Below are 201716 nucleotides of genomic sequence, written 5' to 3' on the forward strand. Positions count from 1 at the left end.
AGCGCGAGGCCCGTCGCAGCGAAAACAGCGGTGAGACGTGTCACAGGTATCTCCAGGGCAGCGAGGAGGGCGCGCAGCCTAGCAGCCCTCTGGAGAAGTCACCGTGTCACTGTTGGAACTCGCTGGCGCGAGACCCGTCGCCAAGCCCCATCAGGACTCACCCGACCTCCCAGAAATCCCGGAGGCAGACACGAGAGGGATTGAGGGTCGGAGTCGAAGGAGACACCCTCGATTTCAGCGGGGAGTGTCTTCCCTTGCGCCCGCCGGAAATGATGGAGTCCGCGCATGCTCGAAATCCTCGCCATCGTTGCGCTGTGCAAGAAACTCGCGGCCATCGCCAAGGAGAAGGGACGTTCCGCCGGCTGGGCGGCACTGGGTGCCCTCTTCTGGTTCATGGGTGAAGTCGTCGGCGAAATCATGGGCCTCGGGCTGGGCGGCTACCTCGTCGCCATCGCCTTCGCCTGCATCGGCGCCTTCGTCGCGCACACCATCGTCAAGGCGCTGCCGGAAGCGCCCGTCGCCGTCACCCCGAGCCTGTAGCCGGCTCGCTCAAGGCGCCGCGGATGCGTCCGCCGCGGCGCGCATGAAGACGACGACGCCCAGCACGATTCCGACCACCGAGAGCCCAATCGCAATCAGGTCCAGCTTCAGCCCGTGCCGGCCCCGCTTGTCGTTGACGGCCATCGACACGAGGTCGATGCCCGCCAGCAGAATGGCCACCAGCCCCAGCGGCGCGCACGCGAGGGAGATGAAGCTCAGGATTCCCGCGGAGACGGCCAGCCACGAGCCACCCAGGCCCCCCGTCCGGCGCGCGCAGTCCGGGCAGAACCGCTCGGTTCCCCGGACCACCGTGCATTCAGGACACGTGAAGGTGCCGCAGCGCTCGCATACGGCGTCCGCCACACGCTCCGGGTGACGAGGGCACTGGGCTTCGGGCGGGGAATCGGTCGACTCGGTCAACTCAAGCTCTCCGGTGCGGCACTGTTCGGACCATCGTAGCGCCATTGCCGTGCGACGGCCGAAGCTGACTGCTCGCACTCCAGGCCGCCTTCGCTGGGTGGGTCGCGCAGTTCCCACCCAGCGGGCCCGGAGGCGGTGTTAGAAGTGGCGCATGTCGACGCCCTTCCCCTCCGTCGCCTACCTCACCGACGTGGAGGGACTCTGGAAGAAGCTGACCAGCTTCTGTCAGGACAACCCGCTCGTGTCCCTGGAGGACGGGGACCGCCTGGTGGTGCGCCCGGGTGTGACGTTCGTCTTCGGCGGAGACGCCATCGACCGGGGCCCCGACGGACGCCGCGTGGTGCGCACGCTCCTGGAGGCCCGACGCCGGCAGCCGTCCCAGGTGGTGCTGCTCGCGGGCAACCGGGACATCAACAAGCTCCGGCTGGTGCGCGAGCTGCGCGGCCACCCGCTCGCACGGACGCCTCCGGAGATACAGAGCGCTCCCCGCCCCGTACTCCTCCGGTGGATTTTCGAGAACACCATGGGTGCGCGTGGCGCCTTCGAGTTCCGCAAGGCAGAGCTGGCCCGCTCCGGTGACACCATCACCGACGAGGACGTCGTCGACAGCTACCTCGAGGACCTCGGGCCCGGGGGCGCGCTGCGCGAGTACCTCTCCGCCTGTCAGCTCACCCACCGCGTCGGCAAGACTCTCTTTCTCCACGGCGGGCTGCACGAGGACAGCCTCGGCATGGTGCCCTCCCGGGAGCGCGTGGACGGCGTGGACGCCTGGGGCGAGGCCCTCAACGTGTGGTACCGCGACCAGCTCGCGGCCTTCGCGGAGGAGCGCCTCGACGCGGACGGCAAACCCGCGTGGGAGCCCGTCATCGCCTATCAGGCCCCCACTCCGGGAAGGCGTCTCAACACCGCCAGCGTCGTGTACGGGCGCATGGCCAATGAGCTCAACCACCCCGGCCTGCCCTCCCCCGAGCTCATCGAGACGCTCACCCGCGCGGGCATCCACCGGCTCGTGGTGGGGCACACGCCCAGCGGCGACTGCCCCTCGCTGCTGCGCGACGACTCCTTCGAGCTCCTCCTCGCGGACAACTCCTATGGCCGGGTGGAGGGCGCCTCGCGCGTGCTCCTCGGCGACGACCGCGTCCTCGTGGAGGGCGACGTGAAGCTGGACGATGGACGGCTGGAGCGGCTCCGCTTCGAGCACGCGCTCGGTGACACCTCAAGCCCCATCGGCCGGCAGCTCCTCGACACCGGGCAGCTGGTGAAGGGACCGCTCCAGAGCGGAGAGTGGCTGCTGTTCCGCGCGCTCCCGGAGTTCCGCGTCGAGCAGCTCGCGGTGGACCCGAGCACCCTCGCGGGACGAGCCCTGGGCCCCGCGCGCGCCGCGCCCTGAGCGCCGGGGCCCGCCGTTCAGGCGCCAGGCCGCCCGTCAGATGGAGGTGCGAGCAGCGGACGCGCGGTGTTAGAGCCGTCCCGTCACGCATCACCTCGCCCGCTCCAGCATCAAAGCCCCATGCCCCAGTTCCACTCCCGTTTCGTCGAAGCCACCCCCGGGGACCCGCTCAGCGACCGCCGTCCGCGGCAGGTGCAGGGCGCGCTCTGGTCCCGGGTCTCGCCGACGCCCGTGTCCGCGCCCCGGATGATTGCCTGGTCGCCCGAGGTGGCACGGATGCTGGGGCTGGACGAGGCCACGCTCCAGTCCCCCGAGACGGCGAAGGTGCTGGCCGGCAACGCGCTCTGGCCGGGCATGGACCCGTACGCCGCCAACTACGGCGGGCATCAGTTCGGCCGCTGGGCCGGGCAGCTCGGGGACGGCCGCGCCATCGTCCTCGGCGAGCTGGTGACGCCGGACGGCACGCGTCAGGAATTGCAGCTCAAGGGCGCGGGCCCCACGCCCTACTCCCGCCGCGCCGATGGCCGCGCGGTGCTCCGCTCGTCCATCCGTGAGTTCCTCTGCAGCGAGGCGATGCACCACCTCGGCGTGCCCACCACGCGCGCGCTGTCGCTGGTGGCCACGGGTGACTCCGTCATCCGGGACATGTTCTACGACGGCAACCCCGAGGCCGAGCCCGGCGCCATCGTCTGCCGCGTCGCCCCCACCTTCCTGCGCTTCGGCAACTTCGAGCTGCCCACGAGCCGCGAGGACGCAGGGCTCTTGAAGCAGTTGGCGGACTACACGGTGACGCAGTTCTTCCCGGAGCTCGGCGCGCCGTCGAAGGAGACGTACGCGGCCTTCTACCGCGAAGTCTCGCGTCGTACGGCGAAGCTCATCGCGCACTGGCAGGCCGTCGGCTTCGTGCACGGCGTGATGAACACCGACAACATGTCCATCCTCGGGCTCACCATCGACTACGGCCCCTATGGCTGGGTGGACGACTTCAACCCCGGCTGGACGCCCAACACCACGGACGCGGAGCAGCGGCGCTACCGGTTCGGCAACCAGCCCGCCATCGGCCTGTGGAACGTGCAGCGGCTGGGCACCGCGCTGTTCCCTCTCTTCGAGGACAATGAATCCGTCGTCGAAGCGGGCCTGCTCGAATACCAGCGCGCCTTCGAGGCGGAGGCCGGCCAGCGCTTCGCGGCGAAGCTGGGGCTGTCCTCCCTGAAGGACGAGGCGGACGTCGAGCTCGTGAATCAGTGCTTCGCGTGGCTCGCGGCGGAGGAGACGGACATGACGCGTTTCTTCCGCGCCCTCTCCTCCGTGGTGACGATGCCGGCGGCGCCCACGGGCCTGCCCCCGGTGGTGCGCGAGACGTTCTACGGCGAGGTGCCCGAGGCGCACGTGGCGAAGGGCGTCGAGTGGCTCGCGGCCTGGTGGCATCGCACACGGCGCGAGGACGCGCCCCCGGCCGAGCTGGCGCGGCGCCTGGACGCGGTGAATCCGAAGTACGTCCTGCGCAACTGGCTCGCCCAGGAGGCCATCGACGCCGCGCACGCGGGGGACGACTCGAAGGTCCTCACGCTGCTCGACGTGATGCGGCGGCCCTTCGAGGACCAGCCCGGGCGCGAGCACTACGCGGAGAAGCGTCCGGACTGGGCGCGCTCGAAGCCGGGGTGCTCTGCACTCTCGTGCAGCTCGTAGCCGGCGTGTCATTCTCGCGGGAGCCCCATGTCCTCCCGCACATCCCCCCTCTCCATCCCCGAGCTCGTGCGCATCAAACCCGGCGCGCTGGACCGGCTCGGCGTCTACCTGGCCCGGGCCGGACACCGGCGCATCGCCCTGCTGGTGAGCGCCGGGATGCACGGCACGCTGGAGCAGCGCCTGCGCACGGGCCTCGAGCGGGAGGGCGTCACCGTCCTGCGCCGTGAAGAGGTGGACGAGGCGAGCTTCGAGCGGGCCACCGCGCTGTTCGCCGGCCTGCCCGGAGGCTGTCAGGCCCTGGTGGGCGTCGGCGGCGGTCGGGCCCTGGACGTCGCCCGGTACGTGGCCTTCCTCGCGGGCCTGCCGTACCTCGCGGTGCCGACGTCCCTGTCGAATGACGGCTTCTGCAGTCCCCGGTCGAGCCTCACGCAGGGCGGCCACCGCCGCTCGCTGCGCGCGGCGATGCCTTCCGGCGTCGTCGTGGACACGGAGGTCTGCCTCCAGGCGCCGGCCCCCTTGTGGTGGTCCGGCGTGGGCGACCTCGTCGCGAAGGTGACGGCCATCGCCGACTGGAAGCGCGCGTTCCATGCCCGGGGCACGCCCGTGAATGACTTCGCGGCCCTGCTCTCGGACGCCACCGTCTTCCAATTCATGGCGAGGCCCGTGAAGGACCTGGAGGGCGTCCGCCTCCTGGCCACGGCCCTCATGCTCAACGGAGTGGCCATGGAGGTGAGCGGCTCGTCACGTCCGGCGAGCGGCAGCGAGCACCTGCTGTCCCACGCGCTCGACACGGTGTCCGCGCGTCCCCGACTCCATGGGTTGCAGGTGGGCGTAGCGACCTATATCGTCAGCCGGCTGCAAGGCCAGGGGACGGAGCGGGTCGCCTCCGTCCTCGAGGCCACCGGATTCTGGCAAGGCATCCGCGCGGACCCCTTCTCCCGCCGGGAGTGGCTCGACGCGGTGCGCCTCGCTCCGTCGCTCAAAGAAGACTTCTATACCGTGCTCTCGTCACGGGATTGTGCCTCTCAGGTCGAGGAAATCCTGAAAAACGACACGACATTGGAAGGCTGCTTCGGGGTCTGAGCAGGGGGATGTAGGCAAACCTGTCCCAGGATTCTCAGGTGGCGGGGAAGACCCATTTACAGAAGCACCCCTGGGAGTCGAGCATTGGACAAAATGGATTCGCCCCGCTCGTTTCGCCAGCTCGCGCATCTCGGCGCGCTGGGCGCCGCGTTGTTCCTGGTGTTTGCCCATCCTTCCGTTGCCCAGGCCGCCGAGGCAGGCGCCCCCGTCCCCGTGCTCGAAGGGTGGCGCTACCGCTGGGGCGACTCGCCCATGGGTGCGGATGGCGTCCCCGTCTGGGCGAAGGACCCGGGCGCTCCGGAGGCCTGGCGCCCGACGCCGGCGCTGACAGATGTCCCGGGCCGTGGCGATCACACGTTCCTGTGGCTGCGCATCCCGGTGCCCGACGGCGGCTGGTCCGAGCCCGCGCTCTTCGTGGGCGAGATCTCCAGCGCCGTCGAGGCGTACGTGGACGGCCAGCGCATCTACACGAGCGGGAAGATGAGCCGCGCTGGCCGCGAGGTCTCGGAGAACCTCGCCTGGCACCTGATGCCGCTGCCGCGCTCGGCGCTCGGGAAGGAGCTGATGCTGCGCATCCAGTCCAGCGCGCCCAAAATCGGTGCGTCCCAGGACGCGAAGGTGGGCGCGCGCCATGAGCTGCTCGCCAACGTCACGCGCGAGGGCCAGGCGCCCTTCGTCATGGGCGTGCTCCTGCTCGCCGTGGCCGTCGGGGCGGGCGGGGCCTTCGCCGTGCACTGGCGGCGGCGGATGCTCGCGGGGCTGGCCGTCTTCTCCGCCAGCGGCGGCACGATCCTGCTGGCCTTGAGCGGCCTGCCCGCGGCGCTCTGGGCGATGCCCGTCGCCGCGACGCGGGGCATGCTCCTGGGCATCTTCCTGCTGGCGGCCGGCCTGATGGCCTTCGTCTCGGACGCGCTGCTCGAGAACCGGCTGCGGTGGTTCTTCAAGCTGTCGGTGGTCTTCTCCTTCGTCTCCGGCGCCTGCGCCTTCGCGGCCGTCATCGACCTGGGCCTCGGCCAGCGGGTGCTGGTGGCGTTCATGCCCGTCGCGCTGCTGATGCTGCTGGTGAGCTTCGGAGTCGCGGTGCGCGAGGCCTGGCGCGGCAACCCCGACGCCCGCCTCTTCGTCTCCGGGTTGTGCGTCCTCGTCGTGGCGCTCATCGTCACCGTGCTGCCCGTCCTTGGAGTGATGGAGAAGTCGCTCGGCAACGTGTCGCACTGGGGCTACCTGGCGCTGACGCTGTCGCTCATCGCGGTGGTGGCGCGCCGCTCCATGGAAGTGGTCCGCGCGCTGGAGACGCACACCCGTCAGCTCGAGGAGCGCCAGGCGGAGGTGCGGACACTGGCCGAGCGCATGGGCAGCGGCGCCGGCGAGCTCGCCACCGTGGTGCAGCAGCTGCGCTCGTCGAGCGACCAGCAGACCGAGGGCGTCAGCCGTCAGGCCGTCGCGCTCCAGGAGGCGGAGCAGACGGTGAAGGAGATCCGCCGCAGCTCGCAGATGACGGCGGAGAAGGCCGGTGCGCTGGCGGAGGCGTCCGAGAACGCCGAGCAGGTGGGCCGCGAGGGCATGGACGCCCTGGAGCGCACGCTGACGGACCTCGCGGCCATCCGCTCCGAGGTGTCCGAGATGGCGCGGCGCATCCTCGCGCTGGATGACCAGACGCGCGAGGTCTCCAGCATCGTGGAGTCGGTGAAGGACCTGGCGGACCAGTCCAACATGCTGGCCATCAACGCCGCCATCGAAGCGGCGCGCAGCGGCGAGAGCGGCAAGGGCTTCGGCGTGGTGGCGCGAGAGATGCGCGGCCTGGCGGACCAGTCCATCCGGGCCACGCACCGCATCCGCGAGGTGCTCGACGGCGTGAGCACCAGCATGCGCGAGGCCGCGCGGAACAGTGAAAAAGGCGACGAGCGCGTCCGTCAGAGCCTCGACGCCGTGCGCACCTCCAGCGCCCAGTTCCAACAGCTGGCCGTGCTCATCGCGGACACCAGCTCCAGCGTGCGGCAGATCTCCGCCGCCGTCAGTGCGCAGGACGCCGGCACGCACCAGATGGCCACGGCCATCCAGGAGCTGTCCGGACAGATGCAGCGCACGCTGAAGACGGTGCAGGAGACCCAGGAGGCCACCCGCTCCGTCCAGGGCCTGGCGGAGAGCATGTCGGGCATGGCGAAGCAGACGCTCCGGGCCGACGGGGCTCCCGCGCCGCAGCAGGCCCAGGCCCGCTGAGCCGGGTTCGAGGCGAAGCACCCGGCCACGCGGCCGGGTGCCCTCACGGGGCCGTCACCCGAGGGTGAAGGTCACCCGGATTCCTCCGAGCAGGTACTCCTCCCCGTCCGATACGAGTCGGCGGGTGATGCGGGTGTTGTCGAACCACGTGCCGTTCGACGACGTGAGGTCTTCGATGAAGAACTCCGCGCCCTCGCGAATCACCGCGGCGTGCTCGCGGGAGACGCGCGCTGACTTCACCACCAGGTCGCAGTGCGCCCCGCGGCCGATGATGAAGCGCTCGCGGGCGACCCGCACGGGCTCGCCCTCGTCGAGCCGGATGTGGAGGGGCACGCCTGACACCGACGGGACGATGATGGTGGTCTCCACGGGAGCGGGAGGCTTCGGCGTTGGAGCCGGCACTCCGCCTGCCGCGGCGGCCGCGCCCCCGACTGCACCCGGGCGAGCCTCGTCCTCCTCGTCGTCGGCCGCATCCTCGTCGTCGGCCGCATCCTCGTCGTCGGCCGCATCCTCGTCGTCGGCCGCATCCTCGTCGTCCGAAGACTCCTCGTCATCCAAGGCGTCTTCGTCGTCAGCGGCGGTGGCGTTGTCCGAGGTGTCTTCGTCGTCCGAAGACTCCTCGTCGTCCAAGGCGTCTTCGTCGTCCGAGTCGTCCGAAGAAGCATCATCGTCGTCGGAAGCCTCCTCGTCGTCCGAGTCTTCCGCCTCCGCGCGGAGGCGCTCGTCCACGGGCTCGACCAGGCGATCGACGTCCGCGAGGATGTCGCGCATACGCGCCACGACACCCTGACGGAGCGCCGCCACGTCCACCGCGGGTGCCTGAGCGGCAACCTCCTCATCTGTCGGCTCCGCTGCGTCCGGCTCCTCGCTCGCGTCCCCGCCCGCCGCCGCGAGCACCGTTGGCGGGCCCCCGGTGTCGGCATCCTCCGCGAGGTCACGGCGGGGCTCCGCCACGGCCACGCGCGGGCTCTCTTCGCGCGGCGTCTCGACCGGCTGTACAGCCGGCGCGGGCGCGGGCGCGGACGCAGCCGTGGCCCCCTCCAGGAGATTGACCTGCGTCGGCGTGATGAAGCCGAACTGGCGCGCCAGCGAGAAGATGGCCTGGTTGAGCAGGACATCGCGGTCCACGCCCATCTCGCGGCTCATCGTCTCCAGGGCGGTCCAGAGCGGCTCCGAAACTGCGACCGTGCGGGAAGTGCGGTTCATGGCTCAGCTCCCCCTCAGGTTGTCCTGCCAGGGCGACACGTTGGACGGGTTGATCAGCCAGAGGAACATCGCCTGCATGTCGGCGTACTGCTGCTCGGCGATGCCCACCAGGTTGGGGTGGAGCTCGTCGATGTCCACGCCCTCGAACTCGAACCCCGGCGAGTTCGACATCTTCGCCCCCCGCCCGCCCGTCACGCGGATGTCCCGGCTGCGCCACAGCCGCTGGCTGGACATGCCCGCGGCGTGACCGAACTCCGCGGGCGGAGCCACCGCCCTCGGCATGGCCACGCCTCGCTCGCCACATGCCCACATCAGCCACGTCAGCGCATTCCAGTCCGCCCGGGCCGCGCGGGCAAGGTCCGGCAGCCCCATCTCCGGGACGGGGAGCGTCTCGTCGATGGAGATGGTCTCCCCCTCCTCGTCGTCGAACTCGTCCACGACCAGCTCCAGCGGCCCGCCCGGGAGCAATGAGGACAGGTCCGGTGGAATCCACGGCAGGGATGCCCCGGGCTTGAAGCGCTTCAGCATCGCCGCGCGCACCAACTGCAACCGGGTGGCGTACTTCTGGACGATGCGATGGATGGCGGTCAGCTCCTGCCCGGGGCCCTCGGGGAGCCCGTCGTACGTCGAGTGGGGCTTCTCCTCCGCCGGCCAGAAGTCCAACCGGCGGTAGAGGCACCGCGCGTACGCCTCCAGGAACTTCGCCGTCTTCGGCTCCGTCGCCGCCAGGCTCTCGGCATCGCGCTTCGCGTGCTGGTCGAGCCCGAGGTTCAGCAGGACGAGTCCGCGGGTGAACAGGTACTCCGTACGCTCCGGATGCAGCAGCAGGGCCGCGTTGACGAAGTCGAGCGCCGCGCGGGGACGGTCGTTCTGGTCCAGCAGCACCGCGTACCCCCGCAGCAGCATGCCCGCATCGCCCCCGCGCACGAGCGTGTCGGCCATGGGCGCCCAGGAGTCCCCCGCCCCCTCCAGCGTCTGCCCCGCGACGGCCCGTGCGTTCTCCGGGATGCGCGGCAGCACCACCCGGGCCAGCAGCTCCGACAACGCCTCCGCCCGCTGCTCACACGCCGCCGCGCGCGCCACGGCCAGCACCGCTTCACGGTACTTCTTCGCCTCGGCGCACGTGGCGGCGTACTCCCGCCACGCGCTCGCCGTCCTGGGCAGGTTGGAGAAGACGGGCGAGGCCTTCAGCTCCTCCTCGCCCTGCGCCGCGCCCAGGTCTCGCGTCATCACCACCTTGCCGTCCGCGTCGAGCAGCGACCAGACGCCACGGGCCAGGTCGTCCTCGCACTCGCCCTCATCGAAGGCGACGCGCGGGTCCAGGTACTCGTCCTCGGAGCGCGAGTGGTAGCGGCCGGAGCGGCTGCCATGGACGTACTCGGCTTCCCACAGGAGCTCGCCCTTCGCCGTCCAGAACCGGCACAGCCCGTGGCGCTCCCTTTCCTCGTCCAGGTGGACGTGGGCCCACTGGCCCTCCTCCTCGCGGAACTCCGCCTCGGGAGGCACGGCCTTGGGGCGCTCGGGGTACGGCTCGCCGGTGGTGGGCACCACGCGGCGGCCCTGGCCGTCGAAGTGCTCGATGCCCACGACGCGCCCCTGGTCGTAGACCATGACCGTCTTGCGCACCTGCTCCGAGACGCCATTCTCGTGCATGCGCTCGGTGGTGAAGCCCTCGGTGGCGTACCAGGTGCGCGGCCCGTGCAGCGCCCCCTTCACGAACTGGCCTTCCTGGGACACGCCGCCGCTCTCATGGAAGCGCTTGAACGGGCCGTGCGGCTTGCCGTGTTCCATGAGGCATTCGTTGCAGAGCGTGCCGTCCGCGCGCCAGAACCGCCACGGGCCGTGCTTCTCGCCGTCCGCGTCGTGGCCGCCGTGGCCCCACTCCTGGTCGCCTTCGTCCCACCCGGCCTCGGCGGGGACGCCCGGCGGCGCGATGCCCTGCTCCGTCAGTCGCTTGTTCTCCTCCGCCTTCTTCACCTGCGCGGTGTCGAGCGCCTGCAGCGACTGCACCAGCGACGCCAGGCGCGCCCGGGGCAGCGCGCCGCTGGAGCGGTGCACGATGACGCCGTCCTTGAAGGCGATGAGGGTGGGAATCGACTGGACGTCGAAGCGGCCTCCGAGGTCCGGTTGCGCCTCGGTGTCCACCTTGCCGAAGACGACGTCCGGGTGGGTGGTCGCGACGGCTTCGTAGGTGGGGGCGAAGGCCTTGCAGGGTCCGCACCAGGCGGCCCAGAAGTCCACCAACACCAGGCCCGACTTGCTCGTGGTCTGCTGGAAGTTTTCTTCCGTCAGCTCAAGGGTGTGCTCGCTCAAGATGGCTCCTCTGACGTGGGAGCCGCTGCTTCTAGTGGAAGCCCTGGCGGCAGGCCAGACGCAACCACCACTGACCAGCCGGGCCCCCCACCTCGAAATCTCGAAGTGCGAGAGAGCGGCCCGGCGTCGACCCGCCGCTCACGCGACGATGCGCGCGAGGAACGGGGCCGTGCGGCTCACGGCGGACCGGGCGACCTCGGCGGGCGTGCCGGCGGCAACCACCTTGCCGCCCTCGTCGCCCGCGCCCGGGCCCATGTCGATGACCCAGTCGCTCTCCGCGATGACGCGCATGTCGTGCTCGACGAGGATGACGGTGTTGCCCGCCTCGACCAGGCCCTTCAGTTGCGTCATCAGCTTGTCCACGTCGGCGGGGTGCAGGCCCGTGGTGGGCTCGTCCAGGACGTAGAGCGTGTTGCCACGCTGCATCCGCTGCAACTCGGTGGCGAGCTTGATGCGCTGGGCCTCGCCACCGGACAGCTCGGTGGCGGGCTGGCCCAGGCGCAGGTAGCCCAGGCCCACCTCGCGCAGGACGCCCAGGGAGCGGAGCACCTGCGGCTCGTCGGCGAAGAACTCGTACGCCCCGTCGACCGTCATGCCCAGCACCTCGGCGATGTTCTTTCCGCGGTACTGAATCTCCAGCGTCTTCGCGTTGTAGCGGGCCCCGTGGCACGTGGGGCACGGCGCGTAGACGCTGGGGAGGAAGAGCAGCTCGACGCTCACGAAGCCCTCGCCCTCGCACGTCTCGCAGCGGCCCTTGGCGACGTTGAAGGAGAAGCGCCCCACGTCGTAGCGACGGGCCTTGGCGGCGGGCGTCGAGGCGAACAGCTTGCGGACGCTGTCGAACAGGCCCGTGTACGTCGCCAGGTTGGAGCGCGGCGTGCGGCCGATGGGCTTCTGGTCCACGCGCACCAGGCGCTTGATGCCCTCCATCCCCTCGGCAATCCGGCCGCCGGTGGTGAGCACCACGGTGCGCTCCAGCTCCTCGCCCTCCTCCTCGTCCAGCGGGGCTTCATGGCCGAGCTGCTCGGCGACCAGCTCCACCAGGACCTGGCTCACGAGGCTCGACTTGCCCGAGCCGGAGACACCCGTCACCGTGGTGAAGACCCCCAGCGGGAAGTCCACGTCGAGCGAGTGCAGGTTGTTGCGGGTGACGCCTTCGAGCCGGAGCCAGCCCCTGGCCGCGCGGGGCGCGTGGCGCAGGCGCAGGTCCGCGCCGAAGAGGTAGCGCCGCGTCTTGGATGCCTCCACGTGCTGGAGCCCTTCCAGCGGCCCGCTGTAGAGGATGCGTCCGCCCTTTTCGCCCGCCGCCGGGCCCACGTCGACAACCCAGTCGGCGTGCCGGATGACGTCCACCTCGTGCTCCACCACGAACAGCGAGTTGCCCGAGCCCTTGAGCTGGTCCAACGCCTTCAGCAGCGCCTCGGTGTCCGCCGGATGGAGGCCGGCGGAGGGCTCGTCGAGCACGTACACCACGCCGAACAGGTTGGAGCGCACCTGGGTGGCGAGCCGCAGCCGCTGCAATTCACCGGGCGAGAGTGTCGGCGTGCTCCGCTCCAGTGAGAGGTAGCCCAGGCCCAATTCGGTCAGGACGCTGATGCGCGCGAGCAGGTCCTTGGCGATGCGCGCGGCGACCAGCGCCTGCTCCGGATGCTCGCGCGCCAGCTTCGCCGCCCCCGGGCCCGTGCCGTCCGCGGCGGGGCGAAGGATTTCCGCCACGCGCTTCAATGGCAGTCGTGACAGCTCGCCGATGTCGAGCCCCGCGAAGGTGACGGACAGGGACTCGCGGCGCAGCCGCTTGCCCTGGCAGACGGAGCACTGCCCGCCCACCATGTACTGCGCCACGCGCTTCTTCATCAGCGCGCTCTGCGTGGTGGCGAAGGTCTGCAGCACGTACTTCCGGGCGCCGGTGAAGGTGCCCATGTAGCTGGGCGGCTCCTTACGCTTGAGGGCGCGGCGCGTCTCCGCCGGAGTGAAGCCCGCGTAGACGGGGACGGTCGGCTGCTCGTCCGTGAAGAGAATCCACTCCCGGTCCTTCTTCGGGAGGTCCTTCCAGGGCGTGTCCACGTCGTAGCCGAGCGTCACCAGGATGTCGCGCAGGTTCTGTCCGTGCCACGCGGGCGGCCACGCGGCGACGGCCCGCTCGCGGATGGTGAGCGAGTCGTCCGGCACCATGGACTTCTCGGTGACTTCGTACACGCGGCCCAGGCCGTGGCAGTGGGGGCAGGCGCCCGCAGGCGTGTTGGGAGAGAACGCATCCGAGTCGAGGTGCCGCTGGTGCGGCGGATACGTGCCCGCGCGCGAGTACAGCAGGCGCAGCGAGTTGGCGATGGTCGTCACACTGCCCACGGACGAGCGGGACGTGGGCGAGCCCCGGTGCTGCTGGAGGGCCACCGCCGGGGGCAGGCCGTCGATGGAGTCGACCTCGGGGACACCGGCCTGGTCGATGAGCCGTCTCGCGTAGGGCGCGACGGACTCGAAATAGCGCCGCTGCGCCTCCGCATAGAGCGTCCCGAAGGCCAGCGAGGACTTGCCCGAGCCGGAGACGCCCGTGAACACGACGAGCGCGTCCCGGGGAATCTCCACATCGATGTTCTTCAGGTTGTGCTCGCGCGCGCCACGGACGCGGACGTAGCCCGTTCGCGTGTGGCCGGACGGCTCGGAGGGGTGGAGGTCGCGAGGTTTGCGCATGCGCGGTCTGCTTGAGGGTGGGGTCGGCGGAGGCGAAGGAACAGGGGACGGCCGTGCGTCCGGCCAGCGAGCAGGCAGGCCCCGCCTCTGGTAGATGGGCGCGGCTGTTCCACTTCTGACCGGAGTTCCAAGATGACCAAGGTTTCCAGCCACGTGCTCGTGCTCGCCCTGATGCTCACCTCGACCAGCGCCCTCGCGGGGGAGCAGTGGGTGCAGGCGCGGGCCATCCTCAACTCGTGCGGCTACTTCAGTAATGCGCAGGTGGAGGTGACGCTCTCCTACCGCAACCAGGACCTGCCCTGGGGCACGTCCGTGTACCTCATCTACGGCTGGGGCGGCGGCACCACCACGACGTCGTTCGACTGGGCGCCGCAGCCGACGACCGTGCAGGCGCCCGCGACGGCGCCGTACCACTGGGGCACGAAGGTGACGTCCATCTTCCGGGCGCGGAGCTCGACGACGTACTCGAGCATCAACTACGTCTGGAAGGTCGTCCTCCCGGACGGCAGCGAGTTCTACGAGAAGGGCAACGGCTCCACGTATGGCTACTACGCCGCGGACTTCACGGCGGTGCCGGTGCCGTGCGTGAATGATGGGCAGTTCACCGGCACGCCGCAGCCGCTGGCCATCACCACCGTCGTGAAGAACTGACGGGCTTCCTCCCCCTTTCTCGGAGTGGCTGTTCCCGGCCGGCCTCATGGCGGATGCTGTGGGGCCGTGTCGGCTTTCCGGCCGTCGAAAAGGGGGGTTCCCATTTTCCGGCGGTCGGGCGGTCTTCTTCTCCGAAGGAGTGCACCGCCGTGAGTTCCCATGGATGACACGCAGCTGGGCCAGCTCTACGAGCGCTATGGCTTCCTCGTGCACCGGCGCTGCCTGCAGCTCGTCCGCCGGCCCGAGGACGCCGAGGACGCGCTGCAGGAGACCTTCCTCCGCGTGAAGCGCTATGGCCCCCCGCGCGAGGGCGAGGCCACGCTCGCCTGGCTCTACACGGTGGCGTCCCGCTGCTGCTTCGACCTGATGGAGAAGCGCGGCCGCGAGCCCGTGGCCGAGGAGTCACAACTCGCAGCCCTGGAGGAGCGCGGCGGCGGATCGGCGGAGGACGCGGACCGGCGCGCGCTGCTCGGCGCGGCGCTGCGCACGCTCGACGGCAAGACGCGCACCATCGGCGTGCTCCACTACCTGGACGGCTACACCCAGGAAGAGGTGGCCGCGCAGACGGGCTTCTCGCGGAAGACTGTCGGCAAGAAGCTCAAGACATTCGAGGACCGCATCCGCCAGCTCTTCGGTGGACGCGGCAACGAGGCCCCACGATGACCGCTCCCCTTCCCCCCTCCCCTCGCGGCCCCGAGTGTCCTCCCGCCGCCGTGCTCGAAGCGCTCTCGGCCGGCGAGCCCACGCCGGATGCGACGCGCGACCACGTGAAGTCCTGCGCCGCGTGTAGCGCGCAGCTCGACGCGCTCACTGGAGGACGGGAGGCGTTCCTCAAGGCCCGGCCGGCGGACCGCTTCCTGCGGCAGCTCGAGCGCCGCGAGGCCACGGCCGCCCGCGCGCCCGCTCCGTGGCGCCGCTTCCTGCCGGTGCTCGCCGCCGTGGTGCCCGCGCTCGTGCTGGTGCTCGTGCTCGGACCGAAGCTGATCGAGGACAACCCGGGCGTCACCTGGAAGGGCGAGGCCTTCCGGGTGGTGGCCGCACGCCCGGGCGCGGAGCCCACGCCGCTCGCCCCGGACAGCGTGGTGAAGGCCGGAGACCGGCTGCGCTTCGCCTACGAGTCGCCCGAGGCCGGACACCTGCTGGTGCTGGAGCTGGACGGCCGCGGCGGCGCGAGCGTCTTCCACCCGTTCAACGGCACGACGTCCGCGCCCCTCGCCGCCGTGCAGCGCGACTTCCTGCCCGGCAGCGTGGAGCTGGATGACGCGCCGGGGGCGGAGTGGCTCTTCGCCGTCTTCTCCCCTCGCCCGCTCCAGGCGACCCCGCTCCTCGCGCAGTTGCGTGAGCAGGCGGGCCGCGCGGAGCCCACCCTCACCTGCGACGGGTGCCGCGTGTCTTCGCTGCGCCTGCGCAAGACGCCCTGACCCATGCGGCTGCTGCTCCCGTTGTGGCTCGTGCTCCCGCGCACCGCCCTGGCTTCGGCCGGGGCGGTGCGCCCGCTCATAGCCCCGCGCCCGCGCAGGACTCGCGGCTCCATGCGGCTGTTGCCCCTGCTGTTGCTCGTGTTCCTGTGGCCGTCTCTCGCGCCCGCGGAGACAGTGCGCCTGCTCGTCTCCATCGGCGCGAACGTGGGCGACCCGGACGACGCCGTACTGCGCTTCGCGGATGACGATGCGGCGCGCGTGCGTCAGCTCTTCGTGGAGCTGGGCGGCGTTCGCGCGGACCGCGCCTCGGTGCTGGTGGACGCCCCGGCGCAGGACGTGCGCCAGAAGCTCGCGGAGGTCGCGGGCCGCGTCGCCGAGCTGCGCGGCGAGGGACATGACCCCGTGCTGGTGGTCTACGTCTCCTCGCACGCGAAGGCAGGGGTGCTGCACCTCGCCGGCACGCACCTGCCGCTCGCCGAGCTGCGCGACACCGCGCGCAAGGCCGGCGCGCGCCTCACCGTCGTGGTGGTGGATGCGTGCGAGAGCGGCACGCTGGCGCAGAAGAAGGGCGGCCGCGTGGCGCCCGCGTACGACGTCGCGCTGGAGAAGCTGCCGCTGCACGGTCAGGTGGTCATCTCGTCGAGCGGCCCGGCGGAGCTGAGCGAGGAGTGGGACTCATTGCAGGGCTCGCTCTTCACGCACCACCTGCTCACCGGCCTCCGCGGCGACGCGGATGCGGACTCGGATGGCAAGGTGTCCCTCTCCGAGGCGTATGCCTATTCCTACCGGCGCACCGTGGCGGGCGCGGCGGGCGCGGGGCAGCACCCCGCCTATGCGCTCGAATTGGCCGGCACGGGCGAGCTGGTGCTCACCGAGCCCGCGGGTGCGAGGAGCGCGCTCGTCTTCCCCGCCGCCGCGTCGGGGCGCTACGTGGTGTCCAGCCGTCCGCGCCCGGACGTCGTCGCCGAGGTGGAGAAGGAGCCCGGCCGGCCGCTGCGGCTCGCGGTGCCCCCGGGGCGCTACCTCGTGCGCAAGCGCGCGGGCGCGAGCACGGGCCTGCTGGAAGTGGAGCTGCCCTTCGGCGGCGAGCGCCAGGTGAACGAGTCCGCGCTGGAGTGGCGCCGCTACCAGGAGGTCGCCGTGAAGGGCGGCGCGCTGGAGCTGCGCAATGCGGCGGTGCTCGCGCTCGGACGCTGGGAAGGTGCACCCATTCCCGGCACGGGCTCGCGCGTGTCGGCCGCGCTGGGCTACCGGCACACGTGGGGCGCGTGGTGGGCGCTGGGCACGGTGTCGGGCACGCGCGCCACCTACCGGGGCGTGGGGCTCGGCATCACCGAGGGCTCACTGGGACTGGGCGCGTCCGCTGGCTACCGCTGGCTCGAATGGGCCCTGGTGCCCCACGTAGGCCTGTCCGTGGAGCTCATGGGGCTGCGGCAGTCCTTCCTCAGGGACAGGGAGGAGGACATCCAGGACACGATGGGGCTGCCCGGGCTGGAGCCTCGGAGTGCGCTGGGCGTCGCGGCCGGGCCGGTGGTGGGCGTGGAGGTGCCGCTGCCGGGGCCAGCCTTCGCGCTCGTCCAGGGACAGGTGCTGGTGCGCTACCTGCCGCCCGCGAGCGACGCGGTGGCTCCCTTGCGCCTCGTACCGCTCGCCAGCGCGGGCGCGGGCTTCCGCTTCTGAGAGGACACGCCGAGATGCGCCGACCGATGGGGCCACTCCTTCTCCTGCTCACGCTCGTCACCGCGTGTGGCCACCCCGTGGACACGACGTACGCGGGCGAGCCGCTCGTCACGCTGCGCGGTGAGGCGAGCCTCTCCGCCACCGACCGGCCCGATGGCCCGGTGCGCCTGACGCTCGCGTGGTACTCGGGCCTGGTGGATGACACCGCGGCGCTGCCGAGCGCGCCCGCGTCCATCCTCACCGAGGACATTGCCTTCCAGGCCACCTTCCCCGCGGACTTCGCGCTGCCCCTCACCCAGCCTCCACCGGAGGGCGCTCGTGTGGCGGTGGGAGGCCGCATCCACGGACGCGCCGCGACGGGCTTCCTGCTCGCGTACCGCGATGTGAATGACAACCACCGGCTCGACACGCTCCCGGCCAGCGGTGGCGGGCCCTCGCGGGACAGGGTGGTGGGCTCGTCATGGGGCGGGCTGGAGTCGTACGTGCTGCTGTACCTCGAAGAGGCCCAGGACGCGGACACCGGCCTGCGACGCGGCTTCAACCTCCTGCACCTCACCGTCAACGGCGGCAGCGTGGCACCGCTCGACACCACCATCCCGCTCGCGCTGAGCGCGGGCAGCGCGCAATTGGACCTGCTCGCGTGCGAGGTCGCCTGGGACAGCTCACCAGAGTCGGAGCCTCCGTGCGGCCTCTCCTTCGAGCCACCGCCTCCGCCTCCGGGAACGCTGCGGGTGGAGGGCGCGGTGTCACTCGCGGGCCGCGCGGTGACGGTGCGTCTCTCCGTGGTGAAGGACGAGGAATACCAGGGTGACGCCACCGTCACCCTGGCCGGGCGCCCGGTGCCCTTCGTGCTCGAGCGCTTCGCCTATTTCCTCGAAGAGGCGGACTCCACGCTGCTCACCGAGGGCGGCACCGTGGAGTTGGTGGTGCGCAGGGAGGACTCCGTCACCCGCCGCCTCCTCACCGTCCCCGACGGCTTCTCCATCACCTCGCCGGCCGTGGGTGCGCAGGTGAAGAGCGGCACGGAGCTCGACGTGGCCTGGACGAGAGCCCCCGGCGCGCTCGCCTACGCCGTGACGCTGGAGGCGCCGGAGGCAGAGGGTTCGCTGACCCGCTCCTACACGTCCGAGACACTCACGACCCTGCTGCCCGTCTCGTACGTGGGGGACGTCACCCTCCGCGTCGCCGCCGTGTCGCAAGCTCCGGACCGCGACCGGCTGGGGTGGATTGAAGTCGAGAACGTGCGCACGCGGCCACTCACCTTCGTGCCCTGAAGAAAAAAGCGGTTCCCAAAAATAATGGGCCGCCCGGTCTTCAAGACGTGAGCGCCTCGCAGCCGCGGGGCCTCTCTCTCTTGAACCGGAGTCCCGAATGTTCGCTGCACGCCGCGGTTTTCGCAGTCTCTCGCTCCTCGCCCTCTTCTCCCTCTCCGCCTGCGAGCCCACGCCGGCATCGCAGCCGCCTCCCACCGAGGAGCCGGCAGCGAAGCTCCAGGGCCAGCTCACGCTGGCGCCAGGCACCGAGCTGGACGGCCCTGTCCGCCTCGCGCTCGCGTGGTACCCCACCCTCCTGGCCGAGGACTCCGGCACGCTGACCCGGCCCGCCGGCATCGTCACCGAGGACCTCGCGTTCTCGGGCGGCTTCCCCGCCAGCTACACCTTCGACGTGAAGAGCGCACCGCCCACCGAGGCGCTGGTGCAGCTCGGCGACGGCATGAAGGGCAAGGGCGCGGTGGGCATCCTGCTCGCGTACAACGACGGCAACGGCAACGCCGCGCTGGATACCATCCCCGCGGACGGCACCCCGGTGGACCACGTGCTGGGGGCCTCGCTCGTGTGGACGCGGCCTCCCGCCTTCATGGTGGTCTACCTCGACTCCGCGCAGGCCCCCGCGACGGGACTGAAGCAGGGCTTCAACCTGGTGCGCATCAGCGACAACTTCACGTCCGACGTGGTGCCACTCACCACCCCCATCCCGCTGGCGCTGCACGACGACCCGCTGCTCGACGCGTTCGTCTGCGAGGCGGCGTGGGACGACACCGCGGAGCAGGCCCCGTGCGGACTGCCCGGCCAGGAGGAGCCCGTCGAGGACTGGCTCACCATCCGGGGCGATGCCGTCTTCACCGGCAACGCGGCGGATGTGTCCCTCGCGGTGCACAAGGGAGAGGTCGCCGTGGATGACGCGGAGGTCGTCGTGGGTGACCGGGTCGCCACGTACGACGCGCGGCGGGGCCGCTACACGCTGCACGTGGACGACGCCTCGGCGGTGGTCGAGAGCGGTCGCCTCGCGCTGGTGGCGCGCCGGGGTGACTCGGCGGCGGGACGGACGATGGTGGTGCCCTCGGACTTCCAGGTGACCTGGCCCACGACGCCCGCCAGCTACAGCCCCGGCGCCGAAGTGCAGGCGGCGTGGTCGAAGTCGAAGGGCGCCTCCGACTACTCGGTGCGGGTGGTCGGCGGGGACCAGGTGCTCGCGTCCGAGCTGACGCAGGCGCAGTCGCTGAAGGTCGCGACCGAGCCGTACGAGGGGGCCGCGGTGCTGCGCATCGAGGCCGTCAACGCGAGCGACGGGCTGGTGATGCGCCGGGTGCGCGAGGTGCCCATCGCCTTCACGCCGTGCGACACGGTGACGGACGGCAGCGGCCTGACGGCGGACGGCTACTTCCTGCGGTACGGCAGGGACTTCTCCGGCGAGGAGTCGAGCGAGGTGTTCGCCGACGTCAAGGATGACGGCGTGTCCGTGACGGACGCGAAGGTGATGCTCAGCGGGTGGAACGTGCCGTACGTGCGGGAGGTGGGCGGCTTCCACAACGGCTTCTTCACGCTGGGTGGCGGCACGGGGCTCGGTGACACGGTGGAGCTGCGGGTGATGCGCCAGGGCGAGGTGCTGTGCCGCACCCTCACGGTGCCGGGAGACTTCGACGTGGACCTGAAGGGCGCGCGGTCCCGTCCCTCGGGCTCGCCCCTGAGCATGAGCTGGACGAAGTCCGAGGGCGCCGTGCAGTACGAGGTGTGGCTCAGCAAGACGTTCAACGAGCCCATCTACTCGGCGAGCACCAACGAGCTCGAGTACACCTTCGAGCAGGTCGACTACGTCGGTGAGCTCAGCATCCGCTTCTCCGCCGTGGCGCACCCGGCGCACAACGACACCCTGGGCTGGATGGACGTCAAGCGTGCCCACCTGGGCGGGGCCAGCTTCACGGAGTGACGGCTCTCACCTGAAGTCGGAAACGCGGGTGGCGGGGCCTGGGATGGGGCCTCCGCCACCCGCGGCCATTTGTAGCGCCGGAAGTTACCTCATCAAAAGAGAACACGAGAGAACCCGGGCAGGAAACCCGGGGTTTTCTGACCCGCCGTCGTCCCTGGTAGCTTCGGCGGACGTGAGCGAGCCCCGGCACATCCCATTCGGCAAGTACGAGCTCCAGGAGCGCCTGGGGAGCGGCGGCATGGCCGTCGTGTACCGAGCCCTCTACACGGCGGCGCCCGGCGTCACGAAGCCCGTGGTCATCAAGCGCGTGCTGGGCACGTACGCGGAGGACCCGGCCTTCGTGCAGATGTTCCTCAACGAGGCTCGCATCTCCGTGGGGCTGAGCCACGGCAACATCGTGCAGGTGTTCGACTTCGGGAAGGTCGACGACGAGTACTTCCTGGCCATGGAGCTGGTGGACGGGCACACGCTGGGGCAGGTGCTGAAGGCGGCGAAGGCGAAGGGCCTGGCGTGCATCCCCGCGCCGCTGGCGGTGGGCATCGCCCTGGAGATGTGCCGGGGCCTGCACCACGCCCACACCCGCCTGGACGCGCGCGGCGAGCCGCTCGGCGTGGTGCACCGGGACCTCTCTCCGGACAACGTCCTCCTCAGCTACGAGGGCGAGGTGAAGCTCACCGACTTCGGCATCGCCAAGGCGCGGCTCAAGGGCAGGCCGGAGACGGAGGTGGGCATCGTCAAGGGCAAGTACCTCTACTTCTCGCCGGAGCAGGCGCGGGGCGAGGCATTGGACGCCCGCTCCGACGTGTACACGGTGGGCACCGTGCTCTACCAGATGCTCTGCGGCCAGCGCCCGGCGGATGGCAGCGAGTTCGAGGTGATGCGCAAGATCTCCGAGGGAGAGCTCACCCCCGCGCTGTCCCTCAACCCCACGCTGGACTCGGACCTGCAGGGCATCCTGCGGCTCGCGCTGGCCACCTCGCGCGAGAAGCGCTACCTGAGCGCGGAGGCCCTGCAGCAGTCCCTGTCCGACTGGATGGGGTTCCGCGCGCCGCGCTTCCCCGCGAATGCGCGCAAGCACTTCATGGGCTGGCTGTTCCAGGAGGAGCTCACCGCGCTGAAGCGCGCGCCGCAGCTTCCGGCGGACTTCCTGTCGCAGCTCCAGTCCTGGCGCGGCAGGAGCGCCGCGCCGCCCTCGCAAGACGGGGCCCCCCGGGCCATGACGCCCCTGAGCCCGCCCCGAGCGTCTCCGCTGGGCAGGCCCGCGCTCGCGGTGAACGGCGCCTCCGCGACCCAGGTTGCGAACGAGGCCGTGCGCGCGCCCGTGCCGCCCGCTTCAGCGAGCACTCCGGAGGCGCCGGGTACGGGGCCCACCCACGCGAACCTGCGCTCACGCTTCCGCGCGCACCTGCTGCGCCGCCCGGCCGTGGTGAAGGGGGTCCTGGGGGCGCTCGCCGTGGGCCTCGTGAGCCTGGTGGGAGCGACGGCGTTCCGGGGCGCGCGGGAACAGCGGCAGCCGGAGGCACCTCCGGTGACTGCGCCAGTTCCCCGCGCGCCGGAGCCCTCCACCGCGACGCCCGCCGACGCGCCCGAGCCCGCGCCTGGCGCCGCCACGCCCTCGACTCCCGAGGACGAGACGCGCCTCGCGCTGGAAAACGGGCTGTATTGGACCTCGCGCGCGGATGACAACCGGGCCCTGGGGTGGTTCCAGCAATGCCTGCGACTGGACACATCCCAGGCGCGGTGTCATCTCGAATTGGCACGCATCTACGCGCGCCGGGGCGCGATACGGGATGCGATGAAACACTTCACCTCACACCTCTCCCTGGAGTCCGAAGGACCCTCGGCGGAAGAGGCGCGCAGGTACTTGAAGCTGTACGCAGGCTCGGACCTTCCGTAAGGCCTTTCGGCCACATTGAATTCGCACTTTTGTCTGACGCGCTTCGTGTGGTGCAAGCCAAAGGGATTGCGCTACACAGACGGCATGCCCCCATCCATTTCGCGTGTCGTGACCGCAGTCGCGTGCTCCTTCTTCCTGTCCGTCGGCCTGACGGCCTGTGGTGATGACGAGGTCAGCTCCGACGAGCAGGCCCGTCGCGCCTACCTGGGCCTCGACGAGTCCGTGAGCAAGTCGCTGCAGCTCGGCTTCGCCGGCTTCAACGCCGCGTCCAGCGCGAACATCCCGCCCCAGTCGGCGGCCGGCGATGCGACCGGGACGCTGCTCATCACCGGGCAGGTGGACCAGGGCTCCTCGGCCAACAAGGGGATGCGGCTGCGCGTGGGAATGGTCAGCTACTCCGACGGGGAGATTGACGTGGGCGAGGACGAGGACCCGGTGAACCTCACCTACGCGTCGACCACCGACCAGACGGCCCAGCCGGAGCTGACCCTGCAGCTGCGCAACATCCCCAACGGCACCTTCACCGGGACGCTGGTGGGCACCTTCCAGATGGCCGGGGACCTGGAGGGCGACGTCACCCTGAACCTGAGCCTGGCCGGTGAAATCGAGGACGACGGCACCGGCAAGGTCCAGCGCAAGGCCGGCAGCACCACGGTGACGGGCACCGCCACGTCCGGTGACGGCACCTACAACGTCAACGTCACCCTGTAGTCGCCGCGCGACGCCTCACGGGTAGCGCGCGACGCCGGAGGGCTCGGGCTCCGGGAGCGGGATGAAGTCCGTCTCGCCGGGGACCGCGGCCATTCGGCCAGACTTCCAGTCCTCCTTCGCCTGCTCGATTCGCTCGCGAGAGCTGGAGACGAAGTTCCACCAGATGTGGCGCGGCCCATCCATGGGCTCGCCGCCGAAGAGCAGCACGCGGCCTCCCGCCTGCGCCGAGGCGGTAATCACCGCCTCCGCTCCGGGCCGGAAGATGAGCAGCTGCCCCGGCCCGTAGGTCTGCCCCTCGAGCTCGACCAGGCCTTCCGCCACGTACGCCGCGCGCTCCTCGTGGCTCGCACGGACCTGAAGCCGCGCGCCGGCCGCGAGCACCGCGTCCGCGTAGAACAGCTCCGACAGCGTGCTCACCGGCGAGCGGGCGCCATACAGGCCACCGGCAATCACCCGCACGCGCGCCCCGCCGTCCTCCATCACGGGTAGCGCCTCCGCGGGCGTATGGACGAAGGAGGGGCCGGTCTCCTCGTGCTGCTTCGGCGCGGCCACCCAGATTTGAATGCCGTAGAGCTTCCCGCCCGACGCGCGCAGCCCCGGGGGCGTGCGCTCGGAGTGGGTGATGCCGCGTCCGGCCACCATCCAGTTCACCGCGCCGGGCTGGATGGTCTGCACCGTCCCCAGGCTGTCCCGGTGGAGGACCTGGCCCTCGAAAAGGTACGTCACGGTGGCCAGGCCGATATGCGGGTGCGGCCGCACGTCCAGCCCGTGTCCGGAGCGGAACACCGCCGGCCCCATCTGGTCGAAGAAGATGAACGGGCCCACCATGCGGCGCCGCACCGAGGGCAGCGCCCGGCGCACCTCGAAGCCATCACCGAGGTCGCGCGTGCGCGGCATGATGATGGTCTCCAGCGCGGAGCCGGGCTCCGGATCGACAAAGGGCTCGTCGGGCATCTGCCAGGCCATGGCTCGCGTCTCCACGAAGGTCGGTGCGTCCGTGCCGGAGGGCACGCCGGGCCTGTTATCACCCGTTGCCCGCCTTCCTGCACGAGGAACGCTCACGGCACCTGCGCGGAAGTCCCATCCACGCCAGAGACGCTCTTCCACTCCGTCAAGTCGCGAACTTCCTTCGGGTCCGCCTTGAGGAGTCCGCCCCGGGCATAGCGGTTCCGGTCCATCCGCAGCCCGGGCCGGTGCTTGCCGAGCCTCACCAGGTTCCGTCCGCGGACGACATTCTCGCGAACCGTCACATTCTCGCTGGGCGCGTTGTTGGCCCCCAGGCCGACCATCAGCCCGTAGCCCTCCGTCTTGTCGATGCTGTTGCCCACCACCGCCACGTCCTTCGCGTTCTCCACCCGGATGCCGGTGCCGTCACCGCCACCCTGCTTCGAGATGTCGGTGATGTGATTGTCCTTCACCTCCACCGCGCTCGGACTCGGCTGGTTTCCATCCTTCACGCCGCCGACGGAGATGCCCCGCCCCGCGTCGGAGATGCGGTTGTCCTCCACGCGAACATTCTTCGCGGAGTAGTGGACCACCACCGCCTCGCCCGCGGAGGTGGGCGACTTCCGGAAGCCGTGCATGTCGTTGTCGCGAACGACCACGTTGCTGCACGTCTTGATGTCCACCGCGTTCTCGTCGTTCGAATAGAGCCGGTTCTTCTCGACGAGCAGCCCGCGGGCGGGCGTCTGTCCCGCCCGGTCCGGCTTGAGGCACTGCACCGAGTCACCCGAGTTGTCGTGGATGTCATTGTCGCGCACGGTGATGTCTCGCGATGTCGCCTGGACCACCACGCCGTGAGAGTCCCCCCGGGGCTTCTTCCGGAAGTCGTGGATGTTGTTGCCCTCGATGGTGACGCCGTGCGCCCCGCCGAACGTGGTGACGCCGCCTCCCAGGGTGCCGTCATGGACGTGCGAGCCGGCCAGCACGGAGCCCTCGGTGTTCCCCTCGAAGATGACGGCGAAGCGCGGCTGGCCCTTCACGTCGATGTCGAAGCCGTCGACAATCCAGTAGGGCTTGCGGACCTGCACGAGCGCCCCGCCCTTGCCCGGAAAGATTCGCGCGTGTCCCACGCCCTTCAAGGTGATGGGCGCGTCCTTGCGGCCCGCCTTCACGTCGCCGTCGATGACGACGTTCTCCGCGTAGACACCCGGGAGGACCTTGATGGCCTCACCGGGCCCCACCGCCTTCATGGCCCTGCGGATGGTGCGGAACGGCGCCGCCTTCGAGCCCGCTGCATTGTCCGAGCCCGAGGTGCTCACGTACCACTCGCGCGAGAAGTGCTCCGGACGTTGGGTGGGGCCTCGCGAGGGCATCCCCGAACCGCCCGTGCCCTGGCTCTCCGCCTCCGCGCCCTGTCCCGTCTCGGGGAGCGGGACGCCTGCTTCCTCCGCGGTCTTCTGCACCTGGCTGCAGGCCCCCAGCACCACGGTGAGGAGCCCCACCCCCATCCACATTGCTCGCTTCATCGTGCGTCCCTCCTGTCCGAGAGGAGGGAGTTCACCGCCGGCCCTTGTGAGCACAGGGCCAGGCGGGCGACATGCGCCCGCCTGCCCGGCTCCCTAAGCGGCTACGGCTTCGCGGCGATGGAGACCTTCACGCCCTCGCTCCACGTCTTGTGCTCGTCCGCGTAGTACAGGTACGCGCGGCTGGCCGGGCCCGTGTACGTGCCGGGCACCGCGGCCACCAGGGACAGCGGCACGTCGATGCGCTTGCGAGGCTCCATGCCGCGCCAGTACAGGACGACGTCGCGTCCGAGCACCTCGTACGCGTCCACCACCTGCCGCTTCACCAGCTCCTTGAGCTGGTCATGCCGCACCTCCAGCCCGCCCGGCACGCCGAAGATGGCCACCGCCGTGGGCAGCTTCTGGCCCGTCCGGTTGGCAATCACCACGCGCGCCTCGGTGGGCTCGCCCTCGGTGAGGTCCGTCTTCGCCATCACCACCTCCAGCGCCACCGGCGTCTCCTTCGAGCTGTCCGGCACCAGCGCGCTGTACGTGACTTCCACCGAGTACGGCAGCTCCGCGCCGCCCTCCATCCGCAGCTCCACACGGCGCTCGCCGGCGCCGAGCAGCGCGCTCACGTCGGGCAGCTTGAGCGCCTCCTGCGTGGAGCCGTCGAAGCGGACCGGCTCGCCCACCGGACGGCCCTCCACGTAGACGCGCACCAGGCCCGGGGTGAGCTTGGACGCGCGCGCCTTGTCGTAGGCGATGATGGCGCGCAGCGCGAGCACCGTGCTCTGCGTCGTCCCGTAGCGGCCACCGTCGCTGGACTCCGCGAGGAACTTCATCGCGCGCTCCACGTTCCCCACGTAGGAGGAGTCACGCATCCAGGCCAGCGCCGCCAGCGCGGTGGTCTCGATGTTCAGCGTCTCCCCCGAGCTGCCCACGATGGACTGCGTCGAGCCGCCCACCACGCCGTCCTTGCCCTGCAGGGACGAGAGCCGGCCCATCAGCGTCCGGGCCTCGGAGGTGTCACCGGCGAGCGCCATGGCGTTGGCCGCCAGCGCCACCACGTAGCTGTTGGTGCTCTTCGCCGCCGCGGCCTTCAGCGAGGCCACCTCCTTCGCCAGCTCCTTCGCCTGCGCGGCCGGCTTGCCCGCGCTCTCCAGCAGCGTCCAGAGGATGTACGCGTTCGACGTGTCCGGGTCCTCCACCCACACGTGCAGCGCGCGGCGCTTGCGGTTGAAGCCGCCCTGCCCGTCCCGCTGCTGGAGGAGCCACTCACGCGTGCGCTCCAGCATCGCCGTGTCCACCTCGCGCACCTGGAGCATGTCCGTGAAGTGCAGCAGGCCGAAGGCGGTCAGCGCCTCGTGGCCCGGGTTCTGCCCGAACCACTCGTAGCCCTTCTCGGACGTCTCGTAGCCCACCAGCCGCTGGTAGCCCCGCTCCAGCTTCTCGCGGGCGCTCGCCACCAGCTCCGGACTCACGCCGGTGTGCGTCTGGAAGTACTGCTGCGCCATCGTCATCGGGTACGTCGTGGAGCTGGTCTGCTCGAAGCAGCCGGAGGGCTCCTGGATGAGGCGGGCCAGCGACTCCGTCATGTTGGCCAGCGGGCCAGGGTAGATGGCGATGGACGTGCGCACGCTGCCGGGCACCACGCTCTCCGGGAGCACCACCCGGTGCGCCGCCGGGGCCTTCGGCGACACCAGCCCGCCGAAGGACACGCGGCCCGGGAAGCCCCGGGGCTTGATGGACAGCGTGCGGGTGACGATGTCCGTGTACTCACCGGCGCTCGCCGTGAGCTTCACGTCCACCGGCCGCGCCTCCTGGCCAATCTCCAGCGAGAAGAGCTGCCGGCCCCGCGCCTGCGAGACCAGGTCCAGGGTGCGGCCGCCGGTGACCTTCACGTCCCCCTTCAGCTCCACCTTCACCCCCGCCCCCGCCAGCTTCGCCTCCGTCCCGTTCACCAGGGCCACCGGCAGCCGCACCACGTCTCCCGACGTCACCTCGAGGGGCAGCTTGGGCTCCGCGTAGAACGGCTGCACCGACTCCAGCTCCGCCACCGCCGAGCCGAGCGCACCGTCACCGCCCACCGCTCCCGCGAAGGCCTTGAACGTCGTCACCGAGTCGCTCATCGCGAAGGACACCCGCGCCTCGCCGGTGCGGGCATCCGTGCGCACCCCGGCGTTCCAGTAGAGCGTCTCCGCGAAGTCCACCCGGTCGCCCCCCTTGCGGTTCGGCCGCGCCGTGTGCGCGAACTCGCGGAGGTAGACCAGCTGCCCCATGAGGGCCTGCCTCTCATCGGCGCTCAGGTCCCGCTTCGCGCGCCGGGCCACCTTCTCCATCGGCGCTTCCTCTTCCTTCGCCTGGAGCACGGGAGCCGGGCCGTCAGCGGGAGCCGGGGCAAAGGCCGCCGGAGCCCCGGGAGCCTGGGCCGGGGGCGGCACGGCAACGGCCTCGGCGACAGGCGCCATCGGCTGCACGGCACCGAGGGCCAGGCCGGCCCCCTCGTCGGCGACCTCCGCGTCCTCCACCATCTCCTCCCGCTCCATCTGGGGCATCATCGCCAGCCCGGCCGAGGGCTTCATGTCATCGAGTGCGGCCCCACGCCCACTGCCCTTGCGGGTGGAAGGCCTGGGCCTGCGGACGGGCTCCTGCGGCCAGCGCACCGCGAGCACGCGCATCGCCGCGTCACCGTGCCGGGCGAGGAAGCCCTTCGTGTCGGTCAGCGCGAAGCGCCGCCAGCCCTGCGTCCCCAGCAGCAGGTCCACCGCCAGCTTCGACTTCGGATTCTTCGCGTCGAGGTAGAGCTGCGCGTCGGCCAGCTCCCTCACCTCGGGCTCCAGCAGCACCATGACCGGCAGCTGCGGCGCCTGGTCTCGCTTCTCCTGGAGCTCCAGCACGGCGTCATCCGTGACGGTGAGCATCACCAGCGCGGAGACGGGCTTGCCGTCGCGCGTCGTGCGGGCCGTGAGCTGCACCGGGCCGCCGGGCACGTAGCGCTTGCGGTCCGCCTTCAGCTCGACGGTGACTTCCTTCTCAGGCTGGCGGAACACCAGGCGCTCCGCGAGCGGCCGCCCGTCGTGGTCCCACACCGTGGCGACGAGCACCCCGTCCGCCACGCCCGGGTCCAGCGTCACCGGCCCGCCCTGCTCGCCCTCGAGCACCGCCGAGGCGACGCGCACCTCGCGCTGGCTCAGCGTCACCGTCGCGCGGCCCACGCCGGACAGGCCCACCGAGAGCTGCACCAACTTCCCCGCGGGCACCACGTCCTCGCGCGTGCGGATGACGGCGCCCCTCGGCTTCACCTCCGGCAGCGGGAAGCTCTTCTTGATGCCCGACGGCGCGTCGATGCGCAGCGCGTACTTCACGCCGGCCTGCGGGGTCAGCTCGAAGCGGCCACGGCCCTCGTGCTCCGAGCGCACCCGGGCAACCACCTTGCCGGTGCCCACCTCCACCACGCGGCCCGACAGGTCCGCCGGCTTCTTCGCGGGCGTGCGCGCCTCGAAGTAGACGCGCGAGGTGAGGCCCGCCACCAGGTCGCCGCCCTCCGGGTACACCGTCAGGTCCAGCGTCTGGAGGAGGATGGGAATCGTCTTCGCCGCCGACTCCACCACGCCCCCGTCCTCGATGGTGAAGGCCAGCGTGCCCTCGCCGCGCTCCATCGCCGCCGGCAGCGGGAAGCGCACCGTGCAGCGCCCCTTCCCGTCCACCGTGCACGGCACCTGCGCCGTGGTGGCGCCGTCGACGAGCGCGGTGGCCGTCACCTTCGCGCCCTCGGGGATGCCACCCTCCGCGCGCTTCACGTCCAGCGTGGCGGTGACGGTGTCACCCGGCCCGTAGCCGTCGCGGAGGAACTCAATCTGCGACTTGAGCCGGGGGGCCCGGTAGGCGCGCACGTCGAACTTGCGCTCCGCGGGGGCCGCGCCCGTCCACGGGTAGGTGACGCGCAGGGTGTACTCGCCGCCGGCCTGCCCCGCGGGAATGGGCCACGCGTACCCCCAGACGGCGTCCGCCGTGGACACCGTACTGGTGGTGACGACGTCCCCCTTGGGCCCCCTCACCTCCAGCTGTGCCTGGAGCGAGCCCGCGTACGGCTTGCGGCTCAGGGCCTCCAGCACCAGGCCGCGTGCCAGGACCTGCTCTCCGGGACGGTAGAGCGGCTTGTCGGTGGTGACATGCGTCAGGTAGCGGTCCGCGCCACCGAGGGTCCGGGTGGTGGCCCGGGCCGCGAGGACGCGGGGCGACAGCAACGCGAGGAGGGCGGCAAAGCCCAGGGTCAGGAGCGCGCGCAGGGCACGCGGGACTTGGAGGGTCATGGGGTCACTCAACGGGCGAGCGTGCCATAAGTTCTGGGCTCCCTGCTGGGGCACCCGGGCGACCGGACGCGCCACGGCAGGCGGGCACCGGGGGTCACAAGCCACCACGCCGCCCTCTACCCAGGGGACCCCCCTGGAGGTGCGCCGTGCCGAACCCTCATTCCATCCTGAGCAACCCCAGCCTGCTTGCGCGTCACATCATCGAGTATGGAGCCCTGGAGGACGAACAGCCGCTGGAAGCCCTGGCCATTCCGCGAGACAGGGCCCCGCTGGAGAAGGTGAACCTGGGGCTGAGCTATCCCGAAGGGCTGGCGCCCACGCCCCAGCCCCTCCCACAGATTCCAGACCCCGGCGCGCCCCTGCCCGAGGCGGATTACCTGGTCGTCACCTGGACGGTGGCCGAAGTCGAGGCGCTGGCGGACACCCTCACCCCGGGGATGCGACGCGAGCGCTGGTACAACTACGACCGCGACTTCACGACGAAGTACCAGCCGAACATCCGCAAGGGCGCCCCGTCGCAGCGGGTGAAGCGCCTGGGGAGCTATTTCCTCACGCGCATCGGCGACAAGCGGGTGCTGTGCTTCAAGTCGGAGCTGCACCTCAACCAGGACGGCGTCCGCACCGGCCAGGGCACCGCCACGCTGCCGGTGAAGGACCTGTTCCACCAGCTCATCCGCGAGGTGAAGCCGCGCATGGTCATCACCGTGGGCACCGCGGGCGCGACGTTCGCGGACCACGAATTGGGAGACGTCATCATCACCCGCGCCGCGAAGTTCCGCCTGGCGATGGAGTTCAAGAACGAGTCCTTCAACGGGAAGACGTACCGCTGCGACTTCCCCATCCCCACCCGGCACTTCGAGGACGCGCACCGGCTGATGGCCCGCCACGCGGACCAGCTCCGCGAGCCTGACTTCGGGCCCCCCACGAAGCGCTACGCCTTCACCGGCCCCCTGCTGCCAGGCATCCGCAACACGCCCGACTTCAAGGTCGACGGGCGGGACATGCCCGCCTTCCACCCCATCCTCACCACCGACTTCTTCGAGTTCGGCACCTCGCGCAACGGACTGGAGGCCGCCGGCGCGGGCGTGGAGATGGGAGACGCGGTGCTGGGCCTGGTGGCCGAGGAGCTCGGAGACCAGGCGCCCCTGTGGCTCGTCATCCGCAACGCGTCCGATCCGCAGATCAACGGGGACCTGCCCGACACGCCGCGGGCGCTCAACATGCAGGCCCACTGGGCCGTCTGGTACTACGAGGCCTACGGCTACTGGACCAGCGTCAACAGCGCCCTCGCCACCTGGGCCGTCATCGCGGGCCACGGCAACGACGCGTAGGCGGGAGCCAGGTAGGACACGAGAGCCATTCGTTGGCCACAAGGCACGCGGGACGGGATGAAAATGCCCGTCCCGCTGTTCGCTCCCCCACTGCATGCGCCAGACCGTCTATATCCCCAGGTCTCGAAGGCTCCGGGGGTCCCTCCCCCGGGCCGGCGCTGTGGTCTCTCGTTCAGGAGCTTCACCTTGAAACATCCCCATCGACGTTTCCCGGGCGCGGCGCGCGGCGTTGTGGCCGTGTGCGCTTCCGCTCTGATGACCTCGTGCGCGTCCTCCGCTCCGGCGGAGAAGACGCCGCCGCCCTCCGCCCCGGCGGAGAGCCCCGCCCCCGCACAGGCCCCCGCGGCAGCCGCCCCCGCCGCGCCGAAGCCGATGTACGGCACCTTCGGCTACGACTTCGCCGGCATGGACAAGGCCGTCAAGCCCGGGGACAACTTCTACCGGTTCGCCAACGGCACCTGGCTGGACAAGACGGAGATTCCCGCCGACCGCTCCAGCTACGGCATGTTCACGCGGCTGGCGGAGCAGGCCGACCAGCGCACCCGCGAGCTGATTGAAGCGCAGGTCCAGGCCGCGGAGGGCAGCGAGGGCCGCAAGATCGGCGACGTCTTCGCCAGCTACCTCGACGAGGCCGGCATCGAGGCCAAGGGCACCGCCCCGCTGAAGCCCGAGCTGGACCGCATCGCGGCCATCTCCAACAAGAAGCAACTGTCCACCGAGCTGGGCCAGGGCCTGCGCGCCGACGTGGACCCGCTCAACACCGGCAACGTCTCCACGAGCCGCATCTTCGGCCTGTGGATTGCCGAGGACCTGAACGACCCGTCCCGCTACGCCCCGTACCTCCTCCAGGGCGGCCTGGGCCTGCCGGACCGCGACTACTACCTGGCCGACAACCCCCGCTTCAAGGAGGTGCGCCAGGCGTACCAGCAGCACATCGCCAACATGCTGAAGCTGGCGGGCCTGTCCGAGCCCGAGGCTCGCGCCGCCCGCGTCATGGACCTGGAGACGAAGATCGCCAAGGCCCACTGGGCTCAGGTCGACACGCGCGACATCAACAAGACGAACAACCCCTGGCCGCGTGAGCAGTTCGCGAAGAAGGCCCCGGGCTTCGACTGGAACGCGTTCTTCACCGCCGCCGGCCTCGCGCAGCAGCCGCAGGTCCTGGTGTGGCAGCCGACCGCGCTGGTGGGCATCTCCAAGCTCGTCGGCGGCGAGCCGCTCCAGGCCTGGAAGGACTACCTGGCCTTCCGCGCCGTCGCCCGCACCGCGGGCGTGCTGCCCAAGGCCTTCGTCGACGAGAGCTTCAACTTCAACGGCAAGACGCTGGCCGGCGCGAAGGAGCTGAGGGCCCGCTGGAAGCGCGCCATCGACTTCACCAACGGCACCATGGGCATGGCCGTGGGCAAGCTGTACGTGGAGAAGTACTTCCCGCCCGAGGTGAAGGCGGAGGCGGACACGATGGTCCGCAACATCGTCGCCGCCTTCGGCAAGCGCGTGGAAGCGCTGAGCTGGATGTCCCCCCAGACGAAGGCCCGTGCACAGGAGAAGGTCGGCACCCTCCAGACGAGCATCGGCAACCCGACGAAGTGGCGGGACTACTCGACGCTCCAGATTGCCCGTGACGACGCGTACGGCAACGCCGAGCGCGCGTCGCTCTTCGAGCTGAAGCGCAACCTGGCCAAGCTGGGCCAGCCGGTGGACCGCACCGAGTGGTTCATGGTGCCGCAGCTGGTGAACGCGCTGAACTCGCCGCAGCAGAACTCCATCATCTTCCCCGCCGCCATCCTCCAGCCGCCCTTCTTCGATGCGAACGCGGACCCGGCGGTGAACTACGGCGGCATCGGCGCCGTCATCGGCCACGAGATTTCCCACAGCTTCGACGACACCGGCGCGAAGTTCGACGCGCACGGCAAGCTGTCCAACTGGTGGACGAAGGAGGACGAGGCGCGCTTCCAGGCCGCCGGCAAGGCGCTCACCGAGCAGTACAACGCCTACCAGCCGCTGCCCGACCTGCACGTCAACGGCGACCTGACGCTCGGCGAGAACATCGCGGACGTGGCGGGCATGGCCGTGGCGTATGACGCCTACAAGCTGTCGCTCGGCGGCAAGCCGGCGCCGGTGATTGACGGCTTCACCGGCGACCAGCGCTTCTTCCTCGGCTTCGCCCAGGTGTGGCGCAACAAGTACCGCGAGCCGCTGCTGCGCCGCATCCTGCTGACGGACGGCCACTCGCCCGGCGAGTACCGCGCGTCCACGGTGCGCAACAACGACGCCTGGTACCAGGCCTTCGACGTCCAGCCCGGCCAGAAGCTGTTCCTCACGCCGGACCAGCGCGTCCGCATTTGGTAGCCCGCAGGTATTGAAAGACTCGCCCGGGGAAGGCGGGACGGTACCCCCGTCCCCCGCCCCGGGCGGTTCTGTTTTCAGCTGAACATTCCCGCCTACGCTCGGGGCGCGCAACCCGCGCTGCATCGTGCCTCCGTATCCCGGTTGGCACGACGTCCGACATCTCGAGCGAGGCACCATGAAGGTCCAAGGCACGGCCCTTTGCCGTGGCATTTCGACAGCAGTGCTCGCGGCGACGCTCCTCGTGAGCGCCACCGCTTCCGCCGCACACTTCACCCTCTTCGAGAGCGGCCAGGTCCGGCCCCTGGCACTCTCGCCCAACGGCAGGCTGCTCTTCGCCGCCAACACGCCGGACAACCGCCTGGAGATCTTCCAGGTGGAGACCAGCGGCCTCGTCCACCGCGGCTCGGTGCCCGTGGGCCTGGAGCCCGTCGCCGTCGCGGCGCGCACCAACGACGAGGTCTGGGTCGTCAACCACCTGTCCGACAGCGTCAGCGTCGTGCGAGTCGATGCGAGCGGGAGCAGCGGCACGGTGACGCGCACGCTGCTCGTGGGTGACGAGCCCCGCGACATCGTCTTCGCGGGCACGGGCCGCAAGCGCGCCTTCATCACCGCCGCGCACCGGGGACAGAACGCCCCGTTCGACCCGCAGCTCACCACGGAGGGCGTCGGCCGCACCGACGTCTGGGTGTTCGACTCGGACAACCTGGGCACGACGCTGGGCGGCAACCCGCTCACCATCATCCCCCTCTTCGGCGACACGCCCCGCGCGCTCGCGGTGACGCCGGACGGCGCGCGCGTCTACGCGGCGGTGTTCCACTCCGGCAACCGCACGGCGGTGGTGCACGAGAGCCTGGTGCCCAACGGCGGCGAGGCGGCGGGCGGCGTCCCCGGCCCCAACGTCAACTTCCAGGGCGTGCCGGCCCCGGAGACCTCCGTCATCGTCAAGTACAACGGCCAGGACTGGCTGGACGTGCTGGGCCGTCCGTGGACGCAGCAGATGCCCTTCTCGCTGCCGGACAAGGACGTGTTCGCCATCTCCGCCACCGCCAACCCGCCGGCGCAGGTGTCCGGCACCGCGGGCTTCTACACGGGTGTGGGCAGCATCCTGTTCAACATGGCCGTCAACCCCGTGAGTGGGAAGGTCTACGTCAGCAACACCGAGGCGCGGAATGACTTGCGCTTCGAGGGCCCCGGTACCTTCGCCGGTAGCACCCTGCGCGGGCACCTGCACGAGAGCCGCATCACCGTGCTGGGCACGGGCAGCGTCGCGCCCCGGCACCTCAACAAGCACATCAACTACGCCGTCTGCTGCGCGCCGGTGCCCAACGCGGAGAGCGAGAAGAGCCTCGCGCAGCCACTGGGGATGACGGTGACGTCCGACGGCGCCACGCTGTATGTCGCGGCCTTCGGTTCATCCAAGCTGGGCGTCTACTCCACCGCCGCGCTGGAGGCGGACACCTTCGTGCCGAGCACGGCCAACCAGATTCCGCTCACCGGCGGCGGCCCCACGGGCGTGGTGCTGGACGAGGCGCGCGGACGCCTCTACGTGCTGACGCGCTTCGACAACTCCATCTCCGTCGTGAACACCACCACGAAGCAGGAGGTGGCCCACCTGCCCATGTTCAACCCGGAGCCGGTGAGCATCGTGGAGGGGCGTCCGTTCCTCTACGACGCGCGCAACAGCTCCAGCCACGGCGACGCGTCCTGCGCGAGCTGCCACATCTTCGGTGACTTCGACAGCCTCACCTGGGACCTGGGCAACCCGGACGGCGCCGTGAAGGCGAACTACAACCCCGTGGTGCCGGTGCTGCCCGAGTTCGGCCCGGACGCCACCTTCGGACAGGACCCGTCCTTCCACCCGATGAAGGGCCCCCTGGCCACGCAGAGCCTGCGCGGCATGGCCAACCACGGCGCCATGCACTGGCGCGGTGACCGCACCGCCGGCGCCGAGGCCCCGAGCGTCCAGCCGAACAGCGGCGCCTTCGACGAGGCCGCGGCCTTCAAGCAGTTCAACCCGGCGTTCATGGACCTGCTCGGGCGCAGCTCGCAGCTTCCCGCGGAGGACATGCAGAAGTTCACGAACTTCATCCTCCAGGTGACGTACCCGCCCAACCCCATCCGCAACCTGGACAACTCGCTCACGCCGCAGCAGCAGGCGGGCCGCGACTTCTTCGTCGGCACCACCAGCTTCTTCCACGGCTCGTGCGAGTCCTGCCACCGGGTGGACGTGAATGCGAACCCGGGCGAGGGCCCCTTCAAGGGCTTCTTCGGCACGGACGGCAAGTCGTCCTTCGACGCGGAGCCGCTGTTCCCCAAGGTTCCGCACCTGCGGAACATGTACCAGAAGGTCGGCGCGTTCGGCGCCGGCTACCCCTTCGGCAACTCGCCCGCGGACTCGTTCCTGGGAGAGCAGGTGCGCGGCATCGGCTTCAACAGCGATGGCGCCATCCCCACGCTGTTCCACTTCAACAGCGGGTTCGACTTCCACCCCATCTTCAACGCCGTCGGCATCCCCGACACGCCGGCGGGCTTCGCGGCGAAGAAGAACATGGAGCAGTACATGTTCGCCTTCGAGAGCAACCTGGCGCCCATCGTCGGGCAGCAGGTGACGTTCACCGCGGGCAACCCGTCCGTGGCGGGGCCGCGCATCGACCTGCTGCGGCAGCGCGCCGACGCGGGCGAGTGCGACCTGGTGGCGAAGGGACGCGTCTCGGGCCACGACGTGGGCCTGCTGTACGTGGGCGGTGCGCAGTTCAAGGTGGACCGGGCGGCGGTGCCCCTGGTCTCCGACACGCTCCTGCGGCAGGGCATCGTCCAGGCCAACGGCGTGCTGACGTACACGTGCACGCCGCCGGGCTCGGGCCAGCGCATCGGCATCGACCGGGACCTGGATGGCGTGCTCGACGGCGACGAGTGACGGGGGCGCGGTGCTGAGCGCGCCCGACGCACGCTGAGGGAAGGAAAGGGACGGGAAGGCGGTATACGGTCCGCCTTCCCGTTCATCCGCTACCTCGGAGCCCGCACATGATTGCCCCCGGACCGACGCTCGAGACCGCCCGCCTCATCCTGCGCCCCACGGCGCTGGAGGACCTGGACGGCTTCGCGGCGATCATCGCGGACCCGGAGTCCGCGCGCTTCATCGGGGGCGTGCAGCCGAGGGCCATGGCGTGGCGGGCGATGAGCGCCATGGCGGGCTCGTGGGCGCTGCAGGGCTTTGGCATGTTCTCCGTGCTGGAGAAGTCCACGGGCCACTGGGTGGGACGCATCGGCCCGTGGAAGCCGGAGGGCTGGCCGGGCACCGAGGTGGGCTGGGGACTACTGCGCAGCGCCTGGGGCAAGGGCTACGCCATCGAGGCGGCGACGGCGTCCATCGACTGGGCCTTCGACACCCTCGGGTGGACGCAGGTCATCCACTGCATCGTGCCGGAGAACACCCCGTCCGCCGAGGTCGCCCGGAAGCTGGGCTCGAAGAAAATCGGGCCGGTGACGCTGCCGCCGCCGCATGACACCACGTTCATCGAGGCGTGGGGTCAGAGCCGCGAGGAGTGGCGGGCGCGGCGGAAGTAGGCGAATGGCGACTGCGCTTCAAACCCGGGGCAGACCGCAATCAGCCGGTCGATGGCTTGCCGGTATTGACCGCCAGTTGAGCGTCGAAGGCTCGCTTGTAGGCGGGCCGCGCTTCGCCGCGGGCGACATAAGCAGCCAGGTTTCTGTATTCGTCCAGAATGCCCGATGACCTCAACCTGAGCAGCACCGACACCATCATCAGGTCGCCCGCGCTGAACCCACCATCAAGCCAGTCGGCATCACCCAAGCGAACGGAAAGTGGGTTCAGCCTGCCGCGAACGCGCTCTTCCACCAGGGGAAGGCGCTCCGCATGCCAGGGCTTGTCGCGCTCGAACAGCTTCGCGTTTACAAACTCGAGGATGGGCGGTTCCACCGTGTTGAGCGCGGCAAACATCCAGGTGATCGCGCGCGCCCGGGCATTGGCATCGTCCGGCAGCAAGCCTGCATGTCGCTCAGCGATGTGAAACACGATCGACCCTGTCTCGAACAGCGCGAGATTGCCTTCTTCATAGGTCGGAATCTGACCGAAAGGATGAAGCGCCAGATGCGCGGGTTCCTTCATCGCACGAAAGGAAACAAGGCGAACCTGGTAGGGTTGGCCCACTTCCTCGAGCGCCCAGCGAACTCGCGTATCGCGCGCCAGTCCCTTGCCGCCATCGGGTGAGCGTTCAAAGGCGGTGATGGTGATGGTCATCGAGAGGCTCCTCGTCACCCACATTGCCACCTGGGTTCGACGGTTGGGGAGTCGGCCCTGGCGTCCCCGGCTCAGGGCGTGGTGCGGGCCGGCATCGGCAGGGGCCCCACGTCGGCGAACTGCTGCCGGGTGATGGCGGGCCCGAAGCTCGGGTAGCGGCACGGGCGGCCCACGTCGTCCTTCGACTCGTGGAGCTCCAGCTCCGGCACGTCCGGCAGGTAGCCGATGCGCAGCTTCACCGAGCGCAGCGTGGCCAGGTCCAGGGGGCGCGAGTCGCGGTACGGCAGGTCCTGCCGCGGCGGCAGCCGCACGCGAATCTCCCCTGTGAGCGACTCCCCCGGCGACAGCTTGCGCACGCAGGGCACCTCGGGCGCCTCCACCTCGATGTCGTCCGGCACGGGCAGCAGCGCCCGCGTCAGCACGAGCACCCCGTCCCGGGCCTCCACGTACGCGCGCTCGGGCTCCAGGTGGTGGTAGCCGGCGGCGCTGGTGCTGAAGAGCTGATCCACCACCCACACGGGGGCTTCCCCGTGAAGCGAGTAGCGCACCACCAGCGCGTCCTGCATGAGGGACAGCTCGGTGACACGCAGCATGCCGCTCGACTCCTGGACCGCCGCCATGGGCTTCTTCCCTTCCGCCTGCGCCGTGGCGGGCTGGCTCCGTGCGCAGCCCGCGAGCATGACCAGGATGCAGGGGAGGATACACGCCGCGACGCGTGCCGGATGTCTCAACTTGCCTCCTCGATGGAATGCACAGGGGACGGAGGATGCCAGCGCCGTCCGGCACCGGTCACGCCCTTCCATGGTTGAACCCAGGTGTCGGTGGCAGAGGCACGTGGCCACCACCGCCCTCCGAGAGGCCATGGTGGCGATGCCGCCACGCGACCGAAGGCGAACCGCGAGGCCTTCAGGACGCGGGCGATGCCAGTGCTCCGTCCCCTTCGGGCGGCGGGCTGGCGGAAGGAATGCTCCTTCCGCTGCCGCCGGCCGCCGGGGACCGCACCTTCACGTCATTCCGCGCAGGCTCCATCCGCGCCTGGAATCAGTACCGGGGCCGCGTGGGCAGGTTCAGCTCGTCGCGGTAGTCGTTCTCGTTGATGTGCCCGGGGTGCTGGTTCGGCGTGGTCGCGTTGGCGTCGCCGTCGTACGGCAGACCCACCGCCGCCAGCTCGCGGTTGTTCACCCCGCCCGTCTGGCCCGGGGCCAGCGTGCCAGTGGTGTAGTTGTAGGCGTGCACCATCTCGTGGAAGAGGCCGACGACGGGCGGGCGGTTCTGCCAGTCCTCACCGCCCAGCGAGATGCGCTCGGGGTAGTAGTTGATGACCGCGTCCGAGCCACTCCCCGGGGTGCCATCCGGCTTCAGCCAGGCGTTGGTGCCGTCCGTCGCGCCCGCGGTGTTGCCTGCGGCCGGATTCGTCTGGAGGCGGATGGTGGTGGTGTGGCCGCTGTTGTCGAGCGCCGTGAGCATCTCCCGGCCCTGCGGGGTGGAGCGCAGCGCGTCCAGGTCGGACTGCACGCGCGCCTGGAAGGCGGCATCGCCCTCGATGACGATGGAGCTACCGGGGACATTGCCGGCGGCGTTATTCGTGTTCAGGTCCACCGTCGTCACGGTGTCGCCCGCCCGCTGCGCGTTCGACCCGTACCGGACATCGTCCGTCTGGGTGAAGAGCGTGTCGCGGCCGGTGCCTCCGTTGACCCGGTCCTTGCCCTCGCCCGCGGCGACCACGTCGTCGCCAGCGCCGCCGTTCAGCCTGTCGTTGCCACGGCCGCCCATCACCTGGTCATTGCCGGTGCCGCCGCTGATGGTGTCATTGCCCTCGCCACCGTCGACGTAGTCGCGGTCCGCCCCGCCCGTAATCGTGTCGTTGCCGCCCAGGCCGTACACGACGTCGCGGCCCGCGCCACCCTGGATGCGGTCGTTGCCCGCCCCGCCCTGGATGTAGTCATCCCCGGCCCCGCCCACGAGGGTGTTCCGGCCAGCGCCGCCGATGAGCGTGTCGTTGCCGTCGCCGCCCTCGATGCGGAGGTTCGCCGTCACGTCGGCGTCCACCGCGATGCGGTCATTGCCATTGCCGCCGCGGATGACGACGTTCCGCGCCTGCTCCGCGGTCAGGTTGACGCTGGTGCCGTCGGAGGTGACGGTCAGCCCACCGTCACGACCGCGGGACACCGTGGCCTGCTTGCCACCATCCCCCAGGTCCACCACCGTCTGCCCGGCGCGGTTCGTGGTCACCTGCGGCCCGACGGGAGTCGGAGTCGGAGTCGGCGGCGCGGGACGGGCGCCGGTCAGGTCCAGCCGACCCGTGCGGGGCGACGTGCCCTCGAAGCTGTCGGTGGCGAGCCGGTTGCGAACCTGCTGGCCCACCGGGTCCTGCCTGGGGGCGACGGTCGCCGGCCTCGCGGTCTCGACACGCGGCTCGGCCCGGGGCTGGGTCCGCTGCGTCGAAGGAGCTCCACCACCACCGATGCGATTCGTGCTCATGGAATTCCTCTTGCGAAGGCCTGTTTCAAATTATCGGTGGATGTGGGTGGAAGTTGCGTCCCCCCGGAATTCCGCTAACGGCGCTTCTTCTTGCGGGCGGCCGCCTTCGCGGCGAGCTCGTCGTACAGCTTCTTGTCCTGCTCGAGCGTGGCCACCGCGGCCTTCGACAGGTACGTGACTTCCGTCGTCGCGTCGTGCTTCAGCTCCGTGGGCATCTTGAAGATGAAGTCCTGGCCCTTGCGGGTCACTTTCGCGGGCCCGTCCGGCGGGCTGCCCAGGCCGGTGAGCAGGACGAGCCCATCGTCGTGGCGGAAGGCCGCCCCGGACTGGAAGCGCGTCGCGGTCATGGTGTTGATGTCGATGGTGAGCGACTCGATGCCCAGGTCCTTGGGCGCCCCCTGCTTCGCGGCCCACTCCTGCCGCAGCTTGGGGAACTCCGTGCGGACCTGCGTCGAGTAGATGCCCACGACGCCATCCAGGCAGAGGAGCCGCCCGTCCCGGTGGGCCATCCCGCCCACGCTGACGAAGTTGGTGACGTAGGGGCACTTCTTCACGCCGAGGGCCGCGACGTCGACCTGCACGGGCTGGTCGAGGTTCAGCGCCCGGGAGGCCATCTCGTCCATGGCCATGTAGCCGTAGGGGTTGCACTCCTCCGTGTTGAGCCCGCGCAGCTCGGGGCCCTTCGCGGCGGCCTCGAGGTCCCTCTGCTCGTCGTGCTTCGATTCCTCCACGTAGAGGACCTTGTAGGGCGTCTTGTCGCCCTTGGGCTTCTTGAGCATGGCCCGCAGCCCGTTCATCTCCATGGAGCCTTCGGCGGGCACCTCCGTCGCCGCCTGGACGCGCTCGCGATCCCGGGCGTACAGGGTGCGGATGGCTTCGTCGCACCGCGTCTTGCCGATGATGAGGCCATCCACCGTCTGCTCGGAGGCGAGCGCGGGGCCGGCGAGGCCCACGAGCAGGATTGCGACACGGACGACCCGGGCACGGCGGTTCATGGCCAGTCTCCCCTCTCACCGCGACGGGCGCCCGTCACAGCTGGCTGGTGGCGAAGCAGGCGCATGCTAGCACCGGCCTCCGGGCCCCCTCTCCGGACAGGGCCGCCTGCCCGCCTCCTGGGGGCCCTGGCGCCCAAATCGTCAGGAAAGTCGGGAAGTTGAGAGACCGGCCGAGCGCGTGTTACGACCGCAACCGGCCAAGTCGCCCCTCCCCCGCACTGGCCATTCGGAGCCGGCTTCCATGAGTGAGCGCAACGACGTCCCGCGGCCCGCTGTCCCCGTGGCCTCTCCGCCCATGTCAGGAGCGTCCGCGAAGCCCGCGGCAACGGCCACCGAGACGCTCGCCCAGGCCGCCAGCCAGCTTCCCGCGCCGCCCAACACCAGCGCCGAGGACGAGGCCCGCGAGCGCATCGCCTCGCTGGAGCGCGAGGCGAAGGCCCTGAGCGCCACCGAGCCGCAGGCCGCCGCCCTCCTCTTCCACGAGGTGGGCCTGCTCTGGGAGGAGCCGCTGAAGAACCCGCGCAACGCCGCGGTGGCCTTCCAGAGCGCGTACAAGCTGGCGCCCCGGTACCTCGTCAACATCCGCGCCGCGCGCCGCCTCTTCGCGGACGTGGGCAACTGGCAGATGGTGCTGCAGCTGCTGGACGCCGAGCTGTCCGCCACCGAGGACGTGCGCCACCAGGCCGCGCTCCTCTTCGAGAAGGGCATCATCCTCCAGGAGCGCCTGTCTCGCGACGAGGAGTCCACCGCCTGTCTCAAGCTGTGCCTGGAGCGCCGGCCCACGGACGTGGTCGTCCTCACGCAGCTCGAGTCCGTCTACGCCGCGCGCAATGACTCGCACGCGCTGGTGGAGGTGTACCGGCTGCTGTCCGCCGCCGTGCAGCAGCCGTCGCTGCGCGCGCACTACCTCACCGCCGCGGGCCTGCTGATGGAGGAGCGGCTGAAGCAGCGAGACCCGGCCGCCGTCCTCTTCCGCCAGTCCTTCGCCCTGGACCGCACGGACTTGCAATTGCTGGCGGCGATGAAGCGGCTGTCCGAGCGCGAGGGCAAGACGGACGAGCTGCTCGAGGTGCTGGCCGCCGAGGCCGCCGCGCTGGGCCCGCAGGCCGCGCCCGCGTATCTGCAGATCGCCAAGGTGTGTGAGCGCGCGGACCGCAAGGGCGAGGCGCTGGCGGCGCTGCTGGACGCGCGCAGCGTGGCGCCCAACGAGCCGCTGGTGCTGAGCGAGCTGGCCGGCATCTACGAGACGCAGGGCCGCTACGAGGAACTGGCGGACGTGCTCCTGGCGCGCGTGGGCTCGCTCAACGACGAGAGCGAGCTGGTGGCCACCAACCTCCGGCTGGCCGCGCTCTACGAGGAGACGCTCAAGCGCGAGGCGGACGCGGCCGCGCGCTACCAGGCCATTGTCGCGCGCATCCCCGGCCACGCGGCGGCGCTCGCGGGCCTGGGCAAGCTGTACTACCGCATGCAGAACTGGGAGGGGCTGGTCTCCGTGTTCGACGCGGAGGTGGCCGCCGCCGAGGACGCGAAGCAGAAGGCCGCGCGCATGTACAAGGCGGCGGAGATTCTGGAGGAGCGGCTGGGCCGTCAGGAAGACGCCATCACCCGCTACAACACCTGCCTCCAGCTCCAGCCCGGCTACCTCCCCGCGCAGAAGGCCCTCACCCGCCTCTACGAGCGCCAGGGCCGCTTCGCGGAGCTGGTGGCCATGTACGAGCAGGACCTGCTCCAGACGTCGGACCGAGACCAGCTCATCACCACGCTGAACAAGATGGCGGTGGTGTACGAGGACCGGCTCGGAGACCTGGACCATGCCATCGAGTGCATGAAGCGCATCCTCGACCTGGCGTCGGACCACCTGCCCACCATCCGCAACCTGGCGCGGCTGTACGAGCGGGCCGCGCGCTTCCGCGAGCTGCTGGAGACGAATGACCTGGAGGCGTCGCTCGCCGGTGACACCAAGCAGGTGCTGTCGCTGCTGCACCGCAACGCCGAAATCCTCGACGAGCACCTGAAGGACCGCGCGGGCGCCATCTCCGCCTACGAGCGCGTGCTGGCGCTGTCGCCGTCGTACCTGCCCGCGCTCAAGGCGCTGGGCCGGCTGTACGCGCAGGACGGCCGCTGGGCGAAGCTCATCGACATGTACCGCGCGGAGTCGGAGGCCTCTCCGTCCACCGAGCAGGCCGCGGCGCTCATCTACAAGATTGGCGAGCTGTACGAGCAGAAGCTGCAGATGGAGAGCGAGGCCATCGCCTCGTTCAACGAAGCGCTGATGCTGGCGCCCAGCTACTTCCCCGCGCTGCGCGCGCTGGCCCGCATCTACCGCTCCGCCGGTGCGTGGGAGAACCTGGTCGAGGTGCTGCGCGCCGAGGCCGCCAACCGCACGGACCCGCTGGAGCGCGCCAACGCGCTCTACCAGGCGGCGACCATCTGGGAGGACCAGCTCCAGCGGCCGCAGCTCGCCATCGACACGTACCAGGAGGTGCTGCGCCTGACGCCGGGCCACGCCGCCACGCTGCGCGCGCTGGAGCGGCTGTACCTGGCGCAGGACAATGTGAAGGAGCTGGTGTCCATCCTGGACCGTGAGACGCAGGTGGGCGGCACGCCCACGGCCAAGGTGACCGCGTACCTGAAGCTGGCGCGGCTGTACCTGGACCGCTTCCAGGAGCCGTCACGCGCGTCCCAGTGCAGCGAGGCCGTGCTGGGGCTGGACCCCGGCAACCTCACCGCCCTCACGCTGCTGGAGCGCATCCGCGCCTCCGACCGCCCCCGCCGCGCCGAGCTGCGCCAGCGCATCGCCGAGCGCGTGAATGACCCGCGCCTGGCCACCGCGCTGCGCCTGTCCGCCGCGTTGGATCTGGACAAGACGCCCGCGGAGGGGACGCTGGAGGCCTACAAGCGCGCCTTCGAGGCGGACCCGGGCGACGCGCGGCTCGCCTTCGTGCTGGAGCGCGGGCTGCGCCAGGCGGGTGATGCCACCGGACTGGCCCGCCTCTACACCATGCGACTGGCGGCGGCGCAGGACGCCGACGAGGCACTGGAGATGCTGCTGCGCACCGCCGAGCTGGCGGATGGGCGCTTCAACGACGTGGAGCGCGCGGCGGCCCTCTACCGCCAGGCGCTGGAGCTGCAGCCGACGTGCCTCCCCGCGCTGCAAGGCGCGCGGCGCGTGGCGATCAAGCGCGGGGACTTCTCCGGGGCGCGGACCGCCCTGGAGGCCGAGGCCCGCGTGAGCCGGGATCCTCGCGGCGCCATCGACGCCCTCCTCGCCGCGGCGAGGCTGGCGGCGGGCAAGCTGGGTGACTCGGACGGGGCGACGGCGCTGTACCGGCAGGCGCTGGAGAAGGACCCGCTGCACCCGGCCGCGCAGGCGGGCCTGGAGGAGCTGCTCGCGCAGCGCGGCGGCTCGGCGGACCTGGCGGCGCTGCAGGAGCGGCGCGCCGAGGCGAAGCTGGCACTCAAGGACGGCGCGGCGGCGGCCACGGCCTTCGTCGGCGCGGCGCGGCTGTACCACACGGCCTTGAATGACCGGCCTCGCGCGCTGGCGCACCTGGAGAAGGCACTGGCCGCGCAGCCGGGCTTCCCCGAGGCGCTGGAGCTGCGCGGCGCGCTGCTGCTGGAGGCGCAGCAGTATCCCGAGGCCGCGGCCATGCTGAGCCAGCGCGTGCAGCAGGGCGGAGACCCGCGCGCGATGGCGCAGCTCCACCTGACGCTGGGCAACCTGTACGCGACGCACCTGAACGACCCGGGCCGCGCGGCGGCGCACCTGCAGACGGTGCTGGCCACCCTGCCCCGGAACCTGGAGGCGCTGGAGCAGCTGGCCGCGCTGCACGCACAGGGCCGCAACTGGGCGGGCGCGGTGGACTGCCTGCACAAGCTCTTGCAGCAGGAGCTGTCCGTGGACATGCGGGCGCGCTTCACGCTGGAGCTGGCGCGCACCTACGACGAGGGCCTGGGCGACGCGGCGGCGGCCACCCCGCTCTATCGCCGCGCGCTGGAGTTGACGCCGGGCAACCCGGCGCTGGTGGAGCGGCTGGTGGTGCTCTACGAGCGCGCGCGCAACCTGCCGGAGCTGGCGCAGATGCTGGAGGCGCAGGCCCAGGCGCAGATGGCGGTGGACCCGAAGCGCGCGGCGACGATGCGGATGCGGGTGGCGGACCTCTACTCTGGCCCGCTGTCCGAGCCGGCCCGCGCCACGGCGCTGTACCGCCAGGTGGTGGACTCGGACGGCACCAACCTGACGGCGCGCGCGGCGCTCGCGGAGCTGTACGCACGCGACACCACGTCCGTGCCCATGGCGATCGAGGAGCACCGGCAGATCCTCCGCCAGGACCCGACGCGGGTGGACAGCGTGCACGCGCTGTTCAAGCTGTGGGAGGGCATGAAGCAGCTCGACAAGGCGTTCTGCGCGGCGTCGGTGCTGCAGTTCATGCGCTCGACGAACGAGGTGGAGATGGCCTTCTACACGGAGGCCCGCACCCGGCTGGCGCAGGAGGTGCGCGAGCCGCTGGGCTCCACGGACGTGGACGCGGTGCTGATACACCCGGCGGCGCGCGGGCCCATGCTGGAGGTGCTGCGCGCGGTGGGAGACCAGCTGGAGAAGGTCTTCCCGCCGAGCTTCGACATCGTCGGCGTCAACCCCAAGGCGGACAAGCTGAAGTCGGACTCCGCGGTGTTCAAGGCCATGCGCACGGTGGCGCAGGTCTTCGGCGTGGAGGAGTTCGAGGCCTACCAGGCGCGGCGCGGGCTGACGGTGCTGGAGACGACCGAGCCGCTGTCGGTGTGCATCGGCCAGGACGTGGTGCGGCGCTTCAACGCGCGCGAGCAGAAGTTCCTGCTGGGGCGCGCGGCGCTGGGCCTGCTGAACAAGGCGGCGGTACTGGAGAAGCTGTCGCAGGGTGAAACGGCGGACCTCATCGGCAACTCCATCCGCATCCACTCGCCGCAGTTCACCTCGCTGGGCCGGCGCAACGAGGAGTCGGTGAAGCAGCTGCGCAAGGCGTACTCGCGCAAGGCGCTCAAGGCGCTGGAGATTCCGGCGAGCGCGGTGGGCGAGCTCCAGAAGGTGGACCTGCCGACGTGGCTGGACGCGCTGGACTACTCGGCGGACCGGGCGGGCCACCTCATCTGCGGCGACGTGTCCGTGGGCCTGAGCATGGTGCTGCGCGAGGACCCGAACTTCGCCGGCGCGCGCCTGGACAGCCCGGAGCCCGTGCTCCAGGCCATCCGCGAGGGCGAGCGGCTGCGCACCCTGCTGGCCTGGTCCTTCACCGATGACTTCTTCCGGCTGCGTCAGCGGCTGGGGCTGTCGCTGTAGCTACTCCCGCCGCAACACCGCGCCCTCGGGCAGGCCCTTGACGATGCGCTCCAACGCGTCGTCCACGGGGCCTCGCTCGAGGGACTCCACCGTCACCTTCACCCGGTAGTCCTTGCCCGGGTCGAACTCCGGATACGAGCCGATGGCCACGTGCGGCATGTCCAGCGCCACGCGATCCAACACGGCGGCAATCTCGCTCTCGCCCAGGCGCAGGTAGAGGCTGTTCAGCACCACCGGCGTCCCGCTCAGGCGCCCGAGCACCGTCTCCAGCTGCATCCGGAAGAGCTGCGGCACCCCGGGCAAGAGGTACACGTCCTCCACCGTCAGCACCGGGTACCAGGTGCCCGCCTGGGGTAGCAGCACGGCGCCCTCGGGGGCGTCCGCCAACCGCATGCCCTCGGGCGTCACGTGGCCGCCGGGCGCCCGGGCGGTGATGAGCGACACCATCTCCGGCAGCCGCACCACCGACTTGCCCATGGCCAGCGCCACCGCGCGCACCGTGACGTCGTCATGCGTGGGGCCGATGCCGCCGCTGGTGAAGACGTAGCGGGCCTTCTGCCGGGCCCGCGACACCGCGCTGACGATGGCGTCCACGTCGTCGAGGACGATTTCCACCGAGTGCAGCGGAATGCCCACCTCGCGCAGCCGCTTGATGAGGTGGGGCCCGTTCAGGTCCGTGACCTTCGCGGTCAGGACCTCGTTTCCGATGATGACCGCCGCTGCGCCGGTGCGCTCCATGCGAGGCCCGACTCTAGCCCGGCTCAGCGCTTCCGGCCGAGCAGCTTGCGAATCTCCTTCAGCGAGGCCTCCGTCACCGCCTCGATGCCCTGCTCGCCGTCGATGTGGACGATGCGCTCGCGCTTCTCGAGCAGCTTGATGGCCGCGACGTACTGCTTTGCAATCCGCCGCTGGGCCTCGTCCGCCTCGAACAGCTCCGGCGCTCCGCCCCGGGCCGCGCGACGGCGGGCCGCCACCTCGGGCTTCACGCCGACGAACAGCGTCAGGTCCGGAGACACCGCGCACGCATTCACCGCGTCCACCCACTCCATGGGCAGTGTCGCCCCCTGGTACGCGAGCGACGACAGCACGTAGCGGTCACACAGGACGACCTTGCCCTCGGCCAGCGCCGGCAGCACCCGCGCCGCGAGATGGTCCGTCCGGTCCGCCGCGAACAGCAGCGCCAGCGTCTCCGGCGACAGCGGCCCCGCCCCACCGGGCAGGCCCAGCCGCCCCGTGAGGGCCTGGCGAATCATCGTGCCCACGGGCCCGTCGGAGGGCTCGCGCGTGGTGAGCACCGCGTGCCCCTCCGCGCGCAGCACCGCCGCCAGCCGCTCCACCTGCGTGGTGGTGCCGGCGCCGTCGAGTCCCTCCAGGACGATGAACCGCCCCTTGCGGACGGCCTTGCGCGCGGCGCTCACCGGGGAAGCAGCGCCGCGGGGTCGTCCAGCCGCAGCTGGCGACGCAGCTCCATCATCGTCTCGTAGCCCTTCAGCTCCTCCACCAGGACCTTGTGGCCCGCGCGGTAGTGGCGGAAGGCGTACACCAGCAGCGCCAGCGTCAGCACCGTCGCGCCCCACGCCAGCAGCGGCGTGCGGAGGGAGTCGTAGAAGAGCTTGCCCGCCGCGCCGCCAATCAACAGGGCGGCGATGGTGGAGACGCCCGTATGGGCGAAGTGCGTCGTGCTCTGCCGGACGGACAGGCTCTCTTGGAGCTGGTCGAGCTGCGTCCTCAAATCCTGGGTATCGGCGCTCATCACGGAACCGCGGACCCTACCTCAGCTCGCCCCACCCGTCGAGTCGCCACCCCGGCCAGCAACCGACCGTCGGCCCTCCAACGGCCCCTCTGCCCCCCAGAGAGAGAGCCCTGCCCGGCTCATCCGCCCCATCACCGGAACGCACAGCGTCCAACAGGTTGCCTTGCGAGCCCGGAGCGTGCGCGCTACATGCGCCAGGGCATGCAGCCCTCCCGGCGGACCGACACCTCCATGAGTTCCGACACCCAGCTCTCCTCCATCGAGGACGCCATCCGCGACATCCGCGACGGCAAGTTCGTCATCGTCGCCGACGACGAGGACCGCGAGAACGAGGGTGACCTCATCATGGCGGCGGAGCGGGTGACGCCCGAGCACCTCGCCTTCATGGTCCGCCACACCAGCGGCATCGTCTGCCAGCCCATGCTCGCCGAGCGCCTGGACGCGCTCCGCCTGCCGCAGATGGTGGCGGACAACACCGAGTCCCACCGCACCGCCTTCACCGTCTCCGTGGACTTCCGGCACGGCACCACCACCGGCGTCTCGGCGGCGGACCGCGCGAAGACCATCCGCGCGCTGGTGGACCCGAACAGCAAGGCGGACGACTTCCTGCGCCCCGGCCACATCTTCCCGCTGCGCTACCGCGAGGGCGGCGTGCTGCGCCGCGCCGGCCACACCGAGGCCACGGTGGACCTGTCCCGCCTCGCCGGCCTGGAGGCTTCGGGCATCCTCTGCGAGCTGGTGAAGGACGACGGCACGATGATGCGGATGCCGGACCTGATGGCCTTCTCCCGCGAGCACAAGCTGGCGGTCATCACCATCGCCGACCTCATCGAGTACCGCCGCCGCAAGGACCGGCTGGTGCGCCGCGAGCCCGGCCAGCACACCGTCAACACCCGCTACGGTGAGTTCACCGCGCTCACGTACACGTGGCTGCCGGACGGCGCGAAGTCGCTGGTGCTCGTGAAGGGCGACCCGGCGGCCCGGCCCAGCACCCTGGTGCGGCTGCATGCCGCGTGCGCCATGGGAGACGTGTTCGGCTCCCCGTCCTGCAGCTGCAACGTGCTGCTGGACCAGGCGCTCGCGCGCATCTCCCGCGAGGGCAACGGTGTGCTCGTGTACCTGCCCGGCATGCACGGCGACGACTTCGGCATCCACCACAAGCGCAACACCGATGGCAGCAGCGGCCCGGCGCGCGGCCCGCAGGACTCGCGAGATCTGGGCATGGGCTGCCAGATCCTCAACGACCTGGGCGTGCGCTCGCTCCAGGTGATGACCAACACGGACATCACCTACCGCGGCCTCGCGGGCTTCGGCCTCACCATCGACAAGCGCGTGCCGCTGCTCGCGGACTGACGGGCATCGAGGGGCCGGCTCCGCGGAAGGAACGCTCCTTCCGCAGCTCCACGCCCCTGAATCAGCCCAGGTCGGCCAGTGCGCCGCGCACCGCGTCCAGGTTCGCGGGCAGCTCCACCGGAGGATTCGCGTAGCGGCTCGTCACGTCCGCGAGCGCGCTCCGGTGGTAGCCCACCTTGAAGTCCGCGAACTTCAACCCGTGCGCGGTGGCCACCACCGCCACGCGCGAGCCCCTGGCGATGACGCCCTGGGCCACCAGCTTCTCCACCGCCGCCAGCGCCACGCCCGTCTGCGGGCAGGTGAAGGTGCCCTCGCGGTCCGCACGCGCCGCGGCGTTGGACAGCTCGGACTCGGTGGCTTCCTCCACCACGCCGTCGAAGGCCTTGAGGATGCGCACCGCGCGCTTGAAGGACACCGGGTTGCCAATCTGGATGGCGGACGCCAGCGTCTTCTCCGCCTGCATCGGCACCAGCTCGCTGAAGCCGCCACGGAAGGAGCGCACCAGCGGATTCGCACGCTGCGCCTGCGCCACGGCGATGCGCGGCCGCCGGGTGATGAGCCCCAGCTCCAGCATCATCTCGAAGCCCTTGCCCAGCGCGCTGGCATTGCCCAGGTTGCCGCCGGGAATCACCACCCAGTCGGGCGGCTCCCAGCCCAGGTCCTGGCACAGCTCCACGGCGACCATCTTCTGGCCCTCGATGCGCAGCGAGTTCATCGAGTTCGCCAGGTACAGCCCCGTGTCCGCCGTCACCGCCTGCACCAGCTTCATGCAGCCGTCGAAGTCCGTGTCCAGCGACAGCACCCGCGCCCCATTGGCAATGGGCTGCACGAGCTGCGCGAGCGAGACCTTGTCGCGCGGCAGGAACACCACCGCGGGAATCCCGGCCGCCGCGCAGTAGGCGGACAGCGCCGCGGACGTGTCCCCCGTGGACGCGCACGCCACCGCACGCAACGGCACTCCCTTGGCGCGCATGTGCTTCACGGCGGACACGAGGACGGTCATCCCCCAGTCCTTGAAGCTCCCGGTTGGCGAGACGCCGCACTCCTTCAATTCCAGCGCCGCCAGCCCCAGCTCCGAGGCCATGCGCGGCAGCGGCTTGAGCGGCACGCGCCCCTCGCCCAGGGACACGATGTCCTCGTCGGGAAGCCCCGGAATGGCCCACTCGCGCTTGCCCCACACGCCCGACGCCTCCGGCAGCCGCGCGGAGCCGAAGCGCGACTCGAAGCGCCGCTTCCACATCACCCCGGGCACGGCGCGCAGGGCCGCCAGGTCGTGCGACACCTCCAGCAGGCCACCGCAGCGCGGGCACCGGTACACCACGTCCAGCAGCGAGGCGCGGAAGTCACAGCCCTCACTGCACGCGTACTCGGCCCGGAACTTCGGATCAGGGACGATCATGCTTCCACTCTAGATCGCGTCCCACACTCCGAGCAGATCTTCCCGTGACGCACCGGGGTGTGGCACGTCGAGCAGGCGGACCAGCCGTCCTCATCCACGCCCGAGCCCTTCGCGCCCGCCACGGCGGTGGCCGCCAGGCGCGCCCGGGGCAGCCGCATGCCGCAGTGGTCGCAGAGCAGGCCCTGCGCCTGCACGTTGCGGCAGTAGCGGCACACCACGGCGCCCGTGGGCGCGGCGGTGCGCACGCCGTCGTCCTCGGCGCGGCCGGTGTCCAGGTCCTCGATCGGCAACACCGGGACGGCGCCGGTGGCTCCCGCGCGCGTCAGCTCCAGGTCCGGCACCGACTGGGCCGGCAGGTCGGGGCCAGCCCTCAGGCGCGTCGCATCCAGCTCAGGCAGCACGGCGACTTCCACCGGTACACGGCCGCCCGTGTGCGGGGTCAGCTCCAGCTCCGCCAGGGGGGCCACGGGCGCCGCTTCGACAACGGGCGCCGGGAAGACCCGGCCACAGACGTCGCACTCGGTCCCCTCGGGTTGAACGTGGTCGCACACCGGACAGATGATCATGATGCGCGAACGTTAGCGGGCCGCCGCTCTCGGGAGCAACGCGACTTCCAGACGATGACGGGCGTGCAGGCAGGCAGGCGGCGGGTCCACCCCCACCCAAGCCGTATTCTCAAGCCCGGGGAAAGGCCTCCCCCGTCATGGGGACGAAGCGCACCGGGAGCAGCCGCTCGACGAGGGGAAGGTCGCCCTCGCGCCTGGCGCGCTGGATGCGCAGCAACTCCTGCGAGCCGCCCAGCGGACCCACGGGGATGACCATCCGCCCGCCGCGCTGGAGCTGCGCCACCAGGGGCGTGGGAACCTCGCTGGGCGCGGCGGCGGCGAGGATGGCGTCGAAGGGTGCCGCCTCGGGCCAGCCCAGTGAGCCGTCTCCCCGGCGGAAGTACACGTTCTCGAACCCCAGCCGCCGCAGCAGCCGCCGCGACGAGCGTGCGAGCTCCGGGACGATTTCCACCGTGTACACCTCGCGGCACAGCAGGGCGAGCACCGCCGTCTGGTAGCCGGAGCCGGTGCCAATCTCCAGCACGCGCTCATGCCCCTTGAGCTGGAGGGCCTCCGTCATCAGCGCCACGACGTAGGGCTGGCTGATGGTCTGCCCATAGCCGATGGGCAGCGGCGCATCCGCACCGGCCTCGGCACGCGCGTCTTCCGGAACGAAGTCGGCGCGCTCCAGCCGGGCAATCGCCTCCAGCACGCGCCGGTCTCGGATGCCCTGGTCCTTCAGGTACTCGGCCCGTGCCCAATCGCCCATGTCATGACGATAGTCACCAGAGGGCAGGCAGGCATGCCCCCACGCCCCCCGTGCGGCCCTCTACCCCACCCGCGCCAGCGCGAGGCGGCCTTCCCACCGCTCCTCGAGCGCCTTCACGAGACCCTGGTTCTCCCGGGCCTTCAGGTCCGGGTCCTTCTCCATGATGCGCCGGGCCTCGGCCTGGGCCATGGACAGCAGGTCGCCGTCCCTGGCCAGGTTGGCCACCGCCAGCTCGGGCAGGCCGCTCTGGCGCGTGCCCAGGAACTCGCCGGGCCCGCGAATCTCCAGGTCCTTCTCCGCGATGACGAAGCCGTCGCTGCTGCGCTCCATCACCCCGAGCCGCTCGGTGGATTCCCACGAGCGCGCGGCGCCGGCAATCAGGTAGCAGTAGCTCGCCGCCGCGCCACGGCCCACGCGCCCCCGGAGCTGGTGGAGCTGCGACAGGCCGAAACGCTCGGCGTGCTCCACCACCATCACCGACGCGTTGGGCACGTCCACGCCCACCTCCACCACGGTGGTGCAGACGAGGAGGTCCAGCTCCTTGCCGCGGAACGCCTCCATGACGGCGTCCTTCTCCTCGCCCTTCATCCGCCCGTGCAGCAGGCCGACCTTGGCCTGGGGGAACACCTGCGCCAGCTTCTCCACCCCCTGCGTGGCGTCCTCCAGGTCGAGCTTCTCCGACTCCTCCACCAGCGGATAGACGACGTAGGCCTGATGGCCCTTCGCCAGCTCCGAGGCCACCGCCTCATACACGCGGGTGCGCTGCTTCTCGTTGAAGACGCGGGTGCTGATGGGGGTGCGCCCCGGCGGGAGCTGGTCGATGACGGACAGGTCCAGGTCCCCGTACAGCGTCATGGCCAGCGTGCGCGGAATGGGCGTGGCCGTCATCACCAGCACGTCCGGCTTCGGGCCCTTGCTCATCAGCGTGTGGCGCTGGAGCACGCCGAAGCGGTGCTGCTCGTCGATGACCGCGAGCCCCAGCCGCTGGAAGGTGACGTCCTGCTGGATGAGCGCGTGCGTGCCCACCGCGAGGTGGATGTCCCCGCGCGCCACGGCGTCGCGCCGCTCGCGCTTGGACTTCGCAGTGCCCGCCGCGCTCAAGAGCCCCACCTTGTAGCCCAGCGGCTCCAGCACCTTGCGGAAGGTGCGCTCGTGCTGCTCGGCCAGGATTTCCGTGGGCGCCATGACGGCCACCTGGTAGCCGTCCTGCAGCGCGACCATGGCGGCAATCATCGCCACCGCCGTCTTGCCGCTGCCCACGTCGCCCTGCACCAGCCGGTTCATCGGCTCCGGGCGCGCCATGTCGCGGGCAAGCTCCTGCACCACCTTCGCCTGGGCGCCGGTGAGCTGGAACGGGAGCGCGGCGCGGGCCGTGTCCAGCCGCGTCGGAGACACGTCGAAGGAGATGCCCTCCTCCGCCTTGATGCCCTGCCGCTTGAGCGCCATGCCGAGCTGGAGGAAGAACAACTCGTCGAACGCGAGGCGCCGGTGCGCGTCACTCTGGTGCGTGTCGAGCGCCTCCAGGTCCGCGTCGCCGGGCGGGAAGTGGATGAAGCGCAGCGCGTCCGGCAGGCCCATCAGCTCCAGGCGGCTGCGCAGGTCCGCGGGCAGCGGGTCCTCCAGCGCCTGCGCGTACTTGTCCCCGACGCTGGCGGCCAGGTCCCGGAAGGAGCGCTGCTCGGCGCGCTCGAAGCCCGGGTAGATGGGGACGATGCGGTTGAAGTGGACGGAGGAGGACTCGATGTCCTCGGCGGGCTCGATTTCCGGGTGCGCCATCTCCCGGCCGCTCATGGTGGCGCGCACCTCGCCGGAGAGGACGATGCGCTTGCCCACCGTGAAGCGGCTCTTCAGCCACGGCCCCGCGTTGAAGTACGTGGCGGCGATGCTGCCCGAGGAGTCCCCCACGACGGCGCGGAACATGCGCTTGCCACCGCGGCCGGGCACGAAGTCCGCGAGCCTCACGACGCCCACGGTGACGCCGCGCTGGCCGGGCTCCAGCTCGGCGATGGTGCTCAGCTTCCTGCGGTCCTCGTAGCAGCGCGGCAGCAGGAAGAGGATGTCGCCCAGCCGGCGCAGGCCCTTCTTGTTGAGGGTCGACACCAGCCGCGGGCCCAGCCGCTTGTCCAACGTCTTCAGCGGCATGGACAACGGCCCCGTGCGAGGGGCGATGGACAGGAGCTTTGCCTCGGCGCGCGAGGCCTCGGCCGCCACGGCGCGCTTCTTCTTGCGCTCCACCTTCTCCTTGCGCGTCTTCGCGCCGGGCACGGCTTCCAGCCCCGTGTCGAGCGTGGCCTGACGTGGGGTCTTGCCGGTGGGAGCGGCAGCCGGGGCCGCGCTCCGGGCGGCGGGCAGGGCTGAGGGGCGTGCGCCCGGGACGGCCGGTGTGGCTCCAGCACGCGGGGCCGAGGAGGCCGGTGTGGCTCCGGCACGCGGTCCCGGGGCCAGCGCGTCCTTCGCTCGGGGAGGCGCGGCCACGGGCTCGACGGACTTCCACGGCGGGACATAGCCCGGAGGCGTTGCTCCGGCGGACCCGTCCTCCACCACCGGCAGGCCCTGGCGTGACGGCGCGCGCGTGCGGGGCTTCTCCACGGGAGCCAGCACACTCTCCCGCACGAGCGTCCGTGGAGCAGACACGGCTCCCTCCGGAGTCCGGGCCACCGCGCCCACGCCCTCCAGCTCCGCCGGAAGCTCCACACCGCTGAGCTTCAGTCCGGCCACCACGCGGCGCAGCGCGGCCTTGCGTCGCTCGGGCGCGGGGTCGTCCACGTAGGGCAGTGCCGCGCGCAGGTGGTCCAGGGCCTGGGCATCCACGCCGTTGGCCCCCGCGAGCGCGTGCTCGAGCACCGCACGCAGCCCCTTCACGGTGGCGAGCATCGCGAAGTCGCGCTGGCACGCATACCGGAGGGGACTGACGAGACTGGCGAGCGGATGGTTCACGCGCGGGTTCCGTCGCTCATCCTACGGAAGAGGACTGACGTCTCCCAGGAAACGAGACCGGGGGAGCGAGCCCGTGCCCGCTCCCCCGGCAGCTCCCCGAAGGGAAACGGAATCAGCTCTCGCCGGACGTCGCACCCTCGTCCGGGTCCTCGAAGCGCACCTTGGTGATCTCCAGCTCCTTCGTGCCGCCGGGGCTCTGCACCGTGGCGATGTCGCCCACCTTCTTGCCGATGAGCGCGCGCGCCACCGGCGAGGTGACGGCAATCCACCGCTTCTTCAGGTCGGCCTCCAGCTCGCCGACGAGCCGGTACGTCACCGGCTTCTCGGTCTCCGTGTCCAACAGGTCCACCGTCGCACCGAAGACGACCTTTTCACCGCCCAGCTTGCTCGTGTCGATGACTTCCGCTCGGGCAATCCAGTCGTTGAGGTCCAGGATGCGGCCCTCGATGTGCGACTGCTTCTCCTTGGCGGCGTGGTACTCGGCGTTCTCGCGCAGGTCCCCATGGGCACGGGCGACCTCGATCTCCCGCGAGATCTTCCCCCGCTCGACGGACTGGAGGTGCTTCAGCTCATCCTTCAGCTTGCGCAGTCCGGAGGGGGTCATCGGGATGTTGTCGCTCCCGCTGCTCATCGAAACGGCTCCTTCCACCACTCCCTGGTTCAATACACAGAGGGCCGGTGCTCCTTCCGGAGCCCGGCCCCCACGAAACGCCCAATGTAGGGAACCCCTCCCGGCCTGGTCAACGAAACCCTTTCAGGGAATCGCGCTGGTGCTGTCCGTACGACGGGCGACCCGGTAGTCTGCCCGCGTGCTGTCCGTCCAGGAACTGCGCGCGCTCGCCGCCGCGCTGACCACCCCCGCCTTCCAGCGTCAGCTCGGCCCCTTCGCGCTCATCCAGCGCCCGCCCTCCGACGCGTCCGCCGCCGTCCTCGCCCCCACCCGCATGGCCGCGCCCGAGGACATCCAGCAGGGAATGCTCGCCCTCCTGTTCGAATTCGAACACCTGCGCGTGGCCACGCTGCCGCCGCTGCAGTCCACGGACCGGCTGCGCATCGGCCGCCGCATGGACTGCGACCTCATCATCGACGACGCGTCCGTCTCCAAGATGCACGCGGAGCTGCGCTGGAACGAGGCCGAGCAGCGCTGCACGGTGCAGGACCTGGGCTCCACCAACGGCACCTTCCTCAACGCGCAGACGCTGGGAAAGCGCGAGGCGGTGCTGCGCGACGGGGACATCCTGAGCTTCGGCAACGTGCAGTTCTGGTACCTGCTGACGGGCACGCTGCACGAGCGGCTCCGCTCGGGCGACGCCACCGGGCTGGGCTCCCGCAGCGGGTGAGCCGCGAGGGGCGCGCGCATGGCGGGTGAGACGAACCTGGACGCGCTGCTGAGTCGCATGCGGCCGGTACTCAAGGACGGGGAGTATGTCTTCTGCACCCTGCCCCACCCGGCCACACCGGACCTGGGCACGCTGGCGCCGGTGGGGCTCTTCCACGAGGACGAGGGCCTGACGCTCATCCTCCGCCGCGAGCGCGCCGACGCGGCGGGCCTCACCTACGCGGGGACGTTCCGCCAGGTGACGCTGTCGGTGCACTCCAGCCTGGACGCGGTGGGCTTCATCGCCGCCGTCGCCACGCGCCTGGCCGCGCACGGCATCGGGGTGAACCCGGTGGCCGCGTACTACCACGACCACCTGTTCATCCCCTCCGCGCGGGCCACGGACGTCATGGCCCTGCTGGAGTCCTTCGCGCGATGAAGCGTCAGCGCTTGTGAAGAATCGCCGAGTCCCCCGTCAGCCACAGCTCCGAGGCGGAGGCCGCCCAGAGCCCGGAGTAGTCATGGCGGGTGCCGGTGCGCTCGGTCACCCACTTCGTGCCCTTCAGGCGCAGCAGCGTGCCCGCGTCTCCCGCCGCCCACACCTCGGTCGCGGAGGTGCCCCACACCGCCTCCAGGTTGGCGGTGGTGCCGGTGCACGCCGTGCTCCAGGCGGTGCCGTCGTAGTGCAGCAGCGTGCCTGCGTCTCCCGCCGCCCAGAGGTCCGCCGGCCCCGAGCCCCAGACACTCCGCAGGTTCTTGAGCGTGCCCGAGGACATCACACTCCACGCACTGCCATTCCACTGGAGGATGGTGCCCTCGGCCCCCACCGCCACCGCCAGTGACGCGCTGCCCGTCCAGACGTCATACAGCGGCTTCGTGTTGCCCGTGGGTACCAGCGTCCAGCCCGTGCCATCGCGGTGCAGCGCCTCGCCGTGCGCGCCCACCGCCCAGACGTCCGACGCGGAGGCGCCGTGAATCGCCGTCAGGTCCGTGTTGCTCTGCTGGTGCTCCTGGCTCCATGCCGTTCCACTCCAGCGGAGGATGTACCCGCTGTTGGTCACCACCCAGACGGCCGACGGCGACGCCGCGAAGACGCCCGTGTAGTCATTCGCGGCGCCCAGCCCGTCCTTGCTGGCGGGGGCCCAGGCACCGGCGCTCCACCGCAAGATCTGGCGCTCGCTGTCCACGGCCCACACGTCCTGCGGCCCGCTGCCATGCACATCCAGGACGCTGCCCAGGGTGATGGGGTTCTGCGCCGCCCAGGTGGTGCCCGTCCACCGCGCCATGCGATTGCCCGAGCCGAAGAGCCACACGTCGTCCGCGCCACTCCCGGCCATGAGGCCGCTGGTGCCGTTGCTCAGCTTCTCCCACGTCGCCGCGTTCCAGCGGTAGCGCGTCTCCCCCGTGACAAGCACCGTCGACGGCGCCGCGGCGAACACGTGGAAGAACTGGTCCGAGGTGCGCAGGCGCTCCTCCAGTCCAGCCATGGAGACGCGGTAGACGATGCCGTAGTCGTCGCAGAAGAGGCACGGGTCGTCGGACGTCACGGCCCACACGTCGCTCGGACCGGTGCCCGTCACCTCGTACAGCGGCAGGTCCGTGCCCGCGTCGACGACGGAGAACGCGGCGCCGTCATGGTGGCGCAGCGTGCCCTTCTGGCCCACCACCCAGAGGTCATTCGCACTGCTGCCCCAGATGCCATTGAGGTCCTGCGTCGTGCCCGCGCTCACGGTGTTGAAGCCGGAACCCTCGCCGTGCACCACGGTGCCGCTGGCTCCCACGGCCCAGACGTTGCCCGGCCCGGAGGCCCAGACGGAGGACAGGCTGCGCGTCGTGCCCGCGTCCACCGCCGTGAAGGCGCCGCCCGACGAGCGCATCACTGTGCCCTTCTCACCCACGGCCCATACCTCCGTGGCGGAGACCGCGTGGATGTCGTGCAGGTCCGCGGCCGTTCCACCCGGGACGCGCGTCCACCGCGTGCCATCCCAGTGCTGGATGTGTCCCAGCTCGCCCACGGCCCAGCCGTCATCCGGGGCACGGAAGTGCGCGCCGTTCAGCGTGTAGCCATGCGGCAGCGGGTACTCCCAGCACCAGCAGTCCGCGCTGCACAGGCGCCCTCCATTCGCCAGCGTACAGGCTCCGGACGGCGGGGGGTCGCCACACACTTCCGGGTCCGTGCACGCCGGGCACGTGACGCCGCCGTCCGACGAAGTGCCAGCATCCGCGGTCGTGCCCGCGTCGTCCGGAGAAGGCTCCTCCTCCTCGTCGGAGTCACAGCCCGCGAAGCCGAGGGCCGCCACGAGCAGGAACGCAAGGGGGAGCGCCAGCGCGCGGGCGGGCTCCGGTGCGCGGCGCGAAGCGGTGACCGCGGTTGGTGCGAGGTCGATTTCGCGGGACATGGCGTTCCTTGGCGACTGCGAGGGCAGACCCGTGGCGCAGGGCGCGCCGGGGCCCGGGTTCGGAGATGTATTGGAAGCAACGGTCCCCGCTGGATCCACGGGCCGCGACTTCCGCGTCCCATGCTCGCGGGCCGTGCTCCGGCAAGGCGTGTGCCGTGGTCAACACCTCGTCCCACGTCCAGCGTTGCGCTCGAAGCCGGCAGCACGTATCCGCCATCCGGAGAGCTGCTGCGCCCCCATCCCACCGCAGGCGACGATTGGCTCCGGTCGACTCCATGAGTGACACCCGTCAGTGATTCCCGCTTCAGCTTCCGCGCGCCGGTGGATGCGTCCCATGTCGTGGCCCGCGCAGGGCCTCAGCGTCGCGCTGCTGCTGTGTGGGTGCGTGGCGGTTTCTCGCGGCCTCGACGCGTTCAGCCATAGCGCGCCCTTCCCCATCTTCCTCGCGGGCATCCTCGCCGCGGCGTGGATTGGCGGGCGGTGGCTCGCGCTCTGCTTCACGGGGCTGTCGACCTTCATGCTCGGGCTCCTGTTCATCCGGCCGCACGGACAGCTCTTCGTCGCCGAGCCGGGCGAGGCGGTGCTGCTGGGCACGTTCAGCCTCGTGGGCGGGTTCATCAGCGTGGCCATCGGCTCGCTGCGCGAGGGCCGCGGTCGCGCGGAGCAGCTGCGGCAGCTGTCCGATGCGCTCGCGCGCGCGACCACCGCCATGGAGCTCGCCGCGGTCGCCCGTGAGCAGGCCCGGGTGCTGCTCGGGGCGCAGCGCTCCGAGCTCTGGGCGGTTCACGGTGAGCACGGCCCCGAGCGCGCGCGCCATGTCCCGGCCAGTCCCACCGAGCCGGCTCCCGAGGATACCCTCACCTCGCTGGCCCGGACCGCCCTCCGCGCGGGAGCGTCGGTGGAGCCCCGGCGCGCGGGCCCCGGCATGCCCTGGGAGGTCGCCCTGGTGCTGCGTGGGACGCTCCAGGTGCTGGGGGCGCTCGTGCTGCACCTGCCGGGTCGCTCACGTCCGAGCGCCCAGCAGCGACACCTCGCGCTGGCGCTGGGGGACGCGTGCGCCATCGCTCTCGAGCGGGCCCTGCTCCAGGAGCGGCTGCTGGGAGAGCGACAGTTGCTCAACGCGGTGCTCGCGCAGGCGCCGGTGGGCGTCATCGTGGCCGAGGCGCCCAGCAGCCGCATCCTCCTCTACAACGACGCCGCCGAGCGCATCCTCGGGCATCCCGCCATCCCCTCCTCGGACGTAGCAGACTACGCGTCCTATGGCGGCTACCACGCGGATGGCTCGCGCGTGGCCGCCGAGGAGTACCCCACCGCGCGCGCCCTCCTGCGGGGCGAGCACGTGCAGAACGAGCTGATGCGCTACCGGCGCGGCGACGGCCAGGAGACGCTGCTCGAGATCAGTGCCGTCCCGCTGCGCTCGCCGGAGGGAATCATCACCGCGGCCGTGTGCGTGTTCGCGGACGTGGCCGTGCGGCAGCGCGCCGAGCAGGCAGTGCGCGCCAGTGAGGAGCGCTACCGGCAGATGTTCGAGGCGGCGCCCCAGGTCATCTGGACCAACGCCCCGGACGGCAGCAACACCCAGTTCAACTCGCGCTGGTACGAGCTGACCGGGCAGACGCCCCAGGAGGCCGCGACCTATGGGTGGCTGAAGGCCATCCACCCGGAGGACCTGCCCCGGTTGCGAGCCCGGCGCGACGAGGGCATCCGCGAGGGCCTGGCCTACTCCGTCGAGTTCCGCGTCACGTCGGTGCGCGGCGGCTACCGGTGGCTGCTGGGCCGGGTCGTTCCGCTGCGCAGCGCGTCCGGGGTGATGGAGGGCTGGCTGGGCGCGGCCATCGACATCCATGAGCACAAGCGGGCGCAGGTCGTGCAGCAGTTCCTCGCGGAGGCGAGCGCGGTGCTGGCCCGTTCGCTCGATGAAAGGGAGACCCTGGAGCAGGCCACGCGGCTGCTGGTGCCCAGGCTGGCCGACTGGTGCGTGGTGGACCTCAACACGCCGGGCGGGCTGGAGCGCGTAGCGGTCTACCACCCGGACCCGGCGGTCACCGAGCACGTCGAGGCCATCCGACGCCACCGCCCCCGCGCGGGCTCCGCCAGTCCCGTGCTCGAGGTCTTCCGCACCGGCGAGGCGCGGCTCATCGAGCACTACCGGGACGAGGGCCAGGCGGCCATGGTGTCGTCCGCGGAGCACCTCGCCGCGTTGCGCGCGCTGGCTCCCCAGAGCCTCATGGTGGTGCCACTCGTGGCCCGCGAGCAGGTGCTCGGCACGCTCTCGCTCCTGGTCGGCGCGGGGCGCGACCCCTATACCCGGGAGGACCTGAGGCTGGCGCAGGACCTCGCCGGTCGCTGCGGGCTGGCGCTGGAGAACGCCCGGCTCCTCACCCGGCTGCAGCGCGCCCTGCGCACCCGGGACGACTTCCTGTCCTCGGTGGCCCACGACCTGCGCAATCCGCTGACGGTCATCAAGATGCGCGCGGCGCTGCTCGCCGCCGAGGTGACGAAGCGGAAGGAGCTCGTGCCCGAGCGCCTCACGTCCGCGACGACGCGCATCCTGACGGCCGCCGACGAGATGGGCTCGATGATCGAGAGCATCGTCGACCTGATGCGCGGCGAGACGGGCCAGCGTCCCCACCTGCGGCGCACCGAGGTGGACATGGCCGCGCTCGCGCGGGACGTCGTCGCGGACCAGCAGCAGGGCTCGCGGCGCCACGAGCTGCGGGTCCACACGCCCGAGGCCCCCGTCGTCGCGCCGGTGGACGCAGTGCGCGTGCGGCGCATCGTCCGCAACCTGCTGACCAACGCGGTGAAGTACAGCCCGGAGGGAAGCCCCATCGACGTGAGCGTCGCGCGCCGCGAGGTGGGCGGGGCCGAGTGGGCCCTCGTCGAGGTCCAGGACCGGGGGATGGGCATCCCCGCCAGAGACCTGCCCCACCTCTTCGAGCGCTTCTTCCGCGGGGAGAACGTCGTCGGGCGCATCCCGGGAACGGGGCTGGGGCTGTTCGGCTCGCGCGAGCTCGCGGAGCAACACGGCGGCCGCATCGAGGTGACGAGCGTGGAGGGCCAGGGCAGCACCTTCTCGCTCTGGCTGCCCCGGACACCGCCCGCTCCCGAGGGCGAGAGCTCCGGGAAGGAGCAGCCCCCATGAACCTTCCGAACGAAGCCGGCGAGCCCACGTGGGTGCTGGCCGTGGACCATGACCCCCGGGTGCTCGAGGCCATCCAGTTGGTGCTGGAGACGCTGGGCGGGCTGCGCGTGTTCCTGGCCGCGGACACGGCCTCGCTGTGGGAAGGCCTGTCGCGAGTCCGGCCCGCCGTCGTGGTGCTCGACCTGCGCCTGCCGGGCGTGGACGTGACGGACCAGGTCTCACGGCTGCGTGGGGCACAGGAGCCGCCCACGCCGCTGCTCATCATCTCGGCCGATGAGCGCGGAGCAGCCCGGGCGGCGGAGCTCGGCGCGTATGCCTTCCTCGCCAAGCCCTTCGGTCCGGAGGAGCTCCTCGCCCGCGTGAGGGAGGGGCTGGCCCTCGCTTCCCGACAGGGCGGCACGAGGCCGTAGCCGGCTCACGCTGGCATGTCTACAGTCGATGCCGGGCGCGGTGGCAGGGCCGGCGCCGCGTCCGGGTGCGAGGGGAACGAGGGCATGGCGGCCGAGGGTGACGAGCAGGAGCTGCGCGAGGCCATCCGCAGGCTGGAGTCCACCGTCGCCTCGCTGGAGGCACGCCTCACCCGCCTGGAGTCGTCTGGCGTCCGGGCCGAGGCGCCGCCCACCGTCGCGGCGGAGGTGCAGGGACCCGGCGCCGTCGCGCCCACGCCCGCGGCTGTGGAAAAGCGGGACCTGGAGGCGCACCTCGGCACCTATTGGCTGAGCCGGCTGGGCATCGTCGCGCTCATCATCGGAATCGCCTACCTCATCACCTACCGCTTCGGTGAGCTGGGGATGCTGGCCCGCGTGGTGGCCGGGTACGTGCTGAGCGTGGGCCTGGGCGCATTCGGCCTCTGGCTGGCGCGGCGGCATGAATTGTTCGGGCGCATCGTCTTCGGCGGCGGCCTGGCGCTGGCGTACTTCGTCACGTACGCGCTGCACTTCCTGCCCTCGGTGCGCGTCATCGAGAGCCAGGCGCTCGCGCTGGTGCTGCTCGCGCTGCTCGTCGTCGCCATCGTGGTCATCGCGCACCGGATGCAGTCGGAGACGGTGGCGGGCATCGCGCTCTTCCTCGGGCTGCACACGGGGATGCTCAGCGAAATCACCACCTTCACGCTGCTGTCCACCACGCTGCTCGCGTCCGGCGCCCTCTTCTTCCTCGTGCGCAACCGGTGGGTCGTGGTGCCGCTGTCCAGCCTGGTGGCGGTGTACTCGACGCACGTCGTCTGGGCGCTGCGCGATGACAGCGTGGCCCCGGGGGCGCCGGAGCGCGAGCGGCTGCTCTTGAGCCTGGGCTTCCTCCTCCTCTACTTCGTCCTCTTCTCCGTGGCGCTGCTGGCCCGCCCGCGCGAGCTGTCCCGGCGCGCGTGCCTCGCCTTCGCGCTGCTCAACTGGATGGGGCTGGCGCTGCTCGGCGGGTACGAGGTGGCGCGGTGGAGCGAGAGCCACCTGTTCACCTTCTTCGTGGTGCTGGCGCTCGCCGAGGCCGGCAGCGCCGCGGTGGCCCGCGCGAGGCAGGCGCCCGGCACCCTCTTCCACGCGTACCTCGCGCTCACCGCCATCACCTTCGCCCTGGCCATGCCCACCGAGTACCGGGACTCCACCCTGGTGGCCGCGTGGACGGTGACGGGCCTGGCCACGGGGCTCGCGGCGCGCGGCACGGACTCGCCGGTGCTGCGGTGGGTGGGCGTGCTCATCCTCTTCACCGCGCTGGGCACGTGCGAGGTGCTCACGCCCGGACGGACGCTGCTGCTCGCGTCCCTCTTCGTCGCCTTCGTCATCGTCGAGCGCGCCGGCTCCGCGCTCTGGCCCGGCCCTCCGCCTTCGGGTGCGCAGCGGGGCGACGCCCTCCTCCAGGCCGCGTGCGCGGCAGGCGCGGGGCTGGCCCTCCTCCGGCTCGTGGGAGGACTGATGCCCGAGGGGCTCGTCACGCTGGGCTGGGTGGTGGCCGCCTTCGGCCTCTTCGCCCTGGGCTTCGCCGTGCGCGAGCGCTGGTACCGGTGGGCGGCGCTGGCCCTCCTCGGACTCGCCCTGGTGCGCCTGCTGGTGGTGGACCTGGCCAACCTTCCCGCGGATCAGCGCGTGCTCACCTTCATCCTGCTGGGGGTGATGTTGCTCGTCATCTCCTACACGTACACGCGCCTGAGGGACCGCAAGGGCTGACGGCCGGGCGCCCGCCATTGGACGCACCGGGCACAGCGAACCCCACCCGCCCGGTCGGGCTCTTGACTCCCAACCCATGACACGGCATTTCGCCGGGGAAACCTTCATGGGCCAGGAGGCCGCCATGTCCACGCCAGTGCGCGAAGAGCGCGACTACTACGAGCGCATCTACACCGCCTCCGAGCAGGTGCCGCGCGGCCAGGTGGCCACGTACGGCGACATCGCCGCCATCGTGGGTGACGGCTGTGATGCCCGAATCGTGGGCCATGCGCTGGGTGCGCTCGGCGCCCGCTCGGCGACGGTGCCGTGGCAGCGCATCATCAACCGCACCGGTGGCATCAGCACGTCGGGCCACGGCCAGCGCGAGCTGTTGGTGGAGGAAGGCGTCGCGTTCGACGAGCGCGGCCACGTGCGCATGGACGCGCACCACTGGCCGGGCCCGAGCGAGGAGTGGGCCCGCGCCCACGGATTCCAGTCGCTGCCCAAGCGCCCGGGGAGCGCGCCGGACCCGCAGCTTCGTCTCTTCTGAAGGGCGGGCGCTCGCCTCCCCGCCTGCTTTGCACGGGGGAATAGAAGCGAGAGCATCCGAATCCGGCCACCGGGCCGGAATCCAACATGCCGCTCGCGTTCCTCCGCTGGGGTGTCCTCCTCCTCGTGTGCCTCGCCGCGTCGTCGTCGTTCGCCGGCCCCACCAAGGTCCGACGGACGAAGGCGAAGGGCTCGAAGCTCGTCCGCATCAAGGGCGGCGAGCTGCTCCACCATGCCGCCGCCGAGGCGTTCCTCCGCATGAGCACGGAGGCCCGCGTGGAGGGCGTGTCGCTGCGGGTCACCAGCGGCTACCGCTCACGCAGGGAGCAGCGCTGGCTGTACCTGCGCTACCGCAAGGGACTGGGCCCGAAGGCCGCGCGGCCCGGGCGCTCCAACCACCAGCGCGGGCTCGCGGTGGACCTCGTCGTGGGGGACGTCAGCTCGAACACGTACGACTGGCTCGCGTCCCATGCGTGCCGCTTCGGCTTCCGTCGCACGGTGCCGTCGGAGCCGTGGCACTGGGAGTTCCGCCCGCGCACCACCCTGGGCCCCGCCGAGGGGCAGGACTGTCTGGGCCGCGACGTGGGCCCCGAGCCCGCCCCGGAGCCCGTCGCCAAACAGGACGCGAGCTGAGCTACAGCCGCTCCAGCGTGACGTCCAGCACGCGCGCCTCGTAGCCGCAGTTGCAGCAGGCGCCCACCACCAGCACCTCCGGCACCGTCACCTCCACGGAAGCGGGCTGGTAGCCGGGGGCGCGGACCTCGAAGGCGTAGTCGCCCGGCGCGTAGACGTTCGTCGAGCACACCGTCCTGGTGCCATCCGCGCCGCAGCTCCCGTTGAGGCCGGACAGCACCGCGTCGGGCGCGGGATTGCCAGGCCCGCCGCTGACGCGCACGGTGATTGCGGGCGCGCAGGGGCCACAGACGACGCCCTCGCAGGAGCGCTCTTCGGGAGGTCCCTCGTCGCCATCCCCGAGCGTGCGTTCGAGGGTGTCACACCCGACCAGGGTGAGCGCGATGAGCAGCGGGAAGCCGAAGGTCCGGACCATGCCCTGGGTTGGAAGCAACTCACATACCGGGCACAGGGCGCGCTGAACCACGCGTAACTCCTGGCCCCGCCCTCCCGGGCCCCCCTCGGAAAAACGAGGCGCCAATGGTTTTCCAGCAGTCGACGTCGTGTCGGCCCTCCGGGGAGGACTCCCGGTCCGTGAAGCCGGGCCGGTATGCTCGCCGCGTGGCTCCTCCGGAAAAGCCCCAGGCGTTCGCCACCACGCGGTGGAGCCTCATCGCGGCCGCGGGCCAGAAGAACGCCCCGGATGCGCACGCGGCCCTGTCCACGCTGTGCGGGCTGTACTGGCACCCCTGCTATGCCTTCGTGCGGCGCCGGGGCTACGCGGCGGACCCGGCCTTCGACCTGACCCAGGGCTTCTTCCTTCGGCTGCTGGAGCGCAACGACCTGGCCACCGTGGACCGTGAGCGCGGGAGGTTCCGCTCGTGGCTCCTCGCCGCGCTGAAGCACCATCTGACGAATGACTGGCACCGCGAGCAGGCCCAGAAGCGCGGCGGCGGCGCCATCCACCATTCCATCGACGGCACCGAGGCGGAGAGCGAGTACGGCCGCTTCGAGCCCGCGGATGACCTGACGCCCGAGAAGCTCTTCGAGCGGCGCTGGGCGCTCGCCGTGCTCGAGCGGGTGCTGGACACGCTGCGCGGCGAGTACGTCCGGCTGGGCAAGGCGGACCTGTTCGAGCGGCTCCGAGGATGCCTCACCGGTGACGGAGCCGGGGCCCCGTACGCGGTGCTCGCCACGGAGCTCGGCATGTCCGAGGAGAACGTGAAGGTCACCGTCCACCGCCTCCGCCTCCGCTACCGCGCACTCCTCCAGGACGAGGTCGCCCGCACCGTGGAGCGCGAGGACGAGGTGGCCGACGAATTGCGCTACCTCCTCGCCGCCCTGGGGTGAAGCGAGCCCATGGCCGACACGGACACGCCCCGGGTCTCCACACCAGGCGCCACGTGCGCGGCCTGTGGCGCGCCGCTGTCAGCGGGAGTGCTGGGAGGCGCGTGTCCCCGATGCCTGCTGACGGGGGCGCTGGATGACGCCTCTGCGAACACGGTGCTGCCTCCCGTGGCCACGCGGCTCCCGGTGCGCTTCGGGGAGTACGAATTGCTGGAGCGCATTGCCCGGGGCGGCATGGGCGTCGTCTACAAGGCGCGCCACCTGCGGCTCCAGCGCGTGGTGGCCCTGAAGATGATTGCCGGCGGGGAGCTGGCCAGCGAGCTGGACGTGCACCGCTTCCACGCCGAGGCCGAGGCCGCCGCGCGGCTGGAGCACCCGAACATCGTCCCCATCCACGAGGTGGGCGAGCACGAGGGACACCACTTCTTCACCATGCGGCTGATGGAGGGCGGCAGCCTTGCCGACCACATGGCCCGGCTGCGGGGCGAGCCCCGGCGCGCAGCGGAGCTGATGGCGGCGGTGGCGCGCGCGGTCCACCATGGCCACCAGCGAGGCATCCTCCACCGCGACTTGAAGCCGCCCAACATCCTGCTCGACGCGGAAGGCCGGCCCCACGTGGGCGACTTCGGCGTGGCGCGGCACCTCGAGAAGGCCAGCCTCACCCAGACGGGTGCGGTGGTGGGCACGCCCGCGTACATGGCACCGGAGCAGGCCGAGGGACACGTGCACGGCCTCACCCTGGCCGCGGACGTCTATAGCCTCGGCGCCATCCTCTACGAGCTGATCTCTGGCCGGCCGCCCTTCGTCGGGGACACGGCGGCGCACGTCCTTCAGCAGGTCCGCGAGGCGGAAGCCCCTCCGCTGCACACGCTGGCGCCGGGCGTGGACAAGGACCTGGAGACGCTCTGCCACAAGTGCCTGGAGAAGCAGCCGGCGCGGCGCTACGTCAGCGCCGAGGCGCTGGCGGAAGACCTGGAGCGCTACGCGCGCGGAGAGCCCATCCTCGCGCGGCCCCTGGGCCGGGGGCAGCGTACGTGGCGCTGGTTCCTCCGGCACCCGCTGCTCGCGGGAGCGCTCTCGGTGGTGGCGTGGCTGCTCGTCACCACGGCGGCGGGCGCGCTGCACGTCGCGCACGGACAGCTCCAGGCCCGGCGCGAGGAGGTGCTCCAGGCCAACACCCATGCCGCGCTCACGGCGGCGGGGGCGGTGCTCTATCAACTGGACGCGTACCGCGAGGCCGTCGAGTGGGCGGCCCGCGACTCGGCGGTCATCGACGGCCTGCGCCGGAAGGACACCGAGGCGCTGCACCGCTACCTCCAGCAGATGGACGTCGACGCGACGCTGCAGCGCGGCCTGCGGCTGCGCGACGGAAGCTCGCCCTTCTCGGTGTGGCTGGTGCTGGACGGGGACGGCCTGGTGCGGGGCCGTTGGCCGCGCTCGGATGAGAATATCCTGGGGCAGAGCCACGCGTGGCGCGACTACTTCCAGGGCGCCGCGAGCACCGCGCGCAAGGGAGGCAGCGCCGCCTACGTGTCGCGGGGCTTCCAGTCCGTGGTGACGGGCAAACACCTGTTCGCCGTGTCCGCGCCCATCTACGACGCCGAGCACGCGTGGCTCGGCGTCGTCGTGGCGATGTCCACCACCGGCCCCACCCTGGGCCGGCTGCGGCTGGATGCGCCCGGTGAGCTGGGCCAGCGCGGGGTGCTGGTGGCGCCGGTGGATGCGCCGCGCGGCGGCAGCACCGCGTTCCAGCGCAGCGAGCTGATGGTGGTGGTCCACCAGGACCTCAGGCCCGGAGAGACGCGGGTGCTGGATGCCACGACGCGCGAGCGCGTGCGACAGGCGCTGGAGCGCGCGCCGCGTGCCGGCCCGGAGTCGCCGCAGTTCCCGCAGTGGGAGCAGGTGGTGAGGAGCGAGGCCCATGTCGACCCCGTCCGTCCGGACGAGGGGCCCTGGCTCGCGGCCTTCGCCCCGGTGGGCAGCACGGACTACGTGGCCATCGTCCAGACGCGCGACGCCGCCGTCTTCGCGCCCACGCGCATGCTGCTGGAGCAGCTCGTGTTGTGGAGTGGACTCCCGGCCCTGACGGGCGGGGCCCTGCTCGTCCTCTCCCTCTGGCTCGTCCTTCGCCGGGCACGACGCCGACACTGAGCCGTCACACCGATGTCACATGCCCCGGCGTAACCCGGGGCCCGCGTTCCTTCATGCAGGGGTGAAACCTCGCTGGAGGAGCCTGCAATGAACGTCCTGGACCTGTCGGGCCCCGAGTTCATGGGGCTGTACCTGAGCCTGCTGCTCGCGGCCTTCGTGGCCTCCGCCGCGCTGCGTTGGTGGTTGTGCCAGCCGGGGGGCGCGCCCCCGTTCCACACGATGCCCCCCTCGCCCTACGACGCGGCGCTGCTGCGCGGAGAGCGCGCCGTCATCGAAGCGGCCATCGCCTCCCTCTTCCACCATGGCTGCATCCGGCTGAAGGTCGACACCCTCGTCACGGCGGAGCAGGTGCCCCGCTCCGCACCGCGCATCGAGCGCGTCGTCCACGAGGCCGTGGCGGCGGGAAGGACACGGCCCGAGGAGCTGCTGGAAGAGGCCCGCTCCACCCTCGACTTCATGCGCGAGCAGCTGATTGCGAGGGGCTGGCTGGTGGACGAGACGTGGAGCTTCTTCGCGCGATGGGTGCCGAGGCTCCCCTGCTTCATCGTGCTGCTGATGGGACTCTCGAAGCTGCTGGTGGGCCTGGAGCGCGACCGCCCCGTGGGCTTCCTGGTGCTCGCCTCGCTCATCGCGGGGGTGATGATCTTCAAGGTGACCGGCCCGCCCTGGCGCAGCCGCAAGGGGAGCACCGTCCTCGGGTGGCTCCAGGAGCAACAGGCGCCACTCAAGCAGACGGCGCAGAGCGCAACCGGCGCCCCCACGCTGACCAGCAGGGATGCGGCGATGGCGGTGGCGCTCTACGGCCTCACGGCGCTGGGCACCACCGAGTTCGAGCTGATGCGCCTCCAGTGGATGGCGAGGGCGCCGGCATCCTCGTGGAGCTCCTCGCTCGACAGTTCCTCCGTTGGATGGAGCGACAACGACTCGAGTGATTCGAGCAGCAGCTGCGGCGGAGGTGGCTGTGGTGGCGGTGGCGGCTGTGGTGGTGGCTGCGGCGGGTGCAGCTGAGGGGGACTGACGATGCGGACACTCGGCGGCGTGGGCCTTGGCTGGAGGCGGGAGCTGGCGCTGTTCATCGACCGTGCTCCCGGGCTCGGCTTCGTGGAGGTGCTCGCGGAGCACCTTCCCTCCTCTGGCCGGCTGCCCGCCGCGCTGGAGATGCTGTGCGAGCGCGGCGTGCCGGTGGTGCTGCACGGCGTCTCGCTGGGCCTGGGCGGCGCGGCGCCACCGGGCGCGCGGAGCCTGGAGCGCCTGGCCCGGCTCGCCGAGCGGCTGGGCGCGGTGTGCGTGAGCGAGCACCTGGCCTTCGTGCGCGCGGGCGGCCTCGAGTCCGGGCACCTGCTGCCGGTGCCGCGCACGGAGGAGGCGCTGGAGGTGCTGGCGGAGAACGTGCGGATGGCCGAGGCGGCGCTGCCGGTGCCGCTCGCGCTGGAGAACGTGGCCTCCCTCTTCGAGTGGCCCGACGCGGCCTTCTCCGAGGCGGAGCTGCTGTCGGGCGTGCTGGCGCGAACGGGCGTGTCGCTGCTGCTGGACGTGGCCAACCTGCATGCCCAGGCGATGAACCACGGCACGGACGTGGCGGCCGTGCTGGCCGCGGTGCCCCGGGAGCGGCTGGCCTACGTCCACGTGGCGGGAGGTGTGCGGCGGGATGGGCTCTACCACGACACGCACGCGCACCCGCTGCCACGCGGGCCGCTGGAGCTGCTGGAGTCGCTCGTGGCGCGGCTGGGCCCCGTGCCGGTGATGCTGGAGCGCGATGACCGCTTCCCTCCGCCGGAGGAGCTGTCCTCGGAGCTGGACTCGCTCCGCACCGCGCTCACGCAAGGTGCAACCCGATGGCGGGAGGCAAGGACATGAGCGCGCGAGCACGGCTGGCCCGGGCCCAGGAGGAGCTGGTCCGAGCACTGGGCACGGGTGCGCCGGTGCCCCCGGGCTTCGATGCCGAGCGGGTGCGGGCCTCTGCGTTGGCGCTGCTGGACAAGCGGCGGCGGCTGGTGCAGCGCGCGTGGCCCGGTCTCGCCTCCGCTCTGAACACGGACTTCGCGCCGCGCTTCGAGGCGTGGGCCCGGGAGCATCCGATGTCGGTGGAGCCGAGCCCGCTGGCGGATGGCCGCCGCTTCGCGCGGGCGCTCGAAGCGGTGGGGTGTCTCCCCGCGTCACTCACCCCGCTGCTGCAGGACTTCGACGCCCGGTGGCGCCTCACGGGGGAGGGAGAGCTGGTGCCCCGCCGGGGGCTCGTGCTCTCCCTGGCGCGCGTGGGGGAGGCCCGGCGGTGGCGCCTGGTGTTGCGGCTCCCGGGTGGCCAGGGCTTCACCTGGTGGGTGTCCCGGGGCGGCGGCGACTCCCAAGGTACCGGCCATCGTGGGTAGGGGCATGCTTTCCGGCGTGCACCTCGACTAGCGTGTGGCCCCTTCTCTTCGGGTGAGGGGGGCTCATGCTCGTCGTGCCGTCCATCCTGGAAGCGGTCACCGTCCATGCCGAGGGCGCGCTGTGTACACGCGTGGCCACGGTGCAGGCCGAGGGTGGCCGACTTCCCACGCAGGTGCGCATCAATGGCCTGCCCTTGTCGCTTCGCTCCGGCTCGCTGCGCGCGTCCGTGTTGCAGGGCCCACCCGGGCTCGCCGTGCGCGACATCCGTCCCGCGTTCGACGTCCAGCTCCCCGCCGAGGTGGACGTCCCCGCCGAGCAGCGCGCACTGGAAGCCGCCCGCGCCCGGCACACCGAGGTGTCGGCGGCCCTGAGCGTCCTGCAGCGCGAGTTGCGTTCGGTGATGAAGCTCACGCCCACCTTCCCCTCCCGGAAGAAGGACGAGCTCCAGCCCCGTGACGCCCCGGTGTCCGCGCTGCTGTCGCTCGCGTCCCTGGTGGACTCGGAGCTGGCCACCCTCCTGGCGAAGAAGCTGGACCTGGAGCGCCAGCAGCGCGACGCCGACGCGGAGGTGACGCTGCGCAAGCAACGCCTCCAGGAAGCCTCCTCGACGGCGCGCGGCCAACGGGCCCGGGTGTACCGCGCCGCCATCCTCACCCTGGCCGGCCTTCCGGGCGTGGAGCATCCCGCGAAGCTCGCGCTCGAGTACGCGGTGCCGGGTGCGCGCTGGGTGCCCACCTACGATTTGCGCCTGCCGCGCACGCTGGAGGAGGGAACGCTGCGGATGCGCGCCTCCGTCCTCCAACGCACCGGAGAGGACTGGACGGGGGTGAAGCTGTCGGTCTCCACCGCGGACCTGGAGCGGCGCGCGGAGGTGCCGGAGCTGAAGGCGCTGCGCATCGGCCGGCGCCAGCCGCCGCCCGCGCGCTCCGGCTGGCGCGAGCCACCGCCCGGCCTGGACGAGCTGTTCGCCGGCTTCGACGCCACGCGCGTCCCCGCGAAGCCCGCGCCGCCGCCGCTGCCCAAGCCCCAGCTTCAGCCCCAGCACGTCCTCCTCGAGGAGCCCTCCGACGACGAGGACTTCGGCGCCCCGGAAATGGAGGAGATGTCGAAGGCGGAGCCCATGCCAGAGCGTCGGCGCTCCGTGTCCAAGGAAGACCACATGTCGACCACGGGCTCCTTCGCTGCCCCGCCTCCGGCCGCGGGACCTGCCGCGGCCATGCCGATGATGTCCCGTCCGGGCAGCGCGGCGCCGTCTCGCGCCATGGCCCCCAACAACAAGATGAAGAAGGGAGGGCGCGGGAGCGCTCCGCCCCCCATGGCGGAGGCCGCCGACGAGGAGTCCTCCATGGAGCCGCCGGCCGAGGGCTACCGCGACCTCCTTGGCGGGTCGGGCGGTGGCGGCGCCGCCGCGGAGGAGCGGCAGGCCTCGCGACTGGAGCCGTCGGACGCGCTGCTGGACTACGACCGGCTGGAGCTGGCGCCCGCGGAGGACTCCAGCGCGCGCGGCCGGCTGCGCCCGCGTCCCGCATACGTCACCCGCGAGCTGCTGGCGCTGGCGGCGGTGCACGTGCACATCGACATCACCACGCTGGTCGCAATGAGCGAGCAGGAGGTGTCCAACATCTGGCTGGCACCTCCGCCCGCGTGGTCCGTGCCGCCCCGGCAGTCCTCGCCACACTTCGACGCGCGCTTCGACATGGAGACGCGGGCGGACGTGCCGTCCGACGGGACATGGCACACGGTGCCGGTGCTGTCCGTCCCGGTGGGCCTGTCCGCCGAGTACGTCTGCGTGCCCTCGGTGGAGACGCGGGCCTTCCGCACGGTGCGCGTGGAGAACCGGACGCCCTACCCGCTGCTGGCCGGGCCGGTGGACGTCACGCTGGGCGACGAGTTCCTGATGACGTCCCCGCTGCCCACCATGGCCCCCGGCGCGACGCAGCGGCTGGGGCTGGGCGTGGAGGAGTCCATCAAGGTGGCGCGCAACACGCGCTTCGACGAGGCCACCGGCGGCATCTTCGGCGGAGCGACGATGCTCACGCACCACGTGTCGGTGGAGCTGGCCAACCGGCTGACCAACCGCGTCCTCGTGGAGGTGTGCGAGCGCGTGCCGGCCGTGCCCACGGGCTCGGAGAAGGACATCAAGGTGGAGGAGACGGAGGTGGCGCCGCTCTGGCAGAAGCGCACGCCGCTGCCCGGTGAGACGCAGGTGGAGGGCGAGCGCGCCTGGCGAGTGGTGCTCCAGCCGGGCGAGGCGCAGACGCTGAAGGCGACGTGGACCGTGAAAATCCCCGCGAGCAAGATGCTCGGCGGGGGGAATCGGAGGACATGATGGGCTCCCTTACCCTGCCCGTGGTCAAGGTCACCGTCCTCGAGGACCGCGCGCTCGTCGAGCGACGCGGCGAGGTGCCTCTCGTCGCGGGTGCCCAGCGCCTGGTCATCGAGGGACTGTCGCCGCTGGCGGTGGACCGCTCGCTCCAGGCGAAGGTGGCCGGCGGCACCGTGTCCCAGGCGCGCATCCGCCGCACCGTGAAGCCCTATCGTCCCGAAGCGCTGCGCGAGCACCGCACGGAGCTGGGCCGACGCGTGGCGGACTTGGAGCAGGAGTTGCGGCACGCGCAGGCGGAGGAGGAGCGGCGGCTCCACAAGCACAACCTGCTCCTGAGCGCGCACGAGGACGTGTATCGCGCCATCTCCGAGGACGCCGGCCGGGGGCAGGACCGCCCCGAGGTGTGGCGCCAGCAGCTCACCACCGTGCGCCAGGCGCTGGACGCGGCGGACGCGGCGCTGCGTGCGTCGAACCGCGATGTCGTCGAACGCCGAGAGCGGCTGGAGGAGGCGCGCACCGCGCTGGCGCGCACGGAAGGGCCGGAGTCGAAGCTGGACGTGCACGCCGAGCTGGAGGTGGGCCACCCCGCCGGTGGCTCCTCGGTGCTGTCGCTCACCTACCTGGTGCCCTGCGCGGCGTGGCGCCCGGCCTACCGCGCGACGTTGGAGCGCGGCGAGAAGGGCGAGGTGGTGACGCTCGAGTGCGAGGCCGTGGTGTGGCAGCGCACCGACGAGGAGTGGAAGGACGCGGAGCTGGCCTTCTCCACGGCGCGCCCCACGCTGGGCGCCTCGCCGCCGCGGCTGGTGGAGGACTGGCTGTGGCTGCGCGACAAGACGGAGCGCGAGAAGCAGGTGGTGGAGGTGGCCATGCGCGAGGAGGTCATCCAGACCACCGGCGAGGGCGGCGCGGCGAAGCGCGAGGAAGGCCTGCCCGGCATGGATGACGGTGGCGAGCCGCTGACGCTGGCGGCGCAGCACCGGGCCACCGTGCCGTCGGACGGAGAGCCGCACCGCGTGCCGCTGTTCCGCTTCACCGCGCCCGCGGCGTCCGAGTTCCTGGCCTGCCCGGAGCAGTCTCCGCTGGTGCACCGGGTGGCGCGCTTCGACAACACGGGCCCGTCGGTGCTGCTCGCCGGGCCAGTGGACCTGGTGCGCTCCAGCGGCTACGTGGGCCGCGCGCAGCTGCGCTTCACCGGACGAAGCGAGCGCGTGAAGCTGGGCTTCGGCAGCGAGGACTCGCTGCGCGTGGCGCGCAAGGTGGACGAGGAGGTGGAGACGAGCCGCCTCACCGGCCGCCGCGTGCGCACGCAGCGGGTGAAGCTGTACCTCTCCAACATGGGCGCCCGTCCGGAGTCCGTGGCCCTGGAGGAGCGCATGCCCGTCTCCGAGGTGGAGGCGGTGGAGGTGATGCTGCTCAAGGACACCACCCGGCCGGCCCCCACGCGCGTCAGCGAGGACGGCATCGTCCGTTTCGAGTTGGCGGCCCCTCCCCGCTCGCAGCAGGAGCTTTCGCTGGCGTACACCGTCACCAGCGCGTCGAAGGTGGCGGGGCTCTGATGGTTCCACCGCGCAACAGCTGTTTGGGTGGGGCCCTTCCACCGTGGTACGGGCCGTGACTATCCCCTCGGGAGGAGGAACCCCCATGAGAATCGCCCCCGCGCTGTGCTCCCTTGGACTGCTGGTGTCGCTTGGCGTGCCAGTGTCCGCCCTGGCGCAGGATGTGCCCCCGCCCCCCATGGAGGAGCCTCAGGGCCGGCCTCCGCAGCTCGCGGTGGAGGTGGGCGGCTCCTTCACGCGGATGGAGCACCCGTCCGCGCTCATCCCCAAGACGGCCGCGCTCACGAAGCCGCTGGACGCACGGCACAACGCGGTGCGGCTGTCGGGTGGGCTGCATTTCAACCTCGTCCGCGGCTCGAACCGGGATGACCTGTGGTGGATCAACGGCGTCGACTGGTACTTCGCCAACGACGTGCAGGTGCTCTCGTTCCGGCCAGGGCTGGAGAAGCGCTTCGCGCTGGCGAAGCGGCTGACGCTCGGCGTGGGCGCGTTCGGCGGCGCGGCCGAGGTGTCCCTGCCCACGGGGCTGATTCAGCAGAACCAGCCCGGTGACCCGACCACGGGCCCCACGCTGGGTGGCGCCTACTCCGAGAACCGCGACCGCAAGTGGGTCTTCGGCGCGGGCGGGATGGCGTCGATCCACTACTCCTTCGGACGCTGGGTCTACACGCGCGTCCAGGCGGGCTACACGCAGTACTTCAACAAGGCCGACGGCTTCGCGAGCTCCGCGACCGACACGTTCTCCGTCTCGCTCAGCGGGCCGTTCGCGGGCGCGCTGCTGGGCTTGAGCCTCTGACGGCCGCGCGCTCCGCTCACCCGGCGGAGCGCACCAGCTCTCGTACGCCCCGAGCGGCGAGTCCTGACGGCACGAGCCGGAAGAGGGAGTCGCGCAGGAAGCGGCCGGTGGGGCTCTCCATCTGTGCCAGCTGGCCGAGCCTCCAGGAGCGGAGCACGAGCTGGTTGGCACGCTCGCGGCGGCGCTGCTCGTAGGTGATGAGGGCGCGCGTCACGTCAGCGTCGGTGGACAAGCACTCCGAGAGGACCACGGCGTCCTCGATGGCCTGACACCCGCCCTGCCCCAGGTTGGGCGTCATGGGGTGCGCGGCGTCACCGAGCAACGTCACGCGGCCGTGGCTCCAGCGCTGCAGCGGTGGCCGGTCGTGGATGTCGGTGCGGACGATGGCGTCCTCCGGAGTCGCGGCCAGGAGTTCCGCGATGGGGGCGTGCCAGCCGCGGAAGACTTCCTGGAGCCGGGAGCGCGTCGTGCCGGGCGCGTCCTGGCCACCGGGCGGCGCGTTGAGCGTGGCGTACCAGTACACCTGCCCGAAGCCGATGGGGACGACACCGAAGCGCGCGCCACGGCCCCAGGTCTCCGAGACGTGGCCCGGGCGTGCACTGGGGACTTCTGGGGAGATGCCGCGCCAGCTCGTGTAACCGGAGTACCGCAGGGGCGCGTCGCCGAGCAGCCCGCTGCGCACGGCGGAGCGCAGGCCGTCCGCGCCCACCAGCACGTCACCCGCTACGGTGCTCCCGTCCGACAGCGTCACCGTCACCTGGTGGTCATCGGTCCGGAAGCCCGTCACCGCGAGCCCGAGCCGGACGTTCTCCGAGCCAGCATGCTCCAGGAGGACGCCCTGGAGCCGGGCGCGGTGGAGGCACGTCATGGGGACACCCAGTTCCTGCTGGAGGCGCTGGATGGGGAGCCGGGTGATGGTTGCTCCCGAGGGCCGGAGGATGGCGCTGGCCGTGGGACTGGCGCCGGCCGCGGCGACGGCGTCGGAAAGGCCGATGCGGCGCAGGGCCACGGCGGCGTTCATCTGGACGATGATGCCCGCACCCACCCAGCGCAGTGCGTCCGCGCGCTCGAAGACGGTGACGGTGTGGCCTGCGCGGCGGAGCGCGCACGCCAGGGTGAGTCCACCGATTCCGGCACCGGCGATGAGGACGTGTCTGGGAGTCTGAGTGGTCACCGGCCGTCGTTCTACACCGGACGTGACACCCGGTCGCCCTTCATGGCGCGCGCGCCGAGCCCTTCCTCAGCGCTGCACCACCGCCGTGTAGTTCCCGTACCGCGTCTGGATTTCCGACACGTACTTCACCGGCTCGGAGCCACGGCAGAAGCCGTGGCGCGCGCGCCGGTAGTACTTCGGCTTCTCCAGCATGAGCATGGCCTTCTCCACATTGCCGAACCAGCGGTTGGGGTCCAGGCCCTGCTCCTGCGCAATCCGGCGCGCGTCGAGCACGTGGCCGAGCCCCGCGTTGTACGAGGCGAGCGCGAAGCGCAGGCGCTGCTTGAAGGGAATCTCCGGCGCAATCCGGCCGATGAGCTGGTGCATGTACTTCACGCCCGCGTGGATGCCCTGGTCCGGGTCCTCCAGCTTGCGAAAACCCAGCTCCTTGCCCGTGGCGGGCATCACCTGGAACAACCCCTGCGCCCCCACCCAGCTGCGCGCCTTCGGGTCGAAGCGGCTCTCCTGGAACATCTGCGCCACCATCAGCCGCCAGTCCAGGCCGTAGCGCGCCGAGTACGACTGCACCAGCGGGTCGTACGGAGAGATGGCTCCCGTGGCCAGGGCCGTCTCCACCGTGGCCGGCGCTTCGTCGCGGTGCCCCTCGAAGTAGCGGCGGCGGGACACGTTGTAGTCGACGCCGCGGTAGGTCTTCTTCACGAAGCCGTCGAGGAACGCGCGCAGCTTCGGGTTCTCCTGCCGCACCGCGAAGGCGATGCCGTAGTGCCCGTCCTTCCCCGCCGGCTCACCCTGCCCCGGCACCGTGAGCGCCGCCTCCACGTCATCGCGGTACACGCGCTCGGCGGCGAGGATGTGGCTGTCCGTCACCGTGTACGGAATCTCCCCGCGCGCCACGCGGTCGATGAGCGTCTCCGTATCCATGTCCTCGGGCTCCTCGATGAGCGTGAAGCCATGCTGCGCCGCCAGCACGCTCATGGTGCCGAAGTGGCTGGACGACTTGCGCAGGTGGATGGCCTGGCCCTTCAGTGCATCGAGGGACTCAGGCTTCGCGGCCCCGGCGCGCTGCACGAGGACCTCGTCCACGTAGAGGTACGGCGTGCTGAAGGCCACCTGCTTCGCGCGCTCGGGCGTGGCGGTGAGCGCGGCGGCGATGACGTCGCCGCGTCCCTCCTTCAGCCACGTGATGAGCTGCTCGTACGTCGGCGGCACCACCACCTCCAGCCGTACCTTGAGCGCCTCCGCGGCGAGCTTCGCCATCTGGTAGTCGAAGCCGGCCTGCTCGCCCCGGTGGAGGAAGTACGTCACCGGGCTGTTGCGCGTGAGGACGCGGAGCACTCCACGCTTGCGGATGCCGTCCAGGTCCGCCGTGACGAGCCTGTCCCGGTGCTCGGTAAGCGCGCGCTCCACGAGGAAGGCGTCCAGCGCGGCGCGCAGCGCGGGGTTCTCCAGGCGCACGGCCCACGCGAGCTGGCGTCCTTCCGCGATGGGGAACAACCCCTCCACGTCCGGGTTGTATGTCTCCATCGCCGTGAGCAGGTGGCTGTCCACCACCGTCAGCGGCCGCTCGCCGCGAGACACCTGCCACGCGAGCTCCTCGGGGTCGAGCGTCTCCGGCACCGCCTCGATGACGAGCCCCGGCGCCTTCCCGTTCGCCAGTTCCTTCAGCGAGGCGGCGAAGGTGGAGCTGGCGCGCACGTGCACGGTGCGCCCGGCCAGTTCCTCTGGCTTGCGAGGCAGTCCCTTCTCACCGCGCTTGCCCACGACGACCTCACTCACCCGGGCCATGGGACGCGTGAAGGCGATGTCCTTCGCGCGCTCCGGCGTCACCGTGAGGTCGGCGGCGATGAGGTCTCCGCGCCCCTCGCGCAGCAGCGGGATGAGCTGGTCGAAGCTGTCGACGGCGAGGAACTCCACCGCCATGCCGTACTTCTCCGCGAAGCGCTCCAGCAGCGCCCGGTCCTGCTCACGGGGCATGCCCTCGCGCGGGAGCGAGTCCTCCTCGGTGCCATCCACGAGGACGCGCAGCGTGCCGCGCTTGCGCAGCGCCGCGAGGTCTCCGGTGAAGGGAGGCTCGGGCGGCGGCGCGGGCTCCTCGACCTGGGCCACTGCCGCGGGCACCTCGGCCCGAGCCAGCAGCGCTTCGGGGAACGGCGGGTCCTCCGGCTCCACGGCCGCGCTCGGCGTAGGCGGCGCGGGCGGCGGCTCCACGGGCTCCCGCTTGCACGCGGTGGCAGTCACGAGCAGCGCGGCGGCGAGCAGCCACCGCGAGGACGACAGGCTCCAGCAGGACGAAATGACCACGATGAACTCCCCCTCCTCATGGCCCGTGGACTGCCGCCCGGAGGCGGAAGGACGCACGGCCATCCTCGGCCCCACATCTAGCCGATTTCCCCCGCTGGAATCACTCTCACCGGGAGTACGGGAACGCGGGCCGGTGTACGGTGCCGCGACGAGGAGATGACGCATGAAGACCAAGGCCGCGCCACCGCTGGCCCTGCTCCAGGGGCGGAAGACACTGCCGCTCATCGAGGCCTACTTCGAGCTGAACCACCTGAAGCAGCTCTTCCGTCAGGGATGGCTGCGCGTCGGAATCCCGCCGGAGCGGTGCGAGAGCGTGGCGGAGCACTCGCTCTTCGTCGCGCTGCTGGGCCTGTTCGTCGCGGATGGCTTCTTCCCCGAGGCGGACGCGTCGAAGGTGGTCCGCATCGCGCTGCTGCACGACCTGGGCGAAGCGTACGCGGGAGACATCACCCCGCATGACGGCGTGGACAAGAAGGCCAAGCACGCACTGGAGCGGCGCGCCGTGGAGACCATCTTCGGCAAGCTGCCGCGCGCCGCGGAGTACCTGGCGCTGTGGGACGAGTACGAGCACGGCACCTCCTTCGAGGCGCGGCTGGTGCGTCAGCTGGACAGGCTGGAGATGGGCCTGCAGGCGTGCGTCTATGAGCACCAGGGCATGGGTGACCTCTCCCAGTTCTACGCCTCGGTGGAGAAGGCGCTGGAGGCCCCCGAGCTGCGCGCCGTGCTGGCGGAGCTGGAGGCTCTGCGGCCCGCGTGAGCCCTGCCCTGCCCCGCCTCATTCAAGGCGCGAGTGGGGCCGCAGAAAGGAACTCTCCACTCCGCGTCTATCTGGCGCCACCGCCTCGACTGCTGACGCCACCTCCGCCGTACCTGCCAAGGGGCGGCCAGGCACGGCGAGCCGGGAGCCCCACCGCAATCGCGCGCACTCCGGCAGGAGGCGCTCGAAAAAGAGTGGCTCGCTCCGAAGCGTCAGGAGGCCTGGTCGGCGCGTGCCCCTGAATCATGAGGACCGGCAGGAGGCGCTCGAAAAAGGAGCGGCTCGCTCCAAAACGTCAGCAGACCTCGTCGGCCTCGTGCCCCTGAATCGCGAGGACTCAGCGGACCGCACTCGCGAAGCGTGCGGAACGCGGAACGGTTCAGCCCCTGTGAGCGTGGCGAAGCGGGAGAAAGCAGGCCAGGCGTCGGCAGCCAGGGTCCCAGTCGAATCTGCGAAGCGGGAGAGGGAGGGCCCGGCCATGGGAGCCTACCTATCGGGAATGGCAGGCGCCCCAACCCGCCACGTCAGCCCCCTCCGGTAGAAGGGAATGGTGGAAGTAATATTCCTTCCACGGGACGGCCGCCCCGGAAGGGGGGCAGGAGGGGTCGGGGATGGGGTTCGCGGAGCATTACCTCGCGGGGATGATGCAGAGCTCGGCGGAGGTGCTGGGCCGGCATGGCTACGAGCACGTGAAGGCCGAGGACCTGGCCCGGTCCGTGGGGATGTCGGTGGGCAGCTTGTACCGGCGCTACGGCAGCAAGCAGCACTTCGCCCGGACGGTGAGGACCTTCCACGAGGACACCTTCTGCCGGGAGGTGGACTGGGCCTTCTTCTGCAAGCACGGAGCGGACGGCGTCACCTTCCGCGAGGCCTTCTTCACCTTCTGGGATGCGCTGACGAACTGGGCGCTGGGGCTGCCCGGCCCTTTCGCCTTCGCCTTCCTGCACCGGCACCCGGACGTCGAAGGGCAGCCGGCGCCCGGCAGTGCGGCGCGGGCGCTGGTGCGCGAGGTGCTCCTGAAGGGAGAGCAGGACGGGGCGCTGATGCCCGGCTGCGCCCGGGTGGGCGAGGCCCTGGTGTGGGGCACGCTGGCGGAGTGGGTGCGCGTGCTGACGGAGCGGAACGAAGAGGTCTACCGGAAGGACCTCCTCGCCTCGGCCGAGGCGCTCTGGCGCGCCCTGGCCAAATCGCAAGACTCCGGCGGCTCCCGCGGAAGCAGCACTCCTCCGGGGGCCGCTCCGCCAGAATCACCGATGAAGGAAGACGAATCCGACGCGCCACGGAATGGTGGCATCCCCCCTGGTGCCGAGCCGCAAGAGCAGCAGGTACCATTGGCCGATTCCAACGGCCATCGTGGGAGCGGTCCATCGCGTGGCGTCGCATGGCCGGAACCACGGACGTCGGCGGAGTGCACTGCCGTCTCCCTCGCGGGCCGCGCTCCTCTTCCTGGAGCACCCGGCCCGAACCCCCGGTGTCGCCAACGCGCGCGCCAACCCCGGCTTCGTGCCATGGGAAGGGCCAGCAACCGTCCTGCACGCCATTCGAGTCCACGGAGTCCCGAGCAAAGCGCTCAGCCTGGATGGAGCCTGGCGGACCGGGACGAATCCTTCCTTCGACCATGGCGGGGCCACGGCAGGCGCCTCGCCTGCGTGGGCGTGGACGGACGTGTGCCGTTTCTTTCCGCGCCCTGCATCAGCCGAACCAGCGGCCCGAGGGCGGCGCGAAGACGCGGACGCGCTCGTAGAGGGATGCGGGGAGGCGAGCACGGATGGTGGCCTGGACCTCCTCCGGGCTGTGGGCCTGGCTGAAGTGCATCAGCACCAGCGCCTCGTTGCGGAAGAGGTCGGCGCGGGCGGCGAGCTCGTCCAGGTGGAGGTGCCAGCGCTCCTGCGCGTCCTGCACGGTGTGTCGCGCGTCCACGAAGGTGCACTCGATGATGAGGACGCGTGAGTCGAGCACGGACGGCTCCGTCTCCAGCACCCGCGAGAGTGTGTCGGTGGCATAGGCCAGTTCGAGCCGGTCCACCTCGTCGAGGAGGTTCTCTCCCGCCTGCCTGCGTCGGGCGATCTCCTGCGGCGGGAGGCCGTGGAACTCGGGCCGCAGCTTGGAGATGCGCCGGAGGAACTGGTAGCCGAGCGATGGCACCGGGTGGTGCGTGCGGAAGGCGCGCACGTGCAGGCCATGCCCGAGCGCGTGGACGTCGCCTGGGCGCAGGGGGACGGTGTGCACCTCCATGGAGGTGTGGTGCAGGCGGGACAGCACCGCGAGGGCCTCCTGCACGGGCGCCTCGATTTCGGCGGGGAGGAAGACTTGCGGAGGCCCCTTGCCGATGAGCCGGCGGATGCCGAGCAGCGAGCCGAGGCCGCTGGCATGGTCCGGGTGGGCATGGCTGAGGAAGATGCGGTCCGTCCCGGCGAAGGAGCGGATGGGCACGCCCACGTCCAGCACCGAGTCCAACTCCGGCACCTGGAGAGAGGTGTACACGCCGCCGACGGAGATTCCGCGAACGGTATAGGGACCCGCCTGGACCTCGGTGAGCATCCGCCCGCTTATTGCGCGACGGGCTGGCAGCCGCAACCGCAGTCGTTGAAGAAGGGCTCCTGGCCGGCGTCACAGACGAAGCGGATGGCCGCGCACCGGTCCGGGTCCTTCGAGACGTAGCTCAGGTTGGGGTCGTTGAAGTCGCAGCCCTTCTTCTGCTGGGTGCCGCCGTCCTCGCCCTGCACGCTTTCATCGGGCGAGGCGGTACAGACGCCGGCACAGTCGGCGCCGCCGTTGTTCGGGTCGCAGTCGTCGTTGGGGTCGTCCACGCAGGAATATCCGTCGGGACACCCGATGCCGGCGAAGCCGCCACAGGCGGGGCGCGGGGGCGCGGCGGACTCGGGCTCCTGGGCGGAGGCGATGCCCACGGGCACGGCGAGGCAGGCGGCTGCCAGGATGGCGAGCTTCTTCGCGGCGAGGGTCATGCGTGGCTCCTTGGAGGTGGGTGCATCAAGCGAGGAATCAATCGCTGGCGCGCTCGTACTGCACGGGCCACTTCACCTCGGCCCGGAGCTTGCGGGCCGAGCGCAGGGGCCAGTACGGATCTCTGAGCAGTTCGCGCGCGAGGAGGACCAGGTCGGCCTGTCCGGTGCGCAGCACGTGCTCGGCCTGCATCGCGGAGCGGATCATGCCCACTGCACCGGTGGGGACTCCCGCCTCACGGCGGATGTGCTCGGCGAAGGGCGTCTGGTAGCCGGGGCCCGCGGGAATCTTCACGCCGGGGACGACACCTCCCGAGGAACAGTCGATGAGGTCCACACCGTCGAGCATGAGCAGCCGCGCGAGCGCGACGGAGTCCTCGAGGCTCCAGCCCTCTTCCACCCAGTCGGTGCAGGACAGGCGCACGATGACGGGAAGGTCGTCCGGCCACTTCTCGCGCACGGCCCGCACCACCTCGCGCGTGAGGCGGACCCGGTTCTCGAATGAGCCTCCGTAGTCGTCGGTGCGCTTGTTGGAGAGGGGCGAGTGGAACTCATGGAGCAGGTAGCCGTGGGCGGCGTGGACCTCGATGACACGGAAGCCGGCGGCGCGGGCGCGCACGGCGGCGTCGGCGAAGGAACGGATGACGCGAGCGATTCCCTTGGAGTCGAGGGCAATGGGCTCGGGGTAGTCGGGGCTGAAGCGTGAAGAGGTCGGGCCGACGGGGCGCCAGCCTCCGGACGCTGGTGGCACGGCGCCGTCTCCCTCCCACGGGCGCAGGGTGGAGCCCTTGCGCCCGGCGTGGGCGAGCTGGATGCCCGCCACGGCGCCGTGCAGCTCGATGAACCGGGTGATGCGGGCGAGCGGCTCGACGTGGGCATCCTTCCAGAGGCCCAGGTCCTGAGGGGAGATGCGGCCGATGTCCTCGACGGCGGTGGCCTCGGCGATGACGAGCGCCGCGCCGCCGACCGCCCGGCTGCCCAGATGGACGAAGTGCCAGTCGTTCGCGAAGCCGTCGTCGGCGGAGTACTGGCACATGGGCGAGACGACGATGCGGTTGCGGAGCTGGACGCCGCGCAGAGCCATGGGGCTGAAGAGGAGGCTGCTCATCTATCCTCCACGGGGCGTGGACATGGGAAGCGCACGTGCCGGTGGGATGCTCGCGATGGGTTCAGGTGATGCTCGTACCCTGCATGCTGCTCATCGCGGCGTGCGCGGGCACCCCGGACAGAGGGGCGGCTGGGAGGTACGGGTTCGATTCAGCGTCCGCGGGGTGCAGGCAGAACCCGGGGCTGTGTGCTCGCATGGCCGGCGAGGAAGCGGTGCTCCCCGGGGTGCTCACCTGTCTTCAGGTCGAGCCGAGCACCTGACCTTGGAAGAACCCGTGGTGCGCGTCGCGCGCGTAGCCGTCTTGAAGCACTTCGAAGGTCGCGCGCTCGGCCTCCAGCTCCTGGTCGCGCCAGCGCAAGACGCCATTCACCCGCAGGTAGCCCTCGCCCAGGACCTCGAGCGCACCATTCCCACCCAGCGTGAAGGGCGCGAAGCCGTACGAGAGCGACCAGACGTGGGTGGCATCGCGTGCAAGGCCATGCCTGGCGAGAACTTCGAACGTCTCCACATCGGCACCGTCGAGACGGTTCATGCCGCGGTAGACGGATTCGCCGTCGGTGGCGCACCCGCCGCCCAGCGTTCGGAATGCGGATGGAGCAACGTCGGCCAGCGCCTGGCCAGAATAGAAGACACGTTGCGCGTCGCGCGCGTACCCCTCTGAGAGCACCTCGAAGGTGCGAACATCGGCGTCTCGCAGCGGATGACTGCCGTAGTAGACGCGGTGCGCGTCCCGAGCAAAGCCATGGCCCAGGGGCTCGAAGCTGTGCGCGTCGGCCGCCAGCACATGACAGTCGCGGAAGCAAAGCACCTGGCTGCCATCGGTGCCGAAGTACGCGTCGAGCGCCCGGAGTCGGGCCGAAGAGAGCGCGTTCAAGCGCTGTCGTTGTTCGTCAGAGAAGTAGCGCTGAGGCTTCTGAAAGGAGGACGCGCCCAGGAAGAGCCGGAGACGGTCCCTGCCGTAGCCGCCATGCGGTTGCCCGATAGTGTGTGAGTAGCGATCGACGTAGTCACCCGGCAGGACTTCGAAGCTGGCGACGTCAACGTCTGTCATGAGCTGCCCCTGGCAGAACAGTCGGGTGCCATCGGTCGCGTACATGTCGCTCAAGACACGCACGTCAGCGCCGGACAGTCCCTCGAGCTCCAGGCTCCGCCAGAAGACTCGCCGCCCATCGGTGGCGTGAAAGCGGCCGATGACGCGAAAGCTCGCGGCGTCGGCGTCGGGCAGCACGCCACCGCAGGGTTCATACGACGGCATCTTGAGACTCTCGGTGGCCAGCACGTAGGAATATGCGCGTTTCCCATCACGGGCGAAGCCATGGCCGAGTGACTGAAATGACGCAGGGTCGGCGCCAGCGACGACCGAGCCGTGGAAGTACACCAGCACGTCGTTCGCGGCGTACCCATGTCCCAAGCAGCGCAAGGCCCCCAAGTCCTGCACTTCGACCCTGGCATACCCTCCCCCCACCAGTGCGAACGTCGACGGCATCACGCCGTGCAGTTCCTTGTGAAACCAGATGCGCTGGCCATCAGTGAATGCACCCTCACCGAGAGGTCTGAAGCGCGCGGTGTCCACCCCTGGCAGCGGAGCGCCGTTGAGAAACACGGTCTTCGCGTCGCGCGAGAATGCCGCGGAGAACGCCGTGAACGACGCGGGGTCGGCCCCCGGCAGCATTTCGTAACTCGACCAATCGGTGTGGTCGCTGAACTGCCGCTCCTCGCGATAGACGTGCGCGAGGTCCGCCAGGAAAGTCACGCCATCGTGGTGGGCGACGTGTCGAAACGAGGCCGCGTGGCCGTCGACGGTGGAGCCCTCGTGGAAGACCTGCTCGGCGTCCTTGGCGAAGTCGTGACCGAGGCTCTCCAGAGAGCTGGCATCGGCGCCTTCGACGGGCCGCGAGCAATAGAAGACGGTGTACCCGTCGTGGGCATAGCGCCCATCGAGGGCCACGAATTCTCCGACCCTTTCGGTTTCGATGGCGTTGGGCTCGCTCTGAATGAACCAGAACACCCGGTCCCGGTCGCGCGCGAAGTATGACGACAGGGCCCCGGTGGGGGGCGTGAGAACCTGGAACGTCGCGGCGTCGATGTCGTCGAGACGGGAGGCACCGGCGTAGAGATACGAGCCGTCGGTGACCAACCCCGGCGCGAGCAGACGGGCATGCTTGACGTCGAATCCCTCGACGCCCTCTCCCTCGAACAGCAGTTCGTCGCCGTTCACTGCGTAGTGTTCGTCGAGGACTCGAAATCGCGAGACCTGGGTGGAGATGACCTGGAGCCCAGGCCGAGACAGGTACACGAGGTCGCCATCGGTGGCGTAGGGACCGGCGAGCACGCGAAAGCGTTCCACGTTCGCGGGCTGCACCGGAAGTGGCTCGGTTCGCTGATAGACGCGCGCCGCATCGCGCGAGAGGCCAGCCGCCGGGTCGACGACGACGAAGGTCGGGGCATCGGCGCCGTCAATGCGGCTTTCGCCAAAGAACACACTGCGAGCATCTCGGCCGTAGGCAGCGCCGAAGGGCCTGTCGCTCCCAGCCAGGAAGACAAATGACGTGGCATCGGCATCGACGAGCGGGGCGGCCCGCAGATACACGTGCCTGCCGTCGCTGGAATAGGGGCCGCCAAGTGCCTTGAAGCTCGCGGCATCGGCCAGAATGGCGACGCCCCGGTAGAAGATGCGCGTGGTGGAATTCATGGTCGGTTGCGGCACCCCTGGCTCGTTCGATCGGCCGACGCTTCACGGGGCAACGCGGCCGGATGCCACGTACGCGGCGCACTTCAGACTCCCAGCCGAGCTGCGGATGGAGCGAGGCCTGAAGCCCTACCCCTTCCGCTCAGGCAACCCGAGCGCCGCGCGAAGCTCCGCGGTGCTGCGTCCCGCCTGATGGCGGCGGTGGTTGTCCGCCGTGGTGAAGCTCCGCGACTCCATCCGGTCGATGTAGAGCGTGCCATCCAGGTGATCCAGCTCGTGCTGGAGGATGCGCGCATACCAGCCCTTCGCGCTCACCGTCACCGGCTGGCCGTGCTCGTTCAGCGCCTCCACGCGCACGCCTCGCGCCCTCGCCACCAACGCCGCGAAGCCGCTCACGCTCAGGCAGCCTTCGTGGAACTCCGCGGGCGTCGGGTCCTCCACCACGAGCTTCGGGTTGATGAGCACGTGGAACGCCACCGGAGCCCGCTCGCGAGATGCCAGGTCCGCGGGGGACACGCCAGCTTGGTACTCCGCCCGGTCCTCCACCACCACCAGGCGCAGGCCCACACCCACCTGCGGCGCCGCGAGCCCCACGCCGGGCGCGTCCCGCATCGTGTCCCGCATCAGCCCGATGAGGCGCTGCACCTCGGGACTGGCAATCTCCTCTGGAGTCAAATCCCGCGCCTTCTGCCGCAGCACCGGCTCCCCTGCCTGGATGATCTTGAGCACCATGCGCCCACGCTACAGGGCCAACGGCCATGCCCGCTACGCTCCCGCGGCGCTCCGTCGCTCCACCCACGCCCGCGCCGGCGCGGTGTCCACTCCGAAGCGTTCCAGTCCCGGGAAGACCACGTCCTGCAAGGCCTTCACGAAGGTCTCCCGCTTGCGCGCATGCGGCAGCACCCCGTGCTTCAGCAACGCGAGGCTCTCCTCCTCCGGGCTCCCCGGTGCGAAGAGGCGCGGCGACGCAGTGCCCTCCAGCATCGCCGGCACATGGCCCGCCAGGAAGCCCACCGGCCCCCGCTCGTGCTCGTGTGACAGCCACGCCCAGCCCAGCCGGCTGTGCGCCACCTCGTCCCGGAGGATGTCGCGCAGCACCGCGCGCACCCGGGGCGGCCCGTCCGGAACCAGCAGCGTCGTCAGCACCGCCGTGCTCTCCGTCTCGGTGATGCAGCAGGCGGCGACCACCTCGTAGAGCACCTGCTCGCGCAGCGGCAGCGCGGGCGGCGCCACCTCCTCCACAGCCTGCGGAACGGGAGGCATCTCCGCCTGGCCGTACTCCCGCGCGAGCCGCTCACACATGCCCGCGTGGCGTCGCTCGTCCTCCGCCGCGCGACGGGCGAGCGAGACGAGCGGCTCGGGAGCACCGAGCCCCGCGAGCCGCTCCGCCAGCCGGGCGAAGCGCAGCTCCGCGTCCAGCTCCACCTGCCTGCGGAACGTCCACGCCTCCGCGACGAGCCGCCGCACCTGGTCCGGCAGCAGCTCCAGCTTCGTGTCGCTCACCTTCCGGAAGTCCATCGCGGCCCCGATTCATCCCGGGCGGGATTCGCCCATGCACGGTGAGAAGCTCCGGGCACGATACTCCAGATGTCATCGCCCCCGTTTCCCGCGGCCGTGATTCCCATCCGTCCCGGGTCGTAGGTCGCGAGGCGGAGGGCCCTCCCTCGCGAGGACGAGGTGCCCTCTCGGGCCTGCGGCCGAGGTCTTCTCTTCGCGTCGGTGGCACGCTCCGGCGCGTGGCGAAGCGTCCGACAATGCACGCACACCTCCTGGGGAAATGGCGGGGACTCCACGCAATGTCGCGGCGCATCAGCCGTAGCCTCCGTGGAAGACGCCCCACGGGTATGCTCGCGAGCAGCGCAGGGCCGGCGCGAAGCCCCACCGCAGCCGGGGCCGAGGCGATGCTCCAGGGAGCGTGGGAGTAGCAATGCGGCGCTTTCAACGCTTCGGGTGGGCCGCCCTCGTCTCACTCGCCATCCACCTGGCGCTCCTGGCCCTCCTCTGGAAGGTGGCGCCCCCGGCGGCTCCGGCCACACGTCCATCCCCCCAGCCCCCGCTCGTCGTGGAGATCGTCACCCGCCCGAAGGCCGCGCCGCCCGAGAAGCCCACGCCCTCACACGAAGAGCCGCTCGCGAAGCCACCGCCGCGACGTCGCGAGCCTCCTGCACCCAAGCCTCCGCCGCGAAGCGAACCGCTCCCCCGAGATGCGCCGCCGGTGGAGGCCGGTCAGGCCCCTTCCCCCTCCGAGTCTGACGACCCGACGGAGCCCCCACCCTCCACAGGTGAAGCATCGGGGCAACCACCGTCCGAGGCACCGACAGGCCCGGCACCCGAGCCCTCCGCCATCGCCGGGTCCACCGGAGCGCCGCCCGACGCACCGAGCCGCCCCCGCGCGGCGGACGGTTCCATGTATCCGTTGCCACCGTCGCTGATTCCCGGAGGCCCGCCCCTCGCGGGCCCGAAGCTCCAGAGCGGCCGCACGTTGCGCCCGGGAGACCCGAGCCTGGCCCCCGAGCTGCTCGCCGCCCAGGAGCGAGGCCGCGTCCACGGGCGCGTGAAGGGCTTCATCGAAGACGACCAGGCGGAGCTCCGCGTGGACAACGGGCTGATCGACTCGTACTTCAGCCGGCTTCGTGAATCGCTCGAGAAGTCGCTGGAGGACGCGCCCGTCTTCGACGGCACCAGCCTGCTGGAGCAGGCCACGACGTCATGGGCCCCCCAGGCCGGCAGGTTCGGCGCGACGGGAAATCCTGGCACGGGCCCGGCCCCCATGCCGCCCACTGTCGCCGAGCACCTCAAGGCCCTGCAGGAGCGCGGAGACGATTGGATGGAGTACCTGCGCGGGCGCGTCCAGGCCGGCGAGGAGATGCAGAAGCTCGCGGGCGGCGGGGGCAAGAAGCTCGTCGTCACCCTCGAATTGCACCAGGGACCCGACGGTTCGCTGCGCGACGCGAGGCTCGTGTCGACGAGCGGCAACCCGGGCTACGACGCCTATGTCCTCAACGGCGTGCCGCCTGCGCTGGTGAAGCTCGGGCCTCCGCCCGATGGCGCCCGGGGCGTGCGCCTGGACGGCATCCACACGCTCTGGTCCGTGGAGGGCCGGGTCGTCTACCTCCGCAAGCTCAAGGACCTCAAGACGCAGGACAGCCTCTACATGGCCGCGGCGCTCGCCGCCGGGCTGCTCGCCGGCCGCTTCGAGGAGACCACGGGAGAAATCGAGGTCATCGACTTCCGCAACCCGCGCTTCGTGTGCCAGGCCCGCCTGCTGCGCGTGTACTGACGCGCAGCCCCTGACACCGCCACGTGGTTGGTCCAGGGGCCAGGGCGGGGGTAGGCTCACGGCCCATGGCTCGTCGCAAGAAGGCCGAGGAGATGGCCGCTCGCGTCCGCAACCTGCTCGCGATGGACGCGGCCGGCGTCATGCGCCGGCTGGATGCGCGGCGTGACGAGATGTTCGCCCTCTTCTCGCGACTGCGCAGCCGCGAGCCGCTGCTGGGCACCATCGCCTCGCGCTACGCCAGCGGCGCCTTCGAGCACCTCATCCAGCTGCCTGAGCAGGAGCAGGCGGTGGTGGACCACTTCTACGAGCGCCTGGACGAGCTGCGCTGGTACTTCACGTACACCGAGGACATGCCCGGCACCGCGCAGCAGATCTTCACCAAGCTGCACAAGCGGCTGGAGGAGGCCTACCGGGTGCTGGTGGTGACGCTCGGGCCACCGGTGCCGCCGGACGGCTCCCGCGTCGTGGACGTGCAGGCAGTCCGTCACGAAGGCCCGTCCCCTTCCGCGGAGTCGGCGCTGGACCGGCCCGCGGCCACCGCGCGCAATCGCCGCGCTTGAGCGAATGCGCGCGGGTGCGCGGACCCGATAGGGAAAGGCAGTCATGGTGACGGTGGCAGGTTGGGTGCTTCTCACGCTGACGGCGGCCTCGCCGGCCCCGTCACACTCCACGCACGAAGCCGTGTGCGGGCTCATGTGGCTGCACGCGTCGGAGCGCGCATACTTCGCTGAGAAGGACCGCTACGGACTCCCCGCGCAGGTCGGCTTCCTCCCCTCCCCCTGTCATGACGGGACGCGCCCGCCCGTGTCGGAGCCCGCCTCCGTGGGGGGCTGCGGGTTCGTCTTCACGGTGCTGGAGGCGGGCCCGTCCCCGGACGTGTTGAAGGCCGAGGCGAGCGGCGTGGGGCCGGGCGTGGCAGGACTGCGCTACGGGGTGGACGCGAGCGGCACCATCACCCGCACGGGAACGGGGGCTCCCGTCCGGATGCCCGACTGCGACGCCTGGAGGAAGCAGGCCGACCCTCTCTGGCGCTACCACGACATCGTTACGGAGAAGGACTGCATGGACGGTCCCTATGCCGAGGGCCATCCCTGTATGACGGCGCTCCAGGAACTGGCGGCGCTGGCGAAGGCGGGCGTCGGCGTGGCACGAAAGGAGTACGCCGCCCACCCCACTGCGCGAGAGCTTGTGCCGCTGGAGCCGCCCTCTCCCGCCATGAACCTCTGCGGCCTGCTGGCCACGCGCGAGCTGCGCCTCGCCGCCGCGACGACGCTGGAGCGCCAGGGAGAGCTGGTGAACGCGGTGCTCGCTCCGCGGTGTCAAGCCGAGGGGCTGCGCGCGGCGCTGCCTCGGGTGTTCGCACGCTTCGATGCCGTGTGCCCGGGAGCGAACTGCCTGACGCTGCTGGCCCTGGCGAACAGCGCCGAGCTGCCCGGGCGCGACGCACTGTTCGCGGCCCACGCCCCCCTGGTGGCCAGGCTGCTCCGGGCGCAGGCTCCGGACGCACGGCGGCGGCTGCTCACCGAGGTCGTGGGCCTCTCGCCTCCGAGCGCAGGGGAGGTCAACGAGGCACTGCAGGGGCGCTGGCCGGGCCTGTCGCGCCTGGTGGACCTCCCGCGCTGGCCCGTGGTGCTCGCGCTGTTCGACGTGGCTCGCACGGAGCATCCGTCCCTGGCCGCGCCGCTGGACCTGCTCAACGAGGTGCAGGGCCAGGGCCCCGCGAGCCTCGGGGCCTTCCGCGCCTGGGCGGAGTCCGCACCGTGCGAGCAGCTCGCCGATGCCGACGCGCTCCAGCTCACGGGCGCGCGCCTGAGGGAAATCGCGCGCACCCACGAGAGATGCCAGGGCAGCACGGTGCTGGTGTTGCAGCGGCACACCGCCACCCTGCCACCTCACGAGCTGATGGAAGCCCTGGAGCCCCTGCCCGCGGAGAAGCTGCGCTGGATGATCAACGAGCTGGGGTTGGACGTGCCCTCGCGTGCCGAGGCGCTGGTGGACTGGGTCGTGGACCGCGAGCCGAAACTGCTCGAGGCCCTCAACATCAACGCGGCGGTCGTCCGGAGGCTGCTCGCACCGCGCAATGTGAGCCGCATGGGAGGCCGCGACGCGATGCTCGACTTCCTGCTCCGGGGAAATGGGACGCGGCACGGGACGATGGAGGAGGACGCCATTCCCGTGCTCATGAGCGAAGCGCTGCGCGGCCAGCCTCCCGTCGAGCGCGTGCGCCACGTGGCGTCACTGTTCCTCGGCCCCGACGAGAAGGCGCGGGTACTGGCGGGCGTGCTCCAGTCCCCGGATGCACGCGTGCGCGCCGCCGCCGCCGCCGGCATGGCCGAATGGGAGGACTCCACCGGCATCCCGGCCGACGCGGCACGGGCCTGCCTCGTGGAGGTCCGGCTCCAGCACCGCTGTATCGGCGCCGCCACGGAGCCGCTGGGTCCGCCGCCCTCCGGGACGCGGAAGCTCTCCCCCCTGGGCCGCCGGTTGCCGCGCCATCTCTCCCCCGTGCCTGCACTGGAGACCTGGTGCGAGCGCGTGGAAGCGGCGGAGCGCGAGTGCGGGAGCGTGTGCGGTGGGGCGATGCCGCAGGGAGCGAAGCTCGCGCGGCTCGAAGCCGCCGCGGGCGAAACGCTCTCCCCTCTCGCGGCCCTGCGCGCCTGTACGTACTTCGATCCCTGACGCCTGGGCCTCGTGAGACGGAGGCTCAGGCCGCGGTGGCCGAAGCGCTGTCGGGCGCGACGCCCTCTGCCTCGGCCTTGCGCGGCGAGAGGCGGCGCATGGAGCTCTTGCCGACGACGACGTCCACCATCTTCCGGGCGCGCGTCCAGACGCTCTCCTGGACGTAGGGCACGCCGTACTTCTCGCAGAGGGCGCGCACCTTCGGCTGCACCTCGCGGTACTTGAGCATGGGCAGGTCCGGCCAGATGTGGTGCTCGATTTGATAGTTGAGCCACAGGTGGGCGAAGTCGTTCAGGTCGCCGCCGGTCCGGTAGTTGGCGCTGCCAATCACCTGCTGCACGAAGCGCGCGCCGCGATTCTCCGGGGCCTCGTCGAAGCGGTACAGGTCCTCGCCGGTGTGGTTGGGCCCCACCACGAGGAACGTGTGCAGGCTGGTGAGCACGTCCGCCATCACCGAGTTGCACAGCGCGCTGAAGGCCGCCCACGGACCGATGATGAGGAACAAGGCGGGGAAGAGGACGAAGTTGATGGCGGCGTACGGCAGGTAGCAGTGGAGCACCAGCTCCTTCAGCTCCGCGCTCGTGAGCGAGCCGCCCTTGCGCCGGCCCTTGCGGCGCAGCGAGCTCAGCGTCTCGGGCGCGTAGTAGCTGGCGCGCCAGGTGAGCGCGAGCAGCGTGAGCTGGACGTAGCGGAACGCGAGCGGGCGGCTCGGGTTGCGCAGCGTGCCTTCCGCGTTGCGCTCCAGCAGGTCCGGGTCCGCGTCCTCACCGGTGTGCGAGTGGTGGAGGACGTTGTGCTCGAACTTCCAGGCCTCGGGCAGCATCCAGTCGAGCCAGTCGAGGAAGCGGCGCCCGCCCTTCGCGAAGCCCTTGCCGGTGCGCGACGCGGGCAAGCCCGGGACGCGGTCGTACCCGCGATGCCCCACGTGGTGCATCAGCAGCCACCGCGTGGAGCGGCCCAGGCTGAGCGCCACGGCGCTGAACGGGTTGGGGGCGAGCCAGCACGTCGCCACGCCGAGCAGCGTGGCCGCCCTGCCCCACCGCTCGATCTTCCGCAGGTGCGCCGCGTCCGCCTCGCCGAGCGACGCATCCACCTGCTCGCGAAGCGCCTTCAGCTCGCGGTGGAAGCCCTCCACATCCACGGAGGCCAGGTCGAAGTCGGGGGCGGTGCGGGACGAGCTCACTGACACTCCTCGGAGGGGCAAGGGGGCGCGAACGGTAACCTTCCACCGGGGAGCCCGGGAAGCGCCGCGTGCCGGACATAGCCGCCAGGGTACCAGGCGTCCAGCCACCCACCGTCGAAGGCGCTGGGTGGGCCTAGACCTGGATCTTCCTCCGGACGACCCAGACGTCCTCGACGTCGGAGCGCCCCGCGCGCCGGATACCCAGCAGGACGCGGCTGCCCTCGGGGCCGCGAATGGCCTGCACCGCCGAGGCGAAGTCCATCTCCACCACCTTCGTCCCGTCGATGCTCACGATGGAATCCCCGGGTTGCAGTCCCGCCTCGTGCGCGCCGCCGCCAGGGATGATCTGCCCCATCACCAGCGCGTCGTCGCGCGCGCCCAGCACCGCACCAATGCCCAACATCTCCGAGCGCTCGACTCCACCGTCGGCCACGGGGTTCAAATCGATGGGCGGCAGGGGCGGTGCGCCCGGCCCGACAGCCACCCGGTCCACGATGCGCGTGTCATGGCCTTGCGCGCTCACGGACAGGCTCAGCGTCCCCGGGGCCAGCCCGTCCAACGTGAAGCGGCCGGAGGTGTCGGTCATGGCGTCGAACACCGTGGACAGTGACGCGCCGTAGACGCCGCCCTCCACCTGCACGCGGGCTCCGGCGATGGGCCCGCCGCCTCCGCGCTTCACGACCTGCCCTTCCAGCCGGGCGCCGGGCTGCAGGGTGATGTCCACGGGGCCGACGTCCGCGGCATCCGGCGGCACCGTCACCGTGGGGGCGGCGGGGGCGAGCCCGTAGGAGCCAACCCGCAGGGTATAGGTGCCGGGAGCGAGCCCTTCCACGGCGAAGCGGCCCTCCGGGTCCACCACGGTGAGCGTCGAGCCGAACTCCCGCTCCAGGGGGCCGCGATGGAGCTGCAGCTCGAGCTGGAAGGAAGCGACGGGAGCGCCGCGCTCATCGCGCACGCGGCCGGTGAGGCGGGCGCCTCGGGTCAGGGTGAGCGTGAGGTCACGGCGGCCAGCCTCGACTTTCGGGACGGTCGCGCTCACGCGTCCGAGGACTTCGGCGAACACGTCGTAGCGGCCCGGAGGGAGCCGCTCCAGGAGGAAGCGCCCGTCCGCGTCCGACAGCGTCTCGGCCACGGGGGCGCTGCCATCTTCGGCGCCGGGCAGGCTCGTGCCGCGGGGTTTCGTGGCGCGGACACCGGCACCGGCGATGGCTGTGCCTGACTCATCCACGACTCGGCCCGCGAGCACTTCGCTGGCGGTCGAGGTCACCGCCTTGAGCCGAAGCACGGCGCGCCGGCCCGCGAGGCGCGAGCTCAGCTCAGCCCTCGCGGGAGCGTGGCCCGGGTGGCGGGCCTCGACCGTGGAGCCCTCGGGAGCCTGGAGGCGGATGTCGCCTTCTGCGCCGGTGGTGAACTCGTCGTTGGTGGGGAACAACACCGTCTCCCCGGAGCGACCGGTGAGGAGCCGCACCTGGGCGCCCGAGAGGGGCTTTCCGGTGGGGTCCTCGACTCGGACGGTCCAGGACTCCTCGGGGGTGAGGGCCAGCAGCAGACCCTCCACGCCGCTGCCGGGACGCGCCGTGAGGCGGACGGGGCTCTGCCCCCAGTCCGGGCCGAAGGGCAGGAAGCCGTCCGCGCGAATGCTGGCGAGCTGCCAGAGTCCCTCCTGGTCCGGCATGAAGCGGAAGGATCCCGCCTCATCCGTGCGGGTGCTCGCGGCGCCCGAGGGACCGGCGAAGGTCAGCTCGGCGCTCGGGACACCCTGACCGGTGGTGGCGGACACCACGCGACCGGAGAAGGCCCCGGGCGCATTGGCGGGAGCCTCCGTGCGCCGCGCCGAGGGCAGCCGGAGCAGCGGGGCCGGCGTCGGGGGAAGGACCTGGGCCTGCTGAGGCTCTTTCGGTGGCGTGCTGGAGGGCTCGGGGCGCGCGCGGGCTGGAGTGGCTCCGGGCGTCTCCGTCACCATGGCCGGAGGAGCTTCGGGCTTCCGAGCAGTGGCCCACCACAGGACTCCGCCCAGCAGGAGCAAGCCCAGCGCTATCCAGCCCCCATATCGGCGCTTCGTGTCAGCCATGGTGCCTCATCCTCCGCAGGAGAGACGGGGCACGCAACTGCTACTCATGAAGGGATGCAGCCGGCGAACTTCGGCCGTCGTGAAGCAGGCTCGAGCTCGGCGAGAAGGGAGCAACTCCACAGTCCTTCTCTGACGCCGCTCCCCGGAGGAGGCACACCCCTCCGGAGAGCCGCGAGCCCCTTAGAAGAACATCGGGGCCGAGACGACGTAGTGGCCGGACGACAGCTCGGCCACGGCAATCACGGCCTTGTTCGCGGTGGACGGCGTGTAGTCGAACGAACCACTGCACGAAGACATCGCGTTGCACTGCAGCGTCGCAATGGCGCCGTACCCGTCATCGTCGTGCAGGGTGATCCTGTTGATCTTCAGCGTGCCGGTGTCGTTGAAGTTCCTGGCGAACACCGTCAGCGTCCACGCATTGCGGTTGGGCAGGACGCTCCCCATCCACCAGCTCGAGTCGAACCCGGACGACTGCGTGGCCTGCAGCGCGACGTAGACGTTCTTGTCCTCGAGCCCCGGACCGTTCTGCACCGCGAAGGCCCGCTTCTGTGACAGCGCCTGCTTGAGGTGCGTGAAGTTGCGCCCCAGGGTCCACATGCCGGTCCGCGTCCCGGTCAGCGTGGAAGGACAGTTGTGCGCGGTGATGGTGCACGGCGACGTCGAGCAGTGGCAGTGCGCATCCGAGTTGGCCGCCGGAGCCACCCGCCACCCGTAGCGGACGTACTGGAGGTAGCGGTTGATCTTCGGCTGCCAGGAGTTCGCGTAGTAGGCCGTGTTCGTCCACTTCTCCAGGTTCCCACCGCTCAGCTCATAGGTGGCCATCCGGGCGACGGCGGTCGACGACACCGTCATGTCCACCAGCGGGTAGTCGATGCTGAAGGGGTGGTTGATCTGCCCGAGCCAGTCATTGGCCGTGTCATCCAGATAGTCGTAATACACCCGGTTGTTTGGCTTCGCATCACCCCACTTCCGGGTCACCCCGTTCGTCCAGCTGTACGTCTGCATGTTGATGCCGACGGCCGGGAACAGGACGTTGAAGTGCCCCATCGAGAAGTTGCCTGCATCCGTCGTCAGGTTGGTGAGGTCGATACCCGTGGTCGGCTCGGTGCTGGAATGACTGCCCGAGTTGCTGGCGCCGGAATCCCGGCTGTCGAAGCGCTGGTCCGCGTTGGTGGAGATGGGCCCTGCCTGCTCCACGCCGTCGACGAAGAACACCAGCCGCGCCGCATTGGCGGCTCCGCTGTCACGCGTGTAGAAGCCCAGCGCATCCGTGGTGACGGTGCCCACCGTGATGGCCAGCACCACGTTGCTCAGGGTGTCCGGCTCCGGCGAGCAGTCTCCGCTCATCTTCGTGTAGAGCGTGCCGTTGGTCAGCAGCAGCTCCGAGACGTCGATGTCGTACCAGGTGTCGATGGGAGCATTGCCGGGGAAGAGGTCCTTCTTCTCATCCCAGGACCGGCTCCAGCGGTCGTCCCAGGCCGGGGTGGCCATGTTGTACCAGGCCGGGCTCAGGGTATTGGCACCGGCGCAGCGAATCTGCCGGCGGACCTTGAATTGACCACTGGCCGAGGGGTTCTGGACCTTGATCCTCAGCTTGACCGCGGACCAGGTGCCCGCCGCCTTGCTGGAGATGTCGAACTTCATGTGGCTCTCAATCGCGCCATTGGCGGTGCCGTTCTCCATTCCCATCGTGGGAATGAAACGCTCCGTCACTCGCGTGGCATCGACGGACTCCTCCTGCCGGTCGAAGCCCGCCACGTTCTTCCAGCCATCGTTGTTGACGTGCTCGGACAGCGCCACGAAGTCCAGCTTCTCTGTGTTCTTGAGGTAGTTGAGCACGTTGGTGGTGTGGGTCCGCAGCTGCGTCCCATCCCAGCCATCTCCGCCATCGCCCAGGCCGTGGCGGTGCAGGTCACCCCAGACGGGCAGGTAGGCACCGCGGTTGGTGCCCGTGGCGCAGACGCCGCAGTCCGCGGTGCTGTTGGCGCAGTCCTCGCCCCGTCCGCAGATGCCGTCGGTCTTCACCGTCGGCAGCTGGTCGCTGATGAAGACCAGCATGGGCTTGAGGCTCGGGTCCTCCTTCGAGGCGAACGTGCCCGTACCGCCGGCCAGCAGCAGGTTGAGTGACAGGTCCTGCTTCGTCGTCGTCAGCGTGTCCGCCCAGGCGATGGCGTGGGTGACGGCCTGGGTGACATCCACTTCGACCCAGCGGCCGGCCACCGTGTTGGAGATGCTGGCGATGGCCGTGGCGTTCGGAGCCCCCGTGCCCGCGGGCTGGTTGTCCCAGGTCAACCCCGTCTCACTCCAGGTCCACTGCGTGCCCGAGAGGGGCGCGTAGACGAGCGCGCTCGTGCCGCTCACGGTGGTCGTCGGATACAGCCGCAGCATCACCCGGCCGCGCGGGCTGGCCACGTCGTTGGGGATGGAGGCGCCGTGCAGCTGGATGCCGCGCAGGTCATTGAGCAGGGGCCGGGAGATGGGCACTTGGAGATAGGCCCGCCGGGCCGGGGCCGTGGCCGCGAGCCCGAGCGTGGTGGCGGAGCCCGCGTTGGTGCTGGGGTTGGCCTCGTCCACGAGCGCATCGGCAGAAGGGACAGCGCCGAAGTAGTCGACGACCAGCCGGGGCTGGGTGCTCTCGCCCTGGAGGATGGTGGCGCTCGCCCGGTCCACCAGGCAGATGGCGTTGGTGTCGGTGCTCGCCACCGGCCGGATGATGAGCGTCTGCGTGGGCACCGCCGGATTGATGAGTGGCGTGACGTCGATGTCGAAATACGAGTTGTCGGCCGAACCGCCGGGTACCGTGACGAAGGCCGTCCCAGGCGTGGGCCGCGTGTTCCAGGTGACCGTCTCGTCCCAGGTCGTGTTGGTGCTGTTGTAGACGCGGAAGTTGTGCGGCGTGCCGCCGTCCGTCCCGAGGTAGAGCCGCAACGTCACCCGCGAGACGGGGGCCACCAGCCCGGTGGTGTTGAACTTGAAGACGACCCACTCATCCGTGCCGCCAGACTCGATCTGCGCGCACATCGGAGAGTAGGTGCCGTAGTTCGTCGTCGGCAGCCGCTCCTTGATGCGGGCGTCATGCGTGGCGACGAACTCCGTGGTCCTCGCATAGGTCAGGGGCTGCCGGGACGCTTCAAGGTCCTCGTCCGTCCCATCCACAGGGCCACAACCCAGCGCGAGACACCCCGCCAACCACCCCACGGTGGAGGCAGACCAAGAACTGCTTTTCATGTGAAACTCCCCTTTTCACTCATTATCGAAAAACGCGAATAACATGTTTCCTCTCCTTCACGTAAACAGGTATTTGTAGCGACGCATGCGCTCGCTCCTGGTGGTTGTCCTTCTGGCGCTCGTCGCGGCGCCGGCCTCCGGCCATCCGCTCGACATGTCGACGCTGACCGTTCAGGTCGAGCAGGACCGCGTCCTTCAGCTGCTGACGATTCGGAAGGACTCGGTCGAAGAGCTGCTCGGGCCGGACTGGCAACGCCTTCCTCCCGAGGAGCTGATGACGGCGGTCTTCGCGGCGACTCTCGGTGCCTCGGAGCTGTCAGCGGGAGGCGAGCCCTGTGAGCTGCTCCCCGTGGACCTCGAGCCGGGAGACGGCAACTTCCGCCTCTCCACGGCGGCAACCTGCCCCGCCGGGGGGCCGCTGAAGCAGCGCTTCGGCTACCTCCAGCGCGTCAAGGGCGAGGGCCAGAACCTCATCGTCGTCGCCGACATCGATGGAGAGCCAGGCCGTCAGGTCCTCGATGCCGCGCACCCCGACATCACCTTCGCGCGCAAGGGACAGGCGGAGGAGCACGGCCTGCTCGGCTTCATCCGGATGGGCGTCGAGCACATCTTCAAGGGCTACGACCACCTGGTCTTCCTGCTGGGCCTGCTCCTGGCGGGTGCCTCCCTGCGCAGGCTGCTGGTGGTGGTCACCTCCTTCACGGTGGCCCACTCCATCACCCTGGGCCTCGCCTCGCTGTCGGTGGTGTCGCTGCCGTCGCGGTGGGTGGAGAGCGCCATCGCGCTGTCCATCATCGTCGTGGCCGTGCTCAACCTGTTCGGCAAGAAGGGTGACAAGCGCTGGATGCTCGCCTTCGGCTTCGGGCTCATCCACGGCTTCGGCTTCGCCTCGGCCCTCGCCGAGCTCGAGCTGTCTCGCTCCGAGCTGACCGCGGCGCTGTTCGGGTTCAACGTGGGCGTCGAGCTGGGGCAGGCCGCGCTCGTCCTCGTCGCACTCCCCCTGCTCCTCCTGCTGCGCCGCAGCCGCTTCGCCCTCCGGGTGGAGCTGGTGCTTTCCGTTGCGTCCATCGGGGTCGCGCTCTATTGGCTCTGGCAGAGGGCCGTCCCTCCCTCCTTCTCCGGGGGTGCCTGACCCGGAGCCCTCACCGCTCCCCAGGAAACGACGACATGACAGGGCTGTTCACCCCCCTCGAGCTCCGGAAGAACGTCACCGCCCGCAACCGCATCTGGCTCGCGCCGCTGACGAACATGCAGAGCCACGCCGACGGCACGCTGTCCGACGACGAGCTGCACTTCCTCGCCAGCCGCGCCGACGGGGGCTTCGGCCTCATCGAGACCTGCGCCGCCCACGTCGCGCAGGACGGCAAGGCCTGGCCGGGTGAGCTGGGCGTCCACGATGACGCCATGCTGCCCGGCCTCACCCGGCTCGCCGCGCGCATGCACTCGGGCGGCGCGCTCGTCTCCGCCCAGCTCTTCCACGGCGGACTCCGCGCGGACCCCGCCGTCAGCGGCACCGAGAAGTGGAGCGCCAGCGCGCACACCGAGGACGGGGTTTCCTGCCGCGCCGGCACCGAGGCCGACATCCAGGGCGCCATCGACGCCTTCGGCCACGCGGCCCGCCGCTGCGCCACCGCGGGCTTCGACTCCGTCGAGCTCCACGGCGCCCACGGCTACCTGCTCTCCCAGTTCCTCAGCACCGTCTACAACCAGCGCGAGGACCGCTGGGGCGGCTCACTGGAGAACCGCTCGCGCCTCATCCGCGAAACCGTGCGCGCCGTCCGCCGCGCCGCGCCCTCCCTGGTCCTCGCCGTTCGCCTGTCCCCCGAGGACTTCGGCCAGGCGAAGGGGCTCGACCTGGACGAGACGCTCGACGTCGCCCGCATGCTCGCCGACGACGGCATGGAGGTCCTCCACCTGTCCCTCTGGCGCTCCGCCCTCAACACGAAGAAGCGCCCCGAGGCTCACGCCATCTCCCTCTTCCGCGCGGCCGTCCCCGCCCACGTCCGCATCGTCGTCGCCGGCGCCATCTGGACGCGCGAGGAGGCGGAAGCGCAGCTTGCCCTCGGCGCGGACGCCGTCGCCCTGGGCCGCTCCGCCATCGCCAACCACGACTGGCCCGAGCGCGTCCACCGCGGCGACGCACTCAACCGCGTGCCCATCGCTCCCGAGACGCTCCGGGGCGAGGGCCTCTCGGAAGGCTTCGTCCACTACCTGCGGCAGTGGAAGAACTTCGTCGCCGCCTGACGCCCCAAACGCATGCGGCCCCACTCCCAGGAGGAGCAGGGCCGCGCGCGTCACTTCACCGGGTGGCGCCGGCTACTACCGCTTCCCACCCTTGGCCGCGCCCGTCACCTTGCCGCCGGTGATGCCCAGGTACTCCTGGAGCGGTTTCACGGACAGGTCCGTGCGCTTGAGGGCCTCCAGCGCGCCCACCGCCATGCGCGCCGCCTGCACCGTCGTGTAGTACGGCACCGAGTGCATCAGCGCCTCGCGGCGGATGGAGAAGCTGTCGGAGATCTCCTGCTTGCCGAAGGTGGTGTTGATGACCAGCACGATCTCCCCGTCGACAATCTTGTCGACGATGTTCGGCCGGCCCTCCTTCACCTTCTGCACCACCTGCGCTTCGATGCCCTTCGTCGACAGGTACTTGCTCGTGCCGGCGGTGACGATGAGCGAGAAGCCCATGTTCCGCAGCCGCCGCGCCAGGTCCACCACCGCGGGCTTGTCGTCGTCCTTCACGGAGATGAACACCTTGCCGCTCTTCGGCAGGCGCACCCCGGCGGCGAGCTGGCTCTTGGCGAAGGCCGACGCGTAGTCGTCCGCCAGGCCCATCACCTCGCCCGTCGACTTCATCTCCGGCCCGAGGATGACGTCCACGCCCGCGAAGCGCGCGAAGGGGAACACGCTCTCCTTCACCGCCACGTGCTTGAACTCGGGCTCGTGCGTCGCGCCCAGCTCCTGCAGCGTCTTGCCCACCATGCACAGCGCGGCAATCTTCGCCATCGCCACGCCCGTGGCCTTGGAGATGAACGGCACCGTGCGGCTCGCGCGCGGATTCACTTCCAGGATGTAGATGGTCTTCCCCTGGATGGCGAACTGCACGTTCATCAGGCCCACCACGCCCAGCTCGCGCGCCAGGGCAATGGCCTGGTCCTTCATCCGCTCCACCAGGTCCGGCGACAGCGAGTGCGGAGGCAGCGTCGCCGCCGCGTCACCGGAGTGCACGCCGGCCTCCTGGATGTGCTCCAGCACGCCGCCAATCATCACCGCGCCGGTGCGGTCCGCCACCAGGTCAAGGTCCACCTCGATGGCGTCCTTCAGGAAGCGGTCGATGAGCACCGGGTGCTCGGGCGACGCGCTCACCGCCTCGCGCATGTACCGCTCCAGGCTGGACTGGTCGTAGACCGTCTCCATCGCCCGGCCGCCCAGCACATACGAGGGCCGCACCATCACCGGGTAGCCGATGCGCTCGGCGACCTTGAAGGCTTCGGCGTGGCTGCGCGCCACCCCGTTCTCCGGTTGCGTCAGGCCCAGCTTCTCGATGAGCTTCGAGAACCGCTCGCGGTCCTCCGCCCGGTCGATGGCGTCCGGCGGCGTGCCCAGGATTGGCAGGCCGGCCTTCTCCAGCGGCACCGACAGGCGCAGCGGCGTCTGGCCACCGAACTGCACGATGGCGCCCACCGGCTTCTCGCGCTGCGACACCTCGAGCACGTCCTCAATCGTCAGCGGCTCGAAGTAGAGGCGGTCGGACGTGTCGTAGTCCGTGGACACCGTCTCCGGGTTGCAGTTGACCATCACCGTCTCGTACCCGGCCTCGCGCAGCGCGAAGGCCGCGTGCACGCACGCGTAGTCGAACTCGATGCCCTGGCCGATGCGGATGGGGCCGCTGCCGAGGATGAGGACCTTCTGCCGGTCCGTCGGAGGCGCCTCGTCCTCCTCCTCGTAGGTGGAGTACAGGTAGGGCGTGTACGCCTCGAACTCGGCGGCGCAGGTGTCCACCCGCTTGAAGACGGGGCGGATGTTGCGCGAGTGCCGGTGCGCCCGCACCTCCTCCTCCGGGTAGCCGAGCAGCCGGCCCAGGTACTTGTCGGAGAAGCCGTGCGCCTTCGCCTGCCGCAGCACGTCGTCCGGGAGTTGGTCCAGCCGGCCGTACTCCTGGAGGGTCTGTCCCTCGCGCACCAGCATCTCGATGTAGCGCAGGAACCACGGGTCGATGTTGGAGAGCGCGTGCACCCCCTCCACCGTCATCCCCTCGCGGAACGCCTGCGCCACGAACCACGGGCGCTCCGGGCGCGGCACGCGCAGGGCCTCGCGCAGCACCTTCTCCCGCTCCTCCTTCTCCGAGGGCAGGTCCGGCGACTCCAGTCCCACGCGGCCCAGCTCCATGGAGCGCAGGGCCTTCATGTACGCCTCGGGGAAGGTGCGGCCGATGGCCATCACCTCGCCCACCGAGCGCATGCTCGTGGTCAGCGTGCGGTCCGCGTGCGGGAACTTCTCGAAGTTGAAGCGCGGGACTTTGACGACCACGTAGTCCAGCGTCGGCTCGAAGGAGGCCGGCGTGTCGCGGGTGATGTCGTTGCGCAATTCGTCCAGCGTGTAGCCCAGCGCCAGCTTCGCGGCGACCTTGGCGATGGGGTAGCCCGTCGCCTTCGACGCCAGCGCGCTGGAGCGCGACACGCGCGGGTTCATCTCGATGACGACCATGCGGCCGTCGTCCGGGTGGATGCCGAACTGGATGTTGGAGCCACCCGTGTCGACGCCAATCTCGCGGATGATGGCCAGCGACGCCTGCCGCATGCGCTGGTACTCGCGGTCCGTCAGCGTCTGCGCGGGTGCCACGGTGATGGAGTCACCGGTGTGCACGCCCATCGGGTCCAGGTTCTCGATGGAGCAGACGATGATGACGTTGTCCGCCGAGTCCCGGACCACCTCCAGCTCGTACTCCTTCCAGCCGAGCACGCTCTCCTCCACGAGAATGGTGGAGGTGGGGCTCGCCTTCAGGCCGGAGCGGCAGATGGCCTCGAACTCGTCGCGGTTGTAGGCGATGCCGCCGCCGGTGCCGCCGAGCGTGAAGGAGGGGCGGATGATGGAGGGGAAGCCAATTTCCTCCACCAGCGCCATGGCCTGGGCCAGCGTCGTCGCGTAGCCGCTCTTGGGCAGCGCGACGCCGATCTTCTGCATGGCCGCCTTGAAGAGCTGCCGGTCCTCGGCCTTGTTGATGGCCTCGAGCGAGGCACCAATCAGGCGCACGTTGTACTTCTCGAGGATGCCCTGCTCCGCCAGCGCCTTGGCCAGGTTGAGCGCCGTCTGGCCGCCCATCGTCGGCAGGAGCGAGTCCGGCCGTTCGGCGGCGAGGATGCGCTCCGCCGCGTCCACGGTGATGGGTTCGATGTACGTGCGGTGGGCGAACTCCGGGTCCGTCATCACCGTGGCGGGGTTGCTGTTGAGCAGCACCACCTCCACGCCTTCGTCCCGGAGCGCCTTGATGGCTTGTGTACCGGAGTAGTCGAACTCGACGGCCTGCCCGATGACAATCGGGCCCGAGCCAATCACCAGAACCTTGCGGATATCGGTACGTTTAGGCATCGGGCCGCCCCCATACCAACCTCCGCCGCGACATGCACGGACTGTATTCGCGGCTGTCCGCTCGCATGGACTCCGGACCCGTTCGGCGCCGTCTGCTACGCTCCGCCCCTTTCGGAGGCTCCATGCGCCGCTGGTCCCTGGCCCTGTTCTTCTCCTTCGCGTCCCCCGCCCTCGCCCAGGCTCCCGCCACTCCCACGCCCGCGCCCACGGAGCAGGCTCCCGCTCCCGCTCCCGCGCCGGCCGCGCCCACGCCCGCGGCACCGGCTCCCACGAAGCCGGCTCCCACGCCCATGCCGCAAGGCCCCTCGCTTGCCCTCCCGCCGGACCTGCCCAAGCGGCCCATGGACGAGACGCCCTTCCCCGAGCTGCCCCGCGAGGAGCGCATCCGCCGGGACATCCAGGAGGACTCCCGCTTTCTCTTCCAGAGCCTGATTACCGGTGACGTCCGGAGCGTGTCCAACGAGCTGTTCTATCCGTTCCAGCTTGAGGACAAGCGCTACGCCACGCCGGAGGAGCTGGTGATGGCGTGGGTGAAGCAGCTCCGGCTCAAGCGCACGGACCTCATCACGCTCTACGACATCGAGGTGCTGCCGCTCGCGGAGATGGAGAAGAAGTACGGCAAGGCCCCCGCGCGGCTGGCGTTGGACCTGCGCAACGAGAAGGACCTGTGGTTCGCGGTGGGCAACCTCTCCGGCCACCCCGCCGTCTTCATCTACCGTCCCTACCGCGACGAGTTCCGCGCCTTCGCGTACACGGACTAGCGCAGGGCCTTGACCAGTTCGCCCAGCCGCACCAGGCCCTTCTGCAGGACTTCGCGCGAGGTGGCGAAGCTCATGCGGATGTAGCCCTCGGCGCCGAACGGGTCTCCGGGCACGGCGGCGACGCGGAACTCGTCGAGCAGGATTTCCGACAGCTGCATGGAGCCCGTCACCGGCTTGCCCTTGAAGTCGCGGCCATACAGGCCACGCACGTCCGCGAACGCATAGAAGGCGCCCTCCGGCATGCGGCACTTGATGCCGTCCAGCGCGTTGAGGCCGCCGACGAACATGTCCCTGCGCACGCGGTACTCCGCGGCCATGGCGGCGACGGTGTCCGGCGGCCCGTTGAGCGCGGCGAGCGCCGCCTTCTGGCCGATGGACGAGGCGTTGGACGTGGACTGGTCCTGCACCAACTGCATGGCGGCCACCAGCGGCCGGGGCCCCGCCACGTAGCCCATGCGCCAGCCCGTCATCGCGTGGGACTTGCTGAGGGCGTTGGTGACCACCAGCCGGGGCACCAGGTCCGGCGCCACGTCGCTGATGCCCAGGCGCTCGTCGGTGTAGAGGAGCTTCTCGTAGATGTCGTCCGAGATGATGAAGCAGTCGTGGGGGCGCAACACGTCGGCGATGCCCTGCAGCGCGGCGCGCGAGTAGACGGCGCCGGTGGGGTTGCCGGGGCTGTTGATGATGACGGCGCGCGTGCGCGGGGTGAGCGCGCGGCGGATGGCGTCCGGGTCCGGCGCGAAGCCGTCCTCCTCGCGCGTGGGAACGATGACGGGGGTGGCGCCCGCCAGCCGCACCATGTCCGGGTAGCTCACCCAGTAGGGGGCGAAGATGATGACCTCGTCGCCCTCGTCCAGCGCCGCCTGGCAGAAGTTGTAGAGCGCCTGCTTGCCACCGGACGTCACCAGCACCTGCTCCGGCGTGTAGCGCAGCCCGTTGTCGCGCTCGAGCTTGCGGCAGATGGCCTCGCGCAGCTCGGGGATGCCGTTGGTGGCGGTGTACTTGGTGAAGCCCGCGCGGATGGCGTCCACCGCGGCCTGCTTCACGTAGTCGGGCGTGTCGAAGTCGGGCTCTCCCGCCGCCAGCACCACCACGTCCACCCCCTGGGCGGCGAGTGCCTTGGCGCGCGAGTTGAGAGCGAGCGTCGGGGACGGCTTGATGGCCTGGAGCCGGCGGGCGAGTTTCATGCCCTTCTGCGTAGCGCGGGAGCGCCCGGCCCCACAAGTGGAGAGACGGGCTACGTCTTGCCGGCGAACTTCTCCTTCAGCTTCTTGTTCACGTTGTCGGGGACGAGCCCCGTCACGTCGCCGCCGAAGGACGCCACCTCCCGGACGAGCTGCGAGGAGATGTAGAAGTAGTCCTCGCCCGTCATCATGAAGACGGTCTCGATGTCGGGTGCCAGCTTCCGGTTCATGTTGGCGAGCTGGAACTCGTATTCGAAGTCGGACACCGCCCGCAGGCCGCGGACAATGACGCCGGCGTTGCGCCGCCGCACGTAGTCCACCAGCAGCCCGTGGAAGGCGTCCACCTCCACGCGCGGGTCATTGCCGCACGCGTCCTGGATGAGCTGGCGGCGCTCGTCCTCGGTGAAGAGGGGCGTCTTCTTCGGGTTCACCGCGATGGCGACGATGAGCCGATCGAACATCTTCAGGCTGCGCTGGATGAGGCTCAGGTGCCCGTTGGTGAGCGGATCGAACGAACCAGGATAGATGGCGACCGGCATGCAACAGGGAGTCTCGGACGCCCCATCGGGCCGGTCAAGGAATGGTCAGGGGGCCCGGTAGAAGCTCACCAGGGTGTCCCCGAAGCGGCGCTGGTCTTCCCGGGTAAGCCCGCCATGGGCCTCCGGCGCGGCCTCCCGCTTGTCGTGCTCCACCACCACCATGCCGGAGGGCGCCAGCACCCCCGCCCCCACCACCCCGTCCAGCACCGTCTCCACCACCCGCGCCGCGTAGGGCGGGTCCGCGAAGATGAGCTCGAAGCGCTCTCCCCGCCGGCCCAGCGCCTCCAGCGCCCGGGACGCCGGCTGCGCGAGCAGCTCCACTTGGGAGGTGAAGCCCAGGTGGTCCGTGTTCTCGCGGCAGAGGGCCTGGGCCTCGCGGTCCTGGTCCACCAGCACCGCCCGCCCGGCGCCGCGCGACAGGGCCTCCAGCCCCAGCGCCCCGGTGCCGGCGTAGAGGTCCAGCACCGCCTGGCCGTCCAGGAACTGGCCCAGCATGTTGAAGATGGTTTCCCGGACGCGGTCCGCCGTGGGACGGATGTGCGTCGACGTTGGCTTGGGGCCGGTCAGCGCGCGGCCCTTCGCGGTCCCTGCCACGATTCGCATGGGGAAGGCTTCTACACCGGCCCGGGGCTAATCGCCCCGGTTCTGCGCCAGGAAGCGCATGGACGTCCCACCCGAGCGCGTGGCGCCCAGGGCGGAGAGCACCTCCGCCGCCTCCGCGAAGGACAGGGCCTCCAGCCTGTCCCGCGCGACTTGCGTCAACGGGGGCAGTTGCTCCTCCAGGACGCTGAGCAGCTCTCCCGGGGGCAGCCCGGCGGCCGCGGACTTCTCCTCCACGCTGGCCCGGGTCTCCGGAGGCCAGGCGCCCATGGCGAGCCGCTCGAAGGCGCCCACGCAGTCCACCTTGCGCACGCCGGCCGCGACATAGGTGGGCAGCGCGTGCGGGACACCGGCGACGACCTCCCCCACCGTCACCACCGCATCGTAGTCCGAGGCCAGGTCCACCAGCCGCCGCAGCAGCGCCACGTCCGGCTCGCTCTCACCCAGCGCGGCTTCCGTCACGCGGACGAAACGCACCGGCACCTTCCACTGCCGCAGTCCCTCCAGCAGCGTCCGGTACGCGTCCAGCGGGTCCGCGCCGGAGGAGGAGGCCGGGGCCGTCAGCTCCAGCGACAGCTCCCGCTCCGACACCGGGCCCGCCAGCACGTTCAGCGCCTCCACGGCCGCGTAGGAGTCCAGACGGGACAGGTCCAACGACACCAGCGTGAAGCCGGCGTCCACCACGCGGAACAGGCCCTCTTGCAGCGGCCCCAGCGCGTCCCCGTCCACCCGGGAGATGCGCACCGGGCCGGCCTGGAGGAACAGGGGCCGCGAGTGCTCGGCCTCCACGGCCGCCTCGTGCACGGCCGCGACGAAGCGCTCCGCCGCGCCCCGGTCCGCCAGCGGGTGCGGGCACGCCAGCCCCAGCACCGCGTCCTCCGCTCGCGCCGCGCGCAGCAGGCCCGGCAGCGCGCCCTTCGCCTGCACCGGCAGGCATGGCAGCGCCACCGGCGCGCGCTCCAGGGCGCGCAGCAGCTCACGCGGGTTCAGCAACGGAATGCGCGAGCCGGCGCCCACCCGGGCCACCGTGTTCCCCGGCCGCAACGACAGCACCTTGTCCAGCACGCTCATGGGCCGCGGAGGATTGTCCGCCTGTCCCACACGCGCAAGACGAACCGGCTGGGAGCGTCCGTTCCGCTACGGGCGCCTGCCCGCGAGGGTGGCCGCGGCCGGGGTCCCGGGCGACCGAGGGGGCTGTCGCCTCAGTGGACCTCGCCCATGTGGGCGTAGGTCTCGCTCTCGATCTGGATGGTGGTGTGGTCGATGCCGAAGCGGTCGTACAGGTCGTGCTTCACCGCCGAGAGAATCTCGTCGTTGTTGCAGACCATGGGGTCCTGCACCACGAGGTGCGCCGACAGCGCGTAGACGCCGCTGGAGATGGTCCACACGTGCAAGTCGTGCACGGCCGTCACGCCGTTCACCTTCAGCATCAGCTCCTTGATGTGGGCCATGTCCACGTGCGCGGGCACCGCTTCCATCAGCACGTCCACCGCGTCGCGCACCAGCCGCACCGCGCCCACCACGATGACCACGGAGATGACCACCGAGATGATGGGGTCCACCACGTACCAGCCGGTGAACCACATGATGCCCGCGCCGATGAGCACGCCCACCGACGACAGCGTGTCCCCCAGCACGTGGAGGAACGCGCCTCGCACGTTCATGGAGTGCGTGCGGTGCAGGAAGCCCAGCGCGCCCAGGTTCGCCAGCAGGCCCACCGTGGCCACCAGCGCCATGGGCTTCAGGTTCACCGCCGCCGGGGCGCTGAAGCGCTCGTACGCCTCCACCAGGATGAAGCCGGTAATGGCCAGCAGCATGACGCCGTTGAGCAGCGCGCTGAGGATCTCCATCCGGTAGTAGCCGTACGTCTTCTTCACGTCCGCCGGCTTGCCCGCGAACCAGAGGGCCACCAGGCTCAGACCCAGCGCGGACACGTCCGTCAGCATGTGGCCCGCGTCGGACATGAGGGCCAGCGAGTTCGTCAGCCAGCCTCCCACCGCCTCCGCCAGCGCGATGGTGGCCGTCAGAATCAGCGCGAAGAGGAGCCGGCTCCGGTCCTTCCGCCGCTCCTCAGCCAGGCTCCCCTTCCGGGGGCCGTGCCCATGACCGTGCCCATGCCCATGATGGTGGTGGTGCGAGTGGTCATGCCCTTCGCCGTGCTCATGCTCGTGGCCATGCCCGGATCCACCGCGCGTGTGAGTGGAAGTAGTCACGGGAGAGAGGGGTGCGGATAAAGCCCGTTCATGGGGTATGAGGGACGAGGATTCGAGTTCCGGCGACCCGGTGTCCCCAGCCCCGAGCGAGGGGGCGCACGGAGGTAGGGATGGACTTCGAGAAGCACCTGGGCCTGCACACCATCATCATGCTGAGAGATGTCATCCGCAAGTGGTGGCAGGTGGAGCTCTCGTGGGCGGACAGGCACGGCGTCGTGCATGACTGGCAGCGCGGCGAAATCGTCCCGCCGCCGAATGACTTCTGCCGCATGTCGCTTTCCTCCAAGGAGGGACTGCGGCGCTGCGGCCAGTCGGTGAAGGTACTGCACGAGAAGTTCAAGGCGGGGAGGAAGCTGCGCCGCGCGCTCTTTCATGACTGCCACCTCAACTTCACCATCGTCGGCGCCCCGCTCTACATCAACAACGAGTACGAAGGCTTCCTCTTCGTCGAAGGTTTCGCCCGCCAGCCCCTCACCGCGCGCGACGCGGAGGTGCTCAAGGCGAAGATGCTCCAGTTCGCCCCGCCCCACTCGGACCTGGACCGCGCCGAGGACCGCGTGCCGGTGCTGGACGGCTCCGAGCTGAGCAAGCTGTCCGACCTGCTCGAGTTCGCGGTGACGGAGATCGCCAACCACGAGGTGGAGCTGGCGCGCCGGGACGACCCGCTGCAGTCGCTCTCGTCCGACCAGAGCGACCGCTACCGCTTCGAGAAGATCATCGGGCGCTCCGGGCCGATGATGGAGGTGTTCCGGTTGATGGAGAAGGTGGCCAACTCCGACTCCACCGTCCTCATCAACGGCGAGTCCGGCACCGGCAAGGAGCTGGTGGCCCGCGCCATCCACCACAACGGCCCGCGCAAGGACATGCCCTTCGTGGTGCAGAACTGCTCCGCCTTCAACGACAACCTCCTGGAGAGCGCCCTCTTCGGCCACACGCGCGGCTCGTTCACCGGCGCGCTGCGGGACAAGAAGGGCCTGTTCGAGGTCGCCGACGGCGGCACCTTCTTCCTGGACGAGGTGGGCGACATGTCCCCCGCGCTCCAGGTCAAGCTGCTGCGCGTGCTGCAGGAGGGGACGTTCCTGCCCGTGGGCGGCACCCAGCTCAAGGAGGTCAACGTCCGCGTCATCGCCGCCACGCACAAGGACTTGAGCGAGCTGGTGAAGCGGAGCGAGTTCCGCGAGGACCTCTTCTACCGCATCAACGTCATCCGCCTGCAGCTGCCGCCCCTGCGCGAGCGCCGCGACGACATGCCCGTCCTCATCGACCACTTCCTGCGCAAGCACCACCGCGAGGGACAGCGCGCGCGCGGCCTGGCCGCGGAGGCGCTGGCCATCCTCGGGGCCTACTCGTGGCCGGGCAACATCCGCGAGCTGGAGAATGAAATCGAGCGACTGTTGGTACTGGGTGGCGACTTGGAGACCATCCCCGCCGAGCTCATCTCCAGCCGCATCCGCGACGCGGTGGTGCCCGGCGGAGGGCCGTTCATCCCCCCGCGCGCGCACGGCAAGCTGCACGAGGCGGTGGAGGCGCTGGAGCGGGAGATGATTCAGCAGGGCCTCTTGCGCACCCGCTACAACAAGAGCCGGCTGGCGCGCGAGTTGGGCATCAGCCGCTCCAACCTCATCCTCAAGATTGCGCGCTACGGCCTGGACAAGGGCCTGCCGGAGGACGAGGCCGAGGTGAACGAGGCATGAGTCCCGAGGCGCTCTACTTCCACCAGGACCGGCTGCGCGTGCCGGACGGCGCGGAGCTGTACTACCAGGCCACCGGTGACGGCCTGCCGGGCATGGTGCTGTGCGACGGCCTGGGCTGTGACGGCTTCGCCTGGAAGTACCTGTCCCCCTTCCTCGCGCGGCACCACCGCGTGCTGCGCTGGCACTACCGGGGCCATGGCCGCTCCGGAATCCCCGATGACCGCACGCGCATCGGCATGCTGTACACGTGCGATGACCTGCGGCGCGTCATGGACGCCGCGGGCCTGGAGCGGGCCGTCGTCTTCGGCCACTCCATGGGCGTCCAGGTGGCGCTGGAGTTCCACCGCCGCTACGCCAGCCGCGTGAGCGGGCTCGTCCTGGTGTGCGGCAGCTACGGCAACCCGCTGGACACCTTCCACGACTCCACCGTCCTCAAGCGCCTGTTCCCGGTCATCCAGCAGGTGGTGGAGCGCTACCCGCAGCAGTCCGCGCGCCTCATCCACGCCGCGCTCCGCACGGAGCTCACCGTGCAGCTCGCCATCAGCCTGGAGATGAACCGCGAGCGCATCGCCCGCAACGACCTGGCCCCCTACTTCGACCACCTGGCCCGGATGGACCCCGTCGTCTTCGTGCGCACGCTGGACTCGCTGTCCGAGCACAACGCGTGGGACCACCTGGCCCACGTGGACGTGCCCACGCTCGTCGTCGCCGGAGAGCGCGACCGATTCACCCCCGGGTGGATTTCCCGGAAGATGGCCGCCCAGATTCCGGGCGCGGAGCTGATGCTCATCCCCGAGGGCACCCACACCGCCCCACTGGAGGCACCCGGGCAGGTGGAGGTACGAGTGGAGCGCTTCCTCCGCGAGCGGCTGGGCGTGCGCACGTCCGCCAGCCCGCATCCCGCGCCTCTGGAGGCGCAGGCCCCGTCCCCAGCGCCCGGGCCGGCGGCGGTTCTCCCCTCTGGCTCCTGAGCTTCGTGACGGCCGGGTGACGGCCCCGGTGTGGGAGAAATGGCACGGTTCAGACGTTGAAGGTCGGGAGCGCGAAGCCCACGTTTCCAGGGGGCGGACACCGGCAGCCCGGCTGGTGGGCGTCCGCGCTCATTGCAGGAGACGCACTCGCGGCATATAAGCGCCCGCCTTCCGGGTTCCAGTGGGGTTCGGAAGCCCCGGGCGTTTCGGGCGTTCCCCCACCTTCATCACAGTTCGGTCCGTATGATTCCTCGCGAAAACATCCGTAACATCGCCATCGTCGCTCACGTTGACCATGGCAAGACCACGCTCGTCGATCACCTGCTGCGGCAGGCGGGCACCTTCCGTAGCAACGAGCACGTCGCCGAACGGGTGATGGACTCCAACGACCTCGAGCGCGAGAAGGGCATCACCATTCTCGCGAAGAACACAGCGGTCAGCTACAAGGGCATGCAGATCAACATCATCGACACCCCGGGTCACGCCGACTTCGGTGGTGAGGTGGAGCGAGGTCTGCGCCTCGTGGATGGCGTCGTCCTGCTGGTTGACGCCGCCGAAGGTCCCCTGCCCCAGACGCGCTTCGTGCTCACCAAGGCCCTGGCCATGGGCCTGAAGACCGTGCTCGTCATCAACAAGATCGACCGCCAGGACGCTCGCGCGCCCGAGGTGCTCGATCTTGTCTACTCGCTCTATATCGACCTGGGCGCGGACGATAAGCAGCTGGAGATGCCCGTCCTCTACACGGTGGCGCGTCAGGGCCAGGCCTCCACGCAGTTGGATGTGCCGGGCAAGACGCTGGAGCCGCTGTTCGACGCCATCATCCGCCACATCCCGCCTCCGCCCGCCTCGGAGGAGAAGACCCCGCAGCTGCTCGTGGCCAACCTGGACTACGACGACTATGTGGGCCGTCTCGCCGTGGGCCGCGTGCAGGCAGGCCGGCTGACCCCCAACATGCCCGTCTCAGTCGTGCGCGAGGGGGGCAAGGTCCAGCCTGGCAAGATCGTCAAGCTGTACGGCTTCTCCGGCCTCAAGCGCGTGGAGATCGCGGACGCGGGCCCGGGCGAAATCGTCTCCATCGCCGGCATCGAGGAAGTCTCCATCGGCGACACCATCGGTGACCCCGAGAAGCCGGTGGCCCTGCCCCGCATCACCGTGGACGAGCCCACGATGATGATGATCTTCAAGGTCAACGACGGGCCGCTCGCGGGCAAGGAGGGCAAGTTCGTCACCTCCCGCAACCTGCGTGAGCGCCTCTACCGCGAGTCCTACCGCAACGTGGCCGTCCGCGTGGAGGACACCGAGACGCCTGACGCGTTCCGCGTGGTGGGCCGTGGCGAGCTCGCCCTGGCCGTCATCATCGAGAACATGCGCCGCGAGGGCTACGAGCTGACGGCCTCCAACCCGGAGCCGATCACGAAGACCATCGACGGCGTCGTCCACGAGCCCATGGAGCTGCTCTTCTGCGACGTGCCAGAGGGCAGCGTGGGCGCGGTGACGGAGCGCCTGGGGCCCCGCAAGGGCCGCATGAAGGACATGGCGAGCCTGGGCTCGGGGCGCACCCGTCTCCAGTTCCGCATCCCCGCCCGTGGCCTCATCGGCTTCCGCTCGGAGTTCCTCACGATTACGCGCGGTGAGGGCATCATGAGCAGCCAGTTCGACGGGTACGAGCCGTGGTTCGGCTACATCCCGAAGCGTCAGAACGGCGCCATGGTCTCCGACCGCCTGGGCGACACCGTGCCCTACGCGCTGTTCAGCATCCAGGAGCGCGGGTACCTCTTCGTGGGCGCCGGCACCACCGTGTACGAGGGGATGATCATCGGCGAGCACGCCCACCCCTCGGAGCTGAACGTCAACTGCTGCCGCGAGAAGAAGCTCACCAACATCCGCGCCGCCGGCCGCGACGAGAACGTCATCCTCGTCCCGCCGCGCGAGATGGGGCTGGAGAAGGCCCTGGAGTGGATTGCCGACGACGAGCTGGTCGAGGTGACGCCCAAGTCCGTGCGCATGCGCAAGAAGGCGCTGGCCGTGGGCGAGCGCTACCGCGCCGAGCGCGACCGCAAGCGCGAGGAGCGCGCCGCGGGCGAGTAGTCGCTCCGGTGAGCTGACGCTGTCACAAGAAGGGCCCGTTCCCACCTGGGAGCGGGCCCTTCGTGCGTCTGGCGGTTCGCGCGACTCGCTGGATTTTTCCGGCGTTGCAGCAGGCGAGTCTCACTCCCAGAGAAAACGAGCCGCACAACGCAACCGGTGCAGGGTAATTCCGATAATGCGGGAGTCAGGAGAACGGTCCGTCTGGACCACCCCCTCTCCCCCCGAGGACACGCCCCATGGGAATCGGATTTCCGAAGATCAGCCTTCCCAAGATCGAGCTGCCGAAGCCGAAGCTTCCGAACCCCGTCGACGTCGTGAAGAAGGGCGCGCAGGTTGTCGGCAACGGCGCCAAGGCCGTGGGCAATGCCGGCACCAACGTCGTCAAGGACGGCTTCGACGTGGCGAAGACGGGCGTGAAGACCGCCGTCGACCTCACGGGCAAGGGCGTCCGGGCGCAGGTGGACCTGCTCAAGGCCGGCGCCGACGTGGCGACGTCCGCCGCCAAGGCGGGGGGCCGCTTCGCCCTGGGCGCGGCCGAGGTGGCCATCGACGCGCAGAAGAAGACGCTCGACCTGGTCGGTGACGTGGCCGAGGCCGGCGGCAAGGCGGCCTTCGACGCGGTGAAGTTCGCGGCGAAGGAGGGCCTCCAGCTCGCCGACGGGCTGCAGCAGAAGGTGCACGACGCCGCGCTGGACGGCATCGACAAGGCCACCGGCCTTGACGGGAAGATCAAGGACCTGGGCCCCGGCGACAGCATGAAGCTGAGCGGCAAGGTCGGCCTGGCCCTGGAGCTGGACGTCGAGCTCAAGGGTGCGTTCGAGATCAAGCGCGAGAAGGACGGCAAGTACGTCGTCTCCGGCGAGGCCGGCGCGGGCGTGGGCCTGGGCGCGGGCGCCGCGGCGCATGTCACCGCGGGTGGCAAGGTGGAGTACAAGTTCGACAACGCCGAGGACGCCAAGAAGGGCGCGCTCATCCTCGCCGGCGCGGGTGCCACCGCCGCGAACCCGGTGCTCGGCGCCGCGCTCGCGCCGCGTCCGGATGACCTGGCCTTCCTGCAGAAGAACCTCTCGTCCGTGGAGATAAAGGCCGGCGTCGACGCCAGCGTGGACGCGTCCTTCGGCGGCGAGGTCGGCGCGGGTGCTTCCGCCGGTGCCTCCGCCGGCGCGGCGGCCTCGTCCAGCTACAAGCTGGAGTTCGAGAACGGCAAGCCCAAGGCCCTGGTCCGCACCACCGAGCTCGAGGTGTCCGGCAAGGCCGAGGCCAGCGTCGAGCTGTTCGGCAAGCTCGGGAAGCAGACCGGCACGGATGCCCAGGGCAATCCCATCAACGACTCGCTCCAGGCCTTCTCCGGCGTGTCCGGCGAGGTGAAGGGCAAGATTGCCGTGGAGACGAAGATTCCGCTCGACTCGGCCAAGGTCGGTGACTGGGCCGCCTTCGCCGCCAGCCCCACCACGGCTGCCTTCGCGGGCGCTGCGGAGACCACCATCAAGGGCGAGCTGACCGGCGACGCGGGCGACGTCGGCGTCAAGGGCGACTTCGAGCTGAGCGGCCTGAGCGGCAAGGAAGTCCAGACGGTGGCCGGCCGCCTCCTGCACGGTGACTTCGGTAACGCCCTGGACGGCGTGAAGGTCGACACCAAGGGCAGCTGGGGCACCTTCACGGACAAGGAGCTGGGTATCGGCGTGGACGCCAAGACGGGCGGCGCCGGCATCGAAGTCTCGGTGAATGGCCTGAAGCGCGACTACACCGAGCGCGGCTCCTTCGAGCGGAAGGCCGCCTGAGCCAACTCCGTTTCCGAGCCTCGATGTAGCCATGGGAGCCGCCCGGTTCAGCACCGGCCGGCTCCCATGTGCTTTCGAGGCTCCGGCCACCCAATCGCTCTCTTTTTCGCCTGAATCACAACCCAGACAGCACACCCCTCCCCGGAGGGCAGGTTGACGTCTGTTCGCCCCGAGTTTTAGGTTCTCGACAGTCTGGCTGTTTATTCCTCCGTTCCGAGTCTTTGTCACTCGACGTCCTCTCGGAGGCGACCCAGACGCGCCGCTCTGACGGGCTACCCCCGGCCCGCAACGGCAGTCGAGAGCCCCCTCCATGAGTGACTTGCAGACGTTTCGCCTGCCGGAGTCCGTCTCCGGGCAGCCCTCTGATATTGAATTGGCGGACCAGATGATTCGCGCGTGGAGACGCGACGGCATCTTCCAGGTCGCCATGAGCGCCGAGCAGGATGGGAAGACCGGGCGCGCGTTCGAAGCGAGCCGCCGCTTCTTCCGGATGCCATTGGAAGCCAAGGCCCGCTGCGTCAGTGAATTGACCTATAGCGGCTACATCGCGTCCGGTGAGGAAGTCACGGCGGGCGAGGCCGACTCCTCGGAGATCTTCACCGTCTGCAAGGACGTGTCGCTGGAAGACGCGCGCGTGCACGGGCGGTGGCCGTGTCACGGACCGGCGCCCTGGCCCGACGAGGACTATCGCCTGAGCATGAAGGCCTTCACCGATGAATTGGGCTCCGTCGGAGAGCGCCTGCTGGAGCTCACTGCGCTGGGACTGGGGCTGGAGATCGACGCGCTGACGCGGCTGACGCGCGACGGCTGGCACCACATGCGCGTGCTGCGTTTCCCAGCGCTGTCGTCTAGGCCGGCGCGAGGCATTGGCGCCCATACCGACTACGGGCTGCTGGTCATCGCCGCGCAGGATGACGTGGGCGGCCTGTGGGTCCGTCCGCCGGTGGAGGGCGAGAAGCGGAACCGGAACTGGCTGGCCACGGAGAGCTCCGCCGGCATGTATGAGAATGAGGAGCCGTGGACCTTCGTCAAGCCGGTGCCGAAGGTGCTCACCGTGTTCCCCGGTGACATCCTGCAATTCATTACCCACGGCCAGCTGCTCTCCACGCCGCACAAGGTCCGGCTCAACACGCGGGAGCGCTACTCGATGGCCTACTTCCACGAGCCGGCCTTCAACACGTGCGTCCGCCCGCTGCTGGGGCCTCCGAGCGAGGAGTTCATCCACTACGGCACGCACTTCACGAACATGTTCATGCGGTGCTACCCGGACCGCGTCACCACGCGGCGCATCCTCGACGAGCACCGGCTGACGACGCTCGCCTGGCTGAGGGAGGAAGCCGTGGCGTCCTCCGCCCCGATGCGGTGGCGCCGGCGCGCCGTGGCGTAGGGGCTTAACATAATTTAACCTGTCCAATCATTGAAGTGATTCAACCATCTCCCCATCATGGTGGGGGACGCGGCGCTCGCGTCCCTGGAGGTCCCCCATGATGAAGCGACGCTCGCTGTACATCCTGCTGCTCTGCAGCCTGCTGTTCGGGCTGGTCCTCGGTGCCGGCATCAACCAGTCCCTGTTCGTGATGCCTGCCTGGTTCGAGTCCCCGCCTGCATCCCTGACGTTGATCGGCAGTCAGTCCGCGAAGTCGATGGCCTTCTGGATTCCCCTCCAGGCGGCGCTGCTCGCCGCGCTGGTGGCGTCCCTCGTGCTCAACTGGCGCTCGCCCGAGCGGAGGAAGCTGCTGGCCGGGGCCCTGGGCGTCTACGTGCTGACGTGGCTCCTATCGGGGCTGTTCTTCGTCCCGGAGATCACCTCGCTGGCGGCCGCGGCCTCGGAGGGCCCCTACGACGCATCACTGGCCGAGCGAGGCCACCGTTGGCTGCAGCTCTCCTGGAGCCGGCATGTGCTCCTGGCCGTGGGCTGGGCGCTCGTGGGCGGCGCCCTCGTGAAGCGCGAGGTGGCGTCATGAGCGGCTCGCGCTTGCTGGAGGGAAAGGTCGCCATCGTCCTGGGCGCGAGCCGGGGCATCGGCGCGGCGACCGCACGTGCGTTCGCCGCGGAGGGGGCCTCCGTCGTCCTGGCGGCCCGGAGCGAGGACGCGCTGCGGGTGCTCGCGGAGGAGCTGGGCCGGAGTGGAGGCACGGCGCTCGCCATCCGGACGGACCTGGGTGACGCCGCTTCCGTGGAGGCACTGGTGAAACAGACGGTGTCCCGGTTCGGCCGGCTGGACTGCGCCTTCAACAACGCCGCGGACGGACACATGCCAGGTCCCCTGGCGACCCTCTCCGTGGATGACCTGGACCGCTCGTACGCGGTGAACCTGCGCGGGTTCTTCGTGGCCATGAAGCATGAAATCAACGCCATGCTGGCCTCGGGTGGCGGGGGCGCCATCGTCAACATGTCCTCCACCGCCGGAGTCAACGGCGTGCGCGGCATGGCGGGCTACAGCGCGACGAAGCACGCGGTGCTCGGCCTGACGAAGTCCGCGGCGCTCGACTACGCGGACCGGGGCATCCGCATCAACGCCGTCGCGCCGGGGCCCATCCTCACCGACCGCATCCAGGCGCTTCCGGAGGAGCGGCGCGCGCCCATCGTCCGCGCGGTCCCCATGGGGCGGATTGGCGCTCCGGAGGAGGTCGCGAGGACCGTGGCGTGGCTCTGCTCCGACGCGGCGTCGTTCATCACCGGAGCCACGCTTGCCATCGACGGAGGACGGCTGGCCGGGGCCTGAGTCCATGCGAAGGGCTTGCGCAGGCAGCCGTCTCACGCGCAAGTCCTGCGTCCGCGAGGTCTGCGCGTGTGTCCTGCCCCAGGAGCGGGTGGCCTCGGCGCGTCTCGTGCAATCGCGTGACGCCAGGAGGCGTGCATGCGAATCGCGGTGCTGGGAGCGAGCGGCCGAACGGGGCGTCAACTGGTCTCCCAGGCGCTCGCCGCGGGCCATGAAGTGCGCGTCCTCGTGCGCAGGCCCGAGGCCCTCAGTGATTCCCATCCGCGCCTCACCGTGCTGACCGGGGATGCGGAAGACCCCGCGCACATCCGCGAGCTGGTGCACGGCGTGGACGCGGTGGTGAGCGCGGTGGGTCCCGGCCGTGACGACCCGCAGGCATGCAGCCACGTCAGCAGTGTCGTCCGCGAGGTGCTGGAGGCCGAGGGACCCCGGCGCTACGTCTACGTCTCGGGTTCGCATGTGGACATGCCGGGCGACGCGAAGGACTTCATCGGGCGCCTGGCCTCGCGGGTGGGCCGACTTTTCGGAGGGCGGATTGTCGCGGACAAACAGCGCGAGCTGGATGCACTGCGGGCCAGCAGCCTGGACTGGACAGCGGTGCGTCCCTCCCAGCTGACCCAGGGACCGAAGACTGGCAGATACCGGGTGAGCACCTTGACCCCGCCGGGAGCCTTCGTGGCTCGCGCGGACGTCGCCGACTTCATCCTCAAGGAGCTCCAGGAGCACCGCCATGGACGACAAGCTCCCTTCATCGCCCGGTGAGCAGCGCGACAGTGAGCTTCCCTGCTCCAGGGTCCTCGTCACCGGAGCGCTCGGCACCGTGGGACGTGAGGTGCTGCGCGCCCTCGCCGCGCGGGGAATCGCGGCGCGAGCGGCGGACCGCTCGGTGGAGCGTGCTCGCGGAGTGCTCGGTCCGGAGGCGGATGTCGTCGCGCTGGACTTCCTGGATGCGCGCACATTCCAGCCCGCGCTGGCGGGCTGCGATGCCCTGTTCCTGCTGCGCCCTGCGGCGCTCTCCGACGTGAAGTCCACGCTCAACCGACTGGTGGACATGGCCGTGGCGGGTGGCATCCGTCACCTCGTCTTCCTCTCGGTGGCGGGCGCGGACACGAACAAGCTCCTCCCCCATCACGCCGTGGAGCGGCACCTGGAGCAGTCGCGGACGGGCTGGACGCTGCTGCGGCCCGGCTTCTTCGCGCAGAACCTGGGGGACGCTTACCGGCGCGACATCGTGGAGGACGGGCGCATCTACGTCCCGGCGGGCAGTGGCAGCGTCGCGTTCGTCGACGTGCGCGACGTGGCCGAGGTAGCGGCCCGCGTGTTCGCCGCACCGAAGGCCCACGCAAGCAGGGCCTATACCCTCACGGGCCCGGAGCACTTCACCTTCCTCGAGGTCGCCGAAACGCTCACGGAGGCGCTCGGCATTCACGTGCGCTACCAGTCCGCCAGCATGCCCGGGTACCTGCTGCACCTCGCACGGCGAGGGCTGCCGGCCTCCCAGGTGCTGGTCCAGACGGTGCTCCATGCGGGACTGCGCTCCGGCCAGGCCGCGCGGGTGGACCCGACGCTCACCCGGTTGCTCGGACGCCCAGGCCGCACGGTGCGCGACTACGTGCACGACCATGTGTCGCTCTGGAGCACCGCGCCGAGACCCGAGGCGCCAGGCGCCCATGCGAAGGAAGCCTGATGACCACCACCCTCACCGAACGCCTCTCCCCCGCCCCGGCGCTATCTCGCGATGAGGACGACGTGGCACGGCGTCTGGTGGACACGCCCCCGCGCGAGAGCTTCCGGCCCGAGATGATGGACGGACTCCCGCCGCCGGCCCGGGACTGGCTCTCCCACGCGATTGCCATCGGCACGCCGCTGTGGCGCACCACGCGTTTCACCATGCACGGCACGCTCAAGGTGGGCGGGCGCTGGTGCCCCTTCGACGCCACCCAGGTCCACGCTCCAAGCCACGGCATGCTGTGGAAGGCCCGCGCGCGGATGATGGGACTGCCCATCGTGGGCCATGACCTCTACGCCGACGGGCGCGGAGAGATGCGCTGGAAGCTGCTCGGGCTTCTGCCGGTGGTGCGCGGCGATGGCCCGGACATCGCCCGGTCCGCGCGCGGCCGGCTGGCCGGCGAGGCGGTCGCCATGGTTCCAACCTGGCTCGTGGGCCCGCACGTCACATGGTCCGCCGAGGGGCCCCGCACCACCGTGGCGCACTTCACCGTCGACCAGGAGCCCTTCGACATCCGGCTGGAGCTGGGTGAAGGCGGCGCACTGCGGAGCGTGAGCTTCCAGCGCTGGGGCGCGCCCCTTCCGGGAGCTGCCGTCGGCCTCTACCCGTTCGGCTGCGAGATACTGGAGGAGCAAACCCTCTCGGGGCTCACCGTGCCGCGCAGGATGCGCGCGGGCTGGTTCTTCGGAGGGCCGCGCTTCGAAGCCGAGGGCGAGTTCTTCCGCGCCACCATCGACTCGCTGCGGCCCCTGTGAGGCTTCAGAACGTGTACTTCACCTTCGGGAAGATGGAGAACGCGGTGATGTTGGGCCCGATGACGTAGCGGGCCAGCAGGTCCGCGCCCACGGAGAAGTGGTCCATGCCCGTGGCGTATTCGATGCCGAAGCCCAGGCCTGCGTTCGGCGCGCTGAGGGCGCGGCCCGGGTCTCCTGCTTCAGGGTCCACCGGCGCGGGGTCCAACCGCGTGTAGCCCGCCACCAGCTTCGGCGTCAGGTACAGCCGGTTCATCACCTTCACGTGGTACGCCGCCGTGAGGTCCAGGAACGTCATCGTGAAGTTGTCGGAGAGCGCGCACGTCTCCGTGCCCGGCAGGTAGCCCGCGAAGCAGTTCTGCGCGGACGAGCCGAGGCCGAAGTGCGCACCCAGCGACAGCTTCTCCGTCAGGTCGTACCCCAACCCGAGCTGCAGGTACGTCTGCGCGTTCGAATAGACGTTCTCCCCACCGAGGGTGAAGAACACGCCGATGTCCGTCTCGGTGAAGAAGCCGCGGCGCGGCTGGTACTCCACCCCCTCCGGCGGCGTGGCCGCCAGGGCCGGAGACGACAGCAGCGCAAGCGCGGCGATCAGCTGGGACTTCTTCACGAATCCTCCCGACACGCGTCCCCCGGTACATCCCGGGAGCGGCGCTGGACGTTAATGACGCCCCCCGCATTCCGGCAACGAGGGGCGGAAATGAAAGTGGCGTGGACCGCTTCGTCCACGCCACTAGAGAACATCTACGTTGCTGAGCCAGTGCTCGGGACTACCCCTCGCCACCCTCGCCGCCACCGGCGGGCGAGAAGAGCCAGGGATACGTCACCGACACCACGCCGCCGCCCTTGGGCTCCGGGAACTTCCAGCGGCGGATGCGGGAAATCATGCACTGCTCCGCCTTGGAGTTGTTCAGCGTCGTCTCGCTGACGTTGGCGTCCGACACCGCGCCCGTGGGGTCGATGGTGAAGGCCACCGCCACCTTGCCGGCGAGGCTCGGGTCCTTGTTCAGCTCGGACTCGTAGCAGTACTTGATCTCCCCCTGGTGGCGCCGGATGACCTTGGCGATGACGTCCTTGTCGAGGCCGCCAATCACCGTCGTCTTGCCGGGGATGACCTTGGTGATGGACTTGCCACGGCCACCCAGGTCGATGCCACCCGAGCCACCCGCGCCGCGCCCATTGCCCTGCGTACCGAGACCGCCGATGCCCAGCGCCGTGCCGCCGCCGCCGGTGCCCGCGCCACGAGAGCCGAGGCCACCGACGCCCTGCGCGTCACCCATGGCCGCGCCGCCCTTGAGGCCACCGAGCGCGTTGTTGAGGCCGGTGCCGAAGCCGCCGGGGCCGAACACGTCCGAGGCCCCGCCCTTCAGCCCCTTGAACGCGCCCAGCAGGCCAACCTTGCCCACCACCTGGCGGTCCTTCTCCTTCTTGTTCCTGTCCACCACCGGCGTGCCCGGCTTGGAAGGAGCGGCCTCCGCCTGCTTCGCCTCCTCCTTGCCGAACTTGCCCTCTTCGTCCTTCGCCTTCGCGCCCTCTTCCACACCGGTGAGCTGGAGCTTCTTCTGCTCGAGCTTCTTCTCCGGGGTGATGAGGAACTTCGCGACGCGCTGCTGGTCCTGGAAGATGTCCGTCGTCTCCGGGTGCTCCGCGCGCGGCGTGAGCGTCATCGCGAGCACGACGGCCAGGCCCGCCAGCAGGCAGATGCTGGCAATCTTGAAGAAGGTGAAGTCCGCCTCGGCCAGCGAGACGGCCGCGATGCCCGGCGACGGCCGCACGTAGCGAGCCACGAAGGACACCGTGCCGATCGACACCTCCACCCGGTCATGCAGGCCGAGCGTGAGCACCTGCTCCTGGGCCGCCGACGCACCGGTGAGCGCGCCCGCCGCACGCAGCGCGTCCTTGGAGCGCACGTCGCCCCGGTTGGTGACGATGAGGCCCGCGCCCGCGGGGGCTCGCACCTCCAGCTTGTCGCCGCGGCTCACCGCCAACACGTGGCTCTTGCCCACCGACGGCTCGAAGACGTGGAAGAAGTTCTTCTTCGCCTCGCCGATGGTGACGGGGACGCCGTCCTTGACGTGATGGACCTCCAGCATCTGGTCGCCCCAGAGCATGGCCACCTGGAGCACCTTCGCCTCGGGGGCCGGCATGGCCTCGGGGGGAAGGGGCTCCTGGAGGTGCGGCGGCAGCGACGGCTTCACCTTCGCCGTGGCCGCCGGAGTCACCGTCCGGGCCTGCTGGGCCGCCGGGCCCACCTTGTTCGCCACCGGAGGCGCCACGGGGGGCACCACCGGTGTCACCGGCCGCTCCGTGCGCACGGAGACGCCGGATGCCGACGCCTCCATGCGGTTGCCGGAGACCGGCATCGGCACCGGCATGCGCGGCGGAGGTTGCACCGAGGGTGGCTTCACCACCTCCGGCACCGCCACCGCCACCGGGGCGCGCTGTGTGAACGAGCCCTGGAAGGCCGGTCCCGCCACCTTCGCGCCCGCGGGTGCGCTGCGTACGGGCTCGGCTGCTCCGAAGAGCACCTCCACCCGGGTGCCACCCACCTTCAGGACATCCCCGGGCGTGAGCGCCGTGGGGAGGACCAGCCGCTGGCCCCTCACCTCCGTGCCGCTCTCGCTGCCGAGGTCGATGGCCGTGACAGAGCCATCCTTGTCCACCTTGAGCATCACGTGGAGGTTGGATACCCGCGGATCCTGAATCTTCACCGCCGCTTGGGCGCCCGACCCCACAATGACGCTCTCCGCTTCAGACACGGCCTCGACCGTGGAGCCATCAGGCCCGGTGATTCGAAGCGTCAAGCCGTTGTTCTTCGCCGCCGCCATGAGGATTCTTCCTTCTTCCCTTCCGCTCCCGAAAACGGAACGACCGCCGCCGCCCTAGAGGTTATCGACTGACTTCTGCAACTCCGGATCGAAGTTCTCCCGGACCTTGATGAGGCTCTGGAAGTCCGACTTCTTGCGGTGGAGCACGTACGAGCCTTCCGGCTTCGTCAGCTCGCCCTCCACCGCGACATCGGTGAAGTCGATCACCGTCTTCTTGCGGAAGACAGTGCGGTCCTCCTCCTGGATGACCTTCACCGTGTCCTTCGAGTTGTCCTGCGCCACCGCCACAGCCGGCGCCACCCACAGCCCCATCACCACCGCCACCGATGCCAGTCGCCTCATACCCAGCCTCCAATCGCTTCCATCGGGTGAGACAGCGGGTCTTCCAACAGGTTCCCGCGGGTCTATTGCACAGCGCGATCCAACCCCAAGCCCCTGAATCCTAAGGAACTTGCCTGCCGCCTGCCACGTGCCGGCCCGGCAGGTGGAAAAAACTTCCACCTCCTGACCGCCACAACTGCCGTCCACTACGGCGTCTGCGTGGGCGCGGGGGCCGCGCTCGGCGCCCCCTGGGCCGGAGCGCCAGGCGCGGCGCTCGCGGGCGCCTGGGCCCCATCCGGAGCGGGAGCCGCGGTGTCACCGGACGGTGACGCACCCTCGGCCGCGGGCGCGGTGCCCCCGGCGTTCGGCTCGCCTTCGACAGGAGCGGCGCCTTCAGCAGGCGCCTCGCCCTGCTCCTGCGGCAGCTGGTTCAGCAGGGAGCCACCGCCGCCGGTGGCCTCGTTCTTCTTCTCGCCCTCGGCTCCAGCCGCGGCGGGGGCCTCGGGAGGCGGGGCCTTGAGCATGTTCTGCAGGCCCTGCACCTTGGCGGTGATCATCTGGCGGTCCTGGTCCGTCGTGGACTGCATGCCCTTGCAGCGGTCGAGGAAGGCGATGGCCTTCTCCCAGCCCGCGCGGTCCGCGGCATACGCCCAGCCCGCGCCGCACACCGCCTCCGGCAGGTCCGCGCGCGAGGTGAGCACCTTCTCGAACGACTCACCGGCGGCCAGGCCCTTCTTCGGGTCCTTCCCCTTCTGTCCGTCCAGCGCCCACGCGAGGTAGAGGCGCGCCTCCGCGGAGTCGGGCTCGAGCTCCGTCACCTTGGTGAAGGAGCGCTCGGCGCCCGTGTAGTCGCGGTAGCTCAGCGCCATGGCGCCGAGGTTGAGGTAGCCCGGAGAGAACTTCTCGTCGAGCGACACCGCCTTCTGGAACTGGGCGAGCGCGCGCGGGCGGTCCTCCAGCTTCAGGTAGATCATCCCGAGCAGGTTGTAGATGGCCGGGTCCTTCTCCGCGTGCTTGACGGCGGTGCCGGCCAGCAACTCCGCGAGCCGGAACTGGCCACGCGCATAGGCCACCTGCGCCAGGTTCTTGTACGCCTCCGGGTTGTCCTTGCTGCGCACCAGCACGCGGCGGGCGGCGGCCTCGGACTCGTTCAGCTTCCCCGCCACGCGGTACGTGATCGACAGGCTGTTGAGCAGCGAGGCATCGAACTCGCGGCCCGGCTGCTTCAGCGCCTTGTCGAGCAGCGCAATCGCCTCATCGGAGTGGCCCTGGTTGCGGTGCATCACCGCCAGGTTGACGGCGGACGGCACGTGGCCCGGGTCCAGGAGGAGCACCTTCTCGTAGGCCACCCGCGCGTCGTCGATGCGGTTCTGCCGCTCGGCGATGACGCCCAGGTTGAACTGCGCGTTGAGGCTGCGCGGGTCCTTGGAAAGCGCCTTCTCGAAGCCCTGGCGCGCGCCGTCGAGGTCACCCGCCTCGTAGGCCTGGAGCGCCGCGGCAAACAGCTCCGAGGCACTGCCATCCTTCGGCGCGGCGGCCGGCGCCGGCTGCGTCGCGGGCGTGGCCTGCTCGGGCTTCTGGGCGGACGCGGCCGAGGGGGCCGGCGTCTCCGGAAGCACGGAGGGCTTCGTCTGGGGTCCCGACGCGCACGCGGCGGTGAAGGCCAGCGAGCCGGCGAGGAACGAGCGGAACCATTTCATCTGCGTCTTCCCTGTCCCTGCATGAAAGAAGTTGAAGCGGTGGCTCATCACGGCAGCACCTCCCCGAGCGAGGCGGTGGGCGCGGGCGCCGTCTCCAGCGTGGAGGGCGCCTGCTGGGCCGGGTCCACGGGAGCGGCCTTGCCGTCCGGCTGCGAGGGCGTCCCGGGCTCCGTGGCCGCCGGAGCGGGCGTCACGGAGGCCTCGGCCGTGCCGTCCGGCGCACGGGCCAGGTCGGCGCGGGCCATGGAGTCACTGGTGCGGTATTCCACCGGCCGAACCTGTGCGTACGAGCCAGGGCGGTAGCGGTTCACCTGGTCCTGCGCGGCCAGCGTCCACTGGCTGTAGACGCCCAGCTCGTAGGCCTTGTCGAGCGCCTTCTCCAGCGCCTCGGTGGCCTTGTCCTCCAGCGGCAGCGCCAGGTTCTCCAGCTCCCCGCGGTACATGGCGAGCTGGTCCTCGTCGAGCCCCTGCGGGTCCGGCGAGTCCATGATGTTCTTCGCGAAGTCCGCGTAGGCGAGGCCGATGCGCGTGAGCGCCGCGATGCCCCACTCACCCGAGCCCGTGGCGAGCACCGCTAGGTACTCCTTCTCCACGCGCTGGATTTCCTTCTGCTTCGCGGTGAGGTCCCTGCGGATGGTGGTCACCCGCGAGAACTTGATGTCCGTGTAGCGCTTCCATGCCGGCTCCAGCGCCAGGAAGCGCGCGTGGCCGTAGGCATTGAGCACCGCCACGTCCTTGCGCGCGGCCTCGGGCAGCTTGTTCCAGGAGCGCACCAGCTCCGCCTGCACGCGCTCCTGCTCACGCACGTTCTTCAGTTGCTGGTAAGCGAGCAGCTCGTGGTAGCGCGCCAGGTACAGCTGCGGCGCGGTGGCGCGGGAGTCGCGGCCGTACGTCTCCGCGAAGGAGCCGAAGGCCTTCCCCGCCTCGGTCCACTTCTTTTCCTTCTCCCAGACGTTCGCAATGGCGAAGGCCACCTGCGGCACGTCCTTGCGGTCCCTGAAGCGCGTGACGTAGGCGCTGTACGCGGACACGGCCTTCTGCGGCTCGCCCGCGCCCTCCCACCAGACGCCGGCGTTGAACTGCGCGTCGGCCACCCACGTCCCGGCCTCGTCCACCAGCGCCTTGCGCTCGGCGGTGCGCTGCGCGCGCTTGGAGTCCGCGTCCTCCACGGCCCCCGGCGCGTCGTCCTTCTTCGCCGTGGCCTTGCGCTCCTTCGACTTCCTGGATTCGGCGTCCCGCGCCTTCATGGCGGCGTCGTACTCGGTGATGAAGGACTCGGCCATGGTGGCGGCCTTGCGGTACTCGGCCACCTTCTCGTAGAGGCCGGCCAGCGAGTAGCGCGCCTTCAGCTCGAAGTTGCTGTGCGGGTACTCCTTGAGGAAGCGCTCACCCGCTTCGATGCCCTTGTCGATTTCGCCCGCCTCCTGCGCAATCACCATCACGTAGGTGAGCGCGCGGTCGGCGTTCTCCGACCTGGGGAACTCGACGACGAACTTGAGGAACTCCTCGGCGGCCTTCTTCGGGTTCTTCTCCTTCTTGTAGACGACCTCATCCACCCACTTGTAGTGGCTGCCTTCCACCACGCGGGCCACGCGGGTGGCGAAGTCCGTGCCGGGCTTGGACAGCCGCTTGTTGGCGAGGAACTTCCGCGACAGCGTGCTCAGCTCGAACCACTCCTCGCGGCTCTCGAGCACGTACATGGTGAGGTCGGCCGCGTCACGCGAGCGCCGCTCCTCGGGGTACTTCTCGATGATTTCGCCGAAGCGCCGGGCCGCGTCCACGAAGTGGCTGCGGTCGTAGAGGATGACGGCCGCCTGGTAGCGCAGGTCGATTTCGTCCTGCGTGTCCGGGTACAGCTTCACGTAGATGTCGCACGCGGAGACGAGGCGCTCCTCGAACTTCGTGAGCTTCTCCTCCTCACTCTCCTTCGCGTCGCGCTTGACGATTCTCTGCTTCGCGACGTCGCCCTTGTCCTTCTTCTCGTCGACCTTCTGGCCGTCCTTGAGGTCGCTCCTGGCGAGCTGGCCGCGCTCGATCTTGACCAGCTTGTCGTAGGCGAGGATGGCGTTGTACGCGGCGCTCTTGCGGTAGGTCTCGTTGGAGACCTCGCGCGCCGTGTCGCGGTCCGGAATCTTGAACGCCACCACCGCGTCGTACTCGGCGGCGGCGGCCTGCCACTCCTCGAGGGCCCAGAGGATTTCCGCGTAGAAGAAGCGGATGTTGAAGGCGGAGTCCGCGACGAAGTCCGGGTTGGCGCTGGAGGCGAACGCGTCCACGTACTGCTTGTAGATGTCGCGCGCGAGCCGGTAGGTCTCCACCTGGCGCGTCTTCTGCGCCTCCTGGTGGTACTCGGTGACCATGACGCGCATGGCCTCTTCGGTGACGTTGAAGGCGTTGCGCAGGACGTTGGCCTGCTTCTCGTTGGCCGTCCACCACTCGCCACCGGGGCTGTAGAGGTCCACCATCCGCTTCATTTCCTTGCGGACCTGCTGGCGCTGGCGGAGTCCCTCGTAGGCGCGGACGATGGCCTGCTGGTACTCGGGGGCGTTGGCGCCCATGGGCTCGTCGTCCACGAGCGTGCGGTACGTGAGGATGGCGCTGTCGAAGTGACCCGCGTCCACCAGGCCCGCGGCCGTCTTGGCGATGAGCCGGCCCTGCCGCTTCGTGGGGGCCTTCTCCTTGAAGTAGGTGATGGCCTCCTTCGGCTGGTCCATCTGCACGTAGAAGACGGTGAGGTCGTTGAGCGCCTCGGTGCGCAGGTCGCCCAGCTCCTCCTTCTTCGCGGAGTAGTCCACCACCTCGTGCAGCTTCTTCAGGCCCTCCGCGTAGTCACCGGTGTTGTAGTCACACCAGGACAGCTTGTAGATGGCGTACGCGTAGATCTTCGGAACGCCGGAGTCGCGCGCCTTCTCGTAGTTCTGCTTGGCGGGGATGAGCTTGTTGTTCTCGAAGTAGTGGTTGCCGAGCTGGATGTACGCGTCCGGCACGAACTCCGACTTCGGGAAGTCCTTGATGAGCTCCTCGTAGCGGGCCACGGCGGTGTCGCGGCGGCCGAGCTCGTAGAGGTTGTAGCCCATGGAGAAGAGGATCTCGTCGCGCTGCGGGTACTTCGGGTACGCGCGGAGGATGTCCTCGTAGATGGCCATCGTCTCCGCGCGGTAGCGCTCGCTCTCCTTGTGGTCCTGCTGAGGCTCCGCGGCCTTCTCGCCGCGGGCCACGGCGGCGTCGTACTGCTTCTCCGCCGCGAGGAAGCGGTCCATCTCCAGCCGGTAGAGGTACTGGGACTTCTCCCAGTAGAGCTCCGACAGGCGGCTGAGCATCTCCGCCTTCTGCATGTTGTCGTCGTGCAGCTTGGAGACGAGGCGCTTGAGGGCCTCGATGGCCTCGTCGCGCTTCTTGTCCGCGAGCGCGTCCTTCTTCGAGTCCGCGATGCGGGGGATGTCCGCGAACTTCGCCGTGGCGGGCTTCACCCGCGCGGGGCCGCGGCGCACGTCCTCGGGCGCCACGCCGGGCGGAGGGGCCTTCGCCTCCTCCTGCTTCGCGGCCTGAGCCTTCTTGTCGGACGCCTTGCCCTTCTCCCGAGCCTCCCGCGCCCCGGGGGTCTTCGACGCCGACGCCGAGGCGGGCTTCTTCACCGCCTTGCGAGCCGGCGACTCCGCCGCCTCTCCCACCCCACCGGCGGCGAGCGCGACACCTACCGCCAGCGCACCGAAACGAAGAACCACCTTCATGCGAGCTCCTGCCGTGAAGCCGACCCGGCAACCGGGCGATCAGACACCCATTGACGAGGGACGACGGAAAGTAGACGCGCCCTCCCAGAATGAGAAGTGGCGTGGAACGACTCTTGCGACCCGTAACCCAGTGTCTGGCAATGGGTTCTTCCAGTGCCCGACAACGACGAAGGGGGCGGCCCCGGCGCCAGCTGCGCGCGGAGGCGGCCCCCTCGTGGGTACGACCGTGGGCGACAGTGGCCCATGTGTGTCTATTGTTGCTGCTGCGTGGATTCAGCCGTCTTCGCCGGGCAGCCGCGCTTCAGCGTGTACTGGTAGTAACCAATCTCGTCGATCCAGAACTCGCCCTGGAACTTCCAGTAGTTGTAATTGGCCCCCGGCATCTTCGGCCGGTAGAGCGACTGGCGCGTCAGGAGCGCCTTCTGGTCCACACCGGCCTGGAGCAGGTCCTTCTCGTCCAGCGCCGTCTGCACGCGGATGATTTCCGCCTGGTCGGAGAAGGTGCGCAGGTTGTCAGCCGCCTCGCGGATGCGGCTCTTGGCCAGCGTGCCGCCGACCTGGAGCAGCGTGCCGCGAATCTCCTCCAGCGAGCCCATCGTCTGCGCTGCCATGGGCGAGCCGCGCCAGCCGCCGCCGCTGAGCGTGCGCTTCTCCTGGTCCACCTGGTCCAGCATCCGCATCACCTCGCGGATGCGCTCGTTGTTGCGCAGCCACAGGTACACCGGGCGCGGCAGCCGGCGGTTCTCCGCGGCCACCAGGTTGTACGCCTGCACCAGCTGCACGTCGTCGCCGGTGAACGGGTCGAGCTGCTTCGCCATGGGGCCGTAGAGCTCGTCGAAGGCCGCCAGCGTGGTCTTCACCTCGTCGTAGAGGCAGGAGTAGTAGTAGACGGTCGCCTTGAGGATCCACGACTCGGGCTGGAAGGCGCCCTCGAACTGGGGCGCGTGGAGCGCCTGCAGGCTGCCCAGCGCGCCGCCGAAGTCCTCGTTCTGGAAGCGCGCGAAGCCGTTCTCGAAGAGGGCCTGGTCCCAGTAGCGGGCGTAGCGAGGCACGCGCTCGTAGGCGGCGGTGGCCTCCGCCTGCTCGCCACGGCGGTAGTGCAGGCGGCCCAGGCTGAGCAGCGCCAGGTGCTGGGTGGGCTTGAGCTCCACCTGCGGCTCCTTCGCGGACAGCACCGCGTTGAAGGCGGACAGGGCCTCCTTGTCCAGCGCGTCGCCCTCACCGGGGCGGCCAGGGAAGCGCGGGTCCGACAGCACCACGCCCAGCAGGTAGCGCGCCTTGGCGTAGACGCGGCTGTCCTTGGGGACGGCCTCCAGCAGCTGGCGCGCCTCCTCGAAGCGGCCCTTGCGCTGGCTCACCGTGCCCACCAGGTAGTTGATGCGGGCGAGCACCTCCTTGGGCAGCGTCACCCACCGGTCGCGCACCTCGTCGGTGTACGCCTGGTTGAGGATGCTGGGGATGAGGTTCTGCTCGTCCAGTTGCTGCTGCATGTCGACCAGCCCCTCCACCGCCTTGAGGTACGAGGGGTGCGAGGGCCCGGCGTTGACGATGGCCGCGTAGGAGATGAAGGCGGAGACGGGCAGCCCCTTCTTCGCGAGCGACTGCGCGAGGAAGTACTCCGACTTGCCCTTCACGTCGGCGTCGGCGGCGCCCTCGGAGAGCTGGAAGAAGAGCGGCGCGGCGGTGTCGAAGTCGCCGGCGTTGAAGGCGGCCAGCGCGCGGTTGTAGCCGCCCACGTCCTGCTGGGCGAACACCGCGAGCGGCGCCAGGACGACGAAGAAGCTGAGCAGTCGTTTCATGGCGAGGAGTGCCTTCATGTGCGTCAGAAGAGGATGGAGAAGCCGGCGTAGAAGCTGATGTTGTTGAGGACGTCCGAGGACGGCTCGGCCACCAGGTCCCGACCCAGGATGATGTCCTCGCGGTAGTTCTTCTTCGTCTTCGGGTCCACGCCGTCGAACTTCTCGTACTTGCAGCTGCCGCTGAGCTGCAGCGTGGCGAAGTCCTGGTTGCCCGCGCGCGCGGCCTCCAGCGCCTCGAAGTCCGCCAGGTTGCAGCCGTCCACCTTGTCCACGCGGGCGGTGTAGATGAGGTCTCTCACCTCCATGCGCAGCGCGTAGTGCTCGCCGAACTGGAGGCGGAAGCCGCCGCCCACCGAGCCTAGGAACTTGGTGCCGGTGTCACCGAAGCGGGCCGGCACCGTGAAGGTCTCCCCGTCCACCTCGTTCGCCACTTCCGGGCGGATGAGGTGGCGCGTGGAGCCCAGGCCCGCGCCGCCGCTGAGCACCACGCTGAACTGGGCCAGCGAGTCGTTGAGGAAGGCGAACTTGCCGTAGAGCGGCGTCACCTCCACGCCCGCCTGCGCGCCCCACACCAGCAGCAGCGACGAGGCCGCCTGCGCCTGCTCGCGGACCTTGTCGATGAGCTCGAGGTTGAAGTCGCTCTCGTTCGAGTACCAGTTGTACTGGCCCATCAGCTGGAACGCGAAGTTCTCCTGCAGGTGGTAGATGTACTGGAGGGCCGAGCCGGCGTGGTTGGTGTACTTGCCGTTCACCTGCACCGTGGCCGGGAAGAACGCGAACTCGTGGTGGCCCTCGTCCGCGAAGCGCTTCTTCTGGACGATGTGCACCGACACGTTCGGGTTGTAGAGCGGCGCGCCATGCACCAGGCGCTGCTGCTGGGCCTCGGTGGTGCGCGGGGACTCGGCGGCCAGCACGGGCGCGTCCTCCGGCGTCGCGGGCGCGTCCGGCTGCGTGGGCTGGGGCTCGGCCACCACGGGCGTCTCTTCCGGAGAAGCGGGCGCGGGGGCCTCGGCGGCGGTGTCTGCTTCAGGAGCCGGCTCAGGCGTCTCCTGCGGCACGACGGGCTCGGGCCGGGTCGCGGGCGCGGAGGGAGCCTCCGGCTTCGGCTGGGCCTGGACGGGCGGCGGCGGCACGGACGTCTCGGCGCCGGGCGCGGGCACGTTCGCCTGCGCGAGCGCGAGGGCCGGGGCGGCGACGAGGAGCGCGAGGGAGATGATGGGTCGCATAGTCAGGAGGACCTAGAAGGAGAAGGTGTAGCCAAGGTCGAACTGCACCAGGTGCGTGAAGCCGGGGCTGGCCGCGGGCTCACCCGTCTCGCGCCCCGCCTCCCAGTCATCGCGCAGCAGGTTGACGCGGTAGGCGTCGCGGAACACCCAGTCGCGCAGCTCCAGCCGCACGCCGTGCTTGTTGAGGACGAAGAAGCGGAAGCCCACCGCGGCGGACACCACCGGGGCCACGCGCGTCTCCTTCACCCAGTAGTCACTCGACGCCGAGCCCCGGTCCTCCGGCACCGCGCGGTCGTCACAGATGCCCAGCTCCCGGTCCACCACCTGGGTGCACTGGATGACGGAGTTGCGCTGGAAGGAGCCGAGGCCGCCGCCGGCCCAGACGTACGCCTGGAAGTGGGCGGGCAAATCGGACAGCAGGCTGAGCTTCCCGTAGATGGGCGCCCACCTCACGCCGGCCACGCCGTGGAGGTTCATCTCCCAGAGGTCCTCGAGCTCGTCCGTCACCTTCTTGTCCTGGCGGTCCAGGAAGCTCTCGGAGATGGAGCGCGCGAGCCCGGTGTGGCGGCTGGCCGCGTAGCCGGCGCGCGCCTCGAGCGCGAAGGTGTTGAAGAGGTTGTAGGCGACGCCGACGTTGAAGAAGTAGTGCGCCGTCAGGTGCGTCTGAACCGGAAGGCCCACGCCGAGCGACAGCTCGAGGTGCCCTCCGGGCTCGAACAGCCGGTTGCGGACGACGACATTGTCGAGGACCTTCTCATCATCGTCCTGCGCCGAGGCGACAGGCGCCGCCAGCGAAATGGCCAACGAAGCAATGACGCGGAGCGTGCGTGCGTTCATGGTTCCTGCCCGGCCCGTGGGGTGGGCCGCCGTGTGCGGGAGGTCGAAGCCTCCCCCATCCCGGGCGCCTGCGTCACTCGACGATCAGGCCCCTTCGTGGCGCATCCATGTGCACACGGCTTCCACGAGCGACAAGCCACGATGGCGCGGAGTCGGTATTCTTTTCACCCACGCTGACGCGGGGCGCCCACCGGTCAACGTTTCGGGGCGCGCCCGTGACACGGCCGTGGGAAAGAGGGCAGGCAGGGCCCCACTGGGGGCACACCTGTACCTACCCGTGACGTCGCCCCGCGGGAAGCAAGCCCTGCCCCGCAAAGCGAACGCCCCGCCCGGATGCCCGACGAAGCGGGCCCGGAGGCGGGGCGTCAGGAGCGCCTGGACTGCAGGGCGCCCGGTGCGACTAGCCGCGCGCGGCCTTGTGCTGCGCGCGCATGGCCACCTTGATGCTCGGCCGGACGTAGACGACGGCGTTGTTGTGGCCCGGGACGGCACCCTTCACGAGCAGGAGGCCCTTCTCCACGTCCACTTCGACGACGGTCAGGTTCTGCGTGGTGACCTGCTCCACGCCGAAGTGACCCGGCATCTTCTTGTTGGGGTAGGTACGGCCAGGCGTCTTACGCTGACCGATGGCGCCCGGGTGACGCTGGTACTCGTGCGTACCGTGCGTCTTCGTCTGCGAGCCCTTGAAGCTCCAGCGGCGCATGACGCCGGAGAAGCCGCGGCCCTTCGTGACGCCGGTGACGTCCACCAGCTCGCCCTTGGCGAACATGTCGGCCTTCACGGCGTCGCCCACGTTGAAGGAGGAAGCCTCCTCCGGGGTGACACGGAACTCCTTCAGGTGACGGCGGTAGGGCGCGTTGGCCTTCTTGAAAAAGCCGCGCTCGGCCAGGTTGAGAATCTTCTCGCGGATCTCACCAAAGCCGATCGTCACCGCGGAGTACTGGTCCTTCTCCGGGGTGCGCTTGCCCACGACCTGGCAGGTGCCCACATCGATCACGGTGACCGGGACGAGGTTGCCCTCATCGTTGAACACCTGGGTCATTCCGATCTTCTTGCCAATCAGACCCTTCACGTCGTCCTCACTGCCAGCGCGCGTGGCGCGGAAAATCCCAATAAATTCAATGACCTGGACTGCTCGCGTCCCCGCGGTCGCCAGGAAGCGGCGCAATGTAGCAGACGCGCCCCCCACGTCAAGCACTACGGGCGGGGGGTTCCCTCACTGGGCGCGATCAAGCCGCGGGTAGAACGGTGCGAGTTGCGCATCGGGGATGCGCCGAGCGTACACGTCCTCGCCGAGCAGGAACAGCGATTGATCCAGGTAATCCTCCGCGGCCTTCACCTGTTCCTCCTTCGCGGCGATTGCCTGGTCGAGCTCCGCCATCTGGTGGTCGTGCTCCAGCTTGCGCGCCTCCTCCTCGTCCTCCATCTCCAGCATGCGCTTGTGCGCCAGGATGCCGGCGGAGCCGGGCTGGCCGGGCTCGGGGGTGAGGGCATTGGACACGCGGACCTCCAGGTCCTCCACCTCGCGGCCCAGGCGCATCTGCGCGAGCCGGTTCTTCTTGAGGTTGGTGCGAGCGACGTCGATCTTGCTCGCCTCCGTGCCCGTCAGCTCCATGTCCTTGATCTTCTTCTCGAGCTTCTGGAGGCCGTCCAGGGCGTAGCGCAGCTCGGCGCGGCGGGTGGACAGCGTCTTGCGCAGGTCCTTGACCTTGCCCTCGATGGCGTCCACCGCCTTCTTCCACTTCTTCACGACGACCTGGTGCCCGGCCCGCTCCTCGGCCTGCTGGGCCAGGTAGTCCTGCCAGGCGGCATCGTGGTCGTTCATCTCCTGCTCGAGCGCGGCCAGCTCGTCCCGGCGCGCCACCACGGCCTCTTCGGCGCGGTAGACGCGGTCCATGGAGCGCGGGCAGTTGGGCTTGCCGGGCAGCCGATCACGCGCCAGGTCGCCCAGCTGGAAGATGAGGTCGTTGTAGCTCTCCTTCGCCATGGGCGGGTTTCTACGCCCAACGCGCGGGGACTGTCACCGGGAGAGCGAGCCGGGTGGACTTCAGGCGCCCGTTTTCAGGAGCCTGGAGACGCGTCTTTAGGAGCCCGGCGACGCGTCCACGGTGGAGGACGGCCCGTGCATGACGGCGGCCAGGGCCCCTTCCGCCAGGGCGAGCAGCTCCCGGGCGCGGTCCTGTTCCTCCGTACGGTTGAGCTCGCACACCCAGGCGGAGGACAGGTCCGCCTGCTGGCGCGCCAGCTCGGCCGTCGTCTCGTAGCGGGCGGCGGACGCGCGGGCGAAGCAGCCCTCGCGTCGCAGCTCGAGGATGGTGTCCGCGTCCAGCTCGATGTCCTCGGGCGGAACGGGCAGCGGTCCCCGGCCCAGCGCGGCCAGCCGGGCCAGCAGGCGCGAGGCGTGTGCGCGGCAGAAGGCGGCCAGCACCATCAGCCTTGCCCGGACCCGCGCATCGCCAATGCGCTCCGCCAGCGCTGTCATCCGCCGGGCGGAAACGACTTCCGCCTCCCATGCGGCGGCCAGCGCAGCGGCCAGCCGGGTATGCCTCGCACCCATTGACGTCCCCCGTTCCCTACCCTCTATGCCGGCAACGTAGGGACGCCCTCCGCCGGATTCAACCGAGTGCCCGCTCGATCATCCAGTACCCACCAGCAGCGAGGATGCACACCGACACCGCGCGCACCGTCTTGAGGTGCAGCGCCGGTCGCCGCTGCACCATGCGCAGCACGGGAAGCAGCACGGCCACCACCGCCGCCTGCCCGACTTCCACGCCGACGTTGAAGCCCAGCAGCGCGGGGGCCACCGAGTCCCCCAGCCCGTAGTTCTTCAGCACGCTCGCGAAGCCGAAGCCGTGCACCAGCCCGAAGAGGAAGGTGACAAGGGCGCGGTGGCGGTGCTCGCGCAGGACGAGGTTCTCCACCGCCACATAGATGATGGACGCGGCGATGGCGGCCTCCACCCAGCGTGCCCGGTCTCCGTCCAGCCCCACCCAGCCCAGCACGACGGCCCCCAGGGTGAGGGAGTGCGCGACGGTGAACGACGACACGAGCAGCAGCACCCGCCTCCACCCGCCGCCCACCAGCAGCACCGCGAGCAGGAAGGCGAGGTGGTCCCAGCCGTCGAAGATGTGGCGGACGCCCTCCTCCACCCAGCCGAGGATGCCGCGGACGGACGCGCTCCCCTTCCCTCCCTCCGCGAGGCCGGGGATGTCCACGCTCGGCTGCGCGGCGTCCGCGAACACCGAGCCCGGGACTTCACCGTCCAGCGAGCTGCCGAGGATCACGCGGTAGCCCACCGGCAGCACCGACAGCACGGTGTACGTCTGCCGCAGCGGCCCCGGAGGGCAGGTGAAGGTGGCGGTCAGCTCCACGTACGTCTGGCGCAGCAGCGCGGAGTGGGAGGTGCGCGTGCAGGGCCGCCCGCCCGCGGTGAGCGGCAGCGCGTCCCACACGCCCACCTCGAGCGCGGCGCGGCGGGCGTCCAGGTCCGTCTGGGACACCGTGCCGTCCCCGTCCGCGTCGGCGGGCAGCAGCAGGCCGAGCGTGCCCGCCGTCAGCGTGAGCACCTGACGAACCTCCGACCCCCCGGGCTCGCCCGCCGGCCTGGCGCCGGGAGCGTCGCGCGACTCGCCATTCGGAGAGCCCGTCGGGGTGCGGCGCACCTGTGAATAGAGGATGTCCGCGTCGTGCGCGGAGGCCGCGCCCGCGGCCAACAGGAGGGCCGCGAGCAGCACCCGGGAGGAGGCCCTCGTCATGGCGGCGCAGCCTGCCTTCACGGCCGGCCCGCGTCCACCGCCGGCCGGCTGCCTACTCCTGGATGAAGCGCAGCTGCACCTGCTGGCGGCCGCTCAGGCCCCCATGCCGGGTGCCGCAGTAGGGGCAGAACAGGGGCTGGTCCCAGTCCCACAGCACCTTGACGTCCTCCCCGCAGCACAGCATGGGCAGCGTCCGCAGCAGTTCGTCCGCCTCCGGGTCCATGGGCCCGGGCAGCGCCTCCGGCGTCACCGCGACGAAGGTGGGCCGAGGGTTGAGCGACAGCGTGCGATTCACATGGGCCAGTTGCTCGTAGCGCACGTGGTTGGCCCACGCGCGCGCCACACCCTCCAGGTGCGTCTGCTGTGCGGGCGTGAGGAAGGCATCCGCCTCCGCGCGCGTGCCGCAGTACGGGCAGCGCCACAGCGGCAGCCCGTCCTCCCCTTCGTGCGCGTTCTCGAAGGTGAAGAAGGCCTGCAGCTTGTGCAGCACCGCGCGCGCGTCGAACGGGCCCGGCCGCATCTTGAAGGGCCGCTGGCAGCCCGGGCACTCGCGCCGCGTGAAGCCCGCGGTGTCCCGGGGCAGCTCCAGGCCCGTGACTTCCAGCCCGACACCGCTCATGGGTTCGCCGTCCATCTCGCGCGCGTCGTCCGCCGGCCGGTGGACACCACCGCCAGCAGGAAGGCCACGAAGGAGAACAACAGCAGCAGGTGGACCCAGTAGCCCTCGGTGGAGCCCGCCGTCATCCCGAGCCCCCACAACACCAGCAGGATCATTCCCATCGTCCAGTACACGCCACACCTCCCAAGCCCACACCCTGGCGCGGGCAAAGCTAGGAACGGGTACCGGACCGGGCAACCCAGTCCTTTTCACAGCCTCACGTTGGGTAAAGCACTGCCCCACCCGGGCATTTTTTCCGACGTGCGGGGCGATCCTCCAGCCCTTGCGTGGAGATCTCATAAGGAGGGACGCAGTGTGAAAGGCGCATGGCACGCCGCCTGCTTTGCCGCCATCGCATCAGAAGTCAGTTGGAGTTGCAGGTTCAGCGGGCGCGCGCAGCACTGGCGCCGGGGAGGGCGGGATGCGGGGCTGGACGGTGGCGATGGCGGCAGCGGCGTGGTTGGTGGGAACTGAGGCGTTCGCGTTTCCGGTGCAGGTGCCGGAAGGCCCCCAGGGTGAGGCACTGGAAGTGGTGGAGCTGCGCGCACAGTTGTCCGCGCGTGACGCCGAGCTGAAGGCGGCCCTGGCGAAGCTCCAGGTGTACGAGGACGAGGCGGACTTCGCCGAGGCCGACCGGCTGGGCGTGGCGGCGCTGGTGAAGGCCTCCGGCCTGCCCGAGCGGCAGCAGCGGCGGCTGGCGGTGGCCATCGTCCGCGAGGCCCGGGCCAACAACGTGGACCCGCTGCTGGTGGTGGCGGTCATCCGGTGCGAGAGCAGCTTCAACAACTACGCCGTCTCGGGCGTGGGGGCCATGGGCCTGATGCAGGTGATGCCAGACACCGGCAAGTACCTGGCGGAGAAGGGCGGCTACAAGCTGGGCCGCTCCAGCAACCTCTTCGACGCGGAGACGAACGTGCAGCTGGGCACCGCGTACCTGGCGGACCTCATCTCCCGCTTCGGCACCGTGGAGAAGGCCCTGGTGGCCTACAACGCGGGCCCCGGGCTGGCCAAGCGCATCCTCGCGAAGCCGGAGGTCCGCAAGAAGTTCATGGCGGGCTACCCGACCAAGGTCGTGAAGGAGTTCCGGAAGCTGAAGGCCCAGCAGGAGCGCCAGCTCACCCTCGCCGACCAGCAGACAACGGTTGACCGCAAGGGTTGACCGACAGGCAACATGCTGGACGCCCGTTGCATGACAATCCGGTGAATCTTCCCTGGGGGGGGCTGACCTTCCCAGTCGCCAAGGTGCAGTGTGTGCGCCCGGTTGAGAGCACTCCACGGGTTGTCTCATCCGTGGAACTTCCGGGCCCTTGCCGGGTCTGGAAATTGCCCTCAGCCGCCGTGCCCATCTCAACGGCACATCGTGCACACAGCATCTACTTGGGAGCGCACAGCGATGGCGGGGCTACAGATTCACAGTGAGGAGGTCGCAGGTCGGGTCACCCTTCGGCTGGAGGGCATCCTGGACGGCAGGACGGCGCACGAGGTGCGCACCTCGCTGAGTGAGCTCAGCGGCCGCGAGGTCGTCCTGGACTTCACGCACCTGCGCGAGTTCAAGGACAGCGCGGTGGGCGTGCTGACCCGTGAGCTGGTAGAGCGGCCGGTGCAGCTGCGCGGCCTGGCCACGCATCACGAGCGGATGTTCCGCTACTTCGGCGTCGGCACGGGCGAGTCCCAGCGCCGCGCGTACTACACGCCCGAGGACATCCTCTCGGCGTGAGCAGCACACCCACCCGGTGAGCAGGCAGGCGTCCCGCGAGGGGCGCGCCGCGAACCGGGTGTGCCGGCCCGCGAGGGAGTCGGCTAGAGTGGCGGGAGATGAACCAGCCTGCCCGCGTCCTGTCCCCCGTCCCTTCCCCTGCCTCCGCGCATTCGGCGATGGAACGGATCGCCACCCAGTTGGGGCGCGCGGTCCAGGGTAAGGAAGCCCAGGCCCAGCTCGTCGTGACGTGCCTGGTGGCCGGGGGGCATCTCCTCCTGGAGGACGTGCCGGGTGTGGGCAAGACGACACTCGCGGAGGCCCTGGCCCGGGCGTGTGGCCTGAGCTTCGCTCGCGTCCAGTTCACCGCGGACCTGATGCCGGCGGACATCCTCGGCGCCCAGGTCTTTCACGCGCAGTCGGCCACCTTCCAGTTCCGTCCTGGTCCCCTCTTCCGTCAGCTCGTGCTGGCGGATGAGCTGAACCGCGCACCGCCGCGCACGCAGTCCGCGCTGCTGGAGGCCATGGCGCAGGGCCAGGTGTCCCTGGACGGCGCCACATACCCACTGCCCGCGCCCTTCACCGTGGTGGCCACGCAGAACCCGGTGGACTTCTCCGGCACGTACCCGCTGCCGGACTCGCAGCTGGACCGCTTCATGGTGCGCATGTCGCTGGGCCACCCCGCCCCCGAGGTGGAGTCCCGGCTGCTGACCACCCGAGGCGTCGCGCCGGCCCTGGACGCAGTGGAGCTCGTCTCCGGTCCCGAGGAGGTGGCGTCCCTGCGCGCGCTGGCCGCGGAGCTGAAGCTGGACGGCGCGGTGGCGGACTACGTGGTGCGGCTGGCGACGGCCACGCGCCAGCACGGGGACATCGAGCGGGGTGCGTCCACGCGCGCGGTGCTGGCGCTGGGCGCGGCGGCGCGGGCGCAGGCCCTGTGGGAGTCCCGGGACTTCGTGACGCCGGGAGACGTGCGGGCGCTGCTGGTGCCCTGCTGGGCGCACCGTGTGCTGCTGCGCAGCGCCGTGCAGGGCGTGACGGCGCGAGACGAGGCGGCGCACCTCCTGGAGGAAATCTCCCGGAAGGTTCCGGCGCCCCGGTGACGCCGCGCCGGCGCAAGCAGTGGTGGGCCCGGGTGCGCGCCTGGCTCCGGCCGCCGCGCACCCTGAAGGTGACGCGCATCGGCCGCACGTACCTGGTGGTGACGTTCGGCGTGGGCCTGGGCGCGCTCAACACCGGCAACAACCTCCTCTACCTGCTGCTGGGCCTGCTGCTGAGCATGGTGGTGGTGTCCGGCGTGCTGTCCGAGCGCTGCCTGCAGGACGTGTCCGTGCGGCGCGTGGGCGCGGACGCGGCCTTCGCGGCCGAGCCCTTCGCCTTCCGCTGGGCGATTGCGAAGAAGCGGGGCCACGGCTTCGCCCTCACGCTGGGCGAAGCGGACTCGCCGCTGACGGGCGAGGGCGGCGTGGGCTACCTCCCCATGGGCGTGGACCACGTGGTGCGGGCCAACCTCACGGCGCCCCGGCGCGGACCGGTGCTGCTGACGGGCGTGCGCGTCACCACGACGTGGCCGCTGGGCCTGTTCGCCAAGTCGCGCGTGTTCTCCCTGGAGGGCACGCTCCTCGTCTACCCGCGGCGCGGCTACGCCTGCCAGGACCCGGGCGAGGCGGAGCGCGGGCCGGTGGGTGACGCGGGCAACCCGCGCCGCAACGACGGCACCGGCGACGTGTCCGGCCTGCGCGAGCTGATGCAGGGCGAGGACGCGCGCCGCATCCACTGGCGCAAGAGCGCGTCGGCGGGAAAGCTGCTGCGCGTGGAGCGCGAGCGCGAGGAGCGCCGCACCTGGGTGCTGGCGGTGGTCGCCGGGCTCGAGGGCGACGCGCTGGAGCGCCGCTGCGAGGAGGTGGCCGCGCTGGCGCACCGGCTCATCGAGGAGGGCCACGAAGTCGGGCTGGACACGGCGGACGGCCGCGTGCGCCCCGCCGCGGGCACCGCGCAGGAGCGGCGCGTCCTCCGGGCCCTGGCGTGGCTGGGCCACGAGGGCCCGCACGAGGACGAGGAGGCGGCATGAGGCACGGCTTGCGGCTGAGGCTGCGGGACCTGGGCGCCGGGGCCGCCTTCGCCTCCATGGGCGTGTCCGGGCAATTGCCGGTGTGGACGCTCGCCCTCTACGGGCTGGCGCTGCTGTGCGCGCTCATGGGGCGGCGCCTGTTCGGCCGGCGGGCGAAGCTGACCGCGCTGCTGTTGCTCGTGGTGGCGGTGGTGCTGGGCATGAATGTCCTGGCCGGCTCGCTCAACCTGGTGGTGGCGGCGTGCGCCTTCGCGGGCCTCATCTCCGCGCACCGCCTGCTGTCCACGCCCGAGCCGGCCACCGACGGGCAGGTCCACCTGTCCGGGCTGCTGATGGTGGCGGGCGGCGCGGCGCTGACCGGCGAGCTCACCTACGGCGTGTGTCTGGTGGCCTTCGGCGTGCTGTCCAGCATGTCGCTGGCGCTGGGCGTGGTGGAGGCCGCGGTGCCGGAAGGCGAGCCGGTGCCGGTGCGCCAGGTGATGCGCCCGCTGGCCACGGGGCTGACCTTCGCGGTGGCCGGCGCGGTGGCCTTCTTCATCCTCTTCCCGCGCCTCAACTGGAACATGATGGGCCCGCGCGCCGCGCCGGGCCTGGGCGCCGCCACCACGGGCTTCTCCAACACCGTGCGGCTGGGCGGCGCCGGCACCATCAAGGGCAACCCCCGCATCGTCCTGCGCGCCACCCTGGACCCGGCTCCGGACAAGGAGAACCTGGACGCGTACTGGGTGGGCCGCACCTACGACATCTTCGACGGGCAGGAATGGACGAACGTGGGCGGCGCCCGGGGCACCGGCGACTGGATGGTGACGCTGCGGCCGGGCAGCGAGGGCCTCATCCACCAGCGCGTCGAGTTGCTCCCCGCGTACGGGGCCAGCACGCTGGTGGCCCTGGAGACGCCCTCGAGGCTGGGCAACGCGGCCTCCCACACGCAGACGGGCAGCCGGCGCGCCCGCATCCAGGAGCTGGGTGGCGGCGAGGTGCGCTTCCTCGACCCTGGCATCGCCTTCAGCTACGAGGCCTACAGCCTTCCTCCCGGCGGCAGCGGTGACAGCTTCCAGAAGCTCCCCGCCAACGAGCAGGACGCGCTGCTGACCCTGCCGGAGAACATCGACCCCCGCGTCGCGCAGACGGCCGCGCGGGTGCTCAACGGCGAGCGCGAGCCGCTGGCCGCCGCGCAGAAGCTGGCCGCGTGGCTGCAGCGGGAGAACTCGTACACGCTGGAGCTGGGCGGGGACGTGGAGGATCCGCTCGCGGACTTCCTCTTCGAGCGCAAGGCGGGACACTGCGAGCACTTCGCCACCGCCCTCACGCTGATGCTGCGCACGCAGGGCTTCCGCGCGCGGCTGGCCACGGGCTTCTTCGGCGGCGAGCGGGTGAATGACGTCTACATCGTCCGCGCCGGTGACGCGCACGCGTGGACGCACGTGCTGGTGCCCGGGCGCGGCTTCGTCACCGTGGACGCGACGCCGCCGGCCCACCGCGCCAGCCAGGCCTCCGAATTCCTCCAGGATCTGCTCGGCTTCTACGAGTCGCTGGAGGAGCGCTGGCGCAGCGCCGTGGTCGACTACTCCTTCAGGGACCAGCTGGACGTGGCGCGCGCGCTCGTCCGCCCGCCCAAAGGCTCCGACGAGGACGAGTCGCCGAGCCGGTTGCCGCCGCTTCGGGCCTGGGCCACCGCGCTCGTGGCCGGCGCCGTCACGTATGGCGTCTGGCGCAGGCTGGCCCGGTTCCTCGGGCGTGAGCGCCCGCATGACGCCACGCGCTTCGTGGACGCGGTGGAAGCCCAGCTCGCCTCCGCCCGGCTGGAGCGCCACGAGGGCGAGACGCTGGAGGAGCTGGACGCGCGGCTCGCCCGCGAGCATCACCCGCTCTCCCCTGCCCTGAGCCCCATCACCCGCCGCTACCTGGAGGCCCGCTTCGGTGGCCGCCCGCTGCGCCAGGGCGAGTCGGCGGAGCTCCTCGCCACGCTCAAGCGTGCCATCGCCGCCGACGCCCGCCGCGCCGCCGCGGAAGAGCGCGCTCCCCGCGCCCGCCGCGCTTCCTGAGCCCGGCGCGTCGCCCGCGATTCCCGAGCCCCGCGCGTCGCCCGCGATTCCCGAGCCCCGCGCGTCGCCCGCGATTCCCGAGCCCGACCTTGCGAGCGTGGAGGCCCCTGTCCTCCCGTCCGCTCTCCGTGCGTTCCAGCGCGATCGAGGAAACGCACCTGTCATCCACGGTGCGAAGCGTTACGCCTTTTGCGTCGCCCGGGCAGACAGGTCCGGACCTCACGTGGGAGGCCGCTTGCTCATCAATCTGAACTTCCTACCGCTCCGTTTCCGAGGTCGCCCTCCAGGCGCGATGTAACCGTTACAGGTTTCCCGCCTTGTACACGCGGCCAACCTCCGCCAACCCCCCGCAGACATTGGGGAAGACGCACAGCAGCAAGTTGGCACCGCCGTTGCTCAAGGCAGCCTTCGTCAAGTTGTCAGGCTGTCCGAACACATTTTCTCGGCCTCCCAAGAGAGAGGCCACCGTCGGGAGACACCACTCATGCAGGCTTCCACCGAGCAGTCGTCCAACTCCGGCTCTCTGGCGATGTACCTCTCGGAGATCAACCACTACTCCCTCCTCACGGTGGAGGAAGAGCAGGGGCTGGCGCGGCGCTTCATCAAGGGGGACCTGGCCGCCGGCCACCGCCTGGTGACGTCCAACCTGCGCTTCGTGGTGAAGGTCGCCTACGAGTACCGCTCCTACGGCATCAAGATGTCCGACCTCATCCAGGAGGGGAACATCGGCCTGATGAAGGCCGTGCAGAAGTTCGACCCGGACAAGGGCATCCGTCTCATCTCCTACGCGGTGTGGTGGATCCGCGCGTACATCCAGAACTACATCCTGAAGAGCTGGAGCCTGGTGAAGCTCGGCACCACGCAGGCGCAACGCAAGCTGTTCTTCAGTCTGGCCCGCACGCGCCGCGAGCTGGAGAAGTTCGGCAGCGGCGACGCCATCGTGAATGTGGATGACATTGCCCGCCGGCTGCACGTGAAGCCCGGCGAGGTGCGCGAGATGGAGCAGCGCATGGGCGGCCGCGACCTCTCGCTCGACGCGCCCATGGGCGAGGACGGCGGCAACAGCCACGTGGACTTCGTGGTGAGCGCCGCCGCGCCGCAGGACGACGAGTTCGCGGACAAGGAAGAGGCGGGCCTCATCAACGCCCGCGTCCGCACCGCGCTGATGCGCCTGGACCCGCGCGAGCGCTTCATCATCGAGCAGCGCGTCATGAACGAGCGCCCGATGACGCTCAAGGAGCTGGGCGAGCACTTCGGCTTCTCCCGCGAGCGCGCCCGCCAGCTGGAGATTCGCGCCAAGGACAAGCTGAAGTCCGAGCTGGCCGCCCTCATGGCCGAGGTGGACCCCGAGGCCGCCGCCATGCAGCAGTAGTCCGCGCCTGACGCGGCAGGTCGGCCAGACATCGGCCGGCTCCCAGCGCCTCCGCCCCACCCGGGCGGGGGCGCTTGTCATTTGTGCGCTCTGTTTCACGGGCGCTCGGCTCCCTGCTAGAAGGGACGGCGATTCCCCTCTGAAGGAGCCTCACGCTTGGCCCACGGTAGCCCGCCGGTCGCCGAAGATCGCGTCCCTGTCGCAGAGGTGCACGCGCCCCACGCGCATACGCCCTACGTCTCCCCTGACAAGTCGCCCCTGGAGATGACCATCCGAGGCCTGGTGCTCGGCTCGGTGTTGGGCGTCGTGTTCGCCGCCTCGTCCGTGTACCTGGCCATCAAGGTCGGCCTCACGGTGTCCGCCTCCATCCCCGTGGCGGTGCTCTCCATCGCCATCTTCCGGGCCCTGGGCAACTCCAGCATCCTGGAGAACACCATCGTCCAGACGGCGGGCTCCGCCGGCGAGTCGCTGGCCTTCGGCGTGGCGGCGGCGCTCCCTGCGCTATTGCTCCTGGGCTACGACATCAGCCTCACCCATGCCTTCCTCACCGCGGCGCTGGGCGGCGTGCTCGGCGTGCTGATGATGATTCCGCTGCGCCAGGGCCTCATCGTCCAGGAGCACGGCAAGCTGCCCTACCCCGAAGGGACGGCCAGCGCGGACGTGCTGATAGTGGGCGAGCAGGGCGGCACCAACGCGCGCACGGTCATCATCGGCTTCGTGGTGGGTGGCATCTACAAGTTCGCGTACTCGGGCATGAAGCTGTTCCGCGAGACGCTGGCCACACCCATCAAGGGCCTGAAGAGCGCGACGCTGGCCACCGAGGTGAGCCCGGAGCTGCTGGGCGTGGGCTACATCATCGGCCCGCGCGTGGCGGCGATTACGTTCGCCGGCGGCGTGCTGAGCTACCTCATCCTCATCCCCGCCATCTCCTTCTTCGGCAGCGGGCTGGAGCAGCCGCTGCTGGTGCACAACGGGCAGCTCATCCGGGACATGTCGCCGGACCAGATTCGCAACGCATACGTGCTCTACATCGGCGCGGGCGCGGTGGCCACGGGCGGCCTCATCAGCCTCATCCGCTCCATGCCCACCATCATCGGCGCCTTCCAGCGCAGCGTCGCCACGCTGCGCGCCTCGCGCAACCAGGGCACCGGACCGGTGTTGCTGCGCACCGAGCAGGACCTGCCCATCACCGTGGTGCTCGTGGGCAGCCTGCTGCTGGTGCTGGCCATCTGGCTGGCGCCGCCGCTGCAGGTCAACTTCATCTCCGCCATCCTCATCGTCATCTTCGGCTTCTTCTTCGTGACGGTGAGCGCGCGAATCACGGGTGAGATCGGCAGCTCGTCCAACCCCATCTCCGGCATGGTGGTGGCCACGCTGCTCGTCACCTGCCTCGTGTACCTGCTCCTGGGGTGGACGTCCTCCGAGGACCGCTTCATGGCGCTGACCACGGCGGCCATCGTCGGAATCGCGGCCTCCAACGGCGGCACCACCGCGCAGGACCTGAAGACGGCCTTCCTGGTGGGCGGCACGCCCCGCAAGCAGCAGGTGGCGCTCTTCGTCGGCGTGCTCACGAGCGCGATGTTCATCGGCCTGGTGCTGGTGACGCTCAACCGCGGCGCCACCGTCACCATCCCCGAGCCGCACCCGGGCGTGCAGGTGACGGACTTCACGGAGGAGACGCGCGTGCAGCACACCTTCCCCTGGGCGCTCTCCGCCGAGACGCTGGCCTCGCGCGGCCTGGACCAGGCGGCGCTGCGCAAGGCCCTCTGGGCGCAGGGCTATGAGCTGAACACGCAGGGCGGCACCCCCGAGCTGCGCAGCTGGCGCGAGGTGTCCATGCAGGACGCGGGCGCGGTGTCGCTCAGCCTCGCCAACGACACGCAGGTGAAGGTGTCCGAGCTGGGCACCCTCACCGAGGGCCCGAAGCGCACGTACAAGGAAGGCCACGTGCGAGGCGCGGACACACCGGTGCCCGCGGGCAAGTACCTCGTCGACGAGGCGGGCACCATCCAGTACGTGGTGGACCCGGGCATCGGCGGCCGCATCGCCGTGTACGAGGGCCAGCAGCTCACGCGCTACTCCGCGCCCAAGGCGCAGCTGTTCGCGCTCATCATCGACGGCATCCTCACGCAGCGGCTGCCGTGGGACCTGGTGCTCCTGGGCGTGTTCATCGCGCTGATGCTGGAGCTGTGCGGCGTGTCCGCCCTGCCCTTCGCGGTGGGCGTGTACCTGCCCATCAGCAGCAGCACGCCGCTCTTCGTGGGCGGCATGGTGCGCTACGTGGTGGACCGCGTGCGCGGCGGCAGCGCGGCCGAGTCCGAGTTCTCCCCCGGCACCCTGCTGTCCTCCGGCTACATCGCCGGTGGCTCCATCGCCGGCGTGCTCATCGCCATCCTGGAGATTGCCAGCGACGGCGCCCTGACTCGCGCCATCAACCTGCCGGCCGTGCTGGGCCACCTGGGCGGCCTGGGCGGCTTCCTCAACGCGGTGGGCGAGAGCGAGATGGCGCACCCCGTCTGGTCCAACGTCTGGGGCCTGCTCTTCTTCGCCGGCCTCACCCTCTTCCTGCTGCGCTCCGCCCTCAAGGGCGAGAGCGCCGCGGTGGCCCCGCCTCCGCAGAAGCAGTCCTGACGCCCACCACGGCGGCGGTGCCTCGCGTGAGGCACCGCGCGTCCGGGACGGTTCCATGAAGTGACTCGAGGCGGCGTGGGAGGAATCCCCGCCGCCTCGTTCATTTCAGGCGCCGCTCACAGCGGCGGGTGGGACGGTGGCACGCTCGAGGGACGCTGCGGCTCGTCGACCCCGGACGCTGCGTCTTCCGACTGCGACTCCGAGTCCGGCAGCGCGGCGCCGCCCTCCGCGCACACGTATTCAGCACGCAGCGGCGCGACGATGCCGAAGGTAAAGAAATAGACGATGGGTCCCCAGACGGGCCAGTACACATCCACCCGCGACAGGCCCCGCGGGCATTCCGCCGCCGCCACGTTGGACATCGTCAGGCCGTACGCCAGACTCACGCCCGTCTGCTCCTCCACGTCTCCCGAGCGCGGCGCGCCAGAGCGCACACTCATCCGGAAGCACCCCGTCAGCGACAGCAGCAGCATCCCGCTCGCCAGCATCCGCTTCATGCGCTTGAGACTCCCTCGGTGGCTGACGCGGCTCGTACCACACCAGGAAATCCCGGTCATCCGGGGCGCTGTTACGCAGGTGTCACCCCAAGCCCTTGAACTTCCACCGGTTCGTCCCCTGGGTAACAGACGGAAATCAGGGTAGGCTTGGGATACCGCCCGAGCGGAGAGTTGCAGACGCATGGCCATGGCCCAGCCCCAGAAAGCCGCACCTGACGCGAGCCCCGAGCTCACTCCCGAAGTGAAGGAGAAGGTCGAGCTGGCGAAGACGTTCGCCTTCCACCTGCTCAAGGGCATCAAGCAGATCGGCATGTACCGCCACAACGAGTCGCGCTTCCCGGAGTTCCTCTCGAAAGCGCTCGAGTCCGTCCAGTCGTACCACGAGAAGTACGGCCCGCTGTCGCTGAAGGTGGAGCAGCAGAACCTGACGCTGTACGGGGAGTCGCTGTTCACCGAGGACACCCCGCTGCCCTACAAGTTCTTCCGGGACGGCATCCGGCAGCTCATCTTCCGCCCGGGCATGATGGTGGAGGAGCTGGTCACCTTCACGATGGTTGCCCTGTCCGAGCCGGAGCGCGGCGCGGAGGACGTGCTGGCGCAGCTGTGGCGCGCGAGCATGGAGCACGTGGAGTACGTGGTGGTGGAGGGCTTCTCCATGGAGTCCGCCACCGAGGAGGAGGTCCAGGTCGAGGTGGACAAGGTGGTGGGCTACCTCTACTCGCGCCTGCAGACGAACTCGGATGACTACCTGCGCTTCGCGCGCGTGTCCGCGGAGGACCTGGACTCCAAGCTGGACGGCGTGGAGCAGATTCGTGGCCTCGTGGTGGGCGGCCGCCACGCGTCGGACGAGCTGAAGGCGAAGCTGCAGCGCGAGGTGAGTGAGGAGGAGAACGCGCGGCTGTTCCCCAAGCTGGTCAGCGCCGTGTTCCAGGTGGTGGAAGGTGGCGTCGAGGACGCCACGCTGCTCGAGGAAATCTTCGTGCAGCTCCTGGACATGCTCCTCATCCAGGACGACTTCAGCACCATCAACCAGATCGTCCTCAAGCTGCGCGCGCTGTCACAGCGCGACGGCGGCGAGGGCCTGTCGCGGTTGCTGGACAACTTCCTCCACAAGATGGGAGAGGAGCAGCGCCTGATGCGCCTGGGCGAGTCGCTGAAGACGGCGCGCCCGAAGAACCCGGCGGACGTGACGCGCTACCTGCAGGCGCTGGGCAGGGACGCCATCGTCCCGCTGCTCACGGTGCTGGAGACCATCGAGGTGCCGGAGAACCGCGCGCTGCTGTGCGACGTCATGGCGGGCTACGCGCGCGAGCTGCCGGACCCCTTCGTGATGCGCCTGGTGTCGGACCGTCCGCAGACGGTGCGCGACATGGTCTACATCCTGGAGAAGAGCAACCACCCGGACCGCCTGAAGATGTTCGCCCAGGTGCTCAAGAGCCCCAATCTGGTGGTGAAGCTGGAGGTCATCAGCATCATCGGCAAGGGCCGCACCGGCGAGGCGCGACGGATGATGGTCGACACACTGGCGGACCCCATCTCCCAGGTGCGCATGCTGGCCGCGAAGATGCTGCCGGAGTTCGACCGGGACAAGGCCTACGCGGACCTAGTGCGGGTGGTGCGGGACGCAGCGTTCGAGAAGAAGACCCCGGACGAGCGCGTGGCCTTCTACACGGCCATCGGCTCCACGGGCACGCCCGGGGCGCTGTCGATGATGCAGCAGATGTTGGCGGTGAAGCCCTCGCTGCTCAACAGGAAGCGCGTGCTGGACGACAAGCTGCTGGCCATCCACGGCCTGGGCGGCGCGTGCTCCATCCAGGGCTACAAGCTGTTGCAGCAGGTGGTGGAGGACAAGAGCCAGCCCCTGGAAGTGCTCACCGCCGCGCGCAAGGCGATGTACCAGACACGCAAGACGTTGTTCGGGGACTCGGCGCTCCCTGAGGAGGCTTGAGACACATGGCCGAGAATCTGAAGGTCAATCAGAGCCAGGACGAGAACGTCAACGAGTACGGCCGCGAGCACAACGAGAAGCTCCAGTCGCTCGCGCGCTCCATGGTCGCCGGCCTCTACATGCTGGTGCGCTCGGTGAAGATGTATGACCCCGAGAACGCCGTCTTCCAGAAGCCGCTCCACCAGCTCCAGGACATCGTCAACCAGATCATCGGCAAGGAAGGCCGGCTGGAGCTGACGGGCGTCAAGGAGTCCTTCTACCTCAACGGCATGCTGGTGAAGGTGGACCTCAACTCCATCGAGAACCAGCGCTACCTGCTGGCGGAGATGCGCGCCAAGGACGTGGGCGGCTTCACGCTCACCAAGCCGGTGACGGTGCCGGAGCTGAAGAACTTCGTCTGGATCTTCGCCAAGGAGCAGTCCGGCACGACGGAGGAGGACGGGCTGTCGGGCCGCAAGCTGCTCAACATGCGCGTGGCCAAGTTCTCCAAGCTCAAGGAGAAGCTGGACAAGGACATGGACAACCCGGGCGACATGAAGGTCGATCGCAAGAAGTATGCGATGACCATCTACGCCCGCGCGGTGTTCTTCCTGTCGAAGTACCTGGAGTCCGTGCGCGCGGGGAAGCCCATCAACGCGTCCAAGGCGCTGCGGCTCGTGCAGGACTTCGTGGACATCTCCTACGAGCAGAAGACGCACTTCCTGGGAATGACGACGATGCGGCGCGAGGACGACTACCTCGTGTACCACCAGGTCAACGTCTGCCTGATGAGCATCGTCTTCGGCGCGGAGCTGGGGCTGACGAAGCCGCAGCTGAGAGACCTGGGCTACATCGCCCTCTTCCACGACGCGGGCATGGCGACGCTGCCGGAGGAGCTGTCCACCAAGCGCGGCGCGCTGTCTCCGGATGAGCGGGTGGCGGTGCAGAAGGCGCCGCTTATCTCGGTGCGCAACATCCTGATGGAGAAGGGCTTCAGCCGCTCCACGCTGCTGCGCGTGGTGACGACGTTCGAGCACAAGACGGACTTCGGCACCGCGGTGCGCGACTCGCGCGGCAACATCCAGATGATCATCCCGAAGACGAACCTCGGGGCGTACGCGAAGATCATCGCCATCTGCGACGCGTACGACGCGCTCACGTCCAAGCGCCCGTACCGGGATGCCTACGGCCCGGAAGTGGCGCTGATGCTGATGTGGACGGAGATGCGCAACAAGTTCGACCCCGAGCTGCTCGCGGTCTTCATGCGCGTCATGGCGATTCAACCGGTGAAGGTGCTGTCCAAGCGGCAGCAGACGCTCAGCGTGTCCGGCCTGTAGCCCGCTTCGCCGCCTTCTTCCGGGCGGCGGGCTTGCGCTTCGCTTCCGGCTCGGCCGGGGTGCCGCGCAGCAACTCCAGCGCGGCGGTGAAGTCCTCGGGGATGGGCGCTTCCAGGTTGAGCGCCTTGCCCGTGCGCGGGTGGGCGAAGGCCAGCCGCCACGCGTGCAGCGCCTGACGCCCCAGCCGCTCCTGCGCCTCCCCCGCCCTGCCCTTCGCCTTGCGGCCGGCGCCATAGAGGGCGTCGCCGAGCAGCGGGTGGCCGGACTCGGCCAGGTGAACGCGAATCTGGTGCGTGCGGCCGGTGAGCAGGTCCACCTCCACCAGCGCGGCGCCGTCGAAGGACTCGAGCACGCGGTAGAGGGTGATGGCCTGCTTGCCCTCCTTCACCTTGCCGGTGAACTTCTGACGATTGACGGGGTGGCGGCCGTAGAGCGTCTCGATGCGCCCCTCTGCCGGCGGCACACCGTGGACGAGCGCCAGGTACGTCTTCTCCACCGCGCGTGACTTGAAGGCCTTCTGCAGGGCCACGAGCGTCTGCTCGTGCTTCGCCACCACGAGGCAGCCGGTGGTGTCCTTGTCCAGCCGGTGGACGATGCCCGGGCGCAGCTCGCCGCCCACGCCGGCCAGGTCCTTCACGCGGTGGAGCAGCGCATTGACGAGCGTCCCGGAGGCATGCCCCGCGCCGGGGTGCACCACCATGCCCGCGGCCTTGTCCACCACCACGAGGTCCTTGTCCTCGTGGAGCACGGCGAGCGGCAGCTCCTCCGCCAACGGGACGGCGGCCACGGGCGCGGGGACGTGGAGGCTGAGCAGCTCACCGCCTCGCAGGCGCTTCGCCGGCTTGGCGGGCTGCCCGTCGGTGAGCACATGCCCGGCCTCGATGAGGCCATGGATGCGTGAGCGGGTGAGGTCCGGGAACGCCCGGGCGAGGTACTGGTCCACGCGCTCTCCGCGAGCTTCGGGCGGGGCGCGGTGCTCTCGCGTGTCGGGCGCTGCCACGTTCGGAGGGGTTACCAGATCTTCGACTTCACGTGCGCCTTGGAGCGCAGGACGATGTCGTTGATGGCGCGCTCGAAGAAGTTCATCTTCGTGAAGATCTCCTGGCTGACGCGGCTCTTGTAGAGCTCGCGGCCCTCTTCCAGTTCCTCCTTGAGGACCTCGAAGAGGTTGTCCTGCTCGATGCCCTTGATGATCTTCTGCTCGTTGTAGAGCGAGATATCCGAGGCAATCGCACGGGCGAGCCGCATCGCCTTGACCTTTTCCTCGTCCGTCATCGTCCTACCTACTTAGGCACCGGTCTGGGGGGAGTCAACTTTCATCGCACCCCTGTACCGATGCGCCCCTCTCCTGGACGGAGTCACTTCTTCCCTGACTTCTCAGAAGCCAGGGCCAGATAGCTCCTGGACACCCGGAGCGGATCCAGCCCGAGCTCGCGGGCGAGGTTCATGAGGATGCCGCGCAGGTACACGGGGGCCGGGAGGGCGGTGTAGCGGTCGGCCTCCACGTTCTCCAGGTGGCCCTTGGAGATGCGGGTGCGGTCGGCGACCTGCTGGAGGGAGAACGACCGGGCCTCGCGCACGCGGCGCAGCAGTTCTCCGTTGAACTCGGCGTCCGCCGGGATGTCCGGGGTGCGGGGACGCGGCTCGCGCACGCGGGCCGCCACCTGCGCCAGCGCTGCCTCCGCCGTGGCGATGGCCGAGTCCTGGGAGAGCACCTGGGCGTCGCCGAGCTGCCGCCCGGAGCCCGGACGCGGTGCCGACCGGCCAGCCTCGGAGGCCGGGCCGACCGTGGCGGTGCGGATGGATGGCGTGCGAGCACCCGGCCGGGATGAGGGAGCCGAGGGGCCCTCCTTGCGGCCAGGCACGGTGGCGAGCGCGGTGCTCTCGGGCGCGGGGGCGGTGGGCGCGAGCTGCTGGGGCACGGACTCAGGCGCGGGTTCCGAGGCGACTTCGACCGCGGCGGGCGCCACGGGAGGCGTGGGCTCGGTCACCGACTCCGAAGCGGCCGCGACAGTGACGGGCGTGGGCGCCGATTCCGTAGCAGCCGTGACAGCAACAGGCGTCGCGGAGGCCGCAGCGACGGGCGCCTGCACCGGCTCCGTCGCGGACGCGACCGGGATGGGCGTCGAGGCCGTGGACGGTGCGCTGGTCGCGGGCGCGCTCGAGGCCGTCTCCGACGCGGAGGCCACCGTGGGCACATACACGGAGCTGCCGAGGACCTGCGAGTCCTGCAACGAACTGGACACGTACGCGAAGGAGAACCCACGGAAGAACGTGGCGCGGAAGTCCGACGGTCCCACCGGGCTCGTGGCCGCCTCCGGGGGCGGAGGCGTGGCCGTCGAGGTCTGCTCCACCTCCTCTGGCGCATGTGCAGCGGGCGCCGCCGTACTGGCACCCTCCCCCGTCCCCGCCGCGTCCACCTCCGCCGCGGCCGAGCTCGCGAGTGCCTCGGCGGCGCGTTCCACCGTGCCCGCCACGGGCGTGGCCTCGGGCGACGGCCTGCCTCCCGCCGTGACGGTCTCCGCCATCCGCCGGGTGGGCAGGCCCAGGTCCTTGTCGTACTCGGCGCGCAGGTCCTCGTCGGTGAGGATCTCCATCGCCTCGGTCATCCGGGCGCGAAGGCCGTCCACCTGCTCGGGGTCGACCAGCGCGTACACGGCGATGGAGTCCGGCGCATAGAGCTCCATCAGCCGCGAGTACGCCGCGCGGATGTCATCCACCGGAGCGGAGACAGGGACCTCCAGGAGCTCGTAATAGGTCTGCTGCTCGAAGGGCTTCATGGGGAAGACGGGTCGAGGTTGCTGTCGAGTGCGAGAAGGCGATCGGCGATGCGCTGGATGGCCGTGGCCGCCGGGGAATCGGGCCGTTCGATGAGGACCGGACGGCGCTTGCGCACCGAGCGCCACGCCTCGTCGTCGTAGCGGATGGCGCCGAGGTCATCCATCTCGATGCCGAAGAACTTCTTCCACGCGGAGGCGACCGCCGTCCCCACGTTGAGGTCCGCGTCCGTGCGCGCCTGGTTCACCACCAGCCGGATGCGGAAGGCGGCCAGTTCGCGCTCCAGCCGCTCCGCGGCCGCGGGGTCCTTGCGCCGCGCCTGCGCGAGCACATCATGCAGCGTACGCAGCGAGCCCTCGCGCGTGGTGAGCGCGCTCTCCACCATGTCCTGGATGCCGTACTGCGCCTCCATCTGCTGGAGCTTCCGGAAGAACGCCGCCTTGGCGAAGCGGTACGCATTCTCCACCGAGGTCGGCTCGGGCAGCACCACCAGCAGTCCGTGGTCCGCCATGATGAAGAAGTCGATGGTGTTGAAGCTGGTGCCCGCGCCCAGGTCCAGGATGAGGTAGTCCGCCGACGCGCCCATCAGCGTCTTCAGCAGCTTCTGCTTCTGCGCGTACTTGAGGTTGGCGGCGTCCAGCGCGTCCTGCGCGCCGGCGATGAGCGACAGCCGGGGCACGCCCGTGGGGACGATGACCTCCTCGAGCGTCGCCTTGTTCTTGCGCAGGAAGTCCGAGAGCGTGGCCGCGGGCTGCCCCACGCCCAGGCACGTGTGCAGGTTGGCTCCGCCCAGGTCGGCGTCCACCAGCAGCACGTTGAGCCCGGACTGCGCGAGCGCCACGCCGAGGTTCGCGGACACCATGGACTTGCCGATGCCGCCCTTGCCTCCGCCCACGGCGATGATGCGCCGGGGACGGGGACGACGGGACAGCCCCGGAGGGCCGGAGGCTACCGGACCCGGTGTCTTGGAGACGGGGCCCAGGACATGGGCTTCGCTCCGGGGCGCTCGCGAGGGTTCGGTCATGGAGGACAGTGGGACGGGCTTCAATGGAACTCCCATCAAAGCCCGTCCTACTGCCCGAGTCGACTCCCCGCCAGAAAGCGTCCGTCAGGTGATGATCACCGGATGATCACGGTACACGTGCAGGCCTGGCTGCCGTCGCACGCGGCGCCCGTGCCCGTCTCGCACTGCAGGCCGAAGCAGCACGGGTTGTTCGGTGAACACGCCTGCCCGCCCGCCGAGCAGGTAGCCCCGGCCTCGCAGGTGCCGGTGGTGCTCCCTCCGGGGATGCGGCAGCCCAGCCCGGAGCAGCAGTCCGAGGGAGAGGTGCAGAGGCTCCCCTGCGGCTGGCAGGCCTGCGGCGCCTGACACTTCTGGTTGTTGCAGATGCCCGAGCAGCACGCCGACCCGTTGGTGCACGCCTGGTCGTTGGGCGTGCAGGCAGGCCCCGCGTCCGTGCCGCCGGTGCCAGCATCCGTCCCGCCCGTGCCGCCGTCGGGCGCGGTGCCCGTGGGACGGCAGACGAACGTCAGCTCGTCGATGGCGCGGCACGCCGTTCCGGCGCAGCAGCCCGAGTTCGACGGGTCGCACACCGTGCCCACTGGATCACACGTGGGGGCCGGCTGGCACGTGAAGGAGCCGCCGTCCGCGCCCGGCAGGCAGCGGTTGCCGTTGCAGCACTGGTCGCTGAACTGGCACGTGCTGCCCTGGGCGATGCAGCAGCCCGCCTCTCCGGTGTAGCCCGTGGGGCATGAGGCGGGGCACTGGCCGCTGGGGCAACCGCCGAAGCAGCGCGGCACGCCGGTGGAGTCCACCTTGCACACGGCCTTCTGGCCGTCGCAGCAGGCCTCGCGCGCATTCACGTCGATGATGCCGCCGTCGGGCAGCATGCCGGAGCCGCAGATGTTGCCCACCGGGTTGCAGCCGTTGGGCTTGTCGCAGCGGCTCTCCCGGCAGTCCACCGCGTTGGAGACCTTCTCGCCGCCGCAGCACACGCCGTCGTTGGTGCAGTAGTTGCCCGTGGGGCGGCAGCCGCCCACCGGCTGGCACACCGTGGCGCCGTAGCCCAGGTCCACGCACGTGCGCGAGCAGCAGGTGCTGCCGCCGCTGCACGGGTTTCCGTCCTGCACGCAGTTGCCACCACCGGCGCCGCCCACCGCTACGCAGCGGCCCGGAGTGCCGGTGCCGTTCTGCGAGCACACGCCGCCGCAGCAGTCCTCGTTCTTCAGGCAGAGGTCGTCATTGGCCTGGCACGAGTACGCCGGCTTGCACACGCCGGCCTGGCAGTTGGTGGAGCAGCAGTCGCCGTCCACGCCGCACGCCTGGCCCGGCACCTTGCAGGACGTGGTGCCCGCGGGCAGCGCGGCGCACTTGCCATCGCCACCGCAGATCTTGGTGCAGCACTCCTCCGCGTTGGCGCAGGTGCCGCCCACGTCGAGGCACTGCTGCGTGGAGCACTTACCGCCGAGGCAGCTCTGCGTGCAGCACTCGATGCCGCTGGAGCAGGTCTCACCGGCCGGGGTGCACTGCTCGCTCGGCTCGGGACACGTGCCCGCCTCCGAGCAGGTGCCCGTACAGCACGCGGCGCCCGTGTCCCGGCTGCAGGTCGCGCCCACGTCGATGCACGTGGAGCCCGGGCCGCCATCTGGCAGGTCCGTTCCGGCGTCCGTGCCCGAGTCCACCTCCGAGCCGGCGTCCGTCGTGCCCGGTGGCCCCGAGGGCGGCTTGTCGTCGTCACACCCTGAGACGGCTCCCAGGGCCAGCACCATGCCCACCAGCACCAGCCAGCGGTTCGCTTTCATCCGGAGACTCCCCTCCCGTGCCGGCGCCTTCCGCGACGGGGAGCGGTACGCACCGGGCAGGCCTTGAACGCGCGCGGAAGCCCCGCGCGTGTCCCGGGTGGACCCGGCCCACCCTGCCAGCGGCCACGGATTTCGTCAGGGAGCCGTCAGTTGGGGGGCGGCGGTTCCGCTACTCGTCCAGAAGTTCGACGTTCCAGTACGAGGCATCCGCCAAGTGCAGGAAGGGCAGCCACTCGCGGTACGTCACCTTGCGCGTGGCGCCGCGGAACAGGGGCGTCCAGCGCGGGCGTACGGGCTTCTTGAGCAGCTTCATCTCCGCCTGCTCGGGTGTGCGTCCGCCCTTCTTCAGGTTGCAGGGGACACACGAGCAGACGACGTTCTCCCACGTCGTCTTCCCGCCCTGCGAGCGCGGCATGACGTGGTCCAGGTTCAAGTCACAGCGGGGGAGGTTCTTGCCGCAGTACTGACAGGTGTCGTTGTCGCGCGCGTAGATGTTCAGCCGTGAGAAGCGCACCCGACCGCGGGGCAGGTGGTCATACGCGCTGAGCACCAGCACGCGGGGCACGCGGATGGTGCGGTTGATGGTGGTGATGCAGTCCTGCGTGGCGCTCAGTGCGGCCCAGTCGTCGAACTCGTAGAGGCGGTACTGCGCGTCGATGGCCTTGGCCACGCCCTGGTACAGCAGCGAGAACGCCCGCTTCACCGAGGTGACATGCACCGGTTGGTAGTACCGGTTGAGGACGAGGACGGCGCTGTTGATCATGGCGGGTTCCCTGGACGGGCGGACGCGACCGAGTCGGCGACCACCTGGAGCTCCTCCTCCGAGAGACAACGGACGTCGAGGACCCCCTCGCCATCCGCGATCCTGCCAATAACCGGCACATCCCCGCTGCGCAGGCAGTCCAGGAATGTTTCCGGCCCCTGTAGGGTGAGGATGCAGGCAAAGGAAGGCAACCGGGCCAGCGGCATGGCGCCCCCGCCCACCTGTCCCACCACGCCCTCCACCCGGGCACTCACGCCCCGCTCGGCCAGCAGGGCCTGGAGCCGCAGCGCGCGGGCGCGCAGCTCCTCCGGCCGCTGGGCAAGCAGCCTGTACGTGGGGACGGCTTGCGGCCGGCCGTCCCGGTACAGCTCCAGGGTGGCCTCCAGCGCGGCCACCGTCATCTTGTCCACGCGCAGCGCCCGGGTGAGCGGGTGGGCCTTGATGCGTGCGAGCAGCGCGGCCCGTCCCACCACGATTCCCGCCTGCGGCCCACCCAGCAGCTTGTCACCGGAGAAGGCGATGACATCCGCCCCCGCCGCCACCGCCTGGGGCACCGTGGGCTCCTGCGTGAGCCCCTCCCCTTCCAGCGGCACCAGCGCGCCCGAGCCCAGGTCCTGAAATACCGGCACCCCGCGCTCGCGGCCGAGCGCCGCCAGTTCCGCCACGTCGACTTCCTCGGTGAAGCCCACCATCGCGAAGTTGGAGCGGTGCACCTTCACCAGCAGCCCCGTGTCCGGGCCCACCGCGCCAGCGTAGTCCGCGCGGCGCGTGCGGTTGGTGGTGCCCACCTCCACCAGCTTCGCGCCGGACTGGCGCATCACGTCCGGCACGCGGAAGCCGCCGCCAATCTCCACCAATTCGCCGCGCGACACGATGCACTCGCGGCCGGAGGCCAGCGCCGCCAGCACCAGCAGCGCCGCGCCCGCGCAGTTGTTGACGACGAGCGCGTCCTCCGCGCCGGTGAGCGCGCGCAGCAGGCCGATGAGGGGCGCGTAGCGGCTGCCGCGCTCGCCCTCATCCAGGTCGTACTCGAGGTTGGAGTAGCCGCGCGCCACGGAGGCCACGCGGGCCACGGCCTCCGGGGCCAGCGGCGCACGGCCCAGGTTGGTGTGCAGCACCACGCCGGTGGCGTTGAGCACCGGCCGCAGGTTGGGCGTGGCCAGCGTGCCCAGCGCGTCGCGGACGTCGGCGTCATCGAAGGGGCGCGCCTCGCCCTGGAGCAGCCGGGCCCGGACGCGGTCGACTGCCAGGCGGAGCGCGGCCACGGCGCGGGCCCGGGGGACCGTGGCCAGCAGCGGCTCCAGCGACGGGCGGCGCAGCAGCTGTTCGATGGAGGGAAGCCCGCGCAGGAGCACGTTCTTCCCACCATCCCCGCTGTTCGACGGTGCGCCCACACGCGGAGTCTAGGGGAGCCGGAGGGCGGGCGCCAATCGGCCCGGCAGAGGGCCGGAAAAGGAAAAGGCCCAGTCTCCTCGTGGGAGACTGAGCCTTTGTACCGAACGCGTCAGTGCGCGTTCAGCGGGACATCAGAGCGGGCGAACGTTCTGAGCCTGGAGCCCCTTGGGGCCGCGGGCCACATCGAACTCCACCTTCTGCCCTTCCTGCAGGGAGCGGAAGCCCTGGGTCTGGATCGCAGTGTGGTGGCAGAAGAGGTCCTCGCCCCCGCCGTCCTGCGTGATGAACCCAAAGCCCTTCGCGTCGTTGAACCACTTCACGGTACCAGTCGCCATTACTCTTCTCTTCTTCTTTCTCTTCCAGCCTCATGAATTGAGCTGGACGCCACGCCTGGTTCAGGTGCGGCCCCCGCCGTGTGCCACGTTTCCACGCGGTTGCATAGGGGGTTACACCGTCCCAGGTGCCCTTTTCTGTCAGGACCCGGACATAACACCCGGTTTCGGAGCCTGATTCCGGACGATTTTCCCCTCCCTGCACCGCGTCATCGGCCACCCGCACCGTGCGTGCCTGAAAGGAAGGACTACTTCGCGGCGCTCTTGAGGACGGGCAGCTTGGGGGCCCGGCCGTAGAGCAGCTGGTAGGTGTTGAAGGAGCGGAGCACGCGCTTGATGTAGCCGCGCGTCTCGGAGATGGGGATCTCCTCCACCCACGCGTCCAGCGGCAGGTCCGGCTTCTCCGAGCGCCACCGGTTCACCGCGCCCGGGCCGGCGTTGTAGCTGCCCACCGCGTACGGCGTGTGGCCGTTGAACTTCTTCAGCAGCCCGCCGAGGTAGTGCGCGCCCAGGCGGATGTTGAGGTCCGGCTGCAGCAGGCTGTCCACGGTGAAGCGCTTGAGCTTCAGCTCGCGCGCCACGTTCTTCGCGGTGGACGGCATCAGCTGCGTGAGGCCGAGCGCGCCCGCCCACGACAGCGCCTTCGGGTCCAGCGCGCTCTCCTCGCGCATCAGCGCCTGGAGCAGGTCCGGCTCCACGCCCGCATCCGCGGTGTGCTTCTCGATGAGTTCGCGGAACGCGTTGGGATAGGCCACCTCCCACACCACGCGCGTCTGCGGCGTAATCCGTCCGCTCAAGTCCTTGCGCAGCGCCAGTCGCGCCACCGCGTGTGCGGAGCGCTCGTCACCGGCCTCGTGCAGCACCAGCACCAGCAGGCGGATGGACTCCGCGGGCTGGTTGGCGCGGTTGACGGCGAGCATCTCGGTAGCCACCGAGTCGACGAAGCCCAGTCGGTACAGCTCCACGCCCGCCTTGAAGTGCGGGTCCTCGCCCATGGGGCCGGCGAACAGCGGCCAGGGGCTGGCGGCCTCGGGCACCTTGAAGATGTCGGGGGACACCTTCTCCAGCCGCGCCGGGTCCACCGTGGCCAGCTGCGAGCGCGCCATCAGCCCGTAGTACGTGGCCGGGTGCTCCACGGCGAGCTTCTCGAACAGCTCCGCCGCGCCCTGGATGTTGCCCTTCTCCTGCAGCGTCCGGGCGCGCCAGTACCGCGCACGCTCCACGTCGTAGCTCTCGTCCGCCTGGGCGAACTGCGCCTCGATGCGGTCCAGGAAGGACAGACCGGAGTCCTCCGCCCCGCTGGTGCGCGCAATCCAGTACGCCTTGAAGAGCGCCTCGCCGAGGAAGTCCCCCGCCGGGTACAGGCGCGCCAGCTCGTCCAGGCGGGCCATGGCCTCCTTGGGACGGCCCGTCTTCACGTACAGGTCCGCCGCGTAGAAGAGGCCGTCGTCCGCGAAGGTGTGGTCCGGGAAGTCGCGCGCCAGCCGCTCGTACGTCTCCGTGCCGCGCGCCTGGTCCACAATCGAGCGCGACGAGCCGAGCACGTACAGCGCGCGCGCCAGCAAGTCCTTGTCCTGGCACTTCTCCACCACCGGCGTCAGCACCTGGATGGCGCGCGTGTGCTGGCGCTCCTTGCGCTGGCCCTTGCCGTAGATGAAGTGCGCGCGGCAGGCGAGCGCGTCGGGGAGCTGGAGCTGCGTGAGCAGCGGCTCCAGCACGTCCAGGCCCTGCTTGTTGCGGTGCAGCTCCACCAGCGCCTCGCCCCGCGACACCTTCGCATCCACCGGGGGCTTCTGCCCCTTGAGGCGCTTCTCGGCCTGCTTCGCCAGGGGGGACAGCGGGTACGCGCCCCACAGGCGCCACAGCGCGTCGCGCTCGGCGGCCTTGTCCTTCTTCTCCGTGGCGATGTCGGCGATGGCCATCAGCGCCTCGGCGCCCACGTTGCGACCCCAGCTCGGCGCGGCGCGCGTGGTGAGCGGCTCCAGCGCGGCCATGGCGCCCGCGGCGTCCTTCTTCTTGCGCAGCACGCGGGACAGCGCCAGCCGCGCGTCCACGTAGAGCTTCGACTCCGAAGGCACCTGCGTCAGCAGCGCCGCCGCCTCGTCGAAGCGGCGCAGCCCCTCGAGCGCCACGCCGCCGTGGGTGAGGCACCGGTCCTTCAGCGCGGGGTAGTCCGGCGCCAGCGCGGCGAACTCCGCCGCGGCGGCCTCGTCGTCTCCGGCGCGCACGGCGGACAGGGCGCGCAGGTAGCGCACCGGGGCGCTGTCACCCTCGCCCTTCAGCAGCTCGCGAGCGCGGGTGTACTGGCCGCGGTCGAAGGCGTCGCGGGCCTCCTTCTTCTTCCCGTCCGCGAAGTACGGAGACAAATCCTCCAGGCCGTAGCGGCGGCCGCGGTGCACCACGGGCGCGGGCGGCGCGGCGTTGGGGAAGGCCGGGTTGAGCACCTCCACGTAGCCCGGGGGCGCGGGGGCCTTCTCCGAGTCCGGCGGAGGAGACAGCTCGGCTTCCGAGGGAGCACTGTCCGGACGCTGGGCGGGGGCCTCGGAGGCCTCGGCACCGGGCGTCTCTGACTCGGGCACCTGGGGAGCGGGAGCCTGCGCGGACAGAAGGAGCGCGGAGGCGATGATGGCGGCTTTGGAGAGATAGGGCTTCATACGCGGGGGCTAAGACCCTGGTTGATGCGCGCGGGCACGCCCCAGGACAACCGGGAGTGCATGGAAAATTTCCGGAGGTGGACACAGGTTAGACTGTCCGCCTGCACATGGACATCCGGACACAGAGCGCTCTGCTGGCATCCATCATCGGACTCGCGCTCGGCGTGTCCATGTTGTTGCGGCCCGGCCGACCGCGGGTCTTGACGCTGTACTCCGTCTTCGCCCTGACAGTCGCCGGGTACTACCTCTCCCTCTTCTTTCACAGCATCTTCCCCTCGGCGGACTACCCCTGGGCGTCGCGCATCGCCCTGGGCGCCACCGTCCTCGTGGCCTCCCTGGTGCCGGGCGCCGCGGTGGCCTTCTTCCTGGAGTTCCTGGGCGTCAGCAAGGGAACACACCAGGTCGGTCGGCGGCTCGCTGTGCTGTCCGCCTTCCTGGGACTCGCCGTGGCCGTCACCCCCCTGGCCGACAAGGAGTGGGCCCGGGTGGCCATCGGCATCTGGGTGGGCGGCGCGCTGCTGACCTCCGGTTCGTTGCTGGTCCACCGAGTCCGGACGACGGAATCGCGCATCGAGCAGCTCCGGCTGGCGTACCTGGCCATTGGCGCGGGGGCGGCCATCCTCTTCTCGGCGGCCGACTTCCTGGGGCGCTACGGGATTCCGTTCCCGACGCTGGGGCCGGTCTTCTCCACGCTCTACCTGTTCTTCCTCGCGCAGACGCTGCTGCGACTGCGGCTGATGGATTTGCACGAGCTGCTGGGGAAGATTGCCTCGCAGACGGTGCTGGCCGTCATCCTCGCGGCCGTCTTCACGGTGCTGACGGCATGGGTGGACGAGGACACGGGGCTGTTCGTCTTCAACACGGTGGTGGCGGCCTTCGTCGTCCTCATCCTGTTGGACCCGCTGCGCGCCAAGGTGGAGGAGATGGTGGTGCGCATCTTCTTCCGCGAACGCTTCGCGCTGCTCGACTCGCTGGGCACGCTGCGGGCGCGGATGACGAACGTGATTGAAATCTCGGAGCTGGCGCGGCTGGTGCTGGACACGCTCCACGAGACGGGCCGTGTGACGCACGCGTCGGTGTACCTGCTGGCGGAGGACCGGCCCGGGTACCGGCTGCTGGACTCGCGCGGCCCGCCGCCGGTGGCCTTCCTGGACACGGCGGTAGCGCGCGGCCTGCTCTTCGCCGCGGCGAGCGGGCAGAAGGCGGTGCTGCGGGAGAACGTGGAGCGGCGCATGTCCACCATGCGTCTGCAGGCGGTGGAGGGAAAGCGCTACCGGGACGAGCTGAAGCGGCTGAACGACACGCGCGGGGCGCTGGTGCAGGTGAAGGCCGGCATCACCGTGCCGCTGATGGGCAATGACCGCGTCATCGGCTTCCTGAACCTGTGGGACGAGCGGGTGCCGGAGGCGTACGCGTCCGACGAGATTGCGCTGATTCTCGAAGTGGCCGAGCGGCTGGCGACGGTGCTGGAGAACTCGAAGCTGTACGAGAAGATTCGAGAGAGAGACCGCCTGGCGGCGCTGGGTGAGATGGCGGCCGGCCTCGCGCACGAGATTCGCAACCCGCTGGGGGCCATCAAGGGCGCGGCGCAGTGCCTGGACCCGAAGCGGCTGCCGGGCGAGGACGGCGAGTTCCTGGACGTCATCGTCGAGGAAGTGAACCGGCTCAACGGCGTGGTGACGGCGTTCCTCGACTACGCACGGCCGATGAAGCAGAGCTTCGGCCCCACCGATTTGAACGAGGTGGTGACGCGGACGATGCGGCTCGTGCAGAACGACGTGCCGCCGAGCATCTCGTTGGCGGTCGAGCTCGATTTGCAGTTGCAACGGGTGGACGGGGACGCGGAGCAGCTCAAGCAGGTGCTCATCAACCTGGTGCAGAACGCGGTGCAGGCGCTGGGCACGCGCGAGGGGCGAATCACCGTGCGCACGGACAAGCCGGAGCGCTTCGGAGAGATTCGGAACGCGGGCGGCGAGTTCGTGGAGGTGCTGGTGTCCGATACGGGCCCAGGCATTCCGTCGGACCAGCAGCCGCACATCTTCGTGCCGTTCTTCACGACGAAGCAGAAGGGCACGGGCCTGGGACTGGCCATCTGCCAGCGCATCGTGAAGAACCACGGAGGAAGCATCTCCGTGCAGAGCAAGGTGAACGAAGGCACCACGTTCGTGATTCGCCTCCCTGCCCTGCCCGCAGAGCAGGCCGTGGACGGTGTGCCCGCGGATGGAACACCCGTCCCCGCCACGCGGCCGTCGCTGTCACTGCCCATGCCGGATGAGCTGCGGGACACGCCCAAGCCGCCGCCACCCGAGCCTGGCCGTAAGCGCGAGCGGCGGCGGCGCGCGGGGTAGTGCCTCGTCTCGTTCAGAAGAAGCGAACGATGTCGAAGTAGCGCGAAGCCGAGCCCGCAGCGTTGGAGGCGGTGAGCGTGTACCGCCCCGACGGCACCGAGGTCAGGTTGGACAGGACCAGGATGGCGCTGGAGGGATTCGGCACCGCGAGCGACAGGCCGATCTGCTGCGACGACACGGAGTAGCCCGAGACACTGGTGGGCAGGTTGTCACCGCCGACGATGAGCTGCCGCGTCGGCCCGCTGTTGTCCGGGTAGATGAGGCTCGGGTCCAGGTAGCTGATGGTGGGCGCCCTGAGGGCCGTCGCGATGTAGACGGGCACCGACGTGCTCCCGGCCTGGTTGGAGACGCGCAGCAGGTACTGCCCCGGCGGCACGTTGGACGCGACGTAGAACGGCACGCTCACGGAGGTGGAGCTGCCCGAGGGGAAGCCCGTCCCCGTGCCCAGCAGCGGCTGTCCGTACAGGTTGGTGAGGGCGTAGCCGAAGGACAGCGGCAGGTTCATCCCATGGATGGTGACGACCGTCGTCCCCGCGGAGAGCGTGCTGGGGTTGACGGAGCTGACGCTCGGCGCGTTGGCTGCCCAGACGACCTGCTCATGGGACATGTGCCGCGACGCTGCGGATGAGTCTCCATCCGGCAGCTCCATCCACGGGCCGAGCCCCTGCGCCAACCCGCCGTTGTCCGCCTGCACGCCCACGACCTGGACGCGCGCCTTCCCCGAGGCCGCCGCCGTGGACATCCACTCGTGCACGCCCGCCGGCAGTCCCTGCGCCAGCTGCAGCACCCGGCCGTTCTCGAGGAGCAGGTTGACGTCGTAGGCGGAGAGCCCATCGCCCGCTCCGTTGCTGTCCCAATGCACCCACATCGCCCTTCCGGATGCCCCCGCCAGCTCCATCTCCTTCACCGAAACCTGGAGCTCCTTCTTCTGCTGATTCGCTTCCACGTGTGCCTCGCTTCCGCGGACCTGGGACATCCAGGTCCTCACATGACTGCTACGAGGCGGTGTTGGAGGTGGATGCGGGTCTTGTAGGCTCACGGAATGAGCGCCTGCCCCTTCTGCCAGACGACCATGCGGTCCACCTTTCTTGGCGGCCTGCCCCGCGAGGAGTGCGGCGGCTGCGGGGCCGTCTGGTTCGAAGGCGAGTCGCTGTCGAAGGTGATGGGCGGCTCCATCTCGGACGCGCTGGTGCGGCGCGCGAAGGGCCACCCCGGCATCTGCAAGGGCTGCAGCGCGAAGCTTCAATACGTGCCGAGCTGTCCCGACTGCGGCACGCAGGCCCCCACGTGTCCGCGCTGCGGCCACGCCCCGCTGCCGGTGGTGGAAGCGCTGGGCGTTGCTGTCGAGGTGTGCTCCGACTGTGCCGGCGTGGCGTTGGATCCGGGCGAGCTTCAGCAGCTCCAGCGGGCCGCCGAGACATACCGCAATGAACCGCTCGATGTGCGTCCCAAGGTGCGGCTCGGCGTGGTGCAGGCGTGTTCCGAGTGCAAGCGTGGGCTCAAGCCGAAGTACGGCTTCGTCTGGGAGGAACGGCTCTACTGCGGAAGCTGCGCGCCCGAGGGCTCCGTGCCCTTCTCGGAGGACCTGGCGAAGGCCACACCCAGCGAGGCGTCCTCCGTGCCGCGGAACTCCGGGTACAACGCCGCCATGGGCGCGGATGCCACCGGCTCCGCACTGACGTGGCTGTTCTCGCGCGTGTTCGGACGCTGAAGCGCGCGTGACAACCTGTCATCCGCTCGCGCGGACTCCGTGACAGCAGGTCGTGCCGGCTGTTCCCGCTGACGACGTCGCTCCTCTGGGAGCGATGGTGGCACCGTGCTTGCTCATGTCCGTCGTGTCTCTGAACCGAGAGGAGCCACGACGATGGAACGCTTCATCCGCAAGCACTTCTGGTTGTTGAGCGGTGCCTTCATCCTCATTGCTGCTCCGGTGGCGGCGGGCTCGATGCAGTTGCTCACCCGGCACATCCCCGCACTCGCTCCCGAGCCCAACGTCCCCGCCATCGTCATCGAGCGGGAGCGCATCACCATCCCCGCGCAAGCACAGCAGGCTCCCGCCCAGCCCTCTGTGGCAGTCGACACCTCCACGTCCTGGGGAGACATCCGCACTGTCGGAGAGCACGCCTACGAGATTCCCGCCGCGGATCTGCAGAATGCGCTCATGCGGCTGGACGAACTGTCCACGCAGGCGCGCGTGGTGCCCGCGTTCAAGGACGGCCAGCCCCAGGGATTCAAGATGTTCGCCATCCGTCCGCACTCGCTCTACGCGAAGCTCGGGCTCCAGAACGGTGACGTACTCAAGCGCATCAACGGTCAATCCCTCAAGACGCCCGATACCGCGATGACGGCCTTCCAGAGCCTCCGCGAGTCCCAGCACATCGAGCTGGACCTGGAGCGCGGCGGCGTCCCCGTGAGGAAGACGTACGACGTGCGCTGAAGCACCGCGTTCAGAGGGGGACGACAGATGGCACTCATCTTCCGCAGGTATTTCTGGCTGGTGAACGGGGCCTTCATCCTGTGCGTCGCGCTGCTGGCGGCACGCACGGCCAACCTCTTCGTGGAGCTCGCGCTGGCGCCATCCGTCTCCGGCACCCCACCCTCGCGCGCTCCGTCAGCCACGCCCTCGGAAGAGGCACGCGTGTCATTGGATGGCCCGCGCTTCGCGAAGCTCATCGGGCTGACCTTCGGCAAGGACGAGCCCCCCGTGGTCGAGCCCAGAGGCGAAGAGGTCGCCACGGGCCCCGTCAGGAGCGCGCTGCGCGTGAAGCTCCTGGGCACGCTGGTGGCGAGTGACACGCAGTGGTCGCTCGCCTCCATCCAGGACCTGGAGACCCAACGCGCCAGGAGCATCATGGTCGGCGATGACTTGATGGGCGCGCGAATCCTCTCCATCGAGCGCGAGCGAATCATCGTCTCCGCCAACAACCGCGAGGAGTTCATCGACGGCGAAGCCTCGCCCACGATGAATGCCGCGCCCGCCCTGACCCGCACGGCGCCTACCGCGAGCCCTGGCCCCGAGAGTGGCATCCGCGCCGTCGGCGAGCACGCCTACGAGATTCCCAACGAGGAGCTCCAGAACGCGCTGTCGCGACTGGACCAACTGTCCACGCAGGCGCGCGCCCTGCCGGCCTTCGAAAACGGCCAGTCCGTGGGCTTCAAGCTCGCCGCCATCCGGCCAAACTCGCTCTACTCGAAGATTGGCCTCCAGAACGGTGACGTGCTCAAGCGCATCAACGGCCTGACGCTCGACTCACCCGAGCGCGTGCTGGAGGCCTTCACGAAGCTGCGCGAGGCACGGCACATCGAGCTGGACATCGACCGGGGCGGCGGCCCGGTCCGCAAGGTCTACGACGTGCGCTGACGCCGGGCCCGCGTCCTCACCCGACGGACGCGGCCGCCTGCGCCAGCTTCTCCTGCGCCGCTTCCCACCGGGCATAGAGGCTCTCCAGCTCCTCCTTGCCAGCGCGGTGCGTGTCCATCAACGGCTTGGCGCGCGCGAAGTCGTTGTAGAGGACTGGGTCCGCGAGCTGCGCCTCGCGCTCCTTCTGCTCGGACTCCAGCGCGGCGATGCGCTCCTCCAGCTTCGCAATCTCCTTCTTGATGGGGCCCTCCACCACGCTGCGGCGCTGGCGCGCCTCGGCCTCCATGCGCTTGCGGTCCTTCTCCGTCACCGGGCCCGTGGACGTCTTGTCACCCCGGACCGCGCCCGCCGCCGTGGCGGCAGCCTCCGCCGCTGCCTGGCGGAGCTTCTCCTGGTGGTACAGGTAGTCGTCCAGGTTGCCCGGGTGCGGCGTCAGCTTCCCGTCCGCGACTTCCCACACGTGCGTGGACAGGCCGTTGATGAAGCTGCGGTTGTGGCTGACGAAGAGCAGCGTGCCCGTGTAGCTCTTCAGCGCCTCAATCAGCATCTCGGACGAGTCCAGGTCCAGGTGGTTGGTGGGCTCGTCCATCAGCAGGAAGTTGGAGGGCACCAGCAGCAGCTTGGCCAGCGCCACGCGCGCGCGCTCGCCGCCGCTGAGCACGCCGATGGGCTTGTCCACGTCGTCGCCGCTGAAGAGGAACGCGCCCAGCACGCCGCGCACGTAGCTCTCCGGCTTGTCCGCCGCGAGCGGCCGCACCTCTTCGATGATGGTGTTCTGCCGGTCCAGCTTGTCCGCGTGGTGCTGCGCGTAATAGCCCACCACCACGTTGTGCCCGAGCGTCACCTTCCCCGTGTCCGGGGCCAGCTCGCCCGCCACCATCCTCAGCAGCGTCGTCTTGCCCGCGCCGTTCGCGCCCACCACGGCGATGCGCTGCCCGCGCTCCAAGCGCGCGGACAGGCCGTTGTAGACGGTCTGCGCGCCGTACTTCTTGGTGATGCCCTCCAGCGTCACCACGTCGCGACCGCTCCGGTCCACCTCCGGGAAGCGGAAGCGCATCGTGCTCCGCTCCTCGAGCACCTGCACCTTCTCCATCTTCTCCAGCATCTTCGCGCGGCTCTGCGCCTGCCGCGCCTTGGTGGCCTTGGCGCCGAACCGGTCGATGAAGCCCTGCAGCTCCGCGCGACGGGCCTCCACCTTCTCGGCGCGGGCCTTGAGCAGCTCCTTCTCCTCCGCGCGCAGCCGCTTGTAGTCGTCGTAGTTTCCGGCGTACTCGCGCACGCCCTCCATCTCCAGCGACACCACGCGGTTGATCTGCCGGTTGAGGAAGTCCTTGTCGTGCGAGATGAGGATCAGCGCCTTGTTGGAGCGGCGCAGGAAGTCGTCGAACCACGTGAGCGTGGGCACGTCCAGGTGGTTGGTGGGCTCGTCGAGCAGGAGCAGGTCCGGGTCCTGGAGGAGCAACCCGGCCAGCGCCGCGCGCATGCGCCAGCCGCCGGAGAGCGCCGAGGTGGGCTTGAGCAGGTCCGCGTCCCGGAACCCCAGGCCCTTGAGGATGCGCTCGGCGTGGTGCTTGCCGTAGCGGTTCTCGAAGTCGTCCAGCTCGGCGTGCAGGTCCGAGAGGGACTGGGACAGCTCCAGTTGGTCGTCCTCATCGGTGGCCTCGGCGAGCGCGGCCTCCGTCTCCCGGAGCCGGGCCTCCATGGTGTCGCGGCCGGGGACGGTGCTCATCACGGCTTCCACCACCGTGCCCTCGGGCAGGCCGGCGATTTCCTGGGGCAGGTACCCCGCGCGGGCCTTCCGGGCGTACTGCACCGTGCCGGAGTCGGGCTGGTTCACCCCGGCCAATATCTTCATCAACGAGCTCTTGCCCGTCCCGTTGGCGCCGACGAGACCTACACGGTCCCTGGGTCCGAGAGTGAAGTTGTCGTTGTCGAAGAGGACCTTCTTTCCATAGGAGAGACAGAGGTCCTGGGCAATGACGAGGCTCATGGCGGGCGGGGATGTAACAGCCCTCGGGCCCCTCGGGAACGTCAGATATGCCTGCTCGGTCGCCCCGGGGCCTTCCAGCCCCTTTTCGCAGCCGGCCAGGGCCTGCCTATACTCCCGCCCCACATGGCTGCCCCCTGCCCCCACTGCGGAAGCACCGACGGCGTCGACCACCTCTGCTCCGGCCAGAGTCTCCAGCTCCTCGGCCAGGTGCTCGACGGCCGCTACAAGATCGAGAGCGTCCTGGGCCAGGGCGGCATGGGCATGGTGTTCCGCGCCACGCAGACCTCCGTGCAGCGCCCGGTGGCGGTGAAGACGCTGAACCCCTCGCTGGCCGCCGCGCCCCAGTTCTTCGAGCGCTTCCGCCGTGAGGCGGAAATCGCCAGCCGGCTGCGCCACCCCAACGTCATCACCATCTTCGACTTCGGCCGCGCGCCGGACGGCACCTGCTACTTCGTGATGGAGCTCCTGCAGGGCGAGAGCCTCAAGGAGATGGTGAAGCGCGAGGGCCCCATGTCCCTGCGCCGCGCGGTGAGCCTCATCGAGCAGGCGTGCCAGGGCCTGGCGCACGCGCACGCCGAGGGCTGCGTCCACCGCGACCTCAAGCCGCACAACATCATGGTGCAGCAGCTGAGCGGCAAGGACTTCGTCAAGGTGCTGGACTTCGGTCTGGTGAAGGCGATGGAGGCCGAGGAGGAGGAGCAGCTCACCTCCACCGGGCAGGTGCTGGGCACGCCGCAGTACATGCCGCCCGAGCAGGCCGGTGGCGAGGCCGTGGACCAGCGCTCGGACCTGTACTCCATGGCGGGCGTGCTCTACTTCTGCCTCACGGGCAGCTCGCCGTACGGCGCCAACACCGTGCGCAAGGCGCTCACCGCGTCGCTCACGCAGCCGGTGCCCGCCGTGAACAGCAAGCGCCAGGGCGCGCCGGTGCCGGCCGCGCTGGATGCGTTCTTCAAGAAGGCGCTCTCGCCCGAGAAGGAAGACCGCTACCAGAACGCGCAGGAGTTCATCGACTCGATGCAGGACGCCATCGCCGACCTGTCGCCCGAGGAGCTCGAGGCGATGCCCAGCGGCGGCGTCGGCTCGGGCGCCCATGAGCGAGGCAGTGGCAGCAGGGCCTCCGGAAGCCGCGCGGGCCGTCCTAGCGGCAGTGGCAGCGGCGTGCGCGCCTCTCGCCCTGCTCCCGCAGCGGGCCGGGGCTCCACGCCGTCGAATGTCGTCGTCGCGCGCAGCCAGGCGGCGGCGGGCAGTGGCTCGTCTCCGAGCCGCGCGCGTCCGTCCACGCCCGCGCCTCGCGCCGCGCCGCCTCCTCCGGCCCCGCCTCCCGCGCCCGAGGGCATGTCCACCGGCAAGAAGGTGGCGCTGGTGGCGGTGCCGCTGGTGCTGCTCGCCATCGGTGCGGCGGTGGTGCTCGGCACGGGCGGTGGCACGCCGCAGACGCCGGTGGCGCCCATCGATGCGCCGTCCACGAAGCCCACCCCGGTGGCGGCCGGCAACACGGGCACGGCGAGCGCCGCGGCGAAGAGCATCATGGTGACGCTGAGCTCGACGCCGTCCGGTGCGACCATCTACGAGGGCGAGGAGATGCTGGGCACCACGCCCATCAAGCTCGAACTGCCCCGCGACAAGGTGTACTCGCTCAGCTTCCGGCTCGACGGCCACAAGGACGTGGAGCGGACGCTCAACTTCAGCCGCATCGCCGGGGACAGCCAGGCCGTCGACGTGACGCTGGAGCCGCTGCGCGCCGCCACCCCGTCGCGTCCGGCGAAGCCCGCGAAGCAGGGCGGCGGGCAGGACATCTCCGTCTTCGAGTAGCACGGCGCATCGCAGGTGGACCGACGCGGGCAGGGCCGCCCGCGCGTCACATCCTGACGCGGACGCGTCCCACGGCGACGCAAGCCCGGGCGCTCCCTCGGAGACAAGGCGCACCGCACGCGCCAGTCCGCGCGCGTTCCACCGGGCCGACCTGTCAGGTCCGGCCCTTGCACTCGGAGTCCGGGCTGTCGCCCTGGGCCACACCCCTTCCTCCGAGGTCACCCCGATGAACGTCCTTTCGCCACGAGTGCGCCGCCTGCTGCTGGCCGGTGCACTTGCCAGCGCCGCCATCCTCGCCTGTACCACCGCCTCGTCCACCGGGCCGAAGCCGCCCGGAGATACCCAGACGGGCGGCGCGCAGGGCCTCCCCCAGGCGTGCAACCCGGACCCGACGTGCCCGGGCTCCACATGCGCCACGTCCATCACCCCCGCGCTCTCCAGCCCGCCCGTGAATGCGTGCCCGCGCTTCGGTGAGAGCCAGAGCGACGTGGACGTCTACTCGTGGAACACCTTCGTCGCGATGAACTGGCCGGCGGACACGAGCACCTGTCTGCCGAACACGGGGAGCAGCATCCTCGGTGGGCAGGGGCCGGTGGTCTGGGAGACGTACCCCCAGGACACGGACATCTTCGTGGCGCCGGACGCGGGCGCTCCCGGCAAGTGGTGCACGTTCAACACGCCGGCCGCCGTCGAGAAGCAGCTGCTGCGGCTGCGGCGGGCGACTCCCGCCGAGCGGCTCCAGGTGGCCGCCGGCCACGTGGACAAGGTGCTGGTGAGCGACTCCAAGGCCTCGGACCTCCTCGCGGAGCGGTTCAGCGGAATCGGCCAGGCCGTCGGTGGGCCGCTCACGGACCAGAATGGCCGCTTCGTCCGCTACGAGAAGCGCGTCAACCTGGACGAGTACAACTACCTCATCGCCAACAACCTCTGGAACGCGGCCGGGCAGAACGGCGTGACGGTGAGCTTCCCCACTGGCCCCGACCAGAACCCCGGCCCGTGTGACGGTGGGCCCTGCGGCCCGGTGGGCGCGATGGAGATCAAGGCGTCGTGGAAGGTGTTGAGCGCGCAGGAGATTGCCGGCAAGCGCTTCTACATGCGCCAGGCGTGGGTCTTCAACGACGAGGCCGGAGACCCGAGCCCCGGCAAGAACCCCGTCACCGTGGGCCTGGTGGGCCTGCACATCATCCACAAGACGAGCACGCAGACCACGTGGTTCTGGTCCACCTTCGAGCAGGTGGACAACACCACGTCCTCCTTCTTCAACCCGCACTGCTCCGACTGCAAGGACAACACGCAGACGGCGAAGAAGCCGTACACGGAGCTGGCGCCGGATGGCGGTCCACTCAACGCGCCCGTGCAGGTGGTGCGCACCACGCCCATCCAGGCCACGGGAACCTCTCCCGGACTCAACGAATACTACCGAGGCCTGCTCAAGGGCTCCGTCTGGGCGAACTACCAGCTCATCAGCACCCAGTGGGCCACGGGCGGCGCGCCCCAGGGCACGCCCACGCCGCTGGCCAACGTGACGATGGAGACCTTCATCCAGCCGAAGGCGAGCTGCCTCGGCTGTCACAAGGGCGCGACGACGGCGGACGGGGGCGCGTCCGCCGACTTCAGCTTCCTGCTGGGCGAGGCGCAGTAGCCGCGCTCACCCCAGCTTCGCCAGCTTCGGGAGCACCTCGCCGCTCTTGCCGGTGATGGTGTTCTCGAAGCGGTTGGAGTTCTGCGCCGGGTCCAGGTTCACGAGCCACGTCTCCCCGCCGGCCGCGCGCACGTGGTCCACGATGCCCGCCGCCGGATAGACGAGGCCGGACGTGCCCGCCGCGAGGAAGATGAACCGCCCACCCGACGTGGAGCCGCGCAGCGCGAAGTCCTCGATGCGCTGCATGTCCGCCGGGTCCAGGTACTCGCCGAACCAGACGATGTGCGGACGCAGCCTGCCGCCGCACGCGTCGCAGGTGGGCACCGTGCCCACCGGGTACACGGTGGTGTCGTCGAACGGCGCACGCTTGCACATGCTGCATCGCGTCTTGAAGAGGTTGCCGTGCATCTCCACCACGCGGTTGCTGCCCGCCCGCCGGTGCAGGCCGTCCACGTTCTGGGTGGCCAGGAGGAAGCGGTCGCCGAGGTGACGCTCCCAGGCCACCAGCGCGTCATGGCCGGGGTTGGGGTGCACGGCGGCGGCGCCCGCCCGGCGCTGCGAGTAGAAGCGCCACACCAGCGTCGGGTCCTTCCCGAAGCCCTGGGGCGAGGCCACGTCTTCAATGGGATGGTTCTCCCAGAGTCCGTCCATTCCACGGAAGGTCGGGACTCCGCTCTCGGCGGAGACGCCCGCTCCGGTGAGGACGAGCAGCCAGGTCTTCGAGTCCAGGATGAGCTGTTCCATGACGCCTCTCGTGCGGCGGGAAATGATTCAGGGTATTGAGGGACGACGACTTCGCCGGGGCCTGACGCCCTGGTGACGTTCCCCTTCCGAGGTCCCCATCATGGCGGAAGTCACCCTGGATCTGCGCGGCATGCCGAAGGCGGAGGCCTACGCGGAACTGAAGCAACACGCCCTCGCGGTGCTCGAGGGCATTGACGACGACATCGCGGGCATGGCGTCCATGAGCTGCCTGCTGCACCACGCCTTCGGGCATTTGTGGACGGGCTTCTACCGGGTGGTGACGCCGGGCAAGCTGCTGCGCGTGGGGCCCTACCAGGGCACGCTCGGGTGCCTGGAAATCACGTTCGGCAAGGGGGTCTGCGGCACGTCCGCGGCGAAGGGCGAGACGCTGGTGGTGGCCGACGTGCATGCCTTCCCCGGCCACATCACGTGCGATGGGCGCTCGGCGTCGGAAATCGTCGTCCCGGTGTTCGGCAGGAATCGCGAGCTCATCGCCGTGCTCGACATCGACTCCGAGCACAAGGGCACGTTCGACGACGTGGACCGCCGCGAGCTGGAAGATTTGATGCGCTGGTTCCAGAAGTAACACGGTGACGCGAGGGCGGAGCGTGCCGCCCTCGCCTCCCGCTCAGCCCTTGCGCGCGTAGGCCACGGCGAGCTGGCCTGCGAAGCGGGCGTTGTTGATGAGCAGCGCCAGGTTGGCCTTGAGCGTCTTGCCGCCGGTGCGCTTGGCCATCTCCGACAGGAGGAACGGCGTCACGGCCTTGCCGCGCACGCCCTGCCGGTCCGCGTCCGCGAGCGTGGAGGCGATGTGCAGCTCCACCTCGTTGCGAGGCAGCGAGGTCTCCTCGGGCGGGGGCACGGTGTAGAGCAGGCCGCCCTGCCCCAGCGTCTCGAAGCGGGCGCGGGCGATGCGCGCGGCCGTGTCCACGTCGTCCACGCGGTGCTCCAGCTTCAGGCCGGAGCCACGGCTGTAGAAGGACGGCAGCTCGTCGGTGCCCACGCCGATGACGGGCACGCCGGCGGTCTCCAGCAGCTCCATCGTCTTGGGCAGATCCAACACGGACTTGGCGCCCGCGCACACCACGGCGATGGGGAAGCGGGCCAGCGCGGCGATGTCCTGGGAGATGTCCCAGTGATCCGTCGCTCCCCGGTGCACCCCGCCGATGCCTCCGGTGGCGAAGACGTGGATGCCGGCGGCGGCGGCAAGCTCGCAGGTGGCGCTGACGGTGGTGCCACCAGAGGCGCGCGTGGCCACGGCAATGGCGAGGTCTCGAGAGCCCAGCTTGAGCAGGCGCTCCTTGCCCTCGGCGAGCCGGCGCATGGCCGTCTCCTCCAGGCCGATGCACACCTCTCCGTCCACCACGGCGATGGCGGCGGGAATGGCGCCGGCGCGGCGGACGGCCTCCTCACAGGCGCGAGCAGCGGCCAGGTTGTCCGGGTACGGCAGCCCCTGGGCCACGACGCTCGTCTCCAGTGCCACCAGGGGTTGCCCAGCGTCGCGAGCGCGCCGCACCTCGTCCGAAAAGCGTAGGTCCATGGGCGCGCGTTTATCCCCCGGCGGGCATGCGGACAAGCGGGGGCGTAGGGGAAACGTCGGCTTGCACGCGAGAGCGGCTCGCCCTATTCCCTCGGCCGCCGTGTCCACCTCCGCCGCCACCGCGACTCCCGCTCCCGCACGTACCTTCTCCGCGAATGACCTGGCCATCATCGGCGTGGTCATCGTCTGGGGCACCAACTACACGGTGGTGAAGGAGGCGCTGGCCACGATTCCAGCGCTGGCCTTCATGTCGCTGCGCTTCACCATCGCCGCGCTGGCCATGGGCGCGCTGCTGCTGGCGGTGGAGGGCTGGAAGCCGCTGCCCCGGAAGACGTTCCTCAAGCTCACCGCGCTCGGGCTGGTGGGCAACACGGTGTACCAGGTGTGCTTCATCGTCGGGCTGGCGCACACCACCGCGGCGAACAGCGGGATGCTCACGGCGGTGACGCCGGTGCTGGTGGCCGTGCTCGGGACGATGCTGGGGGTGGAGCGGCTCACCCGGCCACTGGTGACGGGATTGTCACTCGCGGTGGCGGGCATGCTGCTGGTGGTGAGCGCGCGAGGCCCGGCGCTCGGCGGGGCGACGTGGCTGGGAGACGGGCTCATCCTCGCGGGCTGCCTGTGCTGGGCGGTGTACACGGTGGGCATCCGCTCGGTGGGCACGGAGGTGTCCGCACTGCGAATCACCGCCATCACCATGCTGACCGGTGCGCCCGGCGTGGTGCTCGCCGGAGTGCCGGCGGTGATGGAGTTGGACACCGCGAGCGTCGGCGTCAACGCGTGGGCCGGAGTGGTGTACTCGGCGCTGGTGCCGCTGGTGCTCTCGTACTTCATCTGGGGGCGCACCGTGCAGCGAGTGGGCAGCAGCCGCGCGGCGCTCTACAACACGGGCATTCCCGTCGTGGCCGCCCTCACCGCCTGGGCCGTGCGAGGCGAGCGCCCCACCCTCCTCCAGGTCTTCGGCGCGGGCCTCATCCTCGCGGGCGTGCTGCTCAGCCGGCGCAAGTCGTAGGGAGTCCGCGACGCCCGTGTGGACCGGCGTTCCGGTCCGAGCCTCAGCCGCGCCAGCCGAGCCCGACGGTGCGGCTGTACGCTTCGAGCTCGCGCCACGCCTCAGCCGCGCCGGCCCCGCTCGACGGAGAGGCCGTACTCCTCGATCTTCTTGTCCAGCGTGGGCCGGCTGATGCCGAGCAGCGCCGCGGCGCGGACCTTCTTCCCGCTCGCCTCGCGCAGGGCCTCGGCGATGGCGTCGCGCTCCAGCCGGGCCACGCGCTCCTGCAACGTCTGCGGCCCGGTGGAGGCACCGCCCTCCTGGATTTCAGGCGGCAGGTGCAGCGCGCCCACGCGGCTTCCGGCGTACAGCAGCCCCAGTCGCTCGCCCACCAGCTCCAATTCGCGCACGTTCTGCGGCCACGCGTAGTCCACCAGCAGACGCCGCGCCTCGGGCCCCAGGGTGGGAGGCTCCTTGCGCGAGCGCCGCGCCGCCCGCGTGGTGAATCCCTCCAGCAGCACGAGCACATCCGCCCTGCGGTCTCGCAGCGGCGGCACCTCCAGCTCGAAGCCGGCCAGCCCCCGCGCGAGCGACGCCTCCACCTCGCCCCGCGTGGCCAGCAGCGGCAGCGACTCGAGCGCGGTGGCCAGCACCCGCACGTCCACCGGCTCCTCTCCGCCCTGCCGGGCCGGGGCGGACCGGCGGGCCATCAGCCGCGCCAGTCGCTCCGCCGAGGGACGCGGCAGCGCCTCCACGTGCTGCAGGAGCAGCGAGCCCCCATCCGCGCGCAGCAGCGCGGACGTCACCGGCGGTTGCCCCGGCGCGCTGGCCCGGCCGAAGAGCGCCTCGTCCACGGCCGGCTGGGGCTGCCGGCAGTCCACCGTCACCAGCGGCCCCAGCGCCCGCGGGGAGCGCGAGTGGACCATGCGCGCCAGCAGCGTCTTCCCCGTCCCCGGCTCACCATGAATCACCACGGGCGCCGCACTCGCCGCCGCGCGCTTGCCCGCGTCCAGCAGGGCCCGCAGCGGCCGCGAGGAGCCCGCCAGCGCCAGGGTGGGGGCCTCCGCCTCCACCCGCGAGCGCACGGCCGTATACGCCTCGCCGCCCAGCCGCCCCAGCGCGGCGAGCAACTGCCCCTCGCCCTCGGTGAACGCGGGCTCGGTCCGAGTCACGTACAGCACGCCGAAGGGCATGCCGCCCGAGGCCACCAGCGGCGCGCACATCGCGTCGTCCGACTGGCTCAACTCCTTGCGCTCCAGGGCCGCCTGGGCCATGGCGCGCGGCACCGTCAGGGCCTCCGCGCCCACCACCGAGGCGGTGAGCAGCCCCCCGCTGCTGCCCAGCAGCGCCGCCGCCCGGTCCGCGTTGAGCGAATGCGCCACCTCGTCCGCCAGCCGCCGCAGCACCATGGCTTCGCTGGTGGCCCCCAGCAGCGCCGTCCCCGCCGAGTACATCGCCGCCGCCGTGCCCACGTGCGGCAGCACCTCTTCGATGGGCACGTGCCCGTGCGGCGCGGGCCCGCCCTCCACCAGCGTCACCGCCGGCGGCTCGAAGAGGGCCGTCGTCGTCCCCACGCGGACGCGGTCCCCCGGCTGCAGCACCACCTCGCCGGAGAGGCGCTCCCCGTTGACCAGCGTCCCATTGCGCGAGCGCAGGTCGCGGATGCGCGCCTGGCCCTCATGGAGGGTGATCAGCGCGTGCTTGCGCGAGACCTGGTCGTCCTCCAGGGGGATTTCACACGACGGGCTGCGGCCGATCGTCGCTTCCGTGAGCACCTCGTAGCGGCGCCCCGCGGAAGGACCGGTGAGCAGCAGGAGTGCGGGCATGGGGCGCGGAGCGTAGCGTTCCGCCGGAGCCGGGCAAGCGCTCCCTGCCCCCCGCCGCACGGACTACATGGGCCGCTCGGCGTTCAGGAGGGCACGAATCTCCCGCTCGTCCAGCGTCCGCCCCTCGCGGGTGATGGCCAGCGCGTTCACCTGGGTCTCATCCACCTCGACGTGGGCGCCCTTGCGCCACTCCGTGGTGTGCACCGCGCCATCAATCAGCTTCCCCACCACGCTCCCCTCGTCCCGGGCCATGACCTCCAGCCAGAGGTTCTCCACCACGGTGCCGCCATCCGGGTGGGTGTCGAAGGGCGCGCGCACCAGGAAGGTGAGCGGCTCCATCAGCCCCTTGCGCTGGAAGCGCGCCAGGAACGAGGGGAGCAGCGCCTGGGCCTCGCGGCGCATGGCCTGCGTCTGCTCCTCGGGCTCCTTCTCGAAGCGCTCGCGGTACGGCGCCAGCAACTGGGACGTGTTGTGCCGGCCCAGGGGCGACACCACGGAGAGGAACAGCCCCTCGTGGCCCTCGAACGTGTCCAGCGGCACGCCCAGCAGGTTGGTGCGGGCCTCCTCCGAGGGCACGAGCATGAACGTCTGCCCCTCGCTGGTGCCCACCTGCGAGCGCAGCGCCGGCCCCTGCCCGAAAGCCAGGTCCGTACACAGCTCGTGGAGGAAGCTCTCCGCCGCCAGCAAATCGCCCTCCGCGAGGTGGAAGATCTCCAAATCCCGGGCGCCGAACTTCTCCATGCCGTGGGAGTGGACCCACAGGGGCGTGTCGCCCTCGGTGGCCTCCACGGCGTGCAGGTGCACGTGGTCCCGGATGTCGAAGTCCAGCTCGGTGATCTCCACCACGTCGTCGGGCTCGTGGAGCTTGAAGGCGGTGACGTCCACCAGCACGCCCTGCACGTGCTCCAGCAGCGTGCGCACGGCCCACAGCGCCTCGAAGACGGGCAGCGTGGGCTGCGGCCCGCCCGGCTCCACGGACAGTCGGTAGAAGGCCTTGGAGCGCCCCAGCCGCTCGAAGGCCTCCGGGCTGCCGCTGAAGACGCTCTTGTTGAAGCGCGGCAGGTGCTCCGCCCCCACCGTCAGCCGGACCTTCACCTCCGAGCTGTCCGCCTTCAGCGTGAAGCCCTCGCCATCCTCGTCCGGGGTGAACTCCACGTCGTCCGTCGCGAACGACGCACGCAGCGCGTCAAGCGGCGCCGGTCCATCCTGTTCGATGGCGAGGAGGTAGACCTCCATCACAGGTGCTTCTCTATCTGTCGGAAGAGGTCCACGCGGTCCACCAGGTTGGTCAGGTAGTCGAGCTTGTCCGTGGCCAGCACGAGCACGGGCGACAGCCGGTAGTTCTCGAACCACTCCTCGTACAGGGCATTGAGGCGCTGCAGGTAGCGGGTGGGGATGTCCTTCTCCATGGTGCGCCCGCGCAGGCGGATGCGCTCGCGCAGCGTCGGCACGGGGCAGCGCAGGTAGATCATGAGGTCCGGAGGCCTCAGGGACTCGGAAATCGTCTCGTACAGCTCGCAGTACGTCTTCCAGTCACGCTTGTCGATGAGCCGCTGCCGGTGGAGATTCTTGGCGAATATCTCCGCGTCCTCGTAGAGGGTCCGGTCCTGGAGCACGGTGCCGGGCGTGCGCTCGAGCTCCCGGTGCAGGCGGAACTTGTGCGTCAGGAAGAAGAGCTGCGAGCGGAACGCCCACGTCTTCATGTCCTTGTAGAAGTCGGCCAGATACGGGTTCTGGTCGTTGGGCTCGAAGGACGGAGTGAGGCCGTACTTCCGGCAGAGGAATGACGTGAGCTCCGTCTTCCCGGCCCCGATGTTGCCCGCGATGGCGATGAACTTTTTCCTGGCCACGCCACCCTTGCTTGTAACCCCGCCGAGCGGCGCGCACCAGAAACAACGTGTAGGTAGGACGTGGTAGAAGAAGTGCATGCTCCGCCAGCCTCCTGCCCACCGCGTCACCGGTGCCGCCACCCTCCAGGGTGGGCCCGGCTGCCTGGTCGCCGGGGACGAGGCATGGTTGGAGCGTGTCCGCGGCCCCGGCGCCCCGCCGACCCGCCGCGTCGGCCCCGCGGAGGGGGGCTGAGGGATGCGCAAGCTCTTCTGCATGTTCGTGGCCGTGGTCTGGTCGGCGGTCTGCTTTACCCTGGCCATCCTGGCCATGGTGTTGACGTTGAATCCCGCCAACTCGGTCTGGGTGGCCCGAAGAATCTGGTCGCCGGTGCTGCTGTGGGCGGGCGGCGCGAAGCTGGAGGTGCTCGGCCAGGAGAACGTGGACCCGAAGCGGCCCACCATCTACGTGGCCAACCACCAGTCCACCATCGACATCCCCGCGCACTTCATGGCGGTGCCGGTGCCCTTCCGCTACGTGGCCAAGAGCCAGCTCAAGTGGGTGCCGTTCATCGGCTGGTACCTGGCGCTCGCCGGCCACGTCTTCGTCAACCGCAGCAACCGCGCCAAGGCCATTTCCTCGCTGGACACGGCCGCGGCCAAGATTCGCGGCGGGGTGAGCATCTTCCTCTACCCGGAGGGCACCCGCTCGCCGGACAACCGCATCCTCCCCTTCAAGAAGGGGCCCTTCGCCCTGGCGCTGAAGGCCCGCGTCCCCATCTGCCCCGTCACCATCGAGGGCTCCGGGAAGCTGATGCCCAAGTCCACCTGGAACATCACCCCCGGGCCCGTCCGCGTGAAGATTGGCAAGCCCATCGACACCACCCACTTCGCGGAGAATGACCGCGAGGGGCTTGCCCGCGCCGTCCGCGAGGTCATCATCGCCGACAGCCTGTCGCTCGGCGGCCTGGGCGGTGACGTGGACGACGCTGTCGCCGCCGCGGGCGTCGAGGGCGTCAGCACCCCGCGCTCGCGCGCCACCTCCTCGACCTGAGACGTCCCCACCGTGAAGACGACCCGTCTGTTCCTGTCGCGCCCCTGGCTCCGCGCCGCCGTGCTTGGCCTGGGCCTGGCCACCGGCTGCACGCACACCGCGGCTTCCACCTCCGGCGGCCGTCCCATGGACACGCGGGCGAGGGCCCGTGCGTACCTGGAGGAGAACCAGCCGGAGAAGGCGCTCGGGCTGCTGCGGGAGCTGCACCTCCAGGCGCCGAACGACCTGGACGTGGCGCGCTCCCTCACGGAGGCCCAGGTGAAGGCGGGCCACGCGGACGCGTGGATTGCCGAGCTCCAGGGTCGCATCGCCGCCGGCGAGCGCGCGGTGGACCAGTACATGCTGGGCCTCGCCCTCTTCTCGCGGGCCCGGGACGCGGGGGCGCCGACGGTGGCCGCCTTCGAGCGCGCCATCGCCCTGTCCCCGGACACCGCCGAGTACCACTACCGCCTCGGCCTCGCGCGGCTGGAGTCCGAGCAGTACGCCGCCGCGGTGGAACCCCTGCGCCGGGCCACCACGCTGGCCCCGGAGCGCGCCGGGTGGCGCCTGCCGCTGGCCAAGGTGCTGCACCGCACGGGTGACGCCAGCGGCGCCGTGGTGGCCCTGGGCGCCGTGGTGCGCGGCCGGCCCACGCCCGCCGAAGTCACCACCGCGCGGGCGCTGATGGAGCAGATCGCCGACCCCTTCAGCGGCTTTCCCAAGGCGGCCGAGCCGAAGCTGGAGGAGGGCCTGCGCTACCTGAAGGACTTGGACGCGCCCCAGCACGCCATCCTCGCCTTCGAGGAGATTCTGCAGGACTACCCGGACCTGGCCGTGGTGCACGCGCTGCTGGGCTTGTCCTACCAGCGCCTGGACGACGCCGGGCGCGCGGTGGACGAGTTCAAACAGGCGATTGAGCGCGCCCCCCGCGACGGGAAGAACCAGCTCTACCTGGGCGAGCTCTACCTGTCCCGCCAGCGCCCGGACGCGGCCCGGGAGGCCTTCGAGAAGGCCGTGGCGCTGCACCCGCTGCTGGACGCGGCCTGGTTCCAGCTGGGGGACTTGCACCTGGAGCGGCGCGACTTGAGCGCCGCGCGTGACGCCTTCTCCGTGGCCGTGTCCCTCCAGCCGGAAGCGGTGCCGCCGCGAGGCAAGCTGGCGCTCGTGTACCAGCTCGAGGGCGACTACGCCTCCGCCGAGCGGGAGCTGCGACGCGTGGTCGAAAAGGACCCGGAGAACACGGAGTTCAGCCTGCGGCTGGGGCTGCTCTTCACCGAGCAGGCGCTGAAAGCCTCGCGTCCGGAGGCGCGGAAGACGGCGGCCGGGGAGGCCGAGCGCTGGCTGAGCAAGGTACTGGAGACGCAGCCGGAGAACGCCGTGGCCTCCCGGGCGCTCCAACAGCTCAAGGCGCAGTAGCCACCAGCGGGCCCGGCCCTCTACACTCGGTGTCCGATGAGCGACGTTCGCAAGCCTTCATCCCCTGGCACGCAGCCACCGCGGACGACGTCCAGTCCCGGCACGCAGCCGCGCACGCCGACGAACCCGGGCATGCGGGTCATGACGGCCCAGCGCGCGGCGCCGCTGCAGAAGGAGAAGGTGGAAGGCCCCCTGGGCAAGCGCCTCGCGGGCGAGGCGTCCAACCACCTCCTCAACGGCCTCTCCATCCTCAAGGAGATGCTGGCCGACTTCCGTCAGCAGGACCGCTTCTTCAAGTACAAGGCCTCCATCGTCGCTGGCTGGCTGGTGATGTCGGTGGCCAGCTTCGCCATCGCCTGTCCGGGAAACTCCGTGCAGGCGGGTGACATGGACGCGCGCCTGGTGCTCAGCGACAAGCTGGACCGGCCCTCCATCACCATCTGGAACGAGAGCAACAAGGCCTGGAAGGACATCGTCGTCACCGTGAACGGCCAGTACCAGGCGGCGGTGCCGTCCGTGGCGCCGGGCGAGCTCATGACGATTACGCCCAAGCAGTTGATGGGCAGCACCGGCTCCGCGCCCGCGGACCTGCGCTTCCAGACGCTGCAGATGCGCAGCCGCGACGACAGCGCCGACCTGACGGAGGACCTCCGCAAGGAGTGGGAGCGCCTCACTGGTCCGAAACCCTGAAACACGAAGGGCGCCCTTCCCGGGTGGGAAGAGCGCCCTCGTGTTGCCCCCGGCCCCTCCTCACGGAAGGGCGCGGGAAGCGTCAGCGACTACTCGGCCTTGGAGCCCTCGGCGGCCTCGCCACCCTCGGTCTCCACGGGAGCGGCCTGGGTCGCGGGCCGGTCCACCAGCTCCAGCAGGGCCATCTCCGCGGCGTCACCGCGGCGGAAGCCGAGCCGGATGAGGCGGGTGTAGCCACCGGGACGGCTGGCGTACCGGTCCTTGTACTCGCTGAAGACCTTCTGCAGCACGTCGCGGTCCTTCACCGTACGGGCCGCGAGACGCACGTTGGACAGGCCACCCTTCTTGCCCAGGGTGATGATGCGCTCCGCGATCTTCCGGGCTTCCTTCGCCTTGGGGACCGTGGTGCGGATCGCCTGGTGCTCGAGGAGCGAGGTGACCATGTTGTTGAGCATCGCGAGCCGGTGGCTCGTGGTGCGGTGCAGCTTCCTTTGTCCGACCTTGTGACGCATCGTCGTGCTCCAGGCCCTTCAGGGCCCAACCACTCCGGCCGTATCAGGTACCGGGTGGGAAGGGCGGACCCGGCACGGGGCCCGCCACTGCGGTTCGGAGCCGGAACGGAAGTCACGGCTCCCCTCCCCTCGCGCCGCTGACTGCCGTGCCCGGCGGCGCGCGAGGAGGTGCTGCGAGAAGACACTACGCCTTCGGCTGCGCAGGCGCCGGCGCCTGCTTCGGCGGCCAGTTCTCCAGCTTCATGCCCAGCGACAGACCCATCTCCGCGAGGATCTCCTTGATCTCCTTCAAGGACTTGCGGCCGAAGTTCTTCGTCTTGAGCATCTCGGCCTCGGTGCGCTGCACCAGGTCGCCAATGGTCTTGATGTTCGCCTGCTGCAGGCAGTTGGCCGAGCGAACCGACAGCTCCAGCTCGTCCACCGAGCGGAAGAGGTTCTCGTTGAGCTTGGCCTCTTCCTTCGGCGCCTCGGCGATGACGGGCTCCTCCGTCTCGTCGAAGTTCACGAAGACGGTGAGCTGCTCCTTCATGATCTTCGCCGCGTACGCCACCGCGTCCTGAGGGGACACGGAGCCGTCGGTCCACACCTCGAGCGACAGCTTGTCGAAGTCGGTGACCTGACCGACGCGCGCGTTGGTGACCTGGTAGTTCACCTTGCGGATGGGCGAGAACAGCGAGTCGATGGGGATGGTGCCGATGGGCGCACCCGCCACCTTGTTGACGTTGGCCGGCGTGTAGCCACGGCCGCGGCGGCACGACAGCTCCATGCGGAGCTTGCCACCCTCGGAGATGGTGCAGATGTGGTGGCCCGGGTTGAGGATCTCCGTGTCCGGGTCGGTGATGATGTCACCGGCCTTGACCTCCTTGGGACCCTCCGCCTCGATGCGCAGCGTCTTCGTCTCGTTCGTGTGCATCCGAAGGAGGACTTCCTTCAGGTTCAGCACGACGTCCGTGACGTCCTCGGCCACCTCGGGGATGGTGGTGAACTCGTGGTCCACGCCCTCGATCTTCACCGAGGTGATGGCCGCGCCCTGCAGGGACGACAGGAGCACCCGCCGCAGCGAGTTGCCCAGCGTCGTGCCGAAGCCGCGCTCCAGCGGCTCCGCGACGAACTTCCCGTAGGTGGGCGTCAGGCTGTCCTGGTCCACCTCCATGCGGCGCGGCTTGATGAGGTCACGCCAGTTCTTCGCAACGAACGTATCTGCCATGGTGTACGGCCTCTCATGTCGTGCGCCACCACCGACTTACCCACCGGGCTGGCGGGAGGATGGGCACGCGGGGACTGCGTTGAAGCACCTGCGATAAAGCACGACGCCCCGGCCTCATGTATCGGCCAGGGCGCCCATACTGCAACGTCCAGCAGCGGCTTACTTCGAGTAGAGCTCGACGATCAGCTGCTCCTGGATGGGCATGGTCAGATCCTCGCGGTTCGGCGCGGTCGACACGGTGCCCTTGAACGCCTTCTTGTCCAGGGAGATCCACTGCGGAACGCCACGACGGTCCACCGTCTCCAGCGCCTCGGAGATGCGGAGCACCTTGCGGCTCTTCTCCACCACCTCCACCGCGCTGCCCGGCTTGACCGAGAAGGACGGGATGTTGACCTTGCGGCCATTCACCTGGAAGTGGCCGTGGCGCACCAGCTGGCGGGCCTCGGCGCGCGTGTCCGCGAAGCCCATGCGGAACACCACGTTGTCCAGGCGGAGCTCCAGCTGCTGCAGGAGGTTCTCACCCGTCTTGCCCTTGGCGGCGGACGCGCGGTGGTAGTAGCCGCGGAACTGGTTCTCCAGCAGGCCGTACATGCGCTTGACCTTCTGCTTCTCGCGCAGCTGCACGCCGTAGCCGGAGAACTTCACGCGGCCCTGGCCATGCTGGCCGGGGGGATAGGGGCGGCGCTCGATGGCGCACTTGTCCGTGTAGCAACGGTCGCCCTTGAGGTACATCTTGAGGTTTTCGCGCCGGCAGATGCGGCAGGCGCTGGCGGTGTAACGAGCCATTGAGAGGTCCTTGAAGGTGTTCTGGAGCCGCCCTCACGCCGCGAGGCGCGAAGGCGGCCCGACGAAGGGGTTAGACGCGGCGGCGCTTGGGCTGACGGCACCCGTTGTGCGGGATGGGCGTCACGTCGCGGATGAGGTTGATCTTCAGGCCGGCGGCGGCCAGCGCGCGCAGCGCCGACTCGCGGCCCGCGCCCGGGCCCTTCACGAACACGGACACGTTCTTCAGGCCGTGCTCCATCGCCTTCGCCGCGGCATCGCCGGCGGCCACCTGGGCCGCGAACGGCGTGGACTTGCGGCTTCCCTTGAAGCCACGCGCCCCGGCCGAGGACCAGGAGATCACGTTCCCGGAGATGTCCGTGATCGTGATGATGGTGTTGTTGAACGTGGACTGGATGTGGACCACGCCATTGAGGATGTTCTTCTTGCCCTTGCGCTTGGCCTTCTTCGCGGCAGGGGCTTCGGCACCCTCGGCGCCCGCGGGCGCCGCAGCCGAAGTATTGGTCTCGTCAGCCATGTGCGTTGCTGCTCCTGAAAGGTGATCGACGCGGGCCCCTCAATGGAGGCCCACGCTGAGGGTTTAGCGAGCCGGAGCGGCCGGCTTGGCCCGGACGATGCCGCGCTTCGGACCCTTGCGGGTACGCGCGTTGGTGTGGGTGCGCTGGCCACGAACCGGCAGACCCTTGCGGTGACGGAGACCCCGGTAGCAGCCCAGGTCCATCAGACGCTTGATGTTCATGGTGACCTCGCGACGCAGGTCACCCTCCACCTTGTAGCTGGCCTCGATGATCTCGCGGATCTTGCGGGCCTGCTCCTCGGTGAGGTCCTTGGTCCGAGTGGTGGGATCGATGCCCGCCGCCTCGATGATGTCTTGCGCGGACTTGTTGCCGATCCCGTAGATGTACTGGAGCGAGATCACTGCACGCTTGTTGGGCGGCAGATCGATGCCGGCGATACGAGCCATCTTCGGTATTCCTTCGTGGGTGGAGTTGGTCTGAAGCCAACGGCCGTCTGGCCGTTAGCCCTGGCGCTGCTTGTGACGGGGGTTCGAAGCGCAGATGACACGCACGATACCCTTGCGACGAACGACCTTGCACTTGTCGCAGATCTTCTTGACGGACGCCCGTACCTTCATGGGAGCGAACTTCCTTCCTCAGCTAAAGAAAAGCCCAGCGGGCCACCCGCCATTCCCGGCGGGCAAGGCCCTTCTACTTCGCCCGGTACGTGATCCGACCGCGCGTCAGGTCGTACGGAGACAGCTCGACCTTCACCTTGTCACCCGGGAGGATGCGGATGAAGTGCATCCTCATCTTGCCCGAAATGTGCGCGAGCACCTTGTGGCCGTTGTCCAGCACCACGCGGAACATCGCGTTCGGGAGGGGCTCCATTACGGTCCCCTCGACTTCGATGGAATCATCCTTCGGCAAGCGTCAGACTCTCTTCCCGGACCACGAACCTCTTGGAAGCGCGGCGGGATAGCACTTTGGTCCGCAAGTGGCAAGCGCCGCGCACAGCAAAACTCGGATTCCTACCAACCCCCCATAACATCTGGGTATTTCACCCGCAGTCGGAGCGACCTCAAATGCTCCGGGTGAGCACCTCAGGGCCGTGGTCCGTGATGAGGACCGTGTGCTCGAAGTGCGCGGACAGCTTTCCGTCAGCCGTGACGGCCGTCCACTCGTCTTCCAGGATCTCCACCTCGTCGGTGCCCTGGTTGACCATGGGCTCGACCGCCAGGACCATCCCCGCCCGGAGCTTCATGCCTCCACCCGCCTGGCCGTGATTCGGAACCTGCGGGTACTCATGCAGCTTGCGCCCGATTCCGTGCCCCGTGAAGCCCCGCGCCACCGAGTACCCCCGGGCCTCGACATGGCGCTGCACCGCATGGCCGATATCCCCCAAGTGGTTGCCCGGCTTCATCGCCTGGATGGCCTTGTGGAGCGACTCCCGGGTGGTGTCCACCAGGGCCCGCGCCTCCGAGCTCACCTTCCCCACCGGCACCGTCCGCGCAGAGTCCCCGAACAAGCCCCGGTACACCACCCCGAAGTCGAGCTTCATCAGGTCGCCCTCCACCAGCTTCCGCGTCCGGCTGGGGATGCCGTGGACGACCTCCTCGTTGATGGAGGCGCATAACACACACGGGAAGCCGAGGTACCCCTTGAACGCCGGCCTGGCCCCCTTTTTGGCGGTGAGCTCCGCGGCCAGGGCGTCCAGCTCCCACGTGGTGACGCCGGGCGCCACGGCCTTCTCGATCGCGTCCAGGATTTCGCACACGATGCGCCCCGCCTGGCGCATGAGGGCAATCTCCTCCGGGCTCTTGATGCCGACTTGACTCATGCACGTGTCCCGGGCCCGGCGGGGCCTCGTGGGAACGGGTGGGCAGCGGGAAGAGGCGCCGCAACGGCCACCCTCCCCGCCCGCCCGGTCTCCGCTCAGCCCTTGCCCGCGGCGGCCTTGATTTCCTCGTAGATGCCTTCCGGCGAGCCCACGCCGTCCACGCTCTTGAGGACGCCCTTCTTCGCGTAGAAGGCCTTCAGCGGCGCCGTCTCCGCGTCGTATTTCTGCAGGCGCTTCTCGATGACGTCCGGCATGTCGTCCGGACGCTGCACGAGGCCCGCGTTGCACTTGTCGCAGTACCCCGCCCGCTTCGGGGGGCTCTGGTAGACGTGGTAGACGCTGCCGTCATTGGGGCACACGCGCCGCCCGGAGCCCCGCTCCACCAGCTTGGCGTGCGGCACCTCGAGCGAGATGACCGCGTCGAGCTGCTTGCCCAGCCGCGCCAGCATCCGGTCCAGCGCCTCCGCCTGGCCCGGCGTGCGCGGGAAGCCATCCAGCACGAAGCCGTTGGCCACGTCCGACTGCTTCAGGCGCTCCTCGACGATGCCGATGACGACATCATCGGGCACGTACTGCCCCGCGGCCATCAGCGGGCCCGCGACCTTCCCCAGTTCCGTCCCATCCGCCACTGCCTTGCGGAGGATGTCACCGGTGGAGATCTGCGGGATGTGGAAGTCCCCATACAGCTTCTTCGCCTGGGTTCCCTTCCCCGCGTTCGGCGGCCCCAACAGGATCAGGTTCATGTGCTCCTCTCAGCTCGAAGGAAGGCACGGAAGTCGTCGGCCACAAACCTCCGAGGGCCCCCCGTGTGCACCACCGAATACCCCTGAACGACATTACCCTGGAACGACGAGGCGCCCCTCCCCGCGACGGGGAGAGGCGCCCGGAACGTACGCCCTGAGACTCAGGCCGCCGCGCGCACCCGGCCGCGGATGCGCGGACCGCGGGGACCCGCGAAGCCCTCGTAGTTGCGACTGATGAGGTGGCCCTCGATCTGCTGCACCGTGTCCAGCGCCACGCCCACGACGATGAGCAGCGCCGTGCCACCGAAGGTGAACCGCACGCCCAGCAGGCCGCTGATGACGGACGGAATCACGCAGATGACGGCCAGGTAGAGCGCGCCACCGAAGGTGAGCCGGTTGAGCACGCGCTCGATGAACTCCGCCGTCTGACGGCCCGGCCGGATGCCCGGGATGTAGCCACCCTGCTTCTTGATGTTGTCCGCGACGTCATCCGGCCGGAACGTCAGTGCGGTGTAGAAGTAGGCGAAGAAGATGACCAGGAGGATGAACAACCCGTTGTAGATCCACAGGTTGCCCTCGATGGCGCGCTGGAAGTCCTGGAGGAACGGGAACCAGGTGCCCAGCGTGGCCGGGAAGGACAGCACCGCGCCGGCGAAGATGGGCGGAATCACGCCGGAGGTGTTCACCTTCATCGGGAAGTACGTGGCCTGGCCCGCGAACATCCGCCGCCCCGCCATCCGCTTGGCGTACTGGATGGGGATGCGCCGCATGCCGCGCTCGACGTAGACCACCACGCCGATGATGAGGAGCATGAAGGCCAGCAGCCCCAGCACCTCGGCCACCGCGATGACCTCCTGACGCGTCAGGTCCAGCAGCTGCTTTGCACCGGGGACCACACGGGCCACGATGCCGGCGAAGATGATGAGCGAGATGCCGTTGCCGATGCCGCGCTCGGTGATGCGCTCACCCAGCCACATGATGAAGGCCGTGCCCGCCGTCAGGCTGATGACCGTCATGAAGGTGAACCAGGCGCTGTCGTCCGGGACGACGATCTGGTTGAAGCCGCTCTGCCCGCCGTCGGAGCGGCCGAGCGACGCCAGCCACCTCGAGATGCCGATGCCCTGGATGATGGAGAGGACGATGGTGCCGTAGCGGGTGTACTGGTTGATCTTCTGGCGCCCGCCGGCGCCTTCCTTCTGGAGCCGCTCGAGGCTGGGCACCACCACAGCCAGGAGCTGCATGATGATGGAGGCGCTGACGTACGGCATGATGCCCAGACCGAAGATGGACATCTGCTCCAGCGCGCCGCCGGAGAAGAGGTTGAACAGCGACACGAGGCCACCCGATTGCTTCTGGGCCTCCATGAACGCGTTCATCGCTGCGCGGTCCACGCCCGGCGTGTTGATGAAGATGCCGATGCGATAGACGGCGAGCAGCACGAGCGTATACGCGAGCCGGCTGCGCAGCTCCGCGATACGGAAGACGTTGGCGAAGGCGTTGAAAGCCACGGGGTAGCCATCCTCTTCGAGAGGGTTCTGCCAGGACGACAAAACGCCCCTGTTCCACGAGCGGGAAAGGGGCGCAGAAGCCTACACAAGCGAAAAGGCGCGCACCACCGACAAGTGATGCGCGCCGGACACGCTCAGGCCTTGGGCTGCCGGGGCGCCTTGACGCCCTTGCCAGAGTGCGCCTTGGCGGCCGCCTCCGGCTTGTGGGCCATCAGCGGCAGCTCCTCGACGGCGCCGCCCGCCTGCTGGACGGCGGACTTCGCCGCCTCGGAGGCCTTGTGGACCCGGATGGTGACCTTCTTGGTCAGCCCGCCCTGGGCCAGCAGCTTCACGCCGTGGTAGCGGCCCTTGACCAGGCCCGCCTTCTTCAGCGAGGCCTCGTCCACCGTGGCGCCGGCGTCGAAGTGCTGCTCGACGTCCGCCAGGTTCACCACCGCGTAGACGGTGCGGTTGGGCGAGTTGAAGCCGAACTTCGGCAGACGGCGCTGCAGGGGGCTCTGGCCACCCTCGAAGCCCTCGAACCGCATGTTGCCGGAGCGGGCCTTCTGGCCCTTGCCACCGCGGCCGGCCGTCTTGCCCAGACCGCTACCCTGGCCGCGGCCCACGCGCTTCTTGCGGTGCCACGAGCGAGGCGGACGCTTCAGATTGTTCAGAGTGCTCATCGTCTCAATCCTCTCGTGACTCAGGCCTTGCCCTGCTTGGCCTGATACGCGCGGGCGCGCTCCTTCAGAGCGACCTTGCGCGGCTTGCGACGCTTGGGAGCCGGGGCCTCACCGGAGACAGTCTCCAGGGTGACCAGATGCTTCACCTTGAACACCATGCCGCGAACGGACGGGGTGTCCTTCAGGATGCGCTCCTCGCCGAACTTCTTCAGGCCCAGCCCACGGATGGTCTCCAGCATCTCGCCGGACGACCCCGAAAAGCTCTTCACCAGCTTGACCTTGAGCGCCATGGTTAGGTCCTCTGCTCGCCGGCGAGCTTCGTCGCCTCGACGTCCTTGCCACGAAGACGGGACACCTGCTCCGCGCTGCGCAGCATCTTCAGGCCGGCCACCGTGGCCTTCAGCACGTTGTGCGGGTTCCGCGAGCCCTGGCTCTTGGTCAGGATGTTGCGGATGCCCGCCGCCTCCAGCACCGCGCGAACCGCGCCGCCGGCGATGACGCCCGTACCCTGGCTGGCCGGCTTCAGGAGCACCCACCCGGCGCCGAAGTGCCCGAGCACCTCGTGCGGGATGGTGTGACCCATCAGCGGAACCCGGAACAGGTTCTTCTTCGCGTTCTCGCCACCCTTGCGGATGGCCTCGGGGACCTCGTTGGCCTTGCCCAGGCCGACGCCCACGTGCCCGGCGCCGTCCCCCACCACCACGAGGGCGGCGAACGAGAAACGACGGCCGCCCTTCACGACCTTGGCCACGCGGTTGATGTTCACCACGCGGTCGGTGAGGTCCAGATCGTTCGGATTGATCGGAGTTGCCACTTGGGGGATTCCTTTCGAATTCTTAGAACTTCAGCCCGGCCTCGCGCGCGGCGTCGGCCACGGCGGCGATGCGCCCGTGATAGGGGAAGCCGTTGCGGTCGAACACCACCGCCTCGACGTTGGCGGCCTTGCACTTCTGCGCAATCAGGGTGCCCACGCGCTTCGCGTCCGCCTTCTTGTCGCCCTCGTCCTGACCCTTCAGGTCCTTGGACAGCGACGAAGCAAACGCGAGGGTGCGGCCTGTGGTGTCGTCCACCACCTGGGCGTAGATGTGCTTGAGGCTCTTGTACACGGTGAGCCGCGGCCGCTCTGTCGTACCCGACAGCTTCTTGCGGATGCGGTTCTTCCTCTTGAGGCGCTGTTCGATTCTCGATGCCATGGCTGCTTCCTTTTCCGTCCGGCAGCGATGCGGCCTTCCGCCACCGGATGATGCCGCCAGGCCGCTTCGGCCCGGCGGGGTTTGGAACACTCAGGACAGACAGGACGACTAGGTCGTTCCGGTCTTGCCCTCCTTACGGCGGATGCGCTCCTCGGAGTACTTGATGCCCTTGCCCTTGTAGGGCTCGGGCGGGCGCAGCGAGCGGATGTTCACCGCCGTGGCCCCCAGTACTTCCTTGTCCGCGGAGCGCAGCGTCAGGCCCACGGTGGGGAGGCTGTCCTCGGTGCGGGAAGCCTTGTCGACCTCGGCCGTCACGCCCTCGGGCAGGTTGAACACCACCGGGTGCGAGTAGCCCAGGGAGAAGTGGATGGCCTTGCCCTTCACCTCGGCGCGGAAACCGACGCCGCGGATGTCCAGCTTCTTCTCGAAGCCCGTGGACACGCCCTTGGCGGCGTTGGCGAGGATGGTGCGCGTCAGGCCGTGCAGGCTGCGGGCCTCGCGAGAGTCATCCTCGCGCTGCACCGTCACCTGGCCGTCCTTGACTTCCACCTTGACCCGGGCGGGCAGCTTCACGGACAGCTTGCCCTTGGGGCCCTCGAAGTTCACCTGCTGGCCGGCGACGATGGCCTTCGTCTTGTCGCCGAGCTTGATTGCCAGTTTTCCAATCCGACTCATGGTTGCCTCGGTCCTGTATGCCCGGGGGGCGCTCCCTCGCGGGGCGCCACACCTGGGCTGCTGGCTAGTAGACGGTGCAGAGCAGCTCGCCGCCGACCTTCTGCTTGCGGGCCTCGGTGTCCACCATGATGCCGCGCGAGGTGGAGAGGACGGAGATGCCCAGGCCACCCAGCACCTGCGGAATCTCGCGAGAATTCACGTAGCGGCGCAGACCCGGCTTCGACACGCGGCGGATGCCGGTGATGGCGGGCGCACGGTCCGGGCCGTACTTCAGCTGCACGGTGATCTCGTTCTGGGGCTTGAGCTCGTGAACGGTGAACTCACCGATGTAGCCCTCGTCCTTGAGGACCTTGATGATCTCGAGCTTGAGCTTCGAGTGGGGAATGACGACCTTGTCGTGCCGCGCACGCGAGGCGTTGCGCAGGCGGGTCAGCATGTCGCCGACGGGATCATTGACCGGCATGGGATACCTTCCGAGGCAGGGCCCCTTCCCGGGCACCCCGCGTTCGCAACCGCCACGCCTGCCGGGCCCATCCCGGGGGTTCGAGGCGACTGCCACTTCCGTACAGCGGAACTTCCAGGGCGTGCTCCTTTCGGAGCACGTCCAGGGCGCCCATCAAGCCCTCACGGGCTCGCCAGGCGCCCTGCCCTTCCGGCTACCAGGACGACTTGGTGACGCCGGTGATTTCACCGCGCAGCGCGCGGTTGCGCAGGCAGATACGGCACATCTTGAACTTGCGCAGGAACGCACGGGGCCGACCGCAGAGCGGGCAGCGGTTGTACTGGCGCACGGCGAACTTCGGCTTGCGCTTTGCCTGGGCAATCTTGGAGAGCTTGGCCATTGTCTTCGGGTCCTTGGCTCGAGGGCTACTGACGGAACGGCATGCCGAAGTGACGCATGAGCGCCAACCCCTGCTCGTCGTTCGCGGCCGTGGTGACGAAGCTGATGTTGAGCCCCTTCACCTTCTCGATCTGGTCGTAGTTGATTTCCGGGAAGATGATCTGCTCACGGACACCGAGCGTGTAGTTGCCATTCCCGTCGAAAGCCTTGGGGGACACGCCCTTGAAGTCACGCACGCGCGGCAGCGCCACGGTGATGAGGCGGTCCATGAACTCGTACATGCGCGCGCCACGCAGCGTCACGGCGGCACCAATGGCCTGGCCCTGACGGAGCTTGAAGTTCGCGATGGACTTGCGGGCGCGCGTGACGATCGGCTTCTGGCCGGTGATCGCCGCGAGCTGGTCCACCGCCGACTCCAGGATCTTGTTGTTGGCGAGCGCCTCGCCCAGACCCATGTTGACGACGATCTTCTCGAGGCGAGGAACCTGCATCGGGTTCTTGAGGTTCAGCTCCTTCATCAGGGCGGGGACGCCCTCCTTGAAGAAACGGACCTTCATGCGGGCCGGCTTGGACTCGAGGCCTTCCTCGATGTTCGCCGCGAAGCCAACCTTCTTGGCCTCTTCCTTCTTGCCCCGCTTCGCCTTCTTTTCCTTCTGCTCGGGCTTCTTCTCGTCAGCCATCGTCCTGTCCTCTGCTTCGGAGCGCCGTCGTGGACCCAGCGCGTCCGATCAGTCCTTCGTATGGAACCTGGAAACACCGCGAGGGCCCCCGATGCTCCACGGGCCCTCCATGCCTGCACGCCCACCTTCCCTCCCACCCGGGAGGGCGAAGGGCGCGCATACATGCACCAACGCGGCTACCTAGTCAATCAGGGCGTCGCAGTTCTTGCAGAACCGCTTCTTCTTCCCGTCCTCACCCTCGGTGCGGAAGCCCACTCGCGTCGGCTTGTCGCACTTGGCGCACACCACCTGGACATTCGCCAGGGCGATGGTGCCGGGCTTCTCGACGATTCCGCCCTCCGGGCTCTGCGGCGTCTTCTTCATGTGCCGCTTCACCAGGCGCAGCCCCTCAACCGTCACGCGCTCTGCTTCGCGATCGATCTTCAGGATCTTGCCGCGCTTGGTCGCCGGGTTCTTCTCGGAGGCCTCGGCCCCGGCCATGACCTGGACCGTGTCACCCACCTTCAGCTTCTGCATGGCTTCCTCTCTCTGGCTGCTCGCCGTCCGGCCTGCTGTCCTTAGAGGACTTCGGGCGCCAGCGAGATGATCTTCATGAACTTGCGGGCGCGGAGCTCACGGGCAACAGGCCCGAAGATGCGCGTACCAATGGGCTCCATGTCCTTGTTGATGAGGACGGCGGAGTTACCATCGAACTTGATGTAGCTGCCGTCGGCCCGACCCACCTCGCGCTTGGTGCGGACGATGACGGCCTTGGCCACGTCACCCTTCTTCACCTTCGAGTTGGGCAGCGCCTCGCGGATGGACACGACGATGACATCGCCGATGGACGCGTACTTGCGCTTCGAACCGCCGAGCACCTTGATGCAAAACACCTTCTTCGCGCCCGAGTTGTCGGCAACGTCGAGCACGCTGGTCATCTGAATCATCTGGAAGTCTCCTTGTCGCCGGGTGCGTGGCTAGACGTTCTTGCTCTTCTCCAGCACCTCGACCACGCGCCACCGCTTGTCCTTCGAGGCGGGCTTGGTCTCGGCGATCCGGACCCGATCACCCTCGTTGATGGTGATCTTCTTCGGGTAGTCGTGATCCTCCACGTGCGCCTTGTACTTCTCGCGCAGGCTCATGATCTTCCCGTACTTCGGGTGGGGAGCCCGACGCTGGACGGTGACGACCACCGTCTTCTGCATCTTGTTGGAGGTCACAATCCCCACGCGCGTCTTGGGACGGCCACGGGTGGAGGTCTCGGGAGCGGGCGTCTCGGTCGCTTCAGCCATCTTCGGTCTCACTGTCTCTCATGCACCCGGGCTCTCAGGGCCCGGATGGCCGCGCGCGCTCACTACCACACGAGCGCGCTTGGAGGTTTGACTTCTCAGCCCTGCTTGGCCGCCTTGACCTTCTGGGTCATGACGGTCAGCACGCGGGCCAGGTCGCGGCGGTGCTGGGTGCGCTCGGCCGGGCTGTCCAGCGAGCCCGTGCGCCGCTTCAGCTGGTCCTGGAACAGCGTGTCGCGCAACTCGGTCGCGCGCCGCTGCAGGTCCTCCGCGGACAGTTCCTTCAGTTCCTTCGCAGTCGCCATTGCAGTCTCCACATGCGCGCGGGAGCCGGCCTTTCGGTCGGCTCCCGCCGCTGTATGCCTAGAGGCTCAGGTCCGCACGGGTCACGATCTTCGTGAGCACCGGCAGCTTGGCCTGCGCCAGCTTCAGCGCCCCGGTGGCCACTTCGCGCGTCATACCCTCCATCTCGTAGAGGATACGGCCGGGCTTCACCACCGCGACGTAGTACTCCACGCCACCCTTACCGGTACCCATACGGGTCTCGGCGGGCTTCTTGGTGATGGGCTTGTCCGGGAAGATACGGATCCAGATCTTGCCGCCGCGCTTCACGTGGCGGGTCATCGCGATACGGGCCGCCTCGATCTGCCGGGAGGTAATCCAACCCGGCTGGAGGCTCACGAGGCCGTACTCACCGTAGGTCATGTCGCTACCACGGTGCGCAGCGCCCGGGGTGCGGCCCTTGTGCATCTTGCGGTACTTGGTACGAGCAGGCTGAAGCATCGTCGCTGTCCTTGGCCGCCCTGTTCCGGACGGCCCTCACGGGCACGTCCGGCGCGGGTGGGCTGATTACCGGTTGGAGGGCATGGGGGCCTGGCCACCCTTGCCGGGGAGGACCTCGCCCTTGCAGACCCAGACCTTGCAGCCAATCTTGCCGTAGGTCGTCTTGGCCTCGGCGAAGCCGTAGTCGATGTCCGCACGCAGGGTGTGCAGGGGCACGCGACCCTCACGGTACCACTCGTAGCGCGCCATCTCCGCGCCACCGAGACGGCCCGAGCAGGCCACGCGGATGCCCTTGGCGCCGAACTTCATCGCCGTCTGCAGGGCCTTCTTCATGGCGCGGCGGAAGGCGATGCGGCGCTCGAGCTGCGTGGCGATGTTCTCCGCCACGAGCTGGGCGTCGGTCTCGGCCTTGCGGACCTCGACGATGTTGAGGAAGACCTCGTTCTTGGTGAACTGCTGCAGGTCCTTCTTCACCGTCTCGATGCCCGCGCCACGCTTGCCGATGACGATGCCCGGCCGCGCGGTGTGGACGTTGACCTTCACCTTGTTGGCGGCGCGCTCGATCTCCACCTTGGACACGCCCGCGTGATTCAGCGACTTCTTCACGAACTCGCGGATGCGGATGTCCTCATGGAGCCACTGCGCGTAGTTCTTGTGCTCGAACCACTTGGAGTCCCAGGTCTTGATGACGCCGAGCCGGAACCCGATCGGATGAACTTTCTGTCCCAACGTGAATCTCCTTGAACGTTCCGGGCGGGGCCCGACGGGTCCTACTTCTTCTTCGCCTCGGCCAGCACCACGTGGACGTGGGCCGTCTTCTTCTTGATCGGGGTGGCCCGACCCATGGCGCGCGGCATGAACCGGCGCTGGGTGGGACCCTGGTCCACGGAGATGGTCTTCACGTAGAGCGTATCCACGTCGACCTGCCCCTTGGACTTGTCCGTCGCGTTGGCCACGGCGCTCTTGATGAGCGTCTCCACCGGCTTGGCCGCGGCGCGCTTGGTGAACTTCAGGATGTTGAGGGCCGCCTCGACAGGCTTGCCCCGGATGAGCGCCGCAACGGTGGAAATCTTGCGGGGGCTCATGCGCAGGAAACGCAGATGTGCAGTCGACTCCATGGTCTTCTCCTCAGGCTCTCAGGCAATGCGCCAGGCTACTTGCCCGGGGCCTTGGCGACCTTCTTCTCCGCCGAGTGACCACCGAACGTACGGGTCGGGGCGAACTCGCCGAGCTTGTGGCCCACCATGTTCTCCGTGACGAACACCGGGATGAACTTCTTCCCGTTGTGCACCGCGAAGGTGTGGCCGACGAACTCCGGCAGAATCGTGGAGCGACGCGACCACGTCTTTACGACGGTCTTCTTGTTCGTCTTGATCATGTCCTCGATCTTCTTCACGAGGAAATCGTCGACGAACGGACCCTTCTTGATCGAACGAGCCATGACTTGCGATCCTCTTACTGGCTGCGCGCGCCCTGGCGGCGGCCGCTCACGATGAACTTGTCAGTGCGCTTGTTGGTGCGCGTGGTGAGGCCCTTGGTCTTCTGGCCCCACGGGGACACCGGGTGCGGGTTACCCTGACCGGACTTACCCTCACCACCGCCGTGCGGGTGGTCGACGGGGTTCATCGCCAGACCGCGGACGGTGGGACGGATGCCCAGCCAGCGGCTCTTACCCGCCTTGCCGATGCGGATGATCTCGTGCTCGATGTTGCCCACCTGGCCCACGGTGGCGCGGCACTCGATGAGGACCTTGCGGACGGTGCCGGAGGGCATACGCACCTGCGCGTAACGGTCCTCCTTCGCCATCAGCTGTCCGGACGTCCCGGCGGAGCGGATGACCTGGGCGCCACGGCCCGGCTTCAGCTCCACGTTGTGGATGATGGTACCCACCGGGATGTTCTGCAGCGGGAGGCTGTTGCCCGGACGGATGTCCGCCGTCTCGCCGGCGAAAACCGTGTCACCCACGCTCAGACCCACCGGAGCGAGGATGTAGCGCTTCTCGCCGTCCGCGTAGTGCAGCAGCGCGATGTTGGCGGTGCGGTTCGGGTCGTACTCCACCGAGGCGACCTTGGCCGGCACGCCGTCCTTGTCGCGACGCTTGAAGTCGATGATGCGGTAGCGGCGCTTGTGGCCACCGCCCTGGTGACGACGGGTGATGTGACCGTGGACGTTGCGGCCACCGGAGCGCTTGAGGGGCGCGGTGAGGCTCTTCTCCGGCGAGTCCTTGGTGATGTCCGCGAAGTCGGACACCGTCATCAGACGGCGGGCGGCGCTAGTCGGCTTATACTTCTTGATGCCCATGGTGTGTTCCTCGCAGGCAGGCTCGACGCCGTAGCGTCAGGCCGCCCCTCCCTCGAAGAGCTCGATCGAGTCGCCCTGCTTCAGGGTGACGACCGCCTTCTTGAAGTTGGGCCGCTTGCCGATGCTCCGGCCCACCCGCTTGATCTTGCCGCGGACGACGTTGGTGCGAACGCCCTCGACGGTGACCTTGAAGAGCGTCTCCACCGCGCGGGCCACGTCGTGCTTGGTGGCCTTGCGGTCGACGATGAACGAGTACTGACGGAACTTCTCGCGGGCCTTGTCCAGCTTCTCGGTGATGAGCGGGCCCTTGATGACGTCGTTGAGATTCATGACAGCGCCCCCTCGAGGGTCTTCGCGGCCGCGGAGGTGAGGACGATGTGCGAGTGCCGCAGGACGGCCTCGAGGTTGAGCCCCTCGGGAGGCAGCACGTCGAACTTCGCCAGGTTGCGCACGCTGCGGTGCAGATTGGTGTTGCCCTTGTCGTCAATCACCAGCGCGTTCTGCAGCTTCAGGCGCTTGGTGAGGACCTCGAAGGCCTGCTTGCTCTTCGGAGCGTCCAGGGAGAAGCCGCTCAGGATGATGAGCGTCTTCTCGCGGGCCCGCAGGGACAGAGCGGACTTCAGGGCGCCGCGGCGCACCTTGCGGGGCGGTCGGTAGAAGTAGTCGCGCGCCTTGGGAGCCATCGCCTTGCCGCCGCCCACCCAGTGGGAAGCGCGGATGGAGCCCTGGCGGGCGCGGCCGGTGCCCTTCTGCTTCCAGGGCTTCTTGCCGCCGCCGCTGACCAGCGAGGTGTTCTTCACCCCCACCGTGCCGCGGCGCCGGTTGATCTGCTGCATCTTCGCCACCTCGTAAAAGAGGTGGGTGTTCGGCTCGGCGCCAAACACGTCGTCGGAGAGCTCGATCTCCGACACCTTCTTCAAATCCAGGTCGACAACGTCAAACTTCGCCATGGCACTTTCCTCGCGGGGTCGGAGTGAAACCACTCGAACGCCCACCCGCTTCCTAGGACTTGATCTCGACGTCAACGCCGGCCGACAGATCCAGCTTCATGAGCGCATCCAACGTCTGCTGCGTGGGCTCGAGGATGTCGAGCAGGCGCTTGTGCGTGCGGATCTCGAACTGCTCGCGGCTCTTCTTGTCCACGTGCGGAGACCGCAGCACGGTGAACTTGTTGATGCGCGTCGGCAGGGGGATCGGACCGGCTACCTTCGCGCCCGTGCGCTTGGCCGTCTCGACGATCTCCCCAGCACTCTGGTCCAGGAGCTTCGAGTCGTACGCCTTCAACCGGATGCGGATCTTCTGTGTCGCCATTCGCAAGAACCTCTTAGAACGAGCCCTGCCTGTGCCTCGGGCGGCGTTACGACTTACGTCCCCTGGATTTCACAGAGCCGTTTCTTCGGAACGAAGGGGCGCGGTGATTACCATCCCGCGCCGGGGGTATGCAACTGGATTTCCTCCGGCTCCCTGAAAATTCCCCACCCATGGGGTCTCAGGGAGCCGGTGGAGGGCTTCTACTCGATGATTTCGGCCACCACGCCGGCGCCCACGGTACGACCGCCCTCACGGACGGCGAACCGGAGCTCCTTCTCCATGGCCACCGGGGTGATGAGCTCCACCTCGATGGCGATGTTGTCGCCCGGCATCACCATTTCCACGTTGTCCGGCAGCTTCACCGTGCCCGTCACGTCCGTGGTGCGGAAGTAGAACTGGGGACGGTAGCCCT

At 70.0% G+C, this 201716-nt stretch carries 173 protein-coding genes (1 of these 173 only partly in view); 72 read left to right on the forward strand and 101 right to left on the reverse strand.

The features are described 5' to 3' along the window. Window positions 1–44: the 5' end (the start) of a peptide-N4-asparagine amidase gene (locus tag G4D86_RS02710; protein WP_205519435.1), read on the reverse strand. It extends 1582 nt beyond the left edge of the window; only the first 44 of its 1626 coding nucleotides appear in the window; its start codon is at window positions 42–44; the stop codon falls past the left edge of the window. A 241-nt stretch (window positions 45–285) separates the two neighbouring features. On the opposite strand from G4D86_RS02710, the gene G4D86_RS02715 reads away from it, so the two are divergent. Then, window positions 286–540 (forward strand): hypothetical protein, encoded by a 255-nt coding sequence (locus G4D86_RS02715; RefSeq protein WP_163989012.1) that lies wholly within the window; start codon window positions 286–288, stop codon window positions 538–540. A 9-nt stretch (window positions 541–549) separates the two neighbouring features. Here G4D86_RS02715 and G4D86_RS02720 read toward each other — a convergent pair whose 3' ends face one another. Next, window positions 550–849, reverse strand: coding sequence for a hypothetical protein (locus tag G4D86_RS02720; protein ID WP_163989014.1), 300 nt, complete (start codon window positions 847–849; stop codon window positions 550–552). Between the two features lie 262 nt (window positions 850–1111). On the opposite strand from G4D86_RS02720, the gene G4D86_RS02725 reads away from it, so the two are divergent. The 4 genes from G4D86_RS02725 (at window position 1112) to G4D86_RS02740 (ending at window position 7342) form a co-directional block, all read left to right on the forward strand. Beyond that, window positions 1112–2350: a metallophosphoesterase family protein gene (locus G4D86_RS02725; protein ID WP_163989016.1), complete on the forward strand. Its 1239-nt coding sequence runs from the start codon at window positions 1112–1114 to the stop codon at window positions 2348–2350. A gap of 120 nt (window positions 2351–2470) precedes the next feature. Continuing rightward, window positions 2471–4039 carry a protein adenylyltransferase SelO gene (locus G4D86_RS02730; RefSeq protein ID WP_163989018.1) on the forward strand — a complete coding sequence of 523 codons (1569 nt, stop codon included), beginning with the start codon at window positions 2471–2473 and terminating at the stop codon, window positions 4037–4039. A 27-nt stretch (window positions 4040–4066) separates the two neighbouring features. Further along, window positions 4067–5122 (forward strand): iron-containing alcohol dehydrogenase family protein, encoded by a 1056-nt coding sequence (locus G4D86_RS02735; protein ID WP_163989020.1) that lies wholly within the window; start codon window positions 4067–4069, stop codon window positions 5120–5122. Window positions 5123–5215: 93 nt separating this feature from the next. Continuing rightward, window positions 5216–7342, forward strand: coding sequence for a methyl-accepting chemotaxis protein (locus tag G4D86_RS02740; RefSeq protein ID WP_163989022.1), 2127 nt, complete (start codon window positions 5216–5218; stop codon window positions 7340–7342). 54 nt (window positions 7343–7396) lie between these two features. Here G4D86_RS02740 and G4D86_RS02745 read toward each other — a convergent pair whose 3' ends face one another. The 3 genes from G4D86_RS02745 to uvrA all read right to left on the reverse strand — a co-directional run bounded on the left by G4D86_RS02745 (window position 7397) and on the right by uvrA (window position 13549). Then, window positions 7397–8548: an FHA domain-containing protein gene (locus tag G4D86_RS02745; RefSeq protein ID WP_163989024.1), complete on the reverse strand. Its 1152-nt coding sequence runs from the start codon at window positions 8546–8548 to the stop codon at window positions 7397–7399. Between the two features lie 3 nt (window positions 8549–8551). Continuing rightward, window positions 8552–10861, reverse strand: coding sequence for a thioredoxin (trxA, locus tag G4D86_RS02750; RefSeq protein WP_163989026.1), 2310 nt, complete (start codon window positions 10859–10861; stop codon window positions 8552–8554). Between the two features lie 138 nt (window positions 10862–10999). Next, window positions 11000–13549, reverse strand: a complete 2550-nt coding sequence (uvrA, locus tag G4D86_RS02755) for an excinuclease ABC subunit UvrA (RefSeq protein ID WP_163989029.1) — start codon at window positions 13547–13549, stop codon at window positions 11000–11002. A gap of 132 nt (window positions 13550–13681) precedes the next feature. Here uvrA and G4D86_RS02760 point away from each other — a divergent pair, with 132 nt between their 5' ends. The 8 genes from G4D86_RS02760 (at window position 13682) to G4D86_RS02795 (ending at window position 23116) form a co-directional block, all read left to right on the forward strand. After that, window positions 13682–14200 carry a hypothetical protein gene (locus G4D86_RS02760; protein WP_163989031.1) on the forward strand — a complete coding sequence of 173 codons (519 nt, stop codon included), beginning with the start codon at window positions 13682–13684 and terminating at the stop codon, window positions 14198–14200. A gap of 159 nt (window positions 14201–14359) precedes the next feature. Next, window positions 14360–14863: an RNA polymerase sigma factor gene (locus tag G4D86_RS02765; protein WP_163989033.1), complete on the forward strand. Its 504-nt coding sequence runs from the start codon at window positions 14360–14362 to the stop codon at window positions 14861–14863. Then, on the forward strand, window positions 14860–15621 hold the full coding sequence (locus tag G4D86_RS02770; protein ID WP_163989035.1) for a DUF4384 domain-containing protein: 762 nt from the start codon (window positions 14860–14862) through the stop codon (window positions 15619–15621). Before G4D86_RS02765 ends, G4D86_RS02770 begins: the two co-directional genes overlap by 4 nt. A gap of 111 nt (window positions 15622–15732) precedes the next feature. Beyond that, entirely contained in the window at window positions 15733–17301 is a 1569-nt protein-coding gene (locus G4D86_RS02775; RefSeq protein WP_163989037.1) for a caspase family protein, read from the forward strand. A gap of 26 nt (window positions 17302–17327) precedes the next feature. Continuing rightward, window positions 17328–18575 (forward strand): hypothetical protein, encoded by a 1248-nt coding sequence (locus G4D86_RS02780; RefSeq protein ID WP_163989039.1) that lies wholly within the window; start codon window positions 17328–17330, stop codon window positions 18573–18575. A 97-nt stretch (window positions 18576–18672) separates the two neighbouring features. Then, window positions 18673–20508 (forward strand): hypothetical protein, encoded by a 1836-nt coding sequence (locus G4D86_RS02785; RefSeq protein ID WP_163989041.1) that lies wholly within the window; start codon window positions 18673–18675, stop codon window positions 20506–20508. A gap of 172 nt (window positions 20509–20680) precedes the next feature. After that, complete coding sequence (locus G4D86_RS02790) at window positions 20681–22405, forward strand: serine/threonine-protein kinase (protein WP_240360002.1); 1725 nt, start codon at window positions 20681–20683, stop codon at window positions 22403–22405. Window positions 22406–22513: 108 nt separating this feature from the next. Continuing rightward, complete coding sequence (locus G4D86_RS02795; RefSeq protein ID WP_163989045.1) at window positions 22514–23116, forward strand: hypothetical protein; 603 nt, start codon at window positions 22514–22516, stop codon at window positions 23114–23116. Between the two features lie 15 nt (window positions 23117–23131). Here G4D86_RS02795 and G4D86_RS02800 read toward each other — a convergent pair whose 3' ends face one another. From G4D86_RS02800 to G4D86_RS02810, 3 genes are all read right to left on the reverse strand, one after another. Then, complete coding sequence (locus G4D86_RS02800; protein WP_240360003.1) at window positions 23132–24082, reverse strand: pirin family protein; 951 nt, start codon at window positions 24080–24082, stop codon at window positions 23132–23134. 92 nt (window positions 24083–24174) lie between these two features. Next, window positions 24175–25584: a right-handed parallel beta-helix repeat-containing protein gene (locus tag G4D86_RS02805; protein ID WP_163989047.1), complete on the reverse strand. Its 1410-nt coding sequence runs from the start codon at window positions 25582–25584 to the stop codon at window positions 24175–24177. 101 nt (window positions 25585–25685) lie between these two features. Beyond that, window positions 25686–29876: an MG2 domain-containing protein gene (locus G4D86_RS02810; RefSeq protein WP_163989049.1), complete on the reverse strand. Its 4191-nt coding sequence runs from the start codon at window positions 29874–29876 to the stop codon at window positions 25686–25688. 146 nt (window positions 29877–30022) lie between these two features. On the opposite strand from G4D86_RS02810, the gene G4D86_RS02815 reads away from it, so the two are divergent. From G4D86_RS02815 to G4D86_RS02830, 4 genes are all read left to right on the forward strand, one after another. Next, window positions 30023–31207 (forward strand): nucleoside phosphorylase-I family protein, encoded by a 1185-nt coding sequence (locus G4D86_RS02815; RefSeq protein ID WP_163989051.1) that lies wholly within the window; start codon window positions 30023–30025, stop codon window positions 31205–31207. A 186-nt stretch (window positions 31208–31393) separates the two neighbouring features. Further along, window positions 31394–33556 carry a M13 family metallopeptidase gene (locus G4D86_RS02820; RefSeq protein WP_163989052.1) on the forward strand — a complete coding sequence of 721 codons (2163 nt, stop codon included), beginning with the start codon at window positions 31394–31396 and terminating at the stop codon, window positions 33554–33556. Between the two features lie 175 nt (window positions 33557–33731). Beyond that, window positions 33732–36473, forward strand: a complete 2742-nt coding sequence (locus G4D86_RS02825) for a YncE family protein (RefSeq protein ID WP_163989054.1) — start codon at window positions 33732–33734, stop codon at window positions 36471–36473. A gap of 107 nt (window positions 36474–36580) precedes the next feature. After that, complete coding sequence (locus G4D86_RS02830; protein WP_163989056.1) at window positions 36581–37123, forward strand: GNAT family N-acetyltransferase; 543 nt, start codon at window positions 36581–36583, stop codon at window positions 37121–37123. 40 nt (window positions 37124–37163) lie between these two features. On the opposite strand, the gene G4D86_RS02835 is transcribed toward G4D86_RS02830, so the two are convergent. The 4 genes from G4D86_RS02835 to G4D86_RS02850 all read right to left on the reverse strand — a co-directional run bounded on the left by G4D86_RS02835 (window position 37164) and on the right by G4D86_RS02850 (window position 41293). After that, entirely contained in the window at window positions 37164–37817 is a 654-nt protein-coding gene (locus tag G4D86_RS02835) for a glutathione S-transferase family protein (RefSeq protein ID WP_163989058.1), read from the reverse strand. A 71-nt stretch (window positions 37818–37888) separates the two neighbouring features. Then, a complete protein-coding gene (locus G4D86_RS02840; protein WP_163989060.1) occupies window positions 37889–38548 on the reverse strand; it encodes a hypothetical protein in 660 nt (219 codons plus the stop codon). Between the two features lie 310 nt (window positions 38549–38858). Then, window positions 38859–40298, reverse strand: a complete 1440-nt coding sequence (locus G4D86_RS02845; protein ID WP_163989062.1) for a M91 family zinc metallopeptidase — start codon at window positions 40296–40298, stop codon at window positions 38859–38861. A gap of 74 nt (window positions 40299–40372) precedes the next feature. Beyond that, on the reverse strand, window positions 40373–41293 hold the full coding sequence (locus G4D86_RS02850; protein ID WP_163989064.1) for a hypothetical protein: 921 nt from the start codon (window positions 41291–41293) through the stop codon (window positions 40373–40375). Between the two features lie 241 nt (window positions 41294–41534). Here G4D86_RS02850 and G4D86_RS02855 point away from each other — a divergent pair, with 241 nt between their 5' ends. Continuing rightward, on the forward strand, window positions 41535–46610 hold the full coding sequence (locus G4D86_RS02855; RefSeq protein WP_163989067.1) for a tetratricopeptide repeat protein: 5076 nt from the start codon (window positions 41535–41537) through the stop codon (window positions 46608–46610). Here the strand turns inward: G4D86_RS02855 and G4D86_RS02860 are convergent, their stop codons facing one another. From G4D86_RS02860 to G4D86_RS02870, 3 genes are read right to left on the reverse strand one after another with little or no spacing between them, the layout of a single operon-like run. After that, complete coding sequence (locus G4D86_RS02860; RefSeq protein ID WP_163989069.1) at window positions 46611–47348, reverse strand: competence/damage-inducible protein A; 738 nt, start codon at window positions 47346–47348, stop codon at window positions 46611–46613. A 23-nt stretch (window positions 47349–47371) separates the two neighbouring features. Further along, window positions 47372–48028 (reverse strand): dTMP kinase, encoded by a 657-nt coding sequence (gene tmk, locus G4D86_RS02865; RefSeq protein WP_163989071.1) that lies wholly within the window; start codon window positions 48026–48028, stop codon window positions 47372–47374. Next, complete coding sequence (locus G4D86_RS02870) at window positions 48025–48363, reverse strand: hypothetical protein (protein WP_163989073.1); 339 nt, start codon at window positions 48361–48363, stop codon at window positions 48025–48027. Before G4D86_RS02870 ends, tmk begins: the two co-directional genes overlap by 4 nt. A 201-nt stretch (window positions 48364–48564) precedes the next feature. On the opposite strand from G4D86_RS02870, the gene ribB reads away from it, so the two are divergent. Continuing rightward, window positions 48565–49716 carry a 3,4-dihydroxy-2-butanone-4-phosphate synthase gene (gene ribB / locus G4D86_RS02875; protein ID WP_163989398.1) on the forward strand — a complete coding sequence of 384 codons (1152 nt, stop codon included), beginning with the start codon at window positions 48565–48567 and terminating at the stop codon, window positions 49714–49716. Between the two features lie 61 nt (window positions 49717–49777). Here the strand turns inward: ribB and thrC are convergent, their stop codons facing one another. The 5 genes from thrC to greA form a co-directional block, all read right to left on the reverse strand. Continuing rightward, entirely contained in the window at window positions 49778–51115 is a 1338-nt protein-coding gene (thrC, locus tag G4D86_RS02880; RefSeq protein ID WP_163989075.1) for a threonine synthase, read from the reverse strand. Then, window positions 51112–51681 (reverse strand): hypothetical protein, encoded by a 570-nt coding sequence (locus G4D86_RS02885; protein WP_163989077.1) that lies wholly within the window; start codon window positions 51679–51681, stop codon window positions 51112–51114. The genes thrC and G4D86_RS02885 overlap by 4 nt, the downstream gene beginning before the upstream one ends. 109 nt (window positions 51682–51790) lie before the next feature. Then, on the reverse strand, window positions 51791–52429 hold the full coding sequence (locus tag G4D86_RS02890; RefSeq protein ID WP_163989079.1) for a protein-L-isoaspartate(D-aspartate) O-methyltransferase: 639 nt from the start codon (window positions 52427–52429) through the stop codon (window positions 51791–51793). Window positions 52430–52489: 60 nt separating this feature from the next. Beyond that, window positions 52490–55366: an ATP-dependent DNA helicase RecG gene (gene recG / locus G4D86_RS02895; protein ID WP_163989082.1), complete on the reverse strand. Its 2877-nt coding sequence runs from the start codon at window positions 55364–55366 to the stop codon at window positions 52490–52492. Between the two features lie 112 nt (window positions 55367–55478). After that, the gene (gene greA / locus G4D86_RS02900) at window positions 55479–55997 is read right to left on the reverse strand and encodes a transcription elongation factor GreA (RefSeq protein WP_163989084.1); all 519 of its coding nucleotides are present in this window, start codon (window positions 55995–55997) and stop codon (window positions 55479–55481) included. A gap of 178 nt (window positions 55998–56175) precedes the next feature. Here greA and G4D86_RS02905 point away from each other — a divergent pair, with 178 nt between their 5' ends. After that, a complete protein-coding gene (locus G4D86_RS02905; RefSeq protein ID WP_163989086.1) occupies window positions 56176–56706 on the forward strand; it encodes an FHA domain-containing protein in 531 nt (176 codons plus the stop codon). A gap of 18 nt (window positions 56707–56724) precedes the next feature. Continuing rightward, on the forward strand, window positions 56725–57123 hold the full coding sequence (locus tag G4D86_RS02910; protein ID WP_163989088.1) for an ACT domain-containing protein: 399 nt from the start codon (window positions 56725–56727) through the stop codon (window positions 57121–57123). Between the two features lie 4 nt (window positions 57124–57127). On the opposite strand, the gene G4D86_RS02915 is transcribed toward G4D86_RS02910, so the two are convergent. Next, complete coding sequence (locus G4D86_RS02915; protein WP_163989091.1) at window positions 57128–59083, reverse strand: hypothetical protein; 1956 nt, start codon at window positions 59081–59083, stop codon at window positions 57128–57130. Window positions 59084–59417: 334 nt separating this feature from the next. Between G4D86_RS02915 and G4D86_RS02920 the strand changes: the two genes are divergently transcribed. The 5 genes from G4D86_RS02920 (at window position 59418) to G4D86_RS02940 (ending at window position 65548) form a co-directional block, all read left to right on the forward strand. Then, window positions 59418–62228 carry an ATP-binding protein gene (locus G4D86_RS02920; protein WP_163989093.1) on the forward strand — a complete coding sequence of 937 codons (2811 nt, stop codon included), beginning with the start codon at window positions 59418–59420 and terminating at the stop codon, window positions 62226–62228. Beyond that, the gene (locus G4D86_RS02925; RefSeq protein ID WP_163989094.1) at window positions 62225–62638 is read left to right on the forward strand and encodes a response regulator; all 414 of its coding nucleotides are present in this window, start codon (window positions 62225–62227) and stop codon (window positions 62636–62638) included. The genes G4D86_RS02920 and G4D86_RS02925 overlap by 4 nt, the downstream gene beginning before the upstream one ends. 15 nt (window positions 62639–62653) lie before the next feature. Beyond that, window positions 62654–64387, forward strand: coding sequence for a DUF2339 domain-containing protein (locus tag G4D86_RS02930; RefSeq protein WP_240360005.1), 1734 nt, complete (start codon window positions 62654–62656; stop codon window positions 64385–64387). A gap of 124 nt (window positions 64388–64511) precedes the next feature. Next, on the forward strand, window positions 64512–64916 hold the full coding sequence (locus G4D86_RS02935; RefSeq protein WP_163989096.1) for an MGMT family protein: 405 nt from the start codon (window positions 64512–64514) through the stop codon (window positions 64914–64916). A gap of 86 nt (window positions 64917–65002) precedes the next feature. Then, a complete protein-coding gene (locus tag G4D86_RS02940) occupies window positions 65003–65548 on the forward strand; it encodes a M15 family metallopeptidase (protein ID WP_163989098.1) in 546 nt (181 codons plus the stop codon). A gap of 1 nt (window position 65549) precedes the next feature. On the opposite strand, the gene G4D86_RS02945 is transcribed toward G4D86_RS02940, so the two are convergent. Continuing rightward, entirely contained in the window at window positions 65550–66014 is a 465-nt protein-coding gene (locus G4D86_RS02945; RefSeq protein ID WP_163989100.1) for a peptidase associated/transthyretin-like domain-containing protein, read from the reverse strand. Between the two features lie 134 nt (window positions 66015–66148). Here G4D86_RS02945 and G4D86_RS02950 point away from each other — a divergent pair, with 134 nt between their 5' ends. The 8 genes from G4D86_RS02950 (at window position 66149) to G4D86_RS02985 (ending at window position 76073) form a co-directional block, all read left to right on the forward strand. Further along, entirely contained in the window at window positions 66149–66877 is a 729-nt protein-coding gene (locus tag G4D86_RS02950; RefSeq protein WP_205519436.1) for an RNA polymerase sigma factor, read from the forward strand. 9 nt (window positions 66878–66886) lie between these two features. After that, window positions 66887–69025, forward strand: coding sequence for a protein kinase domain-containing protein (locus tag G4D86_RS02955; protein WP_163989105.1), 2139 nt, complete (start codon window positions 66887–66889; stop codon window positions 69023–69025). 87 nt (window positions 69026–69112) lie between these two features. Beyond that, on the forward strand, window positions 69113–70033 hold the full coding sequence (locus G4D86_RS02960) for a TIGR04222 domain-containing membrane protein (protein ID WP_163989107.1): 921 nt from the start codon (window positions 69113–69115) through the stop codon (window positions 70031–70033). Between the two features lie 12 nt (window positions 70034–70045). Further along, window positions 70046–70882: an MbnB/TglH/ChrH family RiPP precursor modification enzyme gene (locus tag G4D86_RS02965; RefSeq protein WP_163989109.1), complete on the forward strand. Its 837-nt coding sequence runs from the start codon at window positions 70046–70048 to the stop codon at window positions 70880–70882. Further along, entirely contained in the window at window positions 70879–71394 is a 516-nt protein-coding gene (locus G4D86_RS02970; RefSeq protein WP_205519437.1) for an SCO6045 C-terminal-like domain-containing protein, read from the forward strand. The genes G4D86_RS02965 and G4D86_RS02970 overlap by 4 nt, the downstream gene beginning before the upstream one ends. Before the next feature lie 65 nt (window positions 71395–71459). Next, complete coding sequence (locus G4D86_RS02975; RefSeq protein WP_163989111.1) at window positions 71460–73724, forward strand: mucoidy inhibitor MuiA family protein; 2265 nt, start codon at window positions 71460–71462, stop codon at window positions 73722–73724. Further along, on the forward strand, window positions 73721–75277 hold the full coding sequence (locus G4D86_RS02980) for a DUF4139 domain-containing protein (protein WP_163989113.1): 1557 nt from the start codon (window positions 73721–73723) through the stop codon (window positions 75275–75277). Before G4D86_RS02975 ends, G4D86_RS02980 begins: the two co-directional genes overlap by 4 nt. An 85-nt stretch (window positions 75278–75362) precedes the next feature. Beyond that, window positions 75363–76073: a hypothetical protein gene (locus tag G4D86_RS02985; RefSeq protein WP_163989115.1), complete on the forward strand. Its 711-nt coding sequence runs from the start codon at window positions 75363–75365 to the stop codon at window positions 76071–76073. A gap of 16 nt (window positions 76074–76089) precedes the next feature. On the opposite strand, the gene G4D86_RS02990 is transcribed toward G4D86_RS02985, so the two are convergent. Together G4D86_RS02990 and G4D86_RS02995 are read right to left on the reverse strand one after the other, a co-directional pair. Continuing rightward, on the reverse strand, window positions 76090–77247 hold the full coding sequence (locus G4D86_RS02990; protein ID WP_163989117.1) for an FAD-dependent monooxygenase: 1158 nt from the start codon (window positions 77245–77247) through the stop codon (window positions 76090–76092). A gap of 66 nt (window positions 77248–77313) precedes the next feature. Beyond that, on the reverse strand, window positions 77314–79605 hold the full coding sequence (locus G4D86_RS02995) for an MltF family protein (protein WP_275899092.1): 2292 nt from the start codon (window positions 79603–79605) through the stop codon (window positions 77314–77316). A gap of 106 nt (window positions 79606–79711) precedes the next feature. Here G4D86_RS02995 and G4D86_RS03000 point away from each other — a divergent pair, with 106 nt between their 5' ends. Together G4D86_RS03000 and G4D86_RS54240 are read left to right on the forward strand one after the other, a co-directional pair. Further along, the gene (locus G4D86_RS03000; RefSeq protein WP_163989120.1) at window positions 79712–80305 is read left to right on the forward strand and encodes an HD domain-containing protein; all 594 of its coding nucleotides are present in this window, start codon (window positions 79712–79714) and stop codon (window positions 80303–80305) included. A gap of 644 nt (window positions 80306–80949) precedes the next feature. Further along, the gene (locus G4D86_RS54240) at window positions 80950–82113 is read left to right on the forward strand and encodes a TetR/AcrR family transcriptional regulator (RefSeq protein WP_420821838.1); all 1164 of its coding nucleotides are present in this window, start codon (window positions 80950–80952) and stop codon (window positions 82111–82113) included. Here the strand turns inward: G4D86_RS54240 and G4D86_RS03010 are convergent. The 6 genes from G4D86_RS03010 to G4D86_RS03035 form a co-directional block, all read right to left on the reverse strand. Then, a complete protein-coding gene (locus G4D86_RS03010) occupies window positions 81998–82846 on the reverse strand; it encodes an MBL fold metallo-hydrolase (protein WP_163989124.1) in 849 nt (282 codons plus the stop codon). The two genes, G4D86_RS54240 and G4D86_RS03010, sit on opposite strands and share 116 nt — an antisense overlap. 8 nt (window positions 82847–82854) lie before the next feature. Next, window positions 82855–83271 carry a hypothetical protein gene (locus G4D86_RS03015; RefSeq protein ID WP_163987984.1) on the reverse strand — a complete coding sequence of 139 codons (417 nt, stop codon included), beginning with the start codon at window positions 83269–83271 and terminating at the stop codon, window positions 82855–82857. Between the two features lie 37 nt (window positions 83272–83308). Then, a complete protein-coding gene (locus tag G4D86_RS03020; RefSeq protein WP_163989126.1) occupies window positions 83309–84376 on the reverse strand; it encodes an NADH:flavin oxidoreductase/NADH oxidase in 1068 nt (355 codons plus the stop codon). Window positions 84377–84614: 238 nt separating this feature from the next. After that, window positions 84615–87068 (reverse strand): DKNYY domain-containing protein, encoded by a 2454-nt coding sequence (locus tag G4D86_RS03025; protein ID WP_163989128.1) that lies wholly within the window; start codon window positions 87066–87068, stop codon window positions 84615–84617. Window positions 87069–87194: 126 nt separating this feature from the next. After that, complete coding sequence (gene def, locus G4D86_RS03030) at window positions 87195–87797, reverse strand: peptide deformylase (RefSeq protein ID WP_163989131.1); 603 nt, start codon at window positions 87795–87797, stop codon at window positions 87195–87197. A gap of 33 nt (window positions 87798–87830) precedes the next feature. Beyond that, complete coding sequence (locus tag G4D86_RS03035; protein ID WP_163989134.1) at window positions 87831–88583, reverse strand: ferritin-like domain-containing protein; 753 nt, start codon at window positions 88581–88583, stop codon at window positions 87831–87833. Window positions 88584–89472: 889 nt separating this feature from the next. Here G4D86_RS03035 and G4D86_RS03040 point away from each other — a divergent pair. The 3 genes from G4D86_RS03040 to G4D86_RS03050 all read left to right on the forward strand — a co-directional run bounded on the left by G4D86_RS03040 (window position 89473) and on the right by G4D86_RS03050 (window position 93024). Then, a complete protein-coding gene (locus tag G4D86_RS03040) occupies window positions 89473–90345 on the forward strand; it encodes a TonB C-terminal domain-containing protein (RefSeq protein ID WP_240360006.1) in 873 nt (290 codons plus the stop codon). Window positions 90346–90410: 65 nt separating this feature from the next. Beyond that, window positions 90411–90905, forward strand: a complete 495-nt coding sequence (locus G4D86_RS03045) for a hypothetical protein (RefSeq protein WP_163989136.1) — start codon at window positions 90411–90413, stop codon at window positions 90903–90905. Between the two features lie 43 nt (window positions 90906–90948). Then, window positions 90949–93024, forward strand: a complete 2076-nt coding sequence (locus G4D86_RS03050; RefSeq protein WP_163989138.1) for a hypothetical protein — start codon at window positions 90949–90951, stop codon at window positions 93022–93024. Between the two features lie 25 nt (window positions 93025–93049). Here G4D86_RS03050 and G4D86_RS03055 read toward each other — a convergent pair whose 3' ends face one another. The 3 genes from G4D86_RS03055 to G4D86_RS03065 form a co-directional block, all read right to left on the reverse strand. Next, window positions 93050–94207 (reverse strand): fatty acid desaturase family protein, encoded by a 1158-nt coding sequence (locus G4D86_RS03055; protein ID WP_163989140.1) that lies wholly within the window; start codon window positions 94205–94207, stop codon window positions 93050–93052. Between the two features lie 133 nt (window positions 94208–94340). Then, complete coding sequence (locus G4D86_RS03060) at window positions 94341–96278, reverse strand: carboxypeptidase regulatory-like domain-containing protein (protein ID WP_163989142.1); 1938 nt, start codon at window positions 96276–96278, stop codon at window positions 94341–94343. 180 nt (window positions 96279–96458) lie between these two features. Next, window positions 96459–99506, reverse strand: a complete 3048-nt coding sequence (locus G4D86_RS03065; RefSeq protein ID WP_163989144.1) for a CBM96 family carbohydrate-binding protein — start codon at window positions 99504–99506, stop codon at window positions 96459–96461. A gap of 85 nt (window positions 99507–99591) precedes the next feature. On the opposite strand from G4D86_RS03065, the gene G4D86_RS03070 reads away from it, so the two are divergent. Then, on the forward strand, window positions 99592–100638 hold the full coding sequence (locus G4D86_RS03070) for a HupE/UreJ family protein (RefSeq protein WP_163989146.1): 1047 nt from the start codon (window positions 99592–99594) through the stop codon (window positions 100636–100638). A gap of 35 nt (window positions 100639–100673) precedes the next feature. Further along, window positions 100674–101750 carry an NADH:flavin oxidoreductase gene (locus tag G4D86_RS03075; RefSeq protein ID WP_163989148.1) on the forward strand — a complete coding sequence of 359 codons (1077 nt, stop codon included), beginning with the start codon at window positions 100674–100676 and terminating at the stop codon, window positions 101748–101750. A gap of 75 nt (window positions 101751–101825) precedes the next feature. On the opposite strand, the gene carB is transcribed toward G4D86_RS03075, so the two are convergent. Next, window positions 101826–105092: a carbamoyl-phosphate synthase large subunit gene (gene carB, locus G4D86_RS03080; protein WP_163989150.1), complete on the reverse strand. Its 3267-nt coding sequence runs from the start codon at window positions 105090–105092 to the stop codon at window positions 101826–101828. 122 nt (window positions 105093–105214) lie between these two features. Between carB and G4D86_RS03085 the strand changes: the two genes are divergently transcribed. Continuing rightward, window positions 105215–105853 (forward strand): hypothetical protein, encoded by a 639-nt coding sequence (locus G4D86_RS03085; protein WP_163989152.1) that lies wholly within the window; start codon window positions 105215–105217, stop codon window positions 105851–105853. On the opposite strand, the gene G4D86_RS03090 is transcribed toward G4D86_RS03085, so the two are convergent. The 5 genes from G4D86_RS03090 to G4D86_RS03110 all read right to left on the reverse strand — a co-directional run bounded on the left by G4D86_RS03090 (window position 105850) and on the right by G4D86_RS03110 (window position 110389). Continuing rightward, window positions 105850–107040, reverse strand: a complete 1191-nt coding sequence (locus G4D86_RS03090; RefSeq protein ID WP_163989154.1) for a pyridoxal phosphate-dependent aminotransferase — start codon at window positions 107038–107040, stop codon at window positions 105850–105852. The two genes, G4D86_RS03085 and G4D86_RS03090, sit on opposite strands and share 4 nt — an antisense overlap. Window positions 107041–107090: 50 nt before the next feature. Further along, window positions 107091–107576 carry a pantetheine-phosphate adenylyltransferase gene (gene coaD / locus G4D86_RS03095; RefSeq protein ID WP_163989156.1) on the reverse strand — a complete coding sequence of 162 codons (486 nt, stop codon included), beginning with the start codon at window positions 107574–107576 and terminating at the stop codon, window positions 107091–107093. 45 nt (window positions 107577–107621) lie between these two features. Then, window positions 107622–108179, reverse strand: coding sequence for a 16S rRNA (guanine(966)-N(2))-methyltransferase RsmD (rsmD, locus tag G4D86_RS03100; protein ID WP_163989158.1), 558 nt, complete (start codon window positions 108177–108179; stop codon window positions 107622–107624). A gap of 27 nt (window positions 108180–108206) precedes the next feature. Then, the gene (locus tag G4D86_RS03105; RefSeq protein ID WP_163989160.1) at window positions 108207–109247 is read right to left on the reverse strand and encodes a hypothetical protein; all 1041 of its coding nucleotides are present in this window, start codon (window positions 109245–109247) and stop codon (window positions 108207–108209) included. Window positions 109248–109378: 131 nt separating this feature from the next. Then, complete coding sequence (locus G4D86_RS03110; RefSeq protein WP_163989161.1) at window positions 109379–110389, reverse strand: cation diffusion facilitator family transporter; 1011 nt, start codon at window positions 110387–110389, stop codon at window positions 109379–109381. A 110-nt stretch (window positions 110390–110499) separates the two neighbouring features. Between G4D86_RS03110 and G4D86_RS03115 the strand changes: the two genes are divergently transcribed. From G4D86_RS03115 to G4D86_RS03160, 10 genes are all read left to right on the forward strand, one after another. Beyond that, the gene (locus G4D86_RS03115) at window positions 110500–112083 is read left to right on the forward strand and encodes a sigma 54-interacting transcriptional regulator (protein WP_163989163.1); all 1584 of its coding nucleotides are present in this window, start codon (window positions 110500–110502) and stop codon (window positions 112081–112083) included. Beyond that, a complete protein-coding gene (locus G4D86_RS03120; protein WP_163989165.1) occupies window positions 112080–113054 on the forward strand; it encodes an alpha/beta fold hydrolase in 975 nt (324 codons plus the stop codon). The genes G4D86_RS03115 and G4D86_RS03120 overlap by 4 nt, the downstream gene beginning before the upstream one ends. A gap of 243 nt (window positions 113055–113297) precedes the next feature. Continuing rightward, window positions 113298–115142: a translational GTPase TypA gene (gene typA / locus G4D86_RS03125; protein WP_163989167.1), complete on the forward strand. Its 1845-nt coding sequence runs from the start codon at window positions 113298–113300 to the stop codon at window positions 115140–115142. Window positions 115143–115378: 236 nt separating this feature from the next. Beyond that, window positions 115379–116923, forward strand: coding sequence for a hypothetical protein (locus G4D86_RS03130; protein WP_163989170.1), 1545 nt, complete (start codon window positions 115379–115381; stop codon window positions 116921–116923). A 310-nt stretch (window positions 116924–117233) separates the two neighbouring features. Next, window positions 117234–118310: an isopenicillin N synthase family oxygenase gene (locus tag G4D86_RS03135; protein WP_163989172.1), complete on the forward strand. Its 1077-nt coding sequence runs from the start codon at window positions 117234–117236 to the stop codon at window positions 118308–118310. 97 nt (window positions 118311–118407) lie between these two features. Further along, window positions 118408–118887, forward strand: a complete 480-nt coding sequence (locus tag G4D86_RS03140) for a DUF1772 domain-containing protein (protein ID WP_163989173.1) — start codon at window positions 118408–118410, stop codon at window positions 118885–118887. Next, complete coding sequence (locus tag G4D86_RS03145) at window positions 118884–119648, forward strand: SDR family NAD(P)-dependent oxidoreductase (protein ID WP_163989175.1); 765 nt, start codon at window positions 118884–118886, stop codon at window positions 119646–119648. Before G4D86_RS03140 ends, G4D86_RS03145 begins: the two co-directional genes overlap by 4 nt. A gap of 135 nt (window positions 119649–119783) precedes the next feature. Then, window positions 119784–120407, forward strand: coding sequence for an NAD(P)-dependent oxidoreductase (locus G4D86_RS03150; RefSeq protein WP_163989177.1), 624 nt, complete (start codon window positions 119784–119786; stop codon window positions 120405–120407). Further along, window positions 120376–121332 carry an NAD(P)H-binding protein gene (locus G4D86_RS03155; protein WP_163989179.1) on the forward strand — a complete coding sequence of 319 codons (957 nt, stop codon included), beginning with the start codon at window positions 120376–120378 and terminating at the stop codon, window positions 121330–121332. The genes G4D86_RS03150 and G4D86_RS03155 overlap by 32 nt, the downstream gene beginning before the upstream one ends. Next, a complete protein-coding gene (locus tag G4D86_RS03160) occupies window positions 121332–122129 on the forward strand; it encodes a DUF6544 family protein (RefSeq protein WP_163989181.1) in 798 nt (265 codons plus the stop codon). Before G4D86_RS03155 ends, G4D86_RS03160 begins: the two co-directional genes overlap by 1 nt. Before the next feature lie 4 nt (window positions 122130–122133). Here G4D86_RS03160 and cglE read toward each other — a convergent pair whose 3' ends face one another. The 14 genes from cglE to G4D86_RS03230 form a co-directional block, all read right to left on the reverse strand. After that, entirely contained in the window at window positions 122134–122736 is a 603-nt protein-coding gene (cglE, locus tag G4D86_RS03165; protein ID WP_163989183.1) for an adventurous gliding motility protein CglE, read from the reverse strand. Between the two features lie 160 nt (window positions 122737–122896). Beyond that, window positions 122897–124954 (reverse strand): TonB family protein, encoded by a 2058-nt coding sequence (locus tag G4D86_RS03170; RefSeq protein WP_163989185.1) that lies wholly within the window; start codon window positions 124952–124954, stop codon window positions 122897–122899. A gap of 54 nt (window positions 124955–125008) precedes the next feature. Then, complete coding sequence (locus tag G4D86_RS03175) at window positions 125009–125296, reverse strand: hypothetical protein (RefSeq protein ID WP_163989187.1); 288 nt, start codon at window positions 125294–125296, stop codon at window positions 125009–125011. Between the two features lie 185 nt (window positions 125297–125481). Beyond that, window positions 125482–126975: a tetratricopeptide repeat protein gene (locus tag G4D86_RS03180; RefSeq protein ID WP_240360007.1), complete on the reverse strand. Its 1494-nt coding sequence runs from the start codon at window positions 126973–126975 to the stop codon at window positions 125482–125484. A 47-nt stretch (window positions 126976–127022) separates the two neighbouring features. Next, window positions 127023–130706: a tetratricopeptide repeat protein gene (locus G4D86_RS03185; RefSeq protein WP_163989191.1), complete on the reverse strand. Its 3684-nt coding sequence runs from the start codon at window positions 130704–130706 to the stop codon at window positions 127023–127025. A 251-nt stretch (window positions 130707–130957) separates the two neighbouring features. Then, window positions 130958–132505, reverse strand: coding sequence for a tetratricopeptide repeat protein (locus tag G4D86_RS03190; RefSeq protein WP_163989193.1), 1548 nt, complete (start codon window positions 132503–132505; stop codon window positions 130958–130960). A gap of 23 nt (window positions 132506–132528) precedes the next feature. Beyond that, window positions 132529–133731, reverse strand: coding sequence for an outer membrane beta-barrel domain-containing protein (locus G4D86_RS03195; protein WP_163989194.1), 1203 nt, complete (start codon window positions 133729–133731; stop codon window positions 132529–132531). Between the two features lie 12 nt (window positions 133732–133743). Continuing rightward, window positions 133744–134568 (reverse strand): outer membrane beta-barrel domain-containing protein, encoded by an 825-nt coding sequence (locus G4D86_RS03200; RefSeq protein WP_163989196.1) that lies wholly within the window; start codon window positions 134566–134568, stop codon window positions 133744–133746. Window positions 134569–134968: 400 nt separating this feature from the next. Further along, window positions 134969–135640 (reverse strand): 50S ribosomal protein L3, encoded by a 672-nt coding sequence (gene rplC, locus G4D86_RS03205; RefSeq protein WP_163989199.1) that lies wholly within the window; start codon window positions 135638–135640, stop codon window positions 134969–134971. A gap of 144 nt (window positions 135641–135784) precedes the next feature. Beyond that, on the reverse strand, window positions 135785–136555 hold the full coding sequence (locus tag G4D86_RS03210; protein WP_163989201.1) for a hypothetical protein: 771 nt from the start codon (window positions 136553–136555) through the stop codon (window positions 135785–135787). Window positions 136556–136651: 96 nt separating this feature from the next. Next, on the reverse strand, window positions 136652–137125 hold the full coding sequence (locus tag G4D86_RS03215) for a hypothetical protein (protein WP_163989203.1): 474 nt from the start codon (window positions 137123–137125) through the stop codon (window positions 136652–136654). 58 nt (window positions 137126–137183) lie between these two features. Further along, window positions 137184–138323 carry a HupE/UreJ family protein gene (locus G4D86_RS03220; protein WP_163989205.1) on the reverse strand — a complete coding sequence of 380 codons (1140 nt, stop codon included), beginning with the start codon at window positions 138321–138323 and terminating at the stop codon, window positions 137184–137186. 52 nt (window positions 138324–138375) lie between these two features. Continuing rightward, window positions 138376–138942, reverse strand: a complete 567-nt coding sequence (locus tag G4D86_RS03225) for a hypothetical protein (protein ID WP_163989207.1) — start codon at window positions 138940–138942, stop codon at window positions 138376–138378. Then, window positions 138939–139097, reverse strand: coding sequence for a lmo0937 family membrane protein (locus G4D86_RS03230; protein ID WP_420821835.1), 159 nt, complete (start codon window positions 139095–139097; stop codon window positions 138939–138941). Before G4D86_RS03230 ends, G4D86_RS03225 begins: the two co-directional genes overlap by 4 nt. Before the next feature lie 305 nt (window positions 139098–139402). On the opposite strand from G4D86_RS03230, the gene G4D86_RS03235 reads away from it, so the two are divergent. The 7 genes from G4D86_RS03235 (at window position 139403) to G4D86_RS03265 (ending at window position 148793) form a co-directional block, all read left to right on the forward strand. After that, the gene (locus tag G4D86_RS03235; protein WP_163989211.1) at window positions 139403–140140 is read left to right on the forward strand and encodes a lytic transglycosylase domain-containing protein; all 738 of its coding nucleotides are present in this window, start codon (window positions 139403–139405) and stop codon (window positions 140138–140140) included. A 234-nt stretch (window positions 140141–140374) separates the two neighbouring features. Then, the gene (locus G4D86_RS03240) at window positions 140375–140698 is read left to right on the forward strand and encodes an STAS domain-containing protein (protein ID WP_163989213.1); all 324 of its coding nucleotides are present in this window, start codon (window positions 140375–140377) and stop codon (window positions 140696–140698) included. 98 nt (window positions 140699–140796) lie between these two features. Then, on the forward strand, window positions 140797–141777 hold the full coding sequence (locus G4D86_RS03245) for an AAA family ATPase (RefSeq protein WP_163989215.1): 981 nt from the start codon (window positions 140797–140799) through the stop codon (window positions 141775–141777). Continuing rightward, window positions 141774–142745 (forward strand): DUF58 domain-containing protein, encoded by a 972-nt coding sequence (locus tag G4D86_RS03250; RefSeq protein ID WP_163989216.1) that lies wholly within the window; start codon window positions 141774–141776, stop codon window positions 142743–142745. Before G4D86_RS03245 ends, G4D86_RS03250 begins: the two co-directional genes overlap by 4 nt. Further along, window positions 142742–144790, forward strand: a complete 2049-nt coding sequence (locus G4D86_RS03255; protein ID WP_205519438.1) for a transglutaminase TgpA family protein — start codon at window positions 142742–142744, stop codon at window positions 144788–144790. Before G4D86_RS03250 ends, G4D86_RS03255 begins: the two co-directional genes overlap by 4 nt. Window positions 144791–145274: 484 nt before the next feature. After that, a complete protein-coding gene (locus tag G4D86_RS03260; protein WP_163989220.1) occupies window positions 145275–146162 on the forward strand; it encodes an RNA polymerase factor sigma-32 in 888 nt (295 codons plus the stop codon). A 156-nt stretch (window positions 146163–146318) separates the two neighbouring features. After that, window positions 146319–148793, forward strand: a complete 2475-nt coding sequence (locus G4D86_RS03265) for an OPT family oligopeptide transporter (protein ID WP_163989223.1) — start codon at window positions 146319–146321, stop codon at window positions 148791–148793. Window positions 148794–148909: 116 nt separating this feature from the next. On the opposite strand, the gene G4D86_RS03270 is transcribed toward G4D86_RS03265, so the two are convergent. Continuing rightward, window positions 148910–149290, reverse strand: a complete 381-nt coding sequence (locus G4D86_RS03270) for a hypothetical protein (protein ID WP_240360008.1) — start codon at window positions 149288–149290, stop codon at window positions 148910–148912. Window positions 149291–149477: 187 nt separating this feature from the next. Between G4D86_RS03270 and G4D86_RS03275 the strand changes: the two genes are divergently transcribed. Together G4D86_RS03275 and G4D86_RS03280 are read left to right on the forward strand one after the other, a co-directional pair. Beyond that, window positions 149478–151238, forward strand: a complete 1761-nt coding sequence (locus G4D86_RS03275) for a HEAT repeat domain-containing protein (RefSeq protein ID WP_163989225.1) — start codon at window positions 149478–149480, stop codon at window positions 151236–151238. A gap of 5 nt (window positions 151239–151243) precedes the next feature. Further along, window positions 151244–152554, forward strand: coding sequence for an HD-GYP domain-containing protein (locus tag G4D86_RS03280; protein ID WP_163989227.1), 1311 nt, complete (start codon window positions 151244–151246; stop codon window positions 152552–152554). Here G4D86_RS03280 and G4D86_RS03285 read toward each other — a convergent pair. From G4D86_RS03285 to G4D86_RS03325, 9 genes are all read right to left on the reverse strand, one after another. Next, entirely contained in the window at window positions 152535–153554 is a 1020-nt protein-coding gene (locus tag G4D86_RS03285) for an RluA family pseudouridine synthase (RefSeq protein ID WP_163989229.1), read from the reverse strand. The genes G4D86_RS03280 and G4D86_RS03285 overlap by 20 nt on opposite strands. Window positions 153555–153565: 11 nt before the next feature. Continuing rightward, the gene (locus G4D86_RS03290) at window positions 153566–153829 is read right to left on the reverse strand and encodes a hypothetical protein (RefSeq protein WP_011553384.1); all 264 of its coding nucleotides are present in this window, start codon (window positions 153827–153829) and stop codon (window positions 153566–153568) included. Window positions 153830–153912: 83 nt separating this feature from the next. Continuing rightward, window positions 153913–155334 carry a helix-turn-helix domain-containing protein gene (locus tag G4D86_RS03295; protein ID WP_163989231.1) on the reverse strand — a complete coding sequence of 474 codons (1422 nt, stop codon included), beginning with the start codon at window positions 155332–155334 and terminating at the stop codon, window positions 153913–153915. Then, complete coding sequence (locus G4D86_RS03300) at window positions 155331–156356, reverse strand: P-loop NTPase (RefSeq protein WP_163989404.1); 1026 nt, start codon at window positions 156354–156356, stop codon at window positions 155331–155333. The genes G4D86_RS03295 and G4D86_RS03300 overlap by 4 nt, the downstream gene beginning before the upstream one ends. 95 nt (window positions 156357–156451) lie before the next feature. After that, complete coding sequence (locus G4D86_RS03305) at window positions 156452–158134, reverse strand: hypothetical protein (RefSeq protein WP_163989233.1); 1683 nt, start codon at window positions 158132–158134, stop codon at window positions 156452–156454. A gap of 169 nt (window positions 158135–158303) precedes the next feature. Next, window positions 158304–158897: an HNH endonuclease gene (locus tag G4D86_RS03310; protein ID WP_163989235.1), complete on the reverse strand. Its 594-nt coding sequence runs from the start codon at window positions 158895–158897 to the stop codon at window positions 158304–158306. Then, window positions 158894–160291: an L-seryl-tRNA(Sec) selenium transferase gene (gene selA, locus G4D86_RS03315; protein WP_163989238.1), complete on the reverse strand. Its 1398-nt coding sequence runs from the start codon at window positions 160289–160291 to the stop codon at window positions 158894–158896. Before selA ends, G4D86_RS03310 begins: the two co-directional genes overlap by 4 nt. 132 nt (window positions 160292–160423) lie before the next feature. Next, window positions 160424–160627 carry a cold-shock protein gene (locus G4D86_RS03320; protein WP_163989240.1) on the reverse strand — a complete coding sequence of 68 codons (204 nt, stop codon included), beginning with the start codon at window positions 160625–160627 and terminating at the stop codon, window positions 160424–160426. Between the two features lie 245 nt (window positions 160628–160872). Continuing rightward, the gene (locus G4D86_RS03325; RefSeq protein ID WP_163989241.1) at window positions 160873–163278 is read right to left on the reverse strand and encodes a transglycosylase SLT domain-containing protein; all 2406 of its coding nucleotides are present in this window, start codon (window positions 163276–163278) and stop codon (window positions 160873–160875) included. Window positions 163279–163385: 107 nt separating this feature from the next. On the opposite strand from G4D86_RS03325, the gene G4D86_RS03330 reads away from it, so the two are divergent. Continuing rightward, window positions 163386–165626 carry an ATP-binding protein gene (locus G4D86_RS03330; protein WP_163989250.1) on the forward strand — a complete coding sequence of 747 codons (2241 nt, stop codon included), beginning with the start codon at window positions 163386–163388 and terminating at the stop codon, window positions 165624–165626. 13 nt (window positions 165627–165639) lie between these two features. Here the strand turns inward: G4D86_RS03330 and G4D86_RS03335 are convergent, their stop codons facing one another. Then, the gene (locus tag G4D86_RS03335) at window positions 165640–166602 is read right to left on the reverse strand and encodes an immunoglobulin domain-containing protein (protein ID WP_163989252.1); all 963 of its coding nucleotides are present in this window, start codon (window positions 166600–166602) and stop codon (window positions 165640–165642) included. Between the two features lie 66 nt (window positions 166603–166668). Here G4D86_RS03335 and G4D86_RS03340 point away from each other — a divergent pair, with 66 nt between their 5' ends. From G4D86_RS03340 to gspC, 3 genes are all read left to right on the forward strand, one after another. After that, on the forward strand, window positions 166669–167337 hold the full coding sequence (locus tag G4D86_RS03340) for a TFIIB-type zinc ribbon-containing protein (protein WP_163989254.1): 669 nt from the start codon (window positions 166669–166671) through the stop codon (window positions 167335–167337). A gap of 153 nt (window positions 167338–167490) precedes the next feature. Continuing rightward, complete coding sequence (locus G4D86_RS03345; RefSeq protein ID WP_163989256.1) at window positions 167491–168063, forward strand: hypothetical protein; 573 nt, start codon at window positions 167491–167493, stop codon at window positions 168061–168063. A gap of 27 nt (window positions 168064–168090) precedes the next feature. Further along, complete coding sequence (gene gspC, locus G4D86_RS03350) at window positions 168091–168987, forward strand: type II secretion system protein GspC (RefSeq protein WP_163989258.1); 897 nt, start codon at window positions 168091–168093, stop codon at window positions 168985–168987. 16 nt (window positions 168988–169003) lie between these two features. On the opposite strand, the gene G4D86_RS03355 is transcribed toward gspC, so the two are convergent. Beyond that, window positions 169004–170977 (reverse strand): ABC-F family ATP-binding cassette domain-containing protein, encoded by a 1974-nt coding sequence (locus G4D86_RS03355; protein ID WP_163989260.1) that lies wholly within the window; start codon window positions 170975–170977, stop codon window positions 169004–169006. A gap of 123 nt (window positions 170978–171100) precedes the next feature. On the opposite strand from G4D86_RS03355, the gene G4D86_RS03360 reads away from it, so the two are divergent. Then, window positions 171101–172792 (forward strand): serine/threonine-protein kinase, encoded by a 1692-nt coding sequence (locus tag G4D86_RS03360; protein WP_163989262.1) that lies wholly within the window; start codon window positions 171101–171103, stop codon window positions 172790–172792. A 226-nt stretch (window positions 172793–173018) separates the two neighbouring features. Next, complete coding sequence (locus G4D86_RS03365) at window positions 173019–174434, forward strand: hypothetical protein (protein WP_163989264.1); 1416 nt, start codon at window positions 173019–173021, stop codon at window positions 174432–174434. 6 nt (window positions 174435–174440) lie between these two features. On the opposite strand, the gene G4D86_RS03370 is transcribed toward G4D86_RS03365, so the two are convergent. Next, window positions 174441–175178: an SIR2 family NAD-dependent protein deacylase gene (locus G4D86_RS03370; RefSeq protein ID WP_163989266.1), complete on the reverse strand. Its 738-nt coding sequence runs from the start codon at window positions 175176–175178 to the stop codon at window positions 174441–174443. Between the two features lie 100 nt (window positions 175179–175278). Here G4D86_RS03370 and G4D86_RS03375 point away from each other — a divergent pair, with 100 nt between their 5' ends. Then, complete coding sequence (locus tag G4D86_RS03375; RefSeq protein ID WP_163989268.1) at window positions 175279–175764, forward strand: GAF domain-containing protein; 486 nt, start codon at window positions 175279–175281, stop codon at window positions 175762–175764. 42 nt (window positions 175765–175806) lie between these two features. Here G4D86_RS03375 and G4D86_RS03380 read toward each other — a convergent pair whose 3' ends face one another. Next, the gene (locus G4D86_RS03380) at window positions 175807–176718 is read right to left on the reverse strand and encodes a pseudouridine-5'-phosphate glycosidase (RefSeq protein WP_163989270.1); all 912 of its coding nucleotides are present in this window, start codon (window positions 176716–176718) and stop codon (window positions 175807–175809) included. 100 nt (window positions 176719–176818) lie between these two features. Between G4D86_RS03380 and G4D86_RS03385 the strand changes: the two genes are divergently transcribed. Continuing rightward, a complete protein-coding gene (locus G4D86_RS03385) occupies window positions 176819–177730 on the forward strand; it encodes a DMT family transporter (protein WP_240360010.1) in 912 nt (303 codons plus the stop codon). A 101-nt stretch (window positions 177731–177831) separates the two neighbouring features. Here the strand turns inward: G4D86_RS03385 and G4D86_RS03390 are convergent, their stop codons facing one another. From G4D86_RS03390 to G4D86_RS03400, 3 genes are all read right to left on the reverse strand, one after another. Further along, window positions 177832–179535 (reverse strand): FHA domain-containing protein, encoded by a 1704-nt coding sequence (locus G4D86_RS03390; protein ID WP_163989274.1) that lies wholly within the window; start codon window positions 179533–179535, stop codon window positions 177832–177834. 63 nt (window positions 179536–179598) lie between these two features. Next, complete coding sequence (locus G4D86_RS03395) at window positions 179599–180771, reverse strand: DUF2314 domain-containing protein (protein ID WP_163989276.1); 1173 nt, start codon at window positions 180769–180771, stop codon at window positions 179599–179601. Then, the gene (locus tag G4D86_RS03400) at window positions 180771–181385 is read right to left on the reverse strand and encodes a deoxynucleoside kinase (protein ID WP_163989278.1); all 615 of its coding nucleotides are present in this window, start codon (window positions 181383–181385) and stop codon (window positions 180771–180773) included. Before G4D86_RS03400 ends, G4D86_RS03395 begins: the two co-directional genes overlap by 1 nt. Window positions 181386–181620: 235 nt before the next feature. On the opposite strand from G4D86_RS03400, the gene G4D86_RS03405 reads away from it, so the two are divergent. From G4D86_RS03405 to G4D86_RS03415, 3 genes are all read left to right on the forward strand, one after another. Next, complete coding sequence (locus G4D86_RS03405; RefSeq protein WP_163989280.1) at window positions 181621–182415, forward strand: lysophospholipid acyltransferase family protein; 795 nt, start codon at window positions 181621–181623, stop codon at window positions 182413–182415. A gap of 12 nt (window positions 182416–182427) precedes the next feature. Next, window positions 182428–183810 (forward strand): tetratricopeptide repeat protein, encoded by a 1383-nt coding sequence (locus G4D86_RS03410; protein ID WP_205519440.1) that lies wholly within the window; start codon window positions 182428–182430, stop codon window positions 183808–183810. A gap of 132 nt (window positions 183811–183942) precedes the next feature. Next, window positions 183943–184500, forward strand: a complete 558-nt coding sequence (locus G4D86_RS03415) for a hypothetical protein (RefSeq protein WP_240360011.1) — start codon at window positions 183943–183945, stop codon at window positions 184498–184500. Between the two features lie 89 nt (window positions 184501–184589). On the opposite strand, the gene rplQ is transcribed toward G4D86_RS03415, so the two are convergent. From rplQ to G4D86_RS03570, 31 genes are all read right to left on the reverse strand, one after another. Beyond that, window positions 184590–185012, reverse strand: a complete 423-nt coding sequence (rplQ, locus tag G4D86_RS03420; RefSeq protein ID WP_163989284.1) for a 50S ribosomal protein L17 — start codon at window positions 185010–185012, stop codon at window positions 184590–184592. A 184-nt stretch (window positions 185013–185196) separates the two neighbouring features. After that, window positions 185197–186219, reverse strand: a complete 1023-nt coding sequence (locus G4D86_RS03425) for a DNA-directed RNA polymerase subunit alpha (protein WP_163989286.1) — start codon at window positions 186217–186219, stop codon at window positions 185197–185199. Between the two features lie 159 nt (window positions 186220–186378). Then, window positions 186379–187005: a 30S ribosomal protein S4 gene (rpsD, locus tag G4D86_RS03430; protein ID WP_163989288.1), complete on the reverse strand. Its 627-nt coding sequence runs from the start codon at window positions 187003–187005 to the stop codon at window positions 186379–186381. Between the two features lie 70 nt (window positions 187006–187075). Next, window positions 187076–187519 (reverse strand): 30S ribosomal protein S11, encoded by a 444-nt coding sequence (gene rpsK, locus G4D86_RS03435; RefSeq protein WP_163989290.1) that lies wholly within the window; start codon window positions 187517–187519, stop codon window positions 187076–187078. A 63-nt stretch (window positions 187520–187582) separates the two neighbouring features. Continuing rightward, entirely contained in the window at window positions 187583–187966 is a 384-nt protein-coding gene (rpsM, locus tag G4D86_RS03440) for a 30S ribosomal protein S13 (protein ID WP_163989292.1), read from the reverse strand. Between the two features lie 54 nt (window positions 187967–188020). Then, entirely contained in the window at window positions 188021–188137 is a 117-nt protein-coding gene (gene rpmJ / locus G4D86_RS03445; protein ID WP_002633586.1) for a 50S ribosomal protein L36, read from the reverse strand. A 73-nt stretch (window positions 188138–188210) separates the two neighbouring features. Further along, the gene (infA, locus tag G4D86_RS03450) at window positions 188211–188429 is read right to left on the reverse strand and encodes a translation initiation factor IF-1 (protein WP_002614803.1); all 219 of its coding nucleotides are present in this window, start codon (window positions 188427–188429) and stop codon (window positions 188211–188213) included. Between the two features lie 151 nt (window positions 188430–188580). After that, a complete protein-coding gene (gene map / locus G4D86_RS03455; RefSeq protein WP_163989294.1) occupies window positions 188581–189339 on the reverse strand; it encodes a type I methionyl aminopeptidase in 759 nt (252 codons plus the stop codon). A gap of 95 nt (window positions 189340–189434) precedes the next feature. After that, window positions 189435–190082, reverse strand: a complete 648-nt coding sequence (locus G4D86_RS03460; RefSeq protein ID WP_163989296.1) for an adenylate kinase — start codon at window positions 190080–190082, stop codon at window positions 189435–189437. 161 nt (window positions 190083–190243) lie between these two features. Then, window positions 190244–191590, reverse strand: coding sequence for a preprotein translocase subunit SecY (secY, locus tag G4D86_RS03465; RefSeq protein WP_163989299.1), 1347 nt, complete (start codon window positions 191588–191590; stop codon window positions 190244–190246). Between the two features lie 134 nt (window positions 191591–191724). Next, window positions 191725–192252, reverse strand: coding sequence for a 50S ribosomal protein L15 (gene rplO, locus G4D86_RS03470; RefSeq protein ID WP_163989301.1), 528 nt, complete (start codon window positions 192250–192252; stop codon window positions 191725–191727). A gap of 20 nt (window positions 192253–192272) precedes the next feature. After that, window positions 192273–192542, reverse strand: a complete 270-nt coding sequence (gene rpmD / locus G4D86_RS03475; RefSeq protein WP_163989302.1) for a 50S ribosomal protein L30 — start codon at window positions 192540–192542, stop codon at window positions 192273–192275. Window positions 192543–192544: 2 nt separating this feature from the next. Beyond that, window positions 192545–193066: a 30S ribosomal protein S5 gene (gene rpsE / locus G4D86_RS03480; protein ID WP_163989304.1), complete on the reverse strand. Its 522-nt coding sequence runs from the start codon at window positions 193064–193066 to the stop codon at window positions 192545–192547. A gap of 22 nt (window positions 193067–193088) precedes the next feature. Next, a complete protein-coding gene (rplR, locus tag G4D86_RS03485; RefSeq protein WP_163989306.1) occupies window positions 193089–193445 on the reverse strand; it encodes a 50S ribosomal protein L18 in 357 nt (118 codons plus the stop codon). Window positions 193446–193553: 108 nt separating this feature from the next. Beyond that, window positions 193554–194120, reverse strand: a complete 567-nt coding sequence (gene rplF / locus G4D86_RS03490) for a 50S ribosomal protein L6 (RefSeq protein WP_163989308.1) — start codon at window positions 194118–194120, stop codon at window positions 193554–193556. A gap of 64 nt (window positions 194121–194184) precedes the next feature. Further along, window positions 194185–194583: a 30S ribosomal protein S8 gene (rpsH, locus tag G4D86_RS03495; protein WP_163989310.1), complete on the reverse strand. Its 399-nt coding sequence runs from the start codon at window positions 194581–194583 to the stop codon at window positions 194185–194187. A gap of 193 nt (window positions 194584–194776) precedes the next feature. Next, window positions 194777–194962 carry a type Z 30S ribosomal protein S14 gene (locus G4D86_RS03500; protein ID WP_015350175.1) on the reverse strand — a complete coding sequence of 62 codons (186 nt, stop codon included), beginning with the start codon at window positions 194960–194962 and terminating at the stop codon, window positions 194777–194779. Between the two features lie 25 nt (window positions 194963–194987). After that, complete coding sequence (rplE, locus tag G4D86_RS03505; RefSeq protein WP_163989312.1) at window positions 194988–195641, reverse strand: 50S ribosomal protein L5; 654 nt, start codon at window positions 195639–195641, stop codon at window positions 194988–194990. 180 nt (window positions 195642–195821) lie between these two features. Further along, entirely contained in the window at window positions 195822–196157 is a 336-nt protein-coding gene (gene rplX, locus G4D86_RS03510; RefSeq protein WP_163989314.1) for a 50S ribosomal protein L24, read from the reverse strand. A 41-nt stretch (window positions 196158–196198) separates the two neighbouring features. Continuing rightward, window positions 196199–196567: a 50S ribosomal protein L14 gene (gene rplN, locus G4D86_RS03515; RefSeq protein ID WP_120210006.1), complete on the reverse strand. Its 369-nt coding sequence runs from the start codon at window positions 196565–196567 to the stop codon at window positions 196199–196201. Window positions 196568–196597: 30 nt separating this feature from the next. Beyond that, on the reverse strand, window positions 196598–196924 hold the full coding sequence (gene rpsQ, locus G4D86_RS03520; protein ID WP_205519441.1) for a 30S ribosomal protein S17: 327 nt from the start codon (window positions 196922–196924) through the stop codon (window positions 196598–196600). 83 nt (window positions 196925–197007) lie between these two features. Continuing rightward, a complete protein-coding gene (rpmC, locus tag G4D86_RS03525) occupies window positions 197008–197226 on the reverse strand; it encodes a 50S ribosomal protein L29 (protein ID WP_205519442.1) in 219 nt (72 codons plus the stop codon). Between the two features lie 46 nt (window positions 197227–197272). After that, window positions 197273–197692 carry a 50S ribosomal protein L16 gene (rplP, locus tag G4D86_RS03530; protein ID WP_163989320.1) on the reverse strand — a complete coding sequence of 140 codons (420 nt, stop codon included), beginning with the start codon at window positions 197690–197692 and terminating at the stop codon, window positions 197273–197275. A gap of 66 nt (window positions 197693–197758) precedes the next feature. Beyond that, window positions 197759–198421 carry a 30S ribosomal protein S3 gene (rpsC, locus tag G4D86_RS03535; protein ID WP_002633602.1) on the reverse strand — a complete coding sequence of 221 codons (663 nt, stop codon included), beginning with the start codon at window positions 198419–198421 and terminating at the stop codon, window positions 197759–197761. A gap of 41 nt (window positions 198422–198462) precedes the next feature. After that, window positions 198463–198810 (reverse strand): 50S ribosomal protein L22, encoded by a 348-nt coding sequence (gene rplV, locus G4D86_RS03540; RefSeq protein ID WP_163989322.1) that lies wholly within the window; start codon window positions 198808–198810, stop codon window positions 198463–198465. A gap of 35 nt (window positions 198811–198845) precedes the next feature. Next, entirely contained in the window at window positions 198846–199133 is a 288-nt protein-coding gene (rpsS, locus tag G4D86_RS03545) for a 30S ribosomal protein S19 (RefSeq protein WP_046714300.1), read from the reverse strand. Window positions 199134–199147: 14 nt separating this feature from the next. Beyond that, window positions 199148–199993, reverse strand: a complete 846-nt coding sequence (gene rplB, locus G4D86_RS03550; RefSeq protein ID WP_163989325.1) for a 50S ribosomal protein L2 — start codon at window positions 199991–199993, stop codon at window positions 199148–199150. Between the two features lie 36 nt (window positions 199994–200029). After that, window positions 200030–200323: a 50S ribosomal protein L23 gene (locus G4D86_RS03555; protein ID WP_163989327.1), complete on the reverse strand. Its 294-nt coding sequence runs from the start codon at window positions 200321–200323 to the stop codon at window positions 200030–200032. Further along, a complete protein-coding gene (gene rplD / locus G4D86_RS03560) occupies window positions 200320–200943 on the reverse strand; it encodes a 50S ribosomal protein L4 (RefSeq protein WP_163989328.1) in 624 nt (207 codons plus the stop codon). The genes G4D86_RS03555 and rplD overlap by 4 nt, the downstream gene beginning before the upstream one ends. A gap of 52 nt (window positions 200944–200995) precedes the next feature. After that, window positions 200996–201304, reverse strand: coding sequence for a 30S ribosomal protein S10 (gene rpsJ / locus G4D86_RS03565; protein WP_002633608.1), 309 nt, complete (start codon window positions 201302–201304; stop codon window positions 200996–200998). A gap of 200 nt (window positions 201305–201504) precedes the next feature. Then, the coding region (locus tag G4D86_RS03570) for an EF-Tu C-terminal domain-related protein (RefSeq protein WP_476705407.1) at window positions 201505–201716 on the reverse strand (212 nt) is incomplete at its 5' end.

Source organism: Pyxidicoccus caerfyrddinensis (assembly GCF_010894405.1).
GTDB classification, from domain to species: domain Bacteria; phylum Myxococcota; class Myxococcia; order Myxococcales; family Myxococcaceae; genus Myxococcus; species Myxococcus caerfyrddinensis.

What these genes read in the sequence shown, in the direction of transcription:
- G4D86_RS02715 (WP_163989012.1), top strand. Translation starts at nt 286, where the DNA reads ATGCTCGAAATCCTCGCCATCGTTGCGCTGTGCAAGAAACTCGCGGCC.
- G4D86_RS02725 (WP_163989016.1), top strand. Translation starts at nt 1,112, where the DNA reads ATGTCGACGCCCTTCCCCTCCGTCGCCTACCTCACCGACGTGGAGGGA.
- G4D86_RS02730 (WP_163989018.1), top strand. Translation starts at nt 2,471, where the DNA reads ATGCCCCAGTTCCACTCCCGTTTCGTCGAAGCCACCCCCGGGGACCCG.
- G4D86_RS02735 (WP_163989020.1), top strand. Translation starts at nt 4,067, where the DNA reads ATGTCCTCCCGCACATCCCCCCTCTCCATCCCCGAGCTCGTGCGCATC.
- G4D86_RS02740 (WP_163989022.1), top strand. Translation starts at nt 5,216, where the DNA reads ATGGATTCGCCCCGCTCGTTTCGCCAGCTCGCGCATCTCGGCGCGCTG.
- G4D86_RS02745 (WP_163989024.1), bottom strand. Translation starts at nt 8,548, where the DNA reads ATGAACCGCACTTCCCGCACGGTCGCAGTTTCGGAGCCGCTCTGGACC.
- uvrA (WP_163989029.1), bottom strand. Translation starts at nt 13,549, where the DNA reads ATGCGCAAACCTCGCGACCTCCACCCCTCCGAGCCGTCCGGCCACACG.
- G4D86_RS02760 (WP_163989031.1), top strand. Translation starts at nt 13,682, where the DNA reads ATGACCAAGGTTTCCAGCCACGTGCTCGTGCTCGCCCTGATGCTCACC.
- G4D86_RS02765 (WP_163989033.1), top strand. Translation starts at nt 14,360, where the DNA reads ATGGATGACACGCAGCTGGGCCAGCTCTACGAGCGCTATGGCTTCCTC.
- G4D86_RS02770 (WP_163989035.1), top strand. Translation starts at nt 14,860, where the DNA reads ATGACCGCTCCCCTTCCCCCCTCCCCTCGCGGCCCCGAGTGTCCTCCC.
- G4D86_RS02775 (WP_163989037.1), top strand. Translation starts at nt 15,733, where the DNA reads ATGCGGCTGTTGCCCCTGCTGTTGCTCGTGTTCCTGTGGCCGTCTCTC.
- G4D86_RS02780 (WP_163989039.1), top strand. Translation starts at nt 17,328, where the DNA reads ATGGGGCCACTCCTTCTCCTGCTCACGCTCGTCACCGCGTGTGGCCAC.
- G4D86_RS02785 (WP_163989041.1), top strand. Translation starts at nt 18,673, where the DNA reads ATGTTCGCTGCACGCCGCGGTTTTCGCAGTCTCTCGCTCCTCGCCCTC.
- G4D86_RS02800 (WP_240360003.1), bottom strand. Translation starts at nt 24,082, where the DNA reads ATGGCCTGGCAGATGCCCGACGAGCCCTTTGTCGATCCGGAGCCCGGC.
- G4D86_RS02805 (WP_163989047.1), bottom strand. Translation starts at nt 25,584, where the DNA reads ATGAAGCGAGCAATGTGGATGGGGGTGGGGCTCCTCACCGTGGTGCTG.
- G4D86_RS02810 (WP_163989049.1), bottom strand. Translation starts at nt 29,876, where the DNA reads ATGACCCTCCAAGTCCCGCGTGCCCTGCGCGCGCTCCTGACCCTGGGC.
- G4D86_RS02825 (WP_163989054.1), top strand. Translation starts at nt 33,732, where the DNA reads ATGAAGGTCCAAGGCACGGCCCTTTGCCGTGGCATTTCGACAGCAGTG.
- G4D86_RS02830 (WP_163989056.1), top strand. Translation starts at nt 36,581, where the DNA reads ATGATTGCCCCCGGACCGACGCTCGAGACCGCCCGCCTCATCCTGCGC.
- G4D86_RS02835 (WP_163989058.1), bottom strand. Translation starts at nt 37,817, where the DNA reads ATGACCATCACCATCACCGCCTTTGAACGCTCACCCGATGGCGGCAAG.
- G4D86_RS02845 (WP_163989062.1), bottom strand. Translation starts at nt 40,298, where the DNA reads ATGAGCACGAATCGCATCGGTGGTGGTGGAGCTCCTTCGACGCAGCGG.
- G4D86_RS02850 (WP_163989064.1), bottom strand. Translation starts at nt 41,293, where the DNA reads ATGAACCGCCGTGCCCGGGTCGTCCGTGTCGCAATCCTGCTCGTGGGC.
- G4D86_RS02855 (WP_163989067.1), top strand. Translation starts at nt 41,535, where the DNA reads ATGAGTGAGCGCAACGACGTCCCGCGGCCCGCTGTCCCCGTGGCCTCT.
- G4D86_RS02860 (WP_163989069.1), bottom strand. Translation starts at nt 47,348, where the DNA reads ATGGAGCGCACCGGCGCAGCGGCGGTCATCATCGGAAACGAGGTCCTG.
- G4D86_RS02870 (WP_163989073.1), bottom strand. Translation starts at nt 48,363, where the DNA reads ATGAGCGCCGATACCCAGGATTTGAGGACGCAGCTCGACCAGCTCCAA.
- ribB (WP_163989398.1), top strand. Translation starts at nt 48,565, where the DNA reads ATGCAGCCCTCCCGGCGGACCGACACCTCCATGAGTTCCGACACCCAG.
- thrC (WP_163989075.1), bottom strand. Translation starts at nt 51,115, where the DNA reads ATGATCGTCCCTGATCCGAAGTTCCGGGCCGAGTACGCGTGCAGTGAG.
- G4D86_RS02885 (WP_163989077.1), bottom strand. Translation starts at nt 51,681, where the DNA reads ATGATCATCTGTCCGGTGTGCGACCACGTTCAACCCGAGGGGACCGAG.
- G4D86_RS02890 (WP_163989079.1), bottom strand. Translation starts at nt 52,429, where the DNA reads ATGGGCGATTGGGCACGGGCCGAGTACCTGAAGGACCAGGGCATCCGA.
- greA (WP_163989084.1), bottom strand. Translation starts at nt 55,997, where the DNA reads ATGAGCAGCGGGAGCGACAACATCCCGATGACCCCCTCCGGACTGCGC.
- G4D86_RS02910 (WP_163989088.1), top strand. Translation starts at nt 56,725, where the DNA reads ATGGCGGGTGAGACGAACCTGGACGCGCTGCTGAGTCGCATGCGGCCG.
- G4D86_RS02915 (WP_163989091.1), bottom strand. Translation starts at nt 59,083, where the DNA reads ATGTCCCGCGAAATCGACCTCGCACCAACCGCGGTCACCGCTTCGCGC.
- G4D86_RS02920 (WP_163989093.1), top strand. Translation starts at nt 59,418, where the DNA reads ATGTCGTGGCCCGCGCAGGGCCTCAGCGTCGCGCTGCTGCTGTGTGGG.
- G4D86_RS02925 (WP_163989094.1), top strand. Translation starts at nt 62,225, where the DNA reads ATGAACCTTCCGAACGAAGCCGGCGAGCCCACGTGGGTGCTGGCCGTG.
- G4D86_RS02930 (WP_240360005.1), top strand. Translation starts at nt 62,654, where the DNA reads ATGTCTACAGTCGATGCCGGGCGCGGTGGCAGGGCCGGCGCCGCGTCC.
- G4D86_RS02935 (WP_163989096.1), top strand. Translation starts at nt 64,512, where the DNA reads ATGTCCACGCCAGTGCGCGAAGAGCGCGACTACTACGAGCGCATCTAC.
- G4D86_RS02940 (WP_163989098.1), top strand. Translation starts at nt 65,003, where the DNA reads ATGCCGCTCGCGTTCCTCCGCTGGGGTGTCCTCCTCCTCGTGTGCCTC.
- G4D86_RS02955 (WP_163989105.1), top strand. Translation starts at nt 66,887, where the DNA reads ATGGCCGACACGGACACGCCCCGGGTCTCCACACCAGGCGCCACGTGC.
- G4D86_RS02960 (WP_163989107.1), top strand. Translation starts at nt 69,113, where the DNA reads ATGAACGTCCTGGACCTGTCGGGCCCCGAGTTCATGGGGCTGTACCTG.
- G4D86_RS02965 (WP_163989109.1), top strand. Translation starts at nt 70,046, where the DNA reads ATGCGGACACTCGGCGGCGTGGGCCTTGGCTGGAGGCGGGAGCTGGCG.
- G4D86_RS02970 (WP_205519437.1), top strand. Translation starts at nt 70,879, where the DNA reads ATGAGCGCGCGAGCACGGCTGGCCCGGGCCCAGGAGGAGCTGGTCCGA.
- G4D86_RS02975 (WP_163989111.1), top strand. Translation starts at nt 71,460, where the DNA reads ATGCTCGTCGTGCCGTCCATCCTGGAAGCGGTCACCGTCCATGCCGAG.
- G4D86_RS02980 (WP_163989113.1), top strand. Translation starts at nt 73,721, where the DNA reads ATGATGGGCTCCCTTACCCTGCCCGTGGTCAAGGTCACCGTCCTCGAG.
- G4D86_RS02985 (WP_163989115.1), top strand. Translation starts at nt 75,363, where the DNA reads ATGAGAATCGCCCCCGCGCTGTGCTCCCTTGGACTGCTGGTGTCGCTT.
- G4D86_RS03000 (WP_163989120.1), top strand. Translation starts at nt 79,712, where the DNA reads ATGAAGACCAAGGCCGCGCCACCGCTGGCCCTGCTCCAGGGGCGGAAG.
- G4D86_RS54240 (WP_420821838.1), top strand. Translation starts at nt 80,950, where the DNA reads ATGCAGAGCTCGGCGGAGGTGCTGGGCCGGCATGGCTACGAGCACGTG.
- G4D86_RS03010 (WP_163989124.1), bottom strand. Translation starts at nt 82,846, where the DNA reads ATGCTCACCGAGGTCCAGGCGGGTCCCTATACCGTTCGCGGAATCTCC.
- G4D86_RS03015 (WP_163987984.1), bottom strand. Translation starts at nt 83,271, where the DNA reads ATGACCCTCGCCGCGAAGAAGCTCGCCATCCTGGCAGCCGCCTGCCTC.
- G4D86_RS03020 (WP_163989126.1), bottom strand. Translation starts at nt 84,376, where the DNA reads ATGAGCAGCCTCCTCTTCAGCCCCATGGCTCTGCGCGGCGTCCAGCTC.
- G4D86_RS03025 (WP_163989128.1), bottom strand. Translation starts at nt 87,068, where the DNA reads ATGAATTCCACCACGCGCATCTTCTACCGGGGCGTCGCCATTCTGGCC.
- def (WP_163989131.1), bottom strand. Translation starts at nt 87,797, where the DNA reads ATGGTGCTCAAGATCATCCAGGCAGGGGAGCCGGTGCTGCGGCAGAAG.
- G4D86_RS03035 (WP_163989134.1), bottom strand. Translation starts at nt 88,583, where the DNA reads ATGGACTTCCGGAAGGTGAGCGACACGAAGCTGGAGCTGCTGCCGGAC.
- G4D86_RS03040 (WP_240360006.1), top strand. Translation starts at nt 89,473, where the DNA reads ATGTATCCGTTGCCACCGTCGCTGATTCCCGGAGGCCCGCCCCTCGCG.
- G4D86_RS03045 (WP_163989136.1), top strand. Translation starts at nt 90,411, where the DNA reads ATGGCTCGTCGCAAGAAGGCCGAGGAGATGGCCGCTCGCGTCCGCAAC.
- G4D86_RS03050 (WP_163989138.1), top strand. Translation starts at nt 90,949, where the DNA reads ATGGTGACGGTGGCAGGTTGGGTGCTTCTCACGCTGACGGCGGCCTCG.
- G4D86_RS03060 (WP_163989142.1), bottom strand. Translation starts at nt 96,278, where the DNA reads ATGGCTGACACGAAGCGCCGATATGGGGGCTGGATAGCGCTGGGCTTG.
- G4D86_RS03065 (WP_163989144.1), bottom strand. Translation starts at nt 99,506, where the DNA reads ATGAAAAGCAGTTCTTGGTCTGCCTCCACCGTGGGGTGGTTGGCGGGG.
- G4D86_RS03070 (WP_163989146.1), top strand. Translation starts at nt 99,592, where the DNA reads ATGCGCTCGCTCCTGGTGGTTGTCCTTCTGGCGCTCGTCGCGGCGCCG.
- G4D86_RS03075 (WP_163989148.1), top strand. Translation starts at nt 100,674, where the DNA reads ATGACAGGGCTGTTCACCCCCCTCGAGCTCCGGAAGAACGTCACCGCC.
- carB (WP_163989150.1), bottom strand. Translation starts at nt 105,092, where the DNA reads ATGCCTAAACGTACCGATATCCGCAAGGTTCTGGTGATTGGCTCGGGC.
- G4D86_RS03085 (WP_163989152.1), top strand. Translation starts at nt 105,215, where the DNA reads ATGCGCCGCTGGTCCCTGGCCCTGTTCTTCTCCTTCGCGTCCCCCGCC.
- G4D86_RS03090 (WP_163989154.1), bottom strand. Translation starts at nt 107,040, where the DNA reads ATGAAACTCGCCCGCCGGCTCCAGGCCATCAAGCCGTCCCCGACGCTC.
- coaD (WP_163989156.1), bottom strand. Translation starts at nt 107,576, where the DNA reads ATGCCGGTCGCCATCTATCCTGGTTCGTTCGATCCGCTCACCAACGGG.
- rsmD (WP_163989158.1), bottom strand. Translation starts at nt 108,179, where the DNA reads ATGCGAATCGTGGCAGGGACCGCGAAGGGCCGCGCGCTGACCGGCCCC.
- G4D86_RS03105 (WP_163989160.1), bottom strand. Translation starts at nt 109,247, where the DNA reads ATGAGCGTGCTGGACAAGGTGCTGTCGTTGCGGCCGGGGAACACGGTG.
- G4D86_RS03115 (WP_163989163.1), top strand. Translation starts at nt 110,500, where the DNA reads ATGGACTTCGAGAAGCACCTGGGCCTGCACACCATCATCATGCTGAGA.
- G4D86_RS03120 (WP_163989165.1), top strand. Translation starts at nt 112,080, where the DNA reads ATGAGTCCCGAGGCGCTCTACTTCCACCAGGACCGGCTGCGCGTGCCG.
- typA (WP_163989167.1), top strand. Translation starts at nt 113,298, where the DNA reads ATGATTCCTCGCGAAAACATCCGTAACATCGCCATCGTCGCTCACGTT.
- G4D86_RS03130 (WP_163989170.1), top strand. Translation starts at nt 115,379, where the DNA reads ATGGGAATCGGATTTCCGAAGATCAGCCTTCCCAAGATCGAGCTGCCG.
- G4D86_RS03135 (WP_163989172.1), top strand. Translation starts at nt 117,234, where the DNA reads ATGAGTGACTTGCAGACGTTTCGCCTGCCGGAGTCCGTCTCCGGGCAG.
- G4D86_RS03140 (WP_163989173.1), top strand. Translation starts at nt 118,408, where the DNA reads ATGATGAAGCGACGCTCGCTGTACATCCTGCTGCTCTGCAGCCTGCTG.
- G4D86_RS03145 (WP_163989175.1), top strand. Translation starts at nt 118,884, where the DNA reads ATGAGCGGCTCGCGCTTGCTGGAGGGAAAGGTCGCCATCGTCCTGGGC.
- G4D86_RS03150 (WP_163989177.1), top strand. Translation starts at nt 119,784, where the DNA reads ATGCGAATCGCGGTGCTGGGAGCGAGCGGCCGAACGGGGCGTCAACTG.
- G4D86_RS03155 (WP_163989179.1), top strand. Translation starts at nt 120,376, where the DNA reads ATGGACGACAAGCTCCCTTCATCGCCCGGTGAGCAGCGCGACAGTGAG.
- G4D86_RS03160 (WP_163989181.1), top strand. Translation starts at nt 121,332, where the DNA reads ATGACCACCACCCTCACCGAACGCCTCTCCCCCGCCCCGGCGCTATCT.
- G4D86_RS03170 (WP_163989185.1), bottom strand. Translation starts at nt 124,954, where the DNA reads ATGGCGGCGGCGAAGAACAACGGCTTGACGCTTCGAATCACCGGGCCT.
- G4D86_RS03175 (WP_163989187.1), bottom strand. Translation starts at nt 125,296, where the DNA reads ATGAGGCGACTGGCATCGGTGGCGGTGGTGATGGGGCTGTGGGTGGCG.
- G4D86_RS03180 (WP_240360007.1), bottom strand. Translation starts at nt 126,975, where the DNA reads ATGAAATGGTTCCGCTCGTTCCTCGCCGGCTCGCTGGCCTTCACCGCC.
- G4D86_RS03185 (WP_163989191.1), bottom strand. Translation starts at nt 130,706, where the DNA reads ATGAAGGTGGTTCTTCGTTTCGGTGCGCTGGCGGTAGGTGTCGCGCTC.
- G4D86_RS03190 (WP_163989193.1), bottom strand. Translation starts at nt 132,505, where the DNA reads ATGAAACGACTGCTCAGCTTCTTCGTCGTCCTGGCGCCGCTCGCGGTG.
- G4D86_RS03195 (WP_163989194.1), bottom strand. Translation starts at nt 133,731, where the DNA reads ATGCGACCCATCATCTCCCTCGCGCTCCTCGTCGCCGCCCCGGCCCTC.
- G4D86_RS03200 (WP_163989196.1), bottom strand. Translation starts at nt 134,568, where the DNA reads ATGAACGCACGCACGCTCCGCGTCATTGCTTCGTTGGCCATTTCGCTG.
- G4D86_RS03210 (WP_163989201.1), bottom strand. Translation starts at nt 136,555, where the DNA reads ATGGCGAAGGAGAGCTACAACGACCTCATCTTCCAGCTGGGCGACCTG.
- G4D86_RS03215 (WP_163989203.1), bottom strand. Translation starts at nt 137,125, where the DNA reads ATGGGTGCGAGGCATACCCGGCTGGCCGCTGCGCTGGCCGCCGCATGG.
- G4D86_RS03220 (WP_163989205.1), bottom strand. Translation starts at nt 138,323, where the DNA reads ATGACGAGGGCCTCCTCCCGGGTGCTGCTCGCGGCCCTCCTGTTGGCC.
- G4D86_RS03225 (WP_163989207.1), bottom strand. Translation starts at nt 138,942, where the DNA reads ATGAGCGGTGTCGGGCTGGAAGTCACGGGCCTGGAGCTGCCCCGGGAC.
- G4D86_RS03230 (WP_420821835.1), bottom strand. Translation starts at nt 139,097, where the DNA reads ATGATCCTGCTGGTGTTGTGGGGGCTCGGGATGACGGCGGGCTCCACC.
- G4D86_RS03235 (WP_163989211.1), top strand. Translation starts at nt 139,403, where the DNA reads ATGCGGGGCTGGACGGTGGCGATGGCGGCAGCGGCGTGGTTGGTGGGA.
- G4D86_RS03240 (WP_163989213.1), top strand. Translation starts at nt 140,375, where the DNA reads ATGGCGGGGCTACAGATTCACAGTGAGGAGGTCGCAGGTCGGGTCACC.
- G4D86_RS03245 (WP_163989215.1), top strand. Translation starts at nt 140,797, where the DNA reads ATGAACCAGCCTGCCCGCGTCCTGTCCCCCGTCCCTTCCCCTGCCTCC.
- G4D86_RS03255 (WP_205519438.1), top strand. Translation starts at nt 142,742, where the DNA reads ATGAGGCACGGCTTGCGGCTGAGGCTGCGGGACCTGGGCGCCGGGGCC.
- G4D86_RS03260 (WP_163989220.1), top strand. Translation starts at nt 145,275, where the DNA reads ATGCAGGCTTCCACCGAGCAGTCGTCCAACTCCGGCTCTCTGGCGATG.
- G4D86_RS03270 (WP_240360008.1), bottom strand. Translation starts at nt 149,290, where the DNA reads ATGAAGCGGATGCTGGCGAGCGGGATGCTGCTGCTGTCGCTGACGGGG.
- G4D86_RS03275 (WP_163989225.1), top strand. Translation starts at nt 149,478, where the DNA reads ATGGCCCAGCCCCAGAAAGCCGCACCTGACGCGAGCCCCGAGCTCACT.
- G4D86_RS03280 (WP_163989227.1), top strand. Translation starts at nt 151,244, where the DNA reads ATGGCCGAGAATCTGAAGGTCAATCAGAGCCAGGACGAGAACGTCAAC.
- G4D86_RS03290 (WP_011553384.1), bottom strand. Translation starts at nt 153,829, where the DNA reads ATGACGGACGAGGAAAAGGTCAAGGCGATGCGGCTCGCCCGTGCGATT.
- G4D86_RS03295 (WP_163989231.1), bottom strand. Translation starts at nt 155,334, where the DNA reads ATGAAGCCCTTCGAGCAGCAGACCTATTACGAGCTCCTGGAGGTCCCT.
- G4D86_RS03300 (WP_163989404.1), bottom strand. Translation starts at nt 156,356, where the DNA reads ATGACCGAACCCTCGCGAGCGCCCCGGAGCGAAGCCCATGTCCTGGGC.
- G4D86_RS03305 (WP_163989233.1), bottom strand. Translation starts at nt 158,134, where the DNA reads ATGAAAGCGAACCGCTGGCTGGTGCTGGTGGGCATGGTGCTGGCCCTG.
- G4D86_RS03310 (WP_163989235.1), bottom strand. Translation starts at nt 158,897, where the DNA reads ATGATCAACAGCGCCGTCCTCGTCCTCAACCGGTACTACCAACCGGTG.
- G4D86_RS03320 (WP_163989240.1), bottom strand. Translation starts at nt 160,627, where the DNA reads ATGGCGACTGGTACCGTGAAGTGGTTCAACGACGCGAAGGGCTTTGGG.
- G4D86_RS03325 (WP_163989241.1), bottom strand. Translation starts at nt 163,278, where the DNA reads ATGAAGCCCTATCTCTCCAAAGCCGCCATCATCGCCTCCGCGCTCCTT.
- G4D86_RS03330 (WP_163989250.1), top strand. Translation starts at nt 163,386, where the DNA reads ATGGACATCCGGACACAGAGCGCTCTGCTGGCATCCATCATCGGACTC.
- G4D86_RS03335 (WP_163989252.1), bottom strand. Translation starts at nt 166,602, where the DNA reads ATGTCCCAGGTCCGCGGAAGCGAGGCACACGTGGAAGCGAATCAGCAG.
- G4D86_RS03340 (WP_163989254.1), top strand. Translation starts at nt 166,669, where the DNA reads ATGAGCGCCTGCCCCTTCTGCCAGACGACCATGCGGTCCACCTTTCTT.
- G4D86_RS03345 (WP_163989256.1), top strand. Translation starts at nt 167,491, where the DNA reads ATGGAACGCTTCATCCGCAAGCACTTCTGGTTGTTGAGCGGTGCCTTC.
- gspC (WP_163989258.1), top strand. Translation starts at nt 168,091, where the DNA reads ATGGCACTCATCTTCCGCAGGTATTTCTGGCTGGTGAACGGGGCCTTC.
- G4D86_RS03355 (WP_163989260.1), bottom strand. Translation starts at nt 170,977, where the DNA reads ATGAGCCTCGTCATTGCCCAGGACCTCTGTCTCTCCTATGGAAAGAAG.
- G4D86_RS03360 (WP_163989262.1), top strand. Translation starts at nt 171,101, where the DNA reads ATGGCTGCCCCCTGCCCCCACTGCGGAAGCACCGACGGCGTCGACCAC.
- G4D86_RS03365 (WP_163989264.1), top strand. Translation starts at nt 173,019, where the DNA reads ATGAACGTCCTTTCGCCACGAGTGCGCCGCCTGCTGCTGGCCGGTGCA.
- G4D86_RS03370 (WP_163989266.1), bottom strand. Translation starts at nt 175,178, where the DNA reads ATGGAACAGCTCATCCTGGACTCGAAGACCTGGCTGCTCGTCCTCACC.
- G4D86_RS03375 (WP_163989268.1), top strand. Translation starts at nt 175,279, where the DNA reads ATGGCGGAAGTCACCCTGGATCTGCGCGGCATGCCGAAGGCGGAGGCC.
- G4D86_RS03380 (WP_163989270.1), bottom strand. Translation starts at nt 176,718, where the DNA reads ATGGACCTACGCTTTTCGGACGAGGTGCGGCGCGCTCGCGACGCTGGG.
- G4D86_RS03390 (WP_163989274.1), bottom strand. Translation starts at nt 179,535, where the DNA reads ATGCCCGCACTCCTGCTGCTCACCGGTCCTTCCGCGGGGCGCCGCTAC.
- G4D86_RS03395 (WP_163989276.1), bottom strand. Translation starts at nt 180,771, where the DNA reads ATGGAGGTCTACCTCCTCGCCATCGAACAGGATGGACCGGCGCCGCTT.
- G4D86_RS03405 (WP_163989280.1), top strand. Translation starts at nt 181,621, where the DNA reads ATGCGCAAGCTCTTCTGCATGTTCGTGGCCGTGGTCTGGTCGGCGGTC.
- G4D86_RS03415 (WP_240360011.1), top strand. Translation starts at nt 183,943, where the DNA reads ATGCGGGTCATGACGGCCCAGCGCGCGGCGCCGCTGCAGAAGGAGAAG.
- rplQ (WP_163989284.1), bottom strand. Translation starts at nt 185,012, where the DNA reads ATGCGTCACAAGGTCGGACAAAGGAAGCTGCACCGCACCACGAGCCAC.
- G4D86_RS03425 (WP_163989286.1), bottom strand. Translation starts at nt 186,219, where the DNA reads ATGGCAGATACGTTCGTTGCGAAGAACTGGCGTGACCTCATCAAGCCG.
- rpsD (WP_163989288.1), bottom strand. Translation starts at nt 187,005, where the DNA reads ATGGCTCGTTACACCGCCAGCGCCTGCCGCATCTGCCGGCGCGAAAAC.
- rpsK (WP_163989290.1), bottom strand. Translation starts at nt 187,519, where the DNA reads ATGGCTGACGAGACCAATACTTCGGCTGCGGCGCCCGCGGGCGCCGAG.
- rpsM (WP_163989292.1), bottom strand. Translation starts at nt 187,966, where the DNA reads ATGGCTCGTATCGCCGGCATCGATCTGCCGCCCAACAAGCGTGCAGTG.
- rpmJ (WP_002633586.1), bottom strand. Translation starts at nt 188,137, where the DNA reads ATGAAGGTACGGGCGTCCGTCAAGAAGATCTGCGACAAGTGCAAGGTC.
- map (WP_163989294.1), bottom strand. Translation starts at nt 189,339, where the DNA reads ATGAGTCAAGTCGGCATCAAGAGCCCGGAGGAGATTGCCCTCATGCGC.
- G4D86_RS03460 (WP_163989296.1), bottom strand. Translation starts at nt 190,082, where the DNA reads ATGAACCTGATCCTGTTGGGGCCGCCGAACGCGGGGAAGGGAACCCAG.
- rplO (WP_163989301.1), bottom strand. Translation starts at nt 192,252, where the DNA reads ATGAGCACTCTGAACAATCTGAAGCGTCCGCCTCGCTCGTGGCACCGC.
- rpmD (WP_163989302.1), bottom strand. Translation starts at nt 192,542, where the DNA reads ATGGCGCTCAAGGTCAAGCTGGTGAAGAGCTTTTCGGGGTCGTCCGGC.
- rplR (WP_163989306.1), bottom strand. Translation starts at nt 193,445, where the DNA reads ATGGCATCGAGAATCGAACAGCGCCTCAAGAGGAAGAACCGCATCCGC.
- rplF (WP_163989308.1), bottom strand. Translation starts at nt 194,120, where the DNA reads ATGAGTCGGATTGGAAAACTGGCAATCAAGCTCGGCGACAAGACGAAG.
- rpsH (WP_163989310.1), bottom strand. Translation starts at nt 194,583, where the DNA reads ATGCCGGTCAATGATCCCGTCGGCGACATGCTGACCCGCCTGCGCAAC.
- G4D86_RS03500 (WP_015350175.1), bottom strand. Translation starts at nt 194,962, where the DNA reads ATGGCCAAGCTCTCCAAGATTGCCCAGGCAAAGCGCAAGCCGAAGTTC.
- rplE (WP_163989312.1), bottom strand. Translation starts at nt 195,641, where the DNA reads ATGGCTGACGAGAAGAAGCCCGAGCAGAAGGAAAAGAAGGCGAAGCGG.
- rplX (WP_163989314.1), bottom strand. Translation starts at nt 196,157, where the DNA reads ATGCAGAAGCTGAAGGTGGGTGACACGGTCCAGGTCATGGCCGGGGCC.
- rplN (WP_120210006.1), bottom strand. Translation starts at nt 196,567, where the DNA reads ATGATTCAGATGACCAGCGTGCTCGACGTTGCCGACAACTCGGGCGCG.
- rplP (WP_163989320.1), bottom strand. Translation starts at nt 197,692, where the DNA reads ATGCTTCAGCCTGCTCGTACCAAGTACCGCAAGATGCACAAGGGCCGC.
- rplV (WP_163989322.1), bottom strand. Translation starts at nt 198,810, where the DNA reads ATGGAGTCGACTGCACATCTGCGTTTCCTGCGCATGAGCCCCCGCAAG.
- rpsS (WP_046714300.1), bottom strand. Translation starts at nt 199,133, where the DNA reads ATGGCTCGTTCGATCAAGAAGGGTCCGTTCGTCGACGATTTCCTCGTG.
- rplB (WP_163989325.1), bottom strand. Translation starts at nt 199,993, where the DNA reads ATGGGCATCAAGAAGTATAAGCCGACTAGCGCCGCCCGCCGTCTGATG.
- G4D86_RS03555 (WP_163989327.1), bottom strand. Translation starts at nt 200,323, where the DNA reads ATGAATCTCAACGACGTCATCAAGGGCCCGCTCATCACCGAGAAGCTG.
- rplD (WP_163989328.1), bottom strand. Translation starts at nt 200,943, where the DNA reads ATGGCGAAGTTTGACGTTGTCGACCTGGATTTGAAGAAGGTGTCGGAG.
- rpsJ (WP_002633608.1), bottom strand. Translation starts at nt 201,304, where the DNA reads ATGGCGACACAGAAGATCCGCATCCGGTTGAAGGCGTACGACTCGAAG.